The organism is Aeromonas sp. sif0611 (genome assembly GCF_019218845.1).
In the GTDB taxonomy this organism is placed as follows: Bacteria; Pseudomonadota; Gammaproteobacteria; order Enterobacterales; family Aeromonadaceae; genus Aeromonas; species Aeromonas media.
Genome location: NZ_JAHUWU010000005.1, coordinates 1 through 227268 on the forward strand (window position 1 = coordinate 1; position 227268 = coordinate 227268).

Sequence of the window (227268 nt, forward strand, 5' to 3'; positions counted from 1 at the left end):
GCCGAACTCAGAAGTGAAACGCGGTAGCGCCGATGGTAGTGTGGCATTCGCCATGCGAGAGTAGGACACTGCCAGGCACCCAATACAAGAAACCCCGCTCACTCGAGCGGGGTTTTTTATTGTCTGACGTTTCCCCAAAACCAGCCACTGCGTGCCGAGATCTCGTCTGCTCCCCCTTTACGTTCATCCGCCGAATCACCAGTTGGATCTCACGATCTCCGGTGCGGAGGCCTTGTATACAGCCCCCTCCTGAATCTGCACTCTCATCGGTTTTCCATTTGATTCCTCACGCGGCGCTATCCTGCTGAAACCCGGCGCTGGGCCTGCAATTGGGGTTGTATCTGCATCATAACTCGGTAGAGTAAGGGGCATTCCGGGTTTACCCATACCATGCCTTTACTTCTTTATCTGGTATGAGAGTACCCAGACCTGTTTTCATTCACCTTCAGTCAGTGGTACCGATATGGAACAAGTAAACAAGTCTACTTTCAGCGATGTGTTGGAATATGTGCGTATGTCTCGTCGTCAGAACAAGCTCAAGCGTGAAATCGCGGACAACGAGAAGAAGATCCGTGACAACCAGAAGCGGGTGTTGCTGCTCGACAACCTGAGCGACTATATCAAGCCAGGCATGAGCATCGACGAAGTGCAGGCCATCATCGCCAACATGCGCACCGATTACGAAGAGCGTGTTGATGATCACATTATCAAGAATGCCGAGCTTTCCAAGGAGCGCAAGGAGCTGAGCACCAAGCTGAAGGGCATGAGTACCAGCAAATAAGCTCACACCGCCATTCCCAAACACCGGCTTACAGCCGGTGTTTCATTTCCACTCGGCAGCTCGGATCTCTCGCCGCACTGCAACAATCGGCTCCCATTTTTACAATCGCCCTGTTAACATCGCTGCAAAGCGGTCAATAGTTTTCAAGCCCTTGACTTGAAACGACTAAGCTTGATTGAAAGACAATAAATTGCGCAACCATGGTGGGGCTGATATGGGCGCATCAAAACAGACGGATTCGAACAAAGTGGCATCTCAGGATTCATCCGTACCGCATGCGGACGGGCAATATCAGCGCAAGCGTCGCCCCTGGTGGCGCTGGTTGTTCTGTTTCATCTTTTTGCTTTGCCTGGCTGCCGTGATCGCCCTGGTTGGTTATGAAATGAAGACCTCCCGATTGCAGTCGCAGGAGATCTCCCGTTATGCCGCCAAGCTGACTTATGAGCTGGAACCCGGCCCCAGCAAGCAAATTACCTTCCCGGATGATGGCCCCTTCGACAAGCGACTCGGTTATGTGCTGATGCCCATGATCCAGGAGCGCCTCATCCAGCGTGGTTATCAGGTGAGCGAGCAGGTGCGTTTTTCCGATGCACTTTACAACTACGCCAGCCATGGTTTCTTCGTCCCCTATACCGAGAAGGTGCAGGCGGGGCTGACTCTGCACGACTGCCGTGCAGAGCCTTTCTATCAATACAAGTACCCGACCCATTACTACCCTGATTTCAACTCTATTCCCCCCTTGGTCATCCAGTCCCTGCTGTTTATCGAGAACAGGGAGCTGTTGAGCAACGAGCAGCCGCTCGCCAACCCGGCGGTAGACTGGCCCCGTTTTGCCAAGGCGGCGCTGTCCCAGGTGGGCAAGGCGCTGGACATGCAGGACCAATCCGCCGGTGGCAGTACGCTGGCGACCCAGGTGGAGAAGTATCGGCACTCCCCTGATGGTCTGACCCTGTCCCCCACCGAGAAGATCCGCCAGATGGCCTCGGCCAGTGTGCGGGCCTATCGATTGGGGCCAAAAACCCTGGAAGCACGCAAACTGGTGGCCTGGGCTTACCTCAACTCGGTGCCGCTCTCCGCCGCCCCGGGTTATGGGGAGGTGCACGGCCTGGGAGATGGTCTCTGGGTCTGGTTCGGTGCCGATGTGGACGAGGTGAATCGCCTGCTGGATCCCGCGCGTAATCAGGACGCCACTCTGGCCGAGCAGGGGCTGGCGCTGCGCCAGGTGGTCTCCCTGATGATTGCCCACCGTCGCCCCTCCTACTATCTGGCCCAGGGGCGTGAGGCGTTGTCGACCCTGACAGACAGCTACCTGCGCCTGTTCGTGCAGGAGGGCATGATCACGCCTCCCCTGATGGAATCGGCACTCAAGGCCAAGCTTGCGTTCCGCGACTTCCTGCAGGCGCCGGCGATCACCCGGGTCAATAACAACAAGGGGTTGCAGGTGGCGCGCACCCGCCTCAGTCGCCAGCTCGGTGTTCAGCTCTATGATCTGGACCGCATGGATCTGACGGCGGACACGACTCTCAACATGCCGCTGCAAAATGACGTCTCCCGTTATCTGCAGCAGTTGGCAGACCCAACATTCGCCGCCCAGGTCGGGCTGTTTGGTGAGCGCCTGCTCTCGCCGGAGAAGACGGGGGACGTGAAATACAGCTTCACCCTGTTCGAGAAGACGCCGGAAGGGGTCAAGGTGCGGGTGCAGACCGACAACACGGATCAGCCGTTCGACATCAATGAGGGCAGCAAGCTGGAGCTGGGCTCAACCGCCAAGCTGCGGGTGCTGACCACCTATCTGGAGATAGTGACCGAGCTGCATGACAGCTACGGGAACATGCCGGCCGAGAGCCTGCGCAAGATAGAGGTCTCCGATCAGGACAACATCAGCCGTTGGGCCATCGCCTACCTGATGAGTGCCAAGGACAAGAGCCTACCCGTGATGCTGGAGGCTGCGCTGGATCGCAAATACTCCGCCAGCCCCTACGAGGGCTTCTTCACCGGTGGTGGCATGCACACCTTCAACAACTTCCGCAAGGAAGACAATGGCCGCATTCCGCCGATCCGCGACGCCTTGCGTGAATCCATCAACCTGCCCTTCGTACGGCTGATGCGGGACATAGTGCGCTACAGCCTCTACAAGGAAGGCAACCGTGCCCAGTTGCTCAAGGATGACAAGGATCCCCGTCGTACCGAGTATCTGGCCAAGTTTGCCGACAAGGAGGGGCAGACCTATCTGCTGCGCTTCTGGCGTAAATATCGCGGCAAGACCACGGATGAGCAGCTCGATACCTTCCTCGATGGCCTCAAGCCCAGCGCGGTGCGCCTCGCGGCCGTGCATCGCTACCTGATGCCGGAAGCGTCACAGGCCGACTTTGCAGCCTTCCTGGCGAAGCGCCTGCCACGGGACAAGCTGAGCGACAAGCGAGTCGAGCAGCTCTATACCAGTTATGGTCCTGGTAAGTATTCACTGCCGGATCAAGGCTATATCGCCCGCGTCCACCCGCTGGAGCTGTGGCTGCTCTCCTATCTCAGGGAGTTTGACAAGGCCACCTTCGCCGATGCGGTTGCGGCCAGCCGGGATGAGCGTCAGGAGGTCTACAGCTGGCTGTTCAAGACGCGCCATCGCAGTGCCCGGGATAGCCGGATCCGCACCATGCTGGAGGTCGAAGCCTTCCTCGACATCCATCAGCGCTGGGCGCGTTTGGGCTATCCGTTTGATCACCTGGTTCCCTCCCTGGCGACGGCTCTCGGCAGCTCGGGCGACAGACCCGCTGCTTTGGCGGAATTGATGGGGATCATCCAGAACGGCGGCATGCGGGCACCGACCCTGCGGATCGAGCATCTCTCCTTCGCCAAGGACACGCCCTTCGCCACCGTGTTCGAACCGGCCAACACCCAGGGTGTTCGGGTGATGCCTGCCGAGGTGGCCAACGCCCTGCGCAACGCCTTGTCCAAGGTGGTTGAGGGGGGAACGGCGCGGCGCATCGCCGGTGCATTTGCCTTGCAGGATGGCACCGTGCTGTCGTTGGGGGGCAAGACGGGGACGGGGGACAACAGGATCGAGACGGTCGGCCGCTACGGCAATGTCACCAGCTCACTGGCGCGCAACCGGACCGCGACCTTTGTCTTCTACATAGGGGATGATCACTTCGGTACTCTGACGGCCTATGTGCCCGGCAGCCAGTCCGACAAGTTCCGCTTCACCTCGGCACTGCCGGTACAGGTCCTCAAGGGGATGGCGCCCTTGCTGGTGCCTTATCTGCAACCGGGTACTCACACCCAGTGTTTGCCGGGTAGCTGACGGCGCATAAAAAAACGGGGCCAGATTGGCCCCGTTTTCGTTTCTGTCAGCCACAGGCCGTCATGGCTTACAGCTGGTCTTCGATCTCGCCGCGCAGGTATTGGTACATCTCGCGATAGGCCACCGGCGGCTTGTTCAGCTCCCGCTCTTTGTTGGCGGTGCGGATCAGCTGGCGCAGTTTCTGGCGATCCAGTTCGTGGAACTGGGACATCAGTTCGTTGAGGGCGCTGTCTCCCTCGGTGATCAGGCGCTCACGCCACTGCTCCAGCCGGTGCAGGCGGGCATTCACGGTGGAGTGACGCATCTTGATGATGGAGAGGGCTTCCTCGATCTGCTCTATATCCCGGCTGCGCATCAGGCGGCCGATGAACTGCAGGTGGCGGCGGAAGGACTCGTCCTTCTTGGGCTTGAGCTTGCGGCCCAGCTCGACGGCTTCGGCCAACTCTTCATCCAGCGGGATCCGTTCCAGCTCGCTGTGGCTCAGGGAGACGATCTCGGCCCCCAGTTTCTGCAGTGCCTCGGCGTCGCGCTTGAGCTGGCTCTTGCTGGGACCCCAATCGTCCAATTCGTTGTCGTCTTGATACTGACTCATCGGTCTCTGATTCCTGTCATTCGCGTTGGGGGATATGTTACCAGCTTCTCCCGCTGGGCGCAGGGGTCTGATATGCTTAGCCCCTTTCCTTCCTTCATACAGATGTGAGTTATGGACCAGCAAGATCAAATTCGCCAGGATCAAGCCCATCTCGAGGCGGTGGTCGCCGAGGCCCTGGAGATAGCCAAGGGGTTGGGGGCCGGGCTTGCGGAAGTTTCCATCAGCAAGCAGACCGGGCTGTCGGTGAATACCCGGGGCTGTGAGCTGGAAAGCATCGAGTTCAACAAGGATGGAGCGCTCGGCATCGCCGTCTATCGCAATGGCTGCAAGGGATCCTCCTCGACCACTGATCTCGGCAAGCCGGCCATTCGTGCCGCCGTCGAAGCGGCCATGGAGATTGCCCGCCACACCTCCCCCGATGAGTATGCCGGTCTGGCGGATGCCGAACTGCTGGCCTGGGATGCCCCGGATCTGCAACTCTGTCACTCCATCGAACTGGATCCCCAGCGTGGCATCGAGCTGGCTATCGAGTGCGAGCGGCTTGCCCTGGGGCGTGATGCCCGCATCAAGCACTCCGATGGCGCCAGCTTTTCAAGCCATCTGGGGGTCAAGGTCTATGGCAACAGCCATGGCTTCGTCAAAGGCTATGCGGCATCGCGCAACTCTCTGAGCTGCGTGCTGATTGGCGAGCAGGATGGCGACATGCAGCGGGACTATGGCTACTCCTCCAGTCGCGCCCTCTCCGGCCTCTGGACCCCGCAGCGCATCGCCGACGAGGCGGTGGAGCGCACCGTCTCCCGTCTGGGGGCCCGCAAGATCAGCACCCGCCACGCCCCCGTGCTGTTTCATCCCGACACCGCCGCCGGTCTGTGGGGTCATCTGGTGATGGCTATCAGCGGCGGCAACCTCTATCGCAAGTCGAGCTTCCTGCTGGACAAGCTGGGCAAACAGATCCTGCCCGAGTGGCTCAGCATTCAGGAGTTCCCCCACCTGCTGGGGGGGCTCGCCAGTACCCCGTTCGACGGTGAAGGGGTACGCACCCGCGACATGGACATAGTGCGCAATGGCGAGCTGATGAGCTGGCTGCTTACCTCCTACTCGGCGCGCAAGCTGGGGCTGACCACCACAGGCCACGCCGGTGGCATCCATAACTGGCAGGTCTCCAATACCGGCCAGGACTTCCAGGGCATGCTCAAGGAGATGGGCACAGGCCTGCTGGTGACCGAGCTGATGGGGCAGGGGGTCAATATTGTCAATGGTGACTACTCCCGCGGCGCCGCCGGTTTCTGGGTGGAGAATGGCGAGATCCTCTATCCGGTTGAGGAGATCACCATAGCCGGCAACCTGGCCGACATGTTCAGCACCCTGGTGGCGGTGGGGAATGACGAGGACGAGCGCTCCAGCCTCAAGACGGGCTCTGTGCTGGTCGAGCAGATGAAGCTGGCGGGTCACTGAATCGCCAGACCCCGGAAATGAAAAAGGCCCCCTCGCTTGGCGAGGGGGCCTTTTTATTGCTCATCGGCAGGGAGTGACGATCACGCCTTGATACGCTCTATGCATCCGCCCAGGCCTTGCAGCTTGTGCTCTATGTCTTCATAGCCACGGTCGATGTGATAGATGCGCTCGACCATGGTGGTGCCTTCGGCCACGAAGCCGGCCAGTACCAGGCTGGCGGAGGCGCGCAGATCGGTTGCCATCACTTGGGCACCCTTGAGTTGTTCGGTGTCGCGGCAGATGGCCACGTTGCCCTGCAGCTCGATGTCCGCGCCCATACGTACCAGCTCGGGCACGTGCATGAAGCGGTTCTCGAAGATGGTCTCGGTGACCATGCCGGTACCCTTGGCCACGGCGTTCAGTACGGTGAACTGCGCCTGCATGTCGGTCGGGAAGGCCGGGTAGGGAGCCGTCTTGATGGTGACCGGCTTGAGGGTGCGGCCCGTCATGTCGAGGGAGATCCAGTCTTCCCCCTTCTCGATGAGCGCACCGGCCTCTTCCAGCTTGACCAGTACGGCCTCCAGCAGGGAAGGGTCCGTCTTGCGGCAGGTGATCTTGCCCCCAGTGACAGCGGCGCCTACCAGGAAGGTGCCGGTCTCGATGCGATCTGGCTGGACGCTGTAGCTGCCGCCGTGCAGACGCTCGACCCCATCGATGGTCAGGGTGTCGGTACCCGCACCCTGGATCTTGGCGCCCAGGGCGTTGAGGAAGTTCGCGAGATCGACCACTTCCGGCTCGCGGGCGGCGTTCTCGATCACGGTGCGACCGTCGGCCAGGGTGGCGGCCATCATCAGGTTCTCGGTGCCGGTGACGGAGATCATGTCCATCAGGATGTGGGCACCCTTGAGGCGACCGTCGACACGGGCCTTGATGTAGCCATCTTCGATGGCGATCTTGGCGCCCATCAGCTCGAGGCCGTGCACGTGCAGGTTGACCGGGCGGGCACCGATGGCGCAGCCGCCGGGCAGGGAGACGTCAGCCGCGCCAAAACGGGCGGCCAGCGGGCCCAGCGCCAGGATGGAGGCGCGCATGGTCTTCACCAGCTCGTAGGGGGCGACGTGGTTGTTCACGGCGCCGGTCAGCACGGTCACGTTGCCGTTGACCTTGGTGCTGGCGCCCAGCATCTCCAGCAGCTTGAGGGTGGTGCCCACGTCTTTGAGGCGCGGCACATTGGAAAGCTGGATCTCCTCGTCGCACAGCAGGGTGGCGAACAGGATCGGCAGGGCGGCGTTTTTGGCGCCGGAGATGGTCACTTCACCGGAGAGGGTGCAGGGGCCGGTGATCTTGAATTTGTCCATTTACTTAGATACCAAATCAGGAGGGCAGTAGAAATTTACGTTCGCGCTTCCATTCGGCATCGGTAAAGGCCTTGATGGAGAGGGCGTGGATGGCGTTGCTGGCGATCTTGTCCATCAGCGGGGCATAGATGGCCTGCTGCTTCTTGACCCGGCTCATGCCGTCAAACATGTCGCCGACCGCAATCACTTGATAGTGACTGCCGTCGCCTTTGACATGGACTTCGGACAATGGCAAAGCCTCAAGGAGTATCGCTTCAATTTCAGAGACTTGCATTATGCGTCCTCGGTGTTGGGCGGGATGGGTTGAAACAGACTGGCCACCCCGTAAAGGTTGGCCAGGGTATAAAAATCAGTGGAGGCGCCCACCAGTTGCGGCGCGCCTCCCCGTACCAGAGTGGCTTTGGCCCACTTGACCAGCAGGGCCAGGCCGGCGGAATCCAGGGTGGTGACCCCGCTCATATCGAGCGCATCATCTTGCCACCACTCGGATCGCCGTTGCCACAGGGCGTTGACCTGCGGCGCCTGCAGCTCCCCCTGGAGTGTCATGACTTGAGCACCAGCGGCTTGGCATTGTGCTCGCGCAACTGGGCGATCACCGCATCTATGCCGTTCTGGCGAATGAGGCCACCGAGTTCGCTCTGCTTGGCGGAGAGCAGGCTGATCCCTTCGGCAACCATGTCGAAAGCCTTCCATTCACCCGTCTTGTTGTTCTTGCGCAGCTTGAACTCGAGGAAGATGTCCGGCTTGCCGGCCTCTTTCACGCTGACGTTGACGGCGGTGATGTTGCTGTCACCGGGCGCTTTGCCCGGCTGGACCTTGACGGTCTGCTTGTCGAAATGGGCCAGGGCATCGGCGTAGGAGCTTACCATGTACTCGGTGAACACCTGGACAAAGGCATCGCGCTGGGCCGGGGTGGTCTCCTTGATCTGGTTGCCTAGCACCTTGTAGGCGGCGAAGCGGTTGTCTACATAGGGCAGCAGCTCTTCGCGAATGATCACTCTCAAGTGGTCCGGGTTGCTCTTGACCTGGGACTGGTCCGCCTTCAGGCGGGCGAAGGTCTGCTGGGCAGCCTGATCCACCAGGGCATAGGGGTCGGCGGCATTGACCGCTGCCAGGGCGGAGACGGAAAACAGCATGCTGGTCATCAGGCCCAGCAGCAGGGCGATCTTCTTGAACATGGTTACTCCTTGGTTGCTGGCGTATCGGTGCTCGGGGAAGACTGGCTGTACAGGAACTTGCCAATCAGGTCTTCCAGCACGATGGCGGATTTGGTGTCTTCTATCATGTCGCCATCCTTGAGCATGCTGGTGCCCATCTCTTCATCGGTGAAGCCCGGAGCCAGGCCGACATACTGCTCGCCCAGCAGACCCGAGGTCAGGATGGAGAGCGAGCTGGTTTCTGAGAACTCGCCGGCACTCTTCTGCATCTGCAGGGAGACGACGGGAACCTGACTCTTGGCATCCAGCGTGATGTCGCTGACTCGACCGACGACGACGCCGCCGACCTTGACCGGCGAGCGTACTTTCAGGCCGCCGATATTATCGAAATGGGCGCGCAGGGTATAGGTTTCTCCTTCCGGTTTGAAACTCAATCCCGCCACTTGCAGTGCCAACGCCAGAATGGCTGCAATGCCAGCCAGCATGAAGGCACCGACCAGGAATTCTACTTTGCTGAACTTCATCTTTCCCTTATCCAAACATGACTGCGGTGAGTATAAAATCCAGACCGAGCACGGCCAGGGATGAGTGGACCACGGTACGGGTCGTCGCCTGACTGATCCCGGCCGAGGTCGGCTTGGCATCATAGCCATTGAAGAGCGCGATCCAGGTGACCACTAAGGCGAAGATCACACTCTTGATGGCCCCTTGCATGATGTCGTCCTGCCAGTCGACGGAGGCCTGCATGGCAGACCAGAAGCTGCCTTCATCCACACCCAGCCAGTCTACCCCGACCAGTTTGCCGCCAAAGATGCCGATCAGGCTGAACATGAAGGCCAGCAACGGCATGCTGATGACCCCTGCCCAGAAGCGAGGCGCCACCACCCGGCGCAGGGGATCCACCGCCATCATCTCGAGGCTGGAGAGCTGCTCGGTCGCCTTCATCAGGCCGATCTCGGCGGTGAGGGCCGAGCCCGCACGTCCGGCAAACAGCAGGGCGGTGACCACAGGGCCCAGCTCCCGCAGCAGGGAGAGGGAGACCAAGGGCCCCAGACTCTGCTCTGCGCCGAAATCCTTCAGTACGTTGTAACCCTGCAAGGAGAGCACCATGCCGATGAAGAGGCCAGACACCAGTATGATGGCGACCGATTGTACACCCACCACATAGAGCTGCTGTATCAGCAGGGGGAAGTGCTTGCGGGGCTCGGGTTTGCCCGCCAGCGCATGAAATAGCATGATGGTTGCGCGGCCGACGGCACTGATGAAACGTACTCCGCTTCGACCCAGCTTGCTTATCTGACTTATTAACATCACAGATCCTGTAGCAGATCACCTGCCGGAAAATGAAACGGAACAGGACCATCGGGCAATCCTTTGAGGAACTGCTCGACCTCGGGATTGTGCTCCTCACGCAGTTGCTCCGGCGTGCCCTGTGCCACCACCCTGCGGTTGGCGATGATGTAGGCGTAGTCGGCGATGCTCAGCACTTCCTTCACATCATGGGTGACGATGACGGAGGTGATGCCGAGGGCATCGTTGAGTTCCTTGATGAGCTTGACCAGCACCGCCATGGTGATGGGATCCTGGCCGACAAAGGGCTCGTCATACATGATGAGATCCGGATCCAGCGCGATGGATCTGGCCAGGGCAGCACGGCGGGCCATGCCGCCGGAGAGTTCGGACGGCATCAGTCTGGCCGCGCCGCGCAAGCCCACCGCCTGCAGCTTCATCATGACGATGGTGTGGATCAGCTCCTCCGGCAGACCGGAGTGTTCCCGCAGCGGGAAGGCCACGTTGTCGAACACCGTCATGCCAGTGAACAGGGCGCCGCTCTGGAACAGCATGCTCATCCGCTTGCGCACCTCATACAGACGGCCGCGGGAGAGGGTGGGGATGTCTTCCCCGTCAAACAGAATATGACCGGACTCAGGTTTCAGCTGGCCACCGATCAGGCGCAGCAAGGTGGTCTTGCCAATGCCGCTGGGGCCCATGACGGCGGTGACCTTGCCACGGGGAATGGTCAGGTTGATCCTGTCGTACAGCAACCGATCTCCGTGACTGAAGGTCAGGTCGGAGATGGTGATCAGGTCATCGTTCAAACAAATGTCCATCCGGTATAAATGAAGAGCGAATTTTATGGGCTAGTCTAGGTCTAAGCAACAGCAAGGAACAACTATTGAGCGGGTTTGCCCCCCAAATACGCGACAGTTTTATGTAACAACTTGCATCAGTGGCAGACCGTCCCGCATCCGATTCGCTTATCTCGGCAGACTTTTTTATAATCCCGCAGCAAATTTCGGCCCGGAGCTGTGCCTTTATGTCTGTAAAGCCTGAAAAAGTGTCTGAATTGTTCGATTTCCGTCGCAGTGCCCGCGCGGTGCTGGACATAGAAAAACAAGCCATCGATGGGCTCTACCAATACCTCGATGAGACCTTCGAGCGCGCCTGCGAGATGGTGCTGTGCTGTGCCGGCAAAATCGTGGTCACCGGTATGGGCAAGTCGGGTCATGTCGGCAACAAGATTGCCGCGACCCTGGCCAGCACCGGGACACCCGCCTTCTTCCTCCACCCTGGCGAAGCCAGCCACGGAGATCTGGGGATGATCTCCGGCGGCGACCTCATCATCGCCATCTCCAACTCCGGCGAGAGCGACGAGATCCTGGCCCTGTTGCCGGTGCTCAAGCGTCGCGGCATTCCGCTCATCTGCATGACCGGCAACCCGACCTCCACCATGGCCAAGGAGGCCAACGTGCACTTGTGCATCAAGGTGGAGAAAGAGGCCTGTCCGCTGGGGTTGGCCCCGACCTCAAGCACCACGGCGACGCTGGTGATGGGGGATGCCCTGGCCGTGGCTCTGCTGGAGGCACGTGGTTTCACCGCCGATGACTTCGCGCTTTCGCATCCGGGCGGGTCGCTGGGCAAGCGGCTGTTGCTGCGGGTCGGCGATCTGATGCACCGCGGGGACCTGTTGCCCCAGGTAGGGATAGATGCCACCATCAGCCAGGCGCTGCTGGAAGTGAGCCGCAAGGGGCTGGGTATGACCGCCGTTGTTGATGCTGATGGCCGATTGGCCGGTCTGTTCACTGATGGCGACCTGCGCCGGATCCTGGATCTGCAGGTGGATATTCACCACACCCCTATCAGCCGCGTCATGACGGTCAACTGTGTTACCGTAGGGCCTGAGATGATGGCGGCCGAGGCCGTCAAACTGATGGAAACCAGAAAGATTAACGGATTGCTGGTGGTGGATGAGGCGCGGCAGCCACTTGGCGCCTTCAACATGCACGACCTGCTGAAAGCCGGGGTGATTTGATGCAAGACGTACCGACCCTCTATGGTCCGGTGACGCGCAGCCAGTACGAGAAGGCGGCGCAGATCCGCCTGCTGGTGTGTGACGTGGATGGGGTGCTTTCCAATGGCTTCATCTATATGGGCAATCAGGGTGAAGAGCTGAAAACCTTCTGCACCCGCGATGGCGCCGGCATGCGTGCACTGCTTAACGCCGGCATCGAGATTGCCATCATCACGGGGCGCAACTCCCGCATCGTCAGCGATCGGATGAGAAGCCTGGGGGTGCGGCACCTGGTACAGGGGGCGGATCAGAAGCTGCCCCACTTCGAGGCACTGCTGACCAAGCTCGGTCTGGAGGCGTCGCAAGCCGCCTACATGGGGGATGACACCATAGATCTGCCGGTGATGCAGGCCTGTGGCCTCGGCATTGCGGTGGCGGATGCCCATCCGCTGGTGCTGGCTCGTGCCGATCTGGTGACCCGCCTCGGGGGTGGTGTGGGCGCGGTACGCGAGGTGTGCGATCTCATCCTGCAGGCGCAGGGCCTGGGCGACTACCAACCCGAGGCCTCGGTATGAGCAGACAGACCCTGTTGTTCGCCCTGCTGTTCTTGGTTGCACTCGCCGCCTGGCAGCTCGGCGAGATCGAGCTGGTACCTGAGCCGACTGCCAAGGTAGAGAACTATCAACCAGACTTTACCGCCAAAAATCTGGTCACCACCCGCTTCAACGAGCAGGGCAAAAGGACCGAGCGGTTGGAGTCCGAGTATGCGGAGTATTACCAGATCCTCGAGCAGGCCACTTTCAACAAGCCGGTGGTCTACATGTTCGATGAGCAGGGGGAGGCCGAATGGAAGGTCACGGCCGAGACCGGGGTGCTCAATACCGATGACAACGTGATACTGCGCGACAAGGTACATCTGGACGGCTTGCTGCCGGCGTCCTTCATCTCCACGCTGGATACCCCCTATCTGGAGCTGGATCTGGTGACCCAAGACGTAAGAAGCAACCAGCACATCAGCATAGTGGGTCAGGAATTCCAGACCGAGGGTGTTGGCCTGAAGGGCCATCTGGAACGTAAATATTTCGAATTACTGGATAAAGGCCATGCCACTTATTTCAATGAAAAACGTTAATCTGGCCTTCGCGTCCCTGCTGATGTGCAGTGCGGTGAATGCCAAAGAGTCCGACTTTGCCGAGAAGGTCTACGTGGATGCGGTCAAGCAAGTGGCCGAGATGCAGGACAACCGTATCACCTTCAGTGATGATGTCATCATCACTCAGGGCACCATCAAGATTAAGGCCGACAAGGTGGTGGTGATCCGCTCCGGCGAGAAAGGGGCCGAGGTCATGACCGCCTATGGGAACCCCGCCACCTTCTTCCAGATCCTGGACAACGGCAAGCCGGTAAACGCCCACGGCAACAGCATTCGCTATGAGCTGAAGAACCGGCTGGTCACCATCACTGGCAACGGTCAGCTTAAACAGGAAGACAGCCAGGTCACCGGCGACCTCATTCGTTATGACATCGTCAAACAGAAGATGATCGCCGAGAGCAAGGGGCCCACTCAGCGCGTCAAGACGGTGTTCCTGCCGGATCAGGTAGAAAACTTCGACAAACCCGCCGATCAGAAGAAGTAGGAAACAGAAGCCATGGCAGTGTTAAAAGCAACCGGTTTGCAGAAGAGCTACAAGCGCCGCATGGTGGTCAGCGACGTGAGCCTGGAAGTGGGCACCGGCCAGATAGTGGGTCTGCTTGGCCCGAATGGTGCCGGCAAGACCACCTCCTTCTACATGATCGTTGGCCTGGTGCAGCGGGATGCGGGTCTCATCACCATAGATGAACAGGACATCAGCCTGCAGCCCATGCATATTCGTGCCCGCAATGGTATCGGTTACCTGCCCCAGGAAGCCTCCATCTTCCGACGCCTGTCGGTGTTCGACAACCTGATGGGGGTCATGCAGACCCGTAAGGGGTTGAGCCGCGAGGAGCGGGAGGATAAGGTCGAGCAGTTGCTGGAAGAGTTCAACATCACCCATATTCGCGACAGCCTGGGTCAGAGCCTGTCGGGAGGGGAGCGGCGCCGTGTCGAGATCGCCCGTGCGCTAGCGGCAGAGCCGCGATTCATCCTGTTGGATGAGCCCTTTGCAGGTGTTGATCCTATTTCGGTCATAGACATCAAGAAGATCATCCAGCATCTGAAGGAAAGAGGGCTGGGCGTGCTTATCACGGACCACAACGTTAGAGAGACGTTGGATGTGTGCGAGAAGGCCTACATCGTCAGCCACGGCAAGATGATTGCCGAAGGTGCACCGGCCGACATCCTCGCCGATGAGCAGGTCAAGCGCGTCTATTTGGGCGATCAATTCAGTCTATAGTAAGGGGGCACCCCTCATTTTTGTTAGGTGACCGCCTCGCTGAACATAAGGATATCCCGACGTAGATGAAGCCGACATTACAGTTGCGTCTCGGCCAGTCCCTGACCATGACGCCACAATTACAACAAGCGATTCGTCTGCTCCAGCTCTCCACCCTGGAACTCCAGCAGGAAATTCAGCAAGCGCTCGATAATAACCCCTTGCTGGAGCAGGAGGAGAATGAGGCGCACGAAACCAGTCCGATAGAACCCCAGGACGCCAGTCAACTCGACTCCTGTGACGCAATGGCACAGGACAAGATGCCGGATGAACTGCCGGTGGACACTACCTGGGATGAGGTCTATTCCGCCGGCACGGCTCAGAGCGCTGGCCCCATCCATGACGGGGAAGACAGCGTCTATCAGGGGGAAACCACCGAAAATCTGCAGGATTATCTGTTGTGGCAGATGCGACTGACGCCGTTCAGTGATCTGGATGCCGCGATTGCCCTCGCCATCATCGATGCCATCGATGAGTCTGGCTACCTGACCGTTTCTCTCGAAGATATTCAGGCTGCAGTCAGCAGTGAAGAGTTAGAAGTTGAACTGGATGAAGTGGAAGCCGTGCTCAAGCGGGTGCAGCATTTCGATCCGGTTGGCATCGCCGCTCGCTCGGTACAGGAGTGTTTGTTGATCCAGCTTGGCCAGTATTCGCCGGATCTGCCCTGGCTCAATGAGGCAAGGGAGGTGATCCGCGAGCACATGGACTTGCTCGGCAACCGTGACTACCGCACCTTGGCGCGCAAGACCCGGCTCAAGGAGAGCGACCTCAAGGAGGTACTGGATCTCATCCAGCAGCTGGAGCCTAGACCCGGTAATGGCATCATCCAGAGCGAATCGCAATACGTGATCCCGGATGTCTCCGTGGTCAAGAAGGGGGCGAAGTGGGTGGTTGAACTCAACCCGGATTCGGCGCCGCGCATTCGTGTCAACGAGGCCTATGCGGCAATGGCACGCAATGCCCGCAGCAGCACGGATACTCAGTTCATTCGTTCCCATTTGCAGGAAGCCAAGTGGTTCATCAAGAGTCTGGAGAGTCGAAACGACACCCTGCTCAAGGTGGCAAGCTGCATAGTCGAGCAGCAACAGGGTTTCTTCGAGTACGGTGAAGAGGCCATGAAGCCCATGGTACTCAACGACATCGCCGAGGCGGTGGAGATGCACGAGTCGACGATTTCACGGGTGACGACCCAGAAGTACATGCATACGCCCCGTGGCATCTTTGAACTGAAGTTTTTTTTCTCCAGTCATGTCAACACGGAGGGAGGAGGAGAGTGCTCATCGACCGCAATTCGTGCCCTGATCAAGAAGCTGGTGACGGCCGAAAACCCGGCCAAACCGCTTAGTGATAGCAAGATCGCGGATTTGCTGGCCGAACAGGGTATTATGGTGGCGAGACGCACGATCGCAAAGTACCGTGAATCCTTGTTGATCCCGCCATCCAATCAGCGCAAACGCCTGGTTTAGGCAAACAAAAGGAAGACGTTATGCAAATTAACCTGACCGGACACCATGTCGAGATTACCGAAGCTCTGCGTGATTATGTGAATAACAAATTTGCCAAACTCGAGCGTCACTTTGACCATATCAACAACGTACATGTGGTGTTGAGCGTCGAAAAACTGAACCAGATCGCCGAAGCCAAGCTGCACGTCAGCGGGGGAGAGGTGTTCGCCAATTCGCAGCATGCCGACATGTATGCGGCGATTGATACCCTGCTGGATAAACTGGATCGGCAGATCATCAAGCACAAAGATAAGTTAAATCAAAAATAACTATGCAACTTGAACACATACTGAGTCGGGACTGCACCAAGAGTGCGGTCCCTTGTACCAGCAAGAAACGCGCCCTCGAGATCATCAGTGAGCTGGCCGCAGAGCGTCTCGGCGCCTCCCGCCAGGTGCTGTTTGAAAGCCTGCTGGCGCGGGAAAAGATGGGCAGTACCGGGATCGGTGCCGGTATTGCCATTCCCCACGGCCGGATCGACGACGCCTTTGCGCCTACCGCCGTGCTGATGACCTTCTCTGAACCCATCCCTTTCGATGCTATCGACAATCAACCGGTTGACCTGCTCTTTGCATTGCTGGTGCCGGAAAGCGAGTGCAAGCAGCATCTCAAGACCCTTTCCCTGATGGCATCCAAGTTGGGTGACAAGGCCGTCTGTCGCCAGTTGCGCCAGGCGACCAGCGATGAAGAACTCTATCAGATCATGACCTCGGCCTGATGCCGGGTCTGACGCAGCCACGTTGGCGTGAGGGGACAAGATGCAGTTAATAGTGGTAAGCGGTCGTTCGGGCTCCGGTAAGACGGTAGCCCTGAGGGTGCTGGAGGATCTGGGTTACTACTGCGTGGATAACCTGCCGGTCAATCTGCTGCCCCAGCTGATCGTCTCGGTGGAGAGCCAGTATGACAAGCTGGCGGTCAGCATAGACGTGCGCAACCTGCCGACCCAGCCAGACAAGCTGGACAACCTGTTGACCCAGGTGCGCAACGAAGGGCGGGTGGAGTTCTCCAGCTTCTTCTTCGACGCCGACAACGGGACCCTGCTCAAGCGCTATGGCGAGAGCCGCCGGCTGCACCCCCTGTCTCGCAAGCAGCTCTCGCTGGATGAGGCGATCCGGGAGGAAACCCACCTGCTGGCGCCCCTCTCCTCGACCGCCGACCTGCGCATCGACACCACCAACCTCAGCATTCACGATCTCAGCGAGCTCATCAAAACCCGGGTGCTCGGCAAGAAAGAGAACGAACTGGTGCTGGTGTTCGAGTCGTTCGGCTTCAAATACGGCATCCCCAAGGATGCGGACTTCGTGTTCGATGCCCGTTTCCTGCCCAATCCCCACTGGATCCCGGAGCTCAAGCCGTTTACCGGCCAGGACGAGCCTGTAGCCAACTACCTCTCGGCCCAGGCGGACGTGATGCTGTTCATCCAGCAGATAGAGAACATGCTGGTGACCTGGTTGCCCCACCTGGAGCGCAACAATCGCAGCTATGTGACCGTTGGGATCGGTTGTACCGGCGGGCAGCATCGCTCGGTGTTCATCGCCGAGCGGCTGGCCAGCGCATTCCGGCTGCTTGGCAAGAACGTGCAGATTCGTCACCGCACGCTGGACAAGCGCTCCCCCCAAGCCTGACAGACCTACAGGATGTTCAGATGACAGTTTCCGCCTCGGTAGAAGTCAAAAACAAGCTGGGAATCCATGCCAGACCGGCCATGATGCTGTTCGAGCTGGTGCAGGGATTCGATGCTCATGTGCTGCTGCGCAACGAAGACGGCATCGAGGCCGATGCGGACAGCGTGATCGGTCTGCTGATGCTGGACTCCGCCCAGGGCAAGCAGGTGGAGGTGCAGGTGGAGGGCCCTGAAGAGGTGGAGGCCCTGGCCGCCGTGGTGGCACTATTCACCTCGGGCTTCAACGAGGAGTGAGCGGCACCTCCTTTGCCGTCATGGCCCGGCGCGCGCCAGCGCCTTGAAGTCGTTAAAGTCCCGACAAGCCAGCAGATTCCTGCTGGCTTTTTCGTTCATCAGCGCCAGAAACAGATCGTAGAGTCCCATCGCCTCCTCGTAGTCCGCCTTGCTGATGGCAAGCACGAAGATGAGGGTGGTGGTCTCACCATTGCCCCACTCGAGGCCTGCACTGTATAGATCAGGGTGCGGTGGGCCAGCAGTCCGAGGGAGTGGGGCAGGGCTATGCCTTCTCCCAGCAGGGTGGATACGATTCGCTCCCGCTCGTGTAACGATCCCCTGAACCCAGTCTCAACAAGCTGCTCGGACTCCAGCTGGTCACCGATGCGGCACAAACAGCCGTGCCTGACTGAGCGGCTCTGTGACCACCATGAAGTGGTCGGTATCGAAGTACTTGTCCAGCAGGTAGAGGCGGGTGCGATCGGTCAGTACTAGCTTGCCGAACTGCTCCAGCTGGTAGGGGTCGTGAAGGGGGCAGCTTGTACCACGGGGGCGTTTTTCTCGCTCACTTTGACTGTGCTGATGACGAAGTCCAGTTCGATCTGCGCCAAGCCCCTCGTAATCCCGTTCTTGTGGTTCGCCAGCGGGTTGTGGCTGCCTATCTGGTAGTTGACCCGCAGCAGAATGGCACTGATGTGAGCCTGCAGGTCGGCACGCAACTGCGGGTCGCCGCGAAGATCATAGGAGTAGTGCTGGTGAATGCAGGTCAGCGGATGTAAACCAGTTGCTCGCTCTTGGCGGCCATGGCCGGGCCGAGCTGGGGGGATCTGCAGTGAGGCGGGTCTGGATCTGGATGACGAGGCTGGCGATCTCCTCCTGCCCCGGCGGGGCCTGGGTTGGTAACTCGGCATGGATGTCGCGGACCACCATGGCCAGGGTCAGGCTGATGTCATCGCTGGCAAACTGGCACAGCTCGTGGCCAGCCGCCTGACGCAACAGGGTGATGGCGTAGGAGATGGTGAGTTGTTGCAGGCTCTCGTCGGCGAGGCGCAACAGATGACGGCAGAGCTGATCGTGATAACCGGTGCCGCGCTGGTGGAAACTCTGAGTCATCTCACGCCAGGGAAGACGGGCCTGAGAGGTAGGCACGAAAAAGGGGCCTTGATGGCCCCTTTATTGACTCCCTTGCCGTCAGCTGGCGGGTGATGCGCTGCTGGTGGGCAGGTTCTGGTAGCGCACGTCTTCCTCTATGATGACGTCGACGTCCAAGGGCTTGCCATTGCGGATCACCGAGATGGTCAGCTTGGTGCCGGGGCGGCTCTCGACGATCTTGTCCATCACGGGGCGCACGCCGCTGATGGCCTCGCCGTTGATCTTGAGCAGCACATCCCCACGCCTGAGGCCGGCCTTGGTGGCGGGACCATCGGGATCCAGGCTCTCTACCACCAGACCCTGCAGATCCCCGAGATTCATCATGCGCGCGACTATGGGGTTGATCTCGACGCTGGAGATGCCGAGGTAGCCGCGAATGACCCGGCCATTGGCAATCAGCTCGTCCATGATCCGCTTGGCCAGCTTGTAGGGGATGGCGAAGCTGATGCCGTAGCTCTCCTGATTGCCGTTGAGGTGGTAGGCGGCGGTGTTGATGCCTACCAGATCGCCACGGCCATTGACCAGGGCGCCACCCGAGTTGCCCTCGTTGATGGCGGCATCTGTCTGCAGCAGATCCTGCCGGCCGTTGCTGTCCGGCCCCATGCTGGAGAGCCCGATGCGGCCGGTGGCACTGATGATGCCCTGGGTGATGGTCTGGCCGACGTTGTAGGGGTTGCCGATGGCGAGCACCACGTCGCCTACGTCAGGCAGGCGCTCGGGATCCTGCGGTATCACCGGCAGGTTGTCCGACTCTATGTAGAGCACGGCGAGATCGGTCAGCTTGTCGGTGCCGACCAGCTCGGCGCTGAATACCCGGCCATCCTGCAACGCGACTATGATCTGGTCCGCATCGGCGATGACGTGGTAGTTGGTCAGCACATGGCCGCGCTGGTTCATGATGACCCCTGAGCCCAGCCCCTGTGGCCTCAGCTCTGCTTTCTCGCCGCGATTGCCGGCGAAACTGCGGGTGTAGATGTTGACGACGGCAGGGCCGGCGCGGTGGGCGGCATAGGAGAAACTCAGCTCGCGGGAATTGGTGATGAGACCCGGCAGGGGGGCGCCGCCCCGAAAACTGGGGAACAGCAGCAACAGGAGCGCAGCCACGGTGAGGCCAAAGCCGACAGACTTGCCCAAGTAACTGATCAAAGGTGGGATTTTCATGTCATTCTCGTCCGTACATGCTGCGCGCAGAGAATAACATTATCGGTGGATAAAAATCACCCGCGGCGGTTGCCGCGGGTGTGAGGGACTTAACGGATCACCAAATAGAGCGAGGAGTCGCCACGCTGTATGTTCAGCGCCAGGACTTCCGGCTTGTTCTTCAAGGCCTTGGTCAGCTCATCCATGGAGTTGATGCGCAGACGGTTGACCCCGATGATGATGTCGCCCTTCTGCAGGCCGGCGGCGGCGGCAGGGGAGCGCGGATCTATGTCGGCCACAGCTACGCCGGTCACCGGATCCGTGGTGGTGCTGAGCTTGGCCCCTTCCAGTGCCGGGTGCAGGGCGCTGGCGAGGATCTCGCTGTCATCGGCCTTCTTCAGGGTGACCTTGACGGTCTGCTCCTTGCCATCACGGATGAGGCCGAGTGCAACCTGCTTGTCGGCGCCCATGGTGGCGATCTTGGCTCGCAGTTCACCGAACGAGCGGATGGGCTTGCCATCTATGCTGATGATGATGTCGCCAGCCTTGATGCCCGCCTTGGCGGCGGCAGAGTCAGGCATGACCTGGTTGACGAAGGCACCATCCTTCTTGTTGTAGCCGAAGGACTTGGCGATATCCGTGGTCAGCTCTGTGCCTGTGATCCCCAACTGGCCACGGCGCACTTCACCGTATTTCACGATCTGCTCGGACAGGTCGCGCACCATGTTGGACGGGATGGCAAAGCCGATACCGATGTTGCCGCCGTTCGGGCCCAGGATGGCGGTGTTGATGCCGATCAGCTCCCCACGCAGGTTGAGCAGCGCACCACCTGAGTTGCCCGAGTTGATGGCCGCATCGGTCTGGATGAAGTTCTCCAGGTTTTCAATATTGAGGCCGCTGCGACCCAGGGCGCTGACGATACCCGAGGTAACGGTCTGACCTAGGCCGAAGGGGTTGCCGATGGCCAGGGCATAGTCACCGACCCGCAGCTCGTCAGAGTCGGCGAACTTGATCTGCACCAGGTCCTCCGCCTTGATTTGCAGCAGGGCAATGTCGGACTGCTTGTCTTCACCTATCTTCTTGGCCGCGTATTCGCGACCGTCTTTCAGGTTGACCTTGATCTCGTCCGCCTCGTGGACCACGTGGGCGTTGGTGATCACATAGCCCTTCTTGGCATCTATGATGACGCCGGAACCGAGCGCCTGGAAGGGCTGCTCGCTCACCTGCTCATCGGGCATGTTGGGGCCGAAGAAGAAGCGGAATTGTTCCGGCAGGCGCTGGCGGGTGATCTTCTTGCCAGAGACGGAGATATTGACCACGGCAGGGGTCACCTGCTCGAGGACGGGGGCCAGGCTCGGCATCTCCTGGCTGTTGTTGCCCATCAGGGGCAGGGCGGCTTGCGCCGGTGCTGCGGACAGGGCGATACCGACACTGAGGGCTAACACACTGAATACAGAAAGAGATTTACGCATATGAGAAACAGCTCCCAGAAAAAGTTGCAATGCAATCGTCAAGGTCTGACCACGATAAGGCGTAATTAGTTCCACCAGAGGCTAACCGGGCTGCTTCAGCAGGCCGGAGGCACCAGCGTAGTCACGGGGTGGCTGGCCGGGCTCCTCGTTGGCGGACTCAGCGGTTGCTTCTTCCACCTGAGGCTCGCGGAACAGTGGTTCTTGCGCCTTGGCGAGGAACTTGCTCTGTTCGGCCATGTGGCGATAGAGGGTCTGGTATTGCTCAGCCAACTGCTCCATCAGAGCGGCGCTGTCGGCGAAGTGGGTGGTGATCTGGCCCTGGTAGCTTTCCAGCTCCTTGTGAGCCTTTTTCAGCTCCTGTTCCAGGCGCCCGGCATCCCGGCTGCGGACAGTGAAGCGGCCGATCAACACGCCGATGATCAGGGCGGCTACCGCCAGCAGGATCCCGTTTAACAGAGTCATAGAAGCTCCTTGTTACAGCTAAATCGATGAGTTTGAGGCGGCCGGATTGACCGCGATGCCTCGTTGGCACTATACCGTGCACCCCGAGAGCGTGATACCATTTTGTCCCTCATTCAGGGACTTGGAGGCGGTTTACAGGATGACCCCGCAGCAAAAATACCAGCAGGATTTGCAGCGTCCTGGCTTTTTGGCCGACCCGGCCCAGGCGATGGCCGTGACCCGCCTGGAGCGACTCTATCAGGATTTGTGTGCCAGCCCGACTCCGACCAGATCCCGTGGCCTGCTGGGCTGGCTGCAAAAGCCGAAAGCCCGCGAGCCCATCTTGGGTCTCTATATGTGGGGTGGAGTGGGCAGAGGCAAGACCTGGCTGATGGATACTTTTTTCGACAGCCTGCCGGGGGAGCGCAAACTACGCGTCCACTTCCACCGTTTCATGCATCGGGTGCACGACGAACTCAAGGGACTGACCGGTCAGGCCGATCCGCTCAAACTCATCGCCAGCAAGCTTGCCAGCGAGACAGACATCATCTGCTTTGACGAGTTTTTCGTCTCCGACATCACGGATGCCATGCTGCTGGGCACCCTGTTCCAGGAGCTGTTCGGTCATGGCGTGGTGCTGGTGACCACCTCGAACATTCCACCCAAGGATCTCTATCGCAATGGGCTGCAGCGGGCCCGTTTCTTGCCGGCCATCGAATTGATCGAGCGCCACTGCGAGGTGCTCAATGTCGATGGTGGCGTCGATTACCGGTTGCGCACCCTGGAGCAGGCGGAAATCTATCACTTCCCGCTGGATCAGCAGGCCAAGACCAATCTGGACCGCTACTTTGGACAATTGACCGGGCTGGCGCAGATCACTCCCGCGACCCTGGAGGTCAACCATCGTCAGCTGAGCGCGTTGGGCGTGGGGGAAGGGGTGCTTTATATGGAGTTCGAGCAGCTCTGCTGCACCCCGCGATCTCAGGGGGACTACATAGAACTGGCCCGGGAGTTTCACACCGTGCTGCTGGCCAACGTGCAGCCCATGGGCACAGGTACTGACGATGCGGCGCGCCGTTTCATCGCCATGGTGGACGAGTTCTATGAGCGGCACGTCAAACTCATTCTGTCGGCGGCGGTGCCCATGGCCGCGCTCTACGGCGATGGCCTGCTGAATTTCGAATTCAAGCGCTGTCTTTCACGGCTCCAGGAAATGCAATCGCACGAATACCTTGCCAGAGTGCACCTTCCTTAGTCACAATACCGCGCCTGCCAGTCGGATGGGCATCTGCGGCAGGTAGGGCCGGGCGACATTTGCTAGCTTCATGGCAGTGAAATTAGCAGGTGATATTTAAGGCAACTTCACTTATAATCGCCCGGCCCACGTTACAGCTGTCGATAAGACAGCAACACTTTAAGCTTTACTTGTATTCGAAGGGGTACAGGTAGGCCATCGTTTGTTGTTTGTGGGAGAGCCCCCATAAGCAATTGGGTCTGTAACAGGTAATTGGGTTTAACTTAATGAAAACTTTCGTTGCCAAGCCAGAAACCGTAAAACGTGACTGGTACATTGTGGACGCAGAGGGTAAAACTCTGGGTCGTATCGCAACCGAGATCGCTGCTCGTCTGCGTGGTAAGCACAAAGCTGAATACACTCCGCACGTTGACACCGGTGATTACATCATCGTTGTAAACGCTGAGAAGGTACACGTAACCGGTAAGAAATTTACCGACAAAATGTACCACGCTCACTCCGGTTTCCCGGGTGGTATCAAGTCCATCAGCTTTGACAAGCTGATTCAGCGTAAGCCGGAAATGGTAATCGAAGCTGCCGTCAAGGGCATGCTGCCGAAGGGTCCGCTGGGCCGTGCCATGTTCCGTAAGCTGAAAGTTTACGCAGGCGCAGAGCACGCTCATGCTGCTCAGCAACCTCAAGTACTGGATATCTAACGGGAACTGGCAACATGGCAGAAAATCAATACTACGGTACCGGCCGTCGCAAAAGCTCCACTGCTCGCGTCTTTATCAAAGCGGGTAGCGGTAAAATCATCATCAACCAGCGCTCCCTGGAGCAATACTTCGGCCGCCCGACTGCCCGCATGGTAGTTCGTCAGCCGCTGGAACTGGTTGAGATGACCGAGAAACTGGATCTGTACATCACCGTTAACGGTGGTGGTATCTCCGGTCAAGCTGGTGCGATCCGCCACGGTATCACTCGTGCTCTGATGCAGTACGACGAGACCCTGCGTTCTGAACTGCGTAAAGCTGGCTTTGTTACTCGCGATGCCCGTAAGGTTGAGCGTAAGAAAGTTGGTCTGCACAAAGCGCGTAAGCGTCCGCAGTACTCCAAGCGTTAATTCGCTTTTGGTACGCACTCTCACGAGTGTCAAAAAAGCCTGGCCATGTGCCAGGCTTTTTTTATTGGTAATATTACCTGCGCCAATGCTAACCATACGTCACAAAAGACAAAAATTTGTGTATTTATTGTTTTTGCCCATCGCTTCTCTTTCTTGTCAAATTGTTATCTTTTCTTTAAAATTTCCATGGTCTTTCTGTGTCAATTGCCACTCCGCCTCCGCCGCAGTTGTCAGAGGGAGAGGAGAAAGGAAACGGGGACACTATAAGAATGAGCGGAGTCCACATGGGAGAGTTTTTGGATGAGCAATGCGCCAGTTGATACCGGTCGCCGCAGATTTCTTACCTGGTCAACGGTTGCCGTTGGCGGAGTAGGAGCTGCTTTTACCGCAGTGCCGTTTATAAAGTCATGGAATCCGAGTGCCAAAGCCAAAGCGGCAGGGGCACCGGTAGAGGTGGATATCAGCAAGTTGGAGCCGGGTCAGCTGATCCGCGTCGAGTGGCGCGGCAAGCCGGTCTGGGTGGTGAAGCGCACCAAGCAGACGCTGGATGCCCTGGCCACGCACGATGACCAACTGCGTGATCCCGCTTCCGATGAGCCACAACAGCCGGACTATGCCCATAACGGTTACAGATCCATCAAGCCGGAGATCTTCGTGGCGGTCGGTATCTGTACCCATCTGGGGTGCTCCCCCTCCTACCTGCCGGACAGCTTCGGCGAGCAGGTGCAAGGGGTGACCTCCGGCTTCTTCTGCCCATGCCATGGTTCCAAGTTCGACATGGCCGGTCGAGTGTTCCAGGGCGTGCCCGCACCGCTGAATCTGGTCATTCCGCCATATCAATTTCTTAGCGACACCACCATTCTGGTCGGTGCCGATGGCAAGGAGGCCTGACCATGTTTGTCAAACTCATGGGCTGGATTGACGATCGTTTCCCGCTCACGGCCATGTACAACGATCACATGGCCAAGTATCCGGCTCCCAAGAACCTGAACTTCTGGTACTTCTTCGGTTCCCTTGCCATGTTGGTGCTGGTCAACCAGATCATCACCGGCATCTGGCTCACCATGAACTACAACCCGTCGGCGGAGGGTGCCTTTGCCTCCGTGGAATACATAATGCGGGACGTGGACTACGGCTGGCTGCTGCGCTACATGCACTCCACCGGCGCCTCCGCCTTCTTTGTCGTGGTCTATCTGCACATGTTTCGCGGCATGATCTATGGCTCCTATCAGAAGCCGCGCGAGCTGCTGTGGATCTTCGGCATGCTGATCTTCCTGGTGCTGATGGCCGAAGCCTTCATGGGTTACCTGCTGCCCTGGGGACAGATGTCGTTCTGGGGTGCCCAGGTCATCATCTCGCTGTTTGGTGCCATTCCGGTCATCGGCGACGATCTGACCCTGTGGATCCGGGGTGACTACGTCATCTCTGGGGCTACCCTGAACCGTTTCTTCGCGCTGCACGTCATCGCCTTGCCGCTGGTGCTGGTGATGCTGGTGGCCATGCACATCCTGGCGCTGCACGAAGTCGGCTCCAACAACCCGGATGGGATCGACATCAAGAAGCACAAGGATGAGAAAGGCTGGCCGCTGGATGCGGTGGCGTTCCACCCTTACTTCACCGTCAAGGACATGATTGGGGTGGCGGGCTTCCTGTTCCTGTTCTGCGCCATCATCTTCTTTAAGCCGGATATGTGGGGCTACTTCCTCGAGAAGCCGAACTTCGAAGTGGCGAACGGTCTGAAGACCCCGGCGCACATCGCCCCGGTCTGGTACTTCACTCCCTTCTACGCCATCTTGCGCGCTGTGCCGGACAAGCTGCTGGGGGTCATCATGATGGGGCTCTCCATCGTCGTGCTGTTCCTGCTGCCGTGGCTGGATCGTTGCAAGGTTCGCTCGGTGCGCTACCGCAGCACCCTGCACAAGCTGAACATCGCCCAGTTTGTGGTCTGCTTCGTCATTCTGGGGGTGCTGGGCGTGCTGCCATCGACGCCGACGCTGACGCTGATCGCGCAGCTTTGCACTCTGGGTTATTTCGGGTTCTTCGTCCTGTTGTTCTTCTACAGCAAGAATGAGAGCACCAAGCCGCTGCCGGAGAGGGTGACATTCAAATGAAAAGAATAATTTTTGCAGTGTTGACCCTGCTGCCCAGCCTTGTACTGGCGGCTGGCAGTGGCTTCCCCCTCGACAAGGCAGAGTACGATCTGAGTGACAAGGTATCCCTGCAACGGGGAGCCGCGACCTTCATGAACTACTGTGCCGGCTGTCACTCCACCCAATATCAGCGCTATAACCGGGTGGCTGCCGACATCGGCATCCCGGAAGAGCTGATGAGGGAGAACCTGGTCTTCACCGGTGCCAAGATTGGCGACCTGATGAAGAGCGCCATGTCCGAGAAGGATGCGGCGCGCTGGTTTGGGGCGCCGCCCCCGGACCTGACCCTGGTGGCCAGGGTGCGGGGTGCCGACTGGATTTACACCTATCTGCGGTCTTTCTATGTGGACGAGACCCGGCCGTTCGGGGTGAACAATGCGGTCTTCCCGTCTGTGGGCATGCCCCACGTATTGGAGCCGTTGCAGGGGACGCCCCGTGCCGAGTTCGAGACGCACAGCCTGGATGGAGTGGAGATGCAGCAAGTCGTCAGCATCAAATCTGACGGCAATGGTGAAATGAACAACGAAGAATATGATCAGACGGTACTGGATCTGGTAAACTTCTTGGTCTACTCGGCTGAGCCGGTGCAACAGGAGCGCGAACGCATGGGCTTCTGGGTGCTTGGTTTCATCGTAATCTTCTTCATCTTCACTGTGCTGTTGAAGAAGGAATTCTGGCGCGACGTTCACTAAGCGACCGGATCGGAGTAATATGACGCACGGCAATGAAGATCAAGATGCTTCATTGCCGTTTCTGCTTTTTAATGACGGGAGGGTTCAATGGCTGTAGCTGCCAATAAGCGTTCGGTAATGACGCTGTTTTCCGGTGCCAACGATATGTTCAGCCATCAGGTGCGCATTGTCCTGGCGGAGAAGGGTGTTAGCGTGGATATCTGCCAGGTTGACCCGAGCAACCTGCCGGACGAACTGGCCGAGCTGAACCCGTACAACACTGTACCGACCCTGGTAGATCGCGAGCTGGCGTTGTACACCTCGCGCATCATCATGGAGTATCTGGACGAGCGCTTCCCGCACCCGCCCCTGATGCCTGTCTATCCGGTGGCTCGCGGCAACAGCCGTCTGATGATGCATCGCATCGAGCTGGACTGGTACTCCCTGGCCGACAAGATCATGGCGGGCACCGATACCGAAGCCGCCCGTGCCGAGCTGCGGGACAACCTGCTGGCCATCGCCCCTATCTTTGGCGAGATGCCCTACTTCATGAGCGAAGAGTTCGGTCTGGTTGACTGCTACATGGCTCCGCTGCTGTGGCGTCTGCCGAGCCTGGGCATCGACTTCACCGGTCGTGGTGCCAAAGAGCTGAAGGCCTACATGGTCCGTCTGTTCGAACGTGAATCCTTCCAGGCCTCTCTGACCGAGGCTGAACGCGAGATCCGTGCCAGCGTATGAGTAGTTCGGAACCGACCATGACACCCAGTCGCCCCTATCTGTTGCGGGCGTTTTTTGACTGGTTGCTGGATAACGACTTGACCCCGCATCTGGTGGTCAATGCCAATATCCTCCATGTGATGGTGCCGATGCAGTTTGTGCAGGATGGGCAAATTGTCCTGAACATCGCGCCTCGGGCCGTGGGCCAGTTCCACATGGATAATGATGCCGTCAGCTTCAGCGCCCGCTTCGGCGGCGTGTCACAGCAGGTCTACATTCCCATGGCGGCCATATTGGCCATTCATGCCAGGGAAAACGGCGTGGGAACCCTGTTCCCGCCTGAGCCGGGCTACGATCTCTGGCTGGAGCAGGCCGAGGCGCCGGTAGAACCCGAGCCGGAGCCGCCGCGCCCGACGGGCCGTCCGACCCTGAAAGTCATCAAATAAAAAACGCAGCCAACTGGCTGCGTTTTTTTATCTCATCATTGCCCGCTTAGTTCTGGGCAAACTCGAAGGCCTTGATCACCTGCTTGACCCCGCTGACGTGGCGAGCGATCTCCACTGCCTGATCCCCTTCCTGACGGGTCACCAGGCCGATGAGAAACACCTCGCTGTTCTCGGTGACCACCTTGACCTTGGTGCTGTCGAAGTTCTTGGTGCCCAGCATGTCGGCCCGCACCTTGGAAGTGATCCAGGTATCGTTGCTGCGCACCCCTATGCTTACCGGCTTGCCGAGACGCAGCTCATTGTAGACATGACGCACCCCTTCGATCCGGCCCACAATTTTGCCCGCCTCCTGCTTGTATGCGTCAGACGGTGTCTGACCGACCAGCAAGACACGGCCGTTATTGCTGTAGACACTGATCTTGCTGGCTGCGCTCAGCGGCTTGTTGTCGGCCAGTAGATTGGCTGCCTTCAGCTCTATGGCCTGATCGTCCCACTGGGCACCCAGGGTGCGACGATCCCCGGTCGCCTTGGCGGTACCGGCTGCGCCACCGACTACCACGGCGGCACAGCCTTGCAGCAGCAGGGCACCGGTCAGCAGGGCGAGTGCGAGAATAGGCTTCTTCATGGTTTCAATCTTCCTGTTGCGGGAAAAGTGTCTGGTCGATGAGATCACAGAGGCAGTGCAGGGTCAACAGATTCACTTCCAGAATGCGAGGGCGGCGGGCGGATGGCACGCGGATCTCCACATCGTTGGGCCCGAGCAGGCCGGCTATCTCACCACCGTCGCCCCCCCCGAGCACTATGATGGTCATGTCGCGGGAGAGTGCCGCCTCGGCGGCCTTGATCAGGCTGCGGCTGTTGCCCGTGGTGGTGAGCACCACCAGGATGTCGCCGGGCTGACCCAGAGCCCTGATCTGCTTGGCATAGACCTCTTCGAAGCCGTGATCGGTGGCGATGGCGCTGATGGTGGCCATGTCGGGGGTCAGAGCCAGGCCGGGCAGGGAGGGACGTGGCGTCTCGTAGCAGTTGACCAGCTCGGAGATGAACAGCTGTGCCAGGGCCGAGGAGGGACCATTGCCGCATGCCATGACCTTGTGGCCATTGAGCAGGCAGATGGTCAGCATCTGGGCCGCGGTGTGGATGGCGTCCGGCAGCGCCTCGGCGGCGGCTATCTTGGTCTGGATGCTTTCGGTGTAATTCTCTTTGATGGGATCAGTCATGGGGTCCTCTTAAAATGCGTTCTGGATCCAGTCTGGCTGGTCGCCCTCGAACGCGATCACATCGAATCGGCAGGCCTGGCTGGCCTCGTTGATGGCATGTTGCTTGAAATAGTGGCGCGCGGCCAGCACGATCTTGTGCTGCTTGCGTTGGGTGACCGAGCTGGCGGCTCCGCCATGGCTGGCCCGAGCGCGATATCTGACCTCGACAAACACCAGGGTATCCCCCTGGCGCATGATCAGATCTATTTCACCACCACGGCAGCGGTAGTTGCGGGTCACGGGTTGCAGGCCGCGGGCCTGCAACCAGCGTTCCGCTACTTGCTCAAAGTGCTGTCCCTTGCTCGTCGTTGCCGATGGCAACAGGTTCAACCATTGCTGGTGCAGTTGTGTCAGTAGCCTCTTCATGGGTGGTGTCCTCCAGCTGGGGCACGGCGCTGTCGCTGACCAGCTTGCCATTCTGGTAGGTGGCCCAGTCCAGCATGCGCACTATGTTGCCCTGGGGATCCACGCTCAGCTGGCCGCTCATGCCCGGTTGCTGCATGGCATTGAGCTTGCGCATCTGCGGCAGGTTGCCGGCCAGGCTGACCGCATCGTAGCCGAGGGCAAACAGGCGCAGCAGGTCACCCTGGGTCTGTGGCCAGAGCAGGGCTATCTGCTCCCGTTGCTGCTCATAGCCTCCCAGCAGCAGCGGCATGTCGGAGATGTGCATGCCGTTGAGTTCGGACGCCACCTCGGTCGCCCCGCTGTCATAGCCTCGTGAGCTGCTGTAGATGGGTAGGCTGCCCATGGGATTGACCGAGATGTCCACATAGGGCTTGATCATCCGGGTCTCCAGGCTGTTGGCCACCACATAGACGGCATCTATGCTACGCGGCGCGGCATCCGAAAGCTGCACTATCTCCCCGGCCCGGGCGGTGGAGCGACCGCTCAGGGCATTCTTGACCATGCCTTGCACCTCGTTGCGTGCCCCGAAGGTGGCGACCACGGGTTTCTCCTGACTGACACCGGCCCAGGCCTGCTCGAACGCCTTGATGCTGCTGTAGCCAATCCGGCCTTGCGCCGCGATCAGCAGCGGCTTGCGGTAACCCTGACCATAGAGATACTGGGCGGCCTGGCTCGCATCGGCGGCGGCGGAGAGGGAGAAATAGAAGGTGTTGTCGTTGATGATCGGCTTGTCCAGCTCGTTCAGTGCCAGCACAGGCACTGTCGGGCTGGCTTTGAGCAGCTCCTCGACTTGATCCTTCAGCAAGGGGCCTATAATCATGTTCGCCCCTTCCTGGATCGCCTGCTTGTAGAGATCCCCCATCGCCTTGCCCTGGGTGTCGTAGAAGTTCAGGGTGAATTGCCCCTGATTCTCCTTGTAGGACATCAGCATGCCGTTGCGGATGGCGGCGCCTTGCGCCTCCAGGTTGCCGGAGAGGGGCAGGAAGACGGCGACCTGCTGCAGTGTGCCTGTGTCCGTGGTGGCGAGATCCCCGAGGCCGGCCGGCATGTCGGTCTGGGCCGGATGGTTCGGGAAGCTCTGCTTCCAGCCTGCGAGCTGGCGGGCGAGTTGACTCGGCTGGGCGCCGAATTCGTTCACCAGTGCCGCCAGTCGCAGCCAGCCGGTGGTCACGTCGGGGGCCGGTGCTTCTTCCAGCGCCTGCAGGGTGGAGGGGGTCATGCTTTTGAGCAAGGACCAGATCTGCTGGTGGTTGGTGGCCAGCTCATTCTTGGCCAGGTAAGGCTCCAGCAGGATCAGCGACTTGGCGGCACCAAACTTGTTGTTGATGTCCAGTTGCAACACCACCCGCTGGCGATACCAATCCTTCTGGGTATCGGCATCGAGGGCCACTTCCGGCTTGCCTTCCAGCAGGATCAGGGCTTGATTGGCATTGCCCTGGGCCAGCAGGAGGTGCGCCTGCAGCAGTTGCAGTTGTGCCTGCTGCACCGGGTTGCCGGCCTGCTTCTGCAACTGTTGATACAGGGCAGCGGCCGGTTTGGCCTGGCCGAGCGCCAGATAGCTGCGCGCCGCCATCACCTGCCAAGTGAAGGCCTCAGCCGGTTTGGCGGGATCCACCTGCTCTAGATACCACTGAGCATTCTTGGTCAGATCCGAGAACGCCGACGGCATGCCGGGCTCTGCGGAAGATGAGTTGGGCTCCGACGCACAGGCGGCGAGCAGTACTGCCGCGAGTATGATGCCGAAGAGTCGTGATACACTTAGCTGCTTTGTAACCCGGTTCAAGTTCATTCCCCGACCAGTGTTGAAGTTCTCCATAGTGTAAACGGGCCAATATGGCGACACAATTGTCGGGACACTCGGAGATCCCATGAGTGACACCCCAACCCTGTATATAGTCCCCACTCCCATCGGTAATCTGGCGGATATCACCCAGCGTGCATTGGACATTTTACGCAGCGTCGATCTGGTAGCCGCCGAAGATACTCGGCACTCCGGCATCCTGCTCAGCCACTACCATATCTCGGTGCCGACCTTCGCCCTGCACGACCACAACGAACAACAGAAGGCGGATGTGCTGATCGGCCGGATCAAGGAGGGCAAGAGCGTCGCCCTGGTCTCGGATGCGGGTACCCCGCTCATCAGCGACCCTGGCTATCACCTGGTCACCCGCTGTCGCGAGGCCGGGGTCAAGGTGGTGCCGCTGCCGGGCCCTTGCGCCGCCATCACTGCACTCTCTGCAGCAGGTCTGCCCACAGATCGCTTCGCCTTCGAAGGATTTCTGCCTGCGAAAGCCAAAGGGCGCGACGATCGGCTGCAGGCCGTCATCGAAGACACCCGCTCCCTGGTGTTCTACGAGTCACCGCGCCGGGTGCAGGATACGGTGGAAGCCATCGCTCGCATTCTCGGTGAACGCCAGGTGGTGGTGTGCCGCGAGCTGACCAAGACTTTCGAATCCATCCACGGTCTGCCTGCCTCCGAGATGCTGACCTGGCTTGGGGAAGACGATAATCGCTGCCGTGGCGAAATCGTGCTGGTGGTCGCCGGTGCCAGCAAGGTGGATGAAGATTTGCCCGCCGAGGCTATCCGCACTTTGGGGCTGCTGGTAGCGGAGCTGCCGTTGAAAAAAGCGGCTGCTCTCACCGCCGAGATCCACGGCGTGAAGAAGAATGCCCTCTACAAGTACGGCCTCGAGCACTATTAATTGCCGTAAAGGGGAATTGCCGGTTTACCCCACTGTGTCACGAGGCTATAATCCGCGCCTCGGAGTCGGCTGGGCAATCGCTGCTTCGTCGTTGTGTCCCTCGGGACAGACGGGCGAAGGGGAGGAAAGTCCGGGCTTCATAGGGCAGGGTGCCAGGTAACGCCTGGGAGGCGCGAGCCTACGACCAGTGCAACAGAGAGCAAACCGCCGATGGCCCGCAAGGGATCAGGTAAGGGTGAAAGGGTGCGGTAAGAGCGCACCGCGCGACTGGCAACAGTTCGTGGCACGGTAAACTCCACCCGAAGCAAGACCAAATAGGCCCCTATTGGCGCGGCCCGCGTTGGGGGCGGGTAGGTTGCTTGAGCCAGTGAGCGATTGCTGGCCTAGAGGAATGATTGCTACCCGGGGCAACCCGGTACAGAACCCGGCTTACAGGCCGACTCCGACCTAATTCCTGAAGAGCCTTGCGATTTATCGCGAGGCTCTTTTTTATAGCGGTAGAAAATAGCAAAAGATTGGATGAAGATACTGGCCGACATAGAGGGGTATCATAAAAATTACATGTAAATCAATTCATTGCATTTTTGTTTGCATACGGTTGTCATGCATTAGTGTGTAAAAAGAGGGGAGACTCGAGCATGTGTTACTTCTTTCACATTGTTCATTTTAAAAATGTTCGCAATTAATCCTATGGCCGTTAACACAAATAACTTGTGGAAAATCAACTCATTTAATCTGTAGCCTCCCTGCGCTGCGTCAATATGTTCCCTCTGCCTGAGATCCTTGCTTGAAAAGCCCCCTGCTCGTCCTTAAACTTCATGGTGGAGAAAAGTGGATCAAAGTGGTTTTTATCGGGCGATTTGCCCCCTTAACTCATTTTCAGGGACTGCAATTTGTTGCGTGGCGCTCACGCCATCAGCCTGGACAGCAAAGGGCGACTGGCGATTCCGACCAAATATCGAGATTGGCTGCGCTCCGAGCGCGACGGCCAGCTGGTCTGCACCATCGACATTGCCCACCCCTGTCTGCTGCTTTACCCCCTGAGTGAATGGGAAGAGATAGAGCGCAAGCTCAAGACACTTTCCAGTACCAACCCGGCTGAACGCCGCCTGCAGCGCATGTTGCTCGGACACGCGACCGAGTGCGAACTGGATGGCAACGGCCGTCTGCTGCTGAGTCAGCCGCTGCGCAACCATGCGGGGCTGGACAAGAAGATCATGCTGGTGGGCCAGCTCAACAAGTTTGAGTTGTGGGATGAAGCCCGCTGGCAACAACAGATCAATGACGACATTCTGGGCCTGCCCGAGGACGATTGGGCAAGTTCACCACGACTACAGGACTTTTCTTTATAAATGACCCAAGCCGCTGAACACATCACAGTGCTGTTGCACGAAGCCGTCGAAGGGCTGGCCATCAAGCCGGACGGTATCTACGTCGACGGTACCTTTGGCCGGGGTGGTCACTCTCGTCTCATTCTCCAGCAACTGGGTCCCAACGGCCGGTTGATCGCCATCGACCGGGATCCCCAGGCCATTGCCGAGGCGGCCAAGATCCAGGATCCCCGCTTCGAGATCGTGCACGGTCCCTTCTCCGGCATCACCAGCTACCTGAGCGATCGCGGTTTGCTGGGCAAGGTCGACGGCTTCCTGCTGGATCTGGGCGTCTCTTCTCCCCAACTCGACGACGCCGAGCGCGGTTTCAGCTTCATGAAAGACGGCCCCCTCGACATGCGGATGGATCCGACCACGGGCCAGAGCGCCGCCGAATGGCTGGCTCGCGCCGATGTGGATGACATCGCCTGGGTGCTGAAGACCTTCGGCGAGGAGCGCTTTGCCAAGAAGATTGCCCGCGCCATCGTCCATGATCGGGTGACCGAGCCCTACGTGCGCACCCGTCAGTTGGCCGAGATGATTGCCCGGGTCAATCCGAGCAAGGAGAAGGGCAAGCATGCGGCAACCCGAAGCTTCCAGGCAATCCGCATCTACATCAACAGCGAGCTGGACGAGATCGAGACTGCGCTGAACGGTGCGTTGCAGGCGCTGGCGACCGATGGTCGTCTCTCCGTCATCAGCTTCCACTCCCTGGAAGACCGGCTGGTGAAGCACTTCATTCGCAAGCACGAGAAGGGGCCGGAAGTGCCCCATGGCATCCCGTTGACCGAGGCTCAGCTGGCCGGTGGCCGCAAGTTGAAGTCGGTCGGCAAGGCGCTCAAACCTTCCGAACATGAAGTCACCGAAAACAGCCGGTCTCGCAGCTCGGTGCTGCGAGTCGCCCAGCGCCTGGCGGATTGAGTCATGAGTGAGGTACGGATTCATCTGTCCAGAGAGATCATCAGCGATCTCTGGCGCCACAAGCTGCAGGTCGTGTTGACCCTGGCCGTACTGATCACCGCCTTTGCGGTGATCCTGGTGACCAACATGACCCGCGGGTTGACGGCCAAGCAGAATGACCTGATGGCGGAAGAGGACAGGCTCAACATCGAGTGGCGGCACCTGCTGCTGGAGCAGGGGACCTTGGCCGAACACTCCCGGGTGGCGAGTCTGGCCATGGATAAATTGCAGATGGCTCGCCCGTTGGTGACCACCGAAAAGGTAATTACACAACCATGACACGCAAGGCCGCCACCAAGGCTCCGGCAAAGGACAAAGCCAAGGCTAAAGCACCGTCACTCTACCCGTGGCGCTTTCGCACGCTGGTGTTTTTCATCGGCATCGCGTTTGCGGGGCTGATCTTGCGGCTGGCCTGGATCCAGGTGATAGATCCGGACAGACTGCGCCAGGAAGGGGACATGCGCTCCCTGCGTACCACCTCCACCCAGGCGGTGCGTGGCATGATCACCGACCGCAACGGCGAGCAGCTGGCGGTCTCGGTGCCGGTCGAGGCGGTCTGGGCCGATCCCAAGACGGTGCATGAGTCCGGTGCCATCCACAACGAGCGCGCCTGGCTGGCGCTCTCCGCCGTGCTCAAGCTCGACATCAACACCCTCAAGCACCGCATCTCCAACCCCAGCAAGCGCTTCGTTTATCTGCAGCGTCAGGTGACCCCTGCCGTAGCGGAATACATCAAAGGTTTGAAGCTGGGGGGCATCTACCTGCGCCCCGAGGCGCGCCGTTTCTATCCGACCGGCGAAATCAGCGCCCACCTGGTGGGGGTGACCAACATCGACGGCAGCGGCATCGAGGGGATAGAGCGCAGCTACAACGAATGGCTGACCGCGACCCCGGGCGAGATGCGGGTGCGCAAGGACAGGCAAGGCCGGGTCATCGAGCGGCTCGGCCTTGTCAAGGAGGGCAAGCACGCCAACGATCTGCAGCTCAGTATCGATCAGCGGGTGCAGGCGCTGGCCTACCGCGCCCTCAAGCGCGCCACCGACGAGAACAAGGCGACCTCCGGCTCCATGGTGATGCTGGACGTGAAGACCGGCGAGGTGCTCGCCATGGTCAACACCCCCTCCTACAACCCGAACAACCGGGGCCAGTATCAGAGCTTCCGGGTGCGCAACCGGGTGGTGACCGACACCTATGAGCCGGGTTCGACCGTCAAACCTTTGATCCTGTTGAGCGCCCTGCAGGCGGGTGTCACCAGCTGGAAGGACACCATACCCGGTGGTCCCCTGTTCATCGGGGCAAAGCAGATCCGCGACGTGAGCATTCACAAGGCGACCAACCTGTACGACATACTGCGCTACTCCTCCAACATCGGCATGTCGCGGATCGCGCTGCGGATGCCGGCCCAGGAGATGATCAACACCCTCAGCATGGTCGGTTTCGGGATGGATACCGGTAGCGGCCTGATGGGAGAGAGCGGTGGCATGCTGCCCCAGCGCCGCCGTTGGTCCGACATCGAGCGGGCGACCCTGTCGTTCGGCTATGGCCTGCGGGTCACCCCGCTGCAGCTGGCTTCTGCCTATGCCACCCTGGCCAACAAGGGCAAGCGGGTGCCACTCTCCATCATCAAGGTGACCACGCCGCCCAAGGGTGAGCAGGTCATCGACCACAACAACGCCACCGCCATGCTGCAGGCGTTGGAGTACGTGGTCAGCAATGCCATTCCCAAGGCGCAGATCCCGGGTTATCGGGTCGGTGGCAAGAGTGGTACCGCCAAGGTCGCCGTCGCTGGTGGCTACGGCAAGGATTACATGGCCTGGTTTGCCGGTTTCGCACCGGCCAGCAACCCCCGCTTCGTCATGGTGGTGGTGATCAACGAGCCCAAGGGCGATGCCTATTACGGCGGTGCCGTGGCGACCCCGCCGTTCGCCGAGGCCATGGGTGGCGTGCTGCAACTCTTCAACATTCGTCCCGACGCCATTCCCCCCGAGGTGCCGGCGAAGCTTGCCCGTACGGAGGCCGCCCATGGCGCACCTCGTACCTGACGGGCATCTGGCTTTTTCCATCGACCCCGCCGCTGTCGGGGCATTTTCCATGGCGTGTACGAGCGCCCGCATTCCCGCATTTTCGGAGGCTTCCCATGCCGCCCCGCACACTTGATCAACTCATGAGCCATTTCGGCATCACTGCCCCGGCGCTTCCCCTCACCGACATCCAGCTCGACAGCCGGCGAGTCGGGCCCGGTTCTCTCTTCGTGGCAATCCGGGGCCACCAGATGGATGGCAGGCGTTTCATCGAACAGGCGGTGGCTCAGGGAGCGACCGCCGTCCTGTTTGAGGAGGATGGGGAATTCGTTGCCCCCGTCACTTCCATCCCCTGTTTCGGGCTCAAGGATCTGCCCGCTCGCCTCTCCGAACTGGCTGGCCATTTCTATGACCATCCGGCGCAGAAGCTGCAGTTGGTGGGCATCACTGGTACCAACGGCAAGAGCACCACGGCCCTGCTGGTCGCCAACTGGCGCACCCTGCTGGGAGGCAAGGCCGGTGTGATGGGTACCATAGGCAACGGCCTGTTTGGCAATCTGATCGAAGCAGAAAACACCACAGGCAGCGCCGTCCAGGTGCAGGCCAATCTGGCGGCGCTGCAACAGCAGGGAGCCGATCTGGTGGCGATGGAGGTCTCCAGCCACGGTCTGGTGCAGCATCGCGTCGCAGCTCTGCCGTTTTCCGCGGCTGTGTTCACCAACCTGAGCCGTGATCACCTGGATTATCACGGCACCATGGAGGCCTATGGTGCCGCCAAGGAAGAGTTGCTGAAACTGGTGGACGAGCCCTGCGCCGTCATCAATGCCGACGACCGTCTGGGGCGCCAGTGGCTGGCAGCCTACCCCGGCGCGGTAGCCTTCGGTGTGCATGGCCCGATTGAAAACCATGGCGGGCGACAGTTGACGGCGCAGGACCCCCATTTCCACCAACAAGGATTTGACACGCGCATTAACTCCAGCTGGGGGAATGGTGTATTATCCGCCCCCTTGCTCGGCCGCTTCAACGTCAGCAATGTGCTGGCCGCCATGGGCGCCATGCTGGTACTGGGATATGACTTCGATGCACTGTTGGCCAGCGCCCCGAAACTGCAACCAGTGACCGGTCGCATGGAGTGCTTCGGCGGTGGCAAGGCGCCGCTGGCGGTGGTCGATTATGCCCATACCCCGGATGCGCTGGAGAAGGCATTGCAGGCCCTGCGGGTGCACTGCGAAGGCCGGCTCTGGTGTCTGGTGGGCTGTGGTGGCGACCGGGATCGCGGCAAGCGGCCCATGATGGCCGCCATGGCGGAGCAACATGCGGACTGCGTGATCCTGACCGACGACAATCCCCGTACCGAGGCGCCGGAGCAGATAATGGCGGACATGGTGGCGGGTCTTCGCGATCCCGGCTCCGTGCAGATCGAGCACGACAGGACCAAGGCAATCCAGCTGGCACTGAGCCAGGCGAGCAAGCAGGACATCATCCTGGTGGCCGGTAAGGGCCACGAGGATTATCAGATCATTGGAACCGACAAGCGGCACTACAGCGATCGGGAAACCGTCGCGGCCGCGTTGTACACATTAATGGAGTCATTCACATGATGACCCTCAGGCTTGCCGACCTGGCGCAGGTGCTCGATGCCCGTCTGATCGGCGGCGATCACGAGATCACGGCAGTCAGTACCGACACCCGCACTCTGGGCAAGGGGGCGCTGTTCGTCGCGCTGCGTGGCGAGCGTTTCGACGCCCACGATTTTTGCGACCAGGCCGTTCAGGCAGGGGCCTCTGCCCTGCTGGTGGAGCGCGAGCTGCCGCTGGCCATTCCGCAACTGGTGGTGGCCGATACCCTCAAGGGGCTGGGTCGCCTCGGCAAGCTGGTACGCGAGCGGATCAACCCGAAAGTGCTGGCCATCACCGGCAGTTGTGGCAAGACCACGGTGAAGGAGATGGCGACTGCCATCCTGCGCCAGGAAGGGGAGGTGCTGGCCACCGCCGGCAACTTCAACAACGAGGTGGGGGTGCCGCTCACCCTGCTGCGCCTCGAGGCGCAGCACCAGTTTGCGGTGTTGGAGCTGGGTGCCAATCACCCCGGCGAGATCGCCTGGACCACGTCGCTGGCCCAACCCGATGCCGCCATCATCAACAACGTGGCCGCCGCCCATCTGGAGGGGTTCGGCTCCCTGGAAGGGGTGTTCCACGCCAAGAGCGAAATTTTTGAGGGCCTGAGCGAGGGTGGCACAGCCATCGTCAATGCCGACAACGAGTTCTGGCCGAAGTGGCAGGCGAAGGGCATTCATTGCGCCTTCTCCCTCGAGGATCAGAGCCAGCCGTTCCACGCCCGTGACATCGTACTCAACGGGCATGGCTGCGCCGAATTCGTGATGGTGACCCCTCAGGGGGAATTGACCCTGACCCTGGCCATCCCGGGCCGCCACAACGTGGCCAACGCCCTGGCTGCCGCTGCCGGTACCCTGGCGCTGGGCGCCTCGCTCGCCTCGGTCAAGGCCGGGCTGGAGCAGATGGCACCGGTCAAGGGCCGCTTCTGCGTGCAACGCTGGGGTGGCCTCACCCTGGTGGATGACACCTACAACGCCAGCGTGGAGTCCGTGCTGGCGGGCATCGATGCCCTGACCGCCATGGGTGGCTACAAGGTGCTGGTGTTTGGTGACATGAAGGAGTTGGGGGAGGAGTCCGAGGCCCAGCACGCCAGGGTCGGACACCACGCCCGCGAACAGAGCCTCGACGCCGTGCTGACGGTAGGGGAACAGAGTCGTCACACCGCAGATGCCGCGGCGGGTCGACATTTCGATAACAAGGCGTCGTTGTTTGAAGTGCTTGCGCAAATGATAAATACACATCAAGAAATCTCGATCCTGGTCAAGGGTGCTCGCGGGTCCCGCATGGAAGATATCGTCAAGATGGTCGTTGACCGTCAGGAGTCAGCCACATGCTAGTCTGGCTGGCGGAACTGCTCACCCCGCACTTCACCTTCTTCAACGTCTTCTCCTACCTGACGTTCCGCGCCATCCTGTCGATCATCACCGGTCTGGTGGTGGCGCTCTGGATGGGGCCGCGCCTCATCCGTCGTCTGCAGATCCTGAAATTCGGTCAGGTGATCCGCAACGACGGCCCCGAGTCACACCTCAGCAAGAAGGGCACCCCGACCATGGGGGGGCTGATGATCATCGCGGCCATCTTCATCTCCGTGCTGCTCTGGAGCCGCCTCGACAATCCCTATGTCTGGCTGGTGCTGTTCGTGCTCGGTGCCTACGGTGCCATCGGCTTTGCCGACGACTACCTCAAGGTGGTGCGCAAGAACACCGACGGCCTGATCGCCCGCTGGAAGTACTTCTGGCAATCCGCCGTTGCCCTGGCCGTGGCGGTGTTCCTCTATGCCACCGCGACCCATGACGGCCAGACCCAGCTGGTGGTGCCCTTCCTCAAGGATGTGATGCCGCAGCTTGGCCTGATGTTCATCGTGCTGACCTATTTCGTCATCGTCGGTACCTCCAACGCGGTCAACCTGACCGACGGCCTGGATGGTCTGGCCATCATGCCGACCGTGATGGTGGCGGGGGGCTTCGCCTTTGTCGCCTGGGCCACCGGCAACGTGAACTTCGCGAACTACCTGCACATTCCCTACGTGCCCTACACCTCCGAGCTGGTGATCGTCTGTACCGCCATCGTCGGGGCGGGTCTGGGGTTCCTCTGGTTCAACACCTATCCGGCCCAGGTCTTCATGGGGGACGTCGGCTCCCTGGCCCTCGGCGGCGCGCTCGGCACCATCGCCGTGCTGGTGCGTCAGGAGTTCCTGCTGGTGATCATGGGGGGCGTCTTCGTGATGGAAACCGTCTCGGTGATCCTGCAGGTGGGGTCCTACAAGCTGCGCGGCGTGCGCATCTTCCGCATGGCGCCCATCCATCACCACTATGAGAAGAAGGGCTGGCCGGAGCCGCGCGTCATCGTGCGCTTCTGGATCATCACCCTCATGCTGGTGCTGCTCGGCCTCGCCACCCTGAAGGTGAGGTAAGCCATGGTCATCATCATCGGACTCGGCAAAACCGGACTCTCCTGCGTCGACTACTTCCTCGGCCGTGGCGTGACGCCCCTGGTGATGGATACCCGCGCCAATCCGCCGGGTAAGGAGCAACTTCCCCCCGAGGTGGAGCTCGTTCACGGGCTGGACGGCGATCTGCTCAAGCAGGCGCACATGATAGTGGCGAGTCCGGGTATCGCCCTGGCGACCCCCGAACTGAAAGCCGCAGCCGAGTTCGGGGTGCGCATCGTCGGCGACATCGAACTGTTCGTGCGCGAGACCCAGACCCCCGTCATCGCCATCACCGGCTCCAACGGCAAGAGCACCGTCACCACCCTGGTGGGAGAGATGATCGCCGAGGCCGGCCTCAAGGTGGGCGTGGGTGGCAACATCGGCACCCCGGCGCTCGAGCTGCTCAAGCAGCCCATGGATCTCTGCGTGCTGGAGCTCTCCAGCTTCCAGCTCGAGACTACCTACAGCCTGCGTGCCGCGGCGTCCGTGGTGCTGAACCTCTCCGAGGATCACATGGATCGCTATGAGGGCATGGCGGATTACCGCGCCGCCAAGCAGGAGATCCATCAGCACTCCCAGCACATCCTGGTCAACCGGGACGATCCCCAGACCCTGCCCGACGTGGGTCAGGTGTGGCAGAGCTTCGGGCTCGATTGCAACGGTTACGGTCGCTGCGAGCTGGATGGCCGCCACTGGCTGACCCTGCACGGGGAGCCGCTGCTCGCCGTGGACGAGATGAAGATAGTCGGCGCCCACAATCAGGCCAACGCCTTGGCGGCCATGGCCCTGTGCGATGCGGTCGGCATTCCCCGTGAGCCGCAACTCGCCGTGCTGCGCCGCTTCGAAGGCCTGCCCCACCGTGCCCGCTTCGTGCGGGAGGTGAACGGGGTGCGCTGGATCAACGACTCCAAGGCCACCAATGTGGGGGCCACCCTGGCCGCCGTAGCCGGTGTGCGTGAATCGGTGAAAGGCCGCCTGCTGTTGCTGGCTGGCGGCCAGGGCAAGGGGCAGGATTTCGGTCCGGTGCAGGCGCTGCTCGGCAACCAGATCGATCACATGTACTGCTTCGGCCAGGATGCGGACATCCTGCTCGCGCTGGGTGAGCAGACCGAGAAGGTCGCCTCCCTCGACGACGCTGTCGCCAAGGCTGCCGCCGACGCCAGGCCCGGTGACTGGGTGCTGCTGGCGCCGGCCTGTGCCAGCCTGGATCAGTTCACGTCTTTCGAAGCGCGCGGTGATCGTTTCACCGAACTGGTGATGACGCTATGAACGCTCTTCGCGTCGTCGCAGGCTTTTTGCAGCGCTGGCTGTTGCCTGCGCGCCCTGCCGGTCTCTACGACAGGCAGCTGGTGGTGCTGGCGCTGGCGTTGATGTCGGTAGGGTTGGTGATCGTGGCCTCCGCCTCCATCCCCGAAGGGATAGCCCTCGGCGATGATCCCTTCATGTTCGTGAAGCGTCACGGGATGTTTCTGGTGATGGCGCTTGGCATCTCCTGGTTCGTGCTGCAGGTGCCCATGGCGCGCTGGCAGCAGTACAACGGCCCCATGTTGCTGCTGGCCATCGTGCTGCTGGTGATGGTGTTGCTGGTGGGCCGCAGCGTCAACGGTTCGGTGCGCTGGTTGCCGCTTGGCCCCTTCAACCTGCAGCCGGCCGAGTTCGGCAAGCTGGCGCTGTTCGTCTATCTGGCGGGTTATCTGGTGCGCCGTCAGAGTGAGGTGCGCGAGCGCTTCATCGGTTTCATGAAACCCATGGCGGTGCTGTTCGTGGTGGCCATCCTGCTGCTGGCCCAGCCCGATCTCGGCTCCGTGGTGGTGATGTTCGTCACCTCGCTCGGCATGCTGTTCCTGGCGGGGGCCCGCATGGTGCAGTTCATCGGCCTTATCCTGGTGGGGGTGAGCGCCGTGGTGACCCTGATCATCGCCGAGCCCTACCGGATGCGACGGGTCACCTCCTTCCTGGATCCCTGGGCCGATCCGTTCGGCAGCGGCTACCAGCTGACCCAGTCCCTGATGGCGTTCGGTCGTGGCAGCTGGTTTGGCGAGGGGCTCGGCAACTCCATCCAGAAGATGGAGTACCTGCCGGAGGCCCACACCGACTTCGTGTTTGCCATCCTGGGCGAGGAGCTGGGGTATGTGGGCGTACTGGGTGCGCTCTTCCTCATCTTTGCGCTGGCTGTGAAGGCGCTCAAGCTCGGTCATCAGGCGCTGGTATCAGAGCGCCTGTATGAAGGTTATCTGGCCATCGGCATCGGCATCTGGTTCAGCTTCCAGACCTTCGTCAACGTCGGTGCCGCCAGCGGCATGATGCCGACCAAGGGCCTGACCCTGCCGCTGGTCAGTTACGGTGGTTCCAGTCTCATCATCATGATGGTGGCGGTGAGCATGTTGATTCGTATCGATTTCGAGTTGCGCCAGGCCAGTGCCCAGGCGCGCGTGCGGGAGGTTGCGTGAGCAAGACGTTACTGGTGATGGCGGGCGGTACCGGGGGCCATGTGTTCCCCGGGCTGGCCGTGGCCGATCGCCTCAAGGCACAGGGCTGGACCATTCACTGGCTCGGTACCGCCGACCGGATGGAGGCCGAGCTGGTGCCCGCCCATGGCTACCCCATCTCCTTCATCGACATCCAGGGGGTGCGTGGCAACGGCATCAAGCGGCTGTTGGCGGCGCCCTACCGGATCGTCAAATCCGTGCTGCAGGCCCGCCAGGTGATCAAGACCATCCAGCCCGACGTGGTGCTCGGCATGGGGGGCTTCGCCTCCGGTCCGGGCGGTGTTGCCGCCTGGCTCTCCGGCATTCCGCTGCTGCTGCACGAGCAGAACGCGGCGGCCGGCATGACCAACAAGCTGCTGGCGCGCCTTGCCAAGCGGGTGCTGATGGCCTTCCCTGGCGCCTTCGCTCCCAATGCCCGTACCGCCGTGGTGGGCAACCCGGTGCGCCCCGAAGTGGTGGCGCTGCCGGATCCCCAGCTGCGTAGCAGCAGCGAGCCGCTGCGGCTGCTGATCGTCGGCGGTAGCCTGGGGGCCCGGGTGCTCAATGAACAGGTGCCGCCAGCGGTCGCGGCCGCCGGTGTGCCCATCGCAGTGCGCCACCAGTGCGGCAAGGGCAACCGGGAGGCTGTCGCGCAGGCCTATGCCGTGCAGGGCGTCGAGGCCGAGGTGAGCGAATTTATCAAGGACATGGCCGATGCCTACGCCTGGGCCGACCTGGTGGTGTGCCGCGCCGGTGCCCTGACGGTCTCCGAAGTGGCCGCCGCCGGTGTGGCCGCCATCTTCGTGCCGCTGCCCCATGCGGTGGATGATCACCAGACCCGCAACGCCCTGACCCTGGTCGATGGCGGGGCGGCGGAGTTCCTGCCCCAATCCGAGCTGACCCCGGCCTCCCTGGCTGCGCGTCTCTCCTGGCTCGCCGGGCGCAGGGAAACCCTGTTGAACATGGCCCAGGCCGCGCGCCGCGTCGCCATCATCGATGCCGCCGAGCGGGTGGCCGATGAGTGCAAGCGGCTCGCCACCGGGCAGAGTGAGAAAGCATGTTGAGCAAGATTGCACAGGCCAGGCCGTGCAGTCTTGTCCCCGTATATATTGATGCCGCCGAGCAGGTTGCCGATGTGGGCAAGCGGCTGGCGGCAGACTTGAAGAGAGAGCTATGACCAAGGTTGAACTGGCAAAACTGCGTACCGTAATCCCCGAAATGCGCCGCGTGCGTCGCATCCACTTCATCGGCATAGGTGGTGCCGGTATGGGGGGGATCGCCGAGGTGCTTGCCAACGAGGGTTATCAGATTTCCGGCTCCGATCTGTCCCGTAATGCGGTGACCGAACGGCTCGCATCCCTGGGGGCTCATATCTTCGTGGGACACAGTGCCGAGCACGTGAACGAGGCGAGCGTGGTGGTGGTGTCCACCGCCATCAAGCAGGACAACCCCGAGTTGCTGGCCGCCCGCGAGCTGCGCATTCCCGTGGTGCGCCGTGCCGAGATGCTGGCCGAGCTGATGCGCTTCCGCCACGGAGTTGCCGTCGCCGGCACTCACGGCAAGACCACCACTACCAGTCTGGTGGCGAGCATCTATGCCGAAGCCGATCGCGACCCGACCTTCGTCATCGGCGGTCTGCTCAACAGCGCCGGCACCAACGCCCGCCTTGGCAGCAGCCGCTATCTGATCGCCGAGGCGGACGAGAGCGACGCCTCCTTCCTGCATCTGCAACCCATGGTTTCCATCGTGACCAACATCGAAGCGGATCACATGGACACCTATGGCGGCGACTTCTCCAGGCTCAAAGCCACCTTCATCGACTTCCTGCACAACTTGCCGTTCTACGGCCTGGCCGTGGTGTGCGTGGATGATCCCGTGATCCGTGGCATGCTGCCGGAGATTGCCCGTCCGACCCTGACCTACGGCCTTTCCGAAGATGCCGATGTACAGGTGCTGGACTTCGTGCAGACCAGCAACCGCAGCCGCTTCCGGGTGCGTCGCAAGGATGCCGGCGAGCTGACCGTCACCCTGAATCTGCCGGGCATCCACAATGCGCTCAACGCCGCCGCCGCCATCGCGGTGGCGACCGAAGACGGCATTGGTGACGAGGCCATCATCCAGGCACTCGCCAAGTTCGAAGGGGTGGGCCGTCGCTTCCAGCAATATGGCGAGTTCGAGACCGGCCGTGGCAAGGCCATGCTGGTGGATGACTACGGTCACCACCCGAGCGAGGTCAAGGTGACCATCAACGCCGCTCGCGCCGGCTGGCCAGAGAAGCGACTGGTCATGGTGTTCCAGCCACACCGTTACAGCCGGACCCGGGATCTCTACGAAGATTTCGCAGACGTGCTCTCCAAGGTGGATGTGCTGGTGATGCTGGAGGTGTATGCCGCCGGTGAAGAGCCTATTCCGGGTGCCGATGGCCGTGCCCTGTGCCGCTCCATCCGCTCTCGCGGCACCCTGGAACCCATCTTTGTCGCAACCCCTGACGATGTGCCGGCCGTGCTGGCCGACCTGATCGGCGAGGGGGATCTGGTGCTGACTCAGGGCGCCGGTAACGTCGGGGCACTGGCCCGCCGTCTCGGTGAGATGAAATTGAGCGTGGATAGCATGAAATCCGGTGCCTGAGGGCCCAATGAGTATTTTGACCGCCAAGCCGGGGCCTATATAATGGCGAACCGGTCTGCAAGTGGCCGGCATGGCGCGTTATACGGGGATAGATCGGGTGGAGGCAAGGGCACAAGGGCGCACCAAGGGGGGCTTCATCGCCGGGGTGGCATTTTTCATCCTGGTCATGTGGGGGCTCTACCAGACTGCGCTGGATGTTAAAGACTGGCTGACAGATGCCAGTCGGTTGCCCATGAGCGAGCTGTTGCTGCAGGGGCAACACGAATATTTGAAAGCCGATGAGTTGCGCGCGGCCGTGCTGGATGGCGCCGAGTTGCGCAACTTCTTCGAGTTGGACGTGAACGAATTGCAGGGGCGTTTGAACGCCCTGCCCTGGGTGGCCCAGGTCTCGGTACGCAAGAAGTGGCCGAACAAGATCAAGGTCTACCTCACCGAACAGGATGTGGCGGCACGCTGGAACGGCAACCGCTTCGTCAACACCAAGGGTGAGGTGTTCAGTGCGCCGGACAGGGTGAAGAAACCCCTGATGCAGTTGTCCGGGCCCGATGATCAGGCCGCCAAGGTGCTGGAAGCCAGCCATCAGTACGAGACGCTGCTGGCGGCCAGGGGATACAAGTTGTTGGGGGTGAATCTGACCCCCCGCCATGCCTGGGAACTGACCCTGGATGGCAACATTCAGCTGTTCGTGGGGCGCTCGGATATCGCGCTTCGCCTGCAGCGGTTTATCGATGCCTTTCCGGTCATCGAACCCCGTGAGCGGGTTGCTTACGTGGATCTTCGATACGACACCGGAATGGCGGTTGGCTGGAAGAAGAACGAAGAGAAAGTGAATGACCAACACCGCAGATAGAAATTTGATTGTCGGACTGGATATCGGCACGACCAAGGTGGCGGTACTGGTTGGCGAAGTATTGCCCGATGGCGAGCTCAATGTCATCGGCATGGGCAGCCACGCTTCTCGCGGGATGGAGAAGGGCGGGGTCAATGATCTCGACTCCGTGGTCAAGTCCCTGCGCCGCGCGGTGGAAGAAGCCGAGATGATGGCCGACTGCCAGATCAGCTCCGTCTATCTGGGGCTGTCCGGCAAGCACATCGATTGCCGCAACGAGACCGGCATGGTGCCCATCTCCGACGAAGAGGTGACCCAGGAGGACGTGGACAACGTCATCCACACCGCCAAGTCGGTACGACTGTCCGATGAGCTGCGGGTGCTGCACGTGCTGCCTCAGGAGTTTGCCATCGACTATCAGGAAGGGATCAAGAATCCGGTCGGTCTCTCCGGCGTGCGGATGGCGGCCAAGGTGCACCTGATCACCTGCCACAACGACATGGCTCGCAACATCGAGAAATGTGTGGAGAAGGTGGGGCTGCGGGTGGATCAGCTGATCTTTTCGGCCCTGGCTTCCAGCTATGCCGTGCTGACCGAAGACGAGAAGGAGCTGGGTGTCTGCGTGGTGGACATTGGTGGTGGGACCATGGACATGTCGCTGTTTACCGGCGGTGCCCTGCGCCACACCAAGGTGATCCCGTATGCTGGCAGCACTGTGACCAGCGATATCGCCTACGCCTTTGGCACACCGCCACTGGACGCGGAAGCGATCAAGGTGCGCTACGGTTGCGCCCTCGGCCGCCTGGTCAGCAAGGAAGACAATATTGAAGTCCCCAGTGTCGGCGGTCGCCCGGCGCGCAGCCTGCAACGGCAGACACTGGCTGAAGTGATTGAACCCCGCTACACGGAATTGCTCTCCATGGTGAATGACGAGCTGGTACGGGTGCAGAGCGAATTGAAGGCACAGGGGGTCAAGCATCAGCTGGCGGCCGGTGTGGTATTGACCGGTGGCGCGGCCCAGATCGAAGGCATTGTGGAGTGCGCAGAGCAGATCTTCCAGAGCCAGGTCCGGGTGGGCGAACCCATGAACATTCGGGGATTGAGCGATTACGTGCAGGCACCTGTGTACTCGACTGCGGTCGGGCTGCTGCAGTACGGCCGTACCAATCAATCCACCGGCAGTAGCAAGGAATATGCCGCCAAGGCAAGCGTAGGTGGGCTGGTCAAACGGGTCAGCAACTGGTTGCGTGGCGAGTTCTAAAGATTTTGCTGAGTCAGGCAAATAAAGCGGAGAGACAACATGTTTGAATTTATGGATAGCCACACTGACGAAGCCGTCATCAAGGTGATAGGTGTGGGTGGCGGCGGCGGCAACGCAGTCGAGCACATGGTTCGTCAAAACATCGAGGGTGTTGAGTTCATTACCGTCAACACCGACGCCCAGGCACTGCGCAACTCAAGTGCCAACACGACTCTGCAGATCGGCGGTGGCATCACCAAGGGTCTGGGAGCCGGAGCCAATCCGGAAGTGGGCCGTGATGCCGCCATGGAAGACAGGGAGGCGCTGCGTGAGCTGCTGACCGGTTCAGACATGGTGTTCATCGCCGCAGGCATGGGCGGTGGTACAGGTACGGGTGCCGCACCTATCGTGGCCGAAGTGGCCCGGGAGATGGGCATCCTGACCGTCGCCGTCGTGACCAAGCCGTTCTCCTTCGAAGGGAAGAAGCGGATGGGCTTCGCCGCCCACGGTATCGAGGAGCTGTCCAAGAACGTCGACTCCCTGATCACCATCCCCAACGACAAGTTGCTGAAGGTGCTGGGTCGTGGCATCTCCCTGCTGGACGCCTTCAAGGCGGCCAACGATGTACTGCTTGGTGCGGTACAGGGCATTGCCGAGCTGATCACCCGCCCGGGTTTGATCAACGTCGACTTCGCGGACGTGCGTACCGTGATGCGTGAGATGGGTACCGCCATGATGGGTACCGGCTCCGCCTCCGGTGATGACCGTGCCGAAGAAGCGGCCGAGAAGGCCATCTCCAGCCCGCTGCTGGAAGACGTGGATCTGGCCGGTGCCCGTGGCATCCTGGTCAACATCACCGCCGGCATGGATATGACCATCGAAGAGTTCGAAACCGTGGGTAACGCGGTCAAGGCCTTCGCCTCCGAGAACGCCACCGTGGTGGTGGGTACCGTAATCGACCCGGAGATGCACGACGAACTGCGTGTGACCGTGGTGGCCACCGGTATCGGTGCCGAGCGCAAGCCCGACATCACCCTGGTCAAGAACAACATGGTTCAGGAACGTCCGGCCCGTCAGCCCCTGATCAGCGAAGCCCTGCAGTCTCGCGTGATGGAAGAGGCCCCGGCCAAGGTGGTGAACGCCGAGCCGCAAGCTCGTCGCGAACCGGATTATCTCGATATTCCTGCGTTCCTGCGCAAGCAAGCTGACTAAGCCTCGTATGGCCTTGGTTTGTTTGTTGCTTAAGGATTGTGCTAAGATGGCCCGGCAACGACCATCTGGTCAGGAATTTGAGCTGTTAAGCGGATACGCCCATGATTAGACAAAGAACCTTGAAAACGAGTGTCCAGGCCACCGGTGTGGGCCTGCATTCGGGTCGGAAAGTCACAATGACGTTCCGTCCGGCGCCTGTTAACACAGGGATCGTTTACTTGCGTACCGATCTGAATCCTGTGGTCGCGCTGCCAGCCAACGCCGATCAGGTGCGTGATACCGTGCTTTGTACCGCTCTGGTAAACGAAGCCGGCGTCCGCGTGTCAACCATCGAACACCTCTCTGCCGCCCTGGCCGGGATGGGGATCGACAACCTCTATGTCGAGGTTGATGCCCCCGAGATCCCGGTGATGGATGGCAGTGCGCACCCGTTCATCTACCTACTGCAAGAAGTGGGTATCCGTGAGCAGAATGCGCCCAAGCAGTTCGTGCGGATCAAGCAGAGTGTCCGGGTTGAAGACGGCGACAAGTGGGCGGAATTCCACCCCTATCGCAACGGCTTCAAGATGGATCTCGAGATCGATTTCCAGCATCCGGTATTTGAAGGCCGCAACCAGCGTTGCGTGCTGGACTTCTCCGGTGCTTCTTTCGTGAAAGAGATCAGCCGTGCCCGTACCTTCGGCTTCATGCGCGACATCGAGTACCTGCGTTCCCAGAACCTGGCCCTGGGCGGAAGCCTGGAAAACGCCGTGGTGCTGGATGACTACCGGGTGCTGAACGAAGATGGTCTGCGTTACGAGGACGAGTTCGTCAAGCACAAGATGCTGGATGCGATCGGTGATCTGTATATGTGCAACCGCAGCATCATCGGTGAATTCCGTGCCTACAAGACGGGCCATGCCCTGAACAACAAACTGCTGCGTGCCTTGCTGGCCAAGCAGGAGGCCTGGGAACTGGTGACCTTCGAGGCGGAGGGCGACAAAACGCCCATCGCTTACTACGATAACGGTCTGGTTCTGGCCTGATAGCTGTGCAACAGGACGTCGGTCATCTCTCCGCACCGACGTCCTGTCATTTGTTTATTCCATCCTTTAATACCGATTATCTCCCGGTTTTATTGCCCGTGCAGGCTTCTGGCCTCACCTGACCGAGAAGACAGATTTCTATGAGCATTACCCTGATCCTCAACGGTAAGCAGCGCCGCAAGTTGCACTTACCCAAACAACGTCTGGCCTGGGTCGGCGGTATCCTCTTCACTGTATTGGCACTGAGTGGTGGTTGGCTCTGGCAGAGCTGGCACCAGAAAATGGAGGCGCTGGAAGTCGCGCTGGCCATGGCCGAACAGCAAAAATCCACGCAAGGGGCCGATGAAGCCCGTGAACAGCTTGCCATGCTGGCTGCCCAGGTGGGCACCATGCAGGGGCAGCTCGGTCGCCTCAATGCGCTCGGCGAGCGTCTGACCGAGAAAGCAGACCTCGATCCCGACGAATTCAATTTCAAGGAGCTGCCCCCCATGGGTGGCCCTTCCTATGACGAAGAGCTGGAAGTGAGCCTGGGCGAGCTGCAAGCCTCCATGAAACACCTCAGCCAGCAGCTCAGCAGCCGTGAAGAACAGCTGTCGGTACTTGAATCTTTCATCATGAATCACCATATCACCGATGCCGGTTTCATCTCGGGTTCACCGGTGAAGCAGGAGCGAGTCTGGATCTCCTCCGGGTTCGGTGGACGGGTCGATCCGTTCAACGGCCGCGCCAAGATGCACAAGGGGGTGGATTTTCGTGGCAAGCCCGGCACTCCCATCCTGGCGACCGGCAAGGGGATCATCAGCTGGGCAGGCCGCCACCCGGAATTTGGCAACATGGTGGAGATAGACCATGGCAATGGTCTGGTGACCCGTTATGCCCACAACTCCAAGTTGTTGGTGGATGTGGGCACCCTGGTCGATGAGGGCCAGAAGATTGCCTTGATGGGGCGTACCGGTCGTGCGACCGGGGTCCATCTGCATTACGAAGTGTTGAAAGATGGTCGTCAGGTCAACCCCGCGCGCTTTCTGAATGCCAGACGGGGTTAGGTTTTTTCTTCAGGTTCCAGTGACGGAACGCTTATATAACCAAAACAGTTGGTACACATGATTAGCACACTGCTCACCAAGATTATCGGCAGCCGGAACGACAGAACGCTCAAGGCTTTGCGCAAAATAGTTAAACAGATCAATGCGATGGAGCCTCAGTTCGAGGTCTTGTCCGATGGCGAGCTGCAGGCGAAGACCGCCGAGTACCGTCAGCGCCTGGAGCAGGGCGAGACGCTTGAGCAGCTGTTGCCGGAAGCGTTCGCCACCGTACGTGAGGCGTCCCGCCGGGTGTTCGGCATGCGTCACTTCGACGTGCAGCTGATCGGCGGCATGGTGCTGAACTCCAACCGCATCGCCGAGATGAAGACGGGCGAAGGTAAGACGCTGACTGCAACCTTGCCTGCCTATCTGAACGCGCTGACCGGTCGCGGTGTGCACGTGGTGACGGTGAACGACTATCTGGCCAAGCGTGATGCGGAGGCGAACCGCCCGCTGTTCACCTTCCTCGGCATGACGGTCGACTGCAACGTGCCCGGCATGGATGCGTCCCAGAAGCGTGACGCTTATGCTGCAGATATTACCTACGGTACCAACAACGAATTCGGTTTTGACTACCTGCGCGACAACATGGCGTTCTCGCCCGAGCAGCGGGTGCAGCGTCCGCTCAACTACGCGCTGGTGGATGAGGTGGATTCGGTGCTCATCGATGAAGCCCGTACCCCGCTCATCATCTCCGGCCCGGCGGAAGACAGCTCCGCCATGTATACCCAGATCAACAAGCTGATCCCGTTGCTGGTCAAGCAGGACAAGGAAGACTCGGAAGAGTATACCGGCGATGGCCACTACACCGTGGACGAGAAGAACCGCCAGGCGCTGCTGACCGAAAACGGCCAGATTTTCGTGGAAGAGCTGCTCAAGAAAGAGGGGCTGCTGGCGGAAGAGGACTCCCTGTTCTCCGCCACCAACATCAGCCTGCTGCACCACGTCAATGCCGGCCTGCGTGCTCACACCCTGTTTGAACGCAACGTCGACTACATCGTCCAGAAAGACGAGATCGTCATCGTCGACGAGCACACCGGCCGTACCATGCCGGGTCGTCGCTGGTCCGACGGCCTGCACCAGGCGGTCGAGGCGAAGGAAGGGGTCAAGATCCAGAACGAGAACCAGACCCTGGCCTCCATCACCTTCCAGAACTACTTCCGCCTGTATGACAAGCTGGCGGGGATGACCGGGACTGCGGATACAGAAGCCTTTGAATTCCAGCAGATTTATGGTCTGGATACCGTGGTCATTCCGACCAACAAGCCGATGGTTCGCAAGGACATGGGCGATCTGGTCTACCTGACCGCCCAGGAGAAGTACGTCGCCATCGTCGAAGATATCCGTGGCTGCGTCGAGCGTGGTCAGCCGGTGCTGGTCGGTACCGTCTCTATCGAGAACTCCGAACTGCTGTCCGGCATCCTGACCAAGGAAAATATCCCGCACAAGGTGCTGAACGCCAAGTTCCACGCCATGGAAGCGGAAATTGTTGCCCAGGCCGGTCAGACTGGCGCAGTCACCATTGCCACCAACATGGCTGGTCGCGGTACCGACATCGTGCTCGGCGGCAACTGGCAGGCCGAGATCGCCGCGCTGGAGAACCCGACCGACGAGCAGATTAAAACCATCAAGGCGGCCTGGCAGATCCGTCACGATGAGGTGCTGGCCGCCGGCGGTCTGCACATCATAGGTACCGAGCGCCACGAATCCCGTCGCATCGACAACCAGCTGCGTGGCCGTTCCGGTCGTCAGGGTGACCCGGGCTCCTCCCGTTTCTACCTCTCCATGGAAGATACCCTGATGCGGATCTTCGCCTCCGACCGCGTGACCGGCATGATGAAGAAGCTGGGCATGGAAGAGGGCGAGGCCATCGAACACCCTTGGGTGACCAAGGCTATCGAGAACGCCCAGCGCAAGGTAGAGGGTCGCAACTTCGACATCCGTAAAAACCTGCTCGAGTTCGATGATGTGGCGAACGACCAGCGCAAGGTGGTCTACGAACAGCGCAACGAGCTGCTGGACACCAACGACATCTCCGACACCATCCACGTCATCCGGGATGACGTTTATGGCGCCGTGATCGACGAGTACATTCCGCCCCAGTCCCTGGAAGAAATGTGGGACGTACCGGGCCTGGAGGCGCGCCTGAAGTCTGATTTCGCGCTGGATCTGCCGCTGCAGCAGTGGCTGGCGGAAGACGACAAGCTGTATGAAGAGAAGCTGCGCGAGCGCATCCTGGAAGAAGCCACCAAGCTCTACGCCCGCAAGGAAGAGCTGGTCGGCAAGGACGTATTGCGCAACTTCGAGAAGGCGGTGATGCTGCAGACCCTAGACGGCCTGTGGAAGGAGCATCTGGCGGCCATGGATCACCTGCGCCAGGGCATCCATCTGCGTGGCTACGCCCAGAAGAACCCCAAGCAGGAGTACAAGCGCGAGTCCTTCGATCTGTTCACCCAGATGCTGGAGACCCTCAAGCGCGACGTGGTCAGCATCCTGAGCCGGGTACAGGTCCAGGAGCGCGACGTGGAGGCGATGGAAGAGCAGCAGCGCCAGCAGGCGGAAGCGGCTCCCCGCAGCTATACCCATGCCGCTGCCGAGAACCAGCTGGCCGACGAAGAGACCCAGTCCGACGCGGCGCCGGTGACCTTCGTGCGCGACGAGCAGAAGGTCGGTCGCAACGATCCTTGCCCCTGCGGATCCGGCAAGAAGTACAAGCATTGTCACGGTCAGTTGACCTGAGTGACCTAATGCCATGACAAGGCGGGCCCGGTGCCCGCCTTGTTTTTGTCACATGGCGACGCAAAATCGGATGTTGGGCATCATCGGCCGCTCACCCAGCCGGGTGCTGGGGTCATAGAGCGATCCGAGCAGGCAGAGAGTACAAAGGTAACAAGATGGAACAGAAAAAGCGGATCTGGGTGGCAGTCGGCGTCATCGAGAATGAACGGGGCGATATCTTCATCGCCAAGCGCTCTTCCGATCGCCATCAGGGGGATCGCTGGGAGTTTCCCGGGGGCAAGGTAGAGTCGGGGGAAGACCTGCTCACCGCGCTCGACAGGGAGCTGTGGGAGGAGATCGGCATCCGGGTGCAGGATTGCACACCTTTCATGGAGCTGCATCACGACTACCCGGACAAGCAGGTGCTGCTGGATATCTGGAAGGTGACCCGCTTCCATGGCGAACCCTTTGGCAAGGAAGGGCAGGAGTGCCGCTGGGTGCCGCTGGCAGAGCTGCACAACTACCAGTTCCCCGATGCCAATGGCCCCATAGTGGCGCGGCTGCAGGCCGTGCTGGCTTGAGCCGGTAGCAAGATAAAATGAAAAAGGGCCAAGCGGCCCTTTTTCATTTTGCAGAGGTGAGTGACCGCCACTGGCTTATAGCCACTGGTCGCCCTCTTCCGGCTCCGGCAGCAGATCCGGGTTGATCTCCCCTGGGATCCGCTTCTCTTCATCTGCCCATTCACCGAGATCGATCAGCTGGCAGCGCTTGCTGCAGAAGGGGCGAAACGGGCTCTGTGGGCCCCATTCCACTTCGTTCTGACAGGTCGGACATTTTACCTTGGTGACCATGGGAACTCCTTAGCAGCAGGCAAGCTGGAAGGGTACATCGCCAATCGGTTGTTCTGTTGTGGGCAGAAAACGCAGGGCGAAGCGGTTCTTGTGGCCACTCAGGGTCGGGTAGCAGGACTGGGAACCGGTCAGGCGGATGCGGATCAGCTCGGCCCCCTCGGCGGTATCCTGGAAGAAGCCATTGGTGGCTACCTGATCGCTGAAGTGGCCAGATTCACGCCACAGCCGCAGCAGCAGGGAGATGGCGTTCATCAGCAGATTGATATCGCTGAGCCATTGCTGCATCTGTTGATGGCGAGCAACGGCCGGCGTCACCAGCCAGTGGTGCAGTTGTGGCACGTCGAAGGCACACAGGCCACCGGGAATGGAGAAGCGCTGGCGGATGGAGCCGAGCAGACGATCCTCTTTCAGGCGGGCGCCAGGACGAGGGGAGCTGAGCAGGCTGCGGGAAAGCTGGGTGCTCTCCTGCTGCATCCGCTGGATCTGCTCGAGGTCAACGTCCGGCAGGCTGGCCCAATGGCTCAGCCGCTGGCCGAGCCGCTCCAGATCCTTGATCAGATCGGCACGCAGATCCCCGCGCTCCAGCAACTCCTGCAAATCGAACAACCCCTTGAAGAAGGCGATGTGTGCCCAGGACTGGTCACTCTCCAGATTGTCGCGGATCTGGGAAAACAGGGACTCCAGACGAAGATAGGTCCGGCTTTTTTCGTTGAGGGGAAAATCGTAAATCATGCCTAATCCTGGCCAGCCATAAACCGGCCTAGTGTACTCACAGTTGAGGGGCTTGTTGAGAGGCAAATGCCAGATATGTCTCGTGCAGCGCTAAAATTCGCGCCCGTATGGTCTCAGTCGTGCCACTCTGGTTGTCCAGCACGTCATCGGCCATCGCCAGGCGCTCGGTGCGGCTCGCCTGGGATGCCAGTATGGCCTGGGCCTGCGCTTGGCTGACCCCGTCCCGGCGACAGGTTCGCTCGATCTGGGTCGCTTCATCTACGTCGATGACCAGTACCCTATCGGCCAGTTCGGTAAGCCGGTTTTCCACCAGCAGGGGCACCACCAGCAGACAGTAGGGGGAACTGACTGCCGCGCACTGGCGCAGCATCTCGCTGCGAATGATCGGATGGAGAAGGGCATTGAGCCAGGACTTGGCCGCCGGATCGCTGAAGATCCGCTCGCGCAGGGCTCGCCTGTCCAGCAGTCCCTGCTCGGTCAAGATCTCTGGGCCGAAGTGGCTGGTGATGGCGGCCAGGGCCGGGGTGCCGGGTGCCACCACGTCGCGGGCAATCAGGTCGGCATCGACCACCTCTATCCCCAGGGCCGCAAACTGGTTGGCGACTGTCGTCTTGCCGCTGCCTATACCGCCGGTGATGGCTACCACATACATAGATTTGTGATCCCCTTGCTAGAGAACGATGTCCAGATACCAGCGGGTGATGTTATCCCCCCACAGCAGCGCTATCCAGCCCGCGATGGCGAGGTAGGGGCCAAAGGGGATGGGTTTGCCCTGATGATGGTTGCGCAGCAGTATGAGCCCTATACCGATGATGGCGCCGACCAGGGAGGAGAGCAGCAACACTATGGGCAGTGCCTGCCAGCCTAGCCAGGCACCAAGTGCAGCCAGCAGCTTGAAGTCGCCATGGCCCATCCCCTCCTTGCCGGTCAGCAGCTTGAACGCCCAGTAGAGGCTCCAGAGCACCAGATAGCCAGCCATGGCGCCGATCACCGCATCGGCCAGCGGCACAAAGCCGCCGGCCAGATTGAACAACAGACCGCCCCACAGCAGCGGCAGGGTGAGCTGGTCCGGCAGCAGCATCTTGTCCAGATCGATGAAGGTGAGGGCCACCAGTACCCAGGTCAGTGCGAGGGCTGCCAGGGCTCCCCAGCCGGGAGTGAGGGTCGCCGCAACGGTGACCGACAACAGGGCGGTCAGCAGCTCGACCAGGGGATAGCGGGCCGAAATTGGCGCCTTGCATTGTCGGCAGCGTCCCTTGAGCCAGAGCCAGCTCAGCAGGGGGATGTTCTCCAGCGCGCTTATGGGGTGATCGCAGTGGGGGCAGCGAGAGCGCGGTACCATCAGGTTGTAAGGTTCGGCGGGGGAAGTGGCAACCTCGCTGCCGAAGTAATCACGGTAGTCTGCATGCCACTCCCGCTCCAGCATGATGGGCAGACGATGGATCACCACGTTGAGGAAGCTGCCAACCATCAGGGAGAAGAGAAAAATCAGGGAGAGATAGAGCCAGGGCAGGCCCTGGGCCAGTTCGATCAGAGGCACCATAAATCAACCGCTTGTGTGGAGAATCAGGATGGCAGAGGACCAGAACAAGCCATGCCCGCTGGTCACTCTGCCGAAGGGGCTCAGTGTATCACAGAGCCCAGCTTGAAGATGGGGAGGTACATGGCGACGACCATGCCACCGACCAGCACCCCGAGCACCACCATGATGATGGGTTCGAGCAGGCTGGTGAGGCCATCGACCATGTCGTCCACCTCCTGCTCGAAGATGGCGGCAACTTTGGAGAGCATGTCATCGATGGCGCCTGACTCTTCACCAATCATCACCATCTGGATCACCATGTCTGGGAAGAGATCCACGGTACGCATGGCGACGTTGATCTGCATGCCGGCCACCACCTCGTTGCGAATGGCCAGGATGGCCGTGCGATAGACATAGTTGCCAGAGGCGCCGGCCGCTGACACCAGAGCATCCACCAGAGGTATCCCGGCGGAGAAGGTGGTGGAGAGGGTACGGGCGAAACGGGCCATAGCCGCCTTGTGCAATATGTTGCCCACGACCGGAATGGTGAGGATGAATCTGTCCGTGTTGTCCCGTACCTTCTGGGATTTTCGCCAGGCGCGCACATAGAGGAAGATGGCCAAGGCAGTGCCACCAAAGATGATATACCACCAAGCTTGCATGAAGCGGGAGATGCCGATGACGAATTGGGTGAAGACTGGCAGCTCTGCTCCGAAGCTCTTGAAGATCTCCTCGAACTGGGGAATGACGAACAGCAGCAGGATGGAGGTTACGATGATGGCGACCAGGATGACCATGGCGGGATAGAACATGGCCTTCTTGATCTTGGACTTCAGCGCCTCACTCTTCTCGCGGTATGTGGCAATCCGGTCGTAGATGGTTTCCAGCGCGCCGGACTGCTCCCCCGCGTCTACCAGGTCGCAGTAAAGCGCATCGAAGTGGCGGGGATGGCGGCGCAGCGCCTCTGACAGCGGGGTGCCGGTTTCCACATCGGTGGCGATCTGGCCGATGAGTTCGCGTACTGCTGCCTTCTCATGACCGCGGGCGATGATCTGCAAGCTTTGCACCAGCGGCACACCGGCCGAGAGCATGGTGGTGATCTGGCGGGAGATGACGGCGATGTCCATCGGCTTGATCCGGGCACCCCCCTTGGAAAACAGGCCCTGGCCCTGCTTGCTGACCTTGGTGACATTGACGCCCTGCTTGCGCAGCTCCGCCTTGACGGTGTTGATGCTGTCGGCCTGGAACTCACCGGAAACCTTTTGTCCCTTGCGATTGAATCCATGCCAGCGGAAGGAGAAGACCTTTTTAGGTGTGTTACGTTTTTGCGCTAATGTTGCCATCACTGCATCCTGCAATTGGGCGACGGTGGCCGGATGAGGCACTGCCCGTCCGGTTCATCTTGGCTTGAAGAACATCATCGGGGTGATTGTATCGGCCTCACCCGGCTTGATGACTGGAACATTATGTATTCAGTTGGTAGTGATCCTGTTGATCTCGGCCAGGCTGGTGACCCCCAGACGGGCCTTCTCCAGGCCGGAAATGCGCAGGGTACGCATACCCTCCTTCTGGGCGATGGCAGCGATCTGCAGCGAGTTTGCTCCCTGCATGATCAGCTTGGCGATGTTCTCCGACATCAGCATGATTTCATAGATGCCGACCCGTCCTCTGTATCCTCCCGAACACTCCTTGCAACCGACCGGTTTGAACAGCCGCAAACCGGCGGCCAGCTGCTGCTGGGTAAAACCGAACTCCAGCAATTCGGCTTCCGGCACTGCCTCGGGCACCTTGCAGTGATCGCACAGCTTGCGGGCGAGGCGCTGGGCCATGATCAGGGTCACCGAGGAGGCGATGTTGAAGGCGGGCACCCCCATGTTCATCATCCGGGTCAGGGTCTCGGCCGCCGAGTTGGTGTGCAGGGTTGACAGCACAAGGTGTCCGGTCTGAGCGGCCTTGATGGCAATCTCGGCGGTTTCCAGATCCCGGATCTCCCCCACCATGACGATGTCAGGATCCTGGCGCAGGAAGGAGCGCAGGGCACTGGCGAAGGTGAGCCCCGCCTTGGGATTGATCTGCACCTGGTTGACGCCGGGCAGGTTGATCTCCACCGGATCCTCGGCGGTGGAGATGTTGACCTCGCTGGTATTGAGGATGTTGAGACCGGTATAGAGTGACACCGTCTTGCCCGATCCCGTGGGGCCCGTGACCAGGATCATGCCCTGCGGTTTGGAGAGCGCATGCAGATATTGCGCCTTCTGGCGTTCGTCGAAGCCGAGTTGATCGAGGTTGAGGCGAGATACTGACGAGTCCAGCAGGCGAATGACGACCTTTTCTCCCCACATGGTGGGCAGGGTGTTGACCCGCATATCCATGGACCGGTTGCGGGAGATCTTCAGCTTGATCCGTCCATCCTGGGGCAGGCGCCGCTCAGCGATATCGAGCCGCGCCATTACCTTTAAGCGAGCCGCGAAACGGTTCGCCAGGTTCACCGGCGGGGTGGCGATTTCGTGCAGTATGCCGTCGATCCGGAAGCGGATCCGGTACTTGGTCTCGTAAGGTTCGAAATGCAGGTCGGATGCGCCACGCTTGATGGCGTCCATCATGATCTTGTGAATGTATTTAACGATGGGGGCATCGTCGTCGGCGGTATTGACGCTGTCGTCGAGCCGCGAGCTCTCATCAGAGACCTCGAGTTCCGAGATTTCGGCCTCGTCGATGTGATCCATGCCCAGAGTGTCCTGCTCGCTTTCCATCAGCTTGCCGATGGCGGCGGTCAGCTTGCCCTCTTCGACCAGCAAGGCTTCGGTATGCAGGCCGAAGCTGAAGCCAAAGTCTTCCAGAGCCGACACATTGGTCGGGTCTGACATGGCGATATAGAGGGTGTGGCCCTGGGTGTAGATGGGCAGGACGTGGTGCTTCTCAATCAATTTCTGATTGAGGTACTTCTGCGGGATCTCGGAGAGATCGAAGGCGGCAAGATCCAGCAGAGGTACCCCATACTCCAGCTCGCAAAAGTCCGCGAGGGCTTTGCTGTCGAGGATGTCGTTTTCGATCAGGAAGGTGACAAAGGGCTTGCGCTGCGCCCTTGCCTGGCTCAGATAGCGCTGTGAGTCCGGCTCACTGAGGAGGGAAGAAGCGGCCAGGCTGGTGGCCAGGCCGCTATTGAGGCTAGAGGTCATGCGTTAGCAGATGCCAGAAGTCAAACATAAGCTGCCACTGGCTGCGTTTGTCCAAACAACTTGGCCATTAGTAAACACGCCACCCAAAATGTAAGTATTTTCAGTAGTCTCGAAGGGGGGGGTTGTGCCTGTGGCTGTTATCTCAACGGCGCCACTGGCCGCACCTGCTGCAATGTCTACTGAGGAAACAAAGCTACCACTAGAACCACTAACGGCTTGCGGGATACCATTGCTGCCTGCGGTTGTACAGTTGGTCATATCACCATCTCTCTGAGCGCAAACTTCAACAGCTGTTTTAAATGCGCCAGTGGCAGAGACAACTTCTGAAAACTTCGCTTTCTTGGTATAGGTTTGATACGCCGGCAAGGCGATGGCGGCCAGGATGGCAACGATCGCAACCACTATCATCAATTCGATTAGCGTAAACCCTGACTGTTTTTTCATGTTGCTTTTCATGTCAAATATCCTTTTTTCCATGGTTCCTGAACAGTGCCGGTGGAATTCTATCCACACTCCAGCATCTTATCCGAGCGCTTCGGGTTGGCAACAGAGGCAGCACCCTTGTTAGCCACTTTTCTGTCATTTAGTGAAAATCATAGCAAAATCAAAGATTAAAAGGCTTCCAATGAGGCTGATCAAGATTGGGGAGGGCCCATCTTCACACTCCTTATGTCGTGGGATCCTGCATAAAGAAAAGGCGCCTATGGCGCCTTTTGCAAGTTTCGAGCCCCGCAATATTTTTGGGCCAGACGGACTCGTTCTACTCGCTCAGCTTTCGATAAAGCGCATCGAGAGGTCCAGCGCCCGTACGTGCTTGGTCAGGGCTCCCACCGAGATAAAGTCGACGCCGGTGGCCGCATAGTCGGCCAGCGTCTCCAATGTGACGTTGCCCGAGACCTCCAGCCTGGCGCGGCCCTGATTCAGGCGAACGGCCTCTTGCATCATGGGCACGTCGAAGTTGTCCAGCATCACGATGTCAGCCCGGGCGGTCAGTGCCTGCTCCAGCTCGGCCAGGGACTCCACCTCCACTTCCACCGGTTTGCCCGGGTTGAGGCGGCGCGCCTCGGCGATGGCTTCGGCAATGCCGCCACAGGCGAGGATATGGTTCTCTTTGATGAGATAGGCGTCGTAGAGGCCGATGCGGTGGTTTTTGCCGCCACCGCAGGTAACCGCATATTTCTGGGCGCTGCGAAGGCCGGGCAGGGTCTTGCGGGTATCGAGCAGTCGACACTCGGTCCCTTCCAGCTCGGCCACGTAACGGGCGGTCAGGGTGGCGACTCCGGAGAGGGTTTGCACGAAGTTCAGGGCATTGCGCTCGCCGGTCAGCAGCACCCGGGCCGGGCCATGGAGGCGGAACAGCTCCTGATTGGGGGAGAGGCGCTCGCCATCCTGCACCTTCCACTCCACCTTGACCTCGCCACCGAGCTGGGCAAACACCTCATCGACCCAGGGTTGACCGCAGAATACGCCGGCCTCGCGGGTGATGACCCGGGCCGTCGAGATGCGATCGACCGGGATCAACTGGGCGGTGATATCGGCGCTGGCATCCGGTTGATCCAGTGCGGTGAGGGCATCGCCCAAGTCTTCGAGTAGTGCGGCGCGCACGGCGCGGCTGATGTCCTGTTGTAACATGCCTTATTCCTGCAAGGGTCTGAGAAGCAACTGCCGCTCTTTTTGAACCAGCTCCAGCCGACCGAGGGCGTTCATGCCAACCAGCACTTCGTCACCGTCTGCCGCCGGGTTAATAAAGATGGCCAGATCGTACAAGGTCAATGGCCCCATCGCCAGCGTTTCGATAGTACCGTTGCCGACCCGGATCTGACCCGCAGCGGTATTGACCTGGCTGCTGCCATGGGCGATCAGACCAAGCCGATCGGCAACCTGTTGCGGGATAGTGACGCGGGTGGCCCCCGTGTCCAGCAGCAGTTGCACCGGCTGGTCGTTGATGGCACCCTCCAGACGATAATGACCGCTGGCATCGGCCTTGAGCAGCAGCTCGCCGCTGGCGGTCACGCTGGGTTTGGCGCTGGAGTAGAAGTAGAGGGTCAGCAGACCCAGCAGTGAGAGCCAGGCCAGCAGCCAGAGACGGCGTGCCATCGGGTGCATATGGGATCCAGTGCCTTGCAAGTGATGGCTCAGCCTAACACAGCTTTACCCATGGATTCAGAGGCTTGGTTCCGGTTTTTTGCGGTGGCAGGCACTGTCCATGGCGTCCCTCTCTCCATTGTGAGTCGAGTAGATGATGACTGAACCCACAACCATTTTTTCCATCGATCGCGCAGGGTGGTGTGAGCAGGCCCGCAAGGTGCCTTCTCCCCATCACAATGAGCGGAGCAGTCCGGACGACATCTCTCTGCTGGTGATACATGGCATCAGTCTGCCACCTGGCGAGTTTGGCGGTCCCTGGATCGACGATCTGTTTCTCGGTCGCCTCGATCCCGACGCTCATCCTTACTTTGCCGGCATTCATCAGTTGCGGGTATCTGCCCACTGCCTGATCCGCCGCGATGGTGAACTGGTGCAGTATGTGCCGTTCACTGCGCGAGCCTGGCATGCGGGGGTATCGAGCTGGGAGGGGCGGGAGGCGTGCAACGACTTCTCCATCGGCATCGAGCTGGAAGGAACCGACGAGCTGCCGTACAGCGATGTACAGTATGAGGTGCTGGCAGGCCTCAGTCGGGCCATTTCTGGTCAGTATCCCGAGGTGACGGCAGCACGCATCGTCGGCCATTGCGACATAGCGCCGGGTCGCAAGACGGATCCCGGTACCAGTTTCGAATGGCAGCGTTATCGCGGAATGCTCAACTTTGAGTAAAAATTCCAAACATTAGTTTGTGCATTTAGAATCAATGGCTTGCCTTTTTTGGCTGGCCATTTTTCATGCTGTTGGTCAAATGTTATCTGTGAACAAGCTCAATAATATTGGTCAGACCATTTTCTATGAGCTATATCATGATTCCGCTCTTTTACCCCTAAAGTGGCAAGCTTCCTTCTTGATGCAGATCATATTTTGGGTGGACTTTTTCCAAGCCCTCTGCTAATTTTCGCCCCAACCATAGAATTGGTAATACCAATTTAACAAAGTAGCCTCATGCCCTATATCAAGATAACTCAGCCCAAGCTGGCCGACGCCATCGTCGCCGAGCTGGAAAGCATGATTCTGGAAGGCAGCTTGCAGCCGGGGCAGAAGCTGCCCCCCGAGCGGGAACTCGCCATCCAGTTTCAGGTGTCGCGGCCTTCCCTGCGCGAAGCCATCCAGCGCCTGGAAGCGAGGGGACTCTTGTATCGCCGTCAGGGCGGCGGCACCTATGTGCAGAATGCCTTGAGCAAGGGGATCGCCGATCCCCTGTTCGAACTGCTCAGTACCCACCCGGAAGCCCAGTATGACCTGCTGGAGTTTCGTCACGCGCTGGAAGGTATCTGTGCCTACTATGCCGCGCTGCGGGGGACTGAGGCCGACTTCGAGCGGATCCGCCTGGCGCAGTCCGCCATCGAAGAGGCAGGTCAGCAGGGGTCGCTGGTGGTCGAGTCGACCGCCGTCACCCAGTTCTATCTGGCGGTGGCGGAGGCGTCCCACAACGTGGTGCTGCTGCACCTGCTGCGGGCCATGGGCCCCATGCTCGAACAGAACATTTTACGAAATAACGAGATTTTGAATCGCCGTCCGGGAGTGGTAGCCAAGATCCGTCGCCATCGTGCGAGCCTGATCGAGGCTATCCTGTCGGGGGCTCCGGAGCGGGCCAGGGCTGCTTGTCATGAGCACCTGGCCTTTATCGAGGACACCTTGTTGGATATGCAGAGGGAAGACAGCCGGATCCAGCGATCCATGCGTCGGATCCGTCAGCAGGAAAACTAATCCCACAAGGCTTTATTGTCGAATTCTTGCGCATCTTAACCGCCGTGCAATAACAATAGGAACCAGCCATGTCTGATATCCTGAAGAACGATGTGGACCCGATAGAAACGCTGGAGTGGCTTGCCTCTCTGGAATCCCTGCTGCGTGAAGAGGGTCCGCAACGCGCTCAGTTCATCCTTGAACAACTGGCCGAGAAAGCCCGCATCAGCGGTGTGGACGTGGCTGAAAAGGCGAATCGCGACTACATCAACACCATTCCTGCCAGCGACGAACCGGCTTACCCGGGCGACCTGGAGATGGAACGTCGCATCCGCGCCATCATCCGCTGGAATGCCATGATGATAGTGCTGCGCGCCTCCAAGAAAGACCTGGACCTCGGCGGTCACATGTCTTCCTTCGCCTCTTCCGCGACCATCTATGAAGTCTGCTACAACCACTTCTTCCGCGCTCGCAGCGAGAAGGACGGTGGCGATCTGGTCTACTTCCAGGGTCACATCTCCCCGGGCATCTACGCCCGTGCCTTCGCCGAAGGTCGTCTGACCGAAGAGCAGCTGGACAACTTCCGTCAGGAAGTGGATGGCAAGGGCATTCCTTCCTACCCGCACCCGAAACTGATGCCGGACTTCTGGCAGTTCCCGACTGTTTCCATGGGTCTGGGCCCCATCGCCGCCATCTATCAGGCTCGCTTCCTGAAGTACCTGACCGACCGTGGCATCAAGGATTGCTCCGAGCAGACCGTTTACGCCTTCCTGGGTGACGGCGAGATGGACGAGCCGGAAGCCAAGGGTGCCCTGACCGTTGCCGTGCGTGAAAAGCTCGACAACCTGGTCTTCGTGGTCAACTGCAACCTGCAGCGTCTGGACGGTCCTGTTGTCGGCAACGGCAAGGTCATCAACGAGCTGGAAGGTCTGTTCGCCGGCGCCGGCTGGGATGTCACCAAGGTCATCTGGGGTCGCAAGTGGGATGAGCTGCTGAAGAAAGACACTTCCGGCAAGCTGATCCAGCTGATGAACGAGACCGTGGATGGTGACTATCAGACCATGAAGTCCCGTGACGGCGGCTACGTGCGTGAGCACTTCTTCAACCGTTACCCGGAAACCGCAGCCCTGGTCAAAGACATGACCGACGAGGAGATCTTCGCCCTGAACCGCGGTGGTCACGATCCTCGCAAACTGTTCGCCGCCTTCTCCAAGGCTGCAGCGACCAAGGGCAAGCCGACCGTCATCCTGGCCAAGACCATCAAGGGTTATGGCATGGGCGAAGCGGCCGAAGGCAAGAACATCGCTCACCAGGTCAAGAAGATGGATCTGGGCTCGGTGCGTCACCTGCGCGATCGTTTCAGCCTGCCGGTCACCGACGAGCAGCTGGAAAACCTGCCGTACCTGAAGATCGAAGAGGGTACCGAAGAGCACAAGTACCTGCACGCCCGTCGTGCCGCGTTGAAGGGCTATGTACCGACCCGTCTGCGCGAGAGCACCACCAAGCTGGAAATCCCGGCGCTGGATGCCTTTGGCCCGCTGCTGGGTGAGCAGGCGCGCGAGATCTCCACCACCATGGCGTTCGTGCGTTCCCTGAACGTGCTGCTGAAAGACAAGTCCATCGGCAAGCGCATCGTGCCGATCCTGGCCGACGAAGCCCGTACCTTCGGTATGGAAGGTCTGTTCCGTCAGATCGGCATCTACAGCCCGCACGGTCAGCAGTACACCCCGCAAGACCGCGACATCGTCTCCTACTACAAGGAAGACAAGCAGGGTCAGGTTCTGCAAGACGGCATCAACGAGCTGGGCGCCATGTCCTCCTGGCTGGCTGCTGCGACCTCTTACAGCACCAACGACTGCCCGATGATCCCGTTCTACATCTACTACTCCATGTTCGGCTTCCAGCGGATCGGCGACATGGCGTGGGCAGCCGGTGACCAGCAAGCTCGTGGCTTCCTGCTGGGCGCGACCTCCGGTCGTACCACCCTCAACGGTGAAGGTCTGCAGCACGAAGATGGTCACAGCCACATCCTGGCTGGCACCATCCCGAACTGCATCTCCTATGACCCGTCCTACGCCTATGAAGTGGCGGTGATCGTACAGGACGGCCTGCGCCGCATGTACGGTGAGAAGCCGGAGAACGTCTTCTACTACATCACCACCCTCAACGAGAACTATGCCATGCCGGCCATGCCGGAAGGCGCCGAGGAAGGCATCCGCAAGGGTATCTACAAGCTGGAATCCGTGGCCGGCAACAAGGCCAAGGTACAGCTGCTGGGTTGTGGCTCCATCCTGGGTCACGTCAGTACCGCCGCCCAGATCCTGGCGAGCGAATACGGCGTGGGTTCCGACGTGTTCAGCGTCACCTCCTTCAACGAGCTGGCTCGTGATGGTCAGGACGCCGATCGCTGGAACATGCTGCACCCGACTGCGGCCGCCCGTGTGCCCTACATCACCTCCGTACTGGGTTCCGAAGCCACTATCGCCGCGACCGACTACATGAAGTCCTTCGCCGAGCAGGTGCGTGCCTTCGTGCCGACCGAGAACTACCGTGTACTGGGTACCGACGGTTATGGCCGTTCCGACAGCCGTGCCAACCTGCGTCGTCACTTCGAAGTGAACGAGTTCTACGTCGTCGTTGCTGCCCTGACCGAACTGGCCAAGCGCGGCGAGATCGACAAGCAGGTTGTGGCCGACGCCATCGCTAAATACGGCATCGATGCCGACAAGGTTAACCCGCTGTACGCGTAAGAGGATTGAGCGCCCTGTCCGGACTTGCGTGCCGGACAGGGCCTTGCCCAGGTTAATGCGACATAAGAGTAAGAGGACACACAGGGTCCGGACGGCAACAACGAGCCGGAACCTGCTCTTGCCAAGGTTAACGCGATAAACGTACGCGTAAGAGGATAAAGCACAATGTCCAAACAGATTATGGTGCCGGATATCGGTGCCGATGAAGTGGAAGTGACCGAGATCATGGTCGCCGTGGGTGACAAGGTCGAACTGGACCAGTCCCTGATCGCCGTGGAAGGTGACAAGGCCTCCATGGAAGTCCCGGCTCCGGCCGCAGGTATCGTCAAAGAGATCCTGATCAAGGTGGGTGACAAGGTTGCCACCGGTTCCCAGATCATGATCTTCGAAGCGGAAGGCGCTGCCGCCGCTCCGGCTCAGGCTGCCGCTCCGGTTGCCGCCGCACCGGCTGCCCCTGTTGCTGCCGCTGCCAAAGACGTGCACGTACCTGACATCGGTGACGACGAAGTCGAAGTGACCGAGATCATGGTTGCTGTGGGCGACATGGTTGAAGCCGACCAGTCCATCATCGCCGTGGAAGGTGACAAGGCCTCCATGGAAGTCCCGGCGCCGTTCGCGGGCCGCGTGGTCGAGATCAAGGTTGCCGCCGGCGCCAAGGTCTCTACCGGTTCCCTGGTGATGGTATTCGAAGTGGCTGGCGCCGCGCCTGCTGCCGTTGCCGCGCCGGCCCAAGCCGCCGTGCCCGTGGCCGCTGCCCCGGTTGCCGCTGCTGCCAAAGAGGTCAACGTACCTGATATCGGTGGCGATGAAGTGGAAGTCACCGAGATCATGGTGGCCGTGGGTGACAAGGTCGAAGCCGACCAGTCCCTGATCGCCGTGGAAGGTGACAAGGCCTCCATGGAAGTGCCTGCGCCGTTCGCCGGTGTGGTCAAAGAGATCAAGGTGAAGGCGGGTGACAAGGTCTCCACCGGTTCCCTGATCATGGTATTCGAAGTGGCTGGTGCTGCTCCGGCCGCTGCAGCTGCCCCGGTTGCTCAGGCTGCCGCCCCGGTCGCTGCTGCCCCTGTTGCCGCTGCTCCGGCTCCGGTTGCCCAGGCTGCTGCTGCCTCCGACTTCGTTGCCAACGATGCCTATGTTCACGCCTCCCCGGCCGTGCGCCGTCTGGCTCGTGAATTCGGCGTCAACCTGGCCAAGGTGAAGGCTTCCGGTCGCAAGGGTCGCATCGTCAAAGAAGACGTGCAGGCCTACGTGAAGGATGCGGTCAAGCGTGCCGAGTCTGCTCCGGCTGCGGGTCAAGGCACTGGCAACGGCATGAGCGTCGTGGCCTGGCCCAAGGTTGATTTCAGCAAGTTCGGCCCGGTCGAAGAGCTGGAACTGACCCGGATCCAGAAGATCTCCGGTCCTGCCCTGCACCGTAACTGGGCCATGATCCCCCATGTCACCCAGTTCGACGAAGCGGATACCACGGATCTGGAAGCGTTCCGCAAAGAGCAGAACATCTTGGCCGAGAAGCAGAAGCTGGACGTGAAGATCACCCCGCTGGTGTTCATCCTGAAGGCGGCCGCCAAGGCCCTGGAAGCGCACCCGCGCTTCTGCAGCGCCCTGTCCGAAGACGGCAGCAAGCTGATCATGAAGAAGTACATCCACATCGGTGTGGCGGTAGACACCCCGGGTGGCCTGGTTGTGCCGGTCGTTCGCGACGTCAACAAGAAGGGCATCCATGAGCTGTCCCGCGATCTGGCCGAGATCTCCAAGAAGGCCCGTGCCGGCAAGCTGACCGCTGCCGACATGCAGGGCGGTTGCTTCACCATCTCCAGCCTGGGTGGCATCGGCGGTACCAGCTTTACCCCGATCGTCAACGCGCCGGAAGTGGCCATCCTGGGCGTCTCCAAGTCCGAGATGAAGCCGAAGTGGAACGGCAAGGAGTTTGTGCCTCGCCTGATGCTGCCGCTGGCCCTGAGCTATGACCACCGCGTCATCGACGGCGCCGACGGAGCTCGCTTCATCACCACCCTGAGTGGCGTGCTGTCCGACATTCGTCGACTGGTTCTGTAAATGTAAATGAGAGGGCGAGCACAGAGCTCGCCCTTTTCACTTCTCATTTCATTAACAAAATTATAAACTTGCCCCGTTTTTTTCACGGCTGCAGCCGCCTTCTTTGGCATAAGACTGTGCTGTCCGGGGATATAGAACGACAAAGAGGTCATGATGAGTAAAGAGATCAAAACCCAGGTCGTAGTACTGGGTGCTGGCCCTGCCGGTTATTCCGCTGCTTTCCGCGCTGCCGATTTGGGTCTGGATACCGTTATCGTCGAGCGTTACTCCACCCTGGGTGGCGTCTGCCTGAACGTGGGCTGCATCCCCTCCAAGGCGCTGCTGCACGTTGCCAAAGTGATCGAAGAAGCCAAGGCGCTGGCCGAGCACGGCATCGTCTTCGGTGCCCCGCAGACCGACATCGACAAGGTGCGTCTGTGGAAAGAGAAGGTCATCAACCAGCTGACCGGCGGTCTGGCCGGCATGGCCAAGATGCGTAAAGTCCAGGTTGTGAACGGCTTCGGCAAGTTCACCGGCCCGAACACCCTCGAAGTGGAAGGTGCCGACGGCAAGACCACTGTCACCTTCGACAACGCCATCATCGCGGCCGGTTCCCGTCCGGTGAAGCTGCCCTTCATCCCCCACGATGACCCCCGCGTCTGGGATTCAACCGATGCGCTGGAACTGACCACAGTACCGGGCAAGCTGCTGGTTATCGGTGGCGGCATCATCGGTCTGGAGATGGGTACCGTTTACTCCTCCCTGGGCTCCGAGATCGACGTGGTGGAATTTGCCGATCAGCTGGTACCGGCTGCCGACAAAGACATCGTCAAGATCTACACCAAGCGCGTTGCCAAGAAATTCAACATCATGCTGGAGACCAAGGTCACCGCAGTTGAAGCCCGTGAGGACGGCCTGTACGTCTCCTACGAAGGCAAGCACGCCCCGGCCGAGCCGGTTCGCTACGACAACGTGCTGGTCGCGGTCGGTCGTGTGCCGAACGGCAAGCTGATGGACGCCGAGAAAGCCGGTGTTGCCGTCAACGAGCGCGGTTTCATCGAAGTGGACAAGCAATTGCGTACCAACGTTCCGCACATCCACGCCATCGGTGACATCGTCGGTCAGCCGATGCTGGCTCACAAGGGTGTGCACGAAGGCCACGTGGCGGCCGAAGTCATCGCCGGCAAGAAGCACTACTTCGACCCGAAAGTGATCCCGTCCATCGCCTACACAGAGCCAGAGATGGCCTGGGTCGGTCTGACCGAGAAGGAAGCCAAGCAACAGGGCCTGAACTTCGAAGTTGCTACCTTCCCCTGGGCTGCTTCCGGCCGTGCAATAGCCTCCGATTGCGCCGACGGCATGACCAAGCTGATCTTCGACAAGGACAGCAATCGCGTCATCGGTGGTGCCATCGTCGGCACCAACGGTGGTGAGCTGCTGGGCGAGATCGGTCTGGCCATCGAGATGGGTGCCGACGCCGAAGATCTGGCGCTGACCATCCACGCTCACCCGACTCTGCATGAGTCCGTGGGTCTGGCTGCCGAAGTGTTCGAAGGCTCCATCACCGACCTGCCGAACGCCAAGGCCAAGAAGAAGAAGTAAGTCTCTTCTCCCCGCCAAGATGAAAAAGCCGCTCTCAGGAGCGGCTTTTTTGTTGCCCGACGATGGATGAGATTTGCTCGAGGCCATTTGCTATGCTGAGGCTTCTGTCATCAACCGCCGGCTCTTCCCATGCAAGCACCTGCCATACCCGAACACGAACGACAGCGACTCGATGGCCTGCGCCGTCTCGCCATTCTGGATAGCACGGCGGAGGAGCGTTTCGATCGTATTACCCGGATGGCGCGCAACATGTTCGAGGTGCCCATCTCGCTCATCTCCCTGGTGGATGAGGAGCGGCAGTGGTTCAAATCCCGCTGCGGTCTGGATGCGCAGGAGACTCCACGCGACGTCTCCTTCTGTGGCCATGCTATCCTCGGCGAAGAGATCTTCGTGGTGGAGGATGCGACCCGGGATCCACGCTTCGCCGACAATCCCCTGGTGCTGGGGGACCCCCACATCCGTTTCTATGCCGGAACGCCTTTGCATATCGCCGGTGGCTACAAGGTGGGTACCCTCTGCCTTATCGATCGCAGGCCGCGCCAGCTGGATGAGCGTCAGCGGGCCTTGTTGATGGATCTGGCGGGCATGGTGGAGCATGAGCTGGCCGCCATTCAACTGGCTATCCTGGACGAGCTGACCGGTATCACCAACCGTCGTGGCTTCATCATGCTGGGGCAGAAGTGCCTGCAACTCTCCCATCGGCAGGGACGGGAGGCGAGTCTGCTGTTCCTCGACCTCGACCGTTTCAAGGAGATTAACGACACCCTGGGGCACGAGGTGGGGGATGATGCCCTGCGCCAGGTGGCATTGCTGCTCTCCCGGGTGTTTCGCAATGCGGATATCTTCGCCCGGCTTGGCGGGGACGAGTTCGTGGTGCTGCTGCCGGGCATAGGATCGGAGCTGGTGTCCCGGGTGCTGGCCCGTTTCGAGAAGGCGCTGGCGACCTTCAACCGGGAGCAGGGCAAGCCCTACCAACTGTTTTGCTCCACCGGCATCGCCCACTATGATCCGCTGCTGCCGCCCGATCTGGAACTGCTGTTGCAACAGGCGGACAAGCAGATGTACGACCGCAAAAAAAAGTACTAGCAGCGCCCTTTTTTCGCCTGTCCTGGCGGGCAGAAGGTGCGATAGCCGCCCTGGCGATGGTGGTGATCGTCATAGCGGTAGTAATAGCGACCAGGATAGCGGTCATCGTAATAGCGGCGGTAATAGCCATCGTGGTGATAGTGATCATCGTAATAGCGATAGTAATGGCCCCCATGATAGCGGTAGTAACCGTCAGTGACCCGGATATGGGCATCGTCCACGCTGAAATCTGCGCCGTGTACCCGTACCGGGCCACTGGTGCAGGCGGTGAGCAAGGCGCCAAGCAGTACCATCAGAATCCGCTTGTCCATAACAACCTCCTAGGGTTTCCCCTGATTATGCTGCCGTTCCCCCTGGACATCGGGGGAAGTTGGTGGCGTTGCGTCATGACTTGCCGCTGACATAACCGGGAACATGCGGTGTTCCCTCAAGTATGGGGTAGAACGCGTGCTGCGAGGACCGTGCTCTGCAGCGATGTGCCCTTGCTGGCGCTGTCGTTTCATTGCCGCGCCACACGTTGGCGTCACCGCATGATGGAATGGCTTATATGCCGGGCCTGAGCGGGCCTGGCATCAAAGGCGCAGTCCATGGCGGTGCTCAAGGCACAGGAGGAGAGGCGTATTCTGGCTGAGGTGGTGGTCGATGCCAGCATGGGATCCTGTGTGACCCAAGGCTATCCCTCGCAGTAGACCCGGTTGCGGCGGGCAGATAGCGACCATAAAAAAAGGCGCTAGCAGCGCCCTTTCTTGGCCTGTCCCGGGGGACAGAAACGACCCCGCTGGCCGCCATGATAGTCATCATCGTAATAGCCATCATGATGGCCATCGTAGACCCGGATCCGGGTGTCATCCACACTGACATCGGCGCCGTGCACTCGCACCGGACCGCTGCTGCAGGCCGACAACAGCACCCCCAGTACCATTACCATCATCAGTTTGCCCATTTCCGTTCTCCTTGGTTCTCCTCTGATTATGCGGCATTTCGGCCGAGATCCTGAGTCGAGTTGGCGCCGCTGCGTCATGGCTTGCCGTTGTCGAAGAACAGGGAGCGCGGATGCGCTCCCTGAGTGAGGGGGAGGGCTAAAAGGCTCAGAGCCGGAAGTTGCCGACCAGCTTGTCGAGCTCGCCGGAGAGCTGCTGCAGACTGCGGCTGGACTCGGTCAGCTGGTGGGCGATGTCGGCGGTCTCCATGGTGAGCTGGTTGATGTCCTCTACGTTGCGGTTGATCTCGCCCACCACGCTGGACTGCTCCTCGGTGGCGGTGGCGACCTGGATATTCATGTCGCTGATCTGGGTGATGTGGGCGGTGATCTGGCCGAGCGCCCCGTCGGCCGCATCGGCCTGGGTGACCACTTCCAGGCTCTGGTTGCGGCCCTGGGCCATGGCGCTGACGGCGCGGGCGCTCTGCTCCTGGAGCCGGTTGATCATGCCCTGGATCTCGGCGGTGGAGGCGGCGGAGCGGCTGGCGAGGTTGCGCACCTCGTCGGCCACCACGGCGAAGCCGCGGCCCTGCTCACCGGCGCGGGCGGCCTCGATGGCGGCGTTGAGGGCCAACAGGTTGGTCTGCTCGGAGATACTGCGGATGGTGTCGAGTATGCTGCCGATGGAGTCGGTCTGGCTGGCCAGGGACTCGATGACCCCGGCGACCTGCTCGATCTCGCCGGAGAGGCCGACGATGCCGTGGCGGGCCTGGGCCACTACCTGGGCCCCCGCATCGGCCTGATCGTTGGCCTGCCTGGCGACGTCGGCGGCCAGGGACGCATTGCCGGCGATCTCGCTGACGGTGGCGCCCATCTCGTGGATGGCGGTGGCGACCTGGACGGTGCGATCCCGCTGGGCGGTGCAGTTGTGCTGGGTCAGCTGGGCCTTGGCGGCCACCTCGTTGGCGGTGGCGGCGAGCTGGCGGGAGTTGCTTGCCACCTGCTCGATGGAACCGTGGATCTTGGCGACGAAGTTATTGAAGCCGGTGGCGACCTGGCTCAGTTCGTCCCGTCCTTCCACCTTGAGGCGTTGGGTCAGATCCCCGTCACCACTGCCCAGTTCCCGGAACAGGCGGGCCAGTTCGTTGAGGGGGCGACTGACGGAGCCGGCCAGCAGTACGCCGAGCAGCCCCATGCCGACGGCGATGAGCAGGCTCACCAGCACTATGTGCAGCCGCGCCTTGTCCAGTTCGGCATAGATCTCGGCCTCCGGCACCTGGGCCACCAGATACCAGTCGAGCAGGGGAATATAGCTGGTGGCGAGCACCACCGGCTGGCCATCGATCTCGGCGTGGGTGGCTGCGAACGCTTGCTTGGTCATCAGCGCGCCTGCGCCCGGGCCAGCCAGTTGACTCAGGCTGTCTCTGTCGATGCGGGCGGCGTCCGGGTGCAGCTTCACCTTGCCGCTGCCATCGGTCATGAAGACGAAGCCGCTGTCGCCGATGCGAAAGTTGGCGAGCATGCTGACCATGCTGTCGAGAGACTTGGCGAGGCCGGCCAGGCCGCGTCCGTCGAGCTGCTGGAAGTTGACGAACAGCTTCACCTCGCCATTGCTCTCGCGAAAGATGCTGAGCATCAGGTCCTGGCCGCTCTTGGTGTAGTCGTAGAACCAGTTGTCCTGTTCATGGTTCAGGATGCGCAGGAAGCCGTCCTGGTTGTAGTAGGCGGCACTCTGGCGATCGGCGAAGGAAGCGGTGACAAGGCCATACTGGCTGGTCATGTCCTTGAGCTGATCGATGAGGATGGATTCCTGTTCCTTGGGCATGCCGCGGGCCACCCAGTCCAGCACGAAGCGGTCATTGGCCAGTTGCCTGGCGGCGCTTGCGACCGAGGTGAGGTCTTTCTCGATCTCCTTGCCGATGCGCTGGGTGAGGTTGGGCAGCTCCTGTTCGAACATGCGGGTCTCGATCAGCTGTTGGGCCGAGCGCTGGCTGAAATAGCCCACCAGCAGACAGGAGAGAGCCACGGCGAGGATGACGGTGGCCAGAATTTTCTGTTTGAGTGTCAGGCTTGCGAACATAAGGGTGACTCGGGAGTGTGGGCCTAAGGTTGAGTACATATTAACGGCTGACCGAGCGGGCTCTTGAGGTGGTGGTGGCGTTTATTGCCGATTAACGTTTGCGCTCACATCAGGCCGGGACTGGATTGACACTATTCATCCCTGGCTCTGCAGTGCAACCACGGGACGATGACATCTCGCCAGCGCGGCCGGTTGCAGTTAAAGTTCTTCAACTCATAGTTGGCGGCACTCACGTCGGCGGACAGCTCACTCGACTCGCACGGATCAATGGACACTCATATGCGCATCTTTCATTGGGGATGGACCCAACTGCTAATGCTTCTGATGGCGACCCTGCCATGGACGGGGGCGGCCCAGGCCAGCGATGCCGCTCAGGTGCAAGGCGGTGGCACCAAGGCGGATCGGCCCAGGATTGCCCTGGTGCTGAGCGGCGGCGGCGCCAAGGGGGCGGCCCACATCGGGGTGCTCAAGGTGCTGGAAGAGAAACGCATCCCGGTCGACATCGTCGTCGGCACCAGCATGGGTTCCTACGTAGCGGGCATGTACGCCATGGGGCTCAGTGCGGAGGAGGTGGAGCGCATGACCCTCGCCATCGACTGGAACAAGGGGTATCAGGACAAGGTCGGTCGTGACGAGCTCTCCCTGCGCAAGAAGCAGCAGAGCGAGAAGTACCAGCTGCGCACCGACATCGGGGTCAACGGTGACCAGACTCAGCTGCCGGACGGCTTCTTCCAGGGCCAGTCCATGGCCAGCCTGCTGCGCCATGCTACCTCCAACCTGCCGGCGCAGAAGAGCTTCGACGATCTGCCCATTCCCTACCGCGCCATGGCCACCGACATGGAGACGGTGACCCCCTTCGTGCTCGACCATGGCAGCCTGGCCAAGGCGATGCAGGCCTCCATGTCCATCCCCGGCGCCCTCAAGCCCGTGGAGTGGGAGGGGCACATCCTGGCCGACGGCGGCACCGTCAACAACATGCCGGTGGACGTGGCCAAGGCCATGGGGGCCGATGTGGTGATCGCGGTGGACATCGGCGCCAAGCTGCGCACAAGGGAGTCGCTCAAATCCGGGCTGGCCATGATCGACCAGCTCACCACCTACATGACCCAGGTCGGCACCGAGAAGCAGAAGGCGCTGCTGGGGCCCAAGGATGTGCTGCTCAGCCCTGAGTTCGGAGACATGGGGATCGCCGATTTTGCCCGGATGCCGGAGGGGATCAAGCAGGGGGAGGCGGTGGCCAATCGCGCCGCTGCCCAGCTCGATGCCCTGTCACTCTCCCCCGACGCTTACGCGGATTACCGCAACAAGAAGCTGAGTCGCCGCGCCGAGCGTAGCGGTCAACCGGCCTACTACATCGACAAGGTGGAGATCCTCAACAAGTCGCGCCTCTCCGACGAGACGGTGCGGGCCATGCTCAAGGTGCGCCCGGACAAGGTGCAGACCTATGAGAGCCTGGAGGCCGGCATTCGCCGCCTCTATGCCCTGGAGTCGTTCGACCGCATCACCTACGAGGTGGTGGAGCGGGACGGCGAGAACGTGCTGGTGGTGGATGCCAGCGAGAAGAACTGGGGACCTGGCTATCTCAACTTCCAGCTCGGCTTCTCCGATGACTTCGAGAGCAGCTCCAACTACAACGTCGGTATGTCCTATACCCTGACCAACGTCAACGACTGGGGCGCCGAGTGGCTGACCGAGGCGTCGCTCGGCACGGCCAAGCACCTCAAGACCGACTTCTATACACCACTCGAGCCCTCCCAGACCTTCTATGGCGAGGCGAGCCTGGCCTATGACAAGACCGAGCGCCGGGTCTTCTTCCCGGAGGAAGATGTGCAGCTGTCCGGAGTCCGTTACCTGGACTCGGAGTACAGCTTCACCAGCGTGGATCTCGCCGTCGGTTGGAATCGGCAGCCCTGGAGCAGGGTGTCCCTGGGGCTGGAAGGCCAGGTGGGCAGCGTCGATGTCCAGAACCTGTCCGACGCGAGTGCGGATGCCACCGCCTGGGGGCCCTATATTCGCTTCGAGCACGACACCCTCGACAGCCGCTACTTCCCCTACGAGGGAATCTACTGGGACATCAAGGGGGGCTACTCCCACATCAAGATTGAGCCGACCGGCGAACCGACGGAGAACACCGAGGGGCTCAATTACCACCTGGCGATGATCAAGCCCTGGTCATGGGGACGGCACAGCCTCAACCTGATGCTGGAAGGGGGCGGCTCCTCCTCGGAGGAAGAGGTGCCGCTGTTCGTACAGGATCTCGGCGGCCTGTTCCGGCTATCCGGCTTCCAGCACTACCAGCTGAGCGGCCGCTACAGTCTGTTCAGCGGTCTGCGCTACATCTACCGGGTGGCGGACAACGACTTCGGGGCCATCAAGGCACCCCTGTTCCTCGGGGGATCTCTCGAGCAGGGCGGAGTCTGGGACAAGGGAGCCGACATCAGTCTGGAGTCCTCCTACACCGCCGGCTCCGTCTATGTGGGGGTGGAGAGCTTCCTCGGCCCCATCTTCCTCGGCTATGGCATGGCGGAGGGGGGGCACGACATGTTCTATCTGCAATTGGGCACTACGTTCCAATAAGGGTGAAATGCTGACTTTTTGTTAACTTGTCTGTGTTGTGTGTCTTGTCAGTTTAAAAAAATCTAGCTGGCTTATATGGTTATGCTGGTTTGATGAATAACTGCACAGGGTTTGGATTTTAATTAGTCGTTAAAACTTATATAGTGGGGGGCACCCTACGGGTGTCCCGCAAGGACGATCGCCGCGAGCTTGGGCGAACCCCAAAAAAAGACCAAAGAGGAATTAGTCGTGCTTGAAACATACCGTAAACACGTCGCAGAACGTGCCGCCGAGGGCGTGGTTGCCAAACCTCTGGATGCAGAGCAGGTCGCCGCCCTGGTTGAACTGCTCAAGAACCCCCCAGCCGGTGAACATGATTTTCTGAAAGAACTGTTGTCCTCCCGCGTTCCCCCGGGTGTTGATGAAGCGGCCTATGTCAAAGCCGGCTTCCTCACCGCCGTCGCCAAGGGCGATGCTCACTCTCCCATCCTGACTGCGGCCGAAGCGGTCGAGCTGCTCGGCACCATGCAGGGTGGTTACAACATCCAGCCGCTGATCGATCTGCTGGATGACGCCGAGCTGGCTCCTCTTGCTGCCAAGGGCCTCTCCCACACCCTGCTGATGTTTGACTCCTTCCACGACGTGGAAGAGAAGGCGAAGGCGGGCAATGCCCACGCCCAACAGGTGCTGCAATCCTGGGCCGATGCCGAGTGGTTCCTGAACCGCCCCGCCCTGGCCGAGAAGATCACCGTCACCGTGTTCAAGGTGACCGGCGAGACCAACACCGATGATCTGTCCCCTGCACCGGATGCCTGGTCCCGTCCCGATATCCCGCTCCATGCCCTGGCGATGTTGAAGAACGCCCGTCCCGGCATCACCCCGGACAAGGACGGCGTCATCGGCCCCGTCAAGGCCATCGAAGAGCTCAAGCAGACCGGTTTCCCGCTGGCGTACGTCGGTGACGTGGTCGGTACCGGCTCTTCACGCAAATCTGCCACCAACTCGGTGCTCTGGTTCATGGGCGACGACATTCCGTTCGTGCCGAACAAGCGCGCCGGCGGCGTCTGCCTCGGCGGCAAGATTGCCCCCATCTTCTTCAACACCATGGAAGATGCTGGCGCCCTGCCCATCGAAGTGGACGTCTCCAAACTGGAGATGGGCGATGTCATCGACATCTTCCCCTATGAGGGCAAGATCACCCGTCACGGCACCGACGAGGTGCTGGCCCGCTTTGAACTGAAAACCGAGGTGCTGATCGACGAAGTGCGCGCCGGTGGCCGTATTCCGCTGATCATCGGCCGCGGCCTGACCGACAAGGCCCGCGAGGCCCTGGGCCTGCCGTTCTCTACCGTGTTCCGTCGCCCGCAACCGGTGGCCGACACCGGCAAGGGTTACACCCTGGCCCAGAAGATGGTGGGCAAGGCGTGCGGCGTGCAGGGCATTCGCCCCGGCACCTACTGCGAGCCCCGCATGACCACGGTCGGCTCCCAGGACACCACTGGCCCCATGACCCGCGACGAGCTCAAAGATCTGGCTTGCCTCGGTTTCTCCGCCGATCTGACCATGCAGTCCTTCTGCCACACCGCGGCCTATCCCAAGCCCATCGACGTGCAGACCCACCACACCCTGCCGGACTTCATCATGAACCGCGGCGGTGTGAGCCTGCGCCCGGGTGACGGTGTCATCCACTCCTGGCTGAACCGCATGCTGTTGCCGGATACCGTGGGTACCGGTGGTGACTCCCACACCCGCTTCCCCATCGGGATCTCCTTCCCGGCGGGCTCCGGTCTGGTGGCCTTCGCCGCCGCCACCGGCGTGATGCCGCTGGACATGCCGGAATCCGTGCTGGTGCGCTTCAAGGGCGAGCTGCAGCCGGGCATCACCCTGCGTGACCTGGTCCATGCCATCCCCTACGCTGCCATCCAGAAGGGGCTGCTGACCGTCGAGAAGGCAGGCAAGAAGAACATCTTCTCCGGCCGCATCCTCGAGATCGAAGGTCTGCCGACCCTGAAGGTGGAGCAGGCGTTCGAGCTGGCCGATGCCAGCGCCGAGCGCTCCGCCGCTGGTTGCACCATCAAGCTGGATCAGGCGCCGATCATCGAGTACCTGAAGTCCAACATCGTGATGCTGAAATGGATGCTGTCCGAAGGCTACGGCGACGTGCGCACCATCACCCGTCGTATCAAGGGGATGGAAGAGTGGCTGGCCAACCCGGTGCTGATGGAAGCGGACAAGGATGCCGAGTACGCCGAAATCATCGAGATCGATCTGGCCACCATCAAGGAGCCCATCCTCTGTGCGCCGAACGATCCTGACGATGCCCGCCTGCTGAGCGACGTGGCTGGCAGCCAGATCGATGAGGTATTCATCGGTTCCTGCATGACCAACATCGGCCACTTCCGCGCCGCCGGCAAGCTGCTCGAGAAGTATCAGGGTGAGCTGCCGACCCGTATGTGGATCGCCCCGCCCACCAAGATGGACAAGGATCAGCTGACCGAAGAGGGCTACTACGGCATCTTCGGCCGGGTCGGTGCCCGCATCGAGATCCCGGGCTGCTCCCTGTGCATGGGCAACCAGGCGCGCGTGGCGGAAGGGGCCTCCGTGGTCTCCACCTCCACCCGCAACTTCCCGAACCGTCTGGGCAAGGGCGCCAACGTCTATCTGGCCTCTGCCGAGCTGGCTGCGGTTGCCGCCATCATCGGCAAGATCCCGACTGTGGCGGAGTACCTGCAGTACGCCAAGACCCTGGATGCCACGGCGGCAGATACTTACCGCTACCTCAACTTCAACGAGATCGCCTCTTACACCAAGAAAGCCGATGCGGTGATTTTGCAACAGGCGGTCTAAGGACTGACTGGTTGGACTCTCCACCCGATATAAACAATGCCGCGTCTCTACGCGGCATTTTCCATTTATGGCGGTTGCGCAATAATGGGTAGCCAATCTCCCGCCACTGCGTCGTCGATGCATTTACCAGTGTGCTGCGTTAGGTTGTCTGGCCTGGATGGTCCCATTGTCTTCTGTGTGAAGTGGGCGTTATTTCACTGTGGCGCTTGCCAGGGCAAGCCTGCGAATTGCGGCGTGGTTTCTATGTTTCTGTTCCGGATTGATCTGGCCCGTACGAGATGGCGCCTTGGCTGCACCCTGCTGGTATTGACTCTGCCATTGCTGGCGGGAGGCTGGATGGTACACGGCAGCTACGAGCAGGAGTTGAAGGCGGACGCCAGCGCCTCTGCCCACAAGGCCAAGACCTTGTTGGAGCGCATGTTGGATCAGGCCGAACAGGCCAATCTGGAGGCATTGTCGCTGGTGAACCGCCCCTGCGTCGACAATCTGCTGTTGCTGCGCAAGAGAGTGGCCCTCGAGCCTTTCCTGCGCTCAGTCAACCTGGCGCGCAGCGGCGTGATCCGTTGTTCTTCATTGTTTGGCCCCGTCCATGAAGTGGATGACGGCACTATCTACACCGGAAACAAGCTGCTGCTGATGGACGGCAACAAGGTGCGCCTGGATCATCCGCTGCTGGTGGTGCGCCATGAGCGTGGGCACGATGTGGCGCTGAGCGCCATCGACAGCACCCAGCTCAGCTTCATGCTCGCCATGAGCAGTGATACCAGCGAGCTGTTCCTGCAGGTGGGGTCGGACTGGATCGATGAATCCGGTCATCACCAGAACCAGCCCCCCAGGCTGTACAGCAAGATCAGCCTTGAACTCTCCTCCCACCGCTACCCCTTCGCCATCCATGCGGGCTATGCCATGCCGCTCTACTGGTACACCCTGTGGGAGGCTCGTCATCTGGCCTTGCTGTGGTTGGCAGGGACCTCGGTGTTGCTCGCACTGCTGGTATGGTGGGTGCTGAGTCGTCCGGGTTCCCAGACGGATGAGCTGAGGCGCGGGCTGCTGGCGGGGGAGTTTGTCCCCTACCTGCAACCCCTGATGGCCAGCGACGACGGCAGGATGGTAGGAGCGGAGGTGTTGATGCGCTGGCGCCACTCGAGATCTGGCTTGATCCGCCCCGATCTCTTCATCCCCCAGGCGGAAGAGTCTGGGCTGGTCGTGCCCATGACCACTCATCTCATGAAGGTCGTGGCCCAGCGTCTGAAGCAGGTGCAAACCCGGCTGCCCGACGCTTTTCACATCAGCTTCAACATCAGCGCCGCCCACTGCCGGGATCTTTCCCTGCTGGCGGAGTGTCGCGCCTTCCTCGCGCATTTTGTGCCGGGGCGGGTGGTGCTGGTGCTGGAACTCACCGAGCGGGAGCTGCTGGTGACCAACCCGCAGACGCTCTCCTTGTTCCGCCAGCTCGACGAGATGGGCGTGCGGCTCTCCATCGATGACTTCGGCACCGGTCACTCCAGCCTTCACTACCTGCAACAGTTCCACGTGGACTATCTCAAGATCGATCGCTCCTTCATCGGTCGCATCGGGACCGAGTCGCTGTCCGAGCATATCGTCGACAACGTCATCGACCTCGGTCGGCGGCTGGGCCTCTCCCTGGTAGCCGAAGGAGTGGAGACGGAGCAACAGGCCGCCTACCTCAGGGGCAAGGGGGTTCAGTATCTGCAGGGGTTCCTGTTCGCCCGTCCCATGCCACTGCGCCAGTTCTGCCGGAAACTGACGACGGCGGAGAGATACACTCCCGCCGTCGAGCGTGCCACCCAGGCTTGATGCGGCTCAGCGCACCAGACCGTGCAACCAGTTCGCCAGGGTCTCGTGGGCGCTGCCGGGTTCGGGCGGCGCGGGGGCGAGCAGATGGTAGCCGGTGCCGTCCTGAATGAAGCCGAGCGGGGCCGCCAGCAGGCCGGCCTCGAGGTCATCACACACCTGCCGGTAAGGGCCGATGGCGACGCCAAGGCCCGCCACCGCTGCCTGCAGGCTGAAGTAGAAGTGCTCGAAGGTTTGCCCGGCCCCCTCGTCGCTTGCCGGTTGGCCAGCATGTTGCAGCCACGCCTGCCAGGCGCCCGGGCGCGTCTTGGTGTGCAGGCGGGGGGCCGCAGGGTGCAGGGCGAGGCCGGCCTCCTCTTGCGCGAAGAACTGCGCCACCTTGCCCGGCTGGCAGACAGGCCCGGTCAGCTCCTCGAACAGCTGCTGGCTGTGCAGATCCTCGGGCCAGTCGAAGTCGTTGCGCCGGATGGCGAGATCGATGCCGCTGCCAAAGCTGAGGGCGCCGCCCCCCGCCATCAGATGGACGTCCAGCTCGGGATGCAGGGCCTGAAATGCGGGCCAGCGCGGGATCAGCCAGCGCATCAGCAGGGTGGGCTCGCAGGAGAGCACCAGCGACTGGGGACGGCTCTGCTGGCGCAGCGCCTGGGCCGTCTCCCGGATCTGGCCCAGCCCCTCCCTGACCGCCTGATAGAGCCGGTCGCCCGCCTCGGTCAGGAAGACTCGGCGCTGGCGCCGCTCGAACAGCCTGACGCCCAGGTCTTCCTCCAGCAGGCGCACCGCCCGGCTGATGGCGCCATGGGTGAGGTGCAGCTCGTCGGCGGCGCGGCCGAAGTGCTCGGTGCGGGCAGCCACCTCGAAGCAGCGCAGGGCCGTCAGGGAGGGAAGCGAGAGGGTTTTCTGTGAATTTTTCTCACCGTTCATGTCAGAAATCATCGTTCGTCATTGGGGTTATTGCCAAATAAAATAGCCGATATCCCATGTGATCAGGACTATTTTCATGACCGAACTGTTAGCCGTAGTAGCCATTACCTTCTTTGCCGTCATCAGCCCGGGCCCGGATTTTGCCATGGTGTCGCGCAACAGCCTGCTGCTCTCCCGTCGCACCGGCGTGCTGACGGCGCTCGGCATCGCGGCCGGGGTCTGTGTCCACGTGAGCTACACCCTGCTGGGGGTGGGCCTGCTGATCCAGCAGTCCCTCTGGCTGTTCAACCTCATCAAGCTGGCGGGGGCGGCCTACCTCATCTTCCTCGGCATCAAGATGCTGCGGGCCCAGCCCGCGACCGGTGAAGAGCTGGCCAGCCAGCCGGCCCTCTCCAGCCTGGGGGCGCTGCGCACCGGCTTTCTGACCAATGTGCTCAACCCCAAGACCACCATCTTCATCGTCAGCCTCTTCATGCAGGTGGTGCAGCCGCAGACGCCGCTGGCGGTCCAGCTCGGCTACGGCGCCTTCATCGTGCTGGCCCACGCCCTCTGGTTCAGCGCGGTGGCGCTCTTCTTCTCCAGCGCCTCGGTACGGGCTCGTCTGCTGGCGGTGCGTCACTGGATCGATCGGATCTTTGGTGGTCTGCTGGTGGGATTCGGCATGCTGCTGGCACTGACCCAGCCCTCGCGCTGAGGGGGAGGGGGCTGGTCCCCCTTATCCACCCTCGACTGTAGGGGCTTGTTTTTCATGCCTTGGCGCTCGCTTTTCGGTAGAATTGCCGCTCATTTTGAAGTCAGATGAGGCGCGGTATGACGGTCAGGTTCCAGGCATTTCACAGCATCAAGGCGATTGGCAATCGGGAGGTGCTGTTCAACTGGTCCAGGACCAATCCCCTCGGCGCCCTGGATCAGGTGTGGCGCCCGAAGAGCCGTGACGAACTGCAGCAACTGCTGCGGGAAAACCCCGAGCGCAAGCTGCGGCTCATCGGCTCCGGCCTCTCCTTCGAACCCATCCACAGCGTCTATGCCGAGGGCAGCCAGGCGCTGCTGGTGGACTTGCATCATCTGCGCGGCCAGTTGGACAAAACCGCCGATACCGTCACCTATCAGGCGGGCACGCCCCTCGATACCGTCTATGGGGAGCTCATCGCCATGGATCGCATGCTGCCCGCGTCCCCCGGCGTCATCGGCATCCAGACCCTGGGGGGGGCGCTCAGCACCGGCACTCACGGCCAGGGGCTGCACCAGTCCGCCCTGTGCGATGCGGTGGAGGCCCTGACCGTGATGCTGGCCAACGGGGAGATCATTGGCGTGGATCGCACGGATCCGCGCTTCGGCGCCTTCGTGATGGGTATGGGCATGCTTGGCGTGCTGCTCGATGTCACCCTGCGCACAGTGCCAAACCGCATCATGCGCTGCACCAAGTTCACCACCGACTATCCCTTCCTGCTGGCACACAACGAGCGGCTGAACCGCGAGCACGCCTTCGTGAAGAGCTGGTGGTTCGCCTGGACCGGCGAGAGCCACATCTGGCTGGTGGATCCCGCCTCCGAAGAGGAGGTGGCCCGTTATCGGGCGGGTGGCAGCGAGCCGCTGCTGCTGGAGGGAGACGTTGACAGCGCCATGAGCGCCGCACTCAATGACACCATAGACGCCACCCTGCAGAAGATGGCGCGCGACACCAAGGACGAGGCGCGGGCGGGCGAGCACTTCGAGACGGTGCGCCGCTTCAAGGATGCCTCTGACTTGGTGGGCAACGTCTACCAGATCCTCTGCAAGGGGATACCGGCGCCCCAGATCAACTGCGAGGTGGCCGTGCCCCTCGAGCGCATGCAGGAGGCGCTGGAGATACTGCAGCACTGGCAGGAGCGCAACCCGGGGGCGCTGCACTACCCCTTTATCCTGCGCTGCACCGGCCCCTCCGAGGCCTGGCTCAGCGCCGCCTATGGCAAGTCGGTGTGCTGGATAGGGTTCCTGGTCTATCTGGCGGCTGACGGCACCTTCGTGGGGGGCTCCATGGAGCAGATGCGCGAGCTGCAGCAACTGCTGGTGCCCCTCGGCGGCACGCCGCATTTTGGCAAGCACCTGGCGATGGATCTCTATGACTTCCCGGCCCTGCTGCCGCGCTGGCACGACTTCCTGGCCCTCAAGGCCGAGCTCGACCCCCACGGCCGCTTCGCGAATCGCTGGCTCGGCGAGCTGTTTGCCAACCGGTAAGGATTGAAAATGACCGATATGCAAGACCCCCGCGTACTCATCACCCTGCCGCTCAGAAGGGAGTCATCGAGATGACAGATATGCAAGACACCCGAATCCCCGTGACCCTGCTGACCGGCTTTCTCGGCAGCGGCAAGACCACCTTGCTCAATTACTGGGTCAAGCAGCCGGAGCTCGGCGAGTGCGCGGTGCTGATCAACGAGTTCGGCTCGGTGGGGCTGGATCATCACCTGGTACAACAGGTGGATGAGCAGGTGGTGTTGCTCGATTCCGGCTGCATCTGCTGCTCGGTGCAGGGCTCTCTGGTGGAGGCGCTGCAGGGGCTGTTTATGAAGGCTATTCAGCGCAAGATCAAACCGTTCAAGCGGCTGATTATCGAAACCACCGGTCTGGCCGATCCGGCCCCCGTGCTCTTTACCCTGCGCGAAGAGGGCTTTATCGCCCAGCGCTACCGCTTCGATGGCACCGTCACAGTAGTGGATGCCGGTCATATCGAGCAGCAGCTCGGCCAGCAATACGAGGCGGTGAAGCAGGTGGCGCTGGCGGATCTGCTGGTGGTGAGCAAGGGGGATCTGGTGGACGGCGAGCAGCTGGCTCGGGTCGAAAGCCAGCTGGCGGCCCTCAACCCGGCGGCCCCCATCCAGCGGGTCAGCAACGGCGAGCTGTCGCCTGCGGTGCTGGATAAGCTTGGCGCCTACAACGAGGCGGCGGGGCGTGACGTGCGCCAGCTGCTGGCCTGGCTGCGCACCGAATCCCCCAAGCAGGGGCTGGCCTCGCCGATGCAGCCAAAGATGAAGCCGTTCGCTGCCAAGGTGGGCACGGCCGCACCGACCCATTTCGAGCATGGCAACATCGAGAGCTTCTCCCTGCGCATCGGCGAGCCGCTCAAGCCGTCCCGCCTGCTGGCCGCTATCGATGCGGTGCAGGGGCAGTATGGCGACGCCCTGCTGCGGCTCAAGGGGATTTTGCAGCTGGAGGGAGAGAGCCAGCCGGTGGTGATCCACGGCGTCCACGGTCAGCTCTATCCGTTGCAGGCGCTGGGGGAGTGGCCCGAGGGCAAAGCCCAGTCCAGGCTGGTGTTCATCGTGAAGAGTCAGGACAAGGCGGGCATAGAGCGACTCTTCATGGAGACGCTCAAGGCCCCGGAGCCCAGCCTGGAAGAGCAACTCAGGGCCATGCTCGGCCAGCCGGATGCCTGATATGCTGATCTGACCCGCCCAGTCTGCAAACCTGAGTGCGGGTCTTTTTCTATCTGAAGAAGAGGTGACAGCTCATGCCTGAAAGCGCACAGATGGTGACCCCTGCCCAACGCAAATGGCTGCCCTGGTTGACTGCTGTCGGTTTCTTCATGCAGACGCTGGATGGCACCATCCTCAACACCGCCTTGCCCAACATGGCCGAAACCCTGGGGGAGAGCCCGCTGCAGATGCAGTCGGTGGTGATCGCCTACATGCTGACAGTGGCCCTGCTCATTCCCGCTTCCGGCTGGCTGGCGGACCGATTCGGCACTCGCCGCATCTATCTGGCCGCCATCCTGTTGTTCACCCTGGGGTCGCTCGCCTGTGCGGCCGCGAACACCCTGCCGATGCTGGTGGCTGCCCGGGTGCTGCAAGGGGTGGGCGGCGCCCTGCTGATGCCCATAGGACGCCTTGCCGTGCTGCGGGTCTACAGCAAGCACGAACTGCTGCGGGTGATGTCCTTCGTCACCATTCCCGGCCTGGTGGGGCCGCTGATCGGCCCGGCCCTGGGGGGCTGGCTGGTGGAAGTGGCGAGCTGGCACTGGGTGTTTCTTATCAATCTGCCGGTGGGAATACTCGGCTTTATCGCGAGCTGGTACTTCATGCCGGACTTGCGGCAAGGCACGGCCACGTTCGACTGGCAGGGATTTGTGATGTTCAGCGCCGGCATGGTGCTGGTGTCGGTGGGTTTGCAGGGGCTGGGGGAGCACAGCATCTCCACCGGCTGGGCGCTGTTTGCCCTGCTGTTTGGTCTGGCCGCCATGGCCAGCTACTGGCTCTATGCCGCCAATGCCGAGGAGCCGCTGTTCAGTCTGGCGCTGTTCAAGACCAGCACCTTCGCCATCGGCATCTGGGGCAACCTGTTTGCCCGCCTCGGCAGCGGTGCCATGCCTTTCCTCACCCCGCTGTTTCTGCAACTGGGGCTCGGCTTCTCGCCGAGCAAGGCGGGGATGACCATGATCCCCACCGTGTTGGGGGCCATGCTGACCAAGACGCTGGTGAACAGGTTGATCCCGCGTATCGGTTATCGCCGCATCCTGATCGGCAATACCCTGGCACTCGGGGCCATGATCGCCAGCTTCTCCCTCATCGACAACCAGGTGCCCTACGGGGTGTTGCTGGGTTGGCTGGCGGTGTTCGGCGCCATCAACTCGCTGCAGTTCTCCGCCATGAACACGCTCACACTGCAAGACTTGAGCGCCGAGCACGCCAGCAGTGGCAACGGCTTGCTGTCGGTTGTAATGCAGCTCTCTATGAGTCTTGGGGTGGCCATCGCCGCCAGCCTGCTCGGGCTCTTTTCCGCCGCACTGCCGGCCCAGGATAGCGAGCGCTGGCTCGGCGGCTTCCACCTCACTTATCTGTGCATCGGTCTGATGTCCATGCTGGCGGCGCTGATCTTTGCCCAACTGGCGAGGAAGGAGGGCAGGGAGTAAAAGCCAGGGGTAGATGTCAGGCCTGGGCGGGCAGGTAGCTGACCTGGCAGGGCAGACGCGCCAGCAGGTTGGCAAGATGTTCGGTAGCCAGCAGCAAGGTCAGCTCGGGGTGGCCCGGGGTCCAGGTGAAAGCGTGATGGGCCAACAGGGCCGGATCCACCAGCAGCGGGATATCGGCGTGGGGCAGGAAGGGGCAGACGGCCCCCGGCAGGCAGCCGATCTGCGCCTGCATCTCCTCGGCGCTGCAGATGGAGGGCTTGGCACCGAGGATAGCCTTGACCGCCTTGCTGTCGAGCCGCCCCTCCCTGTGGGTCAGCAGCAGGGCGAAGCGGCCATCCTTGAACTTGAGAAACAGAGTCTTGCTGAACTCCGCCTGCCAGCCGAGGCGGGCCTTGACCCGCTCGTCGGTGGCGTAATCCCGGATGGGTTCGTGCTCATAGCGCTGGTGGGGCAGCTCGGCCAGCAGCCGGTAGTTGAAGTCATGGATAGTGTCGAGTGGCATGGGGGTCTCCTGTGTCAGGGTCATGCTGCCAGCCGCACCGGCCCGGGCCCAATCATCCTTTCTGATGGCGGATAAGCGACAAGGGCAACGAGGTGCCCTTGTCGATCAGTGCGGCTGCAGTTCGACCGCATCCCAGTGGAAGGGAATGGGGCTGAGCCGCTGGGAGGCCTTGTCGTAGATATTCCACAGCTCGCCCAGGGGGCGGCCATCGACGGGATGGCGCAGGGCGGGGGCCAGCTCCGCCAGCGGCCAGAGCACGAAGGCGTTGGTGAGGATCTCGCCGCGGGGCAGTACCAGGGGCGCCTCACAGACCAGATCGCCATAGAGCAGCAGATCGAGATCCAGGGTGCGGGGGGCGAACTTCTTGGCATCCGGCTCGCGGCCGTGGGCGAACTCCATGGCACGCAGACGCTGGCACAGGGTCGCCAGCGGCAGGTCAGTGTCGGCGCCGACCACCAGGTTATAGAAGGGGCGGCCATTGAAGCCCACCGCCTCGCTCTCGAATACCCTGGAGACAGCAAGCTGCCCAAACTCAGCCTGCAGGGCGTCGAGTCCGGCTCGGATGTGGTGCTCCCGTTCTATGTTCGACCCCAGGCTGATATAGATGCGGGTCATCAGCTGGCGCTCGCGACCGGGGTGCGGTGACGCAGGATCTCGACCCCGACCCCGGCGGCATTGGGTACGGCGCCCGGCTTGGTCAGGGTGACCTTGACCCACTGCACCCGCTCGTCGTCCAGCACCAGGGCGGCCACTTGCTCGGCCATGGTTTCGACCAGCTCCACTACCTTGCTCTGGGCGTGATCACAGATCTTGCGGGAGAGGGTGGCGTAATCCAGCGCCAGATTGATATCGTCGGTTGCGGCGGCGGGTCGGTTGTCGAACCCCATCTCGAGATCGAAACAGAGCTTCTGGCGAATGCCCTTCTCCCACTCATATACCCCTATGGTGGTCAAAACCTCGAGTCCGCGAATAAACACCTTGTCCATGACAGTACTTCTTCTTTACTCTTGATGGGCTGTGAAAACAGCGCAGGGATGCAGGCCTGGCAAGCCGATTGCCGCTGGCGGCCGGTTTGGGCGACACGCTTTCGGGCAAGCCCAGACCAGAGAATGTGGCCCGCATCATACCCCATTCATATCGTGGTAAAAACGACCAAGATGACGGCCCTGACGATTTTGATGATTATTCTGGCCTATCTGGGCGGCTCGCTGTCCAGTGCCGTGCTGGTTTCCCGCCTCACGGGTCTGCCGGATCCCCGCGACCATGGCTCCCACAACCCGGGGGCGACCAATGTGCTGCGCCTCGGTGGGCGCATGGCGGCACTCATCGTCCTGTTGCTCGACGTGCTCAAGGGCATGGCTCCCGTCTATCTCGCCTGGTATCTGCAGATCAAGCCCGTCTATCTCGGTTTCATCGGTGTCGCCGCCTGTCTGGGTCACATGTATCCCATCTTCTTCCACTTTCGGGGCGGCAAGGGGGTCGCCACGGCGCTCGGCACCATGCTGCCCATCGGCTTTGCCATGGGGGGCGCCGCGATCGCCACCTGGTTGCTGGTGCTGCTGGTGAGCGGCTACTCTTCACTGGCTTCCATCGTTACCGTGCTGCTGACGCCACTCTTTACCTACCTGCTCAAACCGGAATATACCCTGCCGGTCTCCCTGCTCTCCTGCCTCATTCTGGTTCGCCATCATGAGAACATCACCCGCCTGCTCAGGGGCGAGGAATCCCGGCTCTGGGGCCGCCGGGGAGTGGCTTCCCCCACAGAAGTGATAAAAATGAGTGATGCTGCGCAAAAAAGAGACGAACGAGACGAAAAGTGAAATTTCCCGTTGACCACCTGCCCTAAAATCCGTTTAATAGCGCCCACGCCCAGATAGCTCAGTCGGTAGAGCAGGGGATTGAAAATCCCCGTGTCGGCGGTTCGATTCCGTCTCTGGGCACCAATATTTTGGTGCCATGAAAGAAAAATATTTTTCATGCACAACGATTTAAGTGTGCCGGCTTAGCTCAGTAGGTAGAGCAACTGACTTGTAATCAGTAGGTCACCAGTTCGATTCCGGTAGCCGGCACCATTTGCCCAGATAGCTCAGTCGGTAGAGCAGGGGATTGAAAATCCCCGTGTCGGCGGTTCGATTCCGTCTCTGGGCACCACCATAAAGGCGATGAGATAGCGATATCTGGTCTCCGATAGTTAATTCCTCCTTAGTTCAGTCGGTAGAACGGCGGACTGTTAATCCGTATGTCACTGGTTCAAGTCCAGTAGGAGGAGCCAATTAAAAAGACCCCTGTCGCAAGACAGGGGTCTTTTTTTATGGTCTCGCATGCGTATCTCCGCCGTCGGGATGCGCTCGCCAGGATGTTGGCCACAATGGCTTAACGGAAAGCTGAAAGTGCATTAAAAACAGGCAGTAAATGCTACATAAATGGTCTCGCCGCTTAAGCTCCTGTACAAGAACTGGTCGGTACAATGGTGCTCATATAGAACAAGGGCTATGAGCCCGCAACTAGCATCGACGAGGCTGTGATGAACTTAAGACTGACACCTGTATGGATTGCATTGGCATTGGCTGGCACGGTTGCTCACGCAAGTGACGACATCTACTTCGGTGCCGGTGTCGGTGCCGCTCACTTCAATGGCCTGAACAAGGTAGAAGGCGTGGAGAGTGGAACCGAAGACGCCTTCACCGGCAACCTCTTCATGGGTTACAACTTCAACGAAACGTTCGGTGCCGAACTGGGTTACCAGTACGCTGGCCGGGGCAATACCAACGGTGGCATCAACAACAACGCCTACGAAAATCAGGGTGCCACCCTGTCCGGTATCGCCCGTCTGCCGCTGGGAGAGGATTTTTCCCTGTTTGGTGAAGCGGGTGCCTACTGGTCGCACACCCACGGCTTTGGCGTGACGGATTCCCGCGTGTCGCCGATGGCTGGCGTCGGTCTGACCTACAAGTTGAACGATGCCCTGGATCTGCAGGCGCGCTACCGCTACATGTGGGACGTGGCTGATTTGACCACTTACACCGGTGAGCAGTACAAGTCCAACCAGAGCGTGGCGACGCTGGAAGCGGTATATCACCCGTTCCGCACCTCCTACGTTGAGCCTGTTGCTGCTCCGGTCGTTACAGAAGCGGCCCCTGTGGTTGTCGAGAAGAACTTTGCCCTGAACTCCGACGTGCTGTTTGCCTTTGGCAAAGCCGAGCTGAAGGCTGAAGGTGTCGAGGCTCTGGATGGTCTGTACAAGCAAATCGTTGAATTCCAGCCCAAAGATGGCAGCGCCATCGTCATTGGTTACAGCGACCGCATCGGTTCCGAGGCTTATAACCAGAAGCTGTCCGAAGCCCGTGCCCGCACCGTGGCCGACTTCCTGGTCAGCAAGGGTCTGGCCACCAGCAAGATCGCCATCGAAGGCCGTGGTGAAGCCGACCCGGTCACCGGCACCCAGTGTGACGGCGTCAAGGGCAAGAATGAGCTGATCACCTGCCTGGCACCGGACCGCCGTGTCGAAGTCCGCGTCTCTGGCGTGCAGGAAGTGCAGCAATAAGCCGACGCCGCTCGATGGATGTGAAGAGGGGATGCCATGGCATCCCCTCTTGTTTGTCGGGCTTGCGCTTCGCAGACGGGTAAAACCATCCGTCACGACGTCTGGTGCCCGATCCTTCTGCAATCGCTCGAAAATGTGTCGAACCCTTCCTCTTATACCTTCCCTGTCAGTGAGTTACAGCCATCATCTTGCCTAGTATGATGGCGTGACGAGCCTGTGTCCCGTTATCCTGCGTCATCCCGGTCCGGGCGTGCGGGCTTCTGATCCCCTCCCTCGACCTCCCGAAGCGGGACAAATCCATGACAGAGGTAATCTATGAATGCGACAGAGCTGTGGCAGCTTTCTCCCGAGCAGTTCAACGAGTGGCGGCGGGAGAATGACTATCCATTGATTTGGACATTGCTGGTGGCCTCGCTACCTCATTTCGGCGACTGGATGACAGAGCAGAAAATAGAGAAAAGCGTCATCTTCCAGATCGGCATCGCCCGTTTCATCAGCTCGCGATCCGTGCTCAGCCTCTGCGTCTACATGAGCGATGACAAGATAAGGCTGTATGAGACTGCTTCGAGTGCTCTGGAGTCCCTGCGCAAGAGCGGCCTCATCCGCTCCGAATCCCGCTTCGAGCCTTACTGCATGTGGCTGGCCGGCAAGTACGGCAAGGACGAGGTGAAACGGGTGCAGAGCCTGCTCTCCGTGTCCGAGAACAACAAGGGGGAGGCTCAGGTGCTGGGCAAGCATCGCCTGCTCAACATCGGCGGCGTCGAGCTCAAGAGCCCCATCATCTCCGGCCGGCTGCTCGACTTCACCTGCCTGGACGAGCTCTCGCTGGACGGCGCCGTCAACAACTCCAAGGTCTATCTGTGGCACTGCTCGGCCAAGGGGGTGAGGGTCAACGGCGGGGTGATCGGGCTCGATCTATTCGATTCCCTGCTGTGGGACCACAGGGCCTGGGCCAAGAAGCGGGAGCTGGCGCTGGAGGACGGGGTGTTTCAGGACTTCACCATAGAGTGCGAGGAGATCCGCTTTCACTCCTCCCGGGCCGTGCTGAAAAACTTCAACGTCAGTGCCAAGAACTTCGATGCCACCATGGAGCACACCAATCTGGACAAGGTGCAGGTGGTCTACAACGAGAATGGCCGGATCGATCATAACGAAGCCAGCAAACTTTACCGCAATGCCAAGCGACTCTTCTCCAGCGTGGGGGACACCGTGGATGCCGGTGAATGCTACTACAAGGAGAAGCTGCACGAGATGAAATCCCTGGCGCGTCCAAGGGAGCTGTTCAGGGAGCGCTGGTTGCGCAGCGGCTTGATGAAGAAGGGGTGGCTCTCTCTGCTGTGCTACCTCAAGTGTGCCGGCAAGTTTGTCAGCTTCATCACCTGGGGATTTGGCGAGCGGCCCATCAGAAGTCTGCTGATGTCGATGGGGGTCATCCTGCTGGCGACCCTGACCTACTTCCTGGCACCGGAATCCGTGACCCATGGCCATCTGGGGCGCTCCCTCTACTTCAGCATAGTGACCTTCGTGACCCTGGGTTACGGCGATATCTCCCAGACCTCCTCTCCCCTCCAGCTGTTGTCGGCCATAGAGGCGTTCTGCGGCATGTTTCTGACCGGTCTCTTCCTCGCCGGCTTTGCCTCGAAAACCAAGCAGTACTGACGACCAGGCTGGCGGTGAGGGGCAGCCAGCCCCGCCGCCAGAGGCTGAACGTCCATCGATCCCCCCTTCTTCCTTGACGCAGCGGCAGTGGAGCGACTTTATTTAGAGTCATCGGTCGCGATCGCGATGGATGGCGCGGCAAGCGTTGTACGAGAGAAACACACAGGGGAGCGAGAGCGGTATCGAACAGTCCACAATCGAAGCATAGAAGGAATAACGCTATGATATTGAATCACTTATGGGGATTGTATGCGCATCCTCACACCGAATGGCATACCATAGACGAGCGGCATGACAGTTTTCGAAACAGTCTGACCCATATCCTGATCGTGGCCCTTATCCCCCCCATCTGCGCCTATTATTCCGCCGTACACATCGGCTGGAGCATTGGTGTCGGGGAGCCCATCACCCTGACCGCGAACAGCGCTCTCATGCTGTCGATAGCCATGTACGTGACGCTCATCATCGGCGTCCTCGCGCTCTCCTATCTGGTGCACTGGATGGGTCACACCTTTGGCTCGGATCCCAGCTACACGACGTCGCTCGAGCTCGCAGCCTACACCTCCACACCGCTGTTCATGGTCGGTTTCTCCGCGTTCTTCCCGCACCTCTGGTTCGTGATGATCATCGGACTCATCGGACTCAGCTACTCGGTTTACCTGCTCTATGTGGGGGTGCCTATCCTGATGCACATTCCCAAGGAGCAGGGGTTCATCTATGCCAGCTCCGTGGTCACGGTCGGCCTGGTGTTGCTGGTCTGCGTGCTGGCAGCCACGGCCATTCTGTGGGGATCCGGTTTTGGTCCCGTGTTTACCCAGTAGCCAGCAAGCCGGCAGAAACGACAAGGGCGCCATCATGGCGCCCTTGTCGTGGAACTGGCTCACGCATCTCTGGTTGAGGCAATCCGACGGGGCTGCCTCAACCAGTATCAGCGCGGGTTGCCGCTGCCGATGCCGAACGGGATGCGGTAGTCACTGCTCTGATCCCCGAGGCTCAGGGTCAGTCTGCCCTGGGTGCGGCTCGGGATCTGCACCTGCTGGGTGCCCATCAGGTTGGCGTGGACGGAAGCCACCACATCACCAGACTCGTCGCGTACCTCCAGCATGGGGTTGGCATTGCCAGCGACAGCCGCACTGGTATGCCAGTTCACGAACAATACACCAGGAGCGGCATTGACGTCGGCGGGGACGGCAGCCTGGGCAACACCGGCACTCATCAGGCCTGCGACGACCAGCATCTTGATTACATTTTTCATGTTCATTCACTCTCTTGATTTTTATGTCATTGGCAAGGCCGGTTCGGCCCTCATCAACGCATCCTTGCAAGAGGTCATTCAAATAATATGCAGTTCTTTTGCTGACATCAGATACCCACTTTAGGGGGCACAGTCCTGAACGACCTTCTATTTGGCGACTTGGCTATCCTGCCTAGGCGATGTATGAATAGTAATCATGATATTGAGTGGTTGTTAGCGAGATAAACTGGCCTAGATGTTCAAAAAAAATGAACAAAATATAAGCGAGTGACCGCCCCAGACTCCAGGGGGTGAGCCGATACGGCCATAGAAAGCGGCGATTGACACCGGATTGTCATCTGAAGCGCTTAAGGTGCAACCTTATTTTCAATATGGTTCAAGGATGACTATGTTCCGTCTCTCTTCCCTCACCCTCGCGCTCTCTGCCGGTCTGGCCATGACACTGCTGACCGGTTGCAACTCGGATAACGACTCCTCTTCGGCCACCGGGTCCGACTACCAGTACAGTACCAAGGCTGTCTATGTCGCTCGCCAGGATGCGGACAGTTATGAAGTGGCGCCAGCTGGCTTCACCCCCGTCTTCACCGAACTGGTTGCCCGACATGGCTCCCGTTCCCTGTCCAGCCCCAAGTATGACGTGCTGACCAGGCAGATCTGGGATGCGGCTTCCCGGCAGGGGGCGCTGACCGATCTGGGTCAGAAGCTCGGCGCCAAGGTGGACGCGGTCACCGCAGCCAACCGGCAATTGGGCTATGGCCTGCTCTCTGCGGTCGGCAAGGAGGAACATGCCCTGCTGGCGACCCGTCTGGCCGAGCGGCTGCCGACCCTGCTCGGCAAGGGAGGTGTGCCCGGTTGTATCCGGGTCGAGACCTCGGGCAAGGACAGAGCCAACGAGAGCGCCTACTACTTCATGGAGAGCCTGGCCAAACGGGTCGATTTCATCACTGACAGCAAGGCTTGTTACGTGAGCCAGCAGAACCCCTCCGAGATCGACAAGGGGCTGCGCAACAAGTTCGAGCTCTACTTCCACAAGACGGAGCCGGAAGGGGATTACCTCCAGTACCTGCCCGCCTTCCAGGCCTATATGGCGTTCGTCGGGGATGAGGAGGAGGGCGTGTCCCCGGCGCCCGAGCTGAGCGAGGCGCTCGGTGGCCTCAAGACCCTGCCCCAGACCCGGGTGATGGCGCGCGAGATGCTTGAACGCCTCTACAGCAAGACGTTCGTCGACGAGCTGGCTGCCGGTGTCGAATATGTGGCGGTGAACCCGGAAGATGGTGACAAGACCTATGTGCGTGACGAGGTGGATGCCGCCCTCATGCTCTACAACCTCTTCATCATTGGTCCGGGGATGATCCGCGAGGCGCAGGCGCAAGGGGCGCCCTGGGATCTGGAGCAGTTCATCACCCCGGAGGAGTCGGCCTGGTTCTCCTACCTCTCCGATGCCGAGGACTTCTACGAGAAGGGGCCGAGCCTTGCCAGCCAGCGCGCTACCTACGCCGTGGCCCAGCCCCTGCTCGACGGCCTGTTCGACGAGGTGCAGACCCAGGTGGTCGAAGGGGCCGGCGAGCACGTCGCCAAGCTGCGCTTTGCCCATGCCGAGACCTTGATCCCGCTGGCGGCACTGATGCAGCTGGAAGGCAGCCGTCAGAGCGCCCAGCCTGGCGTGCTGATGAGTCAGGCCAACAACGAATGGCGCGGCGGTTTGGTCTCTCCTTATGCGGCCAACATCCAGTGGGACGTTTACCGCAACGACGCAGGCCGGGTGTTGGTGAAGATGCTCTACAACGAGAAGGAGCTTGCCTTCAAGGCCGGTTGCTCTCCCATCGCGGTTGGCAGCTTCTTCTATGACTTCGGTGAACTCAAGCGTTGCTACGGTTATCCGTCCTGACACCCACCCCCTTGCCTTTGATAGAGCGGGCCTGTCATCACAGGCCCGCTCTGTTTGGTGGCGTCACACTGGGTCGGCGCGTCGTCGTCCCCCATGCCAGGTGGTGCCCATGGATGCGGCTATGATGGTGGCTATCCCGAGCCACTGGGTCGGAGGCAGTTGCTCCCCCAGCCACAACAATCCCATCAGGGCGCCCATGGCGGGCTCGCCGCTGGTCAGAATGCCGTAGCTCTTGAGCGGCAACCGACGCAGGGCAAACATCTCGAGAGAGTAGGGGATGGCGCTCGAGAGCAGCCCCACCCCGGCGATGGTGAGGAGCACGGGGACGGTGAACGAAGCCTCGATCGCACCCTCCAGCCCGAAGGGCAATACCAGCAGGGTGCCCACCCACATGCCAAGGGCTGGCGCCTGTGCCCCCAGCAAGGTCCCGGCCCGCTTTCCGGTCAGCATGTAGAGCCCCCAGAACACCCCGGCCCCGAGCGCCAACGCCGCCCCCAGGGGATCGAGGGTCTGTTCGGCCGCCCGCAGCGGCAGCAACAACAACAGGCCGACGATGGCCAGCGCCAGCCAGAGGAAGTCTGCCCGATGGCGGGAGCCGAGCAGCGCCACCGTCAGCGGGCCGATGAACTCGATGGCCAGGGCCACGCCGAGGGGGATGCGCTCGATGGCGAGATAGAAGAGCAGGTTCATGGCCCCAAGTGACAGCCCATAGGGGATGGCTCCCAGCAGGGTGCGCCGATCGAGGGGCATTCGCCAGAGACGAAACACCAGCGAGAGGAGCAGGGCGGCGCACCCCAGCCGGAACAAGGTGGTACCGGCAGCCCCGATCAGGGGAAACAGTGACTTGGCTAGGGAGGCGCCGAGGGTAATCGACAGCATGGCGAGGGTGACCGCCAACAGGGAGGAGAGGGTGGTGGCGTTTGGCGGCATCTCGTTCACACCTGAGCAGGGAAAGGGAAGTAAAATATATCTGGCGATAGCCGTAATCTCGGTCTAAAACTGGACCTATTCGATAATTTTTATCTCTCTATCCCCATGACCGATAAGTTCGATCTGCTCATCCTCGCCGAGCTGCAACAGGATGCCCGTCTACCCACGCCGGAGCTGGCCCACAGGGTCGGCCTCTCCGCCCCCGCCTGTTATCGCCGCGTGCGGGCGCTGCGGGAGGCTGAACTCATCGAACGGGAGGTCGCGCTGGTGGCACCGGCCACCATGGGCTGGCCCATCACCATGCTGGTGCTTGTCACCCTGGAGCGGGATCATGGCCGTATCGTCGATGAGATGATTGGCGTTCTGAAAGGGGAGCCTGAGGTGATGGACCTCTGGTATGTGACGGGGGAGCAGGACTTCGTGCTGCAGGTCGCCGCCAGGGACATGGCGAGCTACGAGCAGTTCACCCGGCGGGTGCTGCATGCCAGGGAGCAGGTGCGCAGCTTCAAGACCCTGGTGGTCATGGGGCAGCACAAGCGTTGCGGCGCCTTGCTGCCAGGGTGAGGAATGAGAAGGGGGCCGCCGCCTTTCCCGGAATCAAAGGAGCGCTAAGGGGCCGTCAGGAAAACTAAAAGGGGCAGGTACTACCTGCCCCTCTGTGTCAGCTGGGCTCCCCGGCCGCCAGCTCCTCTGCCGTCATGGGCCGCAGCACCCGGCAGGGGTTGCCAGCCGCGACCACCCCCGCCGGTACATCCTTGGTCACCACGGATCCCGCCCCGATGACGCTGTTGTCCCCTATGGTGACGCCTGGGCAGATGACGACGCTGCCCCCAATCCAGACGTTGTGGCCGATCCGCACCGGCTTGCCAAACTCGACCCCCTTGATGCGCTGCGCCACCGCCACCGGGTGGGCTGCAGTGTAGATCTGCACCCCGGGGGCCAGCAGCACGTTGTCACCTATGTGTACCTCGCACACGTCGAGAATGGTGCACCCCACGTTGGCGTAGAAGTTCTCGCCGACGAAGATGTTGGCACCATAGTCGCAGAAGAACGGCGGATTGATGGCGCACGCTTTGCCACGGCCGCCCAGCAGTTCATGGAGCAGGGCATCCCGTGCCGGCTTCTCCTGCCAGCTGGTGTTGAAGCTGTGATAGAGCCTGCGGCAGCGCTCCCGCGCCGCCCTGAGTTCGGGGTCACCCGCATCATAGGGCTCCCCCGCCACCATCTTCTGCCACTCGGGGCAACGCTCGGCTGCCCGCTGCGCTGTGATTGTCTCAGCCATCATTGCTCCATCAACCAGATCAGGGATTCGTAAGGGCGCAGCTCGCAGGATTGCGGGCGGGCAGGACTGTCGGGGTAGTTGCCAAGCAGCAAGCGGCCTTCGCCGGTTTGCAGCTCGGCAGGCAGCGCAAACTCCACCGGCTCGCCGTAGAAGTTGCTCACCACCAGCAGGGTCTGGCCGTCGGCGCTGCGCGTATAGGCCCAGATCTGCTCATTTCCCGCCAGCAGCTCCTGATAATCCCCCTGCGTGAAGATGGGGTGCGCCTTGCGAAGGGCGATGAGATCCCGGTAGTGCCAGAACACCGAGTCCGGGTCGGCCAGCGCCGCCTCGGCGTTGATCTCGGGGTAGTTGGCGGCGGGTTTGAGCCAGGGCGAACCTTGGGTGAAGCCTGCATTGGGGGCCGCGCTCCACTGCATGGGGGTGCGGGAGTTGTCTCTGGACTTGGCCGCCAGAATGGCGAGGATCTCGGCCTCGCTCATCCCCTCCGCCTGCTTGATGGCGAAGATGTTGCGGCTCTCCACATCTTGATAGTCGTCGATGTGCTGATAGCCGGGGTTGGTCATGCCGATCTCCTCCCCCTGATAGATGTAGGGCGTGCCCTGCAACCCGTGCAAGGTGCTGGCCAACATCTTGGCGGCCACCACCCGATGTTCACCCTCATCACCGAAGCGAGAGACGATGCGCGGCTGATCGTGGTTGCACCAGAACAGCGCCGACCAGCCCTTGCCGTGCATGCCGCTCTGCCAGTGGTTGAAGATGCGCTTGAGCTCGAGGAAATCGAACGGCGCCTTGGTCCACTTGTCGCCATTGGGGTAATCCACCTTGAGGTGGTGGAAGTTGAACACCATGGAGAGCTCGGAGCCGTCCAGCGCGCCGTAGCGCTGGCAGTGCTCCAGCGACGTGGAGGACATCTCCCCTACCGTCATGGCGCCCACGGGGGCGAAGACGTCGCGGCTTATGTCCTGCAGGAATTCGTGGATGCGCGGCCCGTCGGTGTAGAAGCGGCGGCCATCCCCCATCTCGTCGCTCGGGAACGCCTGATCCTTGGAGATGAGGTTGATGACGTCGAGGCGGAAGCCGTCGACCCCCTTCTTGGCCCAGAAGTGGATGATGTTTTTGACCTCGGCGCGCACGGCCGGGTTCTCCCAGTTGAGATCCGCCTGCTCGCGGGCGAACAGGTGCAGGTAGTACTGACCGGTGGCCGGGTCCAGCTCCCAGGCGCTGCCGCCAAACTTGGATTGCCAGTTGTTCGGTACGCCACCTTCTACCGGGTCTTTCCAGATGTAGTAGTCGCGATAGGGGCTGTTTTTATCCCCCAGCGCCGACTTGAACCAGGCGTGCTCGGTGGAGGTGTGGTTGACCACTATATCCATCACGATGCGGATGCCGCGCCCGTGGGCGGCGGCCAGCAGCGCCTCGAAATCTTCCATGGTGCCGTAGGCCGGGTCTATGGCCAGGTAGTCGGCGATGTCGTAGCCGTTGTCCACCTGGGGGGAGACGTAGACGGGGGTCAACCAGAGGGCGTCGATGCCGAGGGTCTTGAGGTAGTCGAGGCGGGCCATGATCCCCTTGAGATCACCGGTGCCACGGGCGCCGGAGTCCTGAAAGCTCTTGGGGTAGATCTGGTAAATCACGGCGCTTTGCCACCAGGGTGTCTGTGTCATGGTTGGTTCGCTCATTGGTTGAAACTGGTTGGAACAGGGCAAAGAAAAAGGGCGGAGCCAGGGCTCCGCCGATGTTGTGTGGATCAGGCGGTCGCTAGGTCCAGCTTGCCGGCAGCCTGCTGGCGCTTGTAGACCAGCAGGGTCAGCACCACGGGCACCACTATGGCCACCAGCATGGCGACGGCGTAGATGCCCCAGTATTGCGGCTGGATGGAGAGGATGCCCGGCAGGCCGCCCACCCCGATGCCGTTGGCCATCACGCCGCTGAAGCCGCAGATGAGGGCTGCGAGGCTGGAGCCCACCATGGCGCACAGCATGGGGAACTTGTACTTGAGGTTGATCCCGTACATGGCCGGCTCTGTCACCCCGAGGTAGGCAGAGATGGCGGCCGGGACCGAGATCTCCCGTTCGTTCTCCTTGCGGCTGATGAGGATGATGCCGACGACCGCCGAGGCCTGAGCTATGTTGGAGAGGGCGATCAGTGGCCAGATGGGGGTGCCTCCCATGCTCTGCATCAGCTGCAAGTCCACCGCGTTGGTGGTGTGGTGGATGCCGGTGATGACCAGGGGCGCATAGAGGAAGCCGAACAGGGCCGCGCCGATGGGGGCGAAGGAACCTGTCATGGCGGCCTTGGCGGCGAAGCCGACGCCCTCGCCAATCCAGCGACCGAAGGGGCCGATGAAGGCGTGGGCCACGATCACCGCCAGCAGCAGGGAGATGAAGGGCACTATCACCAGGTAGAGGTAAGCCGGAATGATGCGCTTGAGGTTGGTCTCTACCCAGGCGAGGAAGACACCCGCCAGCAGGGCCGGAATGACCTGGGCCTGATAGCCCACCTTCTGGATGACGAACAGGCCGAAGTCCCACACTTCCGGGGTCTGCTGACCGATGCCGTAGGCGTTCATCAGCTGCGGCGAGACGAGGGTGATGCCCAGCACTATGCCGAGGATCTCGGAGCCTCCCATCTTCTTCACCGCAGACCAGCAGACACCCACCGGCAGGAAGTGGAAGATGGCTTCGCCCAGCAACCATAGGAAGGCGTGGACCTGGGCCCAGAACTGGCTGATCTCCACCAGGGTATGGGTCCCGTCGTCGAACATCTTGATGTCGCCGATGACGTTGCGAAAACCCAGGATCAGGCCGCCGGTGATGATGGCGGGCAGCAGGGGCACGAAGATCTCCGCCAGGTGGGAGATGCCGCGCTCCAGCGGATTCATGTTGTGGCGGGCCGCCTGCTTGGCGGCATCCTTGCTGGCGCCGCTCACCCCTATCTCCTGGGTCAGCGCCTTGTACCACTGATCCACCTCGTTGCCGATCACCACCTGGAACTGGCCGCCCTGGGTGAAGCTCCCCTTCACCGAGGGTATGGTCTCGATGGCCTTGGGGTCGGCCTTGGCCGGGTCGGCCAGCACGAACCTGAGTCGGGTCAGGCAGTGGCTGACGGTGGTGATGTTGTCCTTGCCGCCGATCCGTTCGATCAGCTGTGCCAGATGTTGTGTGTTGACTTTTGACATGAGCCTTCCCTCTGTGACTCCATGAATAATGGTCGTGTCTTTGCCGGCTGGCCAATGACCGCCCGCTTATTGGTATCGTTCCCAATCAGCATGAGGCCAGTGGTTGACATCAGCAATGGGAACGTTCCCAATTCGTGGCGCTGGTCACAAAAAGCGCAAAACACCGAGAATGGAGGTAAAGATAGACTACAGGGGCTGACAGGGGGCGATGGTGGCTCTGGGGGGCTGCCCCTCTTCAATCTGGTCGAGCAGCTGTCTGGCGGCCAGGATACCGGCATCCTTGTAGCCGAAATCCAGGCTGAGGGTGTTGGCAAAGAGGAAAGTCAGCATGGGATTGCTGCCGAGGCCGCTCACCAGGATGTCGGTGCGACCCTGCTCCTGCAGGTATTTGGCGGCGCCTATGGCCAGGGTGTCGCTGGCGCAGACCATGGCCTGGGTGGTGGGGGTGAGCAGCTCGGCTGCCAGCCGGTAGCCGCTGTGCAGGCTGAGATCCCCGAGGGCGCTGTGGGGGACGCGCCCCTGCTCCCGACAGTAGTCGAGGTAAGCCTGGTGCCGGCGCAGCCCAGTGGTGAGATCGCTGCGTTCCACCCCGAGATAGGCGACCTCGGTCAGGCCACGCTCCCCGAGGTGGGCGAGCACGGCGCGCACCGCCCCGTCATCGTCGAAGCAGACCGACGAGAAGCCGGGGCGCTCGCGGGCCATCAGCACCAGCTTCTCCCTGAGCGGCACCATGGCGGCATAGTCCAGATCGTTGAAGGCAAACAGGATGATGCCGTCCACCCCGCGCCGCTCCAGCACCGCCAGGTGCTCGCTCACCTTGGCGGGAGAGAACTTGCTCTCCATCAGCACGGCATCGTAGCCACGCTGGTAGAGGGTCTCCAGCATGCCGCGCACCGCCTGGTTCTCGGAGCTGGAGTCGAGGCGTGACACCACTATGCCAACCACCTGCTGACTCTGGCTGCGCATGGCCCGCGCCGATTTGCTCGGCACGAAACCGTGCTCTGCGATCACCGATTCGACCCTGGCCCTGGTCTGGGCATTGACCTTGGGATCCTGATTGAGCACCCGGGAGACGGTCGACTTGCCGACCCCGCTGAGGCGAGCGATATCGAGGATGGTCAGTTTCTTTTCCATGGGGGATCCGTGACAGGGGAGGGCGACAACCGGGATGCAGACATTGTTGTGATTAACTCCTGTGAATACAAGCCCATGGCGTTAGAATGCCCTTTCCCAGGCGACTTTCTTCGCCGTTGCACAGGACGCGCATCATGGATCTGTTGGCAAGTCTGCACTTCTCCCTCTCCATCACGGGCCCCATCTGTCTGGTGCTGGTGCTCGGCATCTGGCTCAAGCGGCTGGGCCTCTTGCCTGATAGCTTCGTCGAGTCCGCCTCCCGTCTGGTGTTTCAGGTCACCCTGCCCGCCCTCTTGTTTCTCAGCATGGTGCGCACCGACTTTTCCACCATGCCGAGCCCCTGGCTGATCCTCTACGGCCTGCTCGGCACCCTGGCCGGTTTTCTGGTGCTCGAGCTGCTGGCGGCCCGCTTCATCAGCGAGCAGAAATTGCGGGGCATCTTCGTGCAGGGCAGCTTTCGCGGCAACATGGGGATCATGGGGCTGGCCTACGTGCAAAACGCCTACGGCCCGGAGGGGATAGGCGCCGCCGCCCTGCTGGTGGGCTCCATCACCGTGCTCTACAACATCCTCGCGGTGATCACCCTGACCCGCAGCCTGGGTGGCGGGAAAGGGATCAGGCCCATCCTCAAGGGGATTGTCAGAAATCCCCTCATCATCGCCATCCTGGCGGCGCTGCCGTTCGGCCTGCTCGGCATAGAGTTGCCCCAGCTGGTGATCACCACGGGCAACTACTTCGCCAACATGACACTACCGTTGGCGCTGCTCTGCACCGGTGCCAGCCTCAACCTCAAGGCCCTGCGCGGCGGCGCCATGCTGACCGGCTGGGCCACCGCCAACCGTCTGTTCTGTATTCCCGTGCTGCTGGTGCTGGGAGCCTGGGCGCTCGGTTTCAACACCCAGGCCCTCGGCATCCTGTTTCTCATCAGCTCCACCCCCACCGCAGCCGCCAGCTATGTGATGACCCGTGCCATGGGGGGCGACAGCGCCCTGGCGGCGAACATCATCGCCACCACCACGCTCGGTTCGCTGGTGACCACCAGCCTGGGGGCGGCGCTGATGAACTATCTGGGGCTGATGGGATAGCCCTTCAGCCCAGCCGCTCGCGTTCCTGCTCCAGCACCATCTTCTCGTGGGCCAGGAAGAAGGGGCGGTAGAGCACATAGCTGTTGAGGATGCAGACCAGGCTCATCAGGCCATTGCTCCAACTGCCGTTGGCCGCCCAGGCGGCGCCCAGTGGGGAGGGCATGGACCAGGGCAGCAGGGCGATGAACTTGTCGAGGAAACCCCACTGGGTCAGCTGCCAGGCGATCACCGCATTGATCAGGGGAACGCTGATAAAGGGCAGGAAAAACAACGGATTCATGATGATGGGAAAACCGAACAGCAGCGGTTCGTTGATATTGAACATGGAGGGGATGAACCCCAGCTTGCCCACCGACTGGATGGAGTGGCTGCGGCTGCGCATGGCCATGAACACCAGAGGCAAGGTAGTCCCAATCCCCCCGATCAGCAGGTAATAGTCCCAGAACCCTTGCAGGAAGATGTGGGGCAGGGGCTCACCCGCCATCAGCGCGGCCTGGTTGGCGCTCACCCCGGCCATCCAGAAGGGTGACAGCAAACCGGTCACTATCAGAGCGCCGTGGATCCCCATGAACCAGAGCAGATGGGCAATCAGCAGGGTGATCAGCAGGGCTGGCAGGGTGTCGGCACCCACGATCAGGGGTCGGAACAGGGCGGCCATGAAGTCCGGCAGGCTGATCCCGAACTGCTGCTGCAACCAGAGCCGCAGCAGGCTCAGCGAAAGCATGATGAACAGCAGCGGCACGATCAGCTGAAAGCCTCGCCGCGTCATCACCGGCACCTCATCCGGCATCTGGATGTACCAGCCTCGGCGATAGAATAACCGGGTCACCTCCACCGAGTAGAACGCCATCAGCAGGGCCGTGAAGATCCCGGCGCCCCCCAGATAACCAAAGACACCGGGCTGCAGCGAGCGAAAGTCGATCAGCATCAGGAACGCCATGCAGCCCCCTAGACCGCACAGACGCTCGGGCATCTCGTATGCCTTGGCGAGGCTGGACGCCGCGCCGAAGGCGATGATCAGTGCCACCAGCCCCAGGGTGTGGGAGTAGACGGGAAACAGGAAGGGATGCAGCTCCCGCGCCAGCCAGTGCAACCACTGCCCGAAGGCGTGCGGCGTGTCGGGGGCGATGGGAGGATAGAGAATGGGGACCAGCAGGCTGCCGACGATGACGAAGGGCATGGCCAGCTGAAAACCATCGCGCAACGAGAGCACATGGCGACTGCGGGTCAGCCAGTTGGCAAACGGTACCATGCGCTGCTCTATCATGCCGACCAGCATTGCCATCCATTGCAGATTCATCACGTTATTCGGTTCCTTGTCATCCTGATACCCCTTGTCATTACGGGGCTTGGACGCCATTTTGACGGCTTTGCGGTTTTGTTTCCGTAATATCCGCGACCATTTTGCCATTTCATTACCTCGCTCACACTTCCCGACCCTTTGAATCGGAAAATGCCGATCCCGCTCACACATCAATGGATTTAATTTGGAAACCGGTTTCCAAATTAAATCCATTCGATCCAGAATGCGCCATCCGTTACGAACGTCTGGAGAATCGGGAAATGAAAAAAATCATGTTGTGCTGCTCTTCCGGCATGTCCACCAGCCTGCTGGTCAAGAAGATGAAAGAGGAGGCGGACAAGCGGGGATTGGACGCCGAGATACAGGCCTTCGGGGCGGCAGAGTTCGATCTGCAGATGCCCCACTACCAGGTGGTGCTGCTGGGGCCCCAGGTCAAATACATGCAAGCCGAGCTGCAGCAGCGTGCCGCAGCCCACGGCGTACCGGTCGACACCATCAACATGATGGATTACGGCATGCAACGGGGTGACAAGGTCCTCGACCATGCCCTCACCCTGATCGGCTGATGTGCAACCCCAACCAGTGAATGTCACAAGGAAACCCTCATGAACACCCTTTACGAGCGTTTTGTCAGTACCATAGAGAACCGGGTCAGCCCCCTGGCCGGGCGGATTGGCCAGCAGAAATACGTGCAGGCGATCCGTGACGGCTTCATCGCCGCTTTGCCCTTCATGATCGTCGGCAGCTTCATGCTGGTGTTCATCTTCCCCCCCTTCTCACCCCAGACCCAGTGGGGCTTCGCCCGCGCCTGGCTCGACTTCTCGTCGACCTACCAGCCGCAGCTGCTGCTGCCGTTCCAGCTGAGCATGGGGCTGATGACCCTGTTCATCTCGGTGGGAATAGGCGCCAGCCTGGCCCGCCAGAACGGGCTGGATCCGGTCACCACGGGTCTGCTCTGCCTGATGTCCTTCATGCTGGTGGCCGCGCCCGTCAAGGATGGCGCCATCTCCATGCAGTACTTCTCCGGCCAGGGGATCTTCACGGCCCTGATCACCGCCATCTATGCGGCCGAGGTCTATGCCTTCCTCAAACGCAACAACATCACCATCAAGCTGCCGCCCCAGGTGCCGACCGGTGTCGCCCGCTCTTTCGAGGTGTTGATCCCGGTGCTGGTGATCATCCTGACCCTGCATCCCCTCAACCTGCTGCTGGAAAACAGCACCGGCATGATCCTGCCGGAAGCCATCATGTCCCTGGTCAAGCCGCTGGTGGCCGCCTCCGACTCCCTGCCTGCCATGCTGCTGGCGGTGCTGGTGTGCCAGATCCTCTGGTTCGCCGGGATCCACGGCGCCCTGATCGTCACCGGCATCATGAACCCGTTCTGGATGGCCAACCTGGCCAGCAACCAGGCCGCCATGGCGGCGGGTGAGGCGTTGCCCCACATCTTCCTGCAGGGCTTCTGGGATCACTATCTGCTGATCGGCGGCGTCGGCTCCACCCTGCCGCTGGCCTTCCTGCTACTGCGCAGCAAGGCGGCGCACCTGAGATCCATCGGCAAGATGGGCGTGGTGCCGGGCCTGTTCAACATCAACGAGCCTATCCTGTTCGGTGCCCCCATCGTCATGAACCCTGTCTTCTTCCTGCCCTTCATCCTGGTGCCGATGATCAACGCCACCCTGGCCTGGTTTGCCCTGGATCTTGGTCTGGTCGAGCGGGTGGTGTCGCTCACCCCCTGGACCACACCAAGCCCCATCGGTGCCTCCTGGGCCGCCAACTGGGCCATCAGCCCCATGGTGCTGAGCCTGCTCTGCATGTGCTCCGCCGCAGCCATGTATTACCCCTTCCTGAAGGCCTATGAGCGCACTTTGCTCAAGCAGGAAGAACGGACTGACTCGAAAGAACCGACACTGGCGGCCGTTGCCAGCCGTTGATTGCCTGCGGGGCCGCCAGGCGGCCTCTTTTTTCAAGCTTGGAGTAACACGAGATGCAATACCGTTTTCCTGAACAGTTCTGGTGGGGCAGCGCCTCGTCTGCCGCCCAGGCGGAAGGTGCCAGCCAGCAAGGGGGCAAGGCACCCACCATCTGGGATCACTGGTTCGAGCAGTCCCCCCATCGCTTCCATCAGCAGATTGGGCCGGCGCAGACCTCCGGTTTTTATGAGCATTTTCGCGATGATATCCGCCTGCTGAAGCAGCTTGGCCACAACAGTTTCCGCACCTCCATCGCCTGGTCGCGGTTGATCCCGGCGGGACGGGGAGAACCCAACCCACAGGCCGTCGCCTTCTACGACGCCATGCTCGACGAGCTCAAGGCCGAGGGGATAGAGCCCTTCATCTGCCTGTTCCACTTCGACATGCCGATGAGCATGCAGGCGCTGGGTGGCTGGGAGAGCCGGGAGGTGGTCGCCGCTTATGCCGACTTCGCCGACACCTGCTTCAGGCTGTTCGGTCACAAGGTCAAGCACTGGTTCACCTTCAACGAGCCGATCGTGCCGGTGGAGGGGGGCTACCTCTACGACTTCCACTATCCGAACGTGGTGGATTTTCGCCGCGCCGCCACCGTGGCCTATCACACCATGCTGGCTCATGCCACGGCGGTGCAGCGTTACCGGGCCCTCGGTCAGGATGGCCAGATCGGCATCATCCTGAACCTGACCCCCTCCTATCCGCGCTCGCAACACCCGGCGGATCTGAAGGCGGCCAACATCGCCGACCTGATGTTCAACCGCAGCTTCCTGGATCCGGCGGTCAAGGGGGAATACCCCGCCGAACTGGTCGAACTGCTGCGCGAATACGATCAGCTGCCGGTCTGCGAGCAGGGGGACAAGGCCCTGCTGGCGGCGGGCAAGATCGACCTGCTTGGGGTCAACTACTACCAGCCGCGCCGGATCAAGGCGCGCAGCCACGCGGTCAACCCTGCCAGCCCCTTCATGCCGGAGTGGTTCTTCGATTACTACGAGATGCCGGGCCGCAAGATGAACCCGCACCGGGGCTGGGAGATCTACGAGCAGGGGATCTACGACATCCTGGTCAACCTGCGCGACCACTACGGCAACATCCCGAGCTACATCTCGGAGAACGGCATGGGGGTCGAGGGGGAGGCCAAGTTCAAGGGCGAGAATGGCCAGATCCAGGATGACTACCGCATCGGCTTCATCCGGGATCACCTCATCTGGCTGCACAAGGCGCTGGAAGAAGGCTGCCAATGCCGGGGTTATCACCTCTGGACCTTCATCGACAACTGGTCCTGGAGCAACGCCTACAAGAACCGCTACGGCTTCGTCGAACTGGAGCTGGAGAGCCAGACCCGGCGCATCAAGAAGAGCGGCCAGTGGTTTGCCACCGCCGCCCGCGAGCATGGCTTCGACTGATTATTCCGTCAGTCGACCCGTATAAAGAAAGCGCGCCAGCCCAAGGGCCGGCGCCCATCACCAAGGAGTGTGTATGTTCGATTTGGAAGAGACCGTCATGGGGCTCATCATCAACGCCGGCATGAGCCGCAGCCTCTGCTTCGAGGCGCTGCGCCAGGCCAGGGCCGGCCAGTTTGCCGAAGCAGATGATCTGTTGCGCCAGGCCGTCGAGGCCGCCAACGCCGCCCACGCGGTGCAGACCCGGCTGATCGAGGCGGATGAGGGGGAGGGCAAGATCCCGGTCACGCTGATCCTGGTGCATGCCCAGGATCACCTGATGACCGCCATGCTGGCCCGGGAGCTGGTCACCGAGCTCATCGAGCTGCACCGCAAGCTGGCCGCCTGAGGAAGACGATCATGTTGCGACTCGGACTCGACATCGGCGGCACCAAGATCGAGGCTCAACTGCTCGATGGCCTGGGCGTCAGCCTGCTGTGCAAGCGTATCGCGACCCCGACCACGGGGTATGTCGATTTCCTGGTGGCCATCACCGACCTGGTGAACGAGATACGCCAGGAACTGGATGGTCCCTTCACCATAGGCATAGGGCTGCCCGGGGCGATCGACCCGCAGACGGGGCGGATCAAGAACGCCAACTGCCTGTTTCTCAACGGACAAGACCTTAAAGGAGACTTGACCAAGGCGCTGGGCCAGCCGGTCTGGCTCGCCAATGATGCCGACTGTTTCGCCCTGTCGGAGGCCGTCGACGGGGCGGGAGAGGCGGGCAGGGTAGTATTCGGCATCATCCTCGGCACCGGCTGTGGTGGCGGGCTGGTGGTCAATCGCCAACTCATCGTCGGCCCCAACGCCATCACCGGAGAGTGGGGACACAACCCTCTGCCCGGCTATGACCCGGCTCTGGATGGCCCGAGCCAGCCCTGCTACTGCGGCCGCGACAACTGCATCGAGCGGTTCGTCTCCGGGACAGGATTTGCCGGCCGGTTCGTGGAGCGCCACGGCCGAGGACTGTCGCCGATCGGTATCATCACGGCCGCCGCCGAGGGGGATGTGGAGGCCGAGGCCCACTATGACCACTTCATCCAGGCTCTGGCCCGCAGCGTCGCCAGCCTGATCAACGTGCTGGACCCGGATGTCATCGTGCTGGGAGGAGGTCTTTCCAACATAGATCGCCTCTATCTGGATTTGCCCCAGGCACTGACGCCCTACCTGTTTTCGGATCGCTGCATCACCCCCATGGTGCCTGCCCGTTACGGGGACAGCAGCGGGGTTCGCGGCGCCGCCTGGCTGCCGAGCTACGTCGAAGGAGCCACCACATGGGCCATCTGAACCATGGCCGCAGGGAGAGCGCCGACTCGTCTCCCACGGCAGGCGACGCTAGTCAGGGGCTGAGACACTGCCTCGGGCCCTAGCCCCACCCTATTTGATCCATGCCCTTTGCCTCACATTGCGTCGCGATGGGGGAAAGGCATGCCCGAATTTGTCCTCCTCTCGGGGAGGCAGATAAATAAGTGCTTGTATATCAAAAACATAAAACTCAAGGAATGATAATAATGAAACTGACAAACCTGTCCGCCCGGATCTTTGCCATCCTGGCCCTGAGCACCCCTTTCATGGCCAGCGCCGTGGTGGAAACCAACACGGACTTCGGACGCCTGAGCCTGGGGGGCGATGCGGAGATCAACCTGAACGCGTCCAATACTACCCGTGGCAACGTGCTGGGGCAGACCAGCGAGACTCGCACCGATCGCTGGGACGAGGACGGTCGCCTGCTGCTGAACTTCCTCGGAGTGCGAGAATTGGAAGACGGTCGCTACGGCCAGATCCAGATCCAGCCCACCATAGGCACCAACGGTGGAGCCGGTGCCGATGACGCTTATCTGGGATTCGGCCAGCGCAGCAACTGGGGGATGAAGGTCGGCCGTTTCGAGGCCTATGACATGTTCCCGCTGGGTCAGGACATCTTCGTCGAGCACTCCGGTGACAGCGCCAACGACCTCTACTCCGATGGCAATGGTTATGTCTACATGCTGAAGGAGGGTCGTGGCCGGGCAGGAAAGGGCGGCCAGCTGCTGCTGAACAAGGAGACAGGCAACTGGTACCTGGAGCTCTCCAGCCTGATCGGGGACCGCACCAATCTGTTTGCCGGCCAGCAGTACCACGGCTATGCGCTGACCAAGGCCAAGGACTCCATCATCGTGCGTCCCGTCATCGCCTGGAAGGGGGAGAACCTCAAGGTCGCTCTGGGGGCTGAGGGCAACGTGATCAGCGACGCCATCGTCACCAGCGATGACGTCTCGGTGTCCGATCGCATGGGGTACGGCCTCACCACCAGCTGGACCCAGGACGCCCTGGTCATCAACGCCAACGCGGCCCGCATGGACGCCGAGGATGAAACCGATACCACCCTGGGCGCCAACCTGCTCTGGCACAATGCCGGCCTGGGTTACATCTATGCCATCAATGACATCAGCAGCGCCAATCTGAACAACCCCAGCGCCGACTTCGGCAAGATGGTGGGCAAGCACACCATCAACACCGTCTATGCCTCCTACAAGATCCCGAGCGTGCTGGATCTGGACAACTTCGACATCTATCTGGGGGCCTACTGGTCCCAGCTGAATGTCGACAGCGCCGAGGTGGACAACATCGATCGTTATGGTGGCCGCGTGCGCTTCAAATACTTCTTCTGACCGCCGGGGTCAGAGCTGGCAGGGGGTGGCGATGGCCACCCTTTTCCATTTGTCTCAGCAGGCAAACCTTACCGGCGGGTGCTGGCCTATGTTAGGATGAACTTCTGTTAACCGGTTACCGTTGATGAAGCCATGGCTAATATTACCGATGTATCGCGCCTTGCGAATGTATCCAAAGCCACCGTCTCCCGCGTCCTGAGTGGCTCGCGCGGTGTGCGTGAAGAGAGCCGGTTGGCCGTGCTGCAAGCCGCCGAGCAGCTGAATTTCCGACCCAATGCCACGGCCCGCTCCCTGGCGACCCAGGCGACGGATTGCGTGGGCATCATCCTCTCCCCCCAGCTTGGCAATCGTCTGGCCAGCATGCTGCCGCTGCTGGAAGGGGCCTTGGCCAGGGCGGGCAAGAACATGCTGGTGCGCTTCGCCGATGGGGCGCAGCAACAGCAGCAGGCGGTCGATGAACTGCTGGGAGGGCGTTGTGACGGCGTGCTGGTACTCGGTACCAAACAGCCTCTGAACCCGGACTCGCGCCTCATTCAGCTGGATGGGGTGAGTGAGAGCGACAACCTCAATCTCTGCTACGACCTGACCTTCGCCACCGAGAGCGCCTGTCGCTTCCTGCTCGGCAAGGGCCATCGCCAGCTGGTGCTGATGCTGGATGACAAGAGCTCCCCTGCGGGAAAGAGCGCCATTCAAGGCTATCAACAGGCCCTGCAGCAGCAATCTCTGCCCTATAACAGCCAGTTGGTGATCGATGGCACCGACAACCAGCAGGCGCTGCTCGGCCTGCTCAACCGCTACCTGCCCTTTACCGCACTGGTGGTGCAGCAAGATGCCCAGGCTGCCGACGCCATGCGGCTGTTGCGCGAGTTCAACCTCCATATCCCCCAGGATGTCTCCGTCATCAGCCTGGAAGGCTCCGCCCTGGCGAGCCAGTTGACCCCACCGCTGACCTGCATCGAGTATCCGAGTGAACGGTTGGCCCAGGAGAGCGTGCGGGTGTTGCAAGCGCAACTGGCACAGAGTCTGCGACCGGCCGATGAACAGCAGAAATTCCAGGGGCGTCTGGTGGTGCGTGAATCCGTGGTGGCCCGCTAGGGCTTGACCTTGCCGCGAGCGCCAGCTTTAGGCTGAGGGCACATCAACAGAGGAGATATCCCATGACCATAGAACTCACCATTTCCGGCATGTCCTGCGGTGGCTGTGCCGCCAGCCTGCAAAAAGCCCTGCTGGCCCAGAGTGCCGTCAGCCAGGCTCAGGTGGATTTTGCCAGCAGCAAGGCCATCATCGAGAGCGAGCTGAGCAGAGCCGAGTTGATCGCGCTGATCGAAGCCAAGGGCTTCAGTGCAAAGTGATTTATCCCTATATGGGTAAAAATCAGACCAATATTCTGCTTACTTCTTTTTATTGGTGAGAGTGATCACTTAAATTTGGTTTAAAAAGGATAAAAATGCTGCAGTTTCCCCATTCAAAAGGACTGCAGCATGACCCTCCCTATCCGCAAGACCCTGATCGCCACCGTACTCGGCCTGACCCTCTCTCCTCTGGCCATGGCCCTGCCCAGCGTCCATATCCTAGCTACTGGCGGCACCATCGCCGGTGCGGGACAGTCCGCCACCCAATCCAACTATGAAGCAGGCAAGGTGGCCATCGAGACCCTGATCGCCGCCGTGCCCGAGATGAAGAACGTGGCCGAGGTGCAGGGCGAGCAGGTGGTCAAGATAGGCTCCCAGGACATGAACGACGAGGTGTGGCTCACGCTCGCCAAGCGGGTCAACGAGCTGCTGGCCAAGGACGACGTGGACGGCATCGTCATCACCCACGGCACCGACACCATGGAAGAGACCGCCTACTTCCTCAACCTGACCGTCAAGAGCGACAAGCCGGTGGTGCTGGTCGGCGCCATGCGTCCCTCCACCGCCATGAGTGCCGATGGCCCGCTCAATCTGTATAACGCCGTGGTCACCGCCTCCGACCCCGGCTCCAAGGGCCGTGGCGTCATGGTCGCCATGAACGATACCGTGCTGGATGCTCGCGATGTCACCAAGACCAACACCACAGGGGTGCAGACCTTCGCCGCCCCCAACTTCGGCCCGCTCGGCTACATCCACAACGGCAAGATCGACTACCAGCGCAGCCCTGCCCGTCTGCACACCAGCAAGACCCCGTTTGACGTGAGCAAGCTCGACAAGCTGCCGCAGGTGGGCATCGTCTACAGCTACGCCAACGCCACCGACCTGCCGGCCAAGGCGATGGTGGATGCCAAGTTCGACGGCATCGTCAGCGCCGGGGTGGGCAACGGCAACCTCTACCACAGCCTGTTCGACACCCTGGCCAAGGCGAGCAAGGATGGCATCCGGGTGGTGCGCTCCGCCCGCGTGCCGACCGGCGCCACCACCCTGGATGCCGAGATCGATGACGCCAAGTACGGCTTCGTGGCCGCCGGCACCCTGAACCCGCAGAAGGCACGCATTCTGCTGATGCTCTCCCTGACTCAGAGCAAGGATCCTGCCCAGATCCAGCGCTGGTTCCAGCAGTTCTGATCCCGGGGCTCAACCCGCTAACGTAAACCCATGAAAAAAGGGCAGGATCGGATCCTGCCCTTGCTCATGGCGTCATCTTCACATAGAGCGCGCCGTCAGCTCACCATCAGCCAGCCGCAGAAACCCAGGTACACCAGCCCCACGCAGGCCAGCCTGCCCGCCGTCATCCGCCCACGGCTGAAGCCCCACCACAGCAGTACCACCGCCAGCAGGGTCACCAGCGAGGAGACCATCATGGTGCTGTCGAGCAACCAGGGGGTGAACAGCAGGCAGAACGCCTTGGGAATGGTGCCCTGGATCATCATGGCCCCCGAGATATTGGCCAGCGCCAGCCGGTGTTTGCCCTGCAGCACCCAGATCAGCACGTTCATCAGCTCCGGCATCTCGGTTGCCACCGGGCTCAGCAGCAGGGCCGCCAGCACGGGAGAGAGGCCGAACAGCTCGCCCATGCTCTCCAGCTGATGAACGAACAGCTGGGCCGCCAGCGCCACCACCACCAGCGCTACCAGGGTCTGCAACAGCACCTTGCGAAGGGCCGGGATCTCGGCCTCGGGATCCAGCTTGAGAGGCTCTGGCAACTCGACCTCGTGGCTGTCGGTCTGTTTCAGCTCACGCCGCACGTAGACCAGATAAATCAGCACGAACAGCGGGGCCAGCCAGGTTTTACCGGTGAAGGCCACCATGCCGAGGGCCACCGCCACCAGGAAGATGCCGGCGAACCAGGCCTGATCCCGGCCTATCTCGCGCTGTACCTCGCCATCTATGACCCTGTGTTCACGGCTCATGCACAGCAGCAGGGTCACGCCGACGGCGGCATAGCCTATGGTGGAGAGCACCAGGGGGCCACCGAGGGCGGCGCCTATCCCAATCTGCTGCTGGGCGGGGGCATCCCCCATCAACAGCGCGGTCAGGGTGACGATGCATTCGGGCAAGGCAGTGCCGAGGGCCGCCAGCAGGGAGCCGGTGGCACTCTGGGAAAACTTGAAGTGATGGCCGGTCCATTCGATACCGTTGACGAAATATTCGCAGGCCAGGTAGATGGTGACGGCAGAGAACAGGAATAACAGCAGGGTGATCAACATAATAGGTAACCGCCAGGCGAGCAGAACAACCGATGGACCCGATACGGCTCGCCCGGCTGGCTTGCGTATCGAGGCCAAAGGTCTTGCAGAGCGATAGATGCTATCGCCGCTCATGCCATGGACCGGCAGATCCAAGAATGTTGACATGAGCCCTGCCCGGATCTCGGGCGGGTTGCTACTCCCCAATGACAGTGCGGGATTTTTACCAAGAGATGGGGCGCCCCACAAGGAAAATGGCGGCTCATCCCCCCGGCAAGTTGTAAGGGGATGTAACCACCCTACCCAGCAAACCCCTCGGATCTGCCCATAGAGACCCTGAACCCGTCCCAAGACCCTCGCCTTGGCACAGGCCTTGCTATGGGTTGACTACTGTCCACATTGACTTGGGAAGGGTGAACGATGAAACGGTGGATCCAACATTTTTACCAGCTGAATCGCCTCAACTGGCTAATGGTCTGGCTGCTGCTCTGCTGCAGCATCATATTGCTGTTCCCGGCCGGGCTGATGAAAGGCGCCGTGAGCCAGTGGGCCACGGTCCACGCCGCCTGGCTGGGGGTCGGCATGCTGATCGCCATCTCCTATTTCTGCAGCCAGGGTTTCCTGATTGCCTGGGAATGGGCCTGCGAAGAGTGGCAATCCCGCCGTCAGCAGGATCAGCTGGCCCAGATGATAGGATTCCTCGACTTCAACGAGAAGGCGGTGTTGCGGGAGTTCGTGCTGCAACGGAAAAGCGTCATAAACCTGCCGATCACCGAGCCCGCCGTCAAAAACCTGATGGATGCCGGGGTGCTGACCTATGCCTATGGCAAGCCGGTGCGAGAGAAGGAGGACGAAAACCAGATCCGCGCCCTGATGATTGCACTGCCGGCACGGCCGCTGCTGACCTACAAGGTGCTGGGGCTGTCGCGCGGCAAGATGAGCGACGAGCAGGTGGAGCAGATCATGAACGCCAGACCCAAGTTCGCCCAGAAGAGCTTCCAGCGCTGAGCCGTCACCATCCTTCATACAAAAGAGCCGGACACTGTCCGGCTCTTTGCTATCTGGCTGGGGCTACTCGGTTCTTGCCTTGAGATAACCGGCGTAGTCGGGCACCTGTACGCTGAATGCCTGCTGCATGTGCGGGCTGTCCATGATGAAGTCCGCCGTGGCTTCGTTGGTGGCGACCGGGATGTTCCAGACCGCCGCGAGACGCAGCAGCGCCTTCACGTCCGGATCGTGTGCCGCGGCATTGAGAGGATCCCAGAAGAAGATCATCACGTCGATCCTGCCCTCGGCGATCAGGGCGCCGAGCTGCTGATCGCCGCCCATGGGGCCAGAGAAGAGGCAGGTGATGGGGAGTTGTGCCTGCTTGCCGAGCAGGGTGCCCGTGGTGCCGGTCGCATAGAGGTGGTGGAGCTTGAGCTCCTCCTTGCGGCGCAGCACCCAGTTCAGCAATGGGGCTTTCATGTTGTCGTGAGCCACCAGGGCCACCCGCTTGTGGGGGGCCATCTCACGTGCAATCAATTCCATGGAGATCATCCGTAGCAAAGTGATGGAAATAGGGCCGTATCTTAATCGAAAGCGGCGCGTGCTGCTTTGCCCTGGATCGTAACTGTGATCACTGCAATGGTTCAATCCGGCTTGGGGCAGTGCCTCGTTCGCCGGATCCGGCGGTGCGTCCCGTTCCGTGAAGGGGGTTGGCTGACTTGGGGAAACAACCCGGTTGGCCACCTGCCTGGCAGACAGTAACGTCCGTATATTTCAAATTCATGCCTGGGCTTGAAGCTGGCGGCCCAGAAAAAACCCGCCTTGGCGGGTTGGGGGCAGATTATGATGACATCCGCACTCAGGATGACTCTGAATGAAGCTGGGATTGCTGGTAATTTTCCAGACCGATACGGGCGATCAGGTCGAGCTGGGTTTCCAGCCAGTCAACATGCTCCTCCTCGTCTTCCAGGATATCCTGGAACAGATCGCGGCTGACGTAATCCTGCACGGACTCGGCATAGGTGATGGCCACTTTCAGGTCGGGAATGGCATCCATTTCCAGTGACAGATCACAACGCAACATCTCCTCGACGGTCTCACCGATGCGCAGCTTGCCCAGATCCTGCAAGTTGGGCAGCCCTTCCAGAAACAGCACTCGCTTGACCAACTCGTCGGCATGTTTCATCTCATCGATGGACTCATGATATTCCTTGTGCCCGAGCCCCTTGAGGCCCCAGTCATCGTAGATGCGGGCATGCAGAAAATATTGGTTGATGGCAACCAGCTCATTGGCCAGCACCTTGTTGAGGTGGGCAATGATTTTGGGATCTCCTTTCATCGACATTACTCCTCATGTTCGAGCCTAGGGCACCGATCACTAGAGCTTAGTCGAGAAAAATGACCATAAAAAGATAGCGAATAGGCCCCCCAGAAAGGGAGAGCCTTCGCTCGATGAGGTGAGGTGTCGGGAAGAGGCGCTTCAGGCCACTTCGTAATAAAGGGGCGCCTGCTCCGACTCCATCTTGTCGACTTCGGCGGCAATGATCTCCATCGCCATGCGCACGCATTTGCCACATTGGGTACCGACTTCCAGCGACTGTTTCAACTGTTTGAACTCGGTCTTGCCTGCCTGTACCGCCTTGCGGATCTGGTTATCTGTGATGCCGCGGCACAAACACACGTACATATTAATGGACCTCATGCTGGAATGAGATGAAATCTAAATGAGAATGGTTCGTAGTGCAAAGAACGAATGGTAATAAGATCCCCTGCTTGCCAGTGATTCCCCCCTTGGGGAGAATGCAACCATCAGAGAGGAGACCAAGATGCTCAAGACACTATTCAGTGCCCTGTTCAAGGGGCAAGCTGCCCAGATAGCCGCTGTCACACCCACCGAATACGCCGGTTATCTCATTTATCCCGAACCCATGGCGGAAGGGGGGCAGTACAGGCTGGCCGGTCGCATCACCAGGGAGATCGACGGGCAATTACAGACTCATCGCTTCATCCGCTCCGATCTGTTCACCAACCCAGCCGACGCCGAGCGTTTCATGGTGCAAAAAGCCCATACCTTCATCGATCAGATGGGAGAGCGCATGTTTGAGCCACGGGTGAAGCCGGGCGACAGATCAGCCTCATGACCCCAGCCGAGGTGGATCTGTTGCGCCAAGGTCTCGCTCACGCCGGTGAGCGTCGACTGATCTGGCTGGAAGGGATCGAAGCCGATTGCATCACCCGCGCCGAACCCTTGCTGGGGGAGATGGTCTTCTGGCTGGGAGATGGCCCCGAGCACCATGGACCGTTGCCCGCTGCCAAGGCGCTACAACGGCTCGGTCAGGAGTGCGATACCCTGGTGTTCAACGCCTTCAGCGGTTTTCATCCCGATGCCTTCGGCGCCTTGGCGGGCACGCTGCGCGCCGGTGGCCTGCTGCTGCTGCTGACGCCTCCCAGGGATGCGTGGCCAGCCTATCCGGATCCCGACAGGTTGCGGCTGGTTGCCCAGCCCAAGGATGCCAAGCGGGCGGGTCATGGTTTTATCGCCCGCCTGGTGCGGCTGCTGACAGGGGATCCTGCCCTCTCCTTGGGCCCTCCCGTCGGCGTCGAGCCCTGGCGTCCTATTGACGCAAGCCGGCCACTCAGTGCCGATCAAGCCCGTGCGCTGCCGGCCATCCACAAAGTATTGCATGGTCATCGCCGTCGTCCGCTGGTGCTGAGCGCTGATCGTGGCCGTGGCAAGAGTGCGCTGCTGGGTCTGGCCGGCGCCGATCTGCTGCGCCAGGATCCCGGCCTGCAGATAGTGGTGACGGCTCCCGCCCAGGCGACGGTCGCCACGCTCTTTGCCCATGCCTCGGCGGCGCTGGCAGACACGCCTGAGCGGCTGACGGGGCTGACCTATGTGTCGCCAGACCGAGTCGCTCAAGGGGATGTGCAAGCGGATCTGCTGCTGGTAGATGAGGCCGCCGCCATTCCAACTCCACTGCTGGAGGCCATCCTGGCCCATCACAGCCGCATAGTGTTCGCTACCACCGAGCACGGCTATGAGGGGACGGGGCGTGGCTTTCATCTGCGTTTCAAGCGGGTGCTCGATAGGCAGACCCCGGATTGGCAGGAGCTGCATCTGGCTGAACCCATCCGCTGGAGTCGGCATGATCCGCTGGAGCCGCTGATCTTCCGGTTGCTCGGTCTCAATGCCGACATGGTGGCACCTCAACCTCCGAAGACACCGAGCTGGCGACGGCTGGCACAGGAGGCGCTGGCCTGGGATGAGGCGCTGCTCAATCGGGTGTTCGGCCTGCTCGTCCTGGCCCATTATCAGACCAGTCCCAGCGATCTGCGGTATTTGCTGGAGAGCCCGGACCTCGACATCCACCTGCTGGAGCAAGAGAGGGAGTTGCTCGGTGTTGCCCTGGTGGCTCGGGAAGGCAACATAGCGCCAGCGCTGGCTCATGATATCTGGGCTGGGCGACGACGTCCCCGCGGCCATCTGCTGCCCCAGTCGCTGCTGGCACACGCCGGTTTCATCACGGCAGGGGAGCGCACCTATGCCAGGGTGATGCGCATTGCCATCCATCCCTCCTTGCATCGTCTGGGACTGGGTTCTTTGTTGCTGGCTCAGCTGGAAACACACTACCGCACGCAGGGATACGACTATCTGGGGTCAGCCTTCTCTGCCAGTCCTGATTTGCTGCCATTCTGGCTCAAGGCGGGGTTGACGGCATTGCGCATCGGCCTGCAGCGAGATGCGGCCAGTGGCAGCCATGCGGCCTTGTTGCTCAAACCACTTAAAGCGGAACTCGATTCGGAACTGGCTCAATGGCGACGGCGCTTCGTGAGCCAGTTGCCCACCCTGCTGGCAGGAGAGCTCAAGGGGCTGGAGCCCGAATTGGTCTGGCTATGTCTGAGTGGTAACGTGGCCGTAGAGGTGCCCGAACTGGATGAGTTCGAGTATCAGGAGCTCGATTGCTTTGCCCATCATCACAAGCCGTTCGAGCTGTGCCAAGCAAGCCTGCAACGCTGGCTGGTCAGTCGGTTGACTGTGCTGGATGAACTGCTTCCCGACGAGCGTCGGCTGCTGATCGCCCCTATCTGGCAGTATGTGGACTGGAATGAGTTGGCAAAGACGTTGGGGGTTGCCGGCAAGCCTGCACTTATCAAGATGCTGCGCAGCCTGCTGGCCCGGCTGCTGGACAAACAGGCGCCCATGACCTGACGACGGACGACATGGCCGCGGCGGCACGAGATGACGACTGTGATCGCCACAGATGAACAAGGGGCCTGTGTGGCCCCTTCTCTTTTGTCGAGCGGCCCTGGCCGTTCGCTATCGGATATCTCCTGTGATTGCGCCATTCAGGGCAATGTCATGGGGCAATGGTCGCCACCAGCCCCCCCCCCTCGTTTACCCCGGATAGGATGCCAACTGCTCTGACGAGTCCCTCGTCGGCCGGCACCACTTTGGTTTTTTCAGAATATGGACTAATACTTGAGTGTGACTGAATGTTTAATAAATGCATTATTTTCAGATGGTTAGCATTTAAGCTGTCAATGCTTGCCATCTTTTCTAACGTGCACAGGGAGTGCAATGTGGGAAAAAATGCAATCAACCATGGCGCATGGATGGTGTGGCTTGCCAGCAGCAGTGTTTCCGCCAGCGACATCACATTCAACATGACACGCGGGGCGACCGCCATCAGCCAGCAGGTGTATGACCTGCATATGACGATCTTCTATATCTGCTGTGCCATTGGCCTGATCGTCTTCGGGGCCATGCTCTGGTCCATCGTCCACCACAGAAAGTCTCGCGGCGCCAAGGCCGCCCCATTCCACGAGAGTACCCGCATCGAGCTGTTATGGACGGCCATCCCGGTGCTGATCCTGGTCGCGATGGCGGCACCGGCGACCTCGACACTGCTGAAAATGGAGGATACCTCCAAAGCCGATCTCACCGTGCTTATCACGGGTTCGCAATGGAAATGGCATTACAAATACCTCGAGCATCCGGTGGAGTTTTACTCCTTGTTGGCGACCAGCAAGAAGCAGATCTCGGGCGACGAACCCAAGAGCGGCACCTATCTGCTGGAAGTAGATCAGCCTTTGGTGTTGCCCGTCGGCAAGAAGATCCGATTCCTGATGACCTCGGACGATGTAATTCATTCCTGGTGGGTGCCCGCCTTCGCCGTGAAGAAAGATGCCAATCCCGGTTACATCAACGAATCCTGGACCCGCATCGACAAGGCTGGCACCTACCGGGGGCAGTGTGCCGAGCTGTGCGGCAAAGACCACGGCTTCATGCCCATAGTGGTGGTGGCCAAGCCGGCCGGGGAGTTCGATGGCTGGATCGCAAAGACAGCGGCAGATCAGGCAGCTGTCAAGGCCCAGCAGCAAGACCTGGCCAGCCAGACCATGACGCTGTCGCAGGCCATGGAGCTGGGTGAGAAGGTGTTCCTGGGGCATTGCGCCGCCTGCCATCAGCCCGCGGGTACAGGCTTGCCCGGCATCTTCCCGGCCCTCAAGGGCAGCAAGGTGGCGACGCTGCCAGAACACAGGGCCCAGCACCTGGACATAGTCCTGCATGGCAAGAGCGGGACTGCGATGCAGCCCTTCGGCAAGCAGCTGACGGCGCAGGAACTCGCCGCCGTCGTGACATACGAGCGCAATGCCTGGGACAACAAGACCGGTGATGTCATTCAGGCTGCAGAGGTGCAGTCCCTTCTGAACCCAGTCGAACCAAACAAGGACAAGTGAGGCGCCAGCATGAGTGATGGAATCACGGATACCCTGCACAGCGAGCACGCCCACCAACCTGCATCGGGCCTGAAACGCTGGTTATACACCACGAATCACAAAGATATCGGCACTCTCTATCTGTTGTTCGCCCTGACCATGTTCTTCACCGGTGGCGCCATGGCCATGGTCATTCGAGCCGAACTGTTCCAGCCCGGTCTGCAACTGGTCGAGCCCCTGTTCTTCAACCAGATGACCACGGTACATGGCCTCATCATGGTCTTTGGCGCCGTGATGCCCGCCTTCACCGGTCTCGCCAACTGGCTGATCCCCATCATGATCGGGGCCCCGGACATGGCATTGCCCCGGATGAACAACTGGAGCTTCTGGATCCTGCCGTTTGCGTTTCTGATCCTGCTGTCGAGCCTATTCATGGAGGGTGGTGGCCCCAGCTCGGGCTGGACCTTCTATGCCCCCCTGTCCACCAAATACAGCGGCAACAGCACGGCGCTATTCGTCTTCGCCATCCACATCATGGGTATCTCCTCCATCATGGGAGCCATCAACGTCATCGTTACCATCTTCAACCTGCGGGCGCCGGGCATGGGCTGGATGAAGATGCCGCTGTTTGTCTGGACCTGGCTAATCACGGCCTTCCTGCTCATTGCTGTCATGCCGGTTCTGGCGGCGGCGGTGACCATGGTGCTGACGGACAAGTATTTCGGAACCAGCTTCTTCGACGCGGCCGGGGGAGGAGATCCTGTGATGTTCCAACACATCTTCTGGTTCTTTGGCCACCCTGAGGTGTACATCATGATACTGCCGGCCTTTGGCATCGTTTCCAGCATCATTCCCACCTTCTCTCGCAAGAAACTGTTTGGCTATCGCTCCATGGTCTATGCCACCAGCAGCATCGCCTTGCTCTCCTTCATGGTCTGGGCTCACCACATGTTTACGACTGGGCTGCCCGTGGTCGCCGAGTTGTTCTTCATGTACGCCACCATGCTGATCGCGGTGCCGACCGGGGTAAAGGTATTCAACTGGGTTGCCACCATGTGGCGGGGGTCACTGACGTTCGAGACCCCCATGCTGTTTGCCATCGCTTTCATCACCCTGTTCACCATAGGTGGCTTCTCGGGGTTGATGCTGGCCATGATCCCGGCCGATTTCCAATATCACGATACCTATTTTGTCGTGGCCCATTTCCATTATGTGCTGGTCACCGGTGCCGTCTTCTCGATCCTGGCAGCCGCCTATTACTGGCTGCCCAAATGGACGGGGCACATGTATGACGAACGGCTCGGGCAGTGGCACTTCTGGTGCTCGCTCATTTCGGTCAATGTGCTCTTCTTCCCCATGCATTTCGTCGGTCTTGCGGGCATGCCCCGTCGCATCCCGGATTACGCGCTGCAGTTTGCCGACTTCAACATGCTGATCAGTCTCGGCGGCTTCGCCTTCGGGTTGTCGCAGTTGCTGTTCGTCTGGGGGGTGATCAAGTGCATCAGGGGAGGGCAGCAGGCGAGCAATCAGGTATGGGAAGGGGCGGAGGGGCTGGAGTGGACGCTCTCATCCCCCCCTCCCTACCACAGCTTCAAGACTCCGCCAGAGGTGCGGTAAGGAGATCGTATGGCTCAGGTCAATCACGGTCCCCTGCTCAGAAAGCTGGCCCTGGTGGTGCTTGTCATGTTCGGGTTCGCCTTTGCGCTGGTGCCACTGTATGACGTCTTCTGCAGGATCACCGGTCTCAACGGCAAGACCGCAGTACAGCCGGCCACGGCAGAGCGGGCGGTGATCGACAGCAAACGGACCATCCAGATCGAGTTCCTTGCCCATGCGGACACCCGGATGCCGTGGCAGTTCAGCGGCGAAACGGCGCGGTTGTCGGTGCGGCCGGGTGAAATGAAGCTGGTCAATTATCGGGTGTTCAATCCCACCGATCGCACCATGATTGGTCAGGCGGTACCGTCAGTCTCGCCCGGTCCCGCCGCCGCCTATTTGAAGAAAGTGGAGTGCTTTTGCTTCAACCGTCAGGAGTTGCAGGCGGGAGAGAGCAAGCTGATGCCGCTCAAGTTTTATGTCGACCCCGATTTGCCCGACAACATAAACACCATCACGCTCTCCTATTCACTCTATGACATTACTCAGTCCACCCCAGCCCCGACGCTGGCGCAGAGGAAATAATCATGGCCAAAGTGAACCAGACGTATTATGTCCCGGACCAGAGCCGCTGGCCCATCATAGGGGCGGTGGCCTTGTTTTTCCTGGCTTTCGGGGCGGGGCATCTGGTCAATGAAGTGGCGAGCAAGCAGGACGGGGTCGGCCGGTATTTGATGATGGCTGGCGTTGCCTTGCTGGTCTTCATGCTGTTTGGCTGGTTTCGCCACATCATCCAGGAGTCCATGACCGGGCTCTACAGCGCCCAGATGGATCGCTCCTTCCGGCAAGGCATGGTCTGGTTCATCTTCTCCGAAGTGATGTTCTTCCTGGCCTTCTTCGGGGTGCTGTTTTATGCCCGCCAGCTTGCCATGCCCTGGCTGGACGGCGCGGGCAACAAGGCGATGACGGCCCAGTTGCTGTGGCCGGATTTCTCGGCGCACTGGCCCATGGTCAAGACCCCGGGAGGGACCACGACCCAGGCCATGCCCTGGCACGGTATCCCCCTCATCAATACCCTGATCCTGCTCGCATCCTCAGTCACCCTGCTGTTTGCACATACCGGCCTGGAAAATGGAAAACGCAGTCGTCTCAAGGGAATGCTGCTTGTGACCGTGGTGCTCGGGTTGGCATTCCTCTGGCTGCAAGGCTATGAATACCTGCATGCGTACCGGGATCTGGGGCTACGACTGGACTCCGGCATCTACGGCAATACCTTCTTCATCCTGACCGGATTCCATGGCTTGCATGTCACCCTGGGGACTGTATTCCTGCTGATCATCTGGTTGCGGATAGTGCTGAAGGATCACTTCACCGCCGAGCGCCACTTCGCCTTCCAGGCCGCGGCCTGGTACTGGCACTTCGTCGATGTGGTCTGGCTCTGCCTCTTCGTGTTCGTCTACCTGCTCTGAAGTCGGGATCAGTAAGGGCGCGGGTTGGGATCCAGCCAGCCCATCATCAAGGAGAGCAGCAGGATGACGACTACCAGTAGGGAAAAGAGCACCCGGCGCCCCAGCGGGGCCGACATCTTCTGGGGGTGACCCGTGGTCATCATCAACCAGAGGGCATGAAACAGCTGTCCTATGATGAGCAGCAGCATCAGTACCAGCACTATCTTGATCAACATGTTGGAGCCCTCCGTTATATGCGTGACATGGCAACATGGGATAAGCAGCGACCATGGCATCACAGGCGCTGGATCGTACTGATGTTCACTCTGGTTGTGACGGCCGGTTTGTGCAAGCTGTCGCTCTGGCAGTGGCAGCGCGGGATGGAGAAAGAGGCCTGGCTGGGACGGATGGCGGTGGCGCAGCAGGTGGCGCCAATGACGCTTGCCCGGATCGACTGGCGCAATCTTGAGTCACTGGATGGCCTGTCACTGGGAGGGGAGGTCGAATGGGTGTCCCCTCATGTCTGGTTGCTGGACAACCAGGCGGTGGCGGGCGAGATCGGCTATGACGTCATCATACCGGTACGCGCCGGTGATGCCCGTCCCTTGCTGCTGGTCAATCTGGGCTGGGTGCCTGCGCCCGCCAGCAGGCAGCAACTGCCAAGGCCCGTCATCCCGGCAACTCTGGATCTCGACGGTCTTCTGCGCACGGCCCCCGGCGGCATCCTGCTGGGTCAGAACATCGAATCCGGCCCCTATCCTAACCGGCTGCAGTCCATCAGGGTGGATGCCCTGAGCGAGATCCTCGGCTCGCCCCTCGCCGATGCCGTGTTTTATCAAAAGCACACTCCCTTCCTCCATCACTACCAGCCGAATGTCATGCCGCCCGAGAAGCACAGGGCATATGCAGTGCAATGGCTTGGGTTGGCGCTGGTGATGCTGGTGGGTGGCCTGGTGCTGACAAGGAGGTTGTCCCCATGAACTCATGGTCAAGATGGAAGGTACCTGTCTTCTTTGCGCTGGTGATACTGCTGCCTGTGGTTTTGGCTGCACTGACCCTGAGGCAGGGCTGGTATGAACCCGGCACCCGCAACAAGGGGGCCTGGTTGGATCAGGAGGTCTATCTGTTGCAGCCGCTCCCGCCCCATCAGAGCAAATGGCGGCTGGTCTATCTGGCCGCCCGGCGCTGTGAGGCGCAATGCCAGCAGGTGCCCGAGTTGATGTCGCGGATCCAAAGCGCCCTGGGCCGCAATCTGGACAAGCTGGATCTGGTGCAACTGACTGATACACCGCCGCGCGGGGCGAACGGAGCTGTGCGGGTAGGCGACATGATGCTGGTGGACTCGCAAGGGCTGGCCATCCTGCGCTACGAGGTACCGGCCAGCACGGCGGCGTGGCCACTGCTTGGCAAGGCCGTGCTGTCGGATCTGCAACAACTGCTCAAGTATCAGCGAGGTGTGCAATGAACGCGCACCTGAGGCCTGTGTCGTGTGTCATGTCGCCATCATCCGGGTACAAGCTTCAGAGGGGGGGCGTATGAACATACAGAAGAGGCTGGCATCGATCGCCATCGCACTGGCGGTGCTGGTCATCGTGCTCGGTGCCTATACCCGGCTGACGGATGCCGGGCTGGCCTGCCCCGATTGGCCCGGTTGTTACGGCTCCCTGGCCGTCCCCCAATCCGTGCATATGGAGCGGGCAGCCCAGCTCTACCCGGATACGCCGCTGGAGCCTCACAAGGCGCGCAGCGAGATGGTTCATCGCTACTTCGCCGGTGTGCTGGGTGGTGTGATTGCGTTGCTGTTCATGCTGAGCTGGCGCGCTGGCGGTCGTCTGCGTCACCTCTCGGGGGTCTTGCTGGTGCTGGTGGTTGGGCAGGCGGCGTTGGGCATGTGGACGGTGACGCTGGCACTGCACCCTCTGGTAGTGACCACCCATCTGCTGGGTGGGTTCGCCATCCTGACCCTGCTCTGGCTCTATCGGGCCGAGCTTGCGCGCTCCGCCGCGAACGCGCCCGTCTGCCGCGGTGAGGGCTTGCCCTGGCTGGGTAATGCGGCCTGCGGTGTGCTGCTGCTTCAGATAGCGCTGGGTGGCTGGACGTCGGCGAACTATGCGGCCATGGCCTGCGTCGAGCTGCCTCTCTGTCAGGGGAGCTGGCAGGCGCAGCTGAACTGGGAGGAAGCCTTTCATCTGCCGCTCGGCCACGCCAGCTATGAGTTCGGGGTGTTGAGCAAGGAGGCGCGCCAGACCATCCATATCGCCCATCGTCTGGGAGCCCTTGCCACCGCCCTGCTGGTGGGGGGCTTTGCCCTCGCTCTGATCCATCAGGGGGCCCCGTTGCGCTTCCTGGGGGGGGGCTTGCTGGCCCTGCTGCTGGTGCAAATTGCCTTGGGGCTGGCGAATGTCCACCTGGCCCTGCCGTTGGCCAATGCCCTCGCGCACAACCTGGTGGCGGCCCACCTGCTGGTGTGTTGTGTGCTGGCCCGTGGGCGGCTCTCCCGCCCCCGGCTTTCCCCTTCGCTGTCGCCTGAGGCGATCAGGAGTCAGACATGAACAGCAAGTCATTGGCCCGCTTCATCGACACCCGGCTGTTGCGGGACTACTACCAACTGACCAAGCCCAAGGTGGTGGCCTTGCTGCTGCTGACCGCCTGGGTCGGCATGCTGCTGGCCGAGCCGACCCAGGCCTCACTGGACGAGATGGTGCTGGGACTGACGGGGATAGGGCTGCTGGCTGCGGGGGCCGCGGCCATGAATCACTCTCTGGATCACGGCATCGATGCCCAGATGCGCAGAACGCGCTGGCGACCGGTCGCCATGGGGCGGATCGGGCCTAAGTCTGCGATGGTGTTTGCGCTCTGGCTGGCGTTGACGGGCTTCGTCCTGCTCTATTGGGGCGTGAATCCTCTGACCGCCTGGCTGACCCTGGCCAGCCTGTTTGGCTATGCGGTCGTCTATACCCTGCTGCTCAAGCGGGCCACACCACAGAACATCGTCATCGGCGGGTTGGCAGGGGCCATGCCACCGCTGCTGGGCTGGACCAGCATCACGGGAGGGCTCTCGGCCGAGCCCTGGCTGCTGGTGATGATCATCTTCACCTGGACGCCGCCCCACTTCTGGTCCCTGGCCATCCACAGACGTGATGACTATGCCGGTGCGAACATTCCCATGCTGCCCGTCACCCATGGCATCGCATTCACCAAGACGGCAATCCTGCTCTATCTGATGATCCTGACCCTGGTCTGCCTGCTGCCCTACCTGATCGGCATGTCCGGGCTGCTTTATCTGATCGGCAGTCTGGCGTTGAACCTCGGGTTCTGCTGGCATGGCTGGTTGCTGAAGTATTCGGATCGCCCCGGTCAGGCGATGCGCACTTTCCGCTTCTCCATCTATCACCTGATGTTGCTGTTTGGTCTGCTTATTCTGGATCACCACTGGTTGTGGCGGCTGTCATAGGGGGGAAGTATCTGGCAGGGGATATGGGTAGTGGTTTGCACATTCAGGCTGGCCCCGAGGCCAGCCTGAATCATGTTCAGAGCTTGACCATGATGTGGCGCGGCACCGTGTAGTCTTCCAGCGCGTAGAGGGAGAGATCCTTGCCGTAGCCGGACATCTTCATGCCGCCGTGGGGCATCTCGGAGGTGAGCATGAAGTGGGTGTTAATCCAGGTACAGCCGTACTGCAAGTGGCTGGCCACCTTGCTGGCAAGGCCGAGATCCCGGGTCCAGACCGAGCTGGCGAGGCCGTAGTCCGAGTCGTTGGCCCACTGCACCACCTGCTCGGCGTCGCTGAAGCGGGTCACCGACACCACCGGGCCGAATACCTCCCGGCGCACGATTTCATCCTCCTGGCGGGCATGGGCGATCAGGGTCGGCTCGAAGAAGAAGCCGTTGCCGGGGCGGATCTTGCCCCCCGCCGTCACCTCCACGTGACCGCTGCTCTGGGCCCGCTCCACGAAGCTGGCCACCCGGTTGCGCTGCCGGTCAGAGATGAGCGGCCCCATCTCCACCCCCTCCTCGCGTGGACCGCCCACCTTGATGGAGGCCACCGCCTCGGTCATGGCGGCGACGAACTTGTCGTAGATCTTGCCCTGAGCGTAGATGCGGCAGGCGGCGGTGCAATCCTGGCCGGCGTTGTAGAAGCCGAAGGTGCGAATGCCCGCCACTACGGCCTCCAGATCCGCATCGTCGAAGATGATGACCGGCGCCTTGCCCCCCAGCTCCAGGTGGGTGCGCTTCATGGTGCGGGCGGCGCTCTGCAGGATCTTCTGGCCGGTGGCGATGTCACCGGTGAGCGACACCATGCGCACCAGCGGGTGCTCCACCAGCGGCGCCCCTACGCTCTCGCCCCGGCCGCAGACGATGTTGATGACGCCGCGCGGGAAGAGCTCGCTGGCGAGCTCCGCCAGGCGCAGAGCGGTGAGCGGGGTCTGCTCGGAGGGCTTGAGCACCACCGTATTGCCGGCGGCGAGCACGGGGGCCATCTTCCAGGCCGCCATCATCAGCGGATAGTTCCAGGGGGCAATGCTGCCCACCACCCCGATGGGGTCGCGGCGGATCATGCTGGTGTGCCCCTCGATGTACTCCCCCGCCAGCGGCCCCTGCAGGCAGCGGGCGGCGCCGGCGAAGAAGCGGAAACAGTCCACCACCGCAGGCAGCTCGTCATTGAGCACCGCCAGATAGGGTTTGCCGCAGTTGAGGGATTCTAGCGCCGCAAACTCCTCGGCGTGGCGCTCGATGGCATCGGCCAGGCGCAGCAGCAGGGTGCTGCGCTGGGCCGGGGTGGTGCGGCTCCACTGGGCGAAGGCGCGCTGGGCACCGTTCACCGCCCGGTTCACCTGCTCGAATGAAGCTTCTGGCACCGAGGCGAGAAGCTCCCCGGTGGCCGGGTTGAGGATGGGCTCGGCCGGGCCGTCACCGGTGACGAACTGACCGTCGATCAAGAGTTGGGTAGAGAGTTTCATGGTTGCATCCTTGCGCACGCGTTGAGTCGTTATTTGCCACTGCCGGCGACGTCTTGGCCGTCGCGGGTGAGGTAGTAGGCAAGCAGAATGGGAATGGTGGTGAAGGCCACTATGATGAGCGCCACCACGTTGGTGACCGGCCTGTCCCGTGGCCGGATCAGCTCCTGATACATCCAGATCGGCAGTGTGGTTTGCTGACCAGCGGTGAAAGTGGTGACGATCACCTCGTCAAAGCTGAGCGCAAACGCCAGCATGCCCCCCGCCAGCAGCGCGGTGGCGAGGTTGGGCAGGATCACGTAGCGCAGGGTCTGGAAGCCGTCGGCACCGAGATCCATCGACGCCTCGATGAGGCTCTGGTTGGTGCGGCGAAAGCGCGCCAGGGCATTGTTGTAGACCACCACCACGCAGAAGGTGGCGTGACCGATGACGATGGTCCAGAAGCTGAAGGGGATCTCCATCACCCCGTAGGCGGAACGCAGCGCGATGCCGGTGACGATGCCGGGCAGGGCGATGGGCAGCACCAGCAAGAGCGATACCACCTCCTGACCGAAGAAGCGGCTGCGGGCGATGGCCCCCGCCGCCAGGGTGCCGAGCACCATGGCGGCCAGCGTCGCCAGTCCCGCTACCTCCAGCGACAGCTGGATGGCACGCCACACGTCGGGGCGGTTGAGGGTCACCTCGAACCACTTGAGAGTGAGCCCGGGCGGTGGGAACTGGTAGCTCTTGCTCTCGCTGGTGAAGGCGTAGAGGAAGATGAACAGGATCGGAAAGTGCAGGAACAGGAGGCCGCCGATGGCCGCGTACTTGAGCAGGCCGGAAGGCTGGCTGCCATGGTCCCGTTTCATGGAGGTATTAGAGCGCATCGAAGGCCCCCAAGCGTTTTGCGATGGTGAGGTAGATGGCGATGATAAGGATCGGCACCAGCGAGAAGGCGGCGGCGAAGGGCAGGTTGCCCGCTGTACCCTGCTGCATGTAGACCACCTGACCTATGTACATGGTGGAGTTGCCTATGATGCCGGGGATGATGTAGTCCCCCAGCGTCAGGGAGAAGGTGAAGATGGAACCCGCCACCACGCCGGGCAGGGCCAGCGGCAGGATCAGGGTGCGAAAGGTCTGGGCCGGGGTGGCGCCGAGATCGCCGCTTGCCTCAAGCAGGGAGCGCGGGATCCGCTCCACCGCTGCCTGGATGGGTAGGATCATGAAGGGCAGCCAGACGTAGACGAACACGATGAAGGTACCGATGCGCGAGAACGACAGCGACGGCCCCCCGATCACCGGCAGGGAGAGGATGGCGTCCAGCAGCCAATCCAGCCCCAGGGTGTCTGCCAGCCAGCTGATGACCCCCTCTTTGGCCAGGATCAGCTTCCAGGCGTAGACCCGCACCAGATAGCTGGACCAGAGCGGCAGCATGATGCCGACGTAGAACAGGGCCCGGGTCTTGCCGCTGGTGTAGCGCGCCATGTAGTAGGCCACCGGAAAGCCGAGCAGGGCGCAGGCCAGGGTCACCAGCAGCGACATGCCGACGGTACGGCCGATGACGTCGAGATTCTCCGCCCGCAGCAGGGCGACGAAGTTCTGCAGCCCCAGTTCGTGGCGGATCTGGCCGCTGAATTCGTCCAGCCCGAAGAAGGCGTTGGAGAGCAGCATCAGCAGGGAGCCGACATAGATGATGCCGAGCCAGAGCAGGGGTGGCCCGAGCAGGATGGCCAGCAACAGACCCGGCCGCCCGTAGAGCAGGGTGGAGAGGCGCCGCAGCGGCCGATAGGAGAGGGGGGCAGTGGGTTGGCTCATGGCAAGGCTCGCACTGTGGGGGGCGCTCATGGTTGAGCTCCCTGAGGGGCGGTGTGCAGGCGATGGATCGCCTGCTCCGGCCAGCTGAGGCTGACCCGGGCGCCACGGGGCAGGCGGGCCTGGCCCTCGTTGGGGTGGTTGACGATGAGCTCGAGCTGCTCGCCGAGATCGACCCGGTAGCGCACGAAGGGACCGAGGTACTCCACCTCGCGCACCTCCCCGGACCAGCCGGGCGTGCCAGCCTCGGCGAGCCTGATCCGCTCCGGGCGCACCATCATCTGCCGCGCATCGCCGCACAGACGGCGGGCCTGCTCCCCCTCGAACAGGTTGACGGTGCCGACAAAGCGGGCCACAAACGGCGTCGCCGGGGCATCGTAGATGGTATCCGGCGCGGCGATCTGCTCGATCTTGCCCTGATTGAAGATGCAGATGCGGTCGCTCATGGAGAGCGCCTCCTGCTGATCGTGGGTGACGAAGATGAAGGTGATGCCGAGTTGGCGTTGCAAGGCTTTGAGTTCGAGCTGCATCTGCTCGCGCAGCTTGAGGTCGAGCGCCCCGAGCGGTTCGTCCAGCAGCAGGATACGTGGCTGGTTGATCAGGGCCCGGGCGATGGCGATGCGCTGGCGCTGGCCGCCGGAGAGCTGGCCCGGTTTGCGGTTGCCGACGCCGGGCAGGCGCACCAGATCCAGCATCTCGTCCACCTTGCGGTAACGCTCCGCCTTGGCGACGCCCTTGAGCATCAGGCCATAACCGATGTTGTCGCGCACATCCATGTTGGGAAACAGGGCGTAGTCCTGAAACACGGTATTGAGGTTGCGATCGTAGGGGGGCACGGTGGAGCAGGGCTCGCCGAACAGCCGGATCTCTCCCTCGCTTGGGTATTCGAAGCCTGCGATCATCCGCAGGCAGGTGGTCTTGCCGGAACCGCTCGGCCCCAGCAGGGTGAAAAACTCGCCGGCCGGGATCTGGAAGGAGATGTTATCGACCGCCTTCACCTCGCCATAGTGGCGGCTGACCCGGTCAAATTGTACGGCGTTCATGGGACGTCCTTGTCTGTGTGGGAAAAGGCCGGACTCCTGTCCGGCCCGCCGGATAGTGCGTTGTCAGCTCAGGCTCAGCGACCACCCAGGATGGCGATATAGTCCGAGACCCAGCGATAGTAGGGCACACAGGTTCCCTGGCTCTTGCACTGGGAGACGGGGGTACGCCAGAAGTGAACCCGATCGAAGTTGTCGATGCCGTTGGTCTTGCAGCCCTCTTTCCCGAGCAGGGCGTTGCCCTCGCAGGCGGCGGGCACCACGGGCACGGAGCCGAACCAGGAGGCGAGATCCCCCTGCAACTTGTTGTTCAGGGAGTGCTCCAGCCACTTATAGGCACAGGTGAGGTTCTTGGCCTCGTTGTGCACCATGCTGGTGTCGGCCCAGCCGGTGACGCCCTCCTTGGGCACAGTCGTGGTGATGGGCTGCTTGTCGGCGATCAGGGTATTGGCCTGGAACGGCCAAGAGCCGGAGGCCACCACCCCCTCGTTCTTGAAATCATCTATCTGGACAAAGGCGTCGTGCCAGTAGCGCCCCACCAGCTGGCGCTGCTTGCGCAGCAGATCGAGGGAGGCTTTGTATTGCTCCTCGTTCAGTTCGTAAGGATCCTTGATGCCGAGCGCGGGCTGGTGGCTCATCAGATAGAGGGCGGCGTCTGCGATGTGGATGGGGCCATCGAACGCTTGCACCCGCCCCTTGTTGGACTTGCCGTCCGGCAGGGTCTGCTCCTCGAACACTACACTCCAGGAGTCGGGCGCCTTGGGGAACACCTTGGTGTTGTACATCAATATGTTGCCGCCCCACTGGTAGGGCACGCCATAGTGCTTGCCATCTACCGTGTGCCAGGGGGCATTCTGCAGGCGGGGGTCTATCTTGCTGTAGCTCGGGATGAGCGCCAGGTTGAGCGCCTGCACCTTGCCACCGGCGATGAGGCGCAGGCTGGCGTCGCCGGAGGCAGTCACCAGATCGAAGCCTCCCTCGTTCATCAGGGCCACCATCTCGTCCGAGGTGGCGGCCGTCTTGACGCTGACCTTGCAGCCGGTCTCCTTCTCGAAGCCGGTTACCCAGTCGTAGTTCTTGTCGGTCTCGCCGCGCTCCACGTAGCCGGCCCAGGCCACGATATTGAGCTGGCCTTCACCCTTGCCGAGTTCGGTCGGGGCGGCCTGGATCTGGCCTGCCAGCAGGGCAGGGATCAGGGCCAGGGTCAGGGGGGTCAGTTTCATCTTGCTCTCCTTGCATGAACTGGAGCCATGCGATACCGCAATGGCACTTAACATCCTGTTAACCAGTCATGAGCGTAGGAGAAGGCAGTGGGAATGAGAATTTCAATTTTTAACGCCAGAGGTATCTGCCAAATCTATATCGAGTGCAGATGAATCTTATTTTTGATGGCGGCGCGACGATCACCCTGAGGGCGCTGGCTAGCGGGAGGTCGGCTGGCGGGCCCGCAGCCGGCTCTGATCCCGCGCTATGTCGATGAACTCGCGGGCGGTCCAGTCGAGCCGCGAACCGCGGCGCCACACCAGGCCGATGTCGATGGCAGGGATGGGTTCCTTGATGGGGCGGGCCTCGACCCGCTCCTGTTCCAGCGACCAGGGGCGATAGGCAAAGTCCGGCAGCAGGGCGACCCCGAGCTGGCTCGCCACTAGGCTGCGCACCGCCTCCACCGAGGCGGTGCGCAGCACAGTGCGGGGGGAGATGCCGTAGCGGCGCAGGCCGCCGCCGATGATCTGGTCCAGCTGATCGGCGGTCAGCGAGATCATGGGCTCGTCACCCAATGCTTTGAGGGAGAGGGTCGATTCGGCGCAGAGCGGGTGGTTGGCGGCGAGCCAGACCCTCAGTGGCGAGCGGGTCAGCAGTTCGGTATCGAACGCCTCCTGGCGTATGGTGCGGTTGGTCATCAGTATTCCCACGTCCACCTCGCCGTTGACGATCTGATGCTCCAGAAACGGCTGCTCATCCTCCTTCACCTCGATGCGCACCGCCGGAAAGGCGCGGCGAAAGCGGCCTATGGCCTCCGACAGGTAGTAGCCGGCCACCAGCGTCGTCACCCCTATGGTGAGCTGCCCCTGATCCTGCTGGGCCACCGCCTTGAGGGACTGGCCGGCTTCGGTCATGGCGCCGAGAATGCGCCTGGCATGGAGCAGGAACTGGTGGCCCTGGGCCGTCAGGGTGACGCCACGCGGGTTGCGCTCGAACAGGGCCGCGCCGAGCTCGGTCTCCAGCTCGCGGATGGCGCTGGTGACTGCCGACTGGGAAATGTGCAGCTCGGCGGCGGCGCGGCTGACCGAGAAGCTGTCGGCCACGGCCACGAAGTAACGGATCTGGCGAAAGGTAAAATTCATCTGGGCATCCTGCCACGGGCGACGAGGTTGGCTGCCAGCTTAACCCCGAACTTCCCCCAAGCAAAAGGCGCCGTGATGGCGCCTTTATCAGTATTTTTCCTGCTGTTAGCGGGAGCTGGCCGCCTCGATCACCGGCACCCGGTTCACCGCCTTGCCCAGATAGGCGAGGGTGATGGTCACTATGATGCAGGTGAAGCTGAGCCACATGTAGGGCAGGTAGTCGAGTGTGGCCACCCCCAGCACCCCGGCCATGAAGATGCCGTTGTCGCTCCAGGGCACCATGCCGCAGGTGAGGGTGCCGCCGAACTCGGCGTTGCGGGAGAGGTTCTTGCGCGCCAGTCCCAGCCGGTCGTAGTTCTTGGCCATGATCTTGGGGGTCAGGATCAGGGATACATACATGGCGGAACCGAACACGTTGGCCAAGAAGGCGGTGCCTATGGTGTGGCTGGTCAGGCTGCCGACGCTGTTGATGCGCTTCTCGAAGGCGCTGGCGATCACTGCCAGTATGCCGACCTTCTCCAGCAGGCCGCCAAAGCCCAAGCCGAAGATGATGACGGCCACCGAGCCCAGCATGGACTCCATGCCGCCGCGACCCAGGATGTTGTCGATGAAGTCGACGCCTGAGGTGATGGCGAACGGGCTATAGGCGGAGTGCATCGCCTTGACCGGATCCATGTCCTGGAAGGCGATGGCCCAGACAAGGCCGAGCAGGGCGCCGAAGCTGATCACCGGGAAGGCGGGTTTGCGGTTCGCCAGCAGGCCCAGCACCAGCACCACCGGCACAATGGCCAGCGGGGTGATGTTGAACTGCTTGTCGAGGGCCTCCATCACCAGGTTGACCTGCTCCAGGCTGACGTTGCCGGAGTATTGCATGCCGACCACGGTGAACAGGGAGGCGGTGATGACGTAGGAGAACAGACTGATGGGCAGCATCCCCTTGATGTGCTCCACCACGTCGACGTTGGACATGGTCGAGGCCAGCACCACTGAGTCGGAGAGGGGGGATAGCTTGTCACCGAAGTAGACGCCGGAGAGCACGGCACCGGCTACCAGGGGGGCAGGGACGCCCAGGCTGTGGCCTATGCCCATCATGGCGATCCCCGCCGTAGCGGCAGAGCCCCAGGAGGTGCCGGTAGCCAGCGAGGTGAGGGAGCAGATGATCAGGGTCGCCAGCAGGAAGATGGAGGGGTGTATCACCTTGAGGCCGAAGTAGATGATGCTGGGGACTATGCCGCCGGCGATCCAGGTGCCCACCAGGGCACCGACGGAGACCAGTATCAATATGGCCCCCATCCCCTTGGCGACGCCGTCGACGGCCGCCTGCTCCAGGGACTTGTAATCATGACCTAGCCGGATGCCGAGCCCCATGATGACGAACCAGGCGATGAACAGTGCCAGCTGGATCGGCAGATCGAGCACGCTGGTGAACGAAAAGGCCAGGGCCAGGAAAATGGCCAGACAGGCAAAGACCTGCGCCATGCCAGGCAATCGGATGTGGTTTTGTTGGTTTTGCATAGATACTTCCTAAACTCTTGCTCGCCAAGGTCGGTCCCTCTCGTCCTGTGGATACACGTATCCCGAGGGGCCGGCCCAAAAAGAGGCCGCAATCTACCACAAACCAGGGGCGCAAAATCCCAACTTATTTAGCAAAAATGCATTAATGTTTGATAAATCTACTCATTAGTTGATCTCATCGGCGCTTTTTTTGAATATCAGGCCGATGCAGGGCAAATAGCCAAAACCCATAGAGAAGTCCGATTGTACTCTCCACAGTCACAAACGATAATCGTTATCGTTTGATTCTATGGGTAGCATCATCATGATCTGGATAGTGCGGTGTCTCTTGCTGGCAGCCTTGCTGGCGGTGTTGGGCTGGGGTCAGGACAAGGCATACGGCCTGTGGAGTCTGGGCTTCTTGCTGGCCGCCTGGGTCATGCTGGAACCCAGGCTGAGGCCGGCGCTGATCCTGCTGCCGGTCGCGGGCATGACGGGGGTCGTCACCCTGCTCTGGCAGCAAAGCTGGCTATAGGAGCCGTTCAGCGGGAAGGGACGGCCTGGATCTTGTCGTAGGCCTGGCGGAGGGAGGCGATGACCTTCTGCTCCATCTCGGTGCGTTCGGCATCCGGGGTGAAGTAGATCATGTCGACGTTGTGGCGTATGTAGTGAGAGGGGAGTTGATTGAGGGTCAGGCAACAGAGATCGGCTAGTTGGTAGGGGGTCAGTGTCTGGTTAAGTCCCTGTTTTTCTATCTCTTTGAGCACCAGATGCTCATAGAAGTTGTGAATGTCGGTATCCAGGATCATGGGAAAACCCCTGTGGTGGCATGGCATCTTCAACAGCATAGCCATGACAGGGGCAAAAACAACAAAAGGCCCATCACTTTCGTGATGGGCCTTTTTGCATGATGAATGGTGCGAAGAGAGGGACTCGAACCCTCACATCCGTGGGACACTAACACCTGAAGCTAGCGCGTCTACCAATTCCGCCACCTTCGCACACTGATTTTCTCCAGCTGGTTTTTAAATGCGGTTGGAGCGCATTGCTCTGTGTTTACATGTCAGAATCATGGTGCGAAGAGAGGGACTCGAACCCTCACACCCGGGGGGCACTAACACCTGAAGCTAGCGCGTCTACCAATTCCGCCACCTTCGCACATTGGGGTTATCAGTCTGGATTTACATGCTGTCTGATAAAAGCATGGTGCGAAGAGAGGGACTCGAACCCTCACACCCGGGGGGCACTAACACCTGAAGCTAGCGCGTCTACCAATTCCGCCACCTTCGCACATTGGGGTTATCAGTCTGGTTTTACATGCTGTCTGATAAAAGCATGGTGCGAAGAGAGGGACTCGAACCCTCACATCCGTGGGACACTAACACCTGAAGCTAGCGCGTCTACCAATTCCGCCACCTTCGCACATTGTCATCAATCTTGTTTTACATGCCATCGATGAAGCATGTTGCAGTATGGTGCGAAGAGAGGGACTCGAACCCTCACATCCGTGGGACACTAACACCTGAAGCTAGCGCGTCTACCAATTCCGCCACCTTCGCATCACTGCGGTGGGGGATTCTATAGAGTTTTGGGGGGGCGTCAACAGCCAAAGGGGACTTTTTTCGCTGTTGACGGATAAAGCCGTATCAAGGGCACAAAACTTCAGCAATCTGGGTCACGCCGGAGTCAGTGCGTCCTGATACATCTGCTCGTACAGGGGGACGGAGTCGGCCCAGTCGAAACGGGTGTGCATGGCATTTTGCTGCACGCGGGCAAACCGCTCGGGTTCCTGCAGGTAGTGGAGCAGGCTGCGGCGCATGGCATCGAGCAGGGTGCTGGCGGTGGGATCGTTGAAACAGAAGCCGGTCGCCCTGGCGGGATCGGCATCCCAGTCCACCACAGTATCCTTGAGTCCGCCGACGGCTCTCACCAGCGGCAGGGTGCCATAGGCCAGGCTGTACATCTGGTTGAGGCCGCAGGGCTCGAACAGGGAGGGCATCAGGAAGAAGTCGGCGCCCGCTTCCACCAGGTGGGCCAAACGGTCGTCATAGGCATTGATGAAGGCGAACCGGTCGGGATGTTGCTGGGCTATGGTCTGCAACTGGGCGGCGAGGGAAGGGTCGCCCGAGCCCACGATCACCACCTGGACCTGGTGTTGCAGGAACTTGTCCAGCGCCGGGATAAGCAAATGCACCCCTTTCTGCTCGGTCAGACGACACACCATGCCATAGATGGGCAAGTTGCCGACGGGCAGCCCCGTCTCCTGCTGCAGTGCCCGTTTGCAGGTGTGTTTGCCGGCCAGGTGGTCGGCGTCATAGGTGGCGGGCAGCAGGGGATCGAAGGCAGGATCCCAATCCTGATAGTCACAACCGTTGAGGATGCCGCGCAAGTCGCTCGCCCGCTGCTGGAACACGCTGGCCATGCCGTGAGCCCCCAGGTGTGTCAGCAGCTCGCTGGCATAGTTGGGGCTGACCGCATTGATCTTGTCTGCGTAGAGCACACCGCACTTGAGCAGGTTGATGTGACCGTAGTCGTAGTTGATGCGCTGCTCGTAGTCCTGGATCTCCGGCACTGCCCAGAACTGCTGGCGATCGAACACCCCCTGAAAAGCCGCATTGTGGATGCTGATGACAGACCGGGTGCGCTGGAAGAAGGGATTGTGAGCGTGGCGCGTCTTGAGCAGCAGCGGCAGCAGGCCGGTGTGCCAGTCGTTGCAGTGGACTATGTCAGGGGCGAAGTTCAGCTGCTCGCAGGCGTGCAGGGCCGCCGCCGCGAGGAAGGCGAAACGTTCACCGTTGTCGGGATAGGCCTGATTGTTCTCGGCATAGAGCTGGGGCCGCTCGAAATAGGCTGGGCAATCGAGCAGATAGACGCAGATCCCGTCCAGTTCCAGCTGGTAGATTCGATAGCTGATGTCGTCCCGCCCCTGGGGGGTGGGCAACCAGCGCGAGGCGAGCAGTCTGGCTTCATCCCGGCGCTTTAGCGTCTGGTAGAAGGGCAGGATGATGCGAACGTCGTGACCCTCCCGGGCGAGATGCTGCGGCAGGGCCTTGGCCACATCCGCCAGGCCCCCGGTCTTCACAAGCCCCTCAACCTCCGAGGCGACAAACAGGACTTTCAGTGGGTTAATAGCCAACTCTTGCTCCCTTAGGTACCACGACGATACCGCCTTCGGATACGGTAAACCGCTCTCTGTCATGGTCCAGATTCTCACCGATCACGGTGCCGGGTGCAATTTCAACGTTTTTGTCGATGATGGCGCGTCGAATTGAGCAGCCTTCACCTATCTTCACATCCCCGAGCAGCACGGACTCGCTGATGTGGCTGCAGGGGCCTATGTTGCAGCGAAAACCCAGGATGGAGCGCTGGATCTGGCTGCCCTGAATGAAGCAACCGCCGGAGATCAAGGAGTTGGCAATCTTGACCTTGCAGTCATCGGTGTCGATGAAGGTGGCGGGGGGCAGCGGCGGATAGTGGGTGTGCAGCGGCCACTTGCGATTGTAGAGGGAGAAGGGGGCGTCGTCGGCCACCAGGTCCATGTGGGCCTGCCAATAGGAGTCGAGAGTCCCCACATCACGCCAGTAGACGTTGGGCTTCTCACCCGGGATCACGTTGGTGCTGTAGTCATAGACATAGACGGGAGCGCGCGGGAACAGGCTGGGGATGATGTCCTTGCCGAAATCGTGGCTGGAATTCTCCTCGGCGGCATCGCGCTTGAGCTCACGGTAGAGCGCCTCGGTCTCGAAGATGTAGTTGCCCATGGAGACCAGAGCCTGAGTGGGATCTCCAGGGATGGGCTTCGGATGCCTGGGTTTCTCTTCAAACCCTATCATGCGGCCTTCCTGATCCACCTCGATCACCCCGAAGGCACTCGCCTCCTCGATGGGCATGCGCAGGGCTGCCACGGTGAGGGCAGCGGCCTTCTGCTTGTGGAAGCTAACCATCTGGCTCACATCCATCTTGTAGATGTGGTCGGAACCGAAGATGCAGACGTGCTCGGGGTCGGAGATTTCGATGAAGCGCAGGTTCTGATAGATGGCGTCGGCCGTGCCGTCATACCAGCGTTTACCCATCCGCATCTGAGCCGGAATGGGATCGATGAAACGATCCGTGATGCCGACGATGTTCCAGCCTTTCTTCATGTGCAGGTAGAGGGACTGGGACTTGAACTGGGTGAGCACGTAGATGCGCAGGAAGTCGGCGTTGACGAAGTTGTTGAGGACGAAGTCGATCAAGCGGTAGCTGCCACCGAATGGGACAGAGGGCTTGCTGCGGGTGGTGGTCAGTGGCTGCAGTCGGGTTCCTTCGCCGCCAGCCAGTATCATGGTGAGTATGCCTGCCATCGTATTTCTCTCCCTGAATTCATACCTTGAAAAGGTTTTCATGTCGCTGCGAAAAAACACCCCTAAAGGGGTGGTAAACGTTTTCTTGGTACCTTAACAGATCCCTTCTGGCACTCTCTACTTGTTTTATTACAACCGTTGCACTTATTTAGGCTTTGCTCAGATACACCTTGAATTTGCCATCGCCGGCGATCACCTCGGTCCGTTTGAAGTGCGTCTCCAGTATAGGTTGGTAACGCAGGAAGGCATTGGCGACTATGGTCAGGGCGCCATCGGCGGTGAGAAATTCGGGTGCCCTTGCCAGGAAGGTTTCGGTAGCGGCATAGAAGGTCTTGAGCCCGGCATGGAAGGGGGGATTCGAGACGATATGTTGGAATCTTTCGGCAATATCAGAGTAGACATCAGAGGCATAGACTCGCCCCTGCAGACCGTTGACCGCCAGGGTGCGGCGGCTGGATTCGAGCGCAAGGGCGCTGATGTCCACCATGTTCACCGTCAGTGCCGGGTTGCGTTTGGCCAATATCGAGCCGATGACGCCGGCGCCACAGCCAAAGTCGAGCAGCTTGCCCTGCATGGGTGGGAGGCTCGCCAACAGCATCTGGCTGCCGAGATCCAGCCCGTCGGCGCTGAAGACTCCTGGCAGTGCCATGACGGTCAGCTCGGTATCGCCGGCCTTGCATTCATAACGGCTGAACCAGGCATCCAGCTCGAACGGGGCGACCGGCTTGCCGAGCTCGCCATGATAGAGGGAGCAGCGGCGGGCCGAGTCGCGTTTGACCGGTTTCTCACCATAGGGAGCCAGCAGCTTGTCGGCCCCGTTGATGCCGCCGCGGTTCTCGCCAGCGAGGAACAGCTCGGCGCCAGGCTCCAGCAGCGGGGCCATCATGGCCAGCAGATATTGCGCCTCGGCCTTGGCCTTGGGTATCAGCAGCAGCAGGGCATCGAAGCGAGGGCTCCCGCCGAGCTGGTGATCGAACAGGATGCGCTCACCCAGGGCCGCCTGCTGGCTGCGGTAATAGCAGTAATCCGTGGTGAAGACCGTCAGGGAGTCGGTCAGCTCGGCCAGTTGACGAGGGTAATCATCCTCCAGGGCACCACACACCAATAGCCGTTTGCCGACAAAGAGGGCTTGATTACGTTCCAGCATCTGGCTGACGGCACTGACAGGACGGCTCATTGGGACTCTCCACACTTTTTTGGGCGGCCATTATACATGGCCGCTTTCGCCTTGACATTTATGCCGTGTTCCCGAAATATGCCCAGACACCTTATTTATCCAGAGATGATGCAATGCGGTCATGCGTATCGAAACGAAAGCATAAACACAGCCTGACATTCGGGCCTGCTGGCGTGCGCGCGTAACCTCTCATCCCTGAGACGATTCAAGCCCCGGTAGCGACCCACGTACCGGGGCTTTTTATTGACCAATCCATCTGTTTAGGAGAAGGAAATCCCATGTTTCAAGGTTCGATAGTTGCCCTGATCACCCCATTTCGACAGGGCCAGCTGGACGAGGCCGCGCTGGCTCGTCTGGTGGAGTGGCACATAGAGCAGGGGACCCATGGCATAGTGCCGGTCGGTACCACGGGGGAGAGTCCGACCCTGACCCACGACGAGCACTGCCGGGTGGTGGAGCTGGTGGTCAAGCAGGTGGCGGGACGGATCCCTGTCATCGCCGGCGCGGGGTCCAACAATCCGGTCGAAGCCATCGAATACACCCGTTTCGCCGAGCAGATGGGGGCGGATGCCACCCTGCATGTGGCCGGTTACTACAACCGCCCGAACCAGGAAGGCTTGTTCCACCACTTCAAGGCGGTCCATGACGCCACCACAAAACCCATCATCGTCTACAACATTCCGCCCCGCGCCATCGTCGATGTGCAGCCGGCGACCCTGGCCCGCCTCGCCGAGTTGCCGCGCATCGCCGGCGTGAAGGATGCCACCGGCGATCTGGCCCGCCCCTGGGTTGAACGTCAGCTGATCAAGAAGCCCTTTGCCTGGCTCTCCGGGGAAGATGCCACCGCCGTTGCCTACAACATCGGCGGTGGTCAGGGCTGCATCTCGGTGACGGCCAACGTGGCCCCCAAGCTGGTGGCCGAGGTCCAGAACCTGACCCTGGCCGGCGAGTGGCAGGCCGCCCGCGAGCTGCAGGACAAGCTGATCCCGCTGCATCAGGCCATGTTCGCCGAGCCGAGCCCGGCGGGCGCCAAGTATGCAGTCTCCCTGCTTGGTCTGTGCAGCGAGGAGTGCCGTCTGCCGGTGATGCCGCTGTCTGACGCTACCCGCGAGCGGATCCGCCAAGCCATGCAGGCATTGAATCTGTTGTAAAAACTGGGCTCTGGATCTCGCTTTTGATTGCCAGGTCAATTAATGGCCAGGCTTTGCCGATATACTCGCTTGGATACAACCAAGGATGATTTGGCATGCAAGAATGGGATCCGGAGCACTTCACCAGTTTTGAACATCTCTGTGAAGTGACGTTGGCGGCGGTCAGAGAAAAGACCGAGGCCGAGCAGATCTATCTGTGGCTGCGGGCGCCAACGCCCCAGCTCTACCACTACAGGCCTGAGCAGGGCTTGCTCTGTCTGAGCGCCGACATGCTCACCTCCCTCGACCTGCCTCTCCTCTTCATTGAACGTTCCCTCGATCTCGGCCAGTTGCTGGTGGAGCCGATCGCGCCGACCCGTGCCATCTGGGAGAGCGTCGAGCCGGAGAGCCCACGCCTGCGTGCAAGCTTCCCGCTCAAGCGCCACAAGGGGTTGGAGGCCGTGGTCTATCTGGAAACCCGGCGCCGCCTCGATCGCTTGCCAAGGCGTCAGCAACAGAGCATCCAGTTGCTGATGCACTACCTCGCCGCCGAGCTGGAGAGCCGGCGACTCGCCGGTCAGGTCGATCTGGAGCGGGATCAACGGATCAATACCCAGGCCGATCTCGTCCGCAGCCAGGCCCTGCAGGACTCCTTCCTCAGCATGCTGCAGGCATTGCACCAGGTAGGAGTCAAGCTGTCGCGCTGTGACGGTGAGGATCGCCTGCTGCACGATGCGGTGGTGCTGGCGCGCCAGGAGTTGCAGTTCGATCGCATCGCCATCTTCCTGACGGACAGTCAACTCAAGACCATGCACGGTACCTGGGGTACCAACGAGGCGGGCGAGCTCATCGACGAGCGCCATTTCATCAGTCCCATTCCTGACCATCCCACGGTGCAGGAGGCGCTGCGACGCAAGGATTATGTGCTGGTGCTGGAAGATACCCCGCTCTATTACGAGAAGCAGGTGGTGGGGCGCGGCTGGAATGCCATGGTGTCGCTGTGGGACGGAGGCACCCCCATCGGCTGGATCGCCGCCGACAACCTGCTCTGGCGTCGTCCGCTCAAGGCGTATCAGAGCGAGATCTTCAAGCAATATGCCGCCGTGCTCTCCCAGTTGCTGATCCGCCAGCGCACCCAGGCGGCGCTCGAGCGTTTCAACCGTGACCTGGAGCTGCGGGTGCAGGAGCGAACCCGGCAGCTGGCCGACACCAACCGGGCGCTGGAGGAGGCCAACCGGCGTCTCTCCCTGCTGTCGCTGGAGGATCCCCTGACCGGGATCGCCAACCGCCGTCAGTGGGACATCACCATGGAGCGGGAGTGGGAGCGGGCGCGCCGTCATCAGGGGGTATTGGCAGTACTGATGATAGACGTGGACGAGTTCAAGTCCTACAACGATCACTTCGGCCACGGCAAGGGGGATCAGTGTCTGCAACGGGTCGCGGCCCTGCTGCAGGACACCGAGCGGCGGCGTACCAATCTGGTGGCCCGTTATGGCGGTGAGGAGTTCGTAATCCTGCTGTGCGCCCCGCAACCCGGGGAGGCAGAGCGACTGGCGGAGCAGATCCACCACGGGCTGGAAGCCCTGCAGATCCCCCATCCGGCCTCCCGGGTGGCGGCGGCGCTTACCGTCAGCATCGGCTTCAGTTACCTCATCCCCTCCTCGGACAAGGGGTGGCAGACCCTGACCGAGCAGGCGGATCAGGCGCTCTATCACGCCAAGTCACAGGGCCGGGCCTGTACCCTGGCCTATCGCTGATGTAGGACTCACCCTCTCTCCTTTCTCACCGCGCCAGGGGGCCAACGCTCTGGTGCATCTCTTTTCCTCGGCATAAATGTGGTGGCAAGCGTTTCTCGCCCTCTGACGCATGGCGATGGGACCGGGGTCTGGCTAGAATGGGGGCCCATTTTTCACAGACAGATCCTGCCCCATGACCCTATCCGGATTTCAAGGCCTGGTTTTCGACCTCGACGGCACCCTGGTGGACTCCATGCCTTTGCACCTGGCCGCCTGGGAACATACCGCCCGCGAGTTTGGCTTTCAGTTCGATGCCGACTGGTTTTATGAACTGGGTGGCATGCCCAGCCGCAAGATAGCCTTGCTGGTGGCCGAGGTGCAGCAGATCGCGCTGGACCCGCTGGTGGTGACGCGCTGCAAGACGGAGCACTATGTGGCCAACCTGCACAAGGCGACCCCCTTCCCGGCCATGCTGGATCTGGTCAGGCGCTATCACGGTCTCATTCCCATGGGGATAGGCACGGGCTCACCTCGTATCAATGCCGAGGCGGTACTGCGCAATACCGGACTGGAACGCTACTTCCCCGTGGTGGTGACCGCCGACGACGTGGCGCTGCACAAACCCCATCCGGATACCTTTCTGCTGGTGGCGCAGCGACTCGGGGTTGCGCCTGACGGCTGTCTGGTGTTCGAGGACACGGGCATAGGGGCGCAGGCCGGTGAGGCCGCGGGTATGCAGGTGTGCATGGTCAAGGAAGGGAAGCCGGTCGGATTGACCTACTGAGCAAAGGGGCTGGCCGTCGAGGCCGCCTGGGGGAGAAGACCCACTCTCATACGGGACAGGCATGACATGAGAGTGGGGATGCGCGTCGTCACCGATTGACGCAGCGGCAAACACAGAGTCAGGAGGAGGCGAGCATCACTGCTCGCTGCTACCGCCCTGGTTGTCGTCATAACGGCTAGGGCCGCCGTGAGGGCGCGGAGCCATGGAGACCCGTGGCTTGCGGGCGCGCTGGATGCTGACCTGGGGGCGGCCGGAGTGCATGGCGATGGTGGAGATCTTGGCCTTGTAGACCAGTTGCTGATTGCCATGGGCATCGGTCAACAGCACGCTGTACTGGTCGAAGCCGCTGATGGTCCCCTCCAGCTTGATGCCGCTCACCAGGAAGATGGCGACCTGACTGCGGTTCTTGCGCAACCAGTTGAGGGCAGAATCTTGCCCGTTCCCAAGGGAGAATGCCTGCTCGATGGTGGAGTAGCTTGGGGATTCAGTTGTCATAAATTATTGTCCCGCGGAAAAAAAGTGGCGTTTGATTGTGCTAAATGGTCACAGGCTTGTCAAAGTCATTCTCACCCTGCCGCCAAAGCATCGATGAACAGGGGCTGATGTGTGGGAGCTTGCGCAAATTTGCAGATAAATATGCCCCTTATCCCTGGGGCCAGGGTCGAGCTATGCCAAAAAAACCCTTTCCAGGCCGCGCCCCATGCCCATGTATCTCCCGTCCCTTAAGGCCCTGTACATGAACAGGGCTGGTGGTTAGCGGCGGTGGCTGCAATAATTGGCGCCTCTGGCCGTTCGCGGCCTCATGCTGGGGTCCTATCTTGCATCCGGTTTCACACCAACACCCGATTACCTATACCCATGACGCGACCGCGTGCGAAGAGTGTGACTTGCTGGTGCCGGCCACCGCGCTGGCCGTGGGGGAGACGAGCAGTTGTCCCCGTTGCGGTCACACCCTGAGTGCGCACCTGCCGCAGCAGGAGCTCAGGCCCATCGCCTACGGCTTTGCGGCGCTCATCATGTTCGTGCTCTCCAACGCCTTCACCTTCATGTCGTTCTCGGCCAAGGGGGTGGGGCAGGAGATGACCTTCCTGCAGTGCATCACCACCCTGGTGGATCAGGGCTATCTGTTTCTGGGGGCCGTGCTGAGCCTGACCCTGATCGGTCTGCCACTGGTCTATATCGGCTCCATCATGCTGGTGCTGTGGCGGCTCGACAAGGATCTGCACAGCAATGCCCTGCGCTCACTCGGCCGATTGCTGTGCCGGATCAAACCCTGGTTGATGGTGGATGTCTTCCTCATCGGGGTGCTCATCTCTCTGGTCAAGCTGATGGGCATGGCCGACATCAAGATGGGGCTGTCGTTCTGGGCCTTCGTGGGCTACACGGTGCTGCTGATCAAGATGATCTCGTCCCTGGACCGGATGTGGCTGTGGCAGCGGCTGTTCGGCCCGACCGAGTCGAGGGAGCTGGATCCCGAGGCCAGCGCCCTGGAGTACGGGCTGGTGGGCTGCCACATCTGCGGCGCGCTCAATGACGGCGATGCCCATAGCTGCTCCCGCTGCGGCGATCGTCTGCACCAGCGCAAGCCGGGCGGTCTGAACCGTACCTGGGCACTGCTCATCACCTCGGTGATCCTCTATATTCCTGCCAACCTCTATCCCATCATGGACACCGTCTTTCTGGGGGACGACAGCCCCTCGACCATCATGGGGGGGGTGGTGTTGCTCTGGGCCATGGGCTCCTACCCCATCGCCGCCGTCATCTTCTTTGCCAGCGTGGTGGTGCCCCTGGTGAAGATCCTGGCGCTGCTGTGGCTCTGCTACATGGTGCAGCGTGGCCGGGTCGGTTCTCCCCTTGGCAAGCTCAAGCTCTATCGCATGACCGAATTTGTGGGACGCTGGTCGATGATCGACGTCTTCGTGGTGGCCATCTTGGCCGGCCTCATCCGTCTCGATAATCTGATGACCATCTACCCGGGCCCCGCGGCCGTTGCTTTTGCCGGGGTCGTTTTGATCACCATGGTGGCCGCCATGAGTTTCGATTCCCGCCTGATCTGGGATTTACAACAAGGAGAGCGCGAACGTGAGTGAGCGTAAGACAAGGTGGAAACCGGGCTCTGACTTTATGAGCTCGGCCGCCGCTATCTGGATGGTGCCGCTGCTGGCGCTGTTCATCGGAGCCTGGATGCTGTTTCAGCACTGGTATTCACAAGGCCCCAGTTTCACCCTGACGGTTGCCACCGCGGAGGGCATAGTGGCGGGCAAGACGGTGATCCGCTCCCGTGAGGTGGAAGTGGGTCGCATCGAGGCGGTGGAGCTTAGCGATGACTACAGCCATGCGGTGCTCAAGGCCCGTCTGACCAATGCCGCCGCCGGCATGCTCAAGAAGGATAGCCAGTTCTGGGTAGTCAAACCCAGGGTCGGGCGGGAAGGGGTGTCGGGTCTGGGCACCCTGCTCTCCGGTGCCTACATCGAACTCGCCCCTGGCAAGAAGGGCAAGGCGCGCGACGAATACGCCATGCTGGACAAGCCGCCGCTCGCTTCGGTGGACGCCAAGGGGCTGCGGCTCTCCCTCAGCAGCCGCGATGCGCGTGCCCTGGGGATCGGCTCCCCCATCAGCTATCAGGGCTTCACCATAGGCCAGATAGAAGAGGCGAACTTCCTGCCCGAGAAGAGCGAGATGCAGTACCAGCTCTTCATCAATGCCCCCTACGACATCCTGGTGAGCAGCAACTCCCGCTTCTGGCTGACCCCGGGCTTCGAGGTCTCCATGAGCAGCGAGGGGATGAAGGTGAAGATGGATTCGCTCGAGAGCCTGCTGGATGGCGGCATCACCATGGGGCTGCCACCGGGCTGGACACCTGGTGAGCCGGTCAAGCAGATGGACAGCTTCACCCTGTTCCAGGACGAGGCGAGCGTGCTGGCCGGTAGCCTGGATCAGTTCATCGACTACGTCTTCCTGTTCGAGGACAACGTGGGTGGCCTGCACCCCGGGGCGGCGGTGCAGTATCGCGGCATCCGGGTCGGCACCGTCATCTCTGCCCCCTACCTCATCGACGACAAGGGGGTGCAGATCTTCAAGAGCCGGCAGATCCCCGTGCTGGCCCGCATCGAGGTACAGCGCCTCTCCCATCGCTACGCCAATGCGGAGCGGGAGCAGTGGCGAGCGCTGTTCAGCAAGCAGTTCAAGGAGGGATTGCGGGCCAGCCTCAAGACGTCCAGTCTGCTGACCGGCGGCAAGGTGGTGGATCTCAACTTCTATCCGGATGCCCCCGCCTATGAGCCCATCAAGCTGGCAGGCTATCAGGTGTTCCCGACCGTGCAGGCCGGGCTGGACCAGATAGAGCGCAAAGTGAACCTCATCCTCGACAAGTTCGTCGATATGGACATGGCCACCACGCTGACGCAGGTCAATAGCACCCTGGCGACCCTGGACAAGACGCTCAAGCACATCAAGGCCGTGAGTGCCAATCTGGAACAGTTCACGGGTCAGCGCTCGACCCAGCAGTTGCCCGAGTCCCTCAACCAGAGTCTCAAGCAGTTGCAGGAGACGTTGCAGGCTTATGATGCTGGTTCCCAGACCAACCAGGAGTTGCGCCAGTCGGTGCAGTCTCTCAATCAGCTGATGGGGGAGCTGCAACCCTTGGTCCATTCACTGAACGAGCAGCCCAGTTCGCTGATCTTCGACCGCTCCCGTCCCCAGGATCCTGAGCCCAAGCGAGGAAAATGATGAAAAAACGGATGATGACCCTGGCCTTGCTGGGTTTGCTGACGGGGTGCAGTGCCGCCCCGACGGCACTGCACTACTACTCGCTGGATGCGGAGATCCCGCAGTCGAACAGCGTTACGGCACAGCCCCGGCATCAGCTGGTGCTGCGTCCCGTCGCCCTGTCTGGCCAGCTGGATCGGATGAGCCTGGTCTATCAGCTGGAAGGCAAGGAACTGCACTTTGCCGAGTATCATCGTTGGGCGGGCTCGCTGGATGCGCAGTTGAACCAGCTCACCTTGAATGGCCTCTCCAGCAGGTTGCCGGGTTGGGTGGTGCGCCAGGACGGGGCCCGTAAGGGGCCAGTGCTGACCATCTCGGTCGAGCGCTTCCAGGGACGGCACGATGGTCGCGCCCTGCTGAGCGGCCGCTGGCGCTTGCTGACGGAGGAAGGGGTCGTGCTGCGGGACGTGCCTTTCCAGCAGGAGCGGGTCTTGCCGGCCGATGGTTATGGCGCCCTGGTCGACGAGCTGGGGCAGGGCTGGCAGCTACTGCTCGATCAGATTGCGGCTGATGTGCGCACGCGCAGCTGAACGGAACAATGAAAAACGGGAGGCCAATGCCTCCCGTTTTGTTATCTGACACAGGGATTATTGCTGAACTTCCGAGACCCCCTGCACCTTGACCTCTACCCGGCGATCCGGGGCCAGGCAGACGATCAGCTCGCGCTTGGACTTGCTGGTGCAGCTGTCGCCGGTGACGGGAGAATTCTTGCCCTGACCCTCCACGTTTACCTTGCCGGCAGGCAAGCCCTTGCCGATCAGGTAGTCGGCCACGGTCTGGGCCCGCTGCTCGGAGAGCTTCTGGTTATAGGCGTCGGAGCCGATGCGATCGGTGTAGCCGATGACGGTGGCCGAGCCATCCTTGGGTCTGGCTTCTTCAATCTGGCTATAGAGGGTATCCAGTGCCTGGCCGGCTTCCGGCTTGAGGGTGGCCTTGTTGAAGTCAAACAGCACATCCGAGCTCAGAGTGAACTGCTTGTCGACCATCACTGGCTCGGGGGCCGGTGCCGGGGCGGCGACCGGCATGGCCGGTGGAACCTGGCCGAAGCGATAGACGGCGGCCAGGGAGAGCAGGCCGTTGTCCATGCGCAAACCCGTGTCTTCACGGCTGCCGTACGGGGTGCTGTACTGGTACTCGAGGCGGGCGGCCCAATCCAGATTGAAGGCGTACTCGGCCCCCAACGCACCGACGAAGACGGCGCGGCTGTCGCTGTCCAGCTCATCGCTGCTGGTCCAGCCGTAGCCGCCACCGAGGCGACCGTAGAGATCCAGATTGTCCGCTACCGGGAAGCCGAGCTTCAGGGTCAGCTGGGCCAGTTGGGCTTCGACAGAGTCATTGAAGGCAGCGGCATTGCGGGTGCCGTTGTACTTTAGCTTGCCAAGGTAGTCGTAACCGAGCTCGATCCCCAGATTCTGGTTGATCTGGTAACCGGCGAAGGCTCCGGCTCCGACCTCGTCGTCATCTTTGTCCGTGGTAGCGATGGCGTTGCTTTCGTCGACGCCATAGAAGTTGGACCAACCCAGTTTGGCACCGCCATACCAGGTGTTGTCTTGTCCGGCTGCCTGAGCGTTGGCTGCAAGCAAGCCTGAAACCAGCAAGGTAATCAGTGTTTTGTTCATAGAAGCCTCTGCAATCTTGTGTGTGGGGAGCGCGAATCCATGTCGCCTCACCTCATGGGTTGGGCCTGCATTCAGCCACAACATGTTTAAACGTAGCCCGTTTTTTTTGAACCACAAGCAACTGATATAAAACATATTGTGATAACAATGCCCATCATAGGGGAGTTATCCGGGCGAGAGGCCAGTATGACTCCAATTTGTGACGGGGGTCATATGAGTTGGCTGTTTACTGTCCAGCCAGGCAAGCACAAAAAAGGCCGACATAGTGTCGGCCTCTGCATCCTTACTGGGGGATGAACTCGTACTCCCGTTCGATGAAGGTGGCGGCGCGCTCGCTCAGAGCGGCGTGTACGGCCGTGGTCGGGTGGACCTGATCCCAGAACATCTTGCCTTCACAGTCGAGCTCGCTGGCGCCGCGGCTAGCCAGCGGGCTGGCAACGGCCTGGGCCAGCAAGGGGTTGCCTGCGATGGCGAGGCGTTCCTGCGCATTGAAGGGGGCAAACCGACTGTCGGCGGTGGTGCTGCGGGACGAGAAGGGCTTCCACACATAGCCCCCGCCGTAGCAGGCGTTCTCGGTGTCGCTCAGGCCGAAGTTCTGCGGCTCCCGCAGCATCTCGGCGAACTGCTTGTCGATCTCGAACAGTTTCACCATGCCGGTGGGGGCCAGCTCGCGGGCCAGGTTCAGCAACAGCTCATTGTGATAGCGGGAGACATGGCTTGCCGCCTCCACCACCTTCTGGCTGCGGGCCGACGGGTTCTGGCCCAGATCCGGCAGGTTGAACAGCAGGATCTGTTTTGCCCCATGGAGCACCATGCGGTTGGCAGAGTCACTGATGACGTCGCGCACCCGTTTGGCGTCCAGCTCGGTATTCCAGCCATAGGCCAGATAGTCGTTGGCACCGACCCAGAGGATCACCAGATCGTCCGCCTTGAAGCTGTCCTTCTCAAGGAACTGGGTGATCTCGTAGTCCAGGTTGTTGATGACCTGGTACTTGGGATTCCAGGAGATCTTGTTGTAGGCCACCGCGGTGGCGCCCCCTTCCGCTTCGTTGACTATTTTCAGCCCCGGGAACGGCTGGGTCAGCTGTTCCAGCCAGACGGGGCCGTTGGAGAAGCGACCCTGGTAGTAGGGTGGGCTGGAGGGAAGATAACCGCGCATCTTGTCGTACATCTTGCCGGTGTCGGAGAGACTGTCGCCAAACATCACGATGCGGGAGAAGGCGGGACGACTCTCGGCTGCCTGAACGGTCAGCGTCAAGAGTCCCAGTAAACACGGAAGCCATTTGTTCATCTTGCTGTTCTCATGGAGTGGATGCAGGCACTGCCTGCGGGCTGTTCCTCGAAGGCAAGGGGCTGGGAACCCCTGTTGCCAGGCCGAACGGTATCCACTCGAATACAATCTTGCAGCAAGCCATGGGCATTAAATCGATTGCGGTCACACTGCTCTCCCCTGGATGGGGGAGGCTTCACGTTTGTTTCACGCCTGCCCGGGCAAGATGCCTGCATACCCAATGACAGGAGCGTGAAAATGAACAAAGCAAAGGTAATCGGTCTGCTGGCCATGATGTCCGTCTCTTCTTTCGCCATGGCGGCCTACACCGGCCCCCAGGAGCAGAACAAGGTCTCGGTCGCGCAGTTGAAAGACGTGGCAGATGATCAGTGGGTGACCCTGGAAGGCAAGCTGGTCAAGCACCTTGGCGGCGAGAACTACAGCTTCCGTGATGACAGCGGCGAAGTGGAAGTGGAAGTGGACGGGGACGTGTGGCGTGGTGTCGAAGTGGGCCCGAACGATCTGATCCGCATCCGCGGCGAGGTTGACCACAGCTGGAACAAGACAGAGGTCGAGGTCGAGCACCTGGAAAAGGTCGGTGCCGCTCCCCAGAGCAAGGGCGGCTTCATCGCCAAGTAAGTTCGCAGACCATGCTGATGGGAAGGGCGCTACATAAGCGCCCTTCCTGTTTTTGTGGGTGCCGTCAGCCGGCCCGGACGGCGACGGTGCGCTTGAACCCTTTCTCGGCCTGGTTGACCTTGTAGAGGTAACGACGCGCCTCCGCCTTGGGGTGCTGCTCGGTCAGCACCTGATAGACCGCCTCGGGGGAGAGCCGATTGATCATGTCAGGGGCCGCCTTGCGGTTGCTGGAGAAGGTGTTGAGCACCCCGCCCGCCCCACCGTTGTAGGCGGAGATCACCGCATAGCGACGGGATTGGGGATCCTGGATATCCGCCAGGTAGACGGTCTGCAGCAGGTGCAGATAGGCGGTCCCCACGTCGATGTTGTAGGCCGGATTGAACAGATCCTCCCGGGTTGGCTGTCCGTTCTTGCCCTTGACCCGTACATAGACATCCCGTCCGGCGGTGGCCGGGATCACCTGCATCAGGCCATAGGCGTTGGCATGGCTGACCGCATAGGGGTTGAAGCTGCTCTCGGTCTTGATGACCGCATAGATCAGGCTCTCGGCGACGCCGTACTTGCGGGAGGCATCGCGGATGATGCTGGCGTACTTGTAGCCGCGCTTGTCCTCGTGGTTGGCCACCATGGGGATGTCGACGAAGAAGATGGTGCGAATGCCGAGGGTGCGCTTCTTCATCGCGCTGCCGAGCAGGTAGTCGGCATAGCGCTCTGCGCGCCAGCTGGAGCGGATGGCCTGCCCTTGGTTGTCCAGCACCTGGCCGTAGAGGAAGGGCTCGCCACCGGGCATGATCTCCCTGTCCGAATAGAGATCCACTTCAGCCGGATCGTCCGGAGTCAGCAGCGTCTCTATGATGGCACGGCGCAGGTGGGCACGGGGATCGAGCCCGGAGACCGTCTCCACCATGATGTGGCCGCTGGAGAAGTCGATGTGGGCCCGGCTCTTGTATTGATCCGTGTATTTGACGTAGTCAAACTTGCCCGCAAACAGTGCCTCGCGCCCCCATATCTCGTTCACGTTATGGGAGAGTGCACTGATCATGTGTTCGAAGCCGCGTATGTCCTTGCCGTTGACCAGATCTTCGTCTTCTGCCCCGGGTTTGGGAGAAGAGGAGCAGGCAGAGAGAAACAGCAGGGCGCACAGCAGCCAAAAAATTCGACCCATAAGATCCTCAAACTGGGCGGTGGGGTCGCCCGTCACGCACGTGCCGTGAACCAGAAGAGTGCCAGCCGTTGATGGGCACTCAAGCTGGATCACGGTGACAACTCATTGGCACCGGGCCGGGAGAAGCATGGCCACAGATAGCCGGGTTGCGGCGCTCTGTGCTCCCTGCTCATCGGCTCGACTCACTGGCTGGGAGGGGTATAGCCGTCGATGGCCACTTCACCGGCTTCAAACAGGTAGTTCACCATCTCTTTTTCCAGCAACTGGCGGTGCTCGAGATTCATCATGTTCAGCTTCCTCTCGTTGATCAGCATCACCTGCTTCTTCTGCCATTCGGTCCAGGCTTCCTTGCTGATGTTGTCGAAGATCCGCTTGCCGAGTTCACCGGGGTAGAGTTGGAAATCGAGACCCGGCGCCTCTTTTTTCAGACGCTGGCAAAATACGGTACGGCTCATGTTGACCTCTGTGGTTGTAAGTCCGGGTAGGCGAGCAGGCGGGCCGTGGCGGCCGCCAATCCCACCTCGGCAGGATGGCGTAAGTTATACCAGAGTCGGGAATCTGCTTCCATGAGCAAGGGCGGCGGCGGGGCAGCCATTTCGATCAGCAAGGGGCGAATATCGAGGTGGAAGTGACTGAAAGTGTGGCGAAATCCAGCGAGCTCCCGGTAGTCGGTCTCATCGAGTCCCAGCCCCTGCAAGCGGCCCGTCACCTCCGTGAGCGACTCCACCTGCGGGAAGCAGTATAGCCCGCCCCAGATTCCCTGGGGCGGGCGCTTCTCCAGCAACAGCTGGTCGCCGTGACGGATGATCAGCATGATGCCGTTGCGGGCCGGAATGCTTTTCTTCGGTTTGCTGTTGGGGTAGGTGGTGGGGTTGCCCTGCGACAGCCCCTGGCAATCGACCTGCACCGGGCAGAGCGCGCAGGCGGGCTTGCTGCGGGTGCAGACGGTGGCGCCCATGTCCATCATGGCCTGGTTGTACTGGGCCACGCCGAGCCTTGGGGTGAGGCGGGTCGCCAGCTCCCAGAGATCGTTCTCCACCTGCTTCTGGCCGGGCCAGCCCGGCAGCGCCAGCCAGCGGGTGAGCACCCGCTTCACGTTGCCGTCCAGGATGGCATGGGGCTGACCGAGAGAGAGGGAGAGCACGGCACCGGCGGTGGAGCGCCCTATCCCGGGCAGGGTCATCACCTCTTCAAGTCGCTCTGGAAACAGGCCGCCGTGCAGATCACGGATCTGCTGCGCCGCCTTGTGCAGGTTGCGTGCACGGGCGTAGTAACCGAGCCCGGTCCAGTGGTGCAGCACCTCGTCGATGGGGGCGTCGGCCAGCGCCAGCACATCGGGGAAGCGGGCCATGAAGCGCTGATAGTAGGGGATGACGGTGGCGACCTGGGTCTGCTGCAGCATGATCTCGGAGATCCAGACCCGGTAGGGGGTCTTGTCCTCCTGCCAGGGCAGGGTCTTGCGGCCGTGGATCTGGTACCAGTCCAGGATCCTGGTCGCGAAAGTGCTGTTATCTGAATTGCTCACGGGGTTCTCATGTTTTGATTAAAAAGGGGAGCTCTCGGGCTCCCTCTTGAGATGGCAGCCGGGCCAGCAGGTCCGGCTTGTGACTGTGGCCCGGTCAGCCGCGCCAGTCCTGCAACGCCTTGAGGCTGACATGCTGACCGCCGACCTGCAGGATGATGTAGTCCTGGGCGATGGCAACCAGCAGCACGCCGGGGGCGACCTCGCTGCCCTCGCGCAGCTCCCGCCCGTTGATCACCACGGCCCGTTTGGCCGGGTCGGAGGAGAAGTTGTGGGCACCATAGGTCAGGGGAGGAACCTGTTGTTTCAGCGCGGGATCCAGAGAGCTGAGGGGCATGGCTCCGGACTGGGGCTGGGCTTGCGCTGCCCCCTCTTCCACCAGCGGGGTGTTGTTGAGGGCCATCATGATGCGCTCGGCCAGGCTCTGGGGGGCATTGCCGGCGGTCGCCGCTGCGGGAGCGGCGGCAACGGGTCTGGGTTGTACCACGGGCTCCGGCAGGGGCGGGGGCAGCGGGCGGGTGACCATGGATCTGGGTTCGACTCGCACGAAGGGCGGCGTCACCACCTCCTTCACCTCGATCTGCTGTTCGAGTGGCTTGAGGTGGTAGAGGTGCCAGCCGTAGTTGGCGGCGGCCCCCATGAGCAGGGCCAGGGGAGCCAGGAGCCACCAGATCCAGCGGCGGCCTGGCTCTTCTTCCTGGCTCACGGGCAGGCCCATGAGCGGCATGTGGGGAGTGAACTGGGATTGGTCGGCGCGGCGCAGGGCCTTGAGCAGGGTAGACATCAGGAGGCATCCTCCATCAGGGGATCCATGGTGTCATCCGCCACGGCATCCAGATCGACAGGCGTGCTGGCACGCAGGGATTCATCTTCCAGCCTCGGCATGGGTTCACCGGCCACGGCATTCAAGCGCAACAGGGTATTGCTGCCGGCGATGCCGTCCGGGGTCAACCCCTGCTCACGCTGGAACTGTTGCAGCTTGCTCTTGAGGGCTGCATCAAAGCGGCTCACCTTGCGGTCCGGCTGCTGCATGGCGCGGTTCAGTGCATTGTCCAGCCACTGGGCCTGGGCCGCACTGGCGTTACTGCCTATCAGGGGCACGCCGCCCTTGGGCATACGCCATAGCAGGGTATAACTGCCCCCCCAGGCGTCGGACAGCCACTGCCTGTCCACCTGCCAGCTCTGATTGCCGATGAGCAAGGACGCCTTGTCCGGCCCCAGGCTTACCAGGGTGGCGTAATAGAGTCCTCCCGTTTCATCGGTCAGGCTGATGAGGGCGGGATATTGCAGGGCCTGCAGCTCGGCCAGGGTGGCTTCCCCCTCCTGGCAACGCAGACCAGCGCGGGGGGCGTCGTCACAGGTCGCCTCCTCCAGCTCGGTCTGGTAGCCCCACACCCTGTAAAGGTTCTGCATGGCCACGTCGGGTGAAATCGCCTGATTGATGGCGCGGGTCAGCTGTTCCAGCTGCTCCGGCGTCTCATCCACCTTGACCGGTACCTCCACCTTGACCAGGGGGCGAGCAGGGAAGACGCCGAAGAACTGCCAGCCCCACCAGCCGGCGGCGACCAGCAGGGCGCCTGCCAGGGTCACGGTGAGGCCGGACTGCCAGCTTCCCTCGTCACGAATGCCGCTCACTTCATAGGCAGCCAGGCTGATGTCGCCGTGGGCTATCTTGTGGCTGCCGCGGGCGAAGGCGGCGATCAGGGCGCGGTCGCAGATGAGGTTGATGAGGCGCGGGATGCCACCGGAGAGGCGGTGCAAGGTCTGGATTGCCTTGGGGGTGAAGATGGGCTGGACACAGCCAGCCACCTGCAGCCGGAAGCGCACATAGGCGTCTACATCCTGACAGGAGAGCGGCAGCAGATGGTAGCGGGCCGTGATGCGCTGGGCCAGCTGGCGCAGCAGGGGCTGACGCAGCATCTGCTGCAGCTCGGGCTGGCCGATGAGCACTACCTGCAGCAGCTTCTTCTCGTCGGTCTCCAGGTTGGTGAGCAGTCGCAACTGCTCCAGCACGCCGGGCAGCAGATGCTGGGCTTCATCCACCAGCACCACGCTGCGCTTGCCCGCAGCCAGATTGGCCAGCAGGTGATCGCGAATGAGATCGAACAACTGCTTGAGGCTGGCTTCCTGGGCGTAGGGCAACTGGAACTCGTCACAGATGGCCGCCAGCAGATCCCGTTCGGTCAGGGAAGGATTGAGGATGTAGGCGATCTCGGTCTCGGCGGGCAACTGCTGGAGTAGGCAACGGGAGACAGTGGTCTTGCCCGTGCCCACTTCCCCCGTCAGCAGCACGAAGCCGCCGCCGTCCTGCAACCCGTAGTTGAGGTGGGCGAGGGCCTCCCCGTGGCGTTCGCTCATATAGAGATATTTGGGGTTGGGCGAGATGGAGAACGGGGGCTCCGACAGACCGAAGAACTGTGTGTACATAAGGATCCATTCCATTGTTATGGCGGCAGGTTAAAGCCTCCCCAGAGGGATGTCAAAGACCCGGATACCATAAGAGGGGCATCCCGGTCACCGGCTCAAACGGCAATGAGGCGCGGGGTCGAATGATCAGAGGGTAGTCGCTCTTCCCGAGCCGGGATCCGTCGTGTCTGTCGGCCAAAAGCGGTATCATCGAGGCAGGTTTATCGAGGGAGAGTGCGCGTGCAGATTTATCTGGTTGGGGGAGCGGTCCGTGATCGCCTGTTGGGATTGCCGCAGGGGGACAGAGACCACCTGGTGGTCGGTGCTACCGTGCAACAGATGCTGAGCCTCGGGTTCACCCAGGTTGGTCGCGACTTTCCTGTGTTTCTCCACCCCAGCACCCAGCAGGAGTATGCCCTGGCCCGCACCGAGCGCAAACAGGGCCTGGGTTATACAGGCTTCGTCTGTCATGCCTCTCCCGAGGTGACGTTGGAGCAGGATCTGCTGCGCCGGGATCTCACCATCAACGCCATCGCCGAAGATGAGGGCGGACAACTGCACGATCCCTATGGCGGTCTCAGGGATCTGGAGGCGCGGCTGTTGCGCCACGTCTCTCCGGCGTTTGCCGAGGATCCCCTGCGCATCCTGCGGGTGGCGCGCTTCGCCGCCCGTTTCCATGAGCAGGGCTTCGTGGTGGCCCCCGAGACGCTGGCGCTGATGCGGGAGATGACCGACGCCGGCGAGCTTGCCCACCTGACCCCGGAGCGGGTCTGGAAGGAGTTGGAGAAGGTACTGCTGGGGCAGACTCCCCGGGTCTTCTTCGAGGTATTGCGCGAATGTGGTGCCCTCAACGCGCTCTTCCCCGAGCTGGACGCCCTGTTCGGGGTGCCGGCACCCGCCAAGTGGCACCCGGAGATAGATACCGGCATCCACACCATGATGGTGCTGGATCAGGCCTGTCAGCGCTCTTCGGATCTGCCGGTTCGCTTCGCCGCCCTCTGCCACGATTTTGGCAAGGGTGTGACACCCCCTGCGTTTTGGCCCAGCCATCACGGTCATGGTCAGAAAGGGCTGCCGCTCATCCGGGATTTCTGCGAGCGGTTCAGAGTGCCGAACGACTGCCGTGATCTGGCGCTGCTGGTGAGCGACCTGCACACCCATATCCACATCGCCTTCGATCTCAAGCCACCGACCCTGCTGAAGGTATTCGACAAGGCGGACGCCTGGCGCAGGCCGGATCGCTTCGCCCAGTTGCTGGATGCCTGCCGCGCCGACTTCCACGGCCGTACCGGTTTCGAAGAGAAGGTCTACAGCCAGCCGGATTATGTGGCCCAGGCCCTGGCTGCGGCCCAGGCGGTGCCGGTCAAGGAGATAGTGGCGGCGGGTTTCAAGGGGGAGGGGATCCGCGAGCAACTCGCCAAGCGGCGGCTCGATGCCATCAGCCGGGTGCGAGACGAGTGGACCTTTATCGAGGAGTGATGTCGGCCCTGAATGCCAACCATGAAAAAGCCCGAGTCACTGACTCGGGCTTTTTGCTGTGAGGTGCTTAAGAGAAGCAGGCCTGCAGCACGTAGAAGATGGCGATGGCCAGGATGGCACCGGCGGGCAGTGTGATGACCCAGGAGACCACGATGTTGCGCAGCACGCCCAGGTTCAGGGCGGCGATGCCACGGGCCAGACCCACCCCCATCACGGCACCCACCAGGGTCTGGGTGGTGGAGATGGGCAGACCTGTCCCCGAGGCGATCACCACGGTGGCGGCGGTGGCCAGCTGGGCGGCGAAGCCACGGCTCGGGGTCAGGTGGGTGATGCCGGTGCCGACGGTGGCCATCACCTTCTCACCCATGGTGGCCAGACCGATGACGATACCTATGCCGCCAAGGGGCAGTATCCACCAGGCGATGTGGGAATTGCCGGTGATCTGACCGGCACTCTCGACGGTGGATACCACGGCGGAGAGCGGACCGATGGCGTTGGCCACGTCGTTTGAGCCATGGGCGAAGGCCATGGCACAGGCGGTGATCACCATCAGGATGCCAAACACCTTCTCCACGTTGGCGAAGTGCATCTTGTTGTCATCCTGCGGGTTGTACTGCTGACCGCGAATGTAGAACCAGCCACCGATGGAGAGGGTCACCGAGATGGCGATGGAGAGCAAGATGCCCTCGCCGTCGCTCAGGTGCAGACCGACGTGGGTCAACCCCTTCTTGATGGTCACCAGGCAGATGACCAGCGCGGTCAGGAACATGTAGAACGGGACATAACGCTTGGCGTTGGCCAGCGGGTTGTCCGTGTTGAAGATGAGCTTCTGCACGCTGATGAACATGAAGTAGGCGATGATGCCGGAGATGGCCGGTGTGACCACCCAGGAGCCGACGATGCCGCCAAACTTGCTCCATTGCACCGCTTCCGGGCCGACGCTCACCACGGCGAAGCCGACGATGGCCCCGATGATGGAGTGCGTGGTCGAGACCGGCCAGCCGAAGTAGGAGGCCAGGATCAGCCAGAGGCCGGCGGCCAGCAGAGAGGCTATCATGCCGAGCACCAGCACATCCGGGGTATCGGTGAAGGCATTGGTATCTATGATGCCGTTGCGGATGGTAGCCGTGACTTCGCCGCCGGCCAGATAGGCACCGGCGAACTCGAAGATCATGGCGATGATGATCGCCTGACGGATGGTCAGAGACTTGGTGCCGACCGATGTGCCCATGGCGTTGGCGACGTCGTTCGCCCCTATGCCCCAGGCCATCAAAAAGCCGAACAAGGCCGCCACGAGCACCAGGGTGGTGCCGTAATTTGCGATAATGTCCATTAGTAGTGTTTACCCAGTCAGTCGATTACGAACGAGCCAGCATCAGTTCCAGACGGGCGCCAACGCGCTCGGCCTGATCAGCCAGGTCACCTACCCATTCGAGGATCTTGTAGAGGAACATAACGTCGATCGGATTGTATTTGTGCTCAACGGCTTGCAGCTGTTGGCGCAGCCCGATCTGCATGGTGTCAGTATCGTCCTCGATGAGATCCAGCTGGTGGATCATCTCGGCAACCATTTCAACTTCACGTCCTTTAAAGCCGGTTTCGAGCAGCTCATCGAGTTCTCCGATGGCTTTTTCGGCTTGGGCGGTCGCATCGATACAACGTTTGAGATAGGCCATGAAATCGGCACGCATCTCGGTGGGGAATTCCATCTTGCGGCCAAGCATGCGGCCGGAAATATCCTTGGCACGATTGGCGATCTTGTCCTGCTGGGTCAGCAGTTCCAGCAGATCGGTACGAGCGACCGGCAGAAACAGGCCGCGAGGCAGTTTAAGGCGAATTTCGCGTTTGAGAATATCCGCTTCTTTTTCCAGCTGGGCTATCTGTTGCCGGATTTTTTCGGCATCTTCCCAACGGTCTTCGGCAACGGCATCAAAGAAGGGAACCAGCTGCTGGGAGCACTGGTGAACCTTGACGATATGCTTCTGCAGCGGCTTGATGGGGGACTTGGCAAAAAGACCCAAAATAGTATTTACTGGCATGGCCAAACCTGTGTCGGTGAAAAAACACTCGATACGATTTTATGAGGGGCGCAGGATAACCGAACTGTGCCATCAATAAAACCGTGAATTAATCCTTATCTATCGCTGGCATTATATCCTCGCGACCCGGATCATGCCCCCCAAAGTTGCCTGCCTGCCCGGAATGACTATGCAAACTGAGATCGAGATAAAGTTTTTCGTCACCAGCAACATTCAAGACTTCATCTCCAACTTTCTGAATTCACTTGAAATTATCTCTTCTGAGCAGGTCCGCCTCGGCAATGTCTATTTCGATACGCCCGCTCTGGATTTACGCCGGCTCGACATGGGATTGCGCATCCGTCGCAGCGACCATTTTTCCGAGCAGACCATCAAATGCCGTGGCCAGGTGGTCGGGGGGCTGCACGCCAGACCCGAATACAACGCCCCGGTGAGCGGCGATCTGCCGACCCTGTCCGCGTTCCCTGACCACATCTGGCCAAGTCTGGCCGTGCGCGACGAGATCCAGTCCCGCCTGGTGGCCCAGTTCAGCACCGACTTCCTGCGACGTCACTGGCTGATCGCCTTCGACGGTGCACAGATTGAACTGGCTTGGGATCGGGGGGAGATTGTCGGTGTCCTGGGCCGTGCCGAGATCGACGAGCTGGAGCTGGAGCTCAAGTCAGGTGAGGCGAGCGCCCTGTTCGGGTTGGCCGCGCACCTAGCGGATCTGGGAGGGGTCAGGCTGGGATCCCAATCCAAGGCGCAGCGGGGCTATCGGCTGGCGGGGCTCGGCAAGCCGCTGGCGGTGCAACCCCTGCCGGATATCGGCGGGCTCGATGGCAAGGCCTGCATCACGCTCGGCCTGCAGCTCTGGCAGCATCACGAGCAGCTCTGGCTGGAGTGCGGGAAGGAAGAGCGGCAGCAGGCGCTGCAAGGGATGCTGCAGGGTTGCGACCTGGTGGCCGAGGCCGCCGATAACCTGGCGCAGGCCCCTGCCTGGTTGCCCGCTCTTCGGGTGCAGCAGCGTTTGCTGGCGGAGGCGGGGGAAGAGCAGCTGTCGGCCCTGCTGCACGGCGCCGATCTCGTGGGCCTGCAACTGGCCATTGCGGCCTGGCTGCACCTGGATTCTTGAGGGTTCAGGTTTTCACTGAATGCAAAAAAGGTGAGCCATGGCTCACCTTTTTTGCTTGTGGAAGATGGTCTGAGGGGGAGCTCAGTTCACCACGGCCACGTTGATGGTGCCGTTGCCCTGGGTCATGCGGACTCGGGCGCCGGGCACGAAGGTGGGGTTGGCTTTTTGCACCACCACGATGGATTCGCCGTTCTCTTTCTTGATCTCGAGCTCGACGCCATCCACCTGATTGAGCTTGTCACCGGCGGCCTTGCCAGCAGCTGCGCCCGCGATGGCACCGCCCGCGGCGGCGATGTCGCTGCCGCGCCCCCCCCCTATGGTGCTGCCGAGCAGGCCACCGACCACGGCACCGCCTATGGTGCCGATCAGGGAGTTTTCATCGGCCTGGATCTTCACCGGGCGAGTCGAGAGGATGGTGCCGTAGCTGACGGTCTGAACCTGCTTGGCGCGATCCTTGGTATAGACATCGCCGGAGTAGACATCGCTGTTGGCACAGCCCGTGATGGCGGTAGTGGCGGCCAGCAGGGTGATGAGAGCGATACGTTTCAACATGATGGGCCTCCTGGGCGATCATCGGATTAATCGGCTTGATGTATTCCACTCTACGCCAACCGGGTTGCGCATTAAACCCGCAAAGTGTAACCAATTATGTGGCGTGAACGGTGGCCCGGCCCCAACGCGGGTCAGGTCAGGGCCTTCTCCAGCAGCAGGCGATCCTCCCCCGGGCCGAAATAGCCGGGCTCTTCGGCCAACAGTGCATAACCTAGGCGGAAATAGAGGCGCTGGGCCGGATTGGCCGGATCCACGGTCAGCCTGACTCGCGCCACCTGCACTTCTGCCAGTGCCTGTTCCACCCGCAGCATCATGCGCTCAGCCAGGCCAAAGCCGCGGGCTTCGGGCCGTACCGCCAGAGAGAGCAGCCAGCCCTGCGACCGATCCTGACCCAGGCCTCCCAGGGCATAACCCAGCAGCCTGTCCTCCAGCTCCGCCACGACCAGCAAGGCGGGCCACAGATCCATGGCCTGACGGAAGAAGAAGGCGGGGTAGACATCCTCCCCGAAGACGTCGGCGTCTATCTGCCAGATGGCGTGCATGTCGGCGTGGGTGGCAAGGCGTAATAGGGGGGATGGCTGCATCCGGGCTCCTGTGGTACTTGCTGCCGGGGGGGCAGTCAAAAAGAGCGCACAGGGTAGTGGGCTCGCCAGGCTGATGCAAGCGGGTCTGGTTCGGAGGCTAGACAGGGGAGGCAGAGCCGGGGGAATCGATCACAGCTCAGATGGTGCTCAAGAGCTAAAGAAACAGGGCCCGCAGGCCCTGTTTCACCGGATAACCTCGATTGCTGCGATCAGATGAGGCGGGTCGCCTGCTCCAGCCAGGCGAGATCCTCGCCCTCCAGCAGCGGACTCAGACGGCGGTAAACCTCGGCGTGGTAGTCGTTGATCCAGCGGAATTCGGCCTGGCTCAGCAGGCTGCGATCGATGAGGCGGGTATCGAACGGCACATAGGTCAGCCGTTCGAAGCCCAGCATCGGCAGTTCGCCGATCTGCTCCAGTTCGGTGACCACCACCAGGTTCTCGCAGCGGATGCCAAAGGCATCTTCCCGGTAGTAACCCGGTTCGTTGGAGAGCACCATACCCGGCTGCAGGGCCACCAGGCTGCCCTTGGGGGCGATGCGCTGCGGGCCTTCGTGCACGCTGAGGAAGTGGCCGACCCCGTGACCGGTGCCATGGTCGTAGTTGTAACCGGCTTGCCACAGGGGCATGCGGGCCAGCACGTCGAGCTGGATGCCGGCGGTGCCGCGGGGGAAGCGTGCCTGATCCAGTGCGATATGGCCCTGCAGCACCCGGGTGAACATGGCCTTGTGCTCGTCGGTCACCTCACCCACCTTGACGGTACGGGTGATGTCGGTGGTGCCATCCAGATACTGGGCGCCGGAATCCACCAGATAGATGCTGTCCTGACCGAAGGGGCGAGGCACACCGTTGGTGTGGCGGTAGTGGCACATGGCGGCGTTGGGGCCCAGCGCCGAGATGGTGTCAAAGCTCGGCTCGACGTAGTGATCCTGCTCGCGGCGGAAGGCTTCCAGGCGATCGGCCAGGGTGCCCTCATCCATATCCTGATAGTCGCCGGAGGCGATCAGCCGATCCAGCCAGGCGAGGAAGCGGGTGACGGCGACGCCATCGCGCAGATGGGCGCGCTGCATGCCGGCCAGCTCAACGGCGTTCTTGCACGCCTTGGGCAGCATGGTGGGATCCTGCCCCGCCACCAGGATGGCGCCTGCCTCCTCCATGGTGAGCTGGGTCCAGGCGTTGGCGGTGTTGGGGTCGGCCAGCACTTTTTGCTGATCCTCGCCGATGCGCTGCAGCACGTCACCCAGCTTGTCGATGGGATAGACGGAGACATCCTGTCCCACGTGGCGGCTGAAGGCGATGCAGTCGATCTTGTCGGTGTCGACGAAGAAATCCATGCTGGTGTTGGCGTAGAGCACCGCAAAGCCCAGCACCACCGGCAGCCGCTCCACGTCGCGGCCACGCAGGTTGAGCAGCCAGTTGATGGGCTCGGCCTGGGTCAGCAGCACCGCATCCAGGCCGCGCTTGCGCAGATCCGCCGCCAGCAGCTCGCGCTTGGCCTGGCTGGACTGGCCCGCCAGCTCCTCGCTGTAGAGGATGACAGGGGTCTTGGTCGGGGTGGGGCGATCACTCCAGTGCAGATCGATGGGGTTCTCATCGACCCGTACCAGTGCTATGCCGCGCTCGGCCAGGATCGGCCTGGCGCTCTGATACCAGGCCAGGCTGTGCAGGCGGGCGTCGAAGCCGACCCGGGCGCCGGACGGCAGTTGATCTGCCAGCCACTGGAGGTGGGGATCTTCGTTCAGGTGAAGAAACTCAAACAGCTCGGCCGGTGCCTGCATGCGGGCCTGCACCGTATAACGACCGTCGACGAACAGGGCCGCCCGCTGCGCCATGATGATGGCGAGGCCGGCGGAGCCGTTGAAACCCGTGATCCAGTCCAGCCGTTCGGCATAGGCGGGAATGTACTCCCCCAGGTGCTCGTCGTCGTGGGGAACGATGAAGGCGTCCAGTTCCAACGTGGCCAGAGTGGCCCTGACCTGGGCGACGCGGGTTTCAATAATCTCGAAATGATTCATGTCGTTATTGCCAGATTGTGATGATGTGAGTGTTCACTGATTGTGGCCGCTTGCCAGGATCTGTCGGATCGACTGGCCTGCCGCCTCGATATGTTGCTTGAGCAGGACCACCGCCTCGTGCTTGCGGCGGGCGCGGCACAGCTCCAGCAGGTGGGCGTGTTCGCGCTCGGCCTTGTCCACGCCGCCCTGGGCGAACAGCAGTTCGAAGCGCACGTAGCGATCGCAGCTCAGATTGATCTGGGCGATGAGGTCCAGTGCCTGGGGACGGTTGGCGGCCTGATAGAGGGTGGCGTGAAAACTGTGGTTCAACTCAGCCCAGTGCTCGATCTGGGTGCCGGACTCCAGTGCCAGATCAAACTGGGCCAGGATGGCTTGCGCCTTGGCGAAGGTCTCCTCCGTCATCAGGTCGACGGCGTGGAACAGGGTATCGGCTTCCAGCAGCGCCCGCAAATAAAAGAGCTCCTCGATGGCCGAGGCGTCCAGCATGGTGACCACGGCGCCGCGATGGGCCTCGAACTTCACCAGCCCCTGGGCCTCCAGCTGCATCAGCGCCTCTCGCACCGGGATGCGGCTCACCGCCAGCTCCCTGGCGATGGCGTCCTGGCGCAGGGGGGCGCCGGCGGGAAACTCCCCACGCAATATCCGGCCGCGGAGGTTCTCCATCACCATCTGGGTTCGGGTCTTGTAGGGTGGGGTCATGCTTGAGTCACGGGCAGGTTGCAAAATTGTATATTGTATAAAGTTTGGCTGAATCTAACGCGCAACCGCGTGCAAGGCAAGGCTTGGCGGGAGCCATATGCTGTGCATCGACCAAAAAAATACCGGCCAGCTAGGCTGACCGGTATGGGATTGTCACCTTGACAGGGCGCAGCTTACAGCTGCGGGCCCGCAGCAACCAGGCGTTTGCCTTCGTCGTTGTCGGTGAAGCGCTCGAAGTTCTTGATGAAGCGCTGGGCCAGATCCTGTGCCTTGGCATCCCACTCGGCCTGGTCGGCATAAGTGTCGCGCGGGTCGAGGATGGCCGGGTTCACGCCCGGCAGTTCGGTCGGCACTTCCAGGTTGAAGATCGGCAGCACCTTGGTGGGCGCCTGCTCGATGGAACCATCCAGGATGGCATCGATGATGGCGCGGGTGTCCTTGATGGAGATGCGCTTTCCGGTGCCGTTCCAACCGGTGTTGACCAGATAGGCTTCTGCCCCTGCGGCTTCCATCCGTTTCACCAGCTCCTGACCGTACTTGGTCGGGTGCAGGCTGAGGAAGGCGGCGCCAAAGCAGGAGGAGAAGGTCGGAGTCGGCTCGGTGATGCCACGCTCGGTACCGGCCAGCTTGGCGGTGAAGCCCGACAGGAAGTGGTACTTGGTTTGCTCCTTGGTCAGCTTGGCGACCGGGGGCAGCACCCCGAAAGCATCGGCGGTCAGGAAGATCACTTTGTTGGCATGACCCGCCTTGGAGACCGGCTTGACGATGTTCTCGATGTGATAGATGGGGTAGGAGACCCGGGTGTTCTCGGTCTTGGAGCCATCATCGAAGTCGATGGTGCCGTCGGCCGCGACCGTCACGTTCTCCAGCAGCGCATCGCGACGGATGGCGTTGTAGATATCCGGCTCGGCTTCCTTGGAGAGCTTGATGGTCTTGGCGTAGCAGCCCCCTTCGAAGTTGAACACGCCGTGGTCGTCCCAGCCGTGCTCGTCATCGCCGATCAGCTGGCGCTTGGGATCGGTGGAGAGGGTGGTCTTGCCGGTACCGGAGAGGCCGAAGAAGATGGCCACGTCCCCATCCTTGCCCACGTTGGCGGAGCAGTGCATGGAGGCAATGCCGCGCAGGGGCAGGAAGTAGTTCATCATGGAGAACATGCCCTTCTTCATCTCGCCACCGTACCAGGTGCCACCGATGAGCTGCATCTTCTCCGTCATGTTGAAGGCGACGAAGTTCTCGGAGTTGAGCCCCTGCTCCTGCCAGTTCGGGTTGGTGCACTTGGCGCCGTTCATCACCACGAAGTCGGGCTTGAAGGTTTTCAGCTCTTCATCGCTCGGGCGAATGAACATGTTCTTCACGAAGTGTGCCTGCCAGGCCACCTCGGTGATGATGCGCACCGCCAGGCGGGTATCCGGGTTGGCACCGCAGAAACCATCGACCACAAACAGGCGCTTGCCGGAGAGCTGTTTGGTCACCAGGGATTTCAGATGTGACCACACTTCGGGGGTGATGGCCTTGTTATCGTTCTTGCCCTGGTCAGACCACCATACGGTATCCTGGGTAGTGGCGTCTTTGACGATATATTTATCTTTTGGGGAACGGCCGGTGAAGATGCCGGTATTGACGTTGACGGCGCCGAGTTCGGTGACGACGCCACGTTCGAATCCTTCCAGGTCTGGGCGGGTCTCTTCTGCGAAAAGCTGCTCATAGGAAGGGTTGCGAACGATTTCCTGGCTGTTTTTGATACCGTATTGGTCCAGTTTCAGTTGTTGTGCCAGGGCGGGTTCTACCACGATAGTCATTATGTTCTCCTGGGTTCAGAGGTGTGTAGGGTTCTATCTGGCGTCCATACTACTACCTAGGTGGTAGTTTTTAGCGATCGCCATCAAACTTTATAAAATAGGGTATTTTTTTGTTATTTAAGTTAAAGGCGGGTTTTGCCCGCCTTTGTTTAGTGTAACTTGTTTGCATCATTACCGGGAGCCCCGCTGAACAGGGTTTCGATGTCTATCCCATCAAATTGGTAGTGGGTGCCGCAGTAATCGCAGTGCATGTCGATCTTGCCGAGCTCCTGCACCATGGCCACCGCTTCCTCCTTTTCTATCTGCAGCAGCGCCCCTTCGCAGCGAGCGCGGGAGCAGGTGCAGCGGAACTCGATCGCCTGGGGATCGAACACTCGCACCTTGTCCTGATGGTAGAGGCGGTAGAGGATCTCTTCGGCCTCCAGGCCGAACAGCTCTTCATCCTTGATGGTGCTGGTGAGCTGGATCAGGTGATCGAAGTCGGCGCCGTGATCCTCGCTCCGGGCCGGCAACTCCTGCAACAGGATGCCGGCGGCGCGGGGAGTGCCCTCGTGGTGGCCGGTACGGATCCAGAGCCGGGTAGCGAGTTGCTCGGACTGGGCGAAGTACTGCTCGAGGCAGGCCGCCAGGGTATCGGCCTCGAGGGCGATGATGCCCTGATAGCGTTCGCCCTCTTCAGGGGTGATGGTGATCACCAGCTGGCCATTGCCAATCAGGCTCTGCAGCTTGTCGTCAGTCGGCAGATCGCCTTCATGGCGGGCGACACCGCGCAATTGCTGATTGTGATCGCCGTTGATCACCGCCAGACGCACGGGCCCGTCCCCTTGCAGTTGCACCGTGATGGAGCCTTCAAACTTGAGGGTGGCGGTCAGCAGGCTGGTGGCGACCAGCAGTTCACCCAGCAGTTTCTGCACCTGTACCGGGTAGTTCTGGGCATCGACGATGTGGCGATAGGTACTATCCAGCTGGACCAGCTCCCCCCGCACTTCGTACTCTTCGAACAGATAGCGATACAGGAGATCTTGGTTACTCATCATGCTTTCCTAGGATTTTCTGGGAGAAAAGATAAATACATTGTTAAACAGTTGGTTAGGAACTAATTCCTGTGCCTGTCGTCATAAAAGAGCCACGGAGGCGAGTCAGTATTGCTTGACCTTGATCAACTGGCGCCGCTCCTGCTTGTCGGGGCGACGCTCCGGACTCGGGGCAAACTGGCTGTTGAAGCGTCTCGCCTCGCTGTTCTGGGCCCGTTTTTTCAGGCTCTCTTCGGTCTCTTCATAGAGCAACTGGGCCAGGGGGGCGGCCTTGCGCTGCTCGCTGACCTGCAGCACCCGCACTTCCCGTTCATCCTGGCCCTGCCAGAAGCGGACGAGAGCGCCGACCTCGACGGTTTTGCCCGGTTTGCTACGCTGGCCGTTATAATGCACCTTGCCACCGTCGATCTGATCCCTCGCCAGACTGCGGGTCTTGTAGAAGCGTGCCGCCCACAGCCACTTGTCGAGGCGGACCAGGGGGCTGATTTGTGCTGGATTCGACATGGATCGGCTCCGGGATGGCTGAAAGGGGAGCCTGATTATACCAGAGGCAGGCCCCGGGATAGAAACAGGGGGAACCGGGGTGTGACGGAATCTGAATTTTCACAGCATCATCCCATCCGGTCGGTTGTCTCTGGGTCCATTGCCGTACACAATAGCTAACCGATTTGGATGCCAGAATATTTTGATAAACATGACGCTACCGTTCAGGGATGACTTGTTGGGCTCCCTTCTGGCTCGCTGCAAGACAGTGCCACTCTCCCGTTTCAGCCAGCCTCTGTTCTGGCTGCTGTTGCTGTTGCTGGCCCAGCAGTGCGCCGTGCTCACCTGGCGTCTGTTCGAGCTGGCCCAGCCTTCCCGCGCCGTGCCCTGGCAGCCAGCTGTCACCTCGGGCCAGGGCGCCGGACCGTCCCGTCTCGATCTCGGCAACGTCAGCCGTCTCTCCCTGTTTGGCAAGGCGCAGCAACTGCAAGCCGACAAGGCTGCCCAAGCGGCCCTGATCGATGCCCCCAAGACCCAGCTCAACGCCCAGCTCAACGGGGTGCTGGCCAGTTCCGATCCGGCAAAATCCATCGCCATCATCGCCCACAACGGGCTGCAGAACTCCTATGGTATAGGGGATTACATCGACGGCACTCAGGCCAGGATCCGTCAGGTGTTTGCCGACAGGGTCATCATTGCCCGCGATGGTCGTGACGAGACCCTGATGCTGGATGGGGAAGAGTATGGCAAGCCGTTGCCCAAGGCGACTCGACAGGGGGCAGCGCTCTCTTCCGTTCGCAGCGAGTTGATGAGCAATCCTGGCAAGATCACCGATTATCTCAATATTTCTCCGGTCCGGGTGGATGGTCGCATGGTCGGCTATCGTCTCAACCCGGGCAGCAATCCCGAAATGTTCAATCAACTCGGGCTGGTCGCCAACGATCTGGCGGTCAGCATCAATGGCCTGGATCTGCGTGACAACGCACAGGCCATGCAGGCGATGCAGCAAGTGGCGGGCGCCACGGAAATGACCGTCACCGTCGAGCGGCAAGGACAGCTCTACGACGTTTATGTCGGCTTGTCAGAATAATGAATTGGAGTAGCACCAAGAATGACAAATAAAGGGAAGGGCTGGCGTCTGGCCACGGTGGCAGCTGCCTTGATGATGACGGGCTCTGCCTGGGCCACCGAGTATGCCGCCAGTTTCAAGAATGCCGACATTGAAGAGTTCATCAACACGGTCGGCAAGAACCTGAACAAGACCATCATCATCGAGCCCTCGGTGCGCGGCAAGATCAACGTCCGCAGTTACGACCTGCTCAATGAGGATCAGTACTACCAATTCTTCCTGAGCGTGCTCGATGTCTACGGCTTCGCCGTGGTGCCCATGAACAACGGCGTACTCAAGGTGGTGCGCTCCAAGGATGCGAAGACTTCGGCCATCCCCGTGGTGGACGACACTAACCCCGGTGTGGGGGACGAGATGGTGACCCGGGTGGTACCGGTGCGCAACGTCTCGGTACGGGAGCTTGCGCCCCTGCTGCGCCAGCTCAACGACAACGCTGGCGGTGGCAACGTGGTGCATTACGAGCCGTCCAACGTGCTGCTCATCACCGGCCGGGCGGCCGTGGTCAACCGTCTGGTGGAAGTGGTACGCCGGGTCGACAAGGCGGGCGACCAGGATATGGACGTCATCAAGCTGAAATATGCCTCGGCGGGCGAGATGGTGCGGCTGGTGACCAACCTCAACAAGGATGGCAACAACCAGGGTGCCAATGCCTCCCTGCTGCTCTCCCCCAAGGTGGTCGCCGACGAGCGCACCAACTCCGTGGTGATCAGCGGTGAGCCCAAGGCGCGGGCCCGCATCATCCAGATGGTGCGCCAGCTCGACCGGGATCTGCAGAGTCAGGGCAACACCCGGGTCTTCTACCTGAAATATGGCAAGGCCAAGGATCTGGTGGATGTGCTCAAGGGCGTCAGCTCCAGCATCGAGGCGGACAAGAAGGGGGGGGCGGCCACCGGTGGTGGTGCCAGCATCGGCGGCGGTCAGCTCGCCATCTCCGCCGACGAGACCACCAATGCCCTGGTGATCACCGCTCAGCCTGATGTCATGGCCGAGCTGGAGCAGGTCATCGCCAAGCTCGACATCCGCCGCGCCCAGGTGCTGGTGGAGGCGATCATCGTCGAGATCCAGGACGGTGACGGCCTCAACCTTGGGGTGCAGTGGGCCAACGCCAATGGCGGCGGCACCCAGTTCACCAATACCGGTCTGCCCATCGGACCCGCCATCATCGCGGGCAAGGATTACGACGACAACGGCAACACCGACGGGCTCGAAAACCTGCTCGGTGATTTCAGCGGCATGGCGGCCGGCTTCTACAAGGGGGACTGGGCCATGCTGGTGACGGCGCTCTCCACCAACACCAAGAACGACATCCTCTCGACCCCGAGCATCGTCACCATGGACAACAAGGAAGCCTCCTTCAACGTCGGCCAGGAAGTGCCGGTACAGAGCGGCTCCCAGAGTTCCACCACCAGCGATCAGGTGTTCAACACCATAGAGCGCAAGACGGTGGGCACCAAGCTGGTGGTGACGCCCCAGATCAACGAAGGGGACTCGGTGCTGCTCAACATCGAGCAGGAGGTCTCCAGTGTGGCCCAGACCCAGGCGACCGGCACCGCCAACCTCGGTCCCACCTTCGATACCCGTACCGTCAAGAATGCGGTGCTGGTGAAGAGTGGCGAAACCGTGGTGCTGGGCGGCCTGATGGACGAGCAGACCAAGGAGCAGATCTCCAAGGTGCCGCTGCTGGGGGACATCCCTGTGCTGGGCTACCTGTTCCGCTCGACCTCCAATACCACCTCCAAACGCAATCTGATGGTGTTTATCCGGCCGACCATCTTGCGCGACGCCAACGTCTATTCCGGGGTCTCCAGCAACAAATACACCTTGTTCCGTGCCGAACAGTTGAACCTGGCGGCCGAGGAGGGTTACGCCACTTCGCCAGCCCGTCAGGTGCTGCCCGCCTATGGTCAGGATGTGATGATGTCCCCCGAGGTGCAGCAGCAGATCGAGCGGATGAAGGCCCAGCAGCAGTCCACTGCCACCGGGGCCAAAACCCAGGTGCAGGGACAGCCCTTCGTGCAGAGCAAGCCCTGATGGCCGCCTACCAGCTCGATGGCAGCGAGCTGCCTGCCCCCTTGCCGGAACTGCCGTTTGCCTTCGCCCGTAACTTCGGGGTGATCCTGACCGAGCGCCAGGGTGCCCCGGTGCTGCTCTGTCGCCAGGGGGTGACGCCGCAGACCCTGCTGGAGGTGCGTCGGGTGGTGGGGTGCACCTTCGTGGTGGAGCAGCTTGGCCATGACGAGTTCGAGACGCTGCTGACGGCCCATTACCAGCGCGACTCCTCCGAGGCGCGCCAGCTGATGGAGGATCTCGGCAACGAGATGGACTTCTTCGCCCTGGCCGAAGAGTTGCCCCAGAGCGAAGATCTGCTGGATGCCGATGACGATGCCCCCATCATCCGCCTCATCAACGCCATGCTGAGCGAGGCGATCAAGGAGGAGGCGTCCGACATCCACATCGAGACCTTCGAACGGGCCCTGGTCATTCGCTTCCGCATTGATGGGGTGCTGCGGGAGATACTGCGCCCCCATCGCAAGCTCGCCTCGCTGCTGGTGTCGCGCATCAAGGTCATGTCCCGCATGGACATTGCCGAGAAGCGGGTACCCCAGGATGGTCGCATCTCATTGCGCATCGGCGGCCGCGCCGTGGACGTGCGGGTCTCCACCATGCCGTCCAGTTACGGTGAGCGGGTGGTGCTGCGTCTGCTCGACAAGAACAACGTGCGGCTCGAGCTCAAGCAGCTCGGCATGACGCTGGCCAACCGCAACATCATCAGCGAGCTCATCCGCAAGCCCCACGGCATCATCCTGGTGACGGGCCCGACCGGCTCGGGCAAGTCCACCACCCTCTATGCAGCGCTCTCCGAGATCAACTCGCGGGATCGCAACATCCTGACCGTCGAAGACCCCATCGAATATGACCTGGAAGGGGTGGGTCAGACCCAGGTCAACACCAAGGTGGACATGACCTTCGCCCGGGGGCTGCGCGCCATCCTGCGTCAGGATCCTGATGTGGTGATGGTGGGGGAAATTCGCGACCTCGAAACCGCCCAGATCGCGGTGCAGGCGTCGCTGACCGGTCACCTGGTGATGTCGACCCTGCATACCAACACCGCCATCGGTGCCATCACCCGGATGCGGGACATGGGGATCGAGTCCTTCCTGCTCTCATCCTCCTTGCTGGCGGTGCTGGCCCAACGACTGGTGCGCACCCTCTGCCCGGATTGCCGCGCCCCGCACCCCATCACCGAGCAGGAGCGGATCGCCATGGGCATCGAACTGGCGCCGGATCAGCAGATGTGGCGCTCGGTGGGCTGTGAGCAGTGCAACCACACCGGCTACCGTGGCCGGACCGGCATCCACGAGCTGGTGGTGATCGACGAGGCGGTGCGCGAGGCGATCCACAGTGCCAGCGGCGAACTCGCCATCGAGCGCCTGATCCGGGGCCATACCCCGAGCATCCGTCGTGACGGCATCGACAAGGTGCTCCAGGGGCAGACCAGCCTCGAAGAGGTGCTGCGCGTGACCCGGGAAGACTAAGATGGCTGCGTTCGAATACAAGGCGCTCGACGGCAAGGGGCGCAACAAGAGCGGCGTGCTGGAGGGGGATTCTGCCCGTCAGGTGCGTCAGCTGCTGCGCGAGCAGGGGTTGACCCCCCTCGAGGTGAACGAGACCACCGAAAAGGCGAAGCGCGAGGCCAATCGCTTCGTGCTGTTTCGCCGTGGCGCCTCCACCTCGGAACTGGCCCTTATCACCCGCCAGCTGGCGACCTTGGTGGGCGCTGGGCTGACCATCGAAGAGGCCCTCAAGGCGGTGGCCGAACAGTGCGAGAAGGCCCACCTGCGCAGCCTGGTGGCCACGGTCCGCAGCAAGGTGGTGGAGGGCTATTCCCTCGCCGATTCACTCGGCGCCTTCCCCCATGTGTTCGATCAGCTGTTTCGCTCCATGGTGGCGGCCGGTGAGAAGTCCGGTCACCTGGAGAAGGTGCTCAACCGCCTCGCCGATTACACCGAGCAGCGCCAGCACATGCGTACCAAGCTGCTGCAGGCGATGATCTATCCCATCGTCCTCACCCTGGTGGCCGTGGGCGTCATCTCGATACTGCTCACCGCCGTGGTGCCCAAGGTGGTGGCCCAGTTCGAGCATATGGGCCAGCAACTGCCGGCCACTACCCGTTTCCTCATCGGCACCAGCGAGCTGCTGCAGCACTATGGCCTCTGGTTCCTGCTGTTGTTGTTCATTGGCGGCTTTGTCTGGCGCTGGTGGCTGACGGACGCCGGGCGTCGTCGCCACTGGCATCAGGTGGTGCTGCGCCTGCCGGTCATCGGCCGGGTCAGCCGGGGGCTCAACACTGCCCGTTTCGCCCGTACCCTCAGCATCCTCAACGCCAGTGCCGTGCCGCTGCTGGAGGGGATGAAGATCTCGGGGGAGGTACTCTCCAACGACTTTGCCCGCCACCGCATCGGCGAGGCGACCGAGCGGGTGCGCGAGGGGACCAGCCTGCGCAAGGCGCTGGATGAGACCAAGATTTTTCCGCCCATGATGCTGCACATGATCGCCTCCGGCGAGCAGAGCGGCGAGCTCGACAGCATGCTGGAACGGGCGGCGGACAACCAGGACAGGGAGTTCGAAACCCAGGTGAACATCGCCCTCGGGGTGTTCGAGCCCATGCTGGTGGTCTCCATGGCAGGGGTGGTGCTCTTTATCGTGATGTCGATCCTGCAGCCGATCCTGGAGCTCAACAACATGGTCAATCTATGATGCAGGCCTCCAGGCGCCCTGCTCCGGTCGATCCTGCGGTCCACTCACTCAAACTCAATCACATGGTGAATTTGTGAGGTCAGGCGTTCGAATAGGCTTCGTTATTTGATCTCACAAATCCAATCGAACTCGTGGGTTCTATTGGCCGACAGGCATAATCGAACGGTCGTGGTTCAACAATATGATCATTTTCTGATGACACACGTCATCTCATTCGTTAGGGAGTCATAGCAATGCACAAGCGTCGTCAAGCCGGTTTTACTCTGCTGGAAGTCATGGTGGTCATCGTGATCCTGGGGATCCTGGCCAGCCTGGTGGTGCCCAATCTGATGGGCAACAAGGAGAAGGCAGATCAGCAGAAAGCGGTCTCCGACATAGTGGCGCTGGAAAATGCCCTCGACATGTACAAGCTGGACAACAACCGCTATCCGACCACGGAGCAGGGGCTGGATGCCCTGGTCAACAAGCCGACCGCGTCCCCCGAGCCACGCAGCTACCGGGAAGGGGGCTACATCAAGCGCCTGCCGCAGGATCCCTGGGGCAACCCGTACCAGCTGCTCAGCCCGGGTCAGTTCGGCAAGCTCGACATCTTCAGCATGGGGCTGGACGGGGAAGCCGGGACCGATGACGACATCGGCAACTGGAACCTGAAGGATTTCCAATAAGTGATGGGTTGCGCCGCCATGCTGATGGGGCTGGTCTTGTGAAACCTTATCGTCAGGCGGGTTTCACCCTGCTGGAGGTGTTGCTGGTCGCCATGTTGATGGGGCTGGTGGCTACCGCGGTCACCCTCAGCATGGGGGGCGCCCGGGGGGATCGGGAGCTGGACAAGCAGGCGCGCCGCTTCATGGCAACCTTGCAGCAGGCGCAGGAGTATTCGGTGATGGATGGCCGGCTGCTGGGCCTGCGAGTCGAGGAGCGCGGCTGGCAGTTTATGTCCCGCAACCCCAAGGATCGCAAGTGGCAGGCGTTGACCGGCGACAAGATCCTGGGGCAGGTGCAGCTGCCGGAGGAGATGACCCTGACCGTCGAACTGGAGGGCTTCAGCTGGCGTACCGACTCGGACGAGAAGAACGAACAGGGCCGCGACGAGAAGGAGCGCACGCCCCAGATCTTCGTCTTCCCGGGGGGCGAACTCACCCCCTTCATGCTGACCCTGAGTCAGCAGGTGGATGACGAGAAGTACCTGCGCACCGTCAAGGGGGATGAGTTTGGTCGCCTCTCCCTGCTAGAAGACGAAGAGGAAGAAGAGTGAGAACCCCCTCTATCAAGGCGCGCGGCATGACGCTGCTGGAGGTCATGGTGGCGCTGGCGGTGTTTGCCATCGCCGGCCTGGCCGTGATGAAGACCGCCAGCGAACACCTCTCCGGCCTCAACTACCTGGAAGAGAAGACGCTGGCGACCTGGGTGGTGGAAAACCAGCTGGTGCAGCAGAAGCTCGAGGCCAAGTGGCCGGGTGACAGCTGGGTGGAAGGGAACGAGGAGCTGGCCGGCCAGACCTGGTACTGGCGCTATCGCGGCGTCGCCACCAGCGACAACAACTTCAAGGCTCTGGACATGGAAGTGCGTACCGCGCCCAAGGCCGAGAGCCCGGTGGCCATGATCCGGACCTATATCAGCCGATGAACAAGCGCCGTTGTGTGTCCATGATCCGGAGCCGGTGTCAGCCGATGAACAAGCGCCGTGTTATCCCCATGATTCGGAGCCGGTGCCAGCGGACGAGTGTCTGCCCGATGCCGAGGCGCCGTCAGAGCGGCTTTACCCTGCTGGAGATGCTGGTGGCCATCGCCATCTTCGCCAGCCTCAGCATGGGGGCCTATCAGGTGCTGCAGGGGGTGCTCACCAGCGACGAGGTGGCCAAGCGCAAGGAGGTCCGTCTCTCCGAACTGCAGCTCGCCTTCAGCCTGCTGGAGCGAGACGTCACCCAGATGGTGCCGCGCAGCGGCCGCATCGATGGTGAGAACAACAAGGTGCTGCTGGCGGCCTCCCGCTTCGGCCAGCAGAGCGATGACTGGGGGATGGCTTTCATCCGCGGTGGCTGGCTAAATCCGGACGGCATGCTGCCGCGCTCCGGCTTGCAGCGGGTGGGTTGGCGACTCAAGGAGCAGACTCTGGAACGGCTCAGCTACCTCTATCCGGATCCCGCGATCGGCACCGAGCCGCGCATTCAGCCGGTGTTGACCGGGGTGACGGCCCTGCGACTCTATTTCTACGACAAGGGGATGTGGAAGGAGGAGTGGACCCAGCGCGACCTGTTGCCTCATGGGCTGGCGGTGGAGCTGGATCTGGAGGATTACGGCACCATACGTCGTCAGTTCCTCATCGGGGCCGGCGGCCAGAGGACTGAAAATGGTAATTGATCGTCGTTGTTCCCTGACCGTCATGGAGGATTACGGCACCCTTCGCCGTCGTCAGTTCCTCATCGGGGCCGGCGGCCAGAGGGCTGAAAATGGTAATTGATCGTCGTTTTTCCCCGACCGTCATGGAGGATTACGGCACACTTCGCCGTCGTCAGTTCCTCATCGGGGCCAGCGGCCAGAGGGCTGAAAATGGTAATTGATCGTCATTTTTCCCCAACCGTCATGGAAGATAACGGCACCCTTCATCGTCGTCAGTTCCTTATCGGGGCCGGCGGCCAGCGAGCGGACAATGGCAGTTAAGCGCAGCCGGGGCCCATCCCGTACCACACCGGGCCGGCAAGGGGGCATGGCCCTGCTGGTGGTACTGCTCATCCTGTCGGTGATGGTGATCATCGCCAGCAACATGAGCGGCCGGTTGCAACTGGAGTTGCGCCGGACCAGCAACCTCACCGCCGGCAAGCAGGCCTGGTGGTATGCCATGTCGGCGGAGGCGCTGGTGATCAAGGTGCTCAACCAGGATTTCAAAGATGACCCCGATGTGGTCAATCTGGGTCAGAACTGGGCGCGCCAGGATGCTGTCTTCCCGGTGGATGACGGTACTCTGTCCGGACGGGTGCGGGATCTGCAATCCTGTTTCAACCTCAACAGCCTGAGCCTGGCCCTGAAAGAGGGGGAGAGCGGCGATGATCTCGAGGCGCAGCCCTATCAGTTCAAGGCGTTCCGGGCGCTGCTCGAGGCGCTGGAGGTGGATGAGTACGAGGCGGTGCAGCTCACCGACGCCATCCGCGACTGGACCGACAAGGATACCCAGCTGGTGTCGAGCAACGGGGCCGAGGATGCCTATTACGAGGGGCTCAATCCCCCCTATCTGGTGGCGAATCAGTGGCTGCTGGGAACGGACGAATTGCGGGCCGTGCGCGGGGTGAGCAGCGAGCTCTACGCCCGGCTCGCCCCCTATGTGTGCACCCTGCCCAGCGACAAGCTGGTGGTGAACATCAACACCATCAAGCCGGAGCAGGCGGCCCTGCTGGTGGGGCTTTACCAGGGCAAGATCGGGCTGGACGACGCCAAGCAGGTGCTGACCAGTCGCCCCAAGAAGGGGTGGAAGGAGAAGAAGGAGATGACGGACGAGCTGCCGGTGCAGCCGGGCGCCATCACGGGGCTGGATGCTGCACTGGACATCAAGAGCAACTTCTTCGAGGCCCGTCTGCTGGCCGAGGTGGGTGATGTGCGGGCCCGGCTGGAGACTGTCTTCCAGCGTGGCAAGGACAACAAGCTGGTGATGCTGCGTCGTCTGAACGATGGCGCAGAATAACAGGGAGAAGGCTGGCCTCTGGCCTGTCTGTCCCGCCCCTTATCTGGACTGCAGCCGATGGCTGCGGCTCGCCCATCGACAAGGATGCTGGCGGGCATGGCAGGAGAATCATTTGTGAGCGAGAGTCTGGTCATCCGTCTGGGGACCAATGCGCAGCAGCCGGTGCATTGGCTGGTGTGGTCGACGCAGGAGCAGGAGATCATCGCCTCCGGAATCCTGGCCTCGGCCCATGCCCTGGGTGAGCTGCAGGAGCGTGCCGGCGGCCGCCCCGTGGTGACCCTGGTGCCTGGCAGCGATCTTATCTTCCGGCGGGTCAGCCTGCCGGGCAAGTACAGTCGTCAGGCCGCGGCGGCGCTGCCCTATCTGCTCGAGGAGCAGATCGCCTCCGATGTGGATGAACTGCATCTGGTGGTGCTGGCTCATCAGGGGAACGACGTGGATCTGATGGCGGTGGACAAGGCGAAGATGCAGGAGTGGCTGGCGTGGCTGCAGCAGGCGGGTCTAAAGACCCTGCAACTGCTGCCGGATGTGCTGGCCCTGCCACCCGCCACCGAGGGATGGTCTGCCCTGCAGCTTGGCGCAGAGTGGTTGATCCGTCAGGGCCCAGTCCAGGGGATAGTCGCCGACGAGCCGCTGCTGGCCATGTTGCTGGCAGCCCAGCCCGAGCCGGTGACCCTGTATAGCCACACCCCCATTCCGGCCATGGCGGCCGGCAACTGGCGGGGGGCTGATCCCGAGCTGCCCATGCTGCTGCTGGCGAAAGGGGCGCTCGCTTGCCAGGCCAACCTGTTGCAGGGGCCCTATCGACCGCAGACCGAATACGGCCGTTATTGGCTGCAGTGGCGCAAGGTGGCGGTGGTGGCGGGGATCCTGCTGCTGGTGGCGCTGGCCCAGCGCGGGGTGCATCTTCATCAGCTGGCGGAGCAGGACAAGGCCCTCAAGGCGGAGATCCGGCAGGTCTATACCCGGATCTTCCCGGGGGAGACCCGGATCGTCAACGTCCGCAGCCAGATGGCCCAGCACCTCAAGTCCCTGGGGCAGACCCCGCAGGATGGGATCCTGCTGCTGCTGACCGAGTTGGCGCCGGTGTTTGCCGAGGTACCCGGCCTCAAACCCGAGGTGCTGCGTTTCGATGCGGGCAGGGGTGAGCTCAGGTTGCAGGTCACGGCCCCGGGTTTCACCGAGATCGAGCGCTTCCGTGAGCTGGCGGGCAAGCGCTTTGAGGTGCAGCAGGGTGAGGTGCGAAGCACCGAGGGCAAGGTGGAAGGCGCGCTGGTGCTGAAGGGGAAATCATCATGATGGACAAACTGCAAATCTGGTGGCATGGCATCAGCCCCCGCGAACAGCGGCTGGTGGCAGTGGGCGGCGGCATACTGCTGCTCGGGCTTTGCTACTGGGTCATCTGGCAACCTGTCGCCAATCGTATCGACGAGCGGGAGAGGCAGGTGGCCAATCAGCAGCAGACGCTCGCCTGGTTGAAAGAGAAGGGGCAGGAGGTGCTGGCGATGCAGGGGGGTCAAGGCCGCCAGGTAGACACCAGCGGCACCCTGGACGGGGTGGTGAACCGCACCGCCTTCAACCAGAAGATCAAGATAGCCCGGCTGCAACCCCAGGGACAGGAGCTGCAAGTGTGGATAGACACGGTACCGTTCGATGATCTGCTGCTCTGGCTCGCGACCCTCTCCGATCAATACGGGGTCCAGGTGCAGATCATCGAGGTGGCCCGTGAGGGGTTGGCACCTGGCCTGGTCAAGGTCAGACGTTTGCAGTTGAGCCGCCCCCAATGACACCAAGCGTTCAATTCGCCGTCCGGTTTCCGGCATCGTATTACGTTATGGCATCGGGCCTCGCCTGGGCCTGATCCTTGCAGTCGAGTCGTATTCTATGAAGCAAAAAGTACTGATTGCCGTCCTGTTTCTGACGGTCTATCTGATGTTCCTGCTGGCCAGGTTGCCCGCCACTCTGGTGGTGCGCCATCTGCCGTTGCCCCCCAACCTGGTGCAGCTGGAAGGGGTGAGCGGTACTCTCTGGAGCGGCCAGATTGCCCGGCTGCAATATGCCAGCGAGTCCCTGACCCAACTGCGCTGGGAGCTCGATGGCTGGTCGCTGTTGCGCCTGGCTCCCGAGGTGTCGCTGCGTTTCGGCGAGCGCGCTGGCCTCAATGGCCAGGGGGTGATCGGCTGGAATGGCGCGGCCTTCGGCCGTGACATCATCCTCAACGCACCTGCCCCCTGGGTGTTGGCGCGGGTGCCCATGGGCTTGCCCTTCCCCCTGACGGCGGCGGGTCAGCTGCAACTCAAGGTCGATCAGTTCGCCCAAGGCAATCCCTGGTGTGAGGAGCTCTACGGCAATCTCAACTGGTATGACGCGCAGGCCGACACCCCGGCGGGCAAGCTTTCACTGGGGGATCCCGAGGTCAAGCTGACCTGCCTCGACTCCCGCCTGGTGGCCGAGATCAAGCAGGGTTCGGAGGCGGTGCAAGTGCTCGGCAAGCTGGAGCTGCAGGCCAATCGCCAGTACCTGTTCCAGGGCACCCTCAAGCCGGGCCCGGCACTGCCGGAACAGATGAAACAGGGGTTGCCCTTCCTCGGTCAACCCGATGGTCAGGGGCGCTTCCCGCTGCGCTATCAGGGCCGCATCTGATGACATGGCCCTTGACAGACAACACCCCGCTCCGGCGGGGTGTTGTCGTTATGGGGCGGGTTCATCTGGTGGGAGGGGGCTCAAGGGCGTGGTGATGAGGTGATTCAGGAAGAAGCTGAACAGCTCGGCGCGTGAGCCGAGCCGCAGCTTGCCGTAGAGGTGCTTGCGGTGATTCTTCACGGTGCCGCAGCCGATGCCGAGTTCGGCGGCGATCCCCTCGGTGTCCAGCCCCTGCAGTAGCAGACTCGCCACCTGCCGCTCCCGGTGGGTGAGGCTCTCACCCCCCACGCTGGCGATGGCCTGCTCCACCGTCGTCTTCAGATCTGCACCATCTGGCCGGGCCGGGTTCTGGGCCAGCAGTGGTACCGCCTCCCGCCACTGCTGGCGACACAGGGAATGCACCAGAGGGAACAAGGCCTCTAGCCTGGCCCGCTCGTCCGGGCGCAGGGCTTGGCGCTTGTCGAGACGACCCAGAAACAGCATCAGGGTGAACCCGTCACGCACCGGCAGGATCAGCCCCACCTCCTCCTGCCAGCCGGTGGCCTGATAGAAGTGGTGGCGGTATTCGGGATCCAGCCGCCCCTTAGACACCTGCGCCAGGGTCCAGACCCCGGCGGGGAGGCCGTCCTGAAGCGCCTGCATAAAGGGATCCTGGCTGAAGTGGCTGGTGAGATAGCGATCAAACAGCAGGGCCCGCTGGTGGCTCAGGTTGTCATGGAGGTAGATCGGGCGCTGCCCCACCCCGAGCAGCAGGGCGCAGTCGAACGCCACCTGCTGCTGGATGAGGCGCATCAGGGCCGCCGCAAAGGCCGGGCTGTGCAGGACATCGACGACGGCGGTCAGGCTCTGGGTCAGCGAGTCTGTGGCGAGGGGCTGGCTCATGGCGACGGGCTCCGGATGGCGGGGGACAAGCTCCCCGATATGGGCGGGATGCTAGCACGAGAGTGGCAAAACTGTCCCCTAGGGGACATATCCGCCCCGAGCCATAGGGGCGAGTATGGCGACTTTCCCCTGCTGTTGGAGACCCCATGATCGACCCCCATTTGCTCACCGATCTTACCGAGCGCGGCCTGGTGGCCCAGATGTCCGACCCGGCGGCCCTGGCTTCCCACCTCGCCCAGGCGCGCATCCTCTACTGCGGCTTCGATCCCACTGCCAGCAGCCTGCACATAGGTCATCTGGTGCCGCTCTTGATGCTGCGCCGCTTCCAGCTGGCGGGTCACACCCCAGTGGCCCTGGTGGGGGGCGCCACCGGCCTCATCGGCGATCCCAGCTTCAAGGCGACCGAGCGCAGCCTCAACAGCAGCGAAACCGTGCAGGGCTGGGTGGTCAGCCTGTCCGCCCAGATCCGGGCGCTGCTGCCCGCGAGCGAGGGGCTGGCGGCCCCTGTGCTGGTCAACAACGCCGACTGGATGGGGCAGATGTCCGCCCTCGATTTTCTGCGGGACATCGGCAAGCACTTCTCGGTCAACGCCATGCTGGCGCGGGAATCGGTGCGCCAGCGGCTGGCCCGCCCGGATCAAGGGATCTCTTTTACCGAGTTCTCCTACGCCCTGCTGCAATCCCAGGACTTCGCCGTGCTCAACCAGCGTCTCGGCTGCACCCTGCAGATCGGCGGCAACGATCAATGGGGCAACATCACCAGCGGCATGGATCTCACGCGCCGGCTGCATCAGGCCCAGGTTTATGGCATGACGCTGCCCCTCATCACCAAGGCGGACGGCACCAAGTTCGGAAAGACGGAAGGGGGCGCCATCTGGCTGGATCCGGCGCTCACCTCGCCCTATGCCTTCCATCAGTTCTGGCTCGGCACCGCGGACGAGGATGTCTACCGCTTCCTGCGCTACTACAGCTTTATGCCGCTGGCGGCCATCAGGGAGCTGGAAGTCGAAGATGCGGGTCGGCAGGGACGCAAGCAGGCCCAGCAGGTGCTGGCGGACGAGCTGACCGAACTGGTGCACGGCAAGGGGGCACTGGCGGCGGCGCGGCGCATCGGCGAGCTGTTGTTCAGCGGCGACGTGGCCAGCCTCGGCGAAAGCGATCTCGCCCAGCTGGCGCAGGATGGTATGCCGAGTTGCCATATCGAGGGGGAAACGGATCTGGTGACCCTGCTGGTGGAGAGCGGCCTGGCGAGTTCGAAGCGGGTTGCCCGGGAGTTGCTGGCGGCGGGCGCCATCAGCCTCAACGGCGCCATAAGACAGGATGAACGGCTAAGTGCAGTGGATCGGCTGTTTGGCCGCTACCTGCTGCTGCGCCGGGGCAAGAAGCAGTACCGGCTGGTGGAGTGGGCGGGCTAGCGCGCCCGACATCAATGAGAAAGGACTGCCCGGGCAGTCCTTTTGTTTATCCGCTTGCTCATGGGGTCTGTGGCTTCCCCATTGATGCGCAAAATGCCTATTCACACGGCCAGCGGCAATAACTCGGCGTAGTCGCGGATCGCCGGGAAGGCGGTAATGTGTTGCTCGGGCTGGCGACTGTCCGGGTTCTGGATGGCGAGCTGATAACCGATGCCGTAGTCGGCGGCGGCACGCAGGATCCGTTCGCTGTCATCGACGAACAGGGTGCGGGCCGGATCGAATGCCAGCCGTTCTGCCAGCGCCTGCCAGCAGTGTTGGCTCTCCTTCGACCAGCCGAGCTCATGGGTGCTCACCATGAGATCCAGGTGGCTGGCGAGACCGAGGCGCGCATCCTTGACCGACAGGCTGGCGGGGTGGGCATTGGTGAAGAGCACCAGCTGCTTGCCCGCCGCCCGCAGGGCGGCCAGGAAGGGGATGACGTGGGGCCGCCACTGGATCTTGTCCAGTATCTCCTGCTTGAGGGCGCGGATGTCGAGCCCGAGGGTCCGGCTCCAGTAATCGACGCAGTACCAGTCGAGGGTGCCGCTGACGGCCTGATAGTGAGCATCGATCTGCGCCTTGGCGTCGGCCAGCGGCAGGCCGAGGCGCGCGGCGTAGCGTTCGGGCACCAGCTGCTGCCAGAGGTGGCTGTCAAAATGAAGGTCGATCAGGGTGCCATCCATGTCGAGCAGAACTGTGTCTATCTGGTGCCAGGGCAGTGGGGTGGGCATGGGGCCTCTTTGTGTCGGACGGGGTGGGGAAAACGGGGCGCATTATAACGGATTTTTCAGGCACCTTTCCGGCCCTTGCCCCGTGGTGTTCCCTCGGGGAGTCGTTTACTCTTGAAGCACTCTTTTTTAACGAGCAGTCAGCCCAGATGAGTGACCCCCACAAGTGCAAACCCGAACACGTCCGCGTCGAGGCCATGGCCCACGACAAGCGCAAGCCGGAGATCATCAAGGCCGAGCTGGTGGCCGAGAGCCGGTTGTTCAAGGTGGAATCCCTGCATCTGAAATTCAGCAACGGGGAGGAGCGGGTCTACGAGCGGATGCGCGGCGGCAACCGGGGTGCCGTCATGGTGGTGCCCCTGTTCGATGCCCACACCTTGCTGCTGGTGCGCGAATACGCGGCGGGCACTCACTCCTACGAGCTGGGCTTCCCCAAGGGGCTGATCGATCCGGGCGAAGATGCCTTCGAGGCGGGCAACCGGGAGTTGATGGAGGAGGCGGGCTTCGGGGCCCGTGATCTGATCCCTCTCAAGCAGGTCTCCCTGGCCCCCGGCTATTTTTCCAGCCGGATGGACATACTGCTGGCACGGGATCTCTACCCCGAGCAGCGGGTGGGTGACGAGCCCGAGCCCCTCGAGGTGATCCCCTGGCCCCTCAATCGCATCGACGAATTGCTGGCGCGACCCGACTTCACCGAGTCGCGCAGCATCAGTGCCCTGCTGCTGGCCAGCAAATGGCTGGCGGAGCAGGAAAGCTAGCCCAAGCGTGGGTAAAGGTAATAAAAACAGAGGATAACAAGATGCAGGAGTTGTTGGCCTGGATACCTGGGGTCAAGGAGATAGCCCGCGAAGCGGGACGGATCCTTCACGAAATCTATCACGGCGGTCAGTTCGAGCGTCAGCTGAAGGAGGATGCGACCCCGGTCACCAGTGCCGATCTTGCTGCCGATGCCTACCTCAAGCAGGCGCTGTCGGCGCTCACCCCCCATGTGCCCGTGCTGACCGAAGAGGCGGCCGATGTTCCCTTCAGCCAGCGTGCCAACTGGCGGCAATACTGGCTGGTGGACCCCCTCGACGGCACCGGCGAGTTCATCGCCGGCAGCGGTGATTTCGCCACCCTGATCGCCCTGGTGCGGGACAATGTCCCCGTGCTCGGGGTCATCTATGCCCCCGAGGCCGATGTGCTCTACTGGGCGGTACGCGGCCACGGCGCCTTCAAGGAGGTAAATGGCGAGGTGCATCCCATCAGTGCCATGCACCACGAGCACGACCAGCCGGACTCCCTGGTGGTGGCCATCAGCCGCCGCCAGAAGCTGGAGAACCTCACCCGCCGCCTCAACCCGGCCATCAACTACGAGCTGATCCCGCTTGGCTCCAGCTCCCTCAAGTCCTGCCTGGTGGCGGAAGGGGCGGCAGACTGCTATGTGCGGCTCGGCCCCACCGGCGAGTGGGACACCGCCGCCGCCCAGTGCATCGTCGAGGCGGCGGGGGGGCGCATCCTCAGCCTGGCGTTGCAGCCGCTCAGCTACAACGAAACGGAGTCGCTGGAGAACCCTGACTTCATCGTGATGGGGGATCCGGATCTCGCCTGGGGCAAGATCCTGACTCACTGAGCCGGTTGAAATGTAGCCAGCTCACCCAATCAGGCGGCCTCGTGGTCGCCTGATTGCTTGGTGTGATCCGCTGGCTTGCCACGGCATATTCAGGTGTATTCGCTACTTAAATGGATTGCTGTAGTGGATCATCACAATCAAACCCAAAGTGCTGGCATCTATTTTCAGGTAATTCTGAAAACTGCGCATTGGTCGAAATAAAAAATCGACCAGTGGTTATATTTTGGTTTTATATTTCGCCTAATTCGCTGTTTAAAGGTTTAACCGAACAGGACGGACTGGAAATTCCGCCCAATCTCACTGGCTGAACCTGGCTTTGCCAGTGAGATCTGCCAATGCCGTTTTTTGAGAATTAAATGCTAAAGGAGCACAATATTTTTAGATTTTAATACTATATATAAGTGGTTTATCAATGAGTTCATCTGTAGAGGTCACCCGGGAGCTATCTGGTTCCCCATCCATCACCCGCACTGGCTGGCGCCGCCACGATACCCACTGGGTGATCAGCCTGTTTGGCACCGCCGTTGGCGCCGGCATCCTGTTCCTGCCCATCAACCTGGGTCTGGGGGGCATCTGGCCCCTCGTCATCGTCGCCGTGCTGGCCGGCCCCATGACCTTCCTGGCCCATCGCGGGCTGGCGCGCTTCGTGCTCTCCTCTTCGCGCCCCCACGCCGACTTCACCGAGGTGGCCGAGGAACACTTCGGCAAGATGGCCGGTCGCCTCATCTCGGCGCTCTACTTCCTCTCCATCTTCCCGATCCTGCTCATCTACGGCGTCGGGCTCACCAACACGGTGGAGAGCTTCATGATCAACCAGCTCGGCATGGATGCCCCGAACCGGGTGATGCTCTCCGGCCTGCTGGTGTTCGCCATGATCGCCGTGATGATGGCGGGGGAGAAGGCGATGCTGCGGGCCTTCGCCTTCATGGTCTACCCGTTGGCGGCCATTCTGGCGGCACTCTCCTGCTATCTGATCCCCCAGTGGCACTGGCCGGAAGTGACCGCGTTCGAGGGGGCCAGCTTCCTCAACACCGTCTGGCTGGCGCTGCCGGTCACAGTGTTCGCCTTCAGCCACGCTGCCGCCATCTCCGGCTTTGCCAACGTGCAGCGCCGGGAATATGGCGAGCAGGCTGAAGCAAAGAGCGGCCTGATCCTGCGTAACACCACCGTCATGCTGGTGGGCTTCGTGCTCTTCTTCGTCTTCTCCTGCGTGTTGAGCCTCTCTCCGGCCCAGCTGGCCGAGGCCAAGGCCCAGAACGTCTCCGTGCTCTCCTACCTCGCGAACATCACCGACAACCCTGTGATAGTGACCTTGGGGCCGCTCATCGCCTTCATCGCCATCAGCTCCTCCTTCCTCGGCCACTTCCTCGGCGCCCGGGAGAGCCTGAAAAGCCTGATTGCCAAGCCCACAGGGCTGTCGCTGGCCAAAGCGGACCGGCTCGGCATCGCCCTGATGTTCTTCGCCATCTGGGGGGCGGCTGTCATCAACCCCGGCATCCTCGGCCTGATGGAGACTCTCTCCGGCCCCGTCATCGCCATGATCCTCTTCATCATGCCGGTGGTGGCCATCTACAAGGTGGAGGCGCTGTCCCGCTTCCGTCACGGCTGGGTGAACGGCTTCATCCTGCTGACCGGTTCGCTCTCGGTCTCGGCCCTGCTCTTCAGCCTGCTGAAGTAACAGCGGCACGATGGCTAAAAAGAGAAGAGGCGACCCCGGGGTCGCCTCTTCTCTTTCATGGGGCACAGTGTCTCAGCCCAGCTTGGCGCCGTTCTCCACCGCCTGCTCCGGGATGGCCATCACCACGGCGCCATCGGCCCGGTAGAAGCCGGTCAGCAGAAACTCCGACTGGATGGGACCTATCTGCTTGGCCGGGAAGTTCACCACGGCGACTATCTGGCGCCCCACCAGATCCTCCGGCTGATAGAGATCCGTTATCTGGGCGCTGCTCTTGCGCACCCCCAGCTCGGGGCCGAAATCCGCCCACACCTTGTAGGCGGGCTTGCGCGCCTCTGGGAAGGGCTCGACCCGCACCAGGGTGCCCACTCTCAGCTCCACCATCTCGAACTGCTGCCAGCTTATGGTCTGCATCTTGGCTCCTCCTTTCACACACCTTGCATTGACCCCAGCATGCCTCGAAACGACAGCCCCTGTCTTCGGCAAGGGGCCGGACTGTTATGGCTGCGGGCCGTTTTGCTGGCGCCAGCGGGAGGGGGTGAGGTCCGTCTCGGCCAGGAAACGCTCGGCGAAGGCTCCCTGATCCTGATAGCCGCAGCGGCTAGCCACCTCGCCGATGGGCAGGGCGGTCTGGGCGAGCAGGGTGCGTGCCAGCGCCATGCGCCGCCCGCGGATGTAGTGGGAGGCGCTCATGCCGAACTGCTGGCGAAAGGCGTGCTTGAACTGGCTCTGGCCGAGGCAGGCGATGGCGGCCAGCTGCTGATTGGTCAGTGCAGCCGCAAGGTTGGCCTCGATATGGCGCTGCACTCTTGTCATGCGGGGGGCCAGGGTGGGGCCCATGCCCTGACCCTGGGCCAGGAGGCCCAGCCAGATCTGCTCCATGCCGGCTACATGACGACCCTGGCGCACCATCTGATGCAGGAAGGCGAGGTAGTGGCGCTGGGGTTCGTCCAGGGGGATGAAGGGGCGTTCGCCAAGGGCCTCGGGCAGCCAGTGGCTCTCCTGCACCAGGAAGGAGAGCGCCGGGTCGGCGGCGTAGTCGTGGCGAAGACCGGGGGCGATGACGCAGGCAAAACCAGGCGCGAGGCGGCGTCCCTGGCCCTGCACCTCGATCTCGAGGGGGCCATCCAGGGGGATCACCAGCTGGGCGAAGTCGTGGCTGTGGCTACTGATGTCGCTCTGGTAGCGGCGCAGGCTGAACGGGCAGGGGGCGGATAAGGATGACGCGGCACCGGGCCGCGTCATCGAAGAGGGGGGATTATGTGCCATGGGCCACCGGATTACTCGGCGTCGAAATCTTCGATCTCTTTGCCGAGCGCCTCCATGATGGCGCGGGCCTCGGCGGGGACGCTGTCCGGATGGTCCTTGCGCAGATCGTCGTCACAGGGCAGCGGCTGACCGGTGAATGCGTGCAGGAAGGCCTCACAGAGCAGCTCGCTGTTGGTCGCATGACGCAGGTTGTTCACCTGGCGACGGGTGCGCTCATCGGTCAACACCTTCAGCACCTTGAGCGGGATCGAGACGGTAATCTTCTTGACCTGTTCGCTCTTCTTGCCGTGCTCCGCGTAGGGGCTGACGTAGTCGCCGTTCCACTCTGTACCCATGTTCCACCTGTTCTCGTTTGGCCGTGAGCGCGGATTTTAACCCTTAAGGAATTCAATGGCAATCCAACAGCAAAGCCATTTAGACGTCTAGAAGTGTTGACGGCTTTTTTAAGGTGGCGTAGTGTGATGCACCATGGGCCGGCACTCCGGCCAGCGCAAATGAGAGCGGGGCAGGACGACCCACGAGGCGGACCGGCTCCGGCAACACATCAAGGAGAGTGACATGACCCACAAGGCCACCCTGGCGGTACGCACCGGGATTGAGACAGACACACAGCACGGTGCCGTGGTGCCCCCCATCTATCTCTCCAGCAACTACACCTTTGCCGACTTTGGCGAGCCCCGTCAATACGATTATGCCCGCTCAGGCAACCCGACCCGCACCAATCTGGCGGACGCCTTGGCGGCCCTGGAAGGGGGCGCTGGCGCCGTGGTGACCGGTACCGGCATGGGAGCCGTGCACCTGGTGACCACGGCCCTGCTCAAGGCGGGGGATCTGCTGATCGCCCCCCACGACTGCTACGGCGGCACCTGGCGCCTGTTCGAGTATCTGGCGGCCAAGGGCCATTACAGGGTGCAGTTCGTCGATCAGGGGGACGAGTCGGCGCTCGCCGAGGCCCTGGCGCAGCAGCCGGCCCTGGTGTGGGTAGAGACCCCCTCCAACCCGCTGCTGCGGGTGGTGGACGTGGCCGCCATCGCCACCACCTCCCATGAGGTGGGTGCCAGGGTGGTGGTGGACAACACCTTCCTCTCCCCGCTGCTGCAACAGCCGCTCTCGCTGGGGGCCGACGTGGTGGTGCATTCGACCACCAAGTACATCAACGGCCACTCCGACGTGGTGGGCGGGGTCGCGATCGCCAAGGAGGCCGAGCTGGCCGAGTCTCTGGTGTGGTGGGCCAACTGTCTGGGACTCACCTCCGGTGCCTTCGACTCCTACCTCACCCTGCGTGGCCTGCGCACCCTGGCGCCGCGCCTGCGTGCCCATCAGGAGAACACGGACAGGATCCTGGCCTTCCTGCAGCAGCAGCCGCTGGTCAAAAAAATCTATCACCCCAGCTTGCCGAGCCATCCGGGCCACGAGATTGCGCGCCGTCAACAGTCCGGCTTCGGCGCCATGCTAAGTTTTGAACTCGATTGCAACGAGACGGGGCTGCGCGCCTTCCTCGCGGCGCTGCGCCTCTTCTCGGTGGCGGAATCCCTCGGCGGGGTGGAGAGTCTGGTGGCCCATCCGGCCAGCATGACCCACAGGGCCATGACCCCGGCGGCGCAGCAGGCGGCGGGCATCAGCGCCCAGTTGCTGCGCCTCTCGGTGGGCATAGAGCACGGTGAAGACCTGGTGGCCGATCTGGCTCAAGGCTTTGAACAGGCGCAGTTGGCACAACAGGCAGAACAGGTGAAGTAATGGAACAGCAACAACAAGGAGAGAGTGCGGTGGCGGCAGAGAGAGCCTTGAAGCGGCGTCATGTGCACAAGTTTGGCGGCAGCAGTCTGGCGGATCCTGTCTGCTATCGCCGGGTCGCCAGTATTCTCGAACAACAGGCCGAGCAGCAGGGCGGGGGCAGGGAACTGGTGGTGGTCTCCGCCGCCGGCAAGACCACCAACCGGCTGATCCAGCTGGTGGAGCTGGCCGAGGCGGGTGACGAGGCCGCAGGGGAAGCCATCACTGCCCTGCACGCCTACCAGCAGAGCCTGATCGACGGCCTGCTGGAGGGGGAGTTGCTGCTCGACTTGAGCCAGCAGCTGACCGACGACATGCAGCAGATCGCCAAGACCCTGGAAGGGCAGTTTGATCGCTTCGCGCGCAACGGCCTGCTGGCCTTTGGCGAGGTGTGGTCGGCGCGCCTGCTGGCCGCCCTGCTCAGCAGCCGCGGCGACAAGGCCATCTGGCTCGACGCCCGCAGCTTCCTGCGCGCCGAGGATGGCGCCCTGGTCAAGGTCAATACCGCCATCTCCAGCGAGCTGCTCAAGGCCCGCCTGGCGGAGCATCCCGGCCGCATAGTGGTGACCGGCTTCATCGCCGCCGACATGGAGGGGCGCTCCTTGCTGCTCGGCCGCAACGGCTCCGACTACAGCGCCAGCCTGTTGGCCGCCCTGGCGGACGGGGAGTCCACCACCATCTGGAGCGACGTGGCCGGTGTCTACAGCGCCGATCCGCGCCGGGTGAAGGAGGCGCGTCTGCTGGAGCGCCTGAGCCTGGCGGAGGCCAACGAGCTGGCCCGCCTCGGCTCCTCCGTGCTCCATTCCCGTACCCTGCAGCCGGTGGCCGACAGCCGCCAGCGCCTCACCCTGCGCTGCAGCTACAACCCGGACGAGGGCTGCACCCATATTCTGCGCCGGGCGCCGCGCTCCGGCGGGGCGCGCATCGTCTCCTCGGTGGATCAGATAGCCCTCATCGAGCTCAAGGTGCTGCCCCAGACAGGTTATGAGCAGACGGTGGCGGCTATCGAGGCCCATCTGGCCCGCCATCGCCTCCACCCGCTCACCCTGCAGCGCCAGCCGGATCGGCGGGTGCTGCGCCTGGCCTACACCCTGGAGGTGGCACAAGGGGCCTTCGAGGTGCTGCGGGACTTCCAGCTGCAGGGCAGCTTCACTGGCCTGATCCAGAAGGAGGGGTTCAGCCTGGTGGCCCTGGTGGGGGCAGGGGTGACCGACAACGCCGAGCAGTGTCACCGCTTCTACCAGCTGCTGGCGGATCAGCCCCTGGAGTTCGTGCAGGTGGCCCGAGATGGCCTGAGCCTGGTGGCCGTGCTGCGCCAGGTGGTGCTGGAACCCCTGCTCATCGCCCTGCACAGCGCCCTGTTCAGCCGCCCGACCCGGGTCGGTCTGGTGGTGTTCGGCAAGGGCAACATAGGGGGTCACTGGTTGGCGCTCTACGCCCGGGAGAAGGCGCGGCTCGAGCACGAGCTCAATCTGGCGCTCACCCTCTACGGGGTGTTCGACTCCAAGGGAGGCCTGCTGGATGAAGAGGGGCTGGATCCCCTCAAGGTGCGCGACAACTTCAACCCAAGACCGCTTATCTGGCCGGAGCTGCTCTCCCAGCTGGAGCAGCACGGTTTTGACTCCCTGATTGCGCTGGACATGACCGCCAGCGAGACGGTGAGCCGCTACTACCCGGACTTCGCCCAGCTCGGTTGCCACATCATCGCGGCCAACAAGTTTGCCGGCGCCGCCGACAGCGAGTTCTACCAGCGCATCAAGCAGAGCTGTCGCGATCATCAGGTGCAGTGGCGCTACAACGCTACCGTGGGGGCCGGGTTGCCCATCCAGTCCAGCATCCAGATGCTGCGCCAGAGCGGGGATCGCATCCAGGGAGTCTCCGGCATCTTCTCCGGCACCCTCTCCTGGCTGTTCCAGCAGTATGACGGCAGCCGCCCCTTCTCCGAGCTGGTGGACGAGGCCTGGCAGCACGGTCTGACCGAGCCGGATCCACGGGAGGATCTCTCCGGTCAGGACGTGCGCCGCAAGCTGCTCATCCTGGCGCGGGAGGCGGGCTTCGAGCTCGACTCCGCCGACATCGAGCTGGAGAACCTGGTGCCCGTCTCCCTGCGCAAGGTGAGCACGGATCAGTTCATGGACAGGCTCAAGGAGCTGGATGATCCCATCCAGACCGCGTTCGAGGGGGCACGCCGGGTCGGCAAGGTGCTGCGCTACGTCGCCCGCTTCGAGCACGACGGCAAGGCCCGCGTCGGGCTGGAGACCCTGGAGCCCCACCATCCGTTCGCGAACCTCCTGCCCTGCGACAACGTGTTTGCCATCGAGAGCGACAGCTATCGCACCAATCCGCTGGTCATTCAGGGGCCTGGGGCGGGGCGCGAGGTGACGGCCGCCGCCATTCAGTACGATCTGTGGCAGATCTGCGCCAGCCTGTAAGGGACTGGTGGATGATACAAAGAAGAGGCGCCCAAGGGCGCCTCTTCTCGTTGGTGGTCGCAATGCCTTACCAGAACAGCCTGCCCAGCAGGGGGGCGAGCAGCACAGTCGCCATGCCGGCTATCATCATCACCATGCTGGAGACCACCCCCTCCTCGTTGCCCATCTGATAGGCCCGGGCGGTACCCGCGCCATGGGCGGAGGCGCCGAAACCTGCCCCCTTGCCGAGGCGGCTGCGGATGGCGAGCACCGTCAGCACGCTCTCACCCACCGCCATGCCGATCACCCCGGTCAGCACCACGAACAGGGCGGTGAGATCGGCATTGCCACCGACCGAGCGGGTCGCCTCCACCGCGAAGGGGGTGGTGATGGATCGCATGGCCATGCTGCGCTGCAGCAGCTCGGAGAGGTTCAGCCAGCGGGCCAGCAGCACTGTGCTGCCCACCGCCATCACCACCGAGGCGATCACCCCCACCGACAGGGAGAGCCAGTGGCGGCGCATCAACTCGCGGTTCTCGTAGACCGGCACCGCGAAGGCGACGGTGGCCGGGCCCAGCAGCCAGAGCAGCCAGTGGGATTCGGCCATGTAATCCTGATAGGGGATGTTGAACAGCACCACCACGGCCACCAGCAGGGCGGGGGCCAGCAGCAGCGGCATCAGGGGCAGGATGCGCTTCTTGCCATAGAGCCACTTGCTGGCGTAGTAGAACAGCAGGGTGAGGGCGAAGCAGAGCAGGCCGAGCAGGGTGTCAGACATGGCGGCGACTCCGGCGGGCCAGCTTCAGCTCCAGGCGATAGACCCTGTCCACCACCAGGGCCGTGGTGCCGAGCACCAGCACAGTGCTTGTCACCAGCACCAGCATGATGCGCCACCCCTCCTGCAGCAGCAGATCCTGATAGTTGACCACGGCTACCACGGCGGGGACGAAGAACAACAGCATCTCTGCCAACAGCCAGCGAGCCCCGGCGCTGAACCACTGGGCCTTGACCACCCCGAGCAAGATGCAGACCAGCAGCAACAGCATGCCGGTGAGGTTGGCGGGCAGGGGCAGGTGGAAGGTGCGTACCGCGGTGTCGGCCAGCAGCCAGATGGCCGCCAGCAGGGCGATTTGGAAGGGGGTTTGCAACCAGCGAAGGCAGAAGGCTTTCATGATGGGCGTCTTTCTGTGAACCTGGTCACAGTATAAATGGGGGCCAAACCTGCAAAAAATGAATTTAAATTATGAAAAATATGCCAAATTGGCATTATTTGGCGATCACCCCAGACGAGCGTCCCATGGATATCCGAGCCCTGCGTTACTTTGTCGAACTGGTGCGGGAGAAGAGTTTCACCCGCGCCTCCGAGAAGCTGTTCGTCACCCAGCCCACCATCAGCAAGATGATCCGCAACATGGAGGAGGAGCTGGGCCAGCCCCTGCTCAATCGGGAGGGACACAGCTTCACCCTGACCGACAGCGGCCAGGTGCTGTTTGCCCGTGGCCAGCTGATCCTGGCCCAGATGCAGCAGCTGGAGGCGGAGCTTGCGGATCTGCAGAGCCTGCAGCACGGGCGCCTGGCGCTCGGCATCCCCCCCATGGTGGGCCACGTCTATGCGGACCTCATCCGCGCCTACCGCAGCCGCTATCCCAGGGTGGAGCTCTCGATTGTCGAGTACGGCGGGCGCCGCATCGAGCAGGCGGTGCTGGAGGGGGAGCTGGATCTCGCCATCACCATGCTGCCGACCAGGGAAGAGGGGGTACTGAGTGCGCTGGAGCTGGACTGCTATCCCATACAGGTGGTGCTGCCGGACCTGCCCCGCTGGCGCGGGGGCAGCGAGATCCGGCTGGCGGATCTGCAGGAGGAGCCCTTCCTGCTCTACACCCAGGCCTTCACCCTGAGCGAGCGGCTGGAGCAGGCCTGTCAGCAGGCGGGCTTCGTGCCCCAGGTGGCGGCGCGCAGCAGTCAGTGGGATTTTCTCACCGCCATGGTGCGCAGCGGCATGGGGGTTGCCTTCCTGCCCGAGCCCATCTGTCGGCGACTGACGCCGGACGGCCTGGTGTTGCGTCCCCTGTTGCCGGAGCTGAGTTGGCGACTCGGGGTGATCTGGCCCGCGAAACGTTACCTCTCCCGCACTGCCGAGGCCTGGCTCGCCATGTGTCGAGAGCAGGGGGCGCGGGGCTAGGTGCTACTTGCCTACCTTGCCTGTCTTGTCGTGGGGGGGAATACCGAACGCATCCCGGGCCGGATCATAGAGATAGGATCGGTAGTCGTTTCCCTCGGCGGGCAGCAGGGGGTTGTTCAGCCTGAACAGCTGGCGCGAGGCCAGCTGGGTGAACGCCAGGGAGGGTTGGAAGTGCTGGCGCCAGAGCCGTTTGAGTGAGCCGTCCTGCCAGGCCAGCCGCAGGCCGAGCTGGATGCGCTCGCGCTCCTTGTGGTAGGTGACATGGCTGTAGAAGGCGTGGATCAAGGGATAGAAGAGGATCACATGGCGATCGACGGTGAGTGTCGGCAACCTGGGGTGGTGGGTCTCCCACTCCGCCAGTATCTCGTTGGCACCGCGACAGAAGAGATCGACCCTGCCACGGGCCACCATGCGAAAAAGAGACTCGTAGTTGTCCACCTCCTGCACCTGGAAGCCGTTGTGGCGCAAGATATCGGCATCCTGCCACCCCTTGCCACTTCCCTGACTGAACGCCTGCAGTTGTGCCAGGGTGCGGACCCCGGCCAGCGCCTTGGCGCGGTCGGCGCCGACGAAGCAGACCCGGTAACCGAGAATGCCGAGATCGATGGGGAAGGGGATCCGGCTGACCTCGGGGTGAGGCGTCTTCTGGGGCCAGTTGTCGATGATGAAGAGGGCATTTCTGCCCGGCTTTTGCACCTCGAGCCGCATCCGCGCCTTGTTCATCTTGAGGGAGTCGTGCAGCTCGTAGTCGCCATATTGCTGGCGGGTCTTCTCCAGCGCCAGTCGCATCGCCTCCCGGTAGTAGTCCATGCGGGCATCCTGTTCATTCTCCGGGCTGAGCAGGGTAAATCGGGTGGCCGCCATCGGGGAGGCGGAGAGGGAGAGCATGAGGAGCAGGAGCAGGAGTCGATGCATCTTGGCCGGGTTCTACAACGGGAGTGTGCCCATTATAGTTCGGGGCCCCCCTGCCGACACAGCGCTATTGGCCCCGGCTCCTCTGACCTCTGGGCCTGGCTTCAGACGGCATTTACCTGCGAACCCGACTGGGGACACAGTGCGATTGTGGGGCCCGGACGCCTCTGACTTCTGGGCCTGGCCTCAGACGGCATTTATCTGCGACCTCAACAGGCAGCAGAGTGTGATGATGGGACCCGGGCTCTTCTGGCCTAACCTCAGACCGATTCCATCAGGGCGCCCAGCTGGCGACACAGCTGGCGCAGGGTCTGGTTGTCGAGACAGCCGAAGCCGAGCAACCAGCCCTCCCGGGTGGGCGGGGCGAGGTGATACTGACGCAGGGGGCGCAGCCCCAACCCCCGGGCGTTGGCCGCCTCAGTCCAGCGGGCCTCTCCCCCGGCGGGGAGCAGCACGGCGCACTGCAACCCGGCGCCGCTGTGGACGGGGGTGAGCCTTGGGCAGTGCTCGGCCAGCTCGGCCAGCAGCAGATCCCGTCGACTCTGGTAAACGAGACGGCTCTGGCGCAGGTGAGTGGCGAAGTGGCCGGCGCGGATGAAGTCCGCGGTGACCGCCTGCTGCAACTGGTTGCTGTGGCCGTCGACGGCGGCGCGAGCCCGGCTGAAGGCCTCCATCAGGGGGCGCGGCAAGACCAGGTAGGCGAGGCGCAAGGAACCAAACAGCACCTTGCTGAAGGTCCCCACATAGAGGACACGCCCCTGGCCATCCAGCCCCTGCAGGGCGGGGAGCGGCCGCTGATCGTACTGGTACTCCCCGTCGTAGTCGTCCTCCAGGATCCAGGCGCCGCGCCGCTCGGCCTCCGCCAGCAGTGCCATGCGGCGCGGCAGGCTCATGGGCACGCCCAGGGGGTACTGGTGGGCCGGGGTGCAGTAGATGAGCCTGGGGCTGGGATGTTCACCGGCGGGGTTGAGCCCCTCCTCGTCCACCGGCACCGGGTGGATGCGGGCGCCGGCGCTCTCCATGGCGGTGCGGGCCCCGGGATAGCCCGGATCCTCCACCCAGACGGTGTCACCGGCATCGATGAGCAACTGGGTCGCCAGCAATATGCCCTGCTGGGAGCTGGTGAGGATCAGGATCTGCTCCGGCTCGCACACCACGCCCCGCGACTGTACCAGGTAGCTGCTGATAGCGGCGCGCAGCGTGGCCAGCCCTTGCGGATCCCCGTAATTCATCCAGTCGCTGGCCCCCTGGCGCCACTGCTGCTGCATCAGGCGACCCCAGAGTGCCTGGGGAAAGAGGCGGGGATCCGGCTGGCTGGAGGCAAAGGAGTTGCCCACCTCGGGCACCTCGTGGCAGGCCCCCCCTTGCGCCATCTCCTGACCACGTCGTGAGAGCCCCGCCGCCGACTGGGGCGGGCGCGGAGCGGGGCGCACCGCCGCCAGGGCGACGAAGCTGCCGGCCCCCACCTTGCGCACCAGATACCCTTCCGCCTCCAGCCGGCCATAGGCCAGCTCCACCGTGCTGCGGGAGATGCCGAGATCCCGGGCCAGCATGCGGCTGGCCGGCAGCCTGCCGTGCAGCGGCAGATGACCCGCCAGTATCGCCTCCCGCAGGGTGCGCACCAGCTGTTCGTGCAGAGGAAGATCGTTTTGCTGCTGGTCGGCAAAGAGGGTTAGCAGGACTGTCATGATTGGCCTCCGCGGGGGCGGGGCAGATGGCCCCCCCATCCGGATATCGCCTCCCGCAGGGTGCGCACTAACTGTTCGTGCAGGGGAAGATCGTTTTGCTGTTGGTCGGCAAAGAGGGTTGGCAGGACTGTCATGATTGGCCTCCGCGGGGGCGGGGCAGATGGCCCCCCCATCCGGATATCGCCTCCTGCAGGGTGCGCACCAACTGTTCGTGCAGGGGAAGATCGTTTTGCTGCTGGTCGGCAAAGAGGGTTGGCAGGACTGTCATGATTGGCCTCTGCGGGGGCGGGGCAGATGGCCCCCCCATCCGGATATCGCTTCCCGCAGGGTGCGCACCAACTGTTCGTGCAGGGAAAGATCGTTCTGTTGCTGGTCGGCAAAGAGGGTCGGCAGGGCTGTCATGGCACTTCCCGTTGCGGATAAATTGGTCTGCCCATATTGGCAAAATTGGTCGGCGTGGCAAGGCCATTTTGTCGCTACATTGGTGGGCAAGGAAGTGAAGCAATCCCATTGGCTACAGAAGGAGTCTGCATGTCGGAATACAGCGCCACCATCAGCTGGCAGCGAGGGGCCAGCGAGCCCTTTGTCGATCAGCGCTACAGCCGGGCCCATGAGTGGGCGTTTGACGGCGGAGTCAGGGTACCCGCCTCCTCCTCCCCCCAGGTGGTGCCCTTGCCTTACTCGGTGGCCGAGCACGTGGATCCCGAGGAGGCCTTCGTCGCATCCCTCTCCAGCTGTCACATGCTGACCTTCCTCTGGCTGGTTGCCAGGGCGGGTTATCTGGTGGAGAGCTACCGGGATGAGGCCGTCGGCATCATGGAGCAGAACGAGCGAGGTCGCCAGTCCATCACCCGGGTCACCCTGCACCCCAGGGTGCGGTTTGGCGGCGAGCGTCGGCCCGATCTCGCCGCGCTGGAGCGGCTACACCACCAGGCCCACGAGGAGTGCTTCATTGCCAACTCGGTCAACACCGTCGTCACCACAGAGATAGCACTCTAATCACAAGGAGGTTCAGGATGAGTCATGTATTGAGTACCGGGGTCGCGAGCCCGCTGGAGGCCAGCGCGTTTTTCGAGGCCCAGTTGAAGTTTCGCACCGATCCGGCGGATCTCGCCGCCGATCTGCTGGCCGGGGAGGCGGACGAGAGGGGCAGCATAGTGGTCATCGACACCCGCTCCCCCGCGCACTACGCCGAGGGCCATATCCCGGGCGCCATCTCCTTCCCCCATCGCACCATGAGCCCGGCGACCACCCAGGGGCTGTCGCGGGACAGGGTCTATGTCTGCTACTGCGATGGCATCGGCTGCAACGGCTCGACCCAGGGGGCGTACAAGCTGGCGGCCCTGGGCTTTCGGGTCAAGGAGCTGATCGGCGGCCTGCACTGGTGGCGCCAGGACGGCTTCGCCGTCGCCACCGGCAGCGAGGCCGGCGTCTTGCTGGAAGGGGGGATCGCCTGTGCCTGCTGAATCCCTCTTCAACGGCCATGGCCAACCCCTGGGGGAGTCTCTGCCCGACTGGCGGGGCGCCGAGTTCCCTCCTCATCGGGTGCTGAGCGGCTGGGGCTGTCGCCTGGAACCGCTCGATCCCGAGCGCCACGGCGGCAGCCTGTGGCAGGCCTTCTGTGCCGACAGCGGGGCCATGTGGACCTACCTCACCAGCGGCCCCTTCGAGAATGAGGCGGCCATGCTGGCCTGGCTGCGAGGGGTCGCCGCCAAGGCCGATCCCCAGTTCTATGCCATTGTCGATGAGAGGCGCGGCCGGGCGCTGGGGCTCGCCAGCTACCTGCGCATCGACCCCGCCGCGGGCAGCGTGGAGGTGGGCTGGCTGCACTTCTCGCCGGCCCTGCAGCAGTCGCGGCTGGCGACGGCGGCCATGGCGCTGATGATGGCCAATGCCTTCGCCCTGGGGTATCGCCGCTACGAGTGGAAGTGCAATGCCCTGAACCGGCCCTCCTGGCAGGCGGCGCTGCGTCTCGGCTTTTGCTATGAGGGGACGTTCCGCCAGGCGCGGGTGGACAAGGGGCACAGCCGGGATACCGCCTGGTTCTCGGTGATAGACGGCGAGTGGCCCGCATTGAAGGGCTGTTTCGAGCGCTGGCTGGCGGATGCCAACTTCGACGAACAGGGGCGCCAGCGGCTGCGCCTCTCCGAGCTCACCGCCGCCTGCCGGGTGACGCCATAAGCCTGTGGTCCCTTGGGCCTGAAGGGCAAAACGCAAGAGGCCCCGATTGCGGGGCCTCTCTCATGCTGGATGTTGCTTGATGAGTGAGCTCATTCATGGTGCTCGCCGATGGGGGCGGCTATCCACTTCATCAGGCGCACCATGTCCTCGGGCGCCACCCCGACCGAGAGGCCGCGCTTGCCGCCACTCACCAGGATCTCGTCAAACGCCATGGCGGAGTCGTCCAGCACGGTCGGCAACAACTTCTTCTGGGCCAGCGGGCTGATGCCGCCCACCTTGTAGCCGGTCAGCTTCTCGGCATCGGCCGGCTTCATCATCTCCACCTTCTTGAGGCCGGTGGCCTTGGCGAGCTGTTTGAGGCTGCACATGCCGGAGGAGGGGACTATGGCGACCACCGCCTGCTTGTCGTGGTGAGCCAGCAAGGTCTTGAACACCTGAGCCTGGGGCAGGCCGAGCTGGGTCGCGGCATGCTTGCCGAAATCGTCGTGGGCTTCGCACTCGTAGGGATAGAGCTTGTGGGGGATTTTCAGCTTCTTCAGCAGGTTGATGGCGGGTGTCATGGGGTCTCCTCGGGCCGGAACAAGGCCAGACAGTCTGCGCCCGAGGGCCAGATGTGGCAAGTGTCAGCCTTCACCCCCCATGGGGGCCTCTGTTCGCGCAACCGGATCCCGGATCCTATGATCTGAGCTCTTGTTCCCGCATTCCACCGCGATGCGATGGCGATCGAAAGGAATCGTAGCCATGAATACCCCAGCAATCCGCTCTCGCGATATCGACACGTTCGATCGTTATGAGGCCCTGGCCCGGCTGACCGCCCTCGACCGGACCTACGGCATGGTCGAGTTCGATCTGGATGGCCGCATGGTGTCGGTCAACCTGCTGTTCTGCCGCATGTTCGGCTATGCCCCCTATGCGCTGGTCGGCCAGTCCCATCTGCTGCTGTTGCCGCCGGAACTGCACGCCGAGTACGGACGCTTCTGGCAGGGCGTGTTGAAGGGCGAGATCCACTCGGGGGAGTTTCGCCGCGTCATGCACGATGGCGGTACCCTCTGGATCCACGCCACCTACATGCCCATCACCGACGAAGCGGGGGCCCTGCTCGGGGTGATCAAGCTGGCCCACGACATCACCTCCGAGGTGCTGGCCAAGCAACGGGTCGAGCAGCAGAGCCAGCTGTTCGACATCGTCGTGGCCGCCCATCAGAGCTTTCTGCTCGACCGCAACCTGGCATCCGCCTGCGACACCGTGTTCGAGCGGCTGCTGAGCGTCAGCCAGAGCACCTATGGCTTCATCGGCATCGTCCAGTACGAGGAGGGGCTGCCCAGCCTCTACATCCCCTCCATCTCGAACGTCTCCTGGGACGAGGCGACCCACGCCTGGTACGAGCAGCAACGCCAGAACCGGGGCGGCCTCATCTTCAGCAAGCTCGACAACCTGTTCGGCCACGTGGTGACCCACAACACCCTGGTGTGCTGCAATGATCTGCCGAGTCATCCGGCGAGTCGCGGCGTCTCCCCCCGGGGACACCCCCGTCTGGACAGTTTTCTCGGCATCCCCATCCGCCACAAGGGGGAGGCCATCGGGATGATCGCCCTTGCGAACCGTCCCTGTGGCTTCGACGAAACCCTGGTGACTCAGCTCGAACCGCTCACCACGGCGCTCGGCACCCTGATCCACGCTCGCAATCTGGAGGATGAGCGCAGCCGGATGGAGCGGGTGCTGCGCTTCAACGCCGAGCACGACTTTCTCACCAAGCTGCCCAACCGCAGCAGCTTCTTCACCCAGGCGAATGTCCTGCTCGATCATATCCAGCGCCATCCGGCCGAGGGAGAAGCCTGCTGCCTGGTCCTCATCGATATCGACTTTTTCAAGCAGATCAACGATGAGCATGGTCACCTTGCCGGGGATGCGGTGCTCGAGGAGCTGGCGCGTCTGCTGATGCAGGCGGTGCGCAGCCAGGATCTGGTGGCAAGGTTCGGCGGGGAGGAGTTCATCATGCTGCTGCGCGGTACCACCCTGGAGGAGGCTCGCGCCATCATGGAGCGCATCCGGCAACTGGTCGAGCAGCACAGCTTCCTGTATCAACAACAGACGATCACCGTCACCATCAGCCTGGGCCTCACCCCCTATCAGATGAGCTACCGCTGCATGGATGACTGGTTGTTGTGCGTGGATCAGCGCCTCTACGAGGCCAAGCGCCGGGGACGCAACCGGATTGCCTAGGCTGCCTTGACAGCAGAAACAGAAAGGGCGCCATATAGGCGCCCTTTTATATCAGGAAGAGGTGCTTGATGGCCTGGCCATCAACCCGTGTTGCGCATGCCCGCGGCTATACCGGCGATGGTGACCATCAGCGCCTGATCCAGCTCGGGGTGCAGGGTCTCAGGGTTCTTGCGCGAGCGGCCAAGCAGCTCGACCTGCAGCACGTTGAGCGGGTCTGTGTAGGGGTTGCGCAGCTTGATGGACTCCTTGATCCAGGGCTGGTCGTCCAGCAGGTCTCCCTGCGGGCGCAGCTCCAGCACCACCTGGATGGAGTCGGAGAGCTCCTGACGCAGTTGCTTGCCGAGGGCCCACAGCTCTTTGGGCACCAGACGAGTGTCGTAGTACTCCGCCAGCCAGAGGTCGGCCTTGAGGAACACCATCTCCAGCATCTCGAGACGGGTGCGGAAGAAGGGCCACTGGCGGCTCATCTCGTCCAGCACGCTCTTCTGACCGTCATCTATGGCCTGCTGCAGACCCTTGTGGGCACCGAGCCAGGCCGGCAGCATCAGCCGGTTCTGGGTCCAGGCGAAGATCCAGGGGATGGCGCGCAGGCTCTCGACGCCGCCGTTGGGCTTGCGCTTGGCGGGACGGGAACCGAGCGGCAGCTTGCCGAGCTCCATCTCCGGGGTGGCGGCGCGGAAGTAGGGCACAAAGTCCGGGTGGCCGCGCACTATGCTGCGGTAGTGATCGCAGGAGACGGTGGCCAGCTGCTCCATAACGGCGCGCCAGCACTCCTTGGGCTTGGGTGGCGGCAGCAGGTTCCCCTCCAGCACGGCGCTGGTGTAGAGGTTCAGGCTGTGGATGGCGACCTTGGGCAGGCCGAACTTGAAGCGGATCATCTCGCCCTGTTCGGTGACCCGTAGACCACCGCGCAGGGATCCCGGCGGTTGGGACAGGATCGCCTGATGGGCGGGGGCGCCGCCGCGACCGACGGTACCGCCACGGCCATGGAACAGGGTCAGGCGGATGTTGTTGGCTTCAGCCAGCCCCACCAGGGATTCCATGGCGGCGTACTGGGCCCAGCCGGCGGCCATCATGCCCGCGTCCTTGGCGGAATCCGAGTAACCGATCATCACGTACTGACGACCCTGGATGTAGCCGCGATACCAGTCCACCGACAGCAGGCGATCCATCACGGCGGTGCCCGCCATCAGATCTTCCTGGGTCTCGAACAGCGGAGCGACCGGCATGCGGAACTTGCAACCCGCCTCCTTCAGCAGCAGCTGCACCGCCAAGACGTCGGACGGTGCACCGGCCATGGAGATGATGTAGATGCCGAACGCATCCGGGTCGTGACCGGCGATCACCCGGCAGGTGTCTATGGTCTCGCGGGTCTCGTCGCTCGGTGCCCAGTCGGTGGGGATCAGCGGGCGGCGGGAGTTCAGTTCGTTGAGCAGGAAGGCCTGCTTGTCGTCCTCGCTCCACTCGGCGTAGTCACCCATGCCGAGGTAGCGGGTCAGCTCGGAGAAGACCTGACCATGACGCTCACCGTCCTGGCGGATGTCCAGCTTGACCAGATGGATGCCGAAGCAGGCCAGCTTGCGCAGCACGTCCAGCAGCATGCCGTCGGCGATGTTGCCCATGCCGCAGGCGTGCAGGGAGTGGTAGCAGAGCTCCAGCGGCTCGCGCAGCTGGGCCGTGGTCTTGATGAGATCGCGGCTCTCGCTCGCCTGACCCTGCACCTTGGCGGTGAGGAACTCCTGGGTCTCGCGCAGTTGCTCGCGCAGCTCGCGCACCAGGGCGCGGTAGGGCTCGGGGTTGTCACCGACTCGGGCGCGCACGGCCTCGGTACAGTCGGCCATGGAGAGCTCTGAGGTGAGCTCCTTGATGTCGCGGTAGAAGAGGTTGACCGCCATCCAGCGACCCAGCTCCAGCACCTCTGCGGTCACCTTGGCGGTGACGAAGGGGTTGCCGTCGCGGTCACCGCCCATCCAGGAGGTGAACTTGACCGGCGCGGCATCCAGCGGCAGGCGCACACCCAGGTGGTGTTGCAGGCGCTCGTCCAGATTGCGCATGAATTCGGGAATGGCCGGCCACAGGCTGTTTTCCACCACGGCGAAGCCCCACTTGGCCTCGTCCACCGGGGTCGGACGCTGCTCGCGGATCTCGTTGGTGTGCCAGGCCTGATTGACCAGCTGTTCGATGCGATTGAGGATCTTGTCCCGCTCGCGGGGCAGCAGATCGGAGAGCTCCAGCGCTTCTAGGCAGTCGTTGAGCTGCACGTGCTTGTGGATCAGGGTACGACGGGTCACCTCGGTGGGGTGGGCGGTCAGCACCAGGTCGATGTCCAGCTCGCGTACTGCCTGGATGATGGCTTCCTGGGAGAGGTTGGAGGCTTTCAGCTTGGCAAACATCTGCTCAAGCGGGTCCGGCGTGCACTCCTGCTCTTCGCAGCGGCGGGAGATGGTGTGGAACTGCTCCGCCACGTTGGCCAGATTGAGGAACTGGCTGAAGGCGCGGGCCACGGGCAGCAGCTCGTCATCGGAGAGAGTACGCAGGGTCTCTAGCAGGCGTTCCCGGTCTGACTCGTTGCCCTTGCGGGAGGACTTGGCCAGTTGACGAATGGTCTCAATCTTGTCGAGGAAGGCTTGACCCTGATGATCCTTGATGGATTTCCCCAGCAGTTGGCCCAACATGCCTACGTTGGCCCGTAGGGCGGCGTACTTTTCGTTCATTCCACATCCTTATTTGGTTGGTGCCCCTTGACCTTCCGAGGGGAGAGGCAGCCTCACTTATTGTTGTGCGATTACAACATATGCTCCGTCATCTTAGGGGGACAATCTACCCAGATTGTCTGCGCAAGGTCAAATAACAGGCCGATTCAGAACATGTATTTCCCTCACCTGTCCCGAGGCGGCATGTCATGTAACTTACTTACATTCCCCTCGACCTAGGCGCAGAAACGCCGGATCAGGTGCTGCAGCACCGCCGTGGTCGGTTTGACGAACGAGAGATCCAGGTATTCATCGGGCTGATGGGCCTGAGTGATATGGCCCGGGCCCATCACTATGGTCTGGCATCCCAACTGCTGGATAAAGGGGGCCTCGGTACAATAGTTCACGGATTCGGCGGCCCGACCGCTCGCCCGCTCGGCCTCCCGCACCAGCTCGGAGCCGTCCTCGCAGGCATAGGCCGGAATGGGTTCGTGCAGGTGTTGCAGGTGCAGGCAGCCCGGCTGGTGAACTTCGATGGGGGAGAGCGCCTCTTTGAGCAGGCCCATCAGTTCATCCGGTCCCACCTGAGGGGTGGGCCTCATGTCGATGTGCAGCTCGCAGCAGCCGCAGATGCGGTTCGGGCTGTCGCCCCCCTGGATGTAGCCCAGATTCAACGTGGGCTGTGGTACCGCGAATCTGTGGTCGGCGTACTTCTCTTTCAGGCTGTGTTGCAGCTTGAGCACTTGCCCCATGGCCTGGTGCATGATCTCCAGAGCGTTGACCCCGTTGGCGGGATCCGAGCTGTGACCGCTTCGGCCTGTGATGCGGATCGCCTCCGACATGTGGCCCTTGTGAGCCACTACGGGCACCAGACCGGTGGGTTCACCGATCACCGCATAGTCGGGTTTGATCTCGGCGGCTGCGGCGATGGCACGGGCCCCCGCCATGGTGGTCTCCTCGTCAGCGGTGGCCAGGATGCGCAGTGGCTTGCTGAGGGTGGTGAGATCGATATCTTTCAGCGCCTCCACGATGAAGGCGAAGAAGCCCTTCATGTCGATGGTGCCGAGCCCGTACAGGCGGTTGCCCTCCTCGGTTACCTTGAAGGGATCCTTGCTCCAGCCTCCCTCGTCGAACGGCACCGTATCGGTGTGACCCGCCAGCAGCAGGCCCCCTTCCCCCTGGCCATAGGTCGCCACCAGGTTGAACTTGCCCGGCAGGTCGGGCAGTGCCGTCACCTCGCACTGGAAGCCGAGCTGGCCGAACCAGTCGGCCAGCAGCCGGATCACCGCCTCGTTGCTCTGATCCCAGCGAGGATCCGTGCTGCTGATAGAGGGAATCGCAATAATATTCTTATAAAGTGAAAAAAAATCCAGATTGGCCATCAGCTCCTCCTTGCGTCCCCGGAGTGTTTCTGTTAGAAAATACAAATGCAAAGTGAGTGCATGAATATTCTGTTCAAGTACTCATCAACAAGGCTTCTAGTTGTAAGGGAAAGTTAATGTTCTGTCACCTGATCTGTAACCGACGACGCATATCCGCCTGAATTGCCCCTCCGCACTCGTTGCATCTAGGGGGCGATAGCCGACCCCTTGCACCGCAGCACCACGCTGTGAATTTCGAACCCAGACTTGGAATACTCAAACATGCTCAATACCGTTATCGTCGGTGCCAGTGGCTACGCGGGGGCCGAACTGGCCGCACTGGTCCAGAACCATCCAGAACTCAAGCTGTTCGGCCTCTATGTCTCCGCCGGCAGCCAGGACGCCCACAAGCGTTTCTCTTCCCTGCATCCCCAGTGGGTCGGTGAGCTGGATCAGCCGCTGCTGCCGCTGGACGAGGACGGCATGACCCGGATCCTGACCCAGGCCGATCTGGTGTTGCTGGCCACCGCCCACGAGGTGAGCGCCGAGCTTGTCCCCAAGTTCCTGGCCAAGGGGCTGCCGGTGTTCGATCTCTCCGGCGCATTCCGGGTCAAGGATCAGGGGTTCTACGCCTCCTTCTACGGTTTCACCCACGAGAGCGAGCAGTGGCTGGAACAGGCCGTCTACGGTCTGGCGGAGTGGAATGCCGATGCCATTGCCGCTGCCCAGCTGATTGCGGTGCCCGGCTGCTATCCGACCGCCTCCCTCTGCGCCCTCAAGCCGCTGCAGCAGGCCGGTCTGATTGCCGAGGGATGGCAGCCCATCATCAACGCGGTGTCCGGTGTCTCCGGAGCCGGTCGCAAGGCCGCCATCAACACCAGCTTCTGCGAGGTTAGCCTGAGCCCCTACGGCACCTTCAATCACAGACACCAGCCGGAGATCAGCCACCACCTGGGCAAGGGGGTGCTGTTCCAGCCCCACCTTGGCAACTATGTGCGGGGCATACTGGCCACCATCTATGTGCAACTGGCGGATGGGGTGACGCAGACCCAGGTGGATCAAGCCTATCTCAAGGCCTATGAAGGCAAGCCCCTGGTGCGCCTCACCGGCCAGATGCCCTCCATCCGTGGCGTGGCCAATACCCCTTACTGCGACCTCGCCTGGCAGCAGCAGGGCAACATGCTGGTGGTGGTTTCCGCCATCGACAACCTGCTCAAGGGCGCCGCCTCCCAGGCGATGCAGTGCATAAATATCAAGTTTGGTTTTGAACCGGCCACTGGCCTGATTTAACGCTTTAAGGAAGGATCGAGAAGATGGACAAGCAGACGCTGGTAATCAAGTTGGGCGGCGCCCTGATCGAGAACGACGAGGCCCTGACCGCCCTGTTCGCCACCCTGAAAACCTTCCTGGACGATCAACACCGTCCCCTGGTGCTGGTGCACGGTGGTGGCTGCCTGGTGGATGACCTGCTCAAGGGGCTGGGGATGACCTCCACCAAGAAGAACGGCCTGCGGGTCACCCCGTTCGAGCAGATCCCCTTCATCGCCGGGGCCCTGGCGGGCACCGCGAACAAGATGATGATGGCCAAGGCCATCGCCACCGGCATCCCTGCCGTGGGGCTCTGCCTCGCCGACGGCGGCCTCTGCCAGGTGACCCAGCTCGACCCGGATCTCGGCGCCGTCGGTGACTGCCAGCCGGGCAACCCGGCGCTGGTGGCCGGCATCCTGGGGCAGGGTTTCCTGCCGGTGGTGAGCTCCATCGGTATCACCGCCGACGGCCAGCTGATGAACGTCAACGCGGATCAGGCGGCCACGGCGATTGCCGAGGCGCTGGGTGCCGATCTGGTGATGCTGTCGGACGTGAGCGGCATCCTGGATGGCAAGGGCAAGCTGGTGCCGCAGCTGGACAAACAGAGCGCGCTGGACCTGATGGAGAAGGGCGTTATTCGCGATGGCATGGCGGTGAAGGTGAAGGCCGCCCTGCACGCCGCCGAGACCCTGGGCAAACCTGTCTGTGTCGCCAGCTGGCGCTACCCGGACCAACTGCTCAAGCTGCTGGCCGGCGGCGCCGTCGGCACCCAAGTCACCCTCTAACCCTGGCCGGAAAAAGGAACATCCGATGCAACATCTTCTGAAAGACAGTGACTTGAGCAAGGCCCAGATCGAGGCGCTGATCGCCCTGGGCAAATCGGTCAAGGCGGACCCCAAGAAGTACGGTCAGGCGCTGGCGGGCAAGAGCGTGGTCACCCTGTTCGAGAAGCCCTCCCTGCGCACCCGGGTCACCTTTGACATCGGCATCGCCCGGCTCGGGGGTCATAGCGTCTACCTGGATCAGCAGAACGGCGCGCTCGGCAAGCGGGAGTCGGTGAAGGATTTCGCCACCAACCTGTCGCGCTGGTGTGACGCCATCGTCGCGCGGGTGTTCGATCACCAGACCCTGGTCGAGCTGGCGGAGCATGGCTCTGTGCCGGTGGTGAACAGCCTGTGCAACCTCTACCACCCTTGCCAGGGGCTGGCGGACTTCATGACCATCAGCGAGCACTACAGCGATCTCTCCAAGGTGAAGCTGGCCTACCTCGGCGATGGCAACAACGTCAGCCACTCCCTGCTGCTGCTGGGGGCGACCCTCGGCACCGACGTGACCCTGGTCTGCCCGAAAGGCCACGGCCCGGATACCCAGATCTTCCTGCAGGCCCAGGCGCTGGCGGCGCAATCTGGCGCGCATATCAACATCAGCGATGACGTGGGCGCCATCGAAGGCTTCGACGTGGTTTATACCGACACCTGGGTTTCCATGGGTGACAACACACCAATGGAGCAGGTAAAAGATATCTTCATGCCTTATCAGATCAACCAGGCTCTGCTCGATCGCACCGGCATCCAGCATGTGCTGCATTGCCAGCCGGCGCACCGGGAGCTGGAGATCACCTCGGAGGTCATGGACGGACCAGCCTCCCTCATCATGGATGAGGCAGAAAACCGGATGCATATCCAGAATGCCGTGCTGCTGACGCTTTTGGGTCATAAATAAGCCGGCGACCGACCCTGAATCACAACCTTATCGAATCATCACGGAGAGAAGTAAATGAGCGGAATCAACAAGATCGTACTGGCTTACTCGGGCGGACTGGATACCTCGGCCATCATTCCATGGCTCAAAGAGAACTACGATGCGGAGATCATCGCCTTCGTCGCCGACGTCGGTCAGGAGCGTGACGATCTGGAAGGGATCGAGCAAAAAGCCATCGCCTCCGGCGCCACCAAGTGCATCGTCAAGGATCTGCGCGAAGAGTTCGTCAAGGAGTACGTCTATCCGACTCTGAAGACCGGCGCCGTCTACGAAGGCACCTACCTGCTGGGCACCTCCATGGCCCGTCCCATCATCGCCAAGGCGATGGTGGAAGCGGCCCTGGCAGAAGGGGCCGACGCCATCTCCCACGGCTGCACCGGCAAGGGTAACGACCAGGTACGTTTCGAAGGCGCCGTGGCTGCCCTGGCTCCCCAGTTGAAGGTCATCGCCCCCTGGCGTCTGTGGGACATGCGTTCCCGGGAAGATCTGCTGGCCTATCTGGAAGCCCGCAACATCCCCTGCAAGGCGACCCTGAAGAAGATCTACAGCCGCGATGCGAACGCCTGGCACATCTCCACCGAGGGTGGCGAGCTGGAGAGCACCTGGAACGAGCCGTCCGAAGCGGTCTGGCAGTGGACTGTCTCTGCCGAGCAGGCACCGAACGAGCCGGAATACGTCAAGCTGACCGTGGCTCAGGGCGAGGTGGTGGCCGTTGACGATCAACCGCTGACTCCGCTCCAGATCCTGATGACCCTGAACGAGCGTGCCGGCAAGCACGGCGTGGGCCGTATCGACATCACCGAAAACCGCATGGTGGGCATGAAGTCCCGTGGCTGCTACGAGACCCCGGGTGGTACCGTCATGGTCGCCGCACTGCGCGCCGTGGAAGAGCTGGTCTTGGATCGCCCGACCCGTGCCTGGCGGGAGAAGCTGGGTGCCGAGTTCTCCCACCTGGTGTATGACGGCCGCTGGTTCACTCCGCTGTGCAAGGCCATTGTCGCCTCCGCCAACGCCATCGCCGAGGATCTCGACGGCGAAGTGGTGCTGAAGATGTACAAGGGTCAGGTCACTGCGGTGCAGAAGAAGTCGCCGAACAGCCTCTACTCCGAAGACTTCGCCACCTTCGGCGCCGACGAAGTGTATGACCAGAGCCACGCCGAAGGCTTCATCCGTCTCTACACCCTGGCTAGCCGGATCCGCGCCATGAAGGAGCAGCATCAGGCCATCGGCGGCGATCACACCCACGGCTAAGCCGCAGGATTAAATCCGCTGGTACCGGAGAGGGGGCATTGCCCCCTCTTGTATCAGTGGGGTGTGAGCAAAGCGGCAGCGTCCTGGCCGCATCTGTGAGATAACAGGCTCGCAGAACAACAGGGCACGATTTCAAGTTCGGCGGCGCAAGGCGCCGCCGACAACGCATTCAAGGAGAGCAGTATGGCACTTTGGGGTGGACGCTTCAGTCAGGGAGCCGATAGCCGGTTCAAGCAGTTCAACGATTCGCTGCGGTTTGATTACCGGCTGGCGGAGCAGGATATCCAGGGCTCCATGGCCTGGGCCAAGGCGCTGGTGAAGGTGGGTGTATTGACCAGCGATGAGCAAGGCAAACTGCAACAGGCGATGGAGGTGCTGCTCGCCTCGGTGCAGCAGGATCCCCAGCAGATCCTGAGTTCAGACGCCGAAGACATTCACTCCTGGGTCGAGGGCAAGCTCATCGATGCCGTCGGCACCCTGGGCAAGAAGCTGCACACCGGCCGCTCGCGCAACGATCAGGTCGCCACCGACCTTAAACTCTGGTGCAAGGCACAGGGCGAGCTGCTGCTCGGCTCCATCACTGCGTTGCAACAGGGGCTGGTCGCCTCGGCGCGCGCCAACCAGGCTGCCGTGCTGCCCGGTTACACCCACCTGCAGCGGGCCCAGCCGGTCACCTTCGCCCACTGGGCGCTTGCCTATGTGGAGATGCTGGAGCGGGACTATTCCCGTCTGCAGGATGCCCTGAAACGGCTCGACACCAGTCCGCTCGGCTGCGGCGCCCTGGCGGGCACCGCCTATGCCATCGACCGTGAGGCGCTGGCGCTGGACATGGGCTTTAGCGGTGCGACCCGCAACAGCCTGGACTCGGTCTCCGACAGGGATCATGTGGTGGAGCTGATGCACGTGGCGTCCCTCTCCATGGCGCACCTGTCGCGCTTCGCCGAAGACCTGATCTTCTACAACACCGGCGAGGCGGGCTTCGTCGAGCTGTCCGATGCGGTCACCTCGGGCTCCTCCCTGATGCCCCAGAAGAAGAACCCGGACGCGCTCGAACTCATTCGAGGCAAGACCGGCCGGGTGGTCGGCGCCCAGATGGGCATGCTGATGAGCCTCAAGGCGCTGCCGCTCGCCTACAACAAGGACATGCAGGAAGACAAAGAGGGGCTGTTCGATGCCCTCGACACCTGGCACGACTGCCTCGACATGGCTGCCCTGGTGCTGATCGACTTGAAGGTCAATTGCGAGCGCACCAAGGCGGCAGCCCAGGGCGGCTACGCCAACGCCACCGAACTGGCGGATTATCTGGTGGCCAAGGGGATTCCGTTCCGCGAGGCGCACCATATCGTCGGCGAAACTGTGGTCTACGCGATCCAGGTGAAGAAGCCGCTGGAAGAGCTCTCTTTGGCTGAGTTCCAGCGCTTCAGCCAGGTGGTGGGGGAGGATGTCTACCCGAACCTGGAGCTGGAGGCGACCCTGGCCAAGCGGGTCGCTAAGGGCGGCGTCGCCCGCGAGCTGGTGGATGCGGCCCTCACCGCCGCCGAGGCCTGGCTGGCCAAGCGCGGCTGATCGCCGAACCGGATGAAACGAAGAGGGCCCAGGCCCTCTTTTTTTATGTCTGTGCCATCGCCTGCCGATTCCGATTGCGCAAGAATGGGCCTCTGCATGGAAGCCAAGTTATCGCCCAAGGAGCCCTTATGTATCTGCCACCCCACTTCGCCACCCCCGATCCCGCTGCGCTGCACCAGCTGATCCTGGCCCATCCCCTGGGGGCCCTGGTCACCTGTGGCGAGCAGGGGCTGGATGCCAACCACCTGCCGTTCGAGTTCGATGCCGATGAGGGGGAGCATGGGATCTTGCGGGCCCATGTGGCACGCAACAACCCGCTCTGGCAGGAGGTGAAGGAAGGGCAGGAAGTGCTGGTGATCTTCAGGGCCGTCGAGGGCTATATCTCCCCCAACTGGTATCCGAGCAAGCAGGCGCACCACCAGCAGGTGCCGACCTGGAACTATGCCGTAGTACACGCCCATGGCCGCATCCGGGTGCGGGACGATGCCCGCTTCGTGCGCCGCCTGCTGGCGAGCCTGACTCGTACCCATGAGGCTGCGGAGCCCGCGCCCTGGAAGATGGCGGATGCACCGCGCGACTATCTCGAGGCCAGGGTGCAGGCCGTGGTGGGCCTAGAGATCGAGATCGATCAGCTGGTCGGCAAGTTCAAGCTGAGCCAGAACAAGGAGGCTGCGGACCGGCAGGGAACCATTGATGCCTTGCAGGCCAAGAGCCAGAATGCGCTGGCGGAGGCGATGCTGAGTCCACCGCCGTCACTCCCCTAGCGTGACATCATGGGGTCCGGCCCGACAAAAACGGCAACCCTGAGGTTGCCGTTTTTATTGGTCGAAGCCCTTCACGCATTGGCATTGAGCAGTTTGCCAACCCCTTCGCCCTTGCCATTGGGCAGGGTCTGCTTGAAGGCGCCGAGCAGCTGATCCAGGTTCAGATCGCTGCTGCCAAGGGAGCCCTTGAGGGTGTCGAGCTCGCTCTGCAGGGCGTCGAGGCGGGTGCTCTGGGTGCCGTTGGCGAGCTGGCTGCGGGCCGCGTCTATGGCCTCGGGCAGGGACTGGCCATTGTTCTCCTGACCCAGCGTCTGCAGCAATTCGCTCATGAAGTGGTTGATGGCGGGGCGGTTCTGCTCGCTATTGGCGTCCTTGACACCCAGCCGCTGGAACAGGCTCTGGACTGTGGGGGCCAGGCGCTCTTCCTGCGCCGGCTGCTGCACCGGTTGGGTCTTGGCACTGCCGCTCAGCAGCTGACTGCCCAGTTTGAGAGCGATCGAGGCGATGGGAAGCAGGGTGCTGATCATGATGTCACTCTTCGGTACGGCTGATGACAGTGACAGAGCAGGGATTGGGCCAGTTTGGTGAAGAATGCGGCCGTGGTGGACAGGCCACTGATCCTGTTGTGAATTTAGTGTTGAAGGCCGTAGGGGGCAGGGGCAAGTGTTGAGGAAAGCGGCAATCCCTTGCAGCTCTGGCGCTGGTCGGTTTGCCGCCATCGCTGCCGGCTCACAGATGTTTGAACGGGCGGCGCTTCTCCTCTTCGATGACGATGGCCTCCAGATTGGCGACCCGCTCCTGCAACTCCCTGATGATGAGATCCTGCTTGCCGAGGCGATCCGTGATGCGGGCGTCCCCCAGCTGATAGCGGGCGCGTTTGCCGAGATAGCCGAACAACACGCTGATGAAGACGATCAGGACTATGCCTGTCCACATGGTCATAACTGACTCCTTGTCGATGTAGAAACGAGACGATCCGCCCCAAGGATCTTGTTGTCTCACAACGATCCATTGGCGGCAATGCCTGCACGGGCATTGCCTGGGGCTTGCCAGTTCAGCCCCCCTGCCAGAGCGGCCGGCCGACCCAAAGTCCCCACAGGGTGAGGTGCAGCAGCACGATAAACCAGAACACCCGCCGGTAGCTCCCCTTCTGGGTCTTGTGGCGTAGCCAGTGGCGAGCCACCAGGGCGCCGGGCCAGCCGCCGAGCAACTCCAGCAGGTGCAGGCGGGATTCCGGAATGCGCCAGCCGCCGCGTATGGCCTGGCGCTTGTCGTGGGCATAGGCGAGCACGGTGAGCAGGCTCATGGTGGTGATCAGGACCAGCGGCCACCAGTTGGCCTCCTGAATGCCAAGCCAGGCGGTCCAGATGAGGGGCAGCAGTGCCAGGGCCATCATGACAGCAGCGCCGGATCCCGGGGCTCGTCCGGGCAGAGGGTGCGAATGACCCTGGCCGGGTTGCCTACCGCCAAGGAGTCTGCCGGTATGTCCCGGGTCACCACGGCGCCGGCACCTATGATCGTGCGCGGCCCTATGGTGACGCCGGGGCAGATGATGGCGCCGCCGCCAATCCAGCAGTCATCGCCGATGCGCACCGGCTTGTTGTAGGCGGTCCAGTTGCGCCGCTCCAGATAATCCATGCTGTGGGTGGCGGTGTAGATCTGCACGTTGGGGGCCAGCAGTACATGGCTGCCGATGTGCACCTCGCCCACGTCGAGAATGGTGATGTTGAAGTTGAAGAAGGTCTTCTCGCCGATATGGATGTTGCGGCCGAATTCGCAGGTGAAGGGGGTGCTGATCCAGCAGGAGTCCGGGCAGTGGCCGAACAGCTCGGCGCACAGACGCTGACGCGCCTCGTGATCCCCCGCCGGTGTGGCGTTGAGTTGCGCCAGCAGGGCCTGGCCGCGGATCCGGTCGTTCGCTATCTCCTCGCTCTGGCTGTTCAGGGCGCCCCCCGCCAGTACCTTGTCCCAGTCGCTTGCCATGCTCACCTCCTCTCATGTGCCAAGAGGCGCCAGTATACGCCAGCGACGCCGGCGGCGTCAGGCGCGTCCTGGTGGTCGGGTCAGTTGCCTAGCCAGATGAGGGGCAGGATCAGCAGGATGGAGAGGAGGTAGGGCAGCATGACCCTCAGCCCCAGACGGCGGCCGCCGATCACCAGCGCCAGCAGTCCCTTCACCAGGGAGTTGACCAGGCCGGCGAGCAGAATGGCCCGGGCCGCCACCTCCAGGGCCAACTCCTTGTGGGAGAGCTGGGAGAGGGAGAGGGTGATGGCGTCCACGTCCGTGATGCCGGAGACCAGCGCCAGCAGATAGACCCCGGAGTTGCCCACCTTGCTCTGCAGCAGGGTGGCCATGAAACCGATGAGGGCCAGCAGCAGGCCGAACTTGATGGCGGTGGCGAGATCCAGCGGGTTGCGGGTTTCGGGTTGCACCGGGTTGTCTGTCATCTCTTCACGCTGGCGCCAGAACCAGAAGGCGAAACCGTAGACGGTGGCCGCCAGCAGCAGCAGGGGGGGGGCCAGGCGCATGGCCAGCTCGTTGTGAATGAGCAGCACCAGCACCAGCAGTCGCAACCACATGGTGGCACCCGCCAGCAGGATGCCGGTGGCCAGCAGCCGTTCCAGCCCGGGCTGCTCCTTGTTGAGGCGGGCAAATTGCAGGGTGAGGGCGGTGGAGGAGGCGAGCCCCGCCAGCATGCTGGTGAGCACCAGACCTGCGCGGGTGCCGAGCAGGCGCACCGCGAAGTGGCCCGAGAATGAGATGCCGGCGATCACCACCACCATCAGCCAGATCTTGAAGGGGTTGAAGGCGTTGAGGGGGCCCATCTCGACGTCGGGCAGCACGGGCAGCAGCACCAGGGAGATGAGCAGGAAGCGCAGGGTGGCGTGAAATTCCGTCTCGCTCAAGAACAGCATGCCCTGCTGGATCTTGCCCTTGAGCCCCATCAAGAGCGCCGCCAGCACGGCACAGGCCACCGCCTCGCTCGGGCTCTGCAACACGGACATCAGCCCCAGCAGATAGGTGAGCACCATGGCCACCGAGCTGGTGAGGCCAAACTCCCCCTGCCAGCGCTGGGCCAGCCAGACCGAGAGACCGCAGCCTGCCACCACCGCCAGCAGGCCGAGCAGGGCCAGCCAGGCGCCCAGGGTGGGCAGCAGCAGGGCGCACACCCCGCCGAGCAGACCGATGAGACCATAGGTGCGCATCCCGGCGATGCGCTGGTTGTCTCCCAGCTGGCGCACCTGCCAGCCCCGTTCCAGTCCGATGATGAGCCCGATGGCCAGTGACACCAGGGCGCCATAGACGGGCTCCGCCTCGATCCACATGCTGCTCTCCTCTCATTGTTCTCCATGTCAGGATGGCACAGACCGCTCCCGGGCAGGGGGAGCTGGCTCACAGAGCAGACGCAGGCTTTGGCTGGTGAGGGTGGACCCGTTGGGGGGTTGGGCCGTCCGGCACTCTTTGCTAACCTGCCCGCTTAACCGAAATCGCAGGGAGCCGTCTCGATGCGAGCCATTGTCAGCCTGCTGGCTCTGTCACTGCTGTGTGCGTGCAGTGGCCAGTCAACCGAAGAGGATGCCATGTCAGGGAAAACCCGCCTTCACTACCCCGTCACCCGCCAGGGTGAGCAGGTGGATCACTACTTCGGCCAGGCCGTGGCCGACCCCTATCGCTGGCTGGAGGATGATCGCAGCCCCGAGACCGAAGCCTGGGTCAAGGCCCAGAACGCCGTGACCCAGGACTACCTGGCACAGATCCCATATCGCGCCGCCATCAAGGAGAGACTCGCCTCGTCCTGGAACTACGCCAAGGAGGGGGCGCCGTTTCGCGAAGGGCGCTACCACTACTTCTTCAAGAACGACGGCCTGCAGAACCAGAACGTGCTGTGGCGCCAGTTGGAGGGCAAGCCGGCCGAGGTGTTCCTCGATCCCAATACCCTCAGCCCCGATGGCACCACGGCGCTGGATCAGCTGAGCTTCTCCCGGGACGGCCGCATCCTGGCCTACTCCCTGTCGCTGGCCGGCAGCGACTGGCGCGAGATCCACCTGATGGACGTGGAGAGCAAACAGCCCCTGGAGGCGCCCCTCAAGGACGTGAAGTTCAGCGGCATCAGCTGGCTCGGCAGCGAGGGCTTCTTCTACTCGAGCTACGACAAGCCCGATGGCAGCGAGCTGTCGGCCAAGACCGATCAGCACAAGGTCTATTTCCACCGGCTCGGCACGGCGCAGGAGGATGACCGGCTGGTGTTCGGCGCCATCCCGGCCCAGCACCACCGCTACGTGGGGGCCAGCGTCACCGAAGATGACCGCTTCCTGCTTATCTCGGCGGCGAACTCCACCTCCGGCAACCGCCTCTACGTGAAGGATCTGAGCCAGGAGAACGCGCCGCTGCTGACGGTGCAGGGAAATCTGGAGGCGGACGTGAGCCTGGTGGACAACCAGGGCAGCACCCTTTACCTGTTGACCAACCGGGACGCCCCCAACCGCCGGCTGGTGACGGTGGACGCCGCCAACCCGGGGCCGGCCCGCTGGCGGGATCTCATCCCCGAGCGCCAACAGGTGCTGACGGTACACAGCGGCAGCGGCTATCTGTTCGCCGAGTACATGGTGGATGCCACCGCCCGGGTCGAGCAGTTCGACTACGAAGGCAAGCGGGTGCGCGAGGTGGCGCTGCCCGGCCTTGGCAGCGTCAGCGGCTTCAACGGCAAGCACGATGATCCCGCCCTCTACTTCGGTTTCGAGAACTATGCCCAGCCGCCCACCCTCTACCGGTTCGAGCCAAAGAGCGGGGCCATCAGCCTCTATCGCGCCTCGGCGGCGCCGTTCAAGCCAGAGGATTACATCTCCGAGCAGCATTTCTACCAGAGCAAGGACGGCACCCGGGTGCCGCTCATCATCAGCTACCGCAAGGGGCTCAAGCTCGATGGCAGCAACCCGACCATCCTTTACGGCTATGGCGGTTTCGACGTGAGCCTGACCCCGAGCTTCAGCGTGTCGGTGGCCAACTGGCTGGATCTGGGGGGCGTCTATGCGGTGGCGAACCTGCGCGGGGGCGGCGAGTACGGCCAGGCCTGGCACTTGGCGGGCACCAGGATGAACAAGCAGAACGTGTTCGACGACTTCATCGCGGCGGCCGAGTACCTCAAGGCCGAGGGCTACACCCGCACCGACCGGCTGGCGATCCGCGGTGGCTCCAACGGCGGTCTGCTGGTGGGGGCTGTCATGACCCAGCGGCCGGATCTGATGCGGGTCGCCCTGCCGGCGGTGGGGGTGCTCGATATGCTGCGCTACCACACCTTCACCGCCGGGGCGGGCTGGGCCTATGACTACGGCACCAGCGCCGACAGCGAGGCGATGTTCGACTACCTGAAGGGCTACTCGCCGCTGCACCGGGTGCGGCCCGGGGTCAGCTACCCCTCGACCCTGGTGACCACGGCGGATCACGACGATCGGGTGGTGCCAGCTCACTCCTTCAAGTTTGCCGCCACCCTGCAGGCCGACAATGCCGGCTCCCATCCCCAGCTCATTCGCATCGAGACCAATGCCGGGCACGGGGCGGGCACGCCGGTGGCGAAGCTTATCGAGCAGAGCGCGGACATCTATGCCTTCACTTTGTACGAGATGGGCTACCGGCAACTGCCGACCATCCAGTGAGACCAGGGCCCTGCGGGGCCCTTTTCGTTGATGGGGCGGCCGCCGCGACCATCCCTGTCTCGCCATTTGCCCGTTTTGGGATCGGTACAGCCTGCGGTGGTATAGTCAGCCACAGGATCTGCATTGAGGAGTTCGTCGTGAAGAAGATCATCTACATCCTGCTGGGGTTGGCGCTGGCCGCCGTGGTGGCCATCGCCGCCCTGGTGTCCCTGATTGACCCCAATCAATTCAAGCCCCAACTGGCGGAGCAGGTGCGCAAGAGCACGGGCCGCGAGCTGGTGATGGAAGGGGATATCGGCTGGCGCTTCTGGCCAAGCCTCGGTCTCTCTCTCGAGAAGGTGCAGCTTCGCAACCCCGCCGGGTTTGCCGAGCCTGACCTGCTCCGCTTCGCGCAGGGTGATGCTTCTGTCGCCCTGCTGCCGCTGCTCTCCCACCGGCTGGAGATCGGCAAGGTGACGCTCAGTGGCGCCCATCTCTTTATCCAGACTCGGGCCGATGGCAGCTCCAACCTGAATGGCCTGGTCAAGGCCTCTGCTCCCGACAAACAACCCTCAGCCAGCGAGAGCCAGCCTGCCGCTGCTGCCGCCAGCGACGAGAAGCCCTGGCAGATCAGCCTGCAAGGGGTGGCATTGGTCGAGGCCAGCGCCCTGGTGCGAGACGATCGCAGCGGCGCCGTCTCCCGTCTCGACCGGCTCGACCTCGATCTGGGACAGCTGACCCCGGGTGAGTGGGTACCGGTGACCCTGGCCGCCAAGGGCGCACGCGGGGAGCTGACCTTTGATCTCAAGGGGCAGACCCAGCTCAAGCTGGCTCGGGAGGCCAAGGCCAGCGAGCTGAAGGATCTCAGCCTCAGCGGCAGCCTGAGCCAGCCATCGCAGCGGCTCGATGCCTTCACCCTCAAAGCCGATCGGCTGGCGCTGGGGCAGTGGAGCAGCCTGACCCTTAACCTGAGCGGCGCACAGGGGGCGGCGGACAAGCCGACCCTGGCCGGTACCCTGGAGGGCACCCTCAAGGCGCGGCTCGATCAGGGGCTGCAACTGGTGGAGGTGTCGGATGCGGTGCTGGCCGCCAAGCTCAGCGGCGATACCCTGCCACGCCCGCAGATGCAGCTCAAGCTGGCAGGCTTTGCCCGCGCGGAGCTCGACAAACAGAACGTCACCCTGAGCAATCTGGTGATGGGGGCGGATGACGCCCTGCTCAGCGGCAACGGCACCGTGCGGCTGGGGGTCGTGCCCAGGGTGGAGTTCGACCTCAAGGGGGAGAAACTCGATCTCGACGGCTGGCTCGGTCAGCCGGCCAAGGCCGCGCCCGCTGCTGCCACCTCGGGGGCGGCTGCTCCGGCAGGGGCGAAGGCGCAGGCTGCCGCCACCAAGGCGCTCTCCACCATGGAGCCCGATCTCGCCGCCCTCAAGGCGGTGGATCTGGCCGGTCGGCTGCAACTGGGTAGCCTGCGGCTGAAGGGGCTGGATCTCAACGCCGTGGATCTGCAGCTCGCCCTGGCCGGTGGCCAGCTCAACCTCAAGCAGTTCGGCGCCGGGGTGGCCGGTGGTCGGGTGACGGCGAATGGCATGCTCGATGCCCGCCAGCAACCCGCCCGCTATCAGGTACACAAGCGGATACAGGGGGTGGATATTCGCCCGCTGCTGCAGACCCTGGCCCAGAACGATCGACTGGAAGGCAAGGGGGATCTCGAGGTGCAGGTGCAGGGCATCGGTCTCTCCGAGCAGGCGCTGCGCAGCCAGATGCAGGGCAAGGTGAGCCTCAGGCTGAGCGACGGTGCCCTGCATGGCATCAACCTGGCGGAGATGATCCGTGAGGCGCGGGCCACGCTGACCGGCAAGGGGGCGGATCAGGTGAAGGAGGCGCGCAAGACCGACTTCAGCGCCCTGACCGCCAGCTTCCAGATCGCCAATGGCGTGGCGCGTAGCGACGACATCCAGCTGCTCGCCCCCGCCCTGCGGGTGAAGGGCCAGGGCCAGACCGCCCTGGTGCCCGAGACCCTCGACTTCCTGTTCCTCACCTCAGTGGTGGAGAGCAGCAAGGGGCAGGGGGGCAAGAGCGTGGATGAGCTCAAGGACGTCACCATTCCGGTGCGCATCGGCGGCCACTGGCAGGCACCGAGCTACCGGCTCGACGTGAAGGAACTGCTCAGCAACAACAAGGTGCTGGAGGAGAAGGCCCGCAAGGAGGCCGAGCGCGGCCTCAAGAAATTGCTGGGCGACAAGGCCGACGACGAAGGGGTGAAGGGGGTAGCCGACCAGCTGCTCAAGGGCCTGTTCAAATAGCCCGCCTCCCGCTGATGCCATCCAGAGCCCGCCCCGTGCGGGCTCTTTGTTGTGACGCAGGTCATCATGGGGCGAGGCCTGGTCAGGAACATGGGGTAATATCCGTGGCAGTCATCGAAACCGGGAACCAGGAGGGTTCATGAACAAACGGGTGCTGATCACCGGCGGCGGCAGAGGCATAGGGGCCGCGACGGCCCGTTATCTGGCGGGGCAGGGGTATCACCTCTGCCTCAACTATCGCCATGACAGGGCCAGTGCCGAGGCGCTGGTGGCCGAGATCCGGGCGCAGCACCCGGTCTCCTGCATAGCGGTGCAGGCGGATGTCAGCGTGGAGGCCGAGGTGGTGCGCCTGTTCGAGGAGATGGACGCGCGGCTCGGCACCATCACTCATCTGGTCAATAATGCTGGCATCTTGCTGCCCCAGATGAGAGTGCTGGAGATGAGCGCAGAGCGGATCAACCAGACCCTGACCACCAATGTCACCGGCTATTTTCTCTGCTGCCGCGAGGCGGTGCGCCGCATGACGGCGGGGGGCGCCATCGTCAATGTCTCCTCCGCCGCCGCGCGCCTGGGCTCCCCCGGGGAGTATGTGGACTATGCCGCCGCCAAGGGGGCCATAGACGTGCTGACCAGAGGGCTGTCTCTGGAGGTGGCAGCCCAGGGGATCCGGGTCAACGGCGTGCGTCCGGGTTTCATCTACACCGACATGCATGCGGACGGCGGCGAGCCCGGCCGGGTAGACAGGGTCAAGAGCCATATTCCGCTGCAACGGGGCGGCGAACCCCGCGAGGTGGCCGCCGCCATCGCCTGGCTGCTGTCGGACGAGGCCTCCTACGCCACAGGTACCTTTATCGACGTGGCTGGCGGGCGCTGACCCTGACCCGAGGGTGGGTACAACAAGGGGCGCCATGGCGCCCCTTGTTGCTGCTGTGGTGGGATCCTTACTCCCCAAGCAGCTGTTGCCAGACCGCCAGCACATGGCCCCGCTCGGTCAGCAACTGGCCGTCTCCCACCTTGCGGGAGATCTCCGAGAGGTTGAGGCGATGGCCCTGGTTGCGGATCTCCAGATAGGCGTGCTTGAGCCCCTCCGCCTGCTCCAGGGTCAACACCCCCGCCATCACGCACTCGTCGAAGATACGCACGTTGTCCGACCAGCGGGTCAGGGCCTCCGGCTCGCCGCAGGCGTGAGCCAGCACCAGGTACTGGGCGATGAACTCGATGTCCACCATGCCGCCCGGGGACTGTTTGAGGTCGAACTCCCCCTCGCCAGCTTTCAGCAGGTGATCCCGCATCTTGTGGCGCATCTCGCGCACCTCGCGGGCCAGGGTCGGCAGGTCGCGATCCTTGGCCAGCACGGCGCGGCGGATGCGGGCAAACTCGGCGATCACCGCCTCATCACCATAGATGGGGCGGGCTCGCACCAGGGCCTGATGCTCCCAGGTCCAGGCCTCGTGCTGCTGATACTGCTCATAGGCGGCGAGGGAGGAGACCAGCAGGCCAGCGTCGCCGGAGGGGCGCAGCCGCATGTCGATCTCGTAGAGGATCCCGGACGGGGTGCGGGTGCTGAACAGGTGCAGGATCCGCTGGGCGAGGCGCAGGTAGAACTGGCGGCTGTCGATGGGCTTGCGCCCGTCGGTGTAACTGTTGGGGTCGCCGCCGTGCAGGAACACTAGGTCGAGATCCGAGCCGTAGCCGAGCTCGATGCCACCGAGCTTGCCGTAGGCCACCACGGCGAAGCCGCGCTGGCCGCTCAGCGCCACCTCGGGGGGCACGCCGTAGCGCTCGCTCATCTGGGCCCAGGCCTGATTGACCACCTCTTCGGTGATGGCCTCCGCCAGCCAGGTGAGGTGGTCGCTCACCTTCATCAGCGGCAGGGCGCCGGCGATGTCGGCCGCGACGATGCGCAGCAGTTGCACCTGCTTGAACTGGCGCAGCGCCTCCATCTGCTGCTCCACGTCCTCCTCGGGGATGCGCAGCAGGAACTGGCGCAACTGGGGCTTGTACTGATCCAGCGGGGTGGGGTGGTAGAGGTGCTGGGGATCGAGCAGCTCGTCCAGCAGTATGGGGTAGCGGGCGAGCTGCTCGCTCACCAGGTTGCTCTCGTCGCACAGGCGCACCAGCTGGCGCAGGGCGGCGGGGTTCTCCGCCAGCAGCTGCAGGTAGGCGCTGCGGGTGAAGATGCGGGTCAGCAGGGTGCAGACCCGCTCGAACAGGCGGGCGGGCTCTCGGCTCGCCACCACCAGTCGCAGCAGCTCAGGCATCAGCCAGTCCAGGGCGATGCGCCCCTGGGGGCCGACCTGGCGGCGCTTGTACTCCTCCTTGAAGCGCAACAGAGCGGCGCAAAGCGGCGCAGGCTCGGTCACCCCCTGGGCGGTGAGCAGCTTCTCCAGCTCGGCGGCATCGAGCTCGGTGCGCCAGAGATCGAGCCAGAGCTGTTCCAGGTGGGCGGGGGCCTCCTTCTCTTCCCCCACCACGGCGACGAACTCCTGATGGACTATGGCCATCTCCTCGTCGAGGTGCGTCATGAAGCGCTCCCAGTCGGCGAAGCCGGTGGCGGCGATCAGTCGCTGACGATCCCGCTCCTCTGTGGGCAGAGTCTGGGTCTGCTGATCGCCGATCTCCTGCAATATGTTCTCGACCCGGCGCAGGAAGCGATAAGCCTGGAGCAGGCGCGCGCAACGCTCGTCGTCGAGGGCACCGCTTTGGGCTATGGCCGCCAGGGCCTCGGGCAGGTGGCGCACCCGCAGGGCGGGCTCGCGACCGCCACGAATGAGCTGCAACGCCTGGGCGATGAACTCCACCTCGCGGATGCCACCGGCCCCCAGCTTGATGTTGCCCTCCAGCCCCTTGCGGCGCACCTCGGCGGCTATCATGGCCTTCATCTGGCGCAGGCCGTCGATGACGCCGAAGTCGATGTAGCGGCGGAACACGAAGGGGCGCAGCAGCTCGGTGAGGGCCTGGGCGTATTCGCACTGGGGCCCCAGCACCCGCGCCTTGACCATGGCGTAGCGCTCCCAGTTGCGGCCATGGTGCTGGTAGTAGTCCTCCATGGCGGCAAAGGAGATGGCGAGCGGCCCCGCCTCGCCGAAGGGGCGCAGCCGCATGTCGACCCGAAACACCTGACCATCCTGGGTGGGTTGGTGCAGGGCGTTGATGAGGCGCTGCCCCAGCTTGATGAAGAACTGCTGGTTCGCGAGCTCCCGCCGCCCGCCGACCGTGTAGCCGTTGTCAGGGAAGGTGAAGATGAGGTCGATGTCTGAGGAGAAATTCAGCTCGCCGCCACCCAGCTTGCCCATGCCGAGGATGAGCAGGGGCTGGGGGTCGCCGTTGCCGTCCATTGGCGTGCCGAGCTCGGCGCACTGTTTGGCGTAGAGCCAGTCCCGGGCGCCGCAGATCAGCGCGTCCGCGAGCCTGGTGAGATGGATAAAGCTCTCTTCGACTTCTGACTCCCCGAGCAGCTCGCGCCAGGCGATTACCAGCATGCGGCTGCGCCTGAATTGGCGCAGCACGCGCTTGAGCGCCTCCTCGTCATGGACTTCGGCGAGCAGGGCCGCCAGATCGCCCTCGTAGGCGGGCCAGCGCTCGGACAGCGTCAGATCCCCGGAGGCCAGGGTCTGCGCCAGCAGCTCGGGCTGCTTGATGAGGGAGTCGGCGACGAAATCGGAGAGGCCAAACAGGGTCCGCAGGGTCTGCTGCTCCATCGCTGGCAAATTGCCATATTCGGGGGCCAGCTCGACCAGCCGTTGCCACTGGCGCCCGGACTGATCCTGCAGCAGGGGTGACAGCGCGGGGAGGAATGCCGGAGATGGGGGAAGAGAAGAGGAATGCTGGGCCACGGTTGCCGTCCTTGTGATTAACGGGTCTGCAGAGGGAATGAAAACACCGGCAGCCAATCTAGCATTGTCCCGTGCCCGCGTCACAGCCCGGGAGAGAGAAGCATGAGCCAGCGGGGAAAATGGGCCGCCGGCGCGGGCTCAGGGGCGCCGATAGATCTCGGGGTCGTACTTTTCCATCAGGCTGCCGGGGGCGCGGGGTGGCGCGAAGCCAAAACCGGCATAGAGGCCCTGGGCATCCGAGGTGGCCAGCATGAGGCGGCGCAGCCCCTGCAAGGCGGGATGATCGACAATGGCCGCCATCAACGCCTTGCTGTGGCCGCGACCGCGATGCTCGGGCAGCACGAAGACGTCGGAGAGATAGCCGAAGGTGGCCCGGTCTGTGATGACCCGGGCGAAGGCCACCTGCTGGCCGTCGACATAGCCGCCGAAGCACAGGGAATGATTGATGGCCCGTTGCACCGTGGAGAGGGGAATGCCGAGGCTCCAGTAGGCCTCCTCGGACAGGAAACGGTGAATGAGCGGGACATCGAGGCGTCCCTTGTCGTCGCTGATCTCCAGTGGGGATTGGGTGTGTTGCATCCTGGCTCCTTGCCGTGACATGAGATGAAATGAAAAAGGCCCCTTGCGGGGCCTTCCAGTTTACTCAAATCACGGCCTCAGGCCAGCTTGAAGGCCTGGATATGATTGTCCAGCGTCTGGCTGTGGTGCTCCACCAGTTCGGAGGCATCTTTCAGCTCCCGCAGCACCACCACGGAGCCTTCCACCACCTGTTTGACCTGCTCCAGGTTGGCGTTCATCTCTTCTGCCACCGAGCTCTGCTGCTCGGAGGCGGCGGCGATCTGGCGGTTCATGTCGGCCACCCCCTGCACCCGCTGCACTATGGTGGCGAGCTGATCGCCGGCCTGGGTCACCTGCGCCACCCCCTTGTCCGCCTGCTGAACGCTCTCGGCCATCAGGCCGACAGCCTGGCGGGCATTGCCCTGCAACAGCTCGATCATCTTCTGGATCTCGACGGTGGCGGCCTGGGCCCGGTTCGCGAGTTCGCGCACCTCGGAGGCGACCACGGCGAAGCCACGCCCCGCCTCGCCGGCGCGGGCGGCTTCGATGGCGGCGTTCAGAGCCAGCAGGTTGGTCTGCTCGGAGATGCTGCGGATGGTGTCCACCACTGAGCCGATGCGATCGACCCCGTGCTCCACCTCGTTGACCACGGCAGAGGAGCGCTGAATGTTGCCGGAGAGGGTGTCTATGGTGCTGACGGTGGCGGCCACACAGCGGCTGCCCTCCTCGGCCAGGGCGCTGGCATCAAAGGTGGCGTGGGAGGCCTGTTCCGCATGGTTGGCCACCTCGCGAATGGCGCCCACCATCTGGCTCATGGCGCTGGCGAGCTGTTCTATCTGGGTGAACTCCTCGTTGATCGCCTCGTTCGCCTCCTCCATGCAAAGCGTCACCTGGGAGGCGATGTCATTGAGCTCCTTGCAGGCGGCGCGCTGGGTGCCGAACACCTCCTTGAGGTTATCCTGGGAATGGGCGACCGCCTTGGCGATGTCCCCGAACTCGTCCCGGGACTTGAGCAGCACGC

213 protein-coding genes, 9 tRNA genes, 1 other RNA gene, 2 pseudogenes and 1 riboswitch (1 of these 226 only partly in view) are annotated in these 227268 nt (G+C 61.9%); of the genes and pseudogenes, 128 read left to right on the forward strand and 97 right to left on the reverse strand.

The window, feature by feature from the left end; genetic code table 11:
- The first annotated feature begins 463 nt into the window (after positions 1-463).
- Both tmaR and KW824_RS12965 read left to right on the forward strand, forming a co-directional pair.
- Positions 464-781, forward strand: coding sequence for a PTS system regulator TmaR (gene tmaR, locus KW824_RS12960; RefSeq protein ID WP_025328544.1), 318 nt, complete (start codon positions 464-466; stop codon positions 779-781).
- Positions 782-995: 214 nt separating this feature from the next.
- Positions 996-4079: a transglycosylase domain-containing protein gene (locus KW824_RS12965; RefSeq protein WP_041204875.1), complete on the forward strand. Its 3084-nt coding sequence runs from the start codon at positions 996-998 to the stop codon at positions 4077-4079.
- Positions 4080-4146: 67 nt separating this feature from the next.
- Here the strand turns inward: KW824_RS12965 and yjgA are convergent, their stop codons facing one another.
- On the reverse strand, positions 4147-4671 hold the full coding sequence (yjgA, locus tag KW824_RS12970) for a ribosome biogenesis factor YjgA (protein WP_005331314.1): 525 nt from the start codon (positions 4669-4671) through the stop codon (positions 4147-4149).
- Between the two features lie 111 nt (positions 4672-4782).
- On the opposite strand from yjgA, the gene pmbA reads away from it, so the two are divergent.
- Positions 4783-6126, forward strand: coding sequence for a metalloprotease PmbA (gene pmbA / locus KW824_RS12975; protein WP_106885622.1), 1344 nt, complete (start codon positions 4783-4785; stop codon positions 6124-6126).
- Positions 6127-6206: 80 nt separating this feature from the next.
- Here pmbA and murA read toward each other — a convergent pair whose 3' ends face one another.
- Genes murA through mlaF form a run of 7 tightly spaced genes read right to left on the reverse strand, consistent with a single transcriptional unit; the run spans position 6207 to position 10731 of the window.
- Positions 6207-7463, reverse strand: a complete 1257-nt coding sequence (murA, locus tag KW824_RS12980) for a UDP-N-acetylglucosamine 1-carboxyvinyltransferase (protein ID WP_005331316.1) — start codon at positions 7461-7463, stop codon at positions 6207-6209.
- A gap of 16 nt (positions 7464-7479) precedes the next feature.
- The gene (ibaG, locus tag KW824_RS12985) at positions 7480-7737 is read right to left on the reverse strand and encodes a BolA family iron metabolism protein IbaG (protein WP_005306001.1); all 258 of its coding nucleotides are present in this window, start codon (positions 7735-7737) and stop codon (positions 7480-7482) included.
- Positions 7737-8009 carry a lipid asymmetry maintenance protein MlaB gene (locus KW824_RS12990; protein WP_161507589.1) on the reverse strand — a complete coding sequence of 91 codons (273 nt, stop codon included), beginning with the start codon at positions 8007-8009 and terminating at the stop codon, positions 7737-7739. The genes ibaG and KW824_RS12990 overlap by 1 nt, the downstream gene beginning before the upstream one ends.
- Positions 8006-8641 carry a phospholipid-binding protein MlaC gene (gene mlaC / locus KW824_RS12995; protein ID WP_025328538.1) on the reverse strand — a complete coding sequence of 212 codons (636 nt, stop codon included), beginning with the start codon at positions 8639-8641 and terminating at the stop codon, positions 8006-8008. The genes KW824_RS12990 and mlaC overlap by 4 nt, the downstream gene beginning before the upstream one ends.
- A 2-nt stretch (positions 8642-8643) precedes the next feature.
- Entirely contained in the window at positions 8644-9144 is a 501-nt protein-coding gene (gene mlaD, locus KW824_RS13000; RefSeq protein ID WP_005331321.1) for an outer membrane lipid asymmetry maintenance protein MlaD, read from the reverse strand.
- A 7-nt stretch (positions 9145-9151) separates the two neighbouring features.
- Entirely contained in the window at positions 9152-9931 is a 780-nt protein-coding gene (gene mlaE / locus KW824_RS13005; RefSeq protein ID WP_041204877.1) for a lipid asymmetry maintenance ABC transporter permease subunit MlaE, read from the reverse strand.
- Positions 9931-10731: a phospholipid ABC transporter ATP-binding protein MlaF gene (gene mlaF / locus KW824_RS13010; protein WP_005331323.1), complete on the reverse strand. Its 801-nt coding sequence runs from the start codon at positions 10729-10731 to the stop codon at positions 9931-9933. The genes mlaE and mlaF overlap by 1 nt, the downstream gene beginning before the upstream one ends.
- Before the next feature lie 206 nt (positions 10732-10937).
- On the opposite strand from mlaF, the gene KW824_RS13015 reads away from it, so the two are divergent.
- The 10 genes from KW824_RS13015 to npr all read left to right on the forward strand — a co-directional run bounded on the left by KW824_RS13015 (position 10938) and on the right by npr (position 17749).
- Positions 10938-11933 carry a KpsF/GutQ family sugar-phosphate isomerase gene (locus KW824_RS13015; protein ID WP_218410006.1) on the forward strand — a complete coding sequence of 332 codons (996 nt, stop codon included), beginning with the start codon at positions 10938-10940 and terminating at the stop codon, positions 11931-11933.
- Positions 11933-12487, forward strand: coding sequence for a 3-deoxy-manno-octulosonate-8-phosphatase KdsC (gene kdsC / locus KW824_RS13020; RefSeq protein ID WP_043133345.1), 555 nt, complete (start codon positions 11933-11935; stop codon positions 12485-12487). The genes KW824_RS13015 and kdsC overlap by 1 nt, the downstream gene beginning before the upstream one ends.
- A complete protein-coding gene (gene lptC, locus KW824_RS13025) occupies positions 12484-13044 on the forward strand; it encodes an LPS export ABC transporter periplasmic protein LptC (protein ID WP_005331338.1) in 561 nt (186 codons plus the stop codon). Before kdsC ends, lptC begins: the two co-directional genes overlap by 4 nt.
- Positions 13031-13549, forward strand: a complete 519-nt coding sequence (gene lptA, locus KW824_RS13030; RefSeq protein WP_218410173.1) for a lipopolysaccharide transport periplasmic protein LptA — start codon at positions 13031-13033, stop codon at positions 13547-13549. Before lptC ends, lptA begins: the two co-directional genes overlap by 14 nt.
- Before the next feature lie 12 nt (positions 13550-13561).
- Positions 13562-14287 (forward strand): LPS export ABC transporter ATP-binding protein, encoded by a 726-nt coding sequence (gene lptB / locus KW824_RS13035; protein WP_010675872.1) that lies wholly within the window; start codon positions 13562-13564, stop codon positions 14285-14287.
- A 65-nt stretch (positions 14288-14352) separates the two neighbouring features.
- A complete protein-coding gene (locus KW824_RS13040; protein ID WP_218410007.1) occupies positions 14353-15792 on the forward strand; it encodes an RNA polymerase factor sigma-54 in 1440 nt (479 codons plus the stop codon).
- A gap of 20 nt (positions 15793-15812) precedes the next feature.
- Positions 15813-16100, forward strand: coding sequence for a ribosome hibernation promoting factor (gene hpf / locus KW824_RS13045; RefSeq protein ID WP_005305957.1), 288 nt, complete (start codon positions 15813-15815; stop codon positions 16098-16100).
- A gap of 2 nt (positions 16101-16102) precedes the next feature.
- Positions 16103-16549 carry a PTS IIA-like nitrogen regulatory protein PtsN gene (gene ptsN, locus KW824_RS13050; protein WP_005331355.1) on the forward strand — a complete coding sequence of 149 codons (447 nt, stop codon included), beginning with the start codon at positions 16103-16105 and terminating at the stop codon, positions 16547-16549.
- Positions 16550-16589: 40 nt separating this feature from the next.
- The gene (rapZ, locus tag KW824_RS13055) at positions 16590-17456 is read left to right on the forward strand and encodes an RNase adapter RapZ (protein WP_041204881.1); all 867 of its coding nucleotides are present in this window, start codon (positions 16590-16592) and stop codon (positions 17454-17456) included.
- Positions 17457-17476: 20 nt separating this feature from the next.
- Positions 17477-17749, forward strand: coding sequence for a PTS phosphocarrier protein NPr (gene npr / locus KW824_RS13060; RefSeq protein ID WP_005331359.1), 273 nt, complete (start codon positions 17477-17479; stop codon positions 17747-17749).
- An 18-nt stretch (positions 17750-17767) separates the two neighbouring features.
- Here npr and KW824_RS13065 read toward each other — a convergent pair.
- The 4 genes and pseudogenes from KW824_RS13065 to KW824_RS13080 form a co-directional block, all read right to left on the reverse strand.
- Positions 17768-18817, reverse strand: a pseudogene (locus KW824_RS13065) (PTS sugar transporter subunit IIA); the annotation flags it as partial.
- A 102-nt stretch (positions 18818-18919) separates the two neighbouring features.
- On the reverse strand, positions 18920-20041 hold the full coding sequence (gene degS, locus KW824_RS13070; protein ID WP_041204883.1) for an outer membrane-stress sensor serine endopeptidase DegS: 1122 nt from the start codon (positions 20039-20041) through the stop codon (positions 18920-18922).
- Between the two features lie 89 nt (positions 20042-20130).
- The gene (locus KW824_RS13075) at positions 20131-21492 is read right to left on the reverse strand and encodes a Do family serine endopeptidase (protein WP_182787435.1); all 1362 of its coding nucleotides are present in this window, start codon (positions 21490-21492) and stop codon (positions 20131-20133) included.
- An 81-nt stretch (positions 21493-21573) separates the two neighbouring features.
- A complete protein-coding gene (locus tag KW824_RS13080) occupies positions 21574-21954 on the reverse strand; it encodes a YhcB family protein (RefSeq protein WP_042649047.1) in 381 nt (126 codons plus the stop codon).
- A 139-nt stretch (positions 21955-22093) separates the two neighbouring features.
- On the opposite strand from KW824_RS13080, the gene zapE reads away from it, so the two are divergent.
- The 8 genes from zapE to KW824_RS13120 all read left to right on the forward strand — a co-directional run bounded on the left by zapE (position 22094) and on the right by KW824_RS13120 (position 28274).
- Complete coding sequence (zapE, locus tag KW824_RS13085) at positions 22094-23188, forward strand: cell division protein ZapE (protein ID WP_182787438.1); 1095 nt, start codon at positions 22094-22096, stop codon at positions 23186-23188.
- Between the two features lie 266 nt (positions 23189-23454).
- Positions 23455-23883, forward strand: a complete 429-nt coding sequence (gene rplM / locus KW824_RS13090; protein ID WP_005336289.1) for a 50S ribosomal protein L13 — start codon at positions 23455-23457, stop codon at positions 23881-23883.
- Positions 23884-23897: 14 nt separating this feature from the next.
- The gene (rpsI, locus tag KW824_RS13095; protein ID WP_005331372.1) at positions 23898-24290 is read left to right on the forward strand and encodes a 30S ribosomal protein S9; all 393 of its coding nucleotides are present in this window, start codon (positions 23898-23900) and stop codon (positions 24288-24290) included.
- Between the two features lie 300 nt (positions 24291-24590).
- The gene (gene petA / locus KW824_RS13100; protein ID WP_218410008.1) at positions 24591-25181 is read left to right on the forward strand and encodes a ubiquinol-cytochrome c reductase iron-sulfur subunit; all 591 of its coding nucleotides are present in this window, start codon (positions 24591-24593) and stop codon (positions 25179-25181) included.
- A 2-nt stretch (positions 25182-25183) separates the two neighbouring features.
- Entirely contained in the window at positions 25184-26401 is a 1218-nt protein-coding gene (locus KW824_RS13105; RefSeq protein WP_218410009.1) for a cytochrome bc complex cytochrome b subunit, read from the forward strand.
- Entirely contained in the window at positions 26398-27132 is a 735-nt protein-coding gene (locus tag KW824_RS13110; protein WP_218410010.1) for a cytochrome c1, read from the forward strand. The genes KW824_RS13105 and KW824_RS13110 overlap by 4 nt, the downstream gene beginning before the upstream one ends.
- A gap of 87 nt (positions 27133-27219) precedes the next feature.
- On the forward strand, positions 27220-27849 hold the full coding sequence (gene sspA / locus KW824_RS13115) for a stringent starvation protein SspA (protein ID WP_025328513.1): 630 nt from the start codon (positions 27220-27222) through the stop codon (positions 27847-27849).
- Between the two features lie 17 nt (positions 27850-27866).
- The gene (locus tag KW824_RS13120) at positions 27867-28274 is read left to right on the forward strand and encodes a ClpXP protease specificity-enhancing factor (RefSeq protein ID WP_218410011.1); all 408 of its coding nucleotides are present in this window, start codon (positions 27867-27869) and stop codon (positions 28272-28274) included.
- Between the two features lie 46 nt (positions 28275-28320).
- Here KW824_RS13120 and dolP read toward each other — a convergent pair whose 3' ends face one another.
- Genes dolP through KW824_RS13140 form a run of 4 tightly spaced genes read right to left on the reverse strand, consistent with a single transcriptional unit; the run spans position 28321 to position 31607 of the window.
- A complete protein-coding gene (dolP, locus tag KW824_RS13125) occupies positions 28321-28899 on the reverse strand; it encodes a division/outer membrane stress-associated lipid-binding lipoprotein (RefSeq protein ID WP_005331387.1) in 579 nt (192 codons plus the stop codon).
- Positions 28900-28903: 4 nt separating this feature from the next.
- Positions 28904-29494: an SIS domain-containing protein gene (locus tag KW824_RS13130; RefSeq protein WP_005331389.1), complete on the reverse strand. Its 591-nt coding sequence runs from the start codon at positions 29492-29494 to the stop codon at positions 28904-28906.
- Between the two features lie 9 nt (positions 29495-29503).
- A complete protein-coding gene (locus tag KW824_RS13135) occupies positions 29504-29899 on the reverse strand; it encodes a YraN family protein (RefSeq protein ID WP_081934670.1) in 396 nt (131 codons plus the stop codon).
- Positions 29817-31607, reverse strand: coding sequence for a penicillin-binding protein activator (locus tag KW824_RS13140; protein ID WP_256351375.1), 1791 nt, complete (start codon positions 31605-31607; stop codon positions 29817-29819). The genes KW824_RS13135 and KW824_RS13140 overlap by 83 nt, the downstream gene beginning before the upstream one ends.
- 199 nt (positions 31608-31806) lie before the next feature.
- On the opposite strand from KW824_RS13140, the gene rsmI reads away from it, so the two are divergent.
- From rsmI to mutT, 20 genes are all read left to right on the forward strand, one after another.
- Complete coding sequence (gene rsmI / locus KW824_RS13145; RefSeq protein ID WP_218410013.1) at positions 31807-32640, forward strand: 16S rRNA (cytidine(1402)-2'-O)-methyltransferase; 834 nt, start codon at positions 31807-31809, stop codon at positions 32638-32640.
- A 61-nt stretch (positions 32641-32701) separates the two neighbouring features.
- Positions 32702-33088: RNase P RNA component class A (gene rnpB / locus KW824_RS13150), an RNA gene on the forward strand.
- Between the two features lie 445 nt (positions 33089-33533).
- Positions 33534-33992 (forward strand): division/cell wall cluster transcriptional repressor MraZ, encoded by a 459-nt coding sequence (gene mraZ / locus KW824_RS13155; RefSeq protein WP_042649041.1) that lies wholly within the window; start codon positions 33534-33536, stop codon positions 33990-33992.
- A complete protein-coding gene (gene rsmH / locus KW824_RS13160) occupies positions 33993-34931 on the forward strand; it encodes a 16S rRNA (cytosine(1402)-N(4))-methyltransferase RsmH (protein ID WP_218410014.1) in 939 nt (312 codons plus the stop codon).
- A gap of 3 nt (positions 34932-34934) precedes the next feature.
- A complete protein-coding gene (ftsL, locus tag KW824_RS13165) occupies positions 34935-35249 on the forward strand; it encodes a cell division protein FtsL (protein ID WP_005332094.1) in 315 nt (104 codons plus the stop codon).
- A complete protein-coding gene (locus KW824_RS13170) occupies positions 35246-37012 on the forward strand; it encodes a penicillin-binding transpeptidase domain-containing protein (RefSeq protein ID WP_106885645.1) in 1767 nt (588 codons plus the stop codon). Before ftsL ends, KW824_RS13170 begins: the two co-directional genes overlap by 4 nt.
- A 95-nt stretch (positions 37013-37107) precedes the next feature.
- Positions 37108-38592: a UDP-N-acetylmuramoyl-L-alanyl-D-glutamate--2,6-diaminopimelate ligase gene (gene murE, locus KW824_RS13175; protein ID WP_218410015.1), complete on the forward strand. Its 1485-nt coding sequence runs from the start codon at positions 37108-37110 to the stop codon at positions 38590-38592.
- Entirely contained in the window at positions 38589-39944 is a 1356-nt protein-coding gene (gene murF, locus KW824_RS13180) for a UDP-N-acetylmuramoyl-tripeptide--D-alanyl-D-alanine ligase (protein ID WP_218410016.1), read from the forward strand. The genes murE and murF overlap by 4 nt, the downstream gene beginning before the upstream one ends.
- Positions 39938-41020, forward strand: coding sequence for a phospho-N-acetylmuramoyl-pentapeptide-transferase (mraY, locus tag KW824_RS13185; RefSeq protein WP_005332102.1), 1083 nt, complete (start codon positions 39938-39940; stop codon positions 41018-41020). Before murF ends, mraY begins: the two co-directional genes overlap by 7 nt.
- A 3-nt stretch (positions 41021-41023) precedes the next feature.
- The gene (gene murD, locus KW824_RS13190; RefSeq protein WP_218410017.1) at positions 41024-42307 is read left to right on the forward strand and encodes a UDP-N-acetylmuramoyl-L-alanine--D-glutamate ligase; all 1284 of its coding nucleotides are present in this window, start codon (positions 41024-41026) and stop codon (positions 42305-42307) included.
- Positions 42304-43488, forward strand: coding sequence for a cell division protein FtsW (ftsW, locus tag KW824_RS13195; protein WP_042649035.1), 1185 nt, complete (start codon positions 42304-42306; stop codon positions 43486-43488). The genes murD and ftsW overlap by 4 nt, the downstream gene beginning before the upstream one ends.
- Positions 43485-44570: an undecaprenyldiphospho-muramoylpentapeptide beta-N-acetylglucosaminyltransferase gene (gene murG / locus KW824_RS13200; protein WP_218410018.1), complete on the forward strand. Its 1086-nt coding sequence runs from the start codon at positions 43485-43487 to the stop codon at positions 44568-44570. Before ftsW ends, murG begins: the two co-directional genes overlap by 4 nt.
- Positions 44571-44679: 109 nt before the next feature.
- Entirely contained in the window at positions 44680-46134 is a 1455-nt protein-coding gene (murC, locus tag KW824_RS13205) for a UDP-N-acetylmuramate--L-alanine ligase (protein WP_041204901.1), read from the forward strand.
- Positions 46135-46231: 97 nt separating this feature from the next.
- Positions 46232-46984, forward strand: a complete 753-nt coding sequence (locus tag KW824_RS13210) for a cell division protein FtsQ/DivIB (protein WP_041206795.1) — start codon at positions 46232-46234, stop codon at positions 46982-46984.
- A complete protein-coding gene (gene ftsA / locus KW824_RS13215) occupies positions 46965-48224 on the forward strand; it encodes a cell division protein FtsA (RefSeq protein WP_025328454.1) in 1260 nt (419 codons plus the stop codon). The genes KW824_RS13210 and ftsA overlap by 20 nt, the downstream gene beginning before the upstream one ends.
- 39 nt (positions 48225-48263) lie before the next feature.
- Complete coding sequence (gene ftsZ, locus KW824_RS13220) at positions 48264-49415, forward strand: cell division protein FtsZ (protein ID WP_005305686.1); 1152 nt, start codon at positions 48264-48266, stop codon at positions 49413-49415.
- A gap of 101 nt (positions 49416-49516) precedes the next feature.
- Complete coding sequence (gene lpxC / locus KW824_RS13225) at positions 49517-50440, forward strand: UDP-3-O-acyl-N-acetylglucosamine deacetylase (protein WP_218410019.1); 924 nt, start codon at positions 49517-49519, stop codon at positions 50438-50440.
- Positions 50441-50580: 140 nt separating this feature from the next.
- Positions 50581-51486 carry a M23 family metallopeptidase gene (locus KW824_RS13230; RefSeq protein ID WP_042649032.1) on the forward strand — a complete coding sequence of 302 codons (906 nt, stop codon included), beginning with the start codon at positions 50581-50583 and terminating at the stop codon, positions 51484-51486.
- Positions 51487-51543: 57 nt separating this feature from the next.
- Positions 51544-54264, forward strand: a complete 2721-nt coding sequence (gene secA / locus KW824_RS13235; RefSeq protein ID WP_218410020.1) for a preprotein translocase subunit SecA — start codon at positions 51544-51546, stop codon at positions 54262-54264.
- Positions 54265-54419: 155 nt separating this feature from the next.
- Positions 54420-54824, forward strand: coding sequence for an 8-oxo-dGTP diphosphatase MutT (mutT, locus tag KW824_RS13240; RefSeq protein WP_005332118.1), 405 nt, complete (start codon positions 54420-54422; stop codon positions 54822-54824).
- A 75-nt stretch (positions 54825-54899) separates the two neighbouring features.
- Here mutT and yacG read toward each other — a convergent pair whose 3' ends face one another.
- From yacG to KW824_RS13285, 9 genes are all read right to left on the reverse strand, one after another.
- Positions 54900-55094 carry a DNA gyrase inhibitor YacG gene (yacG, locus tag KW824_RS13245; RefSeq protein ID WP_042649030.1) on the reverse strand — a complete coding sequence of 65 codons (195 nt, stop codon included), beginning with the start codon at positions 55092-55094 and terminating at the stop codon, positions 54900-54902.
- Positions 55095-55103: 9 nt separating this feature from the next.
- Positions 55104-55826 carry a cell division protein ZapD gene (zapD, locus tag KW824_RS13250; RefSeq protein WP_218410021.1) on the reverse strand — a complete coding sequence of 241 codons (723 nt, stop codon included), beginning with the start codon at positions 55824-55826 and terminating at the stop codon, positions 55104-55106.
- Between the two features lie 37 nt (positions 55827-55863).
- The gene (gene coaE, locus KW824_RS13255; RefSeq protein ID WP_218410022.1) at positions 55864-56478 is read right to left on the reverse strand and encodes a dephospho-CoA kinase; all 615 of its coding nucleotides are present in this window, start codon (positions 56476-56478) and stop codon (positions 55864-55866) included.
- An 18-nt stretch (positions 56479-56496) separates the two neighbouring features.
- Positions 56497-57369, reverse strand: a complete 873-nt coding sequence (locus tag KW824_RS13260) for an A24 family peptidase (protein ID WP_043133313.1) — start codon at positions 57367-57369, stop codon at positions 56497-56499.
- 80 nt (positions 57370-57449) lie between these two features.
- Positions 57450-58691 carry a type II secretion system F family protein gene (locus tag KW824_RS13265; protein ID WP_042649026.1) on the reverse strand — a complete coding sequence of 414 codons (1242 nt, stop codon included), beginning with the start codon at positions 58689-58691 and terminating at the stop codon, positions 57450-57452.
- Positions 58692-58820: 129 nt separating this feature from the next.
- Positions 58821-60527, reverse strand: coding sequence for a PilB family type IVa pilus assembly ATPase TapB (gene tapB, locus KW824_RS13270; RefSeq protein WP_218410023.1), 1707 nt, complete (start codon positions 60525-60527; stop codon positions 58821-58823).
- A gap of 3 nt (positions 60528-60530) precedes the next feature.
- Positions 60531-60983, reverse strand: coding sequence for a prepilin-type N-terminal cleavage/methylation domain-containing protein (locus tag KW824_RS13275; RefSeq protein ID WP_371316620.1), 453 nt, complete (start codon positions 60981-60983; stop codon positions 60531-60533).
- A gap of 312 nt (positions 60984-61295) precedes the next feature.
- Positions 61296-62159 carry a carboxylating nicotinate-nucleotide diphosphorylase gene (nadC, locus tag KW824_RS13280; RefSeq protein WP_218410024.1) on the reverse strand — a complete coding sequence of 288 codons (864 nt, stop codon included), beginning with the start codon at positions 62157-62159 and terminating at the stop codon, positions 61296-61298.
- Between the two features lie 3 nt (positions 62160-62162).
- Entirely contained in the window at positions 62163-62624 is a 462-nt protein-coding gene (locus KW824_RS13285; protein ID WP_371316622.1) for a TIGR02281 family clan AA aspartic protease, read from the reverse strand.
- 145 nt (positions 62625-62769) lie between these two features.
- On the opposite strand from KW824_RS13285, the gene ampD reads away from it, so the two are divergent.
- From ampD to KW824_RS13315, 6 genes are all read left to right on the forward strand, one after another.
- Complete coding sequence (gene ampD, locus KW824_RS13290) at positions 62770-63342, forward strand: 1,6-anhydro-N-acetylmuramyl-L-alanine amidase AmpD (RefSeq protein WP_218410025.1); 573 nt, start codon at positions 62770-62772, stop codon at positions 63340-63342.
- Positions 63343-63618: 276 nt separating this feature from the next.
- On the forward strand, positions 63619-64383 hold the full coding sequence (gene pdhR, locus KW824_RS13295) for a pyruvate dehydrogenase complex transcriptional repressor PdhR (protein ID WP_005329211.1): 765 nt from the start codon (positions 63619-63621) through the stop codon (positions 64381-64383).
- 68 nt (positions 64384-64451) lie between these two features.
- Positions 64452-67112, forward strand: coding sequence for a pyruvate dehydrogenase (acetyl-transferring), homodimeric type (aceE, locus tag KW824_RS13300; protein WP_218410026.1), 2661 nt, complete (start codon positions 64452-64454; stop codon positions 67110-67112).
- A gap of 165 nt (positions 67113-67277) precedes the next feature.
- The gene (aceF, locus tag KW824_RS13305) at positions 67278-69167 is read left to right on the forward strand and encodes a pyruvate dehydrogenase complex dihydrolipoyllysine-residue acetyltransferase (protein ID WP_218410027.1); all 1890 of its coding nucleotides are present in this window, start codon (positions 67278-67280) and stop codon (positions 69165-69167) included.
- Between the two features lie 153 nt (positions 69168-69320).
- On the forward strand, positions 69321-70748 hold the full coding sequence (gene lpdA, locus KW824_RS13310) for a dihydrolipoyl dehydrogenase (RefSeq protein WP_025328438.1): 1428 nt from the start codon (positions 69321-69323) through the stop codon (positions 70746-70748).
- Positions 70749-70877: 129 nt separating this feature from the next.
- Positions 70878-71834 carry a diguanylate cyclase gene (locus KW824_RS13315; RefSeq protein WP_218410028.1) on the forward strand — a complete coding sequence of 319 codons (957 nt, stop codon included), beginning with the start codon at positions 70878-70880 and terminating at the stop codon, positions 71832-71834.
- On the opposite strand, the gene KW824_RS13320 is transcribed toward KW824_RS13315, so the two are convergent.
- The 3 genes from KW824_RS13320 to KW824_RS13330 form a co-directional block, all read right to left on the reverse strand.
- Positions 71831-72145 carry a hypothetical protein gene (locus KW824_RS13320; RefSeq protein WP_218410029.1) on the reverse strand — a complete coding sequence of 105 codons (315 nt, stop codon included), beginning with the start codon at positions 72143-72145 and terminating at the stop codon, positions 71831-71833. The two genes, KW824_RS13315 and KW824_RS13320, sit on opposite strands and share 4 nt — an antisense overlap.
- A gap of 419 nt (positions 72146-72564) precedes the next feature.
- The gene (locus KW824_RS13325) at positions 72565-72777 is read right to left on the reverse strand and encodes a hypothetical protein (protein ID WP_043128611.1); all 213 of its coding nucleotides are present in this window, start codon (positions 72775-72777) and stop codon (positions 72565-72567) included.
- Positions 72778-72922: 145 nt separating this feature from the next.
- Positions 72923-74833, reverse strand: a complete 1911-nt coding sequence (locus tag KW824_RS13330) for a methyl-accepting chemotaxis protein (RefSeq protein ID WP_043128609.1) — start codon at positions 74831-74833, stop codon at positions 72923-72925.
- Positions 74834-75112: 279 nt separating this feature from the next.
- Between KW824_RS13330 and KW824_RS13335 the strand changes: the two genes are divergently transcribed.
- From KW824_RS13335 to KW824_RS13345, 3 genes are all read left to right on the forward strand, one after another.
- Positions 75113-77410 carry a patatin-like phospholipase family protein gene (locus tag KW824_RS13335; protein WP_042648143.1) on the forward strand — a complete coding sequence of 766 codons (2298 nt, stop codon included), beginning with the start codon at positions 75113-75115 and terminating at the stop codon, positions 77408-77410.
- Between the two features lie 228 nt (positions 77411-77638).
- Entirely contained in the window at positions 77639-80236 is a 2598-nt protein-coding gene (gene acnB / locus KW824_RS13340; protein WP_218410030.1) for a bifunctional aconitate hydratase 2/2-methylisocitrate dehydratase, read from the forward strand.
- Positions 80237-80479: 243 nt separating this feature from the next.
- Positions 80480-82054 (forward strand): cyclic diguanylate phosphodiesterase, encoded by a 1575-nt coding sequence (locus KW824_RS13345; RefSeq protein WP_218410031.1) that lies wholly within the window; start codon positions 80480-80482, stop codon positions 82052-82054.
- 6 nt (positions 82055-82060) lie between these two features.
- Here KW824_RS13345 and KW824_RS13350 read toward each other — a convergent pair whose 3' ends face one another.
- Entirely contained in the window at positions 82061-82972 is a 912-nt protein-coding gene (locus KW824_RS13350; protein WP_218410032.1) for a LysR family transcriptional regulator, read from the reverse strand.
- Between the two features lie 76 nt (positions 82973-83048).
- On the opposite strand from KW824_RS13350, the gene KW824_RS13355 reads away from it, so the two are divergent.
- From KW824_RS13355 to mdtD, 4 genes are all read left to right on the forward strand, one after another.
- Positions 83049-83666 (forward strand): LysE family transporter, encoded by a 618-nt coding sequence (locus tag KW824_RS13355; RefSeq protein ID WP_218410033.1) that lies wholly within the window; start codon positions 83049-83051, stop codon positions 83664-83666.
- Positions 83667-83782: 116 nt separating this feature from the next.
- Entirely contained in the window at positions 83783-85189 is a 1407-nt protein-coding gene (locus KW824_RS13360; RefSeq protein WP_218410034.1) for a D-arabinono-1,4-lactone oxidase, read from the forward strand.
- A gap of 71 nt (positions 85190-85260) precedes the next feature.
- Positions 85261-86388 (forward strand): GTP-binding protein, encoded by a 1128-nt coding sequence (locus tag KW824_RS13365; protein ID WP_218410035.1) that lies wholly within the window; start codon positions 85261-85263, stop codon positions 86386-86388.
- Positions 86389-86462: 74 nt separating this feature from the next.
- Complete coding sequence (mdtD, locus tag KW824_RS13370) at positions 86463-87860, forward strand: multidrug transporter subunit MdtD (protein WP_218410036.1); 1398 nt, start codon at positions 86463-86465, stop codon at positions 87858-87860.
- A gap of 16 nt (positions 87861-87876) precedes the next feature.
- Here the strand turns inward: mdtD and KW824_RS13375 are convergent, their stop codons facing one another.
- From KW824_RS13375 to folB, 3 genes are all read right to left on the reverse strand, one after another.
- Positions 87877-88362, reverse strand: a complete 486-nt coding sequence (locus KW824_RS13375) for a YbaK/EbsC family protein (RefSeq protein ID WP_218410037.1) — start codon at positions 88360-88362, stop codon at positions 87877-87879.
- 105 nt (positions 88363-88467) lie between these two features.
- The gene (gene folK, locus KW824_RS13380; RefSeq protein ID WP_005329164.1) at positions 88468-88977 is read right to left on the reverse strand and encodes a 2-amino-4-hydroxy-6-hydroxymethyldihydropteridine diphosphokinase; all 510 of its coding nucleotides are present in this window, start codon (positions 88975-88977) and stop codon (positions 88468-88470) included.
- A complete protein-coding gene (folB, locus tag KW824_RS13385) occupies positions 88977-89348 on the reverse strand; it encodes a dihydroneopterin aldolase (protein WP_005329162.1) in 372 nt (123 codons plus the stop codon). Before folB ends, folK begins: the two co-directional genes overlap by 1 nt.
- Positions 89349-89519: 171 nt before the next feature.
- Between folB and plsY the strand changes: the two genes are divergently transcribed.
- The 8 genes from plsY (at position 89520) to KW824_RS13425 (ending at position 94386) form a co-directional block, all read left to right on the forward strand.
- The gene (gene plsY / locus KW824_RS13390) at positions 89520-90182 is read left to right on the forward strand and encodes a glycerol-3-phosphate 1-O-acyltransferase PlsY (protein WP_218410038.1); all 663 of its coding nucleotides are present in this window, start codon (positions 89520-89522) and stop codon (positions 90180-90182) included.
- 47 nt (positions 90183-90229) lie between these two features.
- A tRNA-Phe gene (locus KW824_RS13395) sits at positions 90230-90305 on the forward strand.
- Positions 90306-90358: 53 nt separating this feature from the next.
- Positions 90359-90434: transfer RNA gene (locus KW824_RS13400), tRNA-Thr, on the forward strand.
- Between the two features lie 3 nt (positions 90435-90437).
- Positions 90438-90513: transfer RNA gene (locus KW824_RS13405), tRNA-Phe, on the forward strand.
- Positions 90514-90558: 45 nt separating this feature from the next.
- Positions 90559-90634, forward strand: a tRNA-Asn gene (locus KW824_RS13410).
- A gap of 252 nt (positions 90635-90886) precedes the next feature.
- Positions 90887-91906: an OmpA family protein gene (locus KW824_RS13415; RefSeq protein WP_041204919.1), complete on the forward strand. Its 1020-nt coding sequence runs from the start codon at positions 90887-90889 to the stop codon at positions 91904-91906.
- A gap of 315 nt (positions 91907-92221) precedes the next feature.
- Positions 92222-93565 carry a potassium channel family protein gene (locus KW824_RS13420; RefSeq protein WP_182787485.1) on the forward strand — a complete coding sequence of 448 codons (1344 nt, stop codon included), beginning with the start codon at positions 92222-92224 and terminating at the stop codon, positions 93563-93565.
- 221 nt (positions 93566-93786) lie between these two features.
- Positions 93787-94386 carry a Yip1 family protein gene (locus tag KW824_RS13425; protein WP_218410039.1) on the forward strand — a complete coding sequence of 200 codons (600 nt, stop codon included), beginning with the start codon at positions 93787-93789 and terminating at the stop codon, positions 94384-94386.
- 107 nt (positions 94387-94493) lie between these two features.
- Here the strand turns inward: KW824_RS13425 and KW824_RS13430 are convergent, their stop codons facing one another.
- Positions 94494-94826, reverse strand: coding sequence for a hypothetical protein (locus KW824_RS13430; protein WP_218410040.1), 333 nt, complete (start codon positions 94824-94826; stop codon positions 94494-94496).
- Positions 94827-95202: 376 nt separating this feature from the next.
- On the opposite strand from KW824_RS13430, the gene KW824_RS13435 reads away from it, so the two are divergent.
- Positions 95203-96708: a histidine phosphatase family protein gene (locus KW824_RS13435; RefSeq protein ID WP_218410041.1), complete on the forward strand. Its 1506-nt coding sequence runs from the start codon at positions 95203-95205 to the stop codon at positions 96706-96708.
- A gap of 63 nt (positions 96709-96771) precedes the next feature.
- Here the strand turns inward: KW824_RS13435 and KW824_RS13440 are convergent, their stop codons facing one another.
- A complete protein-coding gene (locus tag KW824_RS13440; RefSeq protein WP_218410042.1) occupies positions 96772-97638 on the reverse strand; it encodes a DMT family transporter in 867 nt (288 codons plus the stop codon).
- A 105-nt stretch (positions 97639-97743) separates the two neighbouring features.
- Here KW824_RS13440 and KW824_RS13445 point away from each other — a divergent pair, with 105 nt between their 5' ends.
- Positions 97744-98202, forward strand: coding sequence for an Lrp/AsnC family transcriptional regulator (locus KW824_RS13445; RefSeq protein ID WP_218410043.1), 459 nt, complete (start codon positions 97744-97746; stop codon positions 98200-98202).
- A 97-nt stretch (positions 98203-98299) separates the two neighbouring features.
- Here KW824_RS13445 and KW824_RS13450 read toward each other — a convergent pair whose 3' ends face one another.
- From KW824_RS13450 to treR, 4 genes are all read right to left on the reverse strand, one after another.
- On the reverse strand, positions 98300-98920 hold the full coding sequence (locus tag KW824_RS13450) for a sugar O-acetyltransferase (RefSeq protein ID WP_218410044.1): 621 nt from the start codon (positions 98918-98920) through the stop codon (positions 98300-98302).
- A complete protein-coding gene (gene treC, locus KW824_RS13455) occupies positions 98920-100584 on the reverse strand; it encodes an alpha,alpha-phosphotrehalase (RefSeq protein ID WP_218410045.1) in 1665 nt (554 codons plus the stop codon). Before treC ends, KW824_RS13450 begins: the two co-directional genes overlap by 1 nt.
- Before the next feature lie 83 nt (positions 100585-100667).
- A complete protein-coding gene (treB, locus tag KW824_RS13460) occupies positions 100668-102098 on the reverse strand; it encodes a PTS trehalose transporter subunit IIBC (RefSeq protein ID WP_042648161.1) in 1431 nt (476 codons plus the stop codon).
- Between the two features lie 186 nt (positions 102099-102284).
- Entirely contained in the window at positions 102285-103232 is a 948-nt protein-coding gene (gene treR, locus KW824_RS13465) for a trehalose operon repressor TreR (RefSeq protein WP_218410046.1), read from the reverse strand.
- 134 nt (positions 103233-103366) lie between these two features.
- Here treR and KW824_RS13470 point away from each other — a divergent pair, with 134 nt between their 5' ends.
- Positions 103367-104317 (forward strand): AEC family transporter, encoded by a 951-nt coding sequence (locus KW824_RS13470; RefSeq protein WP_005323502.1) that lies wholly within the window; start codon positions 103367-103369, stop codon positions 104315-104317.
- 4 nt (positions 104318-104321) lie between these two features.
- Here KW824_RS13470 and KW824_RS13475 read toward each other — a convergent pair whose 3' ends face one another.
- Positions 104322-105617, reverse strand: coding sequence for a PTS sugar transporter subunit IIC (locus tag KW824_RS13475; protein ID WP_218410047.1), 1296 nt, complete (start codon positions 105615-105617; stop codon positions 104322-104324).
- A 263-nt stretch (positions 105618-105880) separates the two neighbouring features.
- Between KW824_RS13475 and KW824_RS13480 the strand changes: the two genes are divergently transcribed.
- From KW824_RS13480 to ansB, 9 genes are all read left to right on the forward strand, one after another.
- Positions 105881-106186 (forward strand): PTS sugar transporter subunit IIB, encoded by a 306-nt coding sequence (locus KW824_RS13480; RefSeq protein ID WP_041204936.1) that lies wholly within the window; start codon positions 105881-105883, stop codon positions 106184-106186.
- Between the two features lie 39 nt (positions 106187-106225).
- Positions 106226-107551, forward strand: coding sequence for a PTS sugar transporter subunit IIC (locus tag KW824_RS13485; protein WP_218410048.1), 1326 nt, complete (start codon positions 106226-106228; stop codon positions 107549-107551).
- Positions 107552-107604: 53 nt separating this feature from the next.
- A complete protein-coding gene (locus KW824_RS13490) occupies positions 107605-108990 on the forward strand; it encodes a glycoside hydrolase family 1 protein (RefSeq protein ID WP_042648165.1) in 1386 nt (461 codons plus the stop codon).
- 73 nt (positions 108991-109063) lie between these two features.
- Positions 109064-109375, forward strand: coding sequence for a PTS N,N'-diacetylchitobiose transporter subunit IIA (gene chbA / locus KW824_RS13495; protein WP_218410049.1), 312 nt, complete (start codon positions 109064-109066; stop codon positions 109373-109375).
- An 11-nt stretch (positions 109376-109386) separates the two neighbouring features.
- Positions 109387-110316, forward strand: coding sequence for an ROK family protein (locus KW824_RS13500; protein ID WP_218410050.1), 930 nt, complete (start codon positions 109387-109389; stop codon positions 110314-110316).
- A 224-nt stretch (positions 110317-110540) separates the two neighbouring features.
- Positions 110541-111680, forward strand: a complete 1140-nt coding sequence (locus KW824_RS13505) for a carbohydrate porin (RefSeq protein WP_005323515.1) — start codon at positions 110541-110543, stop codon at positions 111678-111680.
- 132 nt (positions 111681-111812) lie between these two features.
- On the forward strand, positions 111813-112775 hold the full coding sequence (locus KW824_RS13510) for a LacI family DNA-binding transcriptional regulator (RefSeq protein WP_161507533.1): 963 nt from the start codon (positions 111813-111815) through the stop codon (positions 112773-112775).
- Positions 112776-112837: 62 nt separating this feature from the next.
- Entirely contained in the window at positions 112838-113032 is a 195-nt protein-coding gene (locus KW824_RS13515) for a heavy-metal-associated domain-containing protein (RefSeq protein ID WP_042648170.1), read from the forward strand.
- Positions 113033-113161: 129 nt separating this feature from the next.
- Positions 113162-114220, forward strand: coding sequence for an L-asparaginase 2 (gene ansB, locus KW824_RS13520; protein WP_161507532.1), 1059 nt, complete (start codon positions 113162-113164; stop codon positions 114218-114220).
- 95 nt (positions 114221-114315) lie between these two features.
- Here ansB and KW824_RS13525 read toward each other — a convergent pair whose 3' ends face one another.
- Positions 114316-115302: a sodium:calcium antiporter gene (locus tag KW824_RS13525; protein WP_256351377.1), complete on the reverse strand. Its 987-nt coding sequence runs from the start codon at positions 115300-115302 to the stop codon at positions 114316-114318.
- Positions 115303-115391: 89 nt separating this feature from the next.
- A riboswitch (yybP-ykoY riboswitch) is annotated at positions 115392-115498 on the reverse strand.
- Between the two features lie 203 nt (positions 115499-115701).
- Here KW824_RS13525 and KW824_RS13530 point away from each other — a divergent pair.
- Complete coding sequence (locus KW824_RS13530) at positions 115702-116289, forward strand: superinfection exclusion B family protein (RefSeq protein ID WP_005330454.1); 588 nt, start codon at positions 115702-115704, stop codon at positions 116287-116289.
- 63 nt (positions 116290-116352) lie between these two features.
- Here KW824_RS13530 and KW824_RS13535 read toward each other — a convergent pair whose 3' ends face one another.
- The 3 genes from KW824_RS13535 to KW824_RS13545 form a co-directional block, all read right to left on the reverse strand.
- On the reverse strand, positions 116353-116811 hold the full coding sequence (locus KW824_RS13535; RefSeq protein ID WP_041204943.1) for a methylglyoxal synthase: 459 nt from the start codon (positions 116809-116811) through the stop codon (positions 116353-116355).
- A 316-nt stretch (positions 116812-117127) separates the two neighbouring features.
- Entirely contained in the window at positions 117128-117607 is a 480-nt protein-coding gene (gene bfr, locus KW824_RS13540) for a bacterioferritin (RefSeq protein WP_041204945.1), read from the reverse strand.
- A 141-nt stretch (positions 117608-117748) separates the two neighbouring features.
- Positions 117749-117955 (reverse strand): bacterioferritin-associated ferredoxin, encoded by a 207-nt coding sequence (locus tag KW824_RS13545; protein WP_041204947.1) that lies wholly within the window; start codon positions 117953-117955, stop codon positions 117749-117751.
- Between the two features lie 139 nt (positions 117956-118094).
- Here KW824_RS13545 and KW824_RS13550 point away from each other — a divergent pair, with 139 nt between their 5' ends.
- The 6 genes from KW824_RS13550 (at position 118095) to KW824_RS13575 (ending at position 125054) form a co-directional block, all read left to right on the forward strand.
- Positions 118095-118409: an HlyU family transcriptional regulator gene (locus KW824_RS13550; RefSeq protein WP_218410052.1), complete on the forward strand. Its 315-nt coding sequence runs from the start codon at positions 118095-118097 to the stop codon at positions 118407-118409.
- Positions 118406-120478, forward strand: coding sequence for a tRNA(Met) cytidine acetyltransferase TmcA (locus KW824_RS13555; protein ID WP_218410053.1), 2073 nt, complete (start codon positions 118406-118408; stop codon positions 120476-120478). The genes KW824_RS13550 and KW824_RS13555 overlap by 4 nt, the downstream gene beginning before the upstream one ends.
- 371 nt (positions 120479-120849) lie before the next feature.
- On the forward strand, positions 120850-122010 hold the full coding sequence (gene coxB, locus KW824_RS13560) for a cytochrome c oxidase subunit II (RefSeq protein WP_371316621.1): 1161 nt from the start codon (positions 120850-120852) through the stop codon (positions 122008-122010).
- A 9-nt stretch (positions 122011-122019) separates the two neighbouring features.
- Positions 122020-123606, forward strand: a complete 1587-nt coding sequence (gene ctaD, locus KW824_RS13565) for a cytochrome c oxidase subunit I (protein ID WP_041204949.1) — start codon at positions 122020-122022, stop codon at positions 123604-123606.
- A gap of 9 nt (positions 123607-123615) precedes the next feature.
- Positions 123616-124170 (forward strand): cytochrome c oxidase assembly protein, encoded by a 555-nt coding sequence (locus tag KW824_RS13570; protein ID WP_218410054.1) that lies wholly within the window; start codon positions 123616-123618, stop codon positions 124168-124170.
- A gap of 2 nt (positions 124171-124172) precedes the next feature.
- Complete coding sequence (locus KW824_RS13575; protein ID WP_111911046.1) at positions 124173-125054, forward strand: cytochrome c oxidase subunit 3; 882 nt, start codon at positions 124173-124175, stop codon at positions 125052-125054.
- Positions 125055-125062: 8 nt separating this feature from the next.
- Here KW824_RS13575 and KW824_RS13580 read toward each other — a convergent pair whose 3' ends face one another.
- Positions 125063-125269 (reverse strand): DUF2909 family protein, encoded by a 207-nt coding sequence (locus KW824_RS13580; RefSeq protein ID WP_218410055.1) that lies wholly within the window; start codon positions 125267-125269, stop codon positions 125063-125065.
- Positions 125270-125350: 81 nt separating this feature from the next.
- On the opposite strand from KW824_RS13580, the gene KW824_RS13585 reads away from it, so the two are divergent.
- The 4 genes from KW824_RS13585 (at position 125351) to cyoE (ending at position 128487) form a co-directional block, all read left to right on the forward strand.
- Positions 125351-126013 carry an SURF1 family protein gene (locus KW824_RS13585; protein WP_218410056.1) on the forward strand — a complete coding sequence of 221 codons (663 nt, stop codon included), beginning with the start codon at positions 125351-125353 and terminating at the stop codon, positions 126011-126013.
- Positions 126010-126498, forward strand: coding sequence for a hypothetical protein (locus KW824_RS13590; protein ID WP_218410057.1), 489 nt, complete (start codon positions 126010-126012; stop codon positions 126496-126498). The genes KW824_RS13585 and KW824_RS13590 overlap by 4 nt, the downstream gene beginning before the upstream one ends.
- Before the next feature lie 70 nt (positions 126499-126568).
- Complete coding sequence (locus tag KW824_RS13595; RefSeq protein ID WP_218410058.1) at positions 126569-127585, forward strand: heme A synthase; 1017 nt, start codon at positions 126569-126571, stop codon at positions 127583-127585.
- Entirely contained in the window at positions 127582-128487 is a 906-nt protein-coding gene (gene cyoE, locus KW824_RS13600) for a heme o synthase (RefSeq protein WP_005330425.1), read from the forward strand. Before KW824_RS13595 ends, cyoE begins: the two co-directional genes overlap by 4 nt.
- A 76-nt stretch (positions 128488-128563) precedes the next feature.
- Here cyoE and KW824_RS13605 read toward each other — a convergent pair whose 3' ends face one another.
- The 7 genes from KW824_RS13605 to nhaC form a co-directional block, all read right to left on the reverse strand.
- Positions 128564-129994: a gamma-aminobutyraldehyde dehydrogenase gene (locus tag KW824_RS13605; RefSeq protein ID WP_215270087.1), complete on the reverse strand. Its 1431-nt coding sequence runs from the start codon at positions 129992-129994 to the stop codon at positions 128564-128566.
- A 29-nt stretch (positions 129995-130023) separates the two neighbouring features.
- Complete coding sequence (locus KW824_RS13610) at positions 130024-130839, reverse strand: ABC transporter permease (protein WP_019840685.1); 816 nt, start codon at positions 130837-130839, stop codon at positions 130024-130026.
- 7 nt (positions 130840-130846) lie between these two features.
- A complete protein-coding gene (locus KW824_RS13615; protein WP_218410059.1) occupies positions 130847-131815 on the reverse strand; it encodes an ABC transporter permease in 969 nt (322 codons plus the stop codon).
- Complete coding sequence (locus tag KW824_RS13620; RefSeq protein ID WP_218410060.1) at positions 131812-132825, reverse strand: ABC transporter ATP-binding protein; 1014 nt, start codon at positions 132823-132825, stop codon at positions 131812-131814. The genes KW824_RS13615 and KW824_RS13620 overlap by 4 nt, the downstream gene beginning before the upstream one ends.
- A gap of 74 nt (positions 132826-132899) precedes the next feature.
- A complete protein-coding gene (locus KW824_RS13625) occupies positions 132900-134045 on the reverse strand; it encodes an ABC transporter substrate-binding protein (RefSeq protein WP_218410061.1) in 1146 nt (381 codons plus the stop codon).
- A 198-nt stretch (positions 134046-134243) separates the two neighbouring features.
- The gene (locus KW824_RS13630) at positions 134244-135167 is read right to left on the reverse strand and encodes a LysR family transcriptional regulator (RefSeq protein ID WP_218410062.1); all 924 of its coding nucleotides are present in this window, start codon (positions 135165-135167) and stop codon (positions 134244-134246) included.
- Positions 135168-135272: 105 nt separating this feature from the next.
- Positions 135273-136682, reverse strand: a complete 1410-nt coding sequence (nhaC, locus tag KW824_RS13635) for a Na+/H+ antiporter NhaC (RefSeq protein ID WP_218410063.1) — start codon at positions 136680-136682, stop codon at positions 135273-135275.
- 304 nt (positions 136683-136986) lie between these two features.
- On the opposite strand from nhaC, the gene KW824_RS13640 reads away from it, so the two are divergent.
- Positions 136987-137196 carry a hypothetical protein gene (locus KW824_RS13640; protein ID WP_041206801.1) on the forward strand — a complete coding sequence of 70 codons (210 nt, stop codon included), beginning with the start codon at positions 136987-136989 and terminating at the stop codon, positions 137194-137196.
- Positions 137197-137203: 7 nt separating this feature from the next.
- Here the strand turns inward: KW824_RS13640 and KW824_RS13645 are convergent, their stop codons facing one another.
- From KW824_RS13645 to rsmC, 9 genes are all read right to left on the reverse strand, one after another.
- Positions 137204-137470: a late competence development ComFB family protein gene (locus KW824_RS13645; RefSeq protein WP_161507516.1), complete on the reverse strand. Its 267-nt coding sequence runs from the start codon at positions 137468-137470 to the stop codon at positions 137204-137206.
- A gap of 106 nt (positions 137471-137576) precedes the next feature.
- A tRNA-Leu gene (locus KW824_RS13650) sits at positions 137577-137662 on the reverse strand.
- A gap of 71 nt (positions 137663-137733) precedes the next feature.
- A tRNA-Leu gene (locus KW824_RS13655) sits at positions 137734-137819 on the reverse strand.
- A 46-nt stretch (positions 137820-137865) separates the two neighbouring features.
- Positions 137866-137951 (reverse strand) — tRNA-Leu (locus KW824_RS13660).
- Positions 137952-137997: 46 nt separating this feature from the next.
- Positions 137998-138083: transfer RNA gene (locus KW824_RS13665), tRNA-Leu, on the reverse strand.
- Between the two features lie 51 nt (positions 138084-138134).
- Positions 138135-138220: transfer RNA gene (locus KW824_RS13670), tRNA-Leu, on the reverse strand.
- A 116-nt stretch (positions 138221-138336) separates the two neighbouring features.
- Positions 138337-139797, reverse strand: a complete 1461-nt coding sequence (gene glgA, locus KW824_RS13675; protein ID WP_218410064.1) for a glycogen synthase GlgA — start codon at positions 139795-139797, stop codon at positions 138337-138339.
- Positions 139787-141004 (reverse strand): glucose-1-phosphate adenylyltransferase, encoded by a 1218-nt coding sequence (glgC, locus tag KW824_RS13680; protein ID WP_005327542.1) that lies wholly within the window; start codon positions 141002-141004, stop codon positions 139787-139789. The genes glgA and glgC overlap by 11 nt, the downstream gene beginning before the upstream one ends.
- Positions 141005-141152: 148 nt before the next feature.
- A complete protein-coding gene (rsmC, locus tag KW824_RS13685; protein WP_218410065.1) occupies positions 141153-142181 on the reverse strand; it encodes a 16S rRNA (guanine(1207)-N(2))-methyltransferase RsmC in 1029 nt (342 codons plus the stop codon).
- Between the two features lie 278 nt (positions 142182-142459).
- Between rsmC and dapA the strand changes: the two genes are divergently transcribed.
- The 3 genes from dapA to KW824_RS13700 all read left to right on the forward strand — a co-directional run bounded on the left by dapA (position 142460) and on the right by KW824_RS13700 (position 145831).
- A complete protein-coding gene (gene dapA / locus KW824_RS13690; RefSeq protein ID WP_005327540.1) occupies positions 142460-143332 on the forward strand; it encodes a 4-hydroxy-tetrahydrodipicolinate synthase in 873 nt (290 codons plus the stop codon).
- Positions 143333-143427: 95 nt separating this feature from the next.
- A complete protein-coding gene (locus tag KW824_RS13695) occupies positions 143428-145068 on the forward strand; it encodes a sensor domain-containing diguanylate cyclase (RefSeq protein ID WP_171273183.1) in 1641 nt (546 codons plus the stop codon).
- 172 nt (positions 145069-145240) lie between these two features.
- Positions 145241-145831, forward strand: coding sequence for an HAD family phosphatase (locus KW824_RS13700; protein ID WP_182786568.1), 591 nt, complete (start codon positions 145241-145243; stop codon positions 145829-145831).
- Between the two features lie 135 nt (positions 145832-145966).
- On the opposite strand, the gene hfq is transcribed toward KW824_RS13700, so the two are convergent.
- On the reverse strand, positions 145967-146326 hold the full coding sequence (gene hfq / locus KW824_RS13705; RefSeq protein ID WP_005327536.1) for an RNA chaperone Hfq: 360 nt from the start codon (positions 146324-146326) through the stop codon (positions 145967-145969).
- Between the two features lie 323 nt (positions 146327-146649).
- On the opposite strand from hfq, the gene KW824_RS13710 reads away from it, so the two are divergent.
- The 3 genes from KW824_RS13710 to KW824_RS13720 are packed head-to-tail and all read left to right on the forward strand — an operon-like array spanning position 146650 to position 150129.
- Positions 146650-147921, forward strand: coding sequence for a paraquat-inducible protein A (locus KW824_RS13710; RefSeq protein ID WP_218410066.1), 1272 nt, complete (start codon positions 146650-146652; stop codon positions 147919-147921).
- The gene (gene pqiB, locus KW824_RS13715) at positions 147914-149560 is read left to right on the forward strand and encodes an intermembrane transport protein PqiB (protein WP_218410067.1); all 1647 of its coding nucleotides are present in this window, start codon (positions 147914-147916) and stop codon (positions 149558-149560) included. Before KW824_RS13710 ends, pqiB begins: the two co-directional genes overlap by 8 nt.
- Positions 149560-150129 (forward strand): membrane integrity-associated transporter subunit PqiC, encoded by a 570-nt coding sequence (locus tag KW824_RS13720; RefSeq protein WP_218410068.1) that lies wholly within the window; start codon positions 149560-149562, stop codon positions 150127-150129. The genes pqiB and KW824_RS13720 overlap by 1 nt, the downstream gene beginning before the upstream one ends.
- A gap of 57 nt (positions 150130-150186) precedes the next feature.
- Here the strand turns inward: KW824_RS13720 and ompA are convergent, their stop codons facing one another.
- On the reverse strand, positions 150187-151218 hold the full coding sequence (gene ompA / locus KW824_RS13725; RefSeq protein ID WP_182786563.1) for a porin OmpA: 1032 nt from the start codon (positions 151216-151218) through the stop codon (positions 150187-150189).
- Between the two features lie 283 nt (positions 151219-151501).
- Positions 151502-152509: an SGNH/GDSL hydrolase family protein gene (locus tag KW824_RS13730; RefSeq protein WP_218410069.1), complete on the reverse strand. Its 1008-nt coding sequence runs from the start codon at positions 152507-152509 to the stop codon at positions 151502-151504.
- Between the two features lie 237 nt (positions 152510-152746).
- On the opposite strand from KW824_RS13730, the gene KW824_RS13735 reads away from it, so the two are divergent.
- A complete protein-coding gene (locus tag KW824_RS13735) occupies positions 152747-153127 on the forward strand; it encodes a YgiW/YdeI family stress tolerance OB fold protein (protein ID WP_218410070.1) in 381 nt (126 codons plus the stop codon).
- A gap of 64 nt (positions 153128-153191) precedes the next feature.
- On the opposite strand, the gene mltC is transcribed toward KW824_RS13735, so the two are convergent.
- From mltC to KW824_RS13760, 5 genes are all read right to left on the reverse strand, one after another.
- Complete coding sequence (gene mltC / locus KW824_RS13740) at positions 153192-154292, reverse strand: membrane-bound lytic murein transglycosylase MltC (protein ID WP_043128548.1); 1101 nt, start codon at positions 154290-154292, stop codon at positions 153192-153194.
- A gap of 182 nt (positions 154293-154474) precedes the next feature.
- Positions 154475-154747: an oxidative damage protection protein gene (locus tag KW824_RS13745; protein WP_218410071.1), complete on the reverse strand. Its 273-nt coding sequence runs from the start codon at positions 154745-154747 to the stop codon at positions 154475-154477.
- Positions 154744-155817, reverse strand: a complete 1074-nt coding sequence (gene mutY, locus KW824_RS13750) for an A/G-specific adenine glycosylase (protein ID WP_218410072.1) — start codon at positions 155815-155817, stop codon at positions 154744-154746. Before mutY ends, KW824_RS13745 begins: the two co-directional genes overlap by 4 nt.
- Positions 155818-155911: 94 nt before the next feature.
- Positions 155912-156598: a GspB family T2SS assembly factor variant ExeB gene (exeB, locus tag KW824_RS13755; RefSeq protein ID WP_218410073.1), complete on the reverse strand. Its 687-nt coding sequence runs from the start codon at positions 156596-156598 to the stop codon at positions 155912-155914.
- Positions 156598-158241, reverse strand: a complete 1644-nt coding sequence (locus KW824_RS13760; RefSeq protein WP_218410074.1) for an ExeA family protein — start codon at positions 158239-158241, stop codon at positions 156598-156600. The genes exeB and KW824_RS13760 overlap by 1 nt, the downstream gene beginning before the upstream one ends.
- Before the next feature lie 219 nt (positions 158242-158460).
- Between KW824_RS13760 and KW824_RS13765 the strand changes: the two genes are divergently transcribed.
- Positions 158461-159699: a multifunctional CCA addition/repair protein gene (locus KW824_RS13765; RefSeq protein ID WP_182786551.1), complete on the forward strand. Its 1239-nt coding sequence runs from the start codon at positions 158461-158463 to the stop codon at positions 159697-159699.
- Between the two features lie 67 nt (positions 159700-159766).
- Here the strand turns inward: KW824_RS13765 and KW824_RS13770 are convergent, their stop codons facing one another.
- Positions 159767-161032, reverse strand: coding sequence for an inorganic phosphate transporter (locus KW824_RS13770; protein ID WP_005327500.1), 1266 nt, complete (start codon positions 161030-161032; stop codon positions 159767-159769).
- 25 nt (positions 161033-161057) lie between these two features.
- A complete protein-coding gene (locus KW824_RS13775; protein ID WP_025328355.1) occupies positions 161058-161738 on the reverse strand; it encodes a TIGR00153 family protein in 681 nt (226 codons plus the stop codon).
- 169 nt (positions 161739-161907) lie between these two features.
- On the opposite strand from KW824_RS13775, the gene KW824_RS13780 reads away from it, so the two are divergent.
- Positions 161908-162852, forward strand: a complete 945-nt coding sequence (locus tag KW824_RS13780) for an inorganic triphosphatase (protein ID WP_218410075.1) — start codon at positions 161908-161910, stop codon at positions 162850-162852.
- 81 nt (positions 162853-162933) lie between these two features.
- Here KW824_RS13780 and KW824_RS13785 read toward each other — a convergent pair whose 3' ends face one another.
- From KW824_RS13785 to hslR, 7 genes are all read right to left on the reverse strand, one after another.
- Positions 162934-163404, reverse strand: a complete 471-nt coding sequence (locus KW824_RS13785) for a glycine zipper 2TM domain-containing protein (protein WP_005327494.1) — start codon at positions 163402-163404, stop codon at positions 162934-162936.
- A 131-nt stretch (positions 163405-163535) separates the two neighbouring features.
- The gene (locus tag KW824_RS13790) at positions 163536-163988 is read right to left on the reverse strand and encodes an N-acetyltransferase (RefSeq protein WP_218410076.1); all 453 of its coding nucleotides are present in this window, start codon (positions 163986-163988) and stop codon (positions 163536-163538) included.
- Between the two features lie 209 nt (positions 163989-164197).
- Complete coding sequence (locus KW824_RS13795; protein WP_218410077.1) at positions 164198-166000, reverse strand: aminopeptidase P family protein; 1803 nt, start codon at positions 165998-166000, stop codon at positions 164198-164200.
- Between the two features lie 33 nt (positions 166001-166033).
- Entirely contained in the window at positions 166034-166699 is a 666-nt protein-coding gene (locus tag KW824_RS13800; RefSeq protein ID WP_218410078.1) for a GntR family transcriptional regulator, read from the reverse strand.
- A 173-nt stretch (positions 166700-166872) separates the two neighbouring features.
- The gene (pckA, locus tag KW824_RS13805) at positions 166873-168498 is read right to left on the reverse strand and encodes a phosphoenolpyruvate carboxykinase (ATP) (protein WP_005327486.1); all 1626 of its coding nucleotides are present in this window, start codon (positions 168496-168498) and stop codon (positions 166873-166875) included.
- Positions 168499-168647: 149 nt separating this feature from the next.
- Positions 168648-169532: an Hsp33 family molecular chaperone HslO gene (gene hslO, locus KW824_RS13810; protein ID WP_041204975.1), complete on the reverse strand. Its 885-nt coding sequence runs from the start codon at positions 169530-169532 to the stop codon at positions 168648-168650.
- 105 nt (positions 169533-169637) lie between these two features.
- Positions 169638-170036, reverse strand: coding sequence for a ribosome-associated heat shock protein Hsp15 (gene hslR / locus KW824_RS13815; RefSeq protein ID WP_043128526.1), 399 nt, complete (start codon positions 170034-170036; stop codon positions 169638-169640).
- A gap of 217 nt (positions 170037-170253) precedes the next feature.
- On the opposite strand from hslR, the gene exeC reads away from it, so the two are divergent.
- The 13 genes and pseudogenes from exeC to exeN all read left to right on the forward strand — a co-directional run bounded on the left by exeC (position 170254) and on the right by exeN (position 182220).
- Positions 170254-171105 carry a GspC family type II secretion system variant ExeC gene (exeC, locus tag KW824_RS13820; protein ID WP_041204977.1) on the forward strand — a complete coding sequence of 284 codons (852 nt, stop codon included), beginning with the start codon at positions 170254-170256 and terminating at the stop codon, positions 171103-171105.
- A gap of 21 nt (positions 171106-171126) precedes the next feature.
- Positions 171127-173175, forward strand: a complete 2049-nt coding sequence (gene exeD, locus KW824_RS13825) for a GspD family T2SS secretin variant ExeD (RefSeq protein ID WP_041204980.1) — start codon at positions 171127-171129, stop codon at positions 173173-173175.
- A complete protein-coding gene (gene exeE, locus KW824_RS13830) occupies positions 173175-174680 on the forward strand; it encodes a GspE family T2SS ATPase variant ExeE (RefSeq protein WP_005327470.1) in 1506 nt (501 codons plus the stop codon). The genes exeD and exeE overlap by 1 nt, the downstream gene beginning before the upstream one ends.
- Position 174681: 1 nt before the next feature.
- On the forward strand, positions 174682-175902 hold the full coding sequence (exeF, locus tag KW824_RS13835; protein ID WP_043128518.1) for a GspF family T2SS innner membrane protein variant ExeF: 1221 nt from the start codon (positions 174682-174684) through the stop codon (positions 175900-175902).
- A gap of 233 nt (positions 175903-176135) precedes the next feature.
- Positions 176136-176567: a GspG family T2SS major pseudopilin variant ExeG gene (gene exeG, locus KW824_RS13840; protein WP_005327466.1), complete on the forward strand. Its 432-nt coding sequence runs from the start codon at positions 176136-176138 to the stop codon at positions 176565-176567.
- A gap of 38 nt (positions 176568-176605) precedes the next feature.
- On the forward strand, positions 176606-177157 hold the full coding sequence (exeH, locus tag KW824_RS13845; protein WP_218410079.1) for a GspH family T2SS minor pseudopilin variant ExeH: 552 nt from the start codon (positions 176606-176608) through the stop codon (positions 177155-177157).
- An 11-nt stretch (positions 177158-177168) separates the two neighbouring features.
- Positions 177169-177528 carry a GspI family T2SS minor pseudopilin variant ExeI gene (exeI, locus tag KW824_RS13850; RefSeq protein ID WP_043128621.1) on the forward strand — a complete coding sequence of 120 codons (360 nt, stop codon included), beginning with the start codon at positions 177169-177171 and terminating at the stop codon, positions 177526-177528.
- Positions 177529-177635: 107 nt separating this feature from the next.
- Complete coding sequence (gene exeJ / locus KW824_RS13855; RefSeq protein WP_218410080.1) at positions 177636-178262, forward strand: GspJ family T2SS minor pseudopilin variant ExeJ; 627 nt, start codon at positions 177636-177638, stop codon at positions 178260-178262.
- Between the two features lie 125 nt (positions 178263-178387).
- Positions 178388-178462: pseudogene (locus KW824_RS13860) on the forward strand (type II secretion system protein GspJ); the annotation flags it as partial.
- Between the two features lie 89 nt (positions 178463-178551).
- A complete protein-coding gene (gene exeK, locus KW824_RS13865) occupies positions 178552-179577 on the forward strand; it encodes a GspK family T2SS minor pseudopilin variant ExeK (RefSeq protein WP_171273195.1) in 1026 nt (341 codons plus the stop codon).
- Between the two features lie 114 nt (positions 179578-179691).
- Positions 179692-180876, forward strand: coding sequence for a GspL family type II secretion system protein ExeL (exeL, locus tag KW824_RS13870; RefSeq protein ID WP_218410081.1), 1185 nt, complete (start codon positions 179692-179694; stop codon positions 180874-180876).
- Positions 180873-181364 carry a GspM family type II secretion system protein ExeM gene (gene exeM, locus KW824_RS13875; protein WP_218410082.1) on the forward strand — a complete coding sequence of 164 codons (492 nt, stop codon included), beginning with the start codon at positions 180873-180875 and terminating at the stop codon, positions 181362-181364. Before exeL ends, exeM begins: the two co-directional genes overlap by 4 nt.
- 97 nt (positions 181365-181461) lie before the next feature.
- Entirely contained in the window at positions 181462-182220 is a 759-nt protein-coding gene (gene exeN, locus KW824_RS13880; RefSeq protein ID WP_218410083.1) for a GspN family type II secretion system protein ExeN, read from the forward strand.
- Between the two features lie 48 nt (positions 182221-182268).
- Here exeN and KW824_RS13885 read toward each other — a convergent pair whose 3' ends face one another.
- A complete protein-coding gene (locus tag KW824_RS13885; RefSeq protein WP_218410084.1) occupies positions 182269-183102 on the reverse strand; it encodes a helix-turn-helix transcriptional regulator in 834 nt (277 codons plus the stop codon).
- Positions 183103-183248: 146 nt separating this feature from the next.
- Between KW824_RS13885 and tyrS the strand changes: the two genes are divergently transcribed.
- Positions 183249-184517 (forward strand): tyrosine--tRNA ligase, encoded by a 1269-nt coding sequence (gene tyrS, locus KW824_RS13890; RefSeq protein WP_218410085.1) that lies wholly within the window; start codon positions 183249-183251, stop codon positions 184515-184517.
- A 101-nt stretch (positions 184518-184618) separates the two neighbouring features.
- Here tyrS and yrfG read toward each other — a convergent pair whose 3' ends face one another.
- The gene (gene yrfG / locus KW824_RS13895) at positions 184619-185287 is read right to left on the reverse strand and encodes a GMP/IMP nucleotidase (RefSeq protein WP_218410086.1); all 669 of its coding nucleotides are present in this window, start codon (positions 185285-185287) and stop codon (positions 184619-184621) included.
- A gap of 146 nt (positions 185288-185433) precedes the next feature.
- Between yrfG and nudE the strand changes: the two genes are divergently transcribed.
- From nudE to KW824_RS13910, 3 genes are all read left to right on the forward strand, one after another.
- The gene (gene nudE / locus KW824_RS13900) at positions 185434-186042 is read left to right on the forward strand and encodes an ADP compounds hydrolase NudE (RefSeq protein WP_005327154.1); all 609 of its coding nucleotides are present in this window, start codon (positions 185434-185436) and stop codon (positions 186040-186042) included.
- Between the two features lie 41 nt (positions 186043-186083).
- Entirely contained in the window at positions 186084-186896 is an 813-nt protein-coding gene (cysQ, locus tag KW824_RS13905) for a 3'(2'),5'-bisphosphate nucleotidase CysQ (RefSeq protein WP_106885762.1), read from the forward strand.
- A gap of 412 nt (positions 186897-187308) precedes the next feature.
- On the forward strand, positions 187309-188574 hold the full coding sequence (locus KW824_RS13910; protein ID WP_218410087.1) for an aromatic amino acid transport family protein: 1266 nt from the start codon (positions 187309-187311) through the stop codon (positions 188572-188574).
- Between the two features lie 72 nt (positions 188575-188646).
- Here KW824_RS13910 and KW824_RS13915 read toward each other — a convergent pair whose 3' ends face one another.
- From KW824_RS13915 to metJ, 3 genes are all read right to left on the reverse strand, one after another.
- On the reverse strand, positions 188647-188985 hold the full coding sequence (locus KW824_RS13915) for a tRNA-binding protein (RefSeq protein ID WP_005327160.1): 339 nt from the start codon (positions 188983-188985) through the stop codon (positions 188647-188649).
- Between the two features lie 84 nt (positions 188986-189069).
- On the reverse strand, positions 189070-189816 hold the full coding sequence (locus tag KW824_RS13920; RefSeq protein ID WP_218410176.1) for an AraC family transcriptional regulator: 747 nt from the start codon (positions 189814-189816) through the stop codon (positions 189070-189072).
- A 35-nt stretch (positions 189817-189851) separates the two neighbouring features.
- Positions 189852-190175 carry a met regulon transcriptional regulator MetJ gene (gene metJ, locus KW824_RS13925; RefSeq protein WP_005327165.1) on the reverse strand — a complete coding sequence of 108 codons (324 nt, stop codon included), beginning with the start codon at positions 190173-190175 and terminating at the stop codon, positions 189852-189854.
- A 223-nt stretch (positions 190176-190398) separates the two neighbouring features.
- Between metJ and metB the strand changes: the two genes are divergently transcribed.
- Positions 190399-191577, forward strand: a complete 1179-nt coding sequence (metB, locus tag KW824_RS13930; protein ID WP_218410088.1) for a cystathionine gamma-synthase — start codon at positions 190399-190401, stop codon at positions 191575-191577.
- Entirely contained in the window at positions 191577-194045 is a 2469-nt protein-coding gene (locus tag KW824_RS13935) for a bifunctional aspartate kinase/homoserine dehydrogenase II (protein ID WP_218410089.1), read from the forward strand. The genes metB and KW824_RS13935 overlap by 1 nt, the downstream gene beginning before the upstream one ends.
- Before the next feature lie 67 nt (positions 194046-194112).
- Here KW824_RS13935 and KW824_RS13940 read toward each other — a convergent pair whose 3' ends face one another.
- The gene (locus tag KW824_RS13940) at positions 194113-194802 is read right to left on the reverse strand and encodes an LrgB family protein (protein ID WP_218410090.1); all 690 of its coding nucleotides are present in this window, start codon (positions 194800-194802) and stop codon (positions 194113-194115) included.
- Complete coding sequence (locus KW824_RS13945) at positions 194795-195196, reverse strand: CidA/LrgA family protein (protein WP_163154671.1); 402 nt, start codon at positions 195194-195196, stop codon at positions 194795-194797. Before KW824_RS13945 ends, KW824_RS13940 begins: the two co-directional genes overlap by 8 nt.
- Before the next feature lie 125 nt (positions 195197-195321).
- Here KW824_RS13945 and KW824_RS13950 point away from each other — a divergent pair, with 125 nt between their 5' ends.
- Positions 195322-196206, forward strand: coding sequence for a LysR family transcriptional regulator (locus tag KW824_RS13950; RefSeq protein ID WP_218410091.1), 885 nt, complete (start codon positions 195322-195324; stop codon positions 196204-196206).
- A 3-nt stretch (positions 196207-196209) separates the two neighbouring features.
- Here the strand turns inward: KW824_RS13950 and KW824_RS13955 are convergent, their stop codons facing one another.
- Together KW824_RS13955 and KW824_RS13960 are read right to left on the reverse strand one after the other, a co-directional pair.
- A complete protein-coding gene (locus KW824_RS13955) occupies positions 196210-197121 on the reverse strand; it encodes a hypothetical protein (protein ID WP_256351381.1) in 912 nt (303 codons plus the stop codon).
- 257 nt (positions 197122-197378) lie between these two features.
- Positions 197379-198806, reverse strand: a complete 1428-nt coding sequence (locus tag KW824_RS13960) for a PLP-dependent aminotransferase family protein (RefSeq protein WP_218410092.1) — start codon at positions 198804-198806, stop codon at positions 197379-197381.
- A 531-nt stretch (positions 198807-199337) separates the two neighbouring features.
- On the opposite strand from KW824_RS13960, the gene KW824_RS13965 reads away from it, so the two are divergent.
- From KW824_RS13965 to KW824_RS13975, 3 genes are read left to right on the forward strand one after another with little or no spacing between them, the layout of a single operon-like run.
- Complete coding sequence (locus tag KW824_RS13965) at positions 199338-199805, forward strand: OsmC family protein (protein WP_218410093.1); 468 nt, start codon at positions 199338-199340, stop codon at positions 199803-199805.
- A gap of 17 nt (positions 199806-199822) precedes the next feature.
- The gene (locus KW824_RS13970; RefSeq protein WP_043128472.1) at positions 199823-200272 is read left to right on the forward strand and encodes a rhodanese-like domain-containing protein; all 450 of its coding nucleotides are present in this window, start codon (positions 199823-199825) and stop codon (positions 200270-200272) included.
- Positions 200262-200987: a GNAT family N-acetyltransferase gene (locus KW824_RS13975; protein WP_218410094.1), complete on the forward strand. Its 726-nt coding sequence runs from the start codon at positions 200262-200264 to the stop codon at positions 200985-200987. The genes KW824_RS13970 and KW824_RS13975 overlap by 11 nt, the downstream gene beginning before the upstream one ends.
- Before the next feature lie 89 nt (positions 200988-201076).
- Here KW824_RS13975 and ybaK read toward each other — a convergent pair whose 3' ends face one another.
- On the reverse strand, positions 201077-201547 hold the full coding sequence (gene ybaK, locus KW824_RS13980) for a Cys-tRNA(Pro) deacylase (RefSeq protein WP_005324867.1): 471 nt from the start codon (positions 201545-201547) through the stop codon (positions 201077-201079).
- Between the two features lie 181 nt (positions 201548-201728).
- Here ybaK and KW824_RS13985 point away from each other — a divergent pair, with 181 nt between their 5' ends.
- Positions 201729-203210, forward strand: coding sequence for a diguanylate cyclase (locus tag KW824_RS13985; RefSeq protein ID WP_218410095.1), 1482 nt, complete (start codon positions 201729-201731; stop codon positions 203208-203210).
- A gap of 80 nt (positions 203211-203290) precedes the next feature.
- Here the strand turns inward: KW824_RS13985 and ppc are convergent, their stop codons facing one another.
- On the reverse strand, positions 203291-205924 hold the full coding sequence (gene ppc / locus KW824_RS13990; protein ID WP_005324863.1) for a phosphoenolpyruvate carboxylase: 2634 nt from the start codon (positions 205922-205924) through the stop codon (positions 203291-203293).
- Positions 205925-206139: 215 nt separating this feature from the next.
- Positions 206140-207285 (reverse strand): acetylornithine deacetylase, encoded by a 1146-nt coding sequence (gene argE, locus KW824_RS13995; protein ID WP_218410096.1) that lies wholly within the window; start codon positions 207283-207285, stop codon positions 206140-206142.
- A 261-nt stretch (positions 207286-207546) separates the two neighbouring features.
- On the opposite strand from argE, the gene argC reads away from it, so the two are divergent.
- From argC to KW824_RS14025, 6 genes are all read left to right on the forward strand, one after another.
- On the forward strand, positions 207547-208554 hold the full coding sequence (gene argC / locus KW824_RS14000) for an N-acetyl-gamma-glutamyl-phosphate reductase (RefSeq protein WP_218410097.1): 1008 nt from the start codon (positions 207547-207549) through the stop codon (positions 208552-208554).
- 23 nt (positions 208555-208577) lie between these two features.
- Complete coding sequence (argB, locus tag KW824_RS14005) at positions 208578-209357, forward strand: acetylglutamate kinase (RefSeq protein WP_005324857.1); 780 nt, start codon at positions 208578-208580, stop codon at positions 209355-209357.
- Between the two features lie 25 nt (positions 209358-209382).
- Positions 209383-210294, forward strand: a complete 912-nt coding sequence (locus tag KW824_RS14010; RefSeq protein WP_218410098.1) for an ornithine carbamoyltransferase — start codon at positions 209383-209385, stop codon at positions 210292-210294.
- A gap of 54 nt (positions 210295-210348) precedes the next feature.
- A complete protein-coding gene (locus tag KW824_RS14015; protein WP_042648372.1) occupies positions 210349-211584 on the forward strand; it encodes an argininosuccinate synthase in 1236 nt (411 codons plus the stop codon).
- Between the two features lie 183 nt (positions 211585-211767).
- Positions 211768-213150, forward strand: a complete 1383-nt coding sequence (gene argH / locus KW824_RS14020; RefSeq protein ID WP_218410099.1) for an argininosuccinate lyase — start codon at positions 211768-211770, stop codon at positions 213148-213150.
- A 128-nt stretch (positions 213151-213278) separates the two neighbouring features.
- Positions 213279-213914: an FMN-binding negative transcriptional regulator gene (locus KW824_RS14025; RefSeq protein WP_218410100.1), complete on the forward strand. Its 636-nt coding sequence runs from the start codon at positions 213279-213281 to the stop codon at positions 213912-213914.
- Between the two features lie 71 nt (positions 213915-213985).
- Here the strand turns inward: KW824_RS14025 and KW824_RS14030 are convergent, their stop codons facing one another.
- The 5 genes from KW824_RS14030 to KW824_RS14050 all read right to left on the reverse strand — a co-directional run bounded on the left by KW824_RS14030 (position 213986) and on the right by KW824_RS14050 (position 217240).
- Entirely contained in the window at positions 213986-214441 is a 456-nt protein-coding gene (locus tag KW824_RS14030) for a hypothetical protein (protein WP_218410101.1), read from the reverse strand.
- A 202-nt stretch (positions 214442-214643) separates the two neighbouring features.
- Positions 214644-214856: a hypothetical protein gene (locus tag KW824_RS14035; protein WP_005332845.1), complete on the reverse strand. Its 213-nt coding sequence runs from the start codon at positions 214854-214856 to the stop codon at positions 214644-214646.
- A 112-nt stretch (positions 214857-214968) separates the two neighbouring features.
- The gene (locus KW824_RS14040; RefSeq protein ID WP_041205006.1) at positions 214969-215310 is read right to left on the reverse strand and encodes a DUF1294 domain-containing protein; all 342 of its coding nucleotides are present in this window, start codon (positions 215308-215310) and stop codon (positions 214969-214971) included.
- Positions 215307-215897, reverse strand: coding sequence for a sugar O-acetyltransferase (locus KW824_RS14045; RefSeq protein WP_042648282.1), 591 nt, complete (start codon positions 215895-215897; stop codon positions 215307-215309). The genes KW824_RS14040 and KW824_RS14045 overlap by 4 nt, the downstream gene beginning before the upstream one ends.
- An 80-nt stretch (positions 215898-215977) precedes the next feature.
- Positions 215978-217240, reverse strand: a complete 1263-nt coding sequence (locus KW824_RS14050) for an MgtC/SapB family protein (RefSeq protein WP_218410102.1) — start codon at positions 217238-217240, stop codon at positions 215978-215980.
- Between the two features lie 180 nt (positions 217241-217420).
- Between KW824_RS14050 and KW824_RS14055 the strand changes: the two genes are divergently transcribed.
- From KW824_RS14055 to KW824_RS14065, 3 genes are all read left to right on the forward strand, one after another.
- Entirely contained in the window at positions 217421-219568 is a 2148-nt protein-coding gene (locus KW824_RS14055; protein WP_218410103.1) for a prolyl oligopeptidase family protein, read from the forward strand.
- A 137-nt stretch (positions 219569-219705) separates the two neighbouring features.
- Positions 219706-221853, forward strand: a complete 2148-nt coding sequence (locus KW824_RS14060; RefSeq protein WP_218410104.1) for an AsmA family protein — start codon at positions 219706-219708, stop codon at positions 221851-221853.
- 139 nt (positions 221854-221992) lie between these two features.
- On the forward strand, positions 221993-222727 hold the full coding sequence (locus KW824_RS14065) for an SDR family oxidoreductase (RefSeq protein WP_218410105.1): 735 nt from the start codon (positions 221993-221995) through the stop codon (positions 222725-222727).
- Between the two features lie 67 nt (positions 222728-222794).
- On the opposite strand, the gene glnE is transcribed toward KW824_RS14065, so the two are convergent.
- The 3 genes from glnE to KW824_RS14080 all read right to left on the reverse strand — a co-directional run.
- On the reverse strand, positions 222795-225689 hold the full coding sequence (glnE, locus tag KW824_RS14070; RefSeq protein ID WP_218410106.1) for a bifunctional [glutamate--ammonia ligase]-adenylyl-L-tyrosine phosphorylase/[glutamate--ammonia-ligase] adenylyltransferase: 2895 nt from the start codon (positions 225687-225689) through the stop codon (positions 222795-222797).
- Positions 225690-225827: 138 nt separating this feature from the next.
- A complete protein-coding gene (locus tag KW824_RS14075; protein ID WP_218410107.1) occupies positions 225828-226268 on the reverse strand; it encodes a GNAT family N-acetyltransferase in 441 nt (146 codons plus the stop codon).
- Positions 226269-226345: 77 nt separating this feature from the next.
- On the reverse strand, positions 226346-227268 hold the 3' portion of the coding sequence (locus tag KW824_RS14080; protein WP_041205015.1) for a methyl-accepting chemotaxis protein. It continues 328 nt past the right edge of the window; 923 of the gene's 1251 nt are visible here — the last part of the coding sequence; the start codon falls outside the window, past its right edge; its stop codon occupies positions 226346-226348.

What these genes read in the sequence shown, in the direction of transcription:
- aceE (WP_218410026.1), top strand. Translation starts at nt 64,452, where the DNA reads ATGTCTGATATCCTGAAGAACGATGTGGACCCGATAGAAACGCTGGAG.
- nhaC (WP_218410063.1), bottom strand. Translation starts at nt 136,682, where the DNA reads ATGCAAAACCAACAAAACCACATCCGATTGCCTGGCATGGCGCAGGTC.
- KW824_RS13525 (WP_256351377.1), bottom strand. Translation starts at nt 115,302, where the DNA reads ATGTTGATCACCCTGCTGTTATTCCTGTTCTCTGCCGTCACCATCTAC.
- KW824_RS12965 (WP_041204875.1), top strand. Translation starts at nt 996, where the DNA reads ATGGGCGCATCAAAACAGACGGATTCGAACAAAGTGGCATCTCAGGAT.
- KW824_RS13515 (WP_042648170.1), top strand. Translation starts at nt 112,838, where the DNA reads ATGACCATAGAACTCACCATTTCCGGCATGTCCTGCGGTGGCTGTGCC.
- KW824_RS13785 (WP_005327494.1), bottom strand. Translation starts at nt 163,404, where the DNA reads ATGTTGAAACGTATCGCTCTCATCACCCTGCTGGCCGCCACTACCGCC.
- rpsI (WP_005331372.1), top strand. Translation starts at nt 23,898, where the DNA reads ATGGCAGAAAATCAATACTACGGTACCGGCCGTCGCAAAAGCTCCACT.
- hslO (WP_041204975.1), bottom strand. Translation starts at nt 169,532, where the DNA reads ATGAGTAACCAAGATCTCCTGTATCGCTATCTGTTCGAAGAGTACGAA.
- ppc (WP_005324863.1), bottom strand. Translation starts at nt 205,924, where the DNA reads ATGAACGAAAAGTACGCCGCCCTACGGGCCAACGTAGGCATGTTGGGC.
- degS (WP_041204883.1), bottom strand. Translation starts at nt 20,041, where the DNA reads ATGAAAATCCCACCTTTGATCAGTTACTTGGGCAAGTCTGTCGGCTTT.
- KW824_RS13080 (WP_042649047.1), bottom strand. Translation starts at nt 21,954, where the DNA reads ATGACTCTGTTAAACGGGATCCTGCTGGCGGTAGCCGCCCTGATCATC.
- argB (WP_005324857.1), top strand. Translation starts at nt 208,578, where the DNA reads ATGGACAAGCAGACGCTGGTAATCAAGTTGGGCGGCGCCCTGATCGAG.
- metB (WP_218410088.1), top strand. Translation starts at nt 190,399, where the DNA reads ATGACCCACAAGGCCACCCTGGCGGTACGCACCGGGATTGAGACAGAC.
- KW824_RS13645 (WP_161507516.1), bottom strand. Translation starts at nt 137,470, where the DNA reads ATGATCCTGGATACCGACATTCACAACTTCTATGAGCATCTGGTGCTC.
- KW824_RS13760 (WP_218410074.1), bottom strand. Translation starts at nt 158,241, where the DNA reads ATGTACACACAGTTCTTCGGTCTGTCGGAGCCCCCGTTCTCCATCTCG.
- KW824_RS13700 (WP_182786568.1), top strand. Translation starts at nt 145,241, where the DNA reads ATGACCCTATCCGGATTTCAAGGCCTGGTTTTCGACCTCGACGGCACC.
- KW824_RS13970 (WP_043128472.1), top strand. Translation starts at nt 199,823, where the DNA reads ATGAGTCATGTATTGAGTACCGGGGTCGCGAGCCCGCTGGAGGCCAGC.
- lptA (WP_218410173.1), top strand. Translation starts at nt 13,031, where the DNA reads ATGAAAAACGTTAATCTGGCCTTCGCGTCCCTGCTGATGTGCAGTGCG.
- KW824_RS13425 (WP_218410039.1), top strand. Translation starts at nt 93,787, where the DNA reads ATGATATTGAATCACTTATGGGGATTGTATGCGCATCCTCACACCGAA.
- chbA (WP_218410049.1), top strand. Translation starts at nt 109,064, where the DNA reads ATGTTCGATTTGGAAGAGACCGTCATGGGGCTCATCATCAACGCCGGC.
- KW824_RS13450 (WP_218410044.1), bottom strand. Translation starts at nt 98,920, where the DNA reads ATGGCTGAGACAATCACAGCGCAGCGGGCAGCCGAGCGTTGCCCCGAG.
- KW824_RS13920 (WP_218410176.1), bottom strand. Translation starts at nt 189,816, where the DNA reads ATGACGCGGCCCGGTGCCGCGTCATCCTTATCCGCCCCCTGCCCGTTC.
- KW824_RS13945 (WP_163154671.1), bottom strand. Translation starts at nt 195,196, where the DNA reads ATGAAAGCCTTCTGCCTTCGCTGGTTGCAAACCCCCTTCCAAATCGCC.
- KW824_RS14075 (WP_218410107.1), bottom strand. Translation starts at nt 226,268, where the DNA reads ATGCAACACACCCAATCCCCACTGGAGATCAGCGACGACAAGGGACGC.
- KW824_RS13550 (WP_218410052.1), top strand. Translation starts at nt 118,095, where the DNA reads ATGCTCAAGACACTATTCAGTGCCCTGTTCAAGGGGCAAGCTGCCCAG.
- KW824_RS13490 (WP_042648165.1), top strand. Translation starts at nt 107,605, where the DNA reads ATGCAATACCGTTTTCCTGAACAGTTCTGGTGGGGCAGCGCCTCGTCT.
- folK (WP_005329164.1), bottom strand. Translation starts at nt 88,977, where the DNA reads ATGACCCGCATCTATATCAGCCTGGGGTCGAACATAGAACGGGAGCAC.
- mlaD (WP_005331321.1), bottom strand. Translation starts at nt 9,144, where the DNA reads ATGAAGTTCAGCAAAGTAGAATTCCTGGTCGGTGCCTTCATGCTGGCT.
- KW824_RS13625 (WP_218410061.1), bottom strand. Translation starts at nt 134,045, where the DNA reads ATGAAACTGACCCCCCTGACCCTGGCCCTGATCCCTGCCCTGCTGGCA.
- KW824_RS13535 (WP_041204943.1), bottom strand. Translation starts at nt 116,811, where the DNA reads ATGGAATTGATTGCACGTGAGATGGCCCCCCACAAGCGGGTGGCCCTG.
- KW824_RS13135 (WP_081934670.1), bottom strand. Translation starts at nt 29,899, where the DNA reads ATGAAGAGGCTACTGACACAACTGCACCAGCAATGGTTGAACCTGTTG.
- ptsN (WP_005331355.1), top strand. Translation starts at nt 16,103, where the DNA reads ATGCAACTTGAACACATACTGAGTCGGGACTGCACCAAGAGTGCGGTC.
- treR (WP_218410046.1), bottom strand. Translation starts at nt 103,232, where the DNA reads ATGGAAAAGAAACTGACCATCCTCGATATCGCTCGCCTCAGCGGGGTC.
- dapA (WP_005327540.1), top strand. Translation starts at nt 142,460, where the DNA reads ATGTTTCAAGGTTCGATAGTTGCCCTGATCACCCCATTTCGACAGGGC.
- KW824_RS13940 (WP_218410090.1), bottom strand. Translation starts at nt 194,802, where the DNA reads ATGTCTGACACCCTGCTCGGCCTGCTCTGCTTCGCCCTCACCCTGCTG.
- KW824_RS13170 (WP_106885645.1), top strand. Translation starts at nt 35,246, where the DNA reads ATGACACGCAAGGCCGCCACCAAGGCTCCGGCAAAGGACAAAGCCAAG.
- folB (WP_005329162.1), bottom strand. Translation starts at nt 89,348, where the DNA reads ATGGACAAGGTGTTTATTCGCGGACTCGAGGTTTTGACCACCATAGGG.
- nudE (WP_005327154.1), top strand. Translation starts at nt 185,434, where the DNA reads ATGAGTGACCCCCACAAGTGCAAACCCGAACACGTCCGCGTCGAGGCC.
- KW824_RS13695 (WP_171273183.1), top strand. Translation starts at nt 143,428, where the DNA reads ATGCAAGAATGGGATCCGGAGCACTTCACCAGTTTTGAACATCTCTGT.
- KW824_RS13620 (WP_218410060.1), bottom strand. Translation starts at nt 132,825, where the DNA reads ATGAACGCCGTACAATTTGACCGGGTCAGCCGCCACTATGGCGAGGTG.
- mutT (WP_005332118.1), top strand. Translation starts at nt 54,420, where the DNA reads ATGGAACAGAAAAAGCGGATCTGGGTGGCAGTCGGCGTCATCGAGAAT.
- bfr (WP_041204945.1), bottom strand. Translation starts at nt 117,607, where the DNA reads ATGAAAGGAGATCCCAAAATCATTGCCCACCTCAACAAGGTGCTGGCC.
- KW824_RS13330 (WP_043128609.1), bottom strand. Translation starts at nt 74,833, where the DNA reads ATGTTCGCAAGCCTGACACTCAAACAGAAAATTCTGGCCACCGTCATC.
- KW824_RS13790 (WP_218410076.1), bottom strand. Translation starts at nt 163,988, where the DNA reads ATGCAGCCATCCCCCCTATTACGCCTTGCCACCCACGCCGACATGCAC.
- treB (WP_042648161.1), bottom strand. Translation starts at nt 102,098, where the DNA reads ATGTCAAAAGTCAACACACAACATCTGGCACAGCTGATCGAACGGATC.
- rsmH (WP_218410014.1), top strand. Translation starts at nt 33,993, where the DNA reads ATGACCCAAGCCGCTGAACACATCACAGTGCTGTTGCACGAAGCCGTC.
- KW824_RS13275 (WP_371316620.1), bottom strand. Translation starts at nt 60,983, where the DNA reads ATGAAAAGCAACATGAAAAAACAGTCAGGGTTTACGCTAATCGAATTG.
- KW824_RS14035 (WP_005332845.1), bottom strand. Translation starts at nt 214,856, where the DNA reads ATGACCATGTGGACAGGCATAGTCCTGATCGTCTTCATCAGCGTGTTG.
- KW824_RS13485 (WP_218410048.1), top strand. Translation starts at nt 106,226, where the DNA reads ATGAACACCCTTTACGAGCGTTTTGTCAGTACCATAGAGAACCGGGTC.
- yacG (WP_042649030.1), bottom strand. Translation starts at nt 55,094, where the DNA reads ATGGTCACCAAGGTAAAATGTCCGACCTGTCAGAACGAAGTGGAATGG.
- KW824_RS13505 (WP_005323515.1), top strand. Translation starts at nt 110,541, where the DNA reads ATGAAACTGACAAACCTGTCCGCCCGGATCTTTGCCATCCTGGCCCTG.
- KW824_RS13745 (WP_218410071.1), bottom strand. Translation starts at nt 154,747, where the DNA reads ATGAGCCGTACCGTATTTTGCCAGCGTCTGAAAAAAGAGGCGCCGGGT.
- KW824_RS13800 (WP_218410078.1), bottom strand. Translation starts at nt 166,699, where the DNA reads ATGACCCCACCCTACAAGACCCGAACCCAGATGGTGATGGAGAACCTC.
- lpdA (WP_025328438.1), top strand. Translation starts at nt 69,321, where the DNA reads ATGAGTAAAGAGATCAAAACCCAGGTCGTAGTACTGGGTGCTGGCCCT.
- ompA (WP_182786563.1), bottom strand. Translation starts at nt 151,218, where the DNA reads ATGAACAAAACACTGATTACCTTGCTGGTTTCAGGCTTGCTTGCAGCC.
- KW824_RS13555 (WP_218410053.1), top strand. Translation starts at nt 118,406, where the DNA reads ATGACCCCAGCCGAGGTGGATCTGTTGCGCCAAGGTCTCGCTCACGCC.
- KW824_RS13590 (WP_218410057.1), top strand. Translation starts at nt 126,010, where the DNA reads ATGAACTCATGGTCAAGATGGAAGGTACCTGTCTTCTTTGCGCTGGTG.
- KW824_RS13480 (WP_041204936.1), top strand. Translation starts at nt 105,881, where the DNA reads ATGAAAAAAATCATGTTGTGCTGCTCTTCCGGCATGTCCACCAGCCTG.
- metJ (WP_005327165.1), bottom strand. Translation starts at nt 190,175, where the DNA reads ATGGGTACAGAGTGGAACGGCGACTACGTCAGCCCCTACGCGGAGCAC.
- zapD (WP_218410021.1), bottom strand. Translation starts at nt 55,826, where the DNA reads ATGATTTACGATTTTCCCCTCAACGAAAAAAGCCGGACCTATCTTCGT.
- exeJ (WP_218410080.1), top strand. Translation starts at nt 177,636, where the DNA reads ATGCCGAGGCGCCGTCAGAGCGGCTTTACCCTGCTGGAGATGCTGGTG.
- tapB (WP_218410023.1), bottom strand. Translation starts at nt 60,527, where the DNA reads ATGACCTCTAGCCTCAATAGCGGCCTGGCCACCAGCCTGGCCGCTTCT.
- lpxC (WP_218410019.1), top strand. Translation starts at nt 49,517, where the DNA reads ATGATTAGACAAAGAACCTTGAAAACGAGTGTCCAGGCCACCGGTGTG.
- KW824_RS13445 (WP_218410043.1), top strand. Translation starts at nt 97,744, where the DNA reads ATGACCGATAAGTTCGATCTGCTCATCCTCGCCGAGCTGCAACAGGAT.
- exeK (WP_171273195.1), top strand. Translation starts at nt 178,552, where the DNA reads ATGGCAGTTAAGCGCAGCCGGGGCCCATCCCGTACCACACCGGGCCGG.
- ftsZ (WP_005305686.1), top strand. Translation starts at nt 48,264, where the DNA reads ATGTTTGAATTTATGGATAGCCACACTGACGAAGCCGTCATCAAGGTG.
- KW824_RS13335 (WP_042648143.1), top strand. Translation starts at nt 75,113, where the DNA reads ATGCGCATCTTTCATTGGGGATGGACCCAACTGCTAATGCTTCTGATG.
- secA (WP_218410020.1), top strand. Translation starts at nt 51,544, where the DNA reads ATGATTAGCACACTGCTCACCAAGATTATCGGCAGCCGGAACGACAGA.
- glgC (WP_005327542.1), bottom strand. Translation starts at nt 141,004, where the DNA reads ATGGCAGGCATACTCACCATGATACTGGCTGGCGGCGAAGGAACCCGA.
- KW824_RS13110 (WP_218410010.1), top strand. Translation starts at nt 26,398, where the DNA reads ATGAAAAGAATAATTTTTGCAGTGTTGACCCTGCTGCCCAGCCTTGTA.
- KW824_RS13630 (WP_218410062.1), bottom strand. Translation starts at nt 135,167, where the DNA reads ATGAATTTTACCTTTCGCCAGATCCGTTACTTCGTGGCCGTGGCCGAC.
- KW824_RS13570 (WP_218410054.1), top strand. Translation starts at nt 123,616, where the DNA reads ATGGCTCAGGTCAATCACGGTCCCCTGCTCAGAAAGCTGGCCCTGGTG.
- murC (WP_041204901.1), top strand. Translation starts at nt 44,680, where the DNA reads ATGACCAAGGTTGAACTGGCAAAACTGCGTACCGTAATCCCCGAAATG.
- KW824_RS13105 (WP_218410009.1), top strand. Translation starts at nt 25,184, where the DNA reads ATGTTTGTCAAACTCATGGGCTGGATTGACGATCGTTTCCCGCTCACG.
- KW824_RS13915 (WP_005327160.1), bottom strand. Translation starts at nt 188,985, where the DNA reads ATGCAGACCATAAGCTGGCAGCAGTTCGAGATGGTGGAGCTGAGAGTG.
- KW824_RS13440 (WP_218410042.1), bottom strand. Translation starts at nt 97,638, where the DNA reads ATGCCGCCAAACGCCACCACCCTCTCCTCCCTGTTGGCGGTCACCCTC.
- KW824_RS13345 (WP_218410031.1), top strand. Translation starts at nt 80,480, where the DNA reads ATGTTTCTGTTCCGGATTGATCTGGCCCGTACGAGATGGCGCCTTGGC.
- exeM (WP_218410082.1), top strand. Translation starts at nt 180,873, where the DNA reads ATGATGGACAAACTGCAAATCTGGTGGCATGGCATCAGCCCCCGCGAA.
- KW824_RS13730 (WP_218410069.1), bottom strand. Translation starts at nt 152,509, where the DNA reads ATGAACAAATGGCTTCCGTGTTTACTGGGACTCTTGACGCTGACCGTT.
- pdhR (WP_005329211.1), top strand. Translation starts at nt 63,619, where the DNA reads ATGCCCTATATCAAGATAACTCAGCCCAAGCTGGCCGACGCCATCGTC.
- ctaD (WP_041204949.1), top strand. Translation starts at nt 122,020, where the DNA reads ATGAGTGATGGAATCACGGATACCCTGCACAGCGAGCACGCCCACCAA.
- lptB (WP_010675872.1), top strand. Translation starts at nt 13,562, where the DNA reads ATGGCAGTGTTAAAAGCAACCGGTTTGCAGAAGAGCTACAAGCGCCGC.
- KW824_RS14030 (WP_218410101.1), bottom strand. Translation starts at nt 214,441, where the DNA reads ATGATCAGCACCCTGCTTCCCATCGCCTCGATCGCTCTCAAACTGGGC.
- dolP (WP_005331387.1), bottom strand. Translation starts at nt 28,899, where the DNA reads ATGAAGAAGCCTATTCTCGCACTCGCCCTGCTGACCGGTGCCCTGCTG.
- mraY (WP_005332102.1), top strand. Translation starts at nt 39,938, where the DNA reads ATGCTAGTCTGGCTGGCGGAACTGCTCACCCCGCACTTCACCTTCTTC.
- mlaC (WP_025328538.1), bottom strand. Translation starts at nt 8,641, where the DNA reads ATGTTCAAGAAGATCGCCCTGCTGCTGGGCCTGATGACCAGCATGCTG.
- KW824_RS14040 (WP_041205006.1), bottom strand. Translation starts at nt 215,310, where the DNA reads ATGATGGCCCTGGCACTGCTGCCCCTCATCTGGACCGCCTGGCTTGGC.
- kdsC (WP_043133345.1), top strand. Translation starts at nt 11,933, where the DNA reads ATGCAAGACGTACCGACCCTCTATGGTCCGGTGACGCGCAGCCAGTAC.
- cyoE (WP_005330425.1), top strand. Translation starts at nt 127,582, where the DNA reads ATGAACAGCAAGTCATTGGCCCGCTTCATCGACACCCGGCTGTTGCGG.
- rsmC (WP_218410065.1), bottom strand. Translation starts at nt 142,181, where the DNA reads ATGAGCCGTCCTGTCAGTGCCGTCAGCCAGATGCTGGAACGTAATCAA.
- exeN (WP_218410083.1), top strand. Translation starts at nt 181,462, where the DNA reads ATGAAGCAAAAAGTACTGATTGCCGTCCTGTTTCTGACGGTCTATCTG.
- KW824_RS13530 (WP_005330454.1), top strand. Translation starts at nt 115,702, where the DNA reads ATGAAACGGTGGATCCAACATTTTTACCAGCTGAATCGCCTCAACTGG.
- KW824_RS13960 (WP_218410092.1), bottom strand. Translation starts at nt 198,806, where the DNA reads ATGACAGTCCTGCTAACCCTCTTTGCCGACCAGCAGCAAAACGATCTT.
- tyrS (WP_218410085.1), top strand. Translation starts at nt 183,249, where the DNA reads ATGATCGACCCCCATTTGCTCACCGATCTTACCGAGCGCGGCCTGGTG.
- KW824_RS13260 (WP_043133313.1), bottom strand. Translation starts at nt 57,369, where the DNA reads ATGGTGCCTCTGATCGAACTGGCCCAGGGCCTGCCCTGGCTCTATCTC.
- KW824_RS14055 (WP_218410103.1), top strand. Translation starts at nt 217,421, where the DNA reads ATGCGAGCCATTGTCAGCCTGCTGGCTCTGTCACTGCTGTGTGCGTGC.
- KW824_RS14010 (WP_218410098.1), top strand. Translation starts at nt 209,383, where the DNA reads ATGCAACATCTTCTGAAAGACAGTGACTTGAGCAAGGCCCAGATCGAG.
- KW824_RS13320 (WP_218410029.1), bottom strand. Translation starts at nt 72,145, where the DNA reads ATGGACAAGCGGATTCTGATGGTACTGCTTGGCGCCTTGCTCACCGCC.
- KW824_RS13985 (WP_218410095.1), top strand. Translation starts at nt 201,729, where the DNA reads ATGAATACCCCAGCAATCCGCTCTCGCGATATCGACACGTTCGATCGT.
- KW824_RS13780 (WP_218410075.1), top strand. Translation starts at nt 161,908, where the DNA reads ATGCAAACTGAGATCGAGATAAAGTTTTTCGTCACCAGCAACATTCAA.
- murA (WP_005331316.1), bottom strand. Translation starts at nt 7,463, where the DNA reads ATGGACAAATTCAAGATCACCGGCCCCTGCACCCTCTCCGGTGAAGTG.
- mlaF (WP_005331323.1), bottom strand. Translation starts at nt 10,731, where the DNA reads ATGGACATTTGTTTGAACGATGACCTGATCACCATCTCCGACCTGACC.
- KW824_RS13615 (WP_218410059.1), bottom strand. Translation starts at nt 131,815, where the DNA reads ATGAGCGCCCCCCACAGTGCGAGCCTTGCCATGAGCCAACCCACTGCC.
- KW824_RS13580 (WP_218410055.1), bottom strand. Translation starts at nt 125,269, where the DNA reads ATGTTGATCAAGATAGTGCTGGTACTGATGCTGCTGCTCATCATAGGA.
- murE (WP_218410015.1), top strand. Translation starts at nt 37,108, where the DNA reads ATGCCGCCCCGCACACTTGATCAACTCATGAGCCATTTCGGCATCACT.
- KW824_RS13325 (WP_043128611.1), bottom strand. Translation starts at nt 72,777, where the DNA reads ATGGGCAAACTGATGATGGTAATGGTACTGGGGGTGCTGTTGTCGGCC.
- mlaE (WP_041204877.1), bottom strand. Translation starts at nt 9,931, where the DNA reads ATGTTAATAAGTCAGATAAGCAAGCTGGGTCGAAGCGGAGTACGTTTC.
- exeF (WP_043128518.1), top strand. Translation starts at nt 174,682, where the DNA reads ATGGCTGCGTTCGAATACAAGGCGCTCGACGGCAAGGGGCGCAACAAG.
- ftsA (WP_025328454.1), top strand. Translation starts at nt 46,965, where the DNA reads ATGACCAACACCGCAGATAGAAATTTGATTGTCGGACTGGATATCGGC.
- KW824_RS13605 (WP_215270087.1), bottom strand. Translation starts at nt 129,994, where the DNA reads ATGAAACTCTCTACCCAACTCTTGATCGACGGTCAGTTCGTCACCGGT.
- KW824_RS13015 (WP_218410006.1), top strand. Translation starts at nt 10,938, where the DNA reads ATGTCTGTAAAGCCTGAAAAAGTGTCTGAATTGTTCGATTTCCGTCGC.
- KW824_RS13795 (WP_218410077.1), bottom strand. Translation starts at nt 166,000, where the DNA reads ATGAATCATTTCGAGATTATTGAAACCCGCGTCGCCCAGGTCAGGGCC.
- cysQ (WP_106885762.1), top strand. Translation starts at nt 186,084, where the DNA reads ATGCAGGAGTTGTTGGCCTGGATACCTGGGGTCAAGGAGATAGCCCGC.
- KW824_RS14050 (WP_218410102.1), bottom strand. Translation starts at nt 217,240, where the DNA reads ATGTGGATCGAGGCGGAGCCCGTCTATGGCGCCCTGGTGTCACTGGCC.
- hslR (WP_043128526.1), bottom strand. Translation starts at nt 170,036, where the DNA reads ATGTCGAATCCAGCACAAATCAGCCCCCTGGTCCGCCTCGACAAGTGG.
- KW824_RS13545 (WP_041204947.1), bottom strand. Translation starts at nt 117,955, where the DNA reads ATGTACGTGTGTTTGTGCCGCGGCATCACAGATAACCAGATCCGCAAG.
- treC (WP_218410045.1), bottom strand. Translation starts at nt 100,584, where the DNA reads ATGACACAGACACCCTGGTGGCAAAGCGCCGTGATTTACCAGATCTAC.
- rplM (WP_005336289.1), top strand. Translation starts at nt 23,455, where the DNA reads ATGAAAACTTTCGTTGCCAAGCCAGAAACCGTAAAACGTGACTGGTAC.
- pckA (WP_005327486.1), bottom strand. Translation starts at nt 168,498, where the DNA reads ATGACTATCGTGGTAGAACCCGCCCTGGCACAACAACTGAAACTGGAC.
- KW824_RS12990 (WP_161507589.1), bottom strand. Translation starts at nt 8,009, where the DNA reads ATGACACTCCAGGGGGAGCTGCAGGCGCCGCAGGTCAACGCCCTGTGG.
- rapZ (WP_041204881.1), top strand. Translation starts at nt 16,590, where the DNA reads ATGCAGTTAATAGTGGTAAGCGGTCGTTCGGGCTCCGGTAAGACGGTA.
- sspA (WP_025328513.1), top strand. Translation starts at nt 27,220, where the DNA reads ATGGCTGTAGCTGCCAATAAGCGTTCGGTAATGACGCTGTTTTCCGGT.
- KW824_RS13355 (WP_218410033.1), top strand. Translation starts at nt 83,049, where the DNA reads ATGACCGAACTGTTAGCCGTAGTAGCCATTACCTTCTTTGCCGTCATC.
- KW824_RS14045 (WP_042648282.1), bottom strand. Translation starts at nt 215,897, where the DNA reads ATGGCAAGCGACTGGGACAAGGTACTGGCGGGGGGCGCCCTGAACAGC.
- hpf (WP_005305957.1), top strand. Translation starts at nt 15,813, where the DNA reads ATGCAAATTAACCTGACCGGACACCATGTCGAGATTACCGAAGCTCTG.
- tmaR (WP_025328544.1), top strand. Translation starts at nt 464, where the DNA reads ATGGAACAAGTAAACAAGTCTACTTTCAGCGATGTGTTGGAATATGTG.
- plsY (WP_218410038.1), top strand. Translation starts at nt 89,520, where the DNA reads ATGACGGCCCTGACGATTTTGATGATTATTCTGGCCTATCTGGGCGGC.
- rsmI (WP_218410013.1), top strand. Translation starts at nt 31,807, where the DNA reads ATGAGTGACACCCCAACCCTGTATATAGTCCCCACTCCCATCGGTAAT.
- murD (WP_218410017.1), top strand. Translation starts at nt 41,024, where the DNA reads ATGGTCATCATCATCGGACTCGGCAAAACCGGACTCTCCTGCGTCGAC.
- KW824_RS13575 (WP_111911046.1), top strand. Translation starts at nt 124,173, where the DNA reads ATGGCCAAAGTGAACCAGACGTATTATGTCCCGGACCAGAGCCGCTGG.
- KW824_RS13360 (WP_218410034.1), top strand. Translation starts at nt 83,783, where the DNA reads ATGACGGTCAGGTTCCAGGCATTTCACAGCATCAAGGCGATTGGCAAT.
- exeB (WP_218410073.1), bottom strand. Translation starts at nt 156,598, where the DNA reads ATGTCTACCCTGCTCAAGGCCCTGCGCCGCGCCGACCAATCCCAGTTC.
- nadC (WP_218410024.1), bottom strand. Translation starts at nt 62,159, where the DNA reads ATGTTACAACAGGACATCAGCCGCGCCGTGCGCGCCGCACTACTCGAA.
- KW824_RS13075 (WP_182787435.1), bottom strand. Translation starts at nt 21,492, where the DNA reads ATGCGTAAATCTCTTTCTGTATTCAGTGTGTTAGCCCTCAGTGTCGGT.
- KW824_RS13475 (WP_218410047.1), bottom strand. Translation starts at nt 105,617, where the DNA reads ATGAATCTGCAATGGATGGCAATGCTGGTCGGCATGATAGAGCAGCGC.
- KW824_RS13500 (WP_218410050.1), top strand. Translation starts at nt 109,387, where the DNA reads ATGTTGCGACTCGGACTCGACATCGGCGGCACCAAGATCGAGGCTCAA.
- argC (WP_218410097.1), top strand. Translation starts at nt 207,547, where the DNA reads ATGCTCAATACCGTTATCGTCGGTGCCAGTGGCTACGCGGGGGCCGAA.
- yjgA (WP_005331314.1), bottom strand. Translation starts at nt 4,671, where the DNA reads ATGAGTCAGTATCAAGACGACAACGAATTGGACGATTGGGGTCCCAGC.
- KW824_RS13510 (WP_161507533.1), top strand. Translation starts at nt 111,813, where the DNA reads ATGGCTAATATTACCGATGTATCGCGCCTTGCGAATGTATCCAAAGCC.
- KW824_RS13265 (WP_042649026.1), bottom strand. Translation starts at nt 58,691, where the DNA reads ATGGCAACATTAGCGCAAAAACGTAACACACCTAAAAAGGTCTTCTCC.
- KW824_RS13350 (WP_218410032.1), bottom strand. Translation starts at nt 82,972, where the DNA reads ATGAACGGTGAGAAAAATTCACAGAAAACCCTCTCGCTTCCCTCCCTG.
- KW824_RS13965 (WP_218410093.1), top strand. Translation starts at nt 199,338, where the DNA reads ATGTCGGAATACAGCGCCACCATCAGCTGGCAGCGAGGGGCCAGCGAG.
- KW824_RS13040 (WP_218410007.1), top strand. Translation starts at nt 14,353, where the DNA reads ATGAAGCCGACATTACAGTTGCGTCTCGGCCAGTCCCTGACCATGACG.
- petA (WP_218410008.1), top strand. Translation starts at nt 24,591, where the DNA reads ATGAGCAATGCGCCAGTTGATACCGGTCGCCGCAGATTTCTTACCTGG.
- KW824_RS13375 (WP_218410037.1), bottom strand. Translation starts at nt 88,362, where the DNA reads ATGCCACTCGACACTATCCATGACTTCAACTACCGGCTGCTGGCCGAG.
- coaE (WP_218410022.1), bottom strand. Translation starts at nt 56,478, where the DNA reads ATGTATGTGGTAGCCATCACCGGCGGTATAGGCAGCGGCAAGACGACA.
- mdtD (WP_218410036.1), top strand. Translation starts at nt 86,463, where the DNA reads ATGCCTGAAAGCGCACAGATGGTGACCCCTGCCCAACGCAAATGGCTG.
- lptC (WP_005331338.1), top strand. Translation starts at nt 12,484, where the DNA reads ATGAGCAGACAGACCCTGTTGTTCGCCCTGCTGTTCTTGGTTGCACTC.
- KW824_RS13415 (WP_041204919.1), top strand. Translation starts at nt 90,887, where the DNA reads ATGAACTTAAGACTGACACCTGTATGGATTGCATTGGCATTGGCTGGC.
- exeE (WP_005327470.1), top strand. Translation starts at nt 173,175, where the DNA reads ATGGCCGCCTACCAGCTCGATGGCAGCGAGCTGCCTGCCCCCTTGCCG.
- KW824_RS13910 (WP_218410087.1), top strand. Translation starts at nt 187,309, where the DNA reads ATGAGTTCATCTGTAGAGGTCACCCGGGAGCTATCTGGTTCCCCATCC.
- KW824_RS13955 (WP_256351381.1), bottom strand. Translation starts at nt 197,121, where the DNA reads ATGCATCGACTCCTGCTCCTGCTCCTCATGCTCTCCCTCTCCGCCTCC.
- KW824_RS13640 (WP_041206801.1), top strand. Translation starts at nt 136,987, where the DNA reads ATGATCTGGATAGTGCGGTGTCTCTTGCTGGCAGCCTTGCTGGCGGTG.
- KW824_RS13130 (WP_005331389.1), bottom strand. Translation starts at nt 29,494, where the DNA reads ATGACTGATCCCATCAAAGAGAATTACACCGAAAGCATCCAGACCAAG.
- KW824_RS13285 (WP_371316622.1), bottom strand. Translation starts at nt 62,624, where the DNA reads ATGGCACGCCGTCTCTGGCTGCTGGCCTGGCTCTCACTGCTGGGTCTG.
- mltC (WP_043128548.1), bottom strand. Translation starts at nt 154,292, where the DNA reads ATGGGTCGAATTTTTTGGCTGCTGTGCGCCCTGCTGTTTCTCTCTGCC.
- ibaG (WP_005306001.1), bottom strand. Translation starts at nt 7,737, where the DNA reads ATGCAAGTCTCTGAAATTGAAGCGATACTCCTTGAGGCTTTGCCATTG.
- ftsW (WP_042649035.1), top strand. Translation starts at nt 42,304, where the DNA reads ATGAACGCTCTTCGCGTCGTCGCAGGCTTTTTGCAGCGCTGGCTGTTG.
- ftsL (WP_005332094.1), top strand. Translation starts at nt 34,935, where the DNA reads ATGAGTGAGGTACGGATTCATCTGTCCAGAGAGATCATCAGCGATCTC.
- KW824_RS13735 (WP_218410070.1), top strand. Translation starts at nt 152,747, where the DNA reads ATGAACAAAGCAAAGGTAATCGGTCTGCTGGCCATGATGTCCGTCTCT.
- KW824_RS13140 (WP_256351375.1), bottom strand. Translation starts at nt 31,607, where the DNA reads ATGCCGTCGGCGTTCTCGGATCTGACCAAGAATGCTCAGTGGTATCTA.
- hfq (WP_005327536.1), bottom strand. Translation starts at nt 146,326, where the DNA reads ATGACAACTGAATCCCCAAGCTACTCCACCATCGAGCAGGCATTCTCC.
- KW824_RS13595 (WP_218410058.1), top strand. Translation starts at nt 126,569, where the DNA reads ATGAACATACAGAAGAGGCTGGCATCGATCGCCATCGCACTGGCGGTG.
- KW824_RS14025 (WP_218410100.1), top strand. Translation starts at nt 213,279, where the DNA reads ATGTATCTGCCACCCCACTTCGCCACCCCCGATCCCGCTGCGCTGCAC.
- argE (WP_218410096.1), bottom strand. Translation starts at nt 207,285, where the DNA reads ATGGCCAATCTGGATTTTTTTTCACTTTATAAGAATATTATTGCGATT.
- KW824_RS13775 (WP_025328355.1), bottom strand. Translation starts at nt 161,738, where the DNA reads ATGCCAGTAAATACTATTTTGGGTCTTTTTGCCAAGTCCCCCATCAAG.
- KW824_RS13470 (WP_005323502.1), top strand. Translation starts at nt 103,367, where the DNA reads ATGGATCTGTTGGCAAGTCTGCACTTCTCCCTCTCCATCACGGGCCCC.
- KW824_RS13585 (WP_218410056.1), top strand. Translation starts at nt 125,351, where the DNA reads ATGTTCACTCTGGTTGTGACGGCCGGTTTGTGCAAGCTGTCGCTCTGG.
- ampD (WP_218410025.1), top strand. Translation starts at nt 62,770, where the DNA reads ATGACTGAACCCACAACCATTTTTTCCATCGATCGCGCAGGGTGGTGT.
- yrfG (WP_218410086.1), bottom strand. Translation starts at nt 185,287, where the DNA reads ATGCCCACCCCACTGCCCTGGCACCAGATAGACACAGTTCTGCTCGAC.
- npr (WP_005331359.1), top strand. Translation starts at nt 17,477, where the DNA reads ATGACAGTTTCCGCCTCGGTAGAAGTCAAAAACAAGCTGGGAATCCAT.
- pmbA (WP_106885622.1), top strand. Translation starts at nt 4,783, where the DNA reads ATGGACCAGCAAGATCAAATTCGCCAGGATCAAGCCCATCTCGAGGCG.
- KW824_RS13435 (WP_218410041.1), top strand. Translation starts at nt 95,203, where the DNA reads ATGACTATGTTCCGTCTCTCTTCCCTCACCCTCGCGCTCTCTGCCGGT.
- ansB (WP_161507532.1), top strand. Translation starts at nt 113,162, where the DNA reads ATGACCCTCCCTATCCGCAAGACCCTGATCGCCACCGTACTCGGCCTG.
- KW824_RS13770 (WP_005327500.1), bottom strand. Translation starts at nt 161,032, where the DNA reads ATGGACATTATCGCAAATTACGGCACCACCCTGGTGCTCGTGGCGGCC.
- argH (WP_218410099.1), top strand. Translation starts at nt 211,768, where the DNA reads ATGGCACTTTGGGGTGGACGCTTCAGTCAGGGAGCCGATAGCCGGTTC.
- KW824_RS13230 (WP_042649032.1), top strand. Translation starts at nt 50,581, where the DNA reads ATGAGCATTACCCTGATCCTCAACGGTAAGCAGCGCCGCAAGTTGCAC.
- exeG (WP_005327466.1), top strand. Translation starts at nt 176,136, where the DNA reads ATGCACAAGCGTCGTCAAGCCGGTTTTACTCTGCTGGAAGTCATGGTG.
- KW824_RS13610 (WP_019840685.1), bottom strand. Translation starts at nt 130,839, where the DNA reads ATGAAACGGGACCATGGCAGCCAGCCTTCCGGCCTGCTCAAGTACGCG.
- KW824_RS13430 (WP_218410040.1), bottom strand. Translation starts at nt 94,826, where the DNA reads ATGAACATGAAAAATGTAATCAAGATGCTGGTCGTCGCAGGCCTGATG.
- aceF (WP_218410027.1), top strand. Translation starts at nt 67,278, where the DNA reads ATGTCCAAACAGATTATGGTGCCGGATATCGGTGCCGATGAAGTGGAA.
- ybaK (WP_005324867.1), bottom strand. Translation starts at nt 201,547, where the DNA reads ATGACACCCGCCATCAACCTGCTGAAGAAGCTGAAAATCCCCCACAAG.
- KW824_RS13720 (WP_218410068.1), top strand. Translation starts at nt 149,560, where the DNA reads ATGAAAAAACGGATGATGACCCTGGCCTTGCTGGGTTTGCTGACGGGG.
- KW824_RS14015 (WP_042648372.1), top strand. Translation starts at nt 210,349, where the DNA reads ATGAGCGGAATCAACAAGATCGTACTGGCTTACTCGGGCGGACTGGAT.
- KW824_RS13120 (WP_218410011.1), top strand. Translation starts at nt 27,867, where the DNA reads ATGACACCCAGTCGCCCCTATCTGTTGCGGGCGTTTTTTGACTGGTTG.
- KW824_RS13420 (WP_182787485.1), top strand. Translation starts at nt 92,222, where the DNA reads ATGAATGCGACAGAGCTGTGGCAGCTTTCTCCCGAGCAGTTCAACGAG.
- KW824_RS13935 (WP_218410089.1), top strand. Translation starts at nt 191,577, where the DNA reads ATGGAACAGCAACAACAAGGAGAGAGTGCGGTGGCGGCAGAGAGAGCC.
- zapE (WP_182787438.1), top strand. Translation starts at nt 22,094, where the DNA reads ATGACCCCGCAGCAAAAATACCAGCAGGATTTGCAGCGTCCTGGCTTT.
- KW824_RS13315 (WP_218410028.1), top strand. Translation starts at nt 70,878, where the DNA reads ATGCAAGCACCTGCCATACCCGAACACGAACGACAGCGACTCGATGGC.
- exeD (WP_041204980.1), top strand. Translation starts at nt 171,127, where the DNA reads ATGACAAATAAAGGGAAGGGCTGGCGTCTGGCCACGGTGGCAGCTGCC.
- KW824_RS14065 (WP_218410105.1), top strand. Translation starts at nt 221,993, where the DNA reads ATGAACAAACGGGTGCTGATCACCGGCGGCGGCAGAGGCATAGGGGCC.
- KW824_RS13950 (WP_218410091.1), top strand. Translation starts at nt 195,322, where the DNA reads ATGGATATCCGAGCCCTGCGTTACTTTGTCGAACTGGTGCGGGAGAAG.
- KW824_RS13365 (WP_218410035.1), top strand. Translation starts at nt 85,261, where the DNA reads ATGACAGATATGCAAGACACCCGAATCCCCGTGACCCTGCTGACCGGC.
- KW824_RS13885 (WP_218410084.1), bottom strand. Translation starts at nt 183,102, where the DNA reads ATGAGCCAGCCCCTCGCCACAGACTCGCTGACCCAGAGCCTGACCGCC.
- murF (WP_218410016.1), top strand. Translation starts at nt 38,589, where the DNA reads ATGATGACCCTCAGGCTTGCCGACCTGGCGCAGGTGCTCGATGCCCGT.